This window comes from Pseudomonas sp. 8O (assembly GCF_902506495.1).
In the GTDB taxonomy this organism is placed as follows: Bacteria; Pseudomonadota; Gammaproteobacteria; order Pseudomonadales; family Pseudomonadaceae; genus Aquipseudomonas; species Aquipseudomonas chaetocerotis.
The window spans coordinates 287,977-518,662 of the sequence record NZ_LR733265.1 but is presented as its reverse complement, the minus strand read 5'-3'; the positions used below and the strand labels follow the sequence as shown (position 1 = coordinate 518,662).

Genomic DNA, 230,686 nt, shown 5'->3' with positions numbered 1-230,686 from the left:
TGCCACAGGCTGCCGATGCGCTGCAGGCGCTGGCGGCACGCCTGGGCGGGGGCGCGGTGACTCTGGATATCTGCGCCGACGATGCGCCGCAGCGCCTGGTAGAGGCGTTGCCCGACGGCCTCGACATCGTCGTGCACAACGCCGGCATCACCCGCGACAAGACCCTGGCGAAGATGAGCGACGCGTTCTGGAACTCGGTAATCGACGTCAACCTCAAGGCGCCGCAGGTGCTGACCCAGGCGCTGCTGGACGCCGACAAACTGCATGACAACGGCCGCGTGGTGCTGATTGCCTCGATCAGCGGCATCGCCGGCAACATGGGCCAGACCAACTACGCGGTGAGCAAGGCTGGCGTGATCGGCCTGGCTCAGGCCTGGGCACCGGCCCTGGCGAAGAAAGGCATCAGCATCAACGCGGTGGCCCCCGGTTTCATCGAAACCCAGATGACCGCCGCCATTCCGCTGGGTATCCGCGAAGCCGGCCGGCGCATGAACTCCATGAGCCAGGGCGGCCTGCCGCAGGACGTCGCCGAAGCCGTGGCCTGGTTCGCCCAGCCGGGCTCGGGCGCGGTGAGCGCGCAGGTACTGCGCGTGTGCGGGCAGAGCCTGCTCGGTGCCTGAGACCGTTGGGCTGGTGGGCTGAAGCGGATCGCCGCCCGGCCCACACCACGGTTACAGTCGAGTGACTATCTGTGAGAGGCGCTTCAGCGGCGACGGTCGCGGCTAAAGCCCCTCCCACAGGATGGCATCAACCTTTGCCGCGCTTGCGAAACTCCACCGGTGTTTCCCCGACCCAGCGTTTGAACGCGCGGTAGAAGGTGCTCGGCTCGGAGAAGCCGGTACGCTCGACTATCACTTCGATGCGCTCGTCAGTCTTCAGCAGCAGCTCCTTGGCCAGGCGGCAGCGGTAATCGGTGATCAGATCGTTGAAGCGCACCCCAGCCATGGCCAGGCGCTCGCGCAGGCGCCGGGCCGGCATGTTCAAGCGCGCCGCTACCTGCTCCAGGGTGGCGCCACCATCGACCAACAACTCGGCGATCAGCTCTCGCACCTGGCGCACCAGGTCCAGCCTCTCCACTTCCGCCAATTGCCGCCGCGCCAGCGACTCGTGCATGCGCAGCAATTCCGGCGCGGCGTGGCGCGAGGCCTTGTCCAGCACCGCGGCGTCGAACAGCAATGCGCAGTCCTCGGCGCCGAGGCGCACCGGGCAACCATAAACCGCCAGGTAGCGCTCTGCAGGTGCACCCTCGAGATGCATGAAACGCACTTCACGCGGGCGAAAATCGTTTTCGGTCAAGGCAGTGAACAGACGGATCACCGCTCCCGCCAACATCTCCGGAAAATGGCGCGGCGTATCGGCTTGCAGGCCCAGCGTCAGCACGGCCATATCGCCGTCAACATGCAAACGCGCGTTGAGGGTGTCGGAGAGCAGGCGTACGTAGCGCAGCGCATGGCGCAGGCCCGCGCCAAAGGTTTCGCTGGAGAGAAAAAGGTATTCCAGAAGCAGGCCATGGAAGGCGGGCAAGTGCTGGGCCAAGTACAGGCCAACGTGCTCCTCGCCGCACTCTTCGCTGGCGGCCTTCCAGAACGCTGCCTGGGCCGCATGGGGAAAACGGCCAGCCGGCAGCCCGCCAGGAGGCAGGCCAACACGCACCAGCACACGGTCAGGATCGGTTCCGCTGGCGCGCAGGGCATCGATTACCGGGCGCATCAACGCCACATCGTCGGTCAGATCACGCATGATTCCTGCTGTTCTTTTTATTCGTGAGCGGCGCCATCTTAGGGGCAGCGAGCTGCCACGCGCAAACCGCGCAACAGACGGATTGGCTAGCCTGCGCACGCTGCGGGCAGAACAGCCAATGTCAGCGTGGGTCTGAGAGCTAAGCTGCAGTCATTCATTCGCCAAGGAGTTCGCCAATGGCCATCGACTGGCTCGATCTCGATGCACCACCGGCCCTGCCTGGTCTGTTCCTGCGCGCAGCCCTGCGCCGCAAGGTGACTGGCCGCCAACTGCCCAACATCGGTCTGCGCTGCCGCGTGGAGGTGGACCCGAAGCACCTGGCGCGCTATCGCCAGGTCTGTGCCATCGCAGACAGCCCATACCTGCCACCTGTCTATCCGCACGTGCTCGCTTTCGGCCTGCAGATGAAGTTGCTCACCGACCGCTGCTTTCCCTTCCCGCTCCTGGGCCTTGTGCATCTGCAGAATCGTATCCGCGTGTTGCGTCCGCTGGGTGGGCTGGGGCCGTTCCAGATCAGCGTGCAGGTCGCCGATTTGCAACCCCACGACAAGGGCGCCACCTTCAGCCTGATCACCCGACTGGAAGACCAACTCGGCCTGCTCTGGGAAGGTGATAGCCGCATCCTCTGCCGCGCCCTGCGCCTCGAAGGGCAAGCGCAGCCAGGTGCCGAACAGCAGACGCTGGAGCTGTCGCCACTGGCCGATTGGGCCGCACCCGCCGACACTGGCCGGCGCTATGCGCGCGTAGCCGGCGACTACAACCCGATCCACCTGTTCGCCGTGACGGCACGCCTGTTCGGCTTCCCTCGCGCAATCGCCCATGGCCTGTGGAACAAGGCGCGCAGCCTCTCAGCCCTGCACGCGCACCTGCCGCAGACCGGCTACGAGGTGGAGGTACGCTTCCAGAAACCCGTGCTGCTGCCCACCCACGTTGCCCTGCAGGCCAGCGAGTCTGCCGCCAGCGGCCAGTTCCGCCTGATCGGCGAGGGCGACATAGCGCATATGGCAGGGAGTTGGCAGCCGCTGGAGGCCTGATTTGCACAGTCTACCCCCTCTCCCATTCATGGTAGAGGGCTGGGGAGAGGGTGGTTCAGGCGGCACCGTTGTTATCGGACAGCCCTATCACCCGGCCCCTCTCCCGCAAGCGGGAGAGGGGAGACAATCCGAAGTAAAGCGCAGCTTGCAGCCCGGGTCGTTCGAGCCGAAGCTATGCGGCTCGAACGGAGCCGCACCATGAACCTCGCCGAACTCACCGCCCGCATGCACGCCATTCGCGATCACAACGACTGGCGTCGTTACCAAAGCCCGAAGAACCTGGTCATGGCCGCTAGCGTGGAGATGGCCGAGCTGGTGGAAATCTTCCAGTGGCTGAGCGAGGAGCAGTCCCGCCAGTTGCCTCCCGATCAGCTCGTCCATGCCGGCCAGGAGGTGGCCGACGTACTGCTCTATCTCCTGCAACTGTGCAGTGAGCTGGGCCTCGACATGAACCAGGCGGTGCTCGACAAGCTCGCCGACAACGAACGGCGCTTCCTCAAATGAGCGACCGCCACTTCGACGAGCTCGCCACCCGCTTCGCCGAGAAGATCTACGGCGGCGCCAAGGGTGCCATTCGCCTCGCCGTGCTGCAGGCCGACCTGGCCGAGGCGCTGCCGGATCGCCCGCTGCGGGTGCTGGACGTCGGCGCCGGCCTGGGTCACATGAGTCTGTGGCTGGCCCAGCGTGGTCACCAGGTCACCCTGGCCGAACCCGCCGAACCCATGCTCGAAGGTGCACGCCAGCGCTTCGCCGAAGCCGGACAGAACGCCACGTTCATTCAAGCGCCCTGGCAGGAACTGCTCGGCCAGCTGCAAGAGCCCTTCGATCTGGTGCTATGTCACGCCGTTCTGGAGTGGCTGTCCGAACCAGCGGCCATCCTGCCGGTGTTGCACCAGCTGACTGCAAGCAATGGCTGGCTGTCGCTGGCCTTCTATAACAAGGACGCGCTGATCTACCGCAACCTGCTCAAGGGTCATTTTCGCAAGCTGCGCAAGGAGCACTTCGCCGGTGAGAAACAGAGCCTGACACCACAACAACCGGTAGACCCACGCGAACTGGCCACGCAACTCGTCGCCCACTGGCAGGTCGAAAGCCGCAGCGGCGTGCGCGTGTTCCACGATTACATGCCGCAGCAATTCCAGGCCAAGGCCGAGCTGATCGACTTGCTGGAAATGGAACTGGCGCACCGCCGCCACCCCAGCTTCGAGGGGCTCGGCCGCTACCTGCACTGGATCTGCCGACCACGCTGAAACCGTGGTGCACGCGTTGGACGAAGCCGACAGTCCGGCGTAGCCTGAAGCCATCGGGGATGTCGCGCGCGACTACGGAGACGACCATGCGCACCGCCATAGCCATACTCATCCTGCCGCTGCTGGCCGCCTGCCAGAGCCAGAACCCTTACCAGGCCGAATCGCTGCCGATGCCGCCGGCACCGCCTGGCGCAGCCACGACCTTCGACCGCAGCGCCTATCCAGCAGCACCACGCGACTACGGCCGCTACCGCAGCTGGAGCTGGCTGGATGGCCGTGCCCCTGGTGGTGATCAGCTGGCCGACAGCGTCAGCGCCGGTCTCGACCAGTACGGCCTGCGCCCGGCACTCAACGGTCCTGGCGACGTGCTGGTCAACGCCCGTATCAGCCAGGAAACCCGCCTGCGCCAGTATCAGGACAACGTCGGAGGCTACTATGGCACCGGCAGCCACTGGGACCGCCACTACGGCGCCTACGGTAGCGTACCCATCGTGCGTACTTACGAGCAGAAAGTGGCGGTGGTACGCATCGAACTGATCGACCCAAGCGACCGCCAGGTGGTCTGGTCCGGTAGCGGCGAAGCCGTGGCCGGCAAGGACCAGGCGGCGCGGGCCGATGCCATGCGTGCGGCGATCCGCAGCGCGATGGACGGCTATCCCCCCTATTGATCGACCACCCCGGAGAGCATCATGCGTAACCTGTCCTACCTGATCGTGGCCCTGCTGCTGAGTGGCTGCGCCAGCGTCAGCCTGGAGCGCGACTTCGACACCAGCCGTGACTTCAGCGCCTACCGCAGCTGGAGCTGGATGGATGAGAAACTCACTTATCAGCCCAACGACGTTCGCCTGAAGAGCGATATCACCGAGGCACGCATCAGCCAGGCCGTCGCCGAACAGCTCGACCAGCGCGGCCTGCGCCAGGTGGCCGATGGCCAGGGTGACCTGAAAGTCCAGAGCGTGCTGATCGTCGACGAGCGCCAGGATCAGATCACCACCCAGTACGGTGGTGGCTGGGGTGGTTATTGGGGGGGCTACTGGGGCGGCCCTGCCTTCACCGAAACGCGCCGCGTGGACTACAAGGTCGCGACCCTGCAGATCGACCTGTACGACGCCAAAGACGGAAAACTGGTGTGGCGCGGCAGCGGTGAGCAGGTGATGCGTAGCCAACCGCCGAGCCCGGCCGAACGCGAGCGAGCGATCCGCGAAACCGTCACCCAGGTGCTCTCACAATATCCACCGCGCTGAACAAGGACCACCCTGCTTGAATGCAAATCTGCAACACCGCCCGGCCACGGCCACCGACCTCGGCGACGTGGTCGGCTTTCCGCAGAACGTCGATGAACTGTTCTTCTGCTACCCCAAGGCCATCTGGCCGCTGAACGTCGGCCAGCTCGCTGCCGCCATCGCCGAGCGGCGCGAAAGCACGGTGGTGGTACTGGATGGAAAAGTCGCCGGTTTTGCCAATTTCTACCAATGGCAGCACGGCGAGTTCTGCGCACTGGGCAACCTGATGGTGGCGCCCTGGGCGCGCAGCCAGGGCGTGGCTCAGCACTTGGTGGAGGTGATGGAACAGACCGCCCGCGAGCGCTACAAGGCACCGCTGATGAAGGTGTCCTGCTTCAACGCCAACGCTGGCGGCCTGCTGCTTTACACCCGACTCGGCTACCAGACCGTCGGCATCGTCGAACGCCGCGCCCCGGACGGCAGTCGTGTGGCCCTGGTGCAACTGGAAAAAGCCCTGCAGTAGCGCCCTATCCTTTCACCCTATTGCTCGCTCTGGAGTTACCCATGAATCAGATCAGCGGCTGGCTGCTGGCCCTGCCCTTCATCGCCGGTGCTGTGCTGCCTCTGCAGGCCGGCATCAACGGCCAACTCGCCCGCCAGCTGTCCAGCGTCTTCGCCGCAGCGCTGATCTCCTTCGCCGTCGGCAGCCTGGCGCTGCTGCTGATGACACTGAGCCAGCGCGAGATGCCTGGCTTCGGCGCACTCAAGGAATTGACCTGGTGGCACTGGAGTGGCGGCCTGCTCGGCGCCTTCTTCATCGCCACGGCGGCCTTCGCCGGGCCACGGGTTGGGGCACTGCTGTTCATGGTGCTGGTGATCGCCGGGCAATTGGCCATGGCCATTACCCTCGATCACTTCGGCTGGGCAGGTTTTCGTGAAGCGCCCATCACCTTTGGCAAGGTGGCGGGCTTGCTGCTGATCGTTGCCGGCATCTGGCTGATCCGCCGGGGGTGAACCTCATTGGCGTTGCAGCCGGTAGAAAAGATTGGGTTCGCTGGCCAGGTAAAGATTTCCCTGTGCATCGAAGGTGACGCCTTCGGCCTGCGGCACACTGTCACGCAAGCCTGCGAAGCCCCGAAGCAGGGAACGGAAGCTGATCAGTTGCCCATCTTTGCCCAGCTCGATAAGCAAGCGCGATTCATCGCTCAGCAACACCAGATGGCCGGTGCGCTCATCGAAATGTATGGACGACAGATCGCTCGCGAATATCCGGTGGTCTATCCAGTCCTGACGATCGATCACTTCAAGGCCGAACTCGCCCTGCAGGCTGCGTTTGAGGCCGCGAATCTCGTAAAGCTTGCGCGGTGAGTGTTCCTTGACGGCGAACAGACGGTCGCCAGCCCGGTCATAGCCGAGCCCTTCAAAGCCCTGGTTGCCACCCAGATCGATGCCGAGGGTCAGCGCACGATAATCGGCACGCTGCAGGGTCCCTTCACGGAGCGGAACAGGTACCGCGACCAATGCTTGCTTGCGTTCCTCGGCCAGAAGCAGTACGTCATCACCGAGGTAAGTCACCCCCTCGACATCTTGAAAGCCATGCAGCGGATAGCGGCCCAGGACCTCGCCATCGAGGCTCAGCCTCAACAGTTGCTCCGGGTTGTTGAGCACGGCCCAGATCTGATGGCGGTCGTCGTCGTAGCTGAGACCAGAGAAATTATCGGCAACGCCAACGACCGGTTTGGCATCGATCTCGACCCGATACTCCGGTAGCCACAGACTACGGTGAGCCCAGTCATCCTGATGCCAGGAAGTCGTGATCCAGAAATAGAGACGGTCGTCCAGGTGCATCGCTTTCATCTGATAGGCAGCCAGCACGGCCCCCAACAGCAACGCCCATTTCCATGGGCTCAGAACAGGAAGCTTTCCAAGCATCCCCTTGGCAGCGGACATCATCGCGTAGCGCTCGCATGAAGGTGGATGGGTGCAGTGTGCGGCGGATTTGTTGCAGTCGTTCGAGACAACGAAGCCTGGGCTCTGACTGCCTGCAGAGCGGCGGGTTCGCTGCAGGCAGGCGGCAAAGGTAACAAGGTGTTGAGGACTGAACGGCGCAGGATGCTGGCCAATCGACACCCTTGCTGCAAGCAAAAAGCGCTATGCTCACGCGAGAGCATTCTGTGATCACAAAAATGACCGACGCCGAAGTACCGCGCCAACCCAATACCTTCGCCCTGTGGCGTGAAGTGGATGACACCCGCATCCGCACGCGTCTGGGAGGATTCTTCTACCTGCTTGCCTGGCTGCTGACCTGGGTGTTCAGTGCCGATCCTGGCAGCCTGATTCCAAGCGGTGTGCTGGGCTGCACGGTGTTCGCCGTACTATTGGCTGCACGCCTGCTGCACCGTCCTGATGGAATCCACCACCCTGAGCAACTGCAACGCTGGCTCGATCACCACTGGGGGCTGATCCTTCTCACCGCCTTGTGCTGGGGGCAGGCTCACGCGCTGGCGCTATACAGCGACGCCTACAACGACTCGGAAATGATCGCCACCCTCGCCACGGTGGCCTTCGGTACGGCGATGACCTTCAACTTCGCCATGCGCCGTGGCCGCGCCCTGCTGGCCCTGGCCCTGCTCTACCTGCCGGGCCTGGCGGTGATGGCGCTGAATTGGCAGCACCAGCACGCGATGTTGATCACCCTGACCTTCTACCTCGGCTATCTGATTCTGGTGTTGGGCCGCAATCACCGTGAATACCGAGCGACCCTCGACCTGGAGCTGAAGCTGCTGGAGCAGCAGAGTCAGCTCGATCTGCTCAGCCGCACCGACAGCCTGACACAGCTGGGCAACCGCTATCAGTTCAACAACCTGTTCCCCAGCCTGGTAGCCAATGCGGTGCGCCAGGGCGAGCCGCTGTCGCTGGTGCTGATGGATATCGACTTTTTCAAGAAGGTCAACGATGAACACGGCCACGCCGGTGGCGATGCTTGCCTGAGCGCATTCGCCGAACGCATGCGCAAGGTGTTTCGCCGTGATGCCGATGCCCTGCTGCGCCTGGGTGGCGAAGAATTCGGCGTGCTGCTGCCGGGCACCACCCTGGCCCAGGCGTGGGATATGGCCGAGCAATTTCGTCAGGAACTGGCAACGGAAGGCCTGCTGCTGGCCGGTCAGCGCCTGGAGCTGACCACCAGTCTGGGCGTCGGCTGCTTCAGCAGCAGTCATGACGGCGACGCCGACGCCTTCTTCAGACGCGTCGACGGTGCGCTCTACCGCGCCAAACGCGAGGGCCGCAACCGCCTGGTTACGGCCGATCACTGAGGCTCTGCTGGGTCGTGCGGGGTTTGGGTAGGGGGCGCAGCGCGCACCAGCAAATCTGCGGCGATAAGCGGTGCACACAGCGCACCCTACCAAGACAGCACCCCGACTAGAGGCGGAACTTGCCCATCTGCCCGGCCAGGTCATCGGCCAGGCGGCTCAGGGTCTGACAATCCTCGCGGCAGGCGCGCACCTCACCAGTGGTGGCGTGCGCCAGATCGGCGATGCCCTGCACGTTGCGGTTGATCTCCTCGGTCACCGAGCTCTGCTCTTCGGTCGCCGCCGCCACCTGGGTGTTCATGTCGCTGATGCGCTCGACCTGCTCGGTGATGGCGCCGAGCGACTGCCCGGTGCGCTGACTCGCCTCGACACCGGTGCCGGTGGCCGATTGCCCCGCGTGCATGGAACTGACGGCCGTTTCCGCGCCCTGCTTGAGGCGTTGAATCATCTGCTGGATCTCGTCGGTCGACGCCTGAGTACGGCTGGCCAGCGTGCGCACCTCGTCAGCCACCACAGCGAAGCCGCGCCCCATCTCCCCGGCACGTGCCGCCTCGATGGCGGCGTTGAGCGCCAGCAGGTTGGTCTGTTCGGAGATACCGCGAATCACCGCCAGCACCTGATCGATGGAAGCGACCTGCTCGGCCAGCTGAGCGACCGCACCCGCCGCGCTGCCAATATCGGCGGACATTCGCTCGATATGGGCGATGGACTGGCCTACCACCTGACGCGCGCTCTGCGCCTCGTCGCGTGCGCTGTGCGAGGACTGCGCAGCGTTACTGGCGTTGCGCGCGATCTCCTGCACGGTCAGGCCCATCTCGTGTACGGCGGTGGCCACCATGTCGGTCATTTCCTGCTGCTGGCCGGCGCGCCCTGCGGTGTTCTCCACCACCCGCGCCACCTGGCCGACTGCGGTACGCAACCGCTCACTGGTGGCCAGCACATCGCCGATCAGGTCGCGCTGACTGGCGAGAAAGCGATTGAAGCCACGGGCCAGATCGCCCAGCTCATCGGCCCGCGATTCATCCAGGCGGCGCGTCAGATCACCACCGCCACCACCGATTTCCACCAGTGCCTGGGTCACCTGACGGATCGGCCGCACCAGACCGCGAGCCAGCAGCACCACCAGCCCCAGGAACAACAGCGCAACGGCCACACCAATCAGGCTGGTCATCAGCAGCGCCTGCCGAGCCTCGGCGTAGACTTCGGCCTCAGGCACCTCGCTGACCAGCAGCCAGTCGATACTGGCGAACTTCTGCGCCACGGCGAGAAAGATCTCGCCATCGCGCTCGAACCGTACCGCCCGGCTGTCGCCTGCAAGCACCTGACGGCTGGCGTCGGCGCCGAAGAGTTCGGCGAGCTTGCCACTGCCGCTCAGCTGCGAACGCGGGTGGACCTTGACGCTGCCCTGGCTGTCGATGAGAAACACCTGGCCGCGCTCGCCGAAACGGAACTCGCTGATCATCTTCGACATGTCCGCCAGGTTGTAGCCCAGCCCCGAGACGCCGAGCGTCTTGCCGCCACGCTTGATGCGCTGATTGATGAACAGCGTGGGCAGCCGCGTGGTCTTGTCGATGTCGATTTCCAGCACCCGGTCACGGTCGCTGTCGACCAGGCGATAGAACCACTGGTTCTCCGCCTGACTGCGGTCCAGGGTGCGCATCAGCCCTTCACCGGTGGTGTAGTTGCCACTGGCCAGGGCGACGATGGAGGTGGTCATGGCGTTCTGCTGGGCGCGCACGCCCTCCAGATAGCGCGCGAATTCGTCACGCCGGGTGGCATCCTCGCCAGCGGCCAGCCAATCCTGCACCAGGCTGTTCTCGGCAATCGAGGCGTTGGCGGTAATGGGCGCAGTCAGCACCCGCTCCAGGTCGTTGCGGATCGCCAGCACCCGCGCTGGCAGCGCTTCTTCGATCAGGTAGCGTTCAGTCAGGCGATCGACCACCGCCGAGTAGATGCCGACGACGATCAGAATGCTGGCCAGCAGGGCAGCGCCCATGCTGAGGATCAACTGCCACTGAATACTGCGTTGCCAGAGGCGCATGGAGGCTTCTCCCGGTTATTATTCTTGAGCTCACCCGAGCAATTGGATACAAAAATGTACACAAATTGCAAATCGATTACCGCCAGGTTTCATATCGGCGGCTCACGACAGAGCTTTATTCGCTCCAGGCGAGATCATGCGCAGTGATGATCAGGGCGCAGGCCAGAGCGGTCGGCGCCAGCGGCGCGCTTTACGGCCCTACGCTGAACTCCAGACGAGCGGTCTGGCCACCCTCGTCGAGCACGCTCAGTTGATGCCTGCCGCTGTCGAAGGCGTGATTGAAAGGTGCATCCAGCGCAGTGTCACCCAGCGGTCGGCCATCGAGGAACCACCAGCGCCGACCACTTCCTCCCAGCGCTGAAAGGCTGAGCCGCAGCGGCTCATGCATGCCCTGCGGACGACGCAGACGATCACCGTCGCGCACACCGACGATGGACAGCGGCGCCACCTGGCTGCTGCGCGGTGGCGGGCAGCTCGGGTCGACGTTCGGCAAACGTGCCGTACGCTGTTCACGACGCGGTAGCCAGGGCTCCAATGGCGCCGGCCACAAGGCCAGTTCACGCACCTCGGCTCCCGGGCAGCCCGGACCAACGCGACGCCCACCGGCATTCAACCAATAGCGCTCGCGCAGGCCGCTGCCCAACGGCTGATCAGCGGCCAGCAGCGTCGGTGGCGTGGTGCCTTCGAGCGTCCAGGCAAAGCGCAGGCGCCGACAGTTGGGATCATCCTTGCTCATCGGCTGCCCCAGCGGCCAGCAGATGGCGGCCACGCCAACCTCGGCCGGCTGTGGATCGGCCGGCGCAGCGATGCCGCGCTGGCTGTCACGATTGACCAGTAGATCATGCACCTGCAGCAGCAGCGGGGCAGCGGAAGCCAGGCCGAACTGGCCGGGCACCGGGGTGCCGTCCGGGCGACCGATCCAGATACCGATCAGATGACGCGGACCAACGCCGATGGCCCAGGCATCGCGAAAGCCGTAGCTGGTGCCGGTCTTCCAGGCCAGGGTCGGGCGCTGTGCCAGGTAGGCGCGCGGGTCGCGATCCGGGCGTGCCTGGCCGCTGAGAATGCGCCGGATGATCCAGGCCGAGCCGGGCGACAGCAGGCGCCGCTCGCGCAGTTGATCATCTGGTTGCAGGCGAGGTCTGGCCGCCATGCCGCCGCGCGCGAAGGCGCTGTAACCCGCCACCAGCGACTCCAGGCGCGAACCGCCGCCACCGAGGATCAGCGCCAGGTTCGGCTCGGCCAGCGCCGGCAGGCGAATCGGCACACCGGCACTGCGCAATTCGCCGGCAAAGCGCTTCGGCCCGTAGGCTTCGAGCAACTGCACGGCCGGCAGGTTGAGCGAGGTGGCCAGCGCCTCGCTGGCCGACACCGGGCCGATGAAGCCGGTAGAGAAGTTGCCTGGCCGGTAGTCACCGTAGTGCCGGGGCACGTCCTGCAGCAGCGACTCGGAGTGGATCAGCCCGGCATCCAGGGCCATGCCGTAGAGGAAGGGTTTGAGCGTCGAGCCGGGCGAACGCAGGGCGCGCACCATGTCGACATGACCGAAGCGCGAGGTGTCGGCGATATCCACCGAGCCAAGGTAGGCGCGCACGGCCATGCTCTCGTGCTCCACGACCAGGATCGCCGCCGAGGTGCGCTCCGGCAGACGTGCCCGCCAGCCCAGCAGCAGATCCTCCAGACGCAACTGCAGGCCGGCATCGAGGGTGGTATGGATCAATGGCGGGCTGCCGGCACGGTTCAGTCGCCGCGCCAGCAAGGGCGCCAGGCTCGGCTCACGGCGCGGCGCGAGAAACACCGGCTCCTCCAGCGCCTCATCCACCTGGGCCTGTGGCCACACCTGAAATTCGCCCAGACGCCGCAGCACCTTGTCACGCGCTGCCTGGGCGCGTTCGGGATGGCGGTCCGGGCGCAAGCGGCTGGGCGCCTGCGGCAGCACCGCGAGCAGCGCGGCATCGGCACGCGTGAGCTGACTTGGTGGTTTGCCCAGGTAACTCCAGCTCGCCGCCGCGACGCCCTCGAGGGTGCCTCCGAAGGGCGCGCGGTTCAGATACAGGGTAAGGATTTCATCCTTGGACAGATGCCATTCCAGCTGCGCCGTGCGCCAGAGTTGCTTGAGTTTGCCGGGCAGGTCACGGCCATGCGGATCGAGCAGACGCGCCACCTGCATCGACAGCGTACTGCCGCCGGACACCACGCGCCCGCCGGTGAGGTTCTGCCAGGCCGCACGGCCCAGCGCCAGTGGGTTGATGCCGGGGTGCTGGCGGAACCAGCGGTCCTCGTAGGTCAGCAGCGCCTCCAGGTAATAGGGCGAAACTTCATCCGGCGTCACCGGATAACGCCATACACCGTCACGATCAGCGAAGCGCCAAAGCGGCGTGCCGTCCTCGGCCAGCACCACCCGCGCCAGATCGTCCTCGGGCAGGGGTAGCGGGAACAGGCGGTCGGCTAGCCAGAACAGGGCCAGGGGAACGCAAGCGAGTATGAGCCAGCGACGCAAGTGGTTGAGTCGCATGGTCAGCACAAGCTCCCGGATTGCATCCGGGATACAGGGTCGGCGTAGCCCGGATGCAATCCGGGGATCACCTTACTCACCAGCATTTTCGATCTCAACGCCTGTGCCACCCGCCCAATCGCTGGGTAGCAAACCTTGCCGTACATAGTGATGAAAACTGGAAAACGGCCAATCCTGTACACGAGCGACCAGACCATGCTTGAGCGGATTGACATGAATGTAATCCACATGGTTGCGGTAGTCCTGCTCGTCACGGATCAGATGCTCCCAGAAACGTCGCTGCCAGATATTGGCTTCGCCCTTGGCGTTGGTCTGCACTCTGATCCCGACCTGTTGGCGTAACGCAACAATGAATTCTCTCTTGAGCTTGCGAACCCGTGCAGAGAAGTCGGCGTCATCGGTCGGCAACACCATCAGCATATGCAGATGGTCGGGTAGCACGACCAGAGCAGGAAGGCGAAAAGGCCTCTGCGCTTGAACGCTCCGTAGGCACTGACGAAGCCGAGTTGAATATCTGACCAGCAAGTCGCTGGACCTGTCTTGCAGTGCCAGGGTCAGGAAATAACAACCACCTGCCACCCGGGCTCTTCGGTAAGCGACCATGATCGGGCCTCCGTGCCCACTCAACAAAGCTCCCGGATTGCATCCGGGCTACGCGACTCCTGTAGCCCGGATGCAATCCGGGCTCGCTTTTAGCGCCCCCTCACCACCAGACTATCCGGCGCACTGCCCAGCGCCTGCCAGCTCGGCCGGTACATGGACTCCACCTGCGGTGGCGGCACGCGGTAGCTGCCAGGCGTCACCGCGCGGGCCAGGTAGAGCAGATGGGTGGTGCCGTAGCCTTCCACATCCACCGCTGCCACGTAGCGATCACCGCGATACTCCTGATGCTTGATCCGCGCATTCTGCATGGAACGACGCCATTCCTTGACGTTGCTGCCGGCGTCATCGAGGCTCGCTGCGCTTTGTGCCAGGTTCTGGTTCTCCAGCTCCAGGCCGGCCGGCAGCAGGTCGACGACCAGGGCGTCCGGCACGCGCTGCGTGGCCCTCACAGCCAGGTGCACCAGCACCAGCTCGCCGCTGTCCAGACGCTGTAGATCGAGCGGGCGGCCATCCATGCTGAGGTATTCGCGCTCGATGCTGAGGTTTTCGCCACCGGCGCGCGGCGCCTGACTCGGGTAACCGGACAGGGTCAGTTGCTGATACAACGTGGCGCTGCCGGCATTGCTCACGCTCAGCGGTTCGGCCAGTTCGCCACGCTCCAGCTTGATACCGGGCTGCTGGTTGCTCAGGTCGAACTGGAAGGCACCACTGGCCAGTTTGGCGCTCCAGGCCTGCTCGGGTTTGCCAAGAATGCCGCGGCCGGCGAGGAACAGCGAGTTGCGCTCCTGGGTCGACAGCCAGCGCTGGCCGGCCAGTTCATCCGCCAGGTTGAACAGACGCTGCTCGCGCTGACCAGTCGCCAGGTCGTGCTCTTCCAGCAGGGCGAGGATCAGTGCTTGGTCACGTAGCGGGCTGCCATAGTCGGCCATCCAGCGTTCGCCATCGCGCTGCTGGATCAACCCCTGATTCAACGCCTGCTCGGCACGCGGCGCATCGCCCATCAGTTTCAGCGCAGCCGCCAGGTGCACCAACGGCAGGCCGGAACGCGCTTCGTTGCGACGGTCGAACAGGCTGCGCAGCGCACCCAGAGGCGCTTGCTGGCTGCGCGCCAGAACATAGCCGGCATAAGCCTGCACGGCGAAGCGGGTGTGAGCGAAGTCCTGGCTGTAACTGGCCTCGATCAGGCTGCTCTGCTGCAGGTAGCGCAGCAGGCGATCACTGGCCTTCTTCAGTGCCTCTGGCGGCACGCCGAAGCCTTGCTCACGGGCACGCAGGAGGAAGTCGGTGACATAGGCGGTCAGCCAGTATTCCTCTTCGCTCTCGGCGCTCCACAAGCCAAAGCCACCGTTGTGACGCTGCATACCGAGCAGGCGCTCGATACCCAGCTCGATACTCTTGCGTCGCTGCTCGTCCGGCTCGCCCTCCAGCCCCAGGCGTTTGAGGCTGGCGGCATCGGCGTAGAGCGACGGGTACAGGCCACTGGTGGTCTGCTCCAGGCAACCATAGGGATAGGCCTTGAGCGCACGAATCTGCTCACCGAGATTCAGCGGCGGCCGGCTCGACAAGGCCAGCACGGCCTCCAGCCCGGCAGGCTCGAACTGGTTGAGGGTGCCAGCCGGCATGCTCCAGGGCTCGCCTTCGCCGAGAACCGCACGGAAGTGTTGCAGCTGCGCCGGATAAGCCGGGCGAATCCCCAGCGTCCACTCACGGCTGAAATCACCCAGCGTCTCATCCGGCAACGCCAGGCCCTGCACCTCGACATGAATACGGCCTTGCCCCAGACCGCCTTCGGCACGCACCGGAATGCGCAAGGTGGTGCGTTCGCCATCTTTCAGGCTGATCGGTGATTCCCCCTTGCCGAGCAGGCGCAGCTGACCTTCGACGCCGAGTTGCACGTCGAGCTTCTGCTCGCTGCCGGACAGGTTGGTCAGATCCAGCGCCAGGGTGGTTTCGTCGCCACCGGCGAGGAAGCGCGGCATCGACAGCTCGGCGATCAGCGGCGCTGCGACCACTGTCTTGGCCTCGGCCATGCCGAAGCGCTCGTCGGTCCAGGCCTGCGCCATCAGACGCAGCTCACCGTTGAAGTCGGGGATATCCAGGCTGACTTCGCCCTCGCCCTTGTCGTTCAGCTTCAGCGCATCGCTCTGCAGCGCGACGATCAGCACGCTGGTATCCGGACGCTTGCCACCGGCGGCGAGACCGGCGTCACCGCCGAAGGCCAGGCTGGCGACACGCCCCTGGGCCTCGATCAGTTGACCGTAGATATCCAGCTGGTCGGCACCATAGGCCTTGCGCCCGAAGAAATTGGCGAACGGATCGGGCGTGGCGTAGCTGGTGATGTTGAGAATGCCCACATCGACCGCAGCGACCAGTACATGCACCTTCTCGGGAATGCTGCCGTCGGCGTTGCGCGCGCTGACCTTTACCGTCAGCGGCTGCTTCGGACGCATTTTTTCCGGCGCTTCCAGGCTCAGCGCCAACTTGCGCGGGGCGCGCTCCAGGGGCAGGTGCAGCAGGCCAACGGCACGCTTCGGCGTGACCTGCGCCTTGCGCTCGCCGGGGCGAATCACCAGGGCACTGAGATAGAGGTCATGGCGCGCCCATTTCTGGTCGATGGGCAGCTCGAAGGTCTTGCCGCCTGCCGGCACGCTGATCTCCTGCCACCACAGCGGCCCCTCGCTGGACTCGACCAGCAGGTAGCCGTTACCGGCCGCTGGCGGGGTGACGGTGATCTTCGCCACATCGCCCGCGGCGTAGGCCGGCTTGTCCAGCGCCAGCTTGACCTGGTCGGGGCGCACTGCGCCGCCGTCGGCGTTGTCCTGCCAGCGGTAGCCGGCCCAGAAACGCAGGCTGCTGACCAGGCCGGTCTGGTTGTCCACCACCTCGACCCGGTACGGGCCCCACTCCACCGGGAAACTGACCTTGGCGGTGCCGCCAGCGGTGATCTTCAGGGGCTCGTCGCTGAGGGTGAGGAACTTCTCGTTGTAGTTGTGGCGCCAGCCCTCACCGTCGGAGAAGCTCCAGAAGTAGTCGCGGCGCTCACGCACCAGACGCACATTGAGGTTGTCGGCCGCCAGCTTGTTGCCGGCGGCGTCGGCCACCAGGATTTCGAATTCGGCCAGGCTGTCGGCATCGACCTCTTCGCCCTCGAACAGCCCGCGCAGACCTGGCAGGCGCTCGGCCGGCCATACCGGCTGGATGATACGCCGGGTGATCGGGCGGCCACCGGACTCCTGCAGGCTGGCCTGAAGGATCAGGCGCAGCGGTGATCTGGCGTCGCTCCAGCGGTTTTCCGGGCGCAATACGGCGCGGCCCTGGTCGTCGAGATTGACCTCGTCGATTTCCTGGTCCTGGCTCAGGTCGGCCTCGGTGATGTCGCCGAACTGATAGCCCGGCAAGCTCGCCACCGCTTCACGCAGCGGGCGTACGTAAAGCTGCCCGGTCAGGCGGTTGCCAGCGGCCGGCGCACCGTAGAGGTAACGCCCGGTCACCGCGAACTCGGCGCTGTCGCCCGGCGTGTAGGGCTGCTCCTGGCCCTTGAGTTCCAGGGCCAGGCGCTCGGGGAGGAAGTCCTCGACGAGGAATTCGTAGAGCTGCGGGTTGCCGTCGCCGAGGTCCAGCAGCAACTGCCAGCGACCGGTCGGCGCTTCTTCGGCAAGCGGCAGCTGATACTGATAGAGACCGTCATCACCGGCATTCCAGACGAACTTGCGGCTGATCTGCTCATCCGGGCGACGCACTTCGACACTGACCGGCTGAGTCTTGACCGGGCTGCCGTCGGCATCACGCAACAGGCCGTTGAGCAGCACGGTCTCGCCGGGGCGATACAGATCGCGCGGGCCGAACACGAAGAACTGCAGGGCATGCGCTTTCGGGCCGGTGATGTCGAACTCGGCCAGGTCCAGCGCCGGGGTGTTCAGGCGCAGCAGGCTGGTCTGCTCGTCCTGCTTGGCCAGCAGCACCTGGGCCTTGGCTGACAACGGCAGTTGCGCATGGCCAGCCGAATCGGTCTTGCCTTCGGCGAGCAGGGCACCTTCACCGTCGAGCAGCTCAAGCTGCACGCCGGACTGCGCCTTGCCACCTTCCAGCGCCTGGGTAAACACGTCAAGACGGTCGCGATAGCGATGCGCGGACAGGCCGATATCACTCAGGGAAAACAGCGTCGCCGGTTGCGAGTAGCTGTAGCTGCCGGCCTCACGCATCACCGCCAGGTAAACGCCCGGCTGCTTGAACGGCTCCAGGCCGGCGATGGGCAACAGCAGGGTTTCGCGGGTGTTGCGCGCCGGATTGAGGTCGAAGCGACCGCCATAGACCAGATCGGCCATCGGCAGCATTTCGCGCGCCTCCCAGGTATCCAGATTGCTGGAACGCCCCCAGCGGGACAGGAAGCGCGGCAGAGCCTCGGGCTTGATGCGGAAGAACTCGACGTTGACCTTGTCGACGTTCAGCGCGATCACCGGCAGGCCTTCGGCCAGGCGTGTCGGCAGCAGCGAACCACGGCTGGCGAAACCGACGCTGGCCTGCAGGTCGCGGGTTTCGAAGCGACTGACATGTTCGGCAGCGAGCTTGCCACCATTGATCGACTTCAGGCCGGCATCGATGGTCAGCACCAGTTTGCGCTGCGGCTCCAGATGGCGCAGGCGCAACTCGCTGATGTTGTCGGTCAGTTCCCAGGCGCCATCGACCTTGCCGGTCTTGCTGTCGACCAGGTGCAGGCGCTCGGCGAAGGACTGGTCGGGGTCCAGCGGGATGGAGAAGGTCACCGACAGCGCGCTGGCGCCGTCGAGTTGCACCTCGGAAACGTCCACCACCTCCAGCTCGCGGCCGGCATAGCGCTTGGCCAGCGCGTCGCGGTCGACCGCAGGCGCAGGCACTTGCGGCTGTTGTGCGGCAGGCGCGGCGGGGGTCACCGTGGCAGGGGGTTCAGAAGAATCGCAGGCACTGAGCAGGGTCAGGGGCAGTGTGAGTGCGAGGGCCAGAAGCAGTCCTTTGTTCGGCATTGCGGGCTCCGGAATCAGGGGGCGCAGAAGCCGACAACTATAGCCGAGGCGCCCTGCCAACGACGAGCCTTGCAGAAGAATTCGCCAAGCCACTCACACTCCTGAGGCGACGTGCGACCACGCCAGCGCTGTGCCTATAATCGGTGCTTTGCCGGAGCCGCCCATGTCCGCCCTGCTCGATGCCTGGCGCCACGCCCCGACCCAGCGCAAGGTCTGGGCCCTTGCCGCACCGATGATTCTCTCCAACCTGTCGGTGCCCATGGTGGCGCTGGTCGACACTGCCGTAGTTGGCCATCTGCCGCATGCCCACCAATTGGCTGCCGTGGCGGTGGGCGGCAGCCTCTACACCCTGCTGACCTGGGCCATGGGCTTTCTGCGCATGGGCAGTACCGGCTTCGCCGCTCAGGCGGCAGGGCGCGAGGACGGCGGCGCACTGCGCCAGGTATTGGTGCAAGGGCTCGGGCTGGGCGTGTTCATGGCCTTGCTTCTGGGCCTGCTGGCTTTGCCCTTCAGTAACGCCGCGCTGAGCCTGATGCAGCCCTCGGCCGAGTTGGATCAACTGGCGCGCCAGTATTTCCAGATCCGCCTGCTCGGCCTGCCCGCCAGCCTGGCGACCTACGCCCTGATCGGCTGGCTGCTGGGCACGCAGAGCGCCCGTGGCCCGCTGGCGATCCTGCTGACGGCCAACCTGATCAACGTGGCGCTCGACCTGCTGTTCGTGCTCGGTCTCGAATGGGGCGTGGCCGGTGCGGCCTGGGCATCGGTGATCGCCGAATGGAGTGGCGCCCTGCTCGGCCTGTGGCTGGCCCGCGGCGCGCTTGGGCGCTATCCGGGCCGCCTCGACAGCAGCGCGTTGAAACGCTGGAGCAACTGGCGCCCGCTGCTGGCAGTCAACCGTGACATCTTCATCCGTACCCTGGCGCTGCAACTGGTGTTCTTCCTGATCACCGTGAAAGGCACACGCCTTGGCGATGCCACAGTGGCTGCCAATGCACTGTTGCTCAACGGTCTGACGCTGACCGCCTATGCCCTCGACGGCCTGGCGCATGCCGTTGAAGCCCTGTGCGGCCACGCCTTGGGCGCGCATGATCGCGCTGCGCTGCGCCGTTCGCTACTGGTAGCCGGTGCCTGGTCGCTGCTGGCCAGCGCCGGCTTCGCCCTGTTCTTCCTGCTCGGCGGGCACTGGTTCGTCGGCATGCTCACAGATATCGCCGAAGTGCGCGAACTGGCCCTGAACTTCTTGCCGTATCTGGCGATGCTGCCGCTGCTGGCAGTGTGGAGTTACCTGCTTGACGGCCTGTTCATCGGTGCTACCCGCGCCCGGGAAATGCGCGACGCCATGCTCATCGCCCTGGCCTTGGCGTTGCCGCTGGCCTGGTGGCTGCAAAGCCTGGGCAATCACGGATTGTGGTTGGCATTCCTGGCCTTCATGGGGCTGCGCAGTCTGGTACTGGCTGGCTATGCTTGGCAACTGAGCCGTCGCGACCTGTGGTTCCCTTCCCCAGCATCAGGAGAGATCGCCCATACTCAGCGCCCCGCTACCCGCCAATGAAACCGAACGCCAGCGGGCACTCGATCGCCTGGAGCACGGCGGCCACAACCGCAGTGAAATCATCCCAAGCTCGCACTGAAAGGAAGCAATCATGGCTGCCGCGTTCGTCGCTTACCTGCACTACCTGTCAATCTTCGCGCTGTTCGCTCTGCTCAGCGTCGAACACGTGCAGTTCAAGGCGCCGCTGGATCTGCGCCGTGCGCGCAGCCTGATGATCACCGACATGGCCTACGGCATCTGCGCCGGCCTGGTGCTGGCCACCGGTGTCGCCCGCGTGCTGTGGTTCGGCAAGGGCGCCGCCTACTACATGGGCAACAGCCTGTTTCATGCCAAGGTGGGGCTTTTCGTCCTGGTTGGCCTGCTGTCGATCCTGCCCACGGTGGTGTTCATCAAGTGGCGCAAAACCGTGAAGGCCGGCCAGGTGCCCGAGCCGAGCGCCCGGCAGGTCGCCCTGGTGACCTGGAGCATCCGTATCGAGCTGCTGCTGTTGCTGGCGATCCCGCTGCTGGCCGCGCTGATGGCGCGTGGCTACGGGATGATCGGCTGAATCCTCGGCGCGGTGCGCACGGCGCACCCTACAGTAGGGTGTGCCGTGCGCACCAAGGGCCTCAGGAAGCCTGGTAGGACCGTAGCCCGGATGCAGTCCGGGAACGATACCCGACGTTGCACCATCCCCGGATTGCATCCGGGCTACCGGAGTTGCCGCAGGCGGCTACGAGGCCAGGTAGGACGAGCGGGTCAGGCCCAGACGCAAGGCATCAAGGAACTGCGTACGCTCACGGGCGCTGATCTTGGCGCTGGCCACCTTGTCGCGGTAGTGGGTCATCAGCTCTTCAGGCGACAGGTGCACGTAGCGCAGCATATCTTCGATGGTGTCGTGCGTCTCGATGCCGGCGTGCACCACGCTGCCATCGGCGCCCTGATAGATGTTCACCGAGTCGGTATCACCAAACAGGTTGTGCATGTCGCCGAGGATTTCCTGATAGGCGCCGACCAGGAAGATGCCCAGCACATAATCCTCACCTTCACGAATCTCGTGCACCGGCAGACTGGTCTCGATGGACTGCTCGTCGACGTACTGGCGGATCTTGCCGTCGGAGTCGCAGGTCAGGTCCTGCAGCACCGCGCGGCGCAACGGCTCCTCATCCAGACGCGACAGCGGCAGGATCGGCAGGATCTGGCCGATGGCCCAGGTGTCCGGAAGGCTCTGGAACACCGAGAAGTTGCAGATGTACTTGTCGGCGAGCTTGTCGTTGAGTTCGTCCAGCACCGCACGGTGCGAACGCTGACGCGCCTTGAGCTGGTTGTGCAGACGACGGCAGATGGCGAAGTAGCACTGCTCGGCCAGTGCCTTCTGCGCCAGGCTCAGCTTGCCGGCCGAATACTGCGCAGCCACTTCCTCGATGTAGTGGGTGGCGCGCCAGTAGGTTTCGGCGACCATTTCCGGGTCGCTGTCTTCCAGCAGCTCGATCAGCACTTGCAGCACTTCCGGCTGTTCGGCGCTGGCATCGATCTCCGGCACCTTGTCGTTGTGCCGCTCGACGTCGGTGACCTGCACCAGCAGCACGGCATGGTGCGCGGTCATCGCCCGGCCACTCTCGGAGAAGATGTGCGGATGGGGGATTTCCTGGCGGTCGCAGAATTCCTTGAGCATGTCGACCACGGCATCGGCGTAGTCCTGCATGTCGTAGTTGATCGAGCTGGCGTTACGCGAGTGAGTACCGTCGTAGTCCACGCCGAGGCCACCGCCGACGTCGATGTGATCGACCGGCAGACCCATGGCACGCAGCTCTCCGTAGTAGCGGATGGCCTCGCGGAAGCCCTTGCGGTAGTCGGCGATGTTGGCGATCTGCGAGCCCATGTGAAAGTGCAGCAGGCGAATGCCCTGATCCAGCCCGGCCGCGCGGAAGCGCTCGACCACCTGAAGGATCTGCGCAGCGGACAGACCGAACTTGGACTTCTCTCCGCCGGTGTCGGCCCACTTGCTCGACGCCAGCGAGGACAGACGCACGCGCAGGCCGATCTGCGGCGCGACCTTGAGTTCAGCCGCCTCCTCGATCACCAGGGCGACTTCCGACTCCTTCTCGATGACGATGAATACGTTGTGGCCGAGCTTCTGCCCCATCAGCGCCAGGCGAATGAATTCGCGGTCCTTGTAACCGTTGCAGACGATGGTGCCGCCCTTCGGTGCCAGCGCCAGCACCGCCAGCAGCTCGGGCTTGGAACCAGCCTCGAGGCCGATGGAGACGTTCTGCGTGGCGATGATGTTCTCGATCACCGCCTCCTGCTGGTTGACCTTGATCGGGTACAGCGCGGTGTAGCGGCTCTGGTATTCCAGGCGCTCGATGCTGGCATCGAAGGCTCCGGTCAAGCGGCGCACGCGGTCTTGCAGGATGTCCGGGAAACGCACCAGCAGCGGCAGCGACAGGCCGCTCTGACGCAGCTCGTCGACTTGCTGATAGAGGTCGATCGGCTGGCTGTCCGGGCCGTTGGGACGCACCTCGATACGCCCGGCATCGTTGATCGAAAAGTAACCGGCGCCCCAGTGGCGAATGCCATAGACACTACGGCTATCGGCTACGGTCCATTGGCTGCCGTCGTCTTTGCGGGTGCGTCGTGCGGACATCGGGTTCTCCCATGAGAAAAGCCTGACCTTGCTGGCGGCCAGTTTAGAAATGATGAAAGCAAGATGACGTTTGCTCGGTGGTTGACCCTATGAGCGTCATCCAAGTTTAGAAAAGGACTTATCAGCCGCCGGACTTCTTCGCGGTAAAGCCGCGCTTGGTCAGTTCGGCCAACAGCAGATCGACGTGATCACCCTGGATCTCGATCACCCCATCCTTGAGCGCGCCGCCGGTGCCGCAGCGTTTCTTCAACGCACTGGCCAGTTCCTTGAGCGGTTCCTCGGCCAGTGGCACGCCGCTGACGGTGGTAACGGTCTTGCCGCCACGGCCCTTGGTTTCACGACGCACACGGGCAATGCCGTCGCCTTCAGGAATGCGCGTCTGCTTGCAGATGCAGGCATCCACCGCCTGGTTGCAATCCGGGCAATGACGACCGCCATCGGTGGAATAGACGAGACCGCTCAGGGCGGAGAATGAAGAGGCTTTCTTGACCACCGGCTTGTCCTCGTAGGGGTCAGGATAGCGACTGGCTGAACGGGTTCAGCCGCGAAGCCCCACTCAGGCAGGGGCAGCGCAAGCGGACAGACGTCCGCCGAAAAGGCCGGGCAGTGTAACGGCAAAGGCGGCGCTTGCTAAGTATGGATTTGCGTCATTGTGCGGCACGATGGCGACGCCGTTCGTCATCGTGCACGGAGCGCTCGGAATCCGCGACGCCGTAGGGTGCGCGGTACGCGCCAAGGGCCCCTATTCGAGGTGAGGCGCACCCTACGAGCTAAGCTCGACGAAATACAGGTGCCGACACAAACACCCTCTCCCGCCCTTCGGGCACCCTCGGCTTGGGCATCCTGCGTCGCCCTACCTCCTGCATCCATGCAGTCGTCTCCCATAAATGGGAGAGGGACATCAGCTAGCCGCAAGCGGCCTGTTTATGGCCTTTTTATGTAGCGCTCCAGCGCAGCCAGCGAATCCGGGCAATACGGCAAGCGATGGGTTTCCTCCAACGCCTGCTCGACGCTGATGAAGCGCGCCTCCAGCACCTCCTCCGGCTGCAACACCAGCGGCGCATCGGATACAGCCGAGTAGGCCATGCACCACAGGCGACTTTCCGGAGCGTCATAGAGAAAGTGCGCATGCTCGGTCAGCTGGGCATCGACGATACCCAGCTCCTCGGCCAGCTCACGCTCGGCGGAGAGTCGGTAGTCCTCGCCTTCGAGCACCATGCCGCCGGCCGCCACGTCCCAGTATCCGGGATACAACGCCTTGCTCAAGGTGCGCCGATGCACGCACAACAGCCCGGCCGTGTTGAACAGGAGAATGTAGGTGCCACGCCCGATCAGCCGGCGCTCGCGCAGCTCGACACGAGAAACACCGCCCAGCGGCCGGTCGTGCTCATCGACCCAGGCCACGCGCTCGCGGTCGGAGGCAGCACGATGCGCCGCCTCCGCTGCCGAAATCGCGACCATCAACCCTGGCTCAGCAACTGACGCAGGTCGATCAGCCCCGCGTTGGCACGGGAGATGTAGTTGGCCATAACCAGCGAGTGATTGGCCAGAACGCCGTAACCGCTGCCGTTGAGGATCATCGGGCTCCACAGGGTGGCCTGCGCGGCTTCCAGCTCACGAATGATCTGGCGCACGCTGACGGTGGCGTTCTTTTTCGCCAGCACGTCGGCGAAGTCCACCTCGACAGCGCGCAGCAGGTGAGCCAGTGCCCAGGCCTGACCGCGAGCCTCGTAGAACACGTTGTCGATCTGCAGCCAGGGCGTCTCGTAAACGCCGCCCTCACCCACCTGCCCGGACTCTTCGGCATCGCTGCCCACCTGCAGTTTCTCGTTCAGGCGCACCTGCCCCACGCTGGCGGACAGGCGCTGAGACAGCGAGCCAAGACGTGTGCCGGCATCACCCAGCCAGTTGTTCAGGTTGTCGGCACGCGCGTAAAACTGTGCGTTTCTCTGCGCCGGGTCGGCCAGACGAGCCAGGTAGCGATCCAGCGACTTGATGCCCTCTCGGTACTCGGACTCGGACGCCGGTAACGCCCAGCTCTTGTTGTCGAAGTGAAAACGCGGCTCGGCCTTGGCCAGGTCCGGGTCCTCGGTGGACTGCGACTGCGAGCGGGCGAAGTCCTTGCGCAGGGCACGCGAGAAGTCGCGTACCTGCACCAGCACGCCATATTCCCAGCTCGGCATGTTGTCCAGCCACAGACCGGGCGGCGCAAGATCGTTGGACAGATAGCCGCCCGGTTTGTCGAGCAGCGTGCCAGCGACCTGCTTGAGGGTTTCCACCGAGGTGTAACCGGTGACCATCTGCCGTTGCGCCTGCTGCGCCGAACTCTGGGCATGCTGCTGGACCTGGAAGACAGACGGCTCCTGGCTCCAGTACCAGCCGACCACCAGGGCGATGAGCAGATAGACACCGATCAGACCGCCCAGAGCTCGAGCGATCAGGCTGCCGCCACTGCGACTGCCTCCTGAGGTCTTGGCGGCGCCGCCCTGCGAGTTCGTCGCGCGATTCTTCCAGTCCAGCATGGCAGTGTCCTTTTCAAGCGAATTCGAGTGTTCGACCACAACCCGAGCAACGGGTTGCGACCTGCTACGCACTATAAGGCAAGCCCACAGCAAAACGCAGGGCAGAGGGGCAAACTTAATGCGGGTAGGGGAAAACTAAAATTCTGTCGCTTATTCGACAGAAATACCGACGCCAATTGATCGACGGCAATGTCAGCGCCTCCAGCAAGTGATAGCATCGAGCCACCACTGACTTAACCACTTATAGAAGTCGGCCCATGACCGAGCACCCGGATCCCAGTCGAGATCGACTCAAGCACCATTTCGCCCAGCGCGTCATTCACCAGGCACGCCAGGTGCTGGAAGTCTGGCAGCGCCTGCAACGCAGCGAATGGAACGATGCCGGCATGGCTGAGCTGACCGAAGCCAACCTGCGACTGCTGCGTTACGCCGAGCGTTTCGAACAGACCGAGCACGCGCAACTGGCGCAAAGCATTGGCGTCAGCCTGGATGAAGTAGTGGAAAATCGCGGTCGCCTCAACAGCACGCTGATCGCCCGCCTCAATCAGGCCATGCAGCGCTTGTCGAGAACCGGCCTGCGTCATAGTGATGCCTTCGAACAGACCTTCCTGCCCCCCCTGCGCAAACCGGTTTATCTAGCCCTGCAGGATGCCCAGCGCGCCGAGCGTCTGGCCCAGCAACTGGATTTCTTCGGCCTGGCGGCGCAGGCCCTGGGCGATGAGTTCGCCTTCCGTGCCGCCATCAGCGAGCGCCACCCGGCCGCCATCATCATGGACGTCGACTTCGCCGGCGCAGGCCTGGAACTTGCCGACTCGGTGCAAGAAGGTCTGGAGCAGAAAATTCCGCTGCTGTTCTTCAGCCACTGCGATACCGACACCCCGACGCGCCTGGCTGCCGTACGTGCCGGCGGCCAGGAGTTCTTCACCGGCTCACTGGATGCATCGAGCCTGCTCGAACGCATCGAGGTACTGACCCACGTCTCGCAGTACGACCCGTACAAGGTGCTGATCGTCGACGATTCCAAGGCCCAGGCGACCCACACCGAGCGCGTACTCAACAGTGCCGGCATCCTCACCCACACCCTCACCGAGCCGATCCAGGCGATGGACGCGCTGGCCGAATTCCAGCCGGACCTGATCATCCTCGACATGTACATGCCCGAGTGCAACGGCACCGAACTGGCCAAGGTGATCCGCCACAATGACCGCTACGTCAGCGTGCCGATCATCTACCTGTCGGCCGAGGACGACCTGGACAAGCAGCTCGACGCCATGAGCGAGGGCGGCGACGACTTCCTCACCAAACCGATCAAGCCACGCCACCTGATCGCCACCGTGCGCAACCGCGCAGCCCGTGCGCGCAACCTCAAGGCGCGCATGGTGCGTGACAGCCTGACCGGCCTGTACAACCACACCCATACCCTGCAACTGCTCGATGACGCCTGCTTTCGCGCACGCCGCGAAGAGCAGCCGCTGGCCTTCGCCATGCTCGACATCGACCACTTCAAGAAGGTCAACGACACCTATGGTCACCCCATGGGCGACCGGGTGATCAAGAGCCTGGCGCTGTTCCTCAAGCAGCGCCTGCGCAAGACCGACCATATCGGTCGTTACGGCGGCGAGGAATTCGCCGTGGTGCTGCCCGATACCGACGAGCAATCGGCGCTCAAGGTGCTGGAAGAGATTCGCCAGCGCTTCGCCGAAATCCACTACCCGGCCCAGCCGCAGGACCTGTCCTGCACCTTCAGCTGTGGTATCGCCATGCTGCAACCGGGCCTGGATGGCAACACACTGTCCAAGCGCGCAGACGAAGCGCTGTACAAGGCCAAGCACGGTGGTCGTAACCGGGTGGAGCTGTACAGCAGCGAGTGACTCGCCGTAGAACGTGACACAGCTCACAGCGTCATCAGCCTGTAACCAAACCGCAATAAGCTCGCGGGCATCGTTCAGTCGTCGATCGAGCCCGCCATGCGCCTCAAGCTGCTCACCAACCTAAACACCCTGCTGCTGGTCACCGTTTGCGTTGCGCTGGCGGCGACGCTCTGGTGGTCGCAGCGCGCGTTGCAGCAACCGGTGCAACTGATGGAGCGCTACCTGACGCTGTCCCAGCAGTTCCAGCGCGAGGTGGCCGACAACATTCAGGCCTACCTGGCCAGTGGCAATGCCGTGCAACACAGCAGCGCGACCCAGGCCATCGACGCCTTCGACGACTCCCTCGAACAACTGCCGCAACAATTGACCACCGAGCTGCGCCCAAGCCTTGAGCAACTGCGCGACTTCAGCGCCAATCAACTGCTGGCGGCCGGCAAACTGGCCGGTGATCCGCAAGGCCTGCTGTTGCAAGCCGAACGCGAGATGCTCGCTGCGCTGGAACAACTGACCCAGTACGTCGCAGATGCCAGCAGCCCTGCCGCCGGTGAGTATCGCAAACCGCTGCAGGAAGCCGGTTCGCGCCTGCTCAAGCTCGCCCACGCCCGCGAACGTTTCACCAGTCAGGGTCGTAGCGAACTGCTCGGCGATGTCGAACGCGAACTCAAGGGCCTTGCCCAGCAGGCAGAGGCACTGGATAAATTGCCGCTACTCGGCGTGCAGCAGGCCGACAGCTCTGCCAGCGTCGGCTTCGCCGCGCTGCTCGGGCTGGATGACACACAACAGGAGCAACAGGCGCAGGATCGCGGCATCGAGCTGAAACGCGAACTTGGCTCTCTGGTGCGTCGCTACCCCAGTGAACTGCAACGCACTCGCGAGCTGGTCGAGCAACGCCAGCAACTGGCCTTGACCACCACCGAACGCGTGACCCAGGTGCAACAGGCACTGGCTGCGCTGGAGCCCCTGGTAAAAGGCGAATACGCACGCATTCAGGGCGAGGTACGACTGATTCAGGGCCTGATGATCGGCCTGATCCTGCTCATCGCCCTGCTCATCGACCGCATCCAGCGGCGCCTCTCGCAGGTGCTCGAGCGCCTGGTACCGGCGCTGTCACAGTGGGCCAAAGGTAATTTCGCAACGCCGATCAGCATCCACTCCCGCACCCGCGAGCTGCGCGATATCGAAGACTCGCTCAATCACCTGCGTCGCTATCTGGCGGAGCTGGTCACCAGCATCCGCGGCCATGCCGAGCATGTCGCCGGCTCCAGCCGTACCCTGGCCGATCTCAGCGGCGGCCTGCACGGCGGCGCCGAACGCCAGGCCGGCGATACCGCCCTGATCCGCGACGCGCTGGGCGAGCTGGAAGCGACCATCGGCCAGGTCGCCCAGGACGCCAGCCAGACCGCCGACGCCAGCCGCGATGCCGACCGCGCACTGGTCCAGGGCCAGCAGGTCATCGGCCAGAGCCTTCAGGGGCTGCACGCGCTGGTCACCGAGGTGCAGGACAATGCCCAGGCCATCGAGCGCCTGGCCGACGAGACCGCCACCATCGGCAGCGTGCTCACGGTGATTCGCGGCATCGCCGAACAGACCAACCTGCTCGCCCTCAACGCCGCCATCGAGGCCGCTCGCGCCGGCGAGGCCGGCCGTGGCTTTGCCGTGGTCGCCGACGAAGTACGCTCATTGTCGCAGCGCACCGGCAGCGCCACGGCGGAAATCCAGGATGTCATCGGCCGCCTGCAACAGGCTGCGCACCAGTCGGTACAAGCGATGCGCGCCCAGGTCGAACACGCCGAAACCACTGCCGGCAAGGCCGAGGCAGCCGATGGTGCGCTGGACGAGATCGTCAGTGCTATCCGCACCATCGCCAGCATGGCAGAGCGCATTGCCGAAGCCACCGCCCAGCAGAGCGATGCCGTCAGCGAGATTCGCGAACACGGCGAACGCATCCACCAGCTGGGCGACGACAACCTCGGTCTGATCGCCAACGGACGCAGCGAGAGTGAACGTCTGCTGCACCTGGGCGGCCAGTTGCACAGCGCCGTACAGGCGTTTCGCGTCTAACCGCCTGCGACACGGCAGCGCAGGCTCGATCTGCGCGGGAACTCTACAAGGCCGGCCTCCTCCAAGGTGCCGCTCATCCCCGGCAATCGACGTCCCGGCGCGGCAGCGACGATGCGGGCGGGCGCTTTCCGGTATCATGCCGCCACCTTCCGCCGAGATATTCGCCCGATGTCACTGCGTCGACTGCTACTTCCCCTGTTTCTGCTCTGCCTGAGCCTGCCCGCCAGCGCCAATCTGTTCGACCAGCGCCCAGCCGCCTCGCCGATTGGCGCGCCGCTGAACAACAGCAGTGACTTCCTGCCGGTGCGCGAAGCCTTCAAGCTGAGCCTGGTGAGCAGCGACGCACAGGCAGTGACGTTGCGCTTCGTCGCGACCGAGGGTTACTACCTCTATCGCCATCGTTTCAATTTCAGCGTCGAACCAGCGGATCTGGTGCTCGGCGACGCCGAATTGCCGGCAGGCGAGGCCAAGCACGACGAGTTCTTCGGCGATGTCGAGGTGTACTACGGCGTGCTGGATATCCGCGTGCCACTGGACAACCCAGACAACCGCCCGCTGCGCCTGCAGGTCGGCTACCAGGGTTGTGCCGACAAGGGCCTGTGCTATCCGCCCGAGACTGAATACATCGAGATCGGTGATATGCCTGCTGCCGACAGCAGCGATGTGGCATCGGTGGCAACCGGCTGGAACTGGAAAGAGCTGGCGCTGTTCTTCCTCGGCGGCCTGGCGCTGACCTTCACCCCCTGCGTGCTGCCGATGCTGCCGATCCTGTCCGGAGTGGTGCTGCGCGGGCAACTGGGGGGCTTTCGCAGCCTGACTCTGTCGCTCGCCTACGTGTTGCCGATGGCGATCTGTTTCGCCGTCCTCGGCACACTTATGGGGCTGTTCGGCGCCGGCCTCAATCTACAGGCGCGCCTGCAATCAGCCTGGGTGTTGGTGCCTTTCGCCGCCTTCTTCACCCTCTTCGCCCTGGCCATGTTCGGCCTGTTCGAGCTGCGCCTGCCGCGTTTCATCAGTGAACCGCTGGATCGCCTGGCCGGCAGGACCCATGGTGGCTCGCATCTGAATGCCGCAGTGCTCGGCGTACTCTCCAGCCTGCTGGTCAGCCCCTGCGTCTCGGCGCCACTGGCCGGAGCCCTGCTCTATATCAGCGCCAGTGGCGATGCCCTGGGCGGCGGCCTGAAGCTGCTCGCGCTCGGCCTCGGCATGGGTACGCCGCTGGTGCTGTTCGCTGTTGGCGGTGGTGCGCTGCTGCCGAAAACCGGCACTTGGATGGTGAGCGTACGCAATGCCTTCGGCGTGCTGCTCCTGGCCGTTTCGATCTGGCTGCTCGAGCGCGTGCTGCCTGGCAGTCTGAGTCTGGCCCTGTGGGGCCTGCTGGCGGGTGGCGTGGCAGTATTCCTCGGTGCGCTGGAGTTCGGCCCCAAGACACATCGACAGAAGCTCGGCCAGATCGCCGGCCTGGCGTTACTGGTCTATGCCCTGGCCGCCTGGGTCGGCGCCCTGCAGGGTGCGAGCGATCCGCTCAAGCCACTCGGCCAGCTGCAGGCTGGTGCCAGCCAGAGCAGCGCCAAGAGCGATGCCTGGCAAACCCTGAGCAGCCCCGCCGAGCTGGACGCCGCGCTGGCGCAGGCCAAAGCCAGCGGCCAACCGCTGCTGCTGGACTGGTACGCCGACTGGTGCATCAGCTGCAAGGTCATCGAGCGCGAGGTATTCGGTAATGCCGAAGTCGGCAGCAAGCTCGCTGACTGGCGCCTGATCCGCTTCGATATCACCGAAAGCAACGCCGCCCAGCGCGCCCTGCTGGACCGTTACAAGTTGTTCGGCCCGCCTGCCATCCAGTTGTTCGCCGGCAATGGTGACGAACTGCTCGATCTGCGTGTCGTAGGTGAAGTCGATGCCGCCACCTTCGCTGGCCGCCTGGATCAGGCCAGCAGCCGCCTGGCAGGTCGTTGAACGCTGTCGACGCGATCATCGCCCGCACGCTGCAAATGTCCTGGCAACGACCAAAACCAGCGCTATAGTCATATTTCTGCCGTAAACAGCAGGCATCGTGTCGACTATTGCTGACATCGCGCAGCTGCGGCATAGTCCTGCGCAGCCTGAACAACAAGGAACGCGACCATGGCCACCCTACTGGTGCTGCACGGCCCCAATCTGAATCTGCTGGGTACCCGCGAGCCCGACAAATACGGTGCCACCACCCTCGCCGAGATCAATCAGGATCTGGAACGCCGCGCACGCGAGGCGGGCCATCATCTGCTGTACCTGCAAAGCAATGCCGAGTACGAACTGATCGACCGCATTCACGCCGCAAAGGGTGAAGGTGTCGACTTCATCCTGATCAATCCTGCCGCTTTTACCCATACAAGCGTCGCATTACGTGACGCATTGCTGGCAGTGAGCATCCCATTCATCGAAGTGCACCTGTCCAACGTGCACAAGCGTGAACCTTTCCGCCATCACTCCTACTTTTCCGACGTTGCAGTCGGGGTGATCTGCGGCCTTGGCGCCAGCGGTTATCGGCTGGCCCTGGAAGCGGCACTCGAACAACTGACCGGGCGCGCCTGACGCGTAGCCTGGTAGACAAGTCCTACCTCACCTCTGGGAGTTGACCATTCATGGATATCCGTAAAGTCAAGAAACTGATCGAGCTGCTGGAAGAGTCCGGTATCGACGAGCTGGAGATCAAAGAGGGCGAAGAGTCCGTGCGCATCAGCCGTCACAGCAAACAACCGGCCTATGCCCCGCAGCCGATGTACGCACCGGCACCGGCTCCGATCGCGGCGCCTGTCGCCGCAGCCGCTCCGGGCGCTGAAGCCGCCCCGGCCGCCGCACCGAAACTGAACGGCACCGTGGCGCGTTCGCCGATGGTTGGCACCTTCTATCGCGCCGCCTCGCCGACCTCGGGCAACTTCGTCGAAGTCGGTCAGACCGTGAAGAAAGGCGATATCCTCTGCATCGTCGAAGCGATGAAGATGATGAACCACATCGAAGCCGAAGCCAGCGGTGTGATCGAATCCATCCTGGTGGAAAACGGCCAGCCGGTTGAGTACGACCAACCCCTGTTCACCATCGTTTGATGCACGGGGAGCCTGCAATGCAGAAGCTGGAAAAAGTCCTTATCGCCAACCGTGGCGAAATCGCCCTGCGTATCCTGCGCGCCTGCAAGGAGCTGGGCATCAAGACGGTGGCCGTGCACTCCACCGCCGACCGCGAACTGATGCACCTGGGCCTGGCCGACGAGTCCGTCTGCATTGGTCCGGCAGCCGGCGCTCAGTCCTACCTGAACATCCCGGCGATCATCAGCGCAGCTGAACTGACCGGTGCCACGGGCATCCACCCGGGCTACGGCTTTCTCGCCGAGAACGCCGACTTCGCCGAACAGGTGGAGAACTCCGGTTTTGCCTTCATTGGCCCGAAAGCCGACACCATCCGCCTGATGGGCGACAAGGTATCGGCCAAGGAAGCCATGATCAAAACCGGCGTCCCAGTGGTTCCCGGTTCCGAAGGCCCGCTGCCGGAAGACGAGGAAGAAGCCCTGCGCATCGCCCGTGAAGTAGGCTACCCGGTGATCATCAAGGCCGCTGGCGGCGGCGGTGGTCGCGGCATGCGCGTGGTGCACAAGGAAGAAGACCTGATCAAATCGGCCAAGCTGACCCGCACCGAAGCCGGTGCTGCATTTGGCAACCCGGTGGTCTATCTGGAAAAATTCCTCGGCAACCCGCGCCACGTCGAAGTCCAGGTGCTGTCCGACGGCCAGGGCAACGCGATTCACCTGTACGACCGTGACTGCTCGCTGCAGCGCCGTCACCAGAAGGTGATCGAAGAGGCTCCGGCCCCGCTGATCGACGAGAAGGCCCGCGCCGAAGTGCTCAAGCGCTGCGTCGATGCCTGTGTCGAGATCGGCTACCGTGGCGCCGGCACCTTCGAGTTCCTCTATGAAGACGGCCGCTTCTACTTCATCGAGATGAACACCCGCGTTCAGGTGGAGCACCCGGTCACCGAGATGGTCACGGGTATCGACATCGTCAAGGAGATGCTCAGCATCGCCGCTGGCAACAAGCTGTCGATCAAGCAGGAAGACGTGAAGATCCTCGGTCACTCGGTCGAGTGCCGGATCAACGCCGAAGACCCGGACAACTTCATGCCCAGCCCCGGCAAGGTCAAGCATTTCCATGCGCCGGGCGGCAATGGCGTTCGCGTCGACTCTCACCTGTACAGCGGCTACAGCGTTCCGCCGCACTACGACTCGCTGATCGGCAAGCTGATCACCTTCGGCAAGGACCGTGACGAGGCCATGGCCCGTATGCGCAATGCCCTGGACGAGATCGTGGTCGATGGCATCAAGACCAACGTGCCGCTGCACCGCGACCTGACCCGCGACAAGGGTTTCGTCAAAGGCGGCGTGAACATCCATTACCTGGAAAAGAAACTGGGTATGGACAAGCACTGAGCCCAATGACCAGCTGCGCGTCGGCGATACGGCGTTAAAAACGACCTCGGAATGCTCACTTACAAATGTAAGCTCCGCTCCCTCGACCGTTTTTGCCTTGTCTCGCTCTAGCTCGCGAGGTCATGACTGAAGTGCTAAACAAGGGCTGCCCTCGGGCAGCCCTTGTCGTTTCCGGCCGATAGCCGAACTGGCCGGCCGGCCATCCGTTCAAGTAAGCTGCGCGGCCAAACCGTTCCACATGCTTTCGAGGTTTCTCATGCCCTGGTTACAAGTCCGTCTCGCCATCACTCCTGAGCAGGCAGAAACCTACGAGGATGCCCTGCTGGAAGTCGGCGCCGTATCGGTAACCTTCATGGACGCCGAAGATCAGCCGATCTTCGAGCCGGATCTGGGCACCACGCCGCTGTGGTCGAATACTCACCTGCTGGCCCTGTTCGAGGCCGACACCGACGAAACCGCCCTGCTCGCCCACCTGCAGCTGCTGTGTGGCGGCGCGCTGCCGGAGCATCATGTCGAACGCATCGAGGATCAGGACTGGGAGCGCAGCTGGATGGATGGCTTCCAGCCCATGCGCTTCGGCCAACGCCTGTGGATCGTGCCAAGCTGGCACGCCGCGCCGGAGCCGGACGCGGTCAACCTGCTGCTCGATCCGGGCCTGGCCTTTGGCACCGGCACCCATCCGACCACCGCACTGTGCCTGGAATGGCTCGATGGCCAGAAGCTGGACAACTGCAGCGTGCTCGACTTCGGTTGCGGCTCGGGCATCCTCGCCATCGCCGCACTGTTGCTCGGCGCCCCGCAGGCAGCGGGTACCGATATCGACCCGCAAGCCCTGGAGGCCTCGCGCGACAATGCCTCGCGCAACGGTATCGATCCGGCGCGCTTCCCGGTGTACCTGCCTGCCGACCTGCCGCAGCAGCCTGCCGACGTGGTCGTCGCCAACATCCTCGCCGGCCCGCTGGTTTCCCTGGCACCTCAGATCACCACACTGGTCAAAGGCGGTGGACGCCTGGCGCTGTCGGGTATCCTCGCCGAGCAGGCCGAGGAAGTCCGCGCCGCCTACGCAGGCGCCTTCGACCTCGACCCGACGGCCATCAAGGACGGCTGGGTGCGCATCAGCGGCGTCAAGCGCTGAACCGCGCGCAATCGTTGCGTTAGACTAGCTGCTTGGATTTTCCGGACCCGCGCATGAGCGAAAGCCACGTCACCCAGTGCCCCAATTGCCGTACCAGCTTCCGCGTCAGTCAGGCGCAGCTGGCTGCTGCCCATGGCGCAGTACGCTGCGGTGCCTGCCTGCACGTGTTCAACGCCGCCGAGCAACTGTTCGGCCCCCGTGCAGCCGCACCTGCGCCAGCGATAGCCAAAACGGTAAGCACTGCGGTCAAGGCCCAACCCGACACCCGCACCAAGTCGCCAGCGTCCAATCCCGCCGACGATACCCTGTGGATTCATGACGACCTCGACCTCGACAACCTCGATCTCGATGAGGAACTGGCCAGGCTGGAAGAGCAGGAACAGCAGCTGTCGCAGCAGTTCCTCGCACTGGAACAGGCGCCGCGCTATGCCGAGAATTTCGCCAGCCGCGCAACGGACGAGCACGACGACACGCATGACGAAGCCTGGGCCGAAGCCCTGCTGCGCGACGAGCCAGTCAAGCGCGAGCGCGACAGCTTCGAGCTGCAACCAACCGAAGAGCAGCCGGAGCCCGCCGCTACACCTGAGCCCGAAGCTGCCATTGAATTCGTCCCTCCCGCCACACCCCGCACGCAACAGCCCGTCGCCAATGACCTCGACGAATCCGCTGAGCCGCGCCTGGGTGATATCGATGACGAGCAACAGGACGAAGATCTGCGCACAGAGCGTGAAGAGCCCAAGGCAGTGCGCAACGAGCCGGGCCTGCGCGAGGAGCGTCTGTTCGAACTGGATGACGAACCCTTGCAACTCGACTGGCGCCAGCCACAGGGCACGTCATGGGGGCGCCTGCTCGGCTGGGGGCTACTCAACCTGCTGGCAGCTGGCGGCCTGCTGGCACAATACGCTGCCTACAACTTCGATGAGCTGGCACGCCAGGATCGCTATCGTCCCTGGTTCGAACAACTGTGCCCGAACATCGGCTGCACCCTGCCATCGAAAGTGGACATCAGCCAGATTCGCAGCAGCAACCTGGTAGTACGTAGCCACCCGGAATTCTCCGGCGCCCTGATCGTCGACGCCATCCTTTATAACCGCGCTTCCTTCGCCCAGCCCTTCCCACTGCTGGAGATGCGCTTCGCTGACCTGGGTGGCCAACTGGTCGCCAGTCGTCGCTTCAAACCCAGCGAGTACCTGGCCGGCGAGCTGGCCGGACAGAGCGAGATGCCACCGCAGACGCCCATCCACATCTCCCTGGACATCCTTGATCCGGGCACCCGCGCGGTGAACTACAGCCTGAGCTTCCACTCGCCCGAGTAGCCTGGAGACGGCGCGACACGTGGTCGCAGGCCTTCCATCTAACTACTGGCGATAAGCCCATAGCTGTTCAGAATTTGTTCAAAACGACCTTTATCCGGTCATCCAGAGCGGGTATCATGCCCACCCTTTCGCGAGCACCGACCCACCGCCGTTTCCCCTGAGGACACAGTGGAGGGCGGGTGTTGATCGCCCTTTGTCTCAACTGCGCACCAACAAGCAGGGACGCCCCATGTCGGCCCCACGTATTGGCCCTTACACATTGCCCAATCGGTTGATCCTGGCCCCCATGGCCGGCGTCACCGATCGCCCGTTCCGCCAGCTGTGTCGCCGTCTCGGCGCCGGCCTGGTGGTGTCGGAGATGGTCACCAGCGATGTGCGCCTGTGGAATAGCCGCAAGTCCAGCCTGCGCTTGCTGCACGCTGGTGATCCCGAGCCGCGCTCGGTACAGATCGCCGGTGGTGATCCGCAGATGATGGCCGACGCGGCGCGCAAGAACGTCGAGTTGGGCGCACAGATCATCGACATCAACATGGGCTGCCCGGCCAAGAAGGTCTGCAACAAGGCCGCCGGCTCCGCCCTGCTGCGCGACGAGCCGCTGGTACGGGAAATCCTCGCTGCCGTGGTCGGTGCGGTGGACGTGCCGGTGACGCTGAAGATTCGCACCGGCTGGGACCGCCAGAACAAGAACGGCATTACCGTGGCGAAAATCGCCGAAGATGCCGGCATTGCTGCACTGTCCGTACACGGCCGCACCCGCGCCGACCTTTATACCGGCGAAGCCGAGTACGACACCATCGCCGCCATCAAGCAGGCGATATCGATTCCGGTGTTCGCCAATGGCGACATCGACTCTCCACAGAAGGCCAAGGCCGTGCTCGACGCCACTGGCGCCGACGCGCTGCTCATTGGTCGCGCCGCCCAAGGGCGGCCGTGGATCTTCCGTGAAATCGAGCACTACCTGAGTACCGGCGAAACCCTGCCGGCACCGAGCCTGCTCGAAGTGGAACGCATTCTGCTAGAACACCTGGCCGCACTGCACGCCTTCTACGGTGAATTGATGGGCACGCGTATCGCCCGCAAGCATGTCGGCTGGTATCTGGCAACCCTGCCGGGCGCCAGGGAGTTTCGCGCCCAATTCAACCGTCTGGACAGTACGGACGCACAGTGCGCCCACGTTCGCGCGTTCTTCCGCGAACGGCACAACGATGGAAACGAGGTGGCCGCATGACGTTGATGACAGAGACCCTAGTGAGTGGAATTGCACCCGTGAGTGACAACACCAGCCTTAAACAGCACCTGAACACGCCGAGCGAAGAGGGCCAGACCCTGCGCGGCGCCGTGGAGAAGGCGCTGCACAATTACTTCGCCCATCTCGAGGGCGCGGACGTCACCGACGTGTACAACCTGGTGCTCACCGAAGTCGAAGCGCCACTGCTGGAAACCGTCATGAATTACGTGAAAGGTAACCAGACCAAGGCCTCCGAACTGCTCGGTCTGAACCGCGGTACGCTGCGCAAGAAGCTCAAGCAGTACGACCTGCTGTAACCCTGAACTCCCGAAAAGGGCGGCCCGCATGAGCCGCCTTTTTTGCTGATATCCCCGCTCTGATGGATAGTGAAATGACCGACCAGACCACCCTTCTGCCCGTCCGCCGCGCGCTGATCAGCGTTTCCGACAAGACCGGTGTCCTCGAATTCGCTCGCGAACTGGCCGCCCTCGGTGTCGAGATTCTCTCCACCGGCGGCACCTACAAGCTGCTCAAGGACAACGGCGTAGCCGCAGTGGAAGTAGCCGACTACACCGGCTTCCCGGAGATGATGGACGGCCGCGTCAAGACCCTGCACCCGAAGATTCACGGCGGCATCCTCGGCCGTCGTGCGCTGGACAGCGCGGTGATGGACGAGCACGGCATCAAGCCGATCGACCTGGTGGCGGTCAACCTCTATCCCTTCGAAGCCACCGTGGCCAAGCCTGATTGCGACCTGGCCGACGCCATCGAGAATATCGACATCGGCGGCCCGACCATGGTCCGCAGCGCGGCGAAGAACCACAAGGACGTCGCCATCGTGGTCAACACCGGCGATTACGCCGGCATCGTCGCCTCCCTCAAGGCCGGCGGCCTGAGCTACGCCCAGCGCTTCGACCTGGCCCTCAAGGCCTTCGAGCACACCGCGGCCTACGACGGCATGATCGCCAACTACCTGGGCACCATCGACCAGGCGCGTGACACCCTGTCCACCGAAGGTCGCGGCGCCTTCCCGCGCACCTTCAACAGCCAGTTCGTCAAGGCGCAGGAAATGCGCTACGGCGAGAACCCGCACCAGAGTGCGGCGTTCTATGTCGAAGCGAAGAAGGGCGAAGCCAGCGTTTCCACCGCAATCCAGTTGCAGGGCAAGGAACTGTCGTTCAACAACGTGGCCGACACCGACGCCGCGCTGGAATGCGTGAAGAGCTTCGTCAAGCCGGCCTGCGTCATCGTCAAGCACGCCAACCCCTGCGGCGTGGCCGTGGTACCGGAAGACGAAGGCGGCATCCGCAAGGCCTACGACCTGGCCTACGCCACCGATACCGAATCGGCGTTCGGCGGCATCATCGCCTTCAACCGCGAGCTGGATGGCGAAACCGCGAAGGCCATCGTCGAGCGTCAGTTCGTCGAAGTGATCATCGCCCCGAAAATCAGCGCCGCCGCCCGTGAAGTGGTGGCCGCCAAAGCCAACGTGCGCCTGCTCGAATGCGGCGAATGGCCGGCCGAGCGCGCTGCGGGTTGGGACTTCAAACGCGTCAATGGTGGTCTGCTGGTGCAGAGCCGCGACATCGGCATGATCGCAGCGTCCGACCTGAAGATCGTTACCCAGCGCGCGCCGAGCGAGCAGGAAATCCACGACCTGATCTTCGCCTGGAAAGTGGCCAAGTTCGTCAAATCCAACGCCATCGTCTACGCCAAGAACCGTCAGACCGTGGGTGTCGGCGCCGGCCAGATGAGCCGCGTCAACTCCGCGCGCATCGCCGGCATCAAGGCCGAGCACGCTGGCCTGCCGGTGCCCGGTGCGGTGATGGCGTCGGACGCCTTCTTCCCCTTCCGCGACGGCATCGACAACGCCGCCAAGGCCGGTATCACCGCCGTGATCCAGCCGGGCGGCTCGATGCGTGACAACGAAGTGATCGCCGCCGCCGACGAAGCCGGGATTGCCATGGTGTTTACCGGCATGCGCCACTTCAGGCACTAAAATCGGCCGCACTGAAACCGGCATCTGCGTTGTTGCCCCGGGTTCCGCCAATGCTCATTGCCAGTAGGCAACTCCGCTTGTCGAAACCCGGGGCGCCTAGCATCTACCGGCTTCATCGCGACCTCGGAATTCGTAGGGTGGATAGCGCTTTTTCTATCCACCAACCGGGCCACCGGCCCGCCTCCACAAGGAGACAAATATGAACGTATTGATCATCGGCAGCGGCGGTCGCGAACACGCCCTGGCCTGGAAAGTGGCGCAGGACAAGCGCGTCGAGAAAATCTTCGTCACCCCGGGTAACGCCGGCACAGCCGTCGAGCCCAAGTGCGAGAACGTCGCCATCGACGTACTGGCCATCGAGCAGTTGGCTGACTTTGCCGAGAAGAACGTGCAACTGACCATCGTCGGCCCGGAAGCGCCGCTGGTCAAAGGCGTGGTCGACCTGTTCCGCAGCCGCAAGCTGGATATCTTCGGCCCCACCGCCGCAGCCGCCCAGCTGGAAGGCTCCAAGGCGTTCACCAAGGATTTCCTTGCGCGCCACAAGATCCCCACCGCCGACTACCAGAACTTCACCGAGATCGAGCCGGCGCTGGCCTACCTCCGTGAGAAAGGCGCACCGATCGTGATCAAGGCCGACGGCCTGGCCGCAGGCAAGGGCGTGATCGTCGCCATGAGCCTGCAGGAAGCCGAAGACGCGGTGCGCGATATGCTCGCTGGCAACGCCTTCGGTGAGGCCGGTTCGCGCGTGGTGATCGAGGAGTTCCTCGACGGCGAAGAAGCCAGTTTCATCGTCATGGTCGACGGCGAGAACGTGCTGCCGATGGCCACCAGCCAGGATCACAAGCGCGTCGGCGACGGTGACAGCGGCCCGAATACCGGCGGCATGGGCGCCTACTCGCCAGCCCCGGTAGTCACCGCCGAAGTACACAAGCGCGTGATGGACGAGGTGATCTACCCGACCGTGCGCGGCATGGCCAGCGAAGGCAACGTCTACACCGGCTTCCTCTATGCAGGTCTGATGATCGACAAGGCTGGCAAGCCCAAGGTCATCGAGTTCAACTGCCGCTTCGGCGACCCGGAAACCCAACCGATCATGTGCCGCCTGGAAAGCTCCCTGGTGCTGCTGGTCGAGGCCGCACTGGCCAAGGCGCTGGACAAGGTCGAAGCGACCTGGGACCCGCGTCCGACCGTGGGCGTGGTGCTGGCCGCCGGTGGTTACCCGGGCGACTACGCCAAGGGCGATGTGATCGAAGGCCTCGATGAAGCCGCCAAGCTCGACGGCAAGGTGTTCCACGCCGGTACCGCGCTGAAGGATGGCCAGATCGTTACCGCTGGTGGTCGCGTACTCTGCGCCACCGCCATCGGCGCCAGCGTTGCCGATGCCCAGCAGCAGGCCTACCGTCTGGCCGAGAAGATTCGCTGGAACGGCATGTTCCACCGTAACGATATTGGCTATCGAGCGATCGCCCGCGAGCGCGGCGAAGACTAGAACCTGTTCACGATCTGCTGCGCGTCGGCGCTACTGCGTTAAAAACAAGCTGGAACGCCAGCCCGGTCGGAAGCCGCTTGCGGCTAACGCGCTTAAGCGCAGCCCGGAGGGCGAGCGAAGCGAGTGCTGCTCATTTACAACTTGTAAAGTCGAGCGCGACTCCGACCGGTCCTCGCTTGTTTTTGCGGGGCCACCGTCGGTGTTGTATCGCTCTAGCTCGCGAAATCGTGAAGCAGGTTCTGAGGTATCGAGAAACAGGGTGCAGTCCGGTAAAAAGGCGGCTTTTTCCAACAAAAAGCCTTAAAAATGCCTGACTGCACCATGTTCCCGCGAGCAGATGCTTGGCTATAATCCGGCCACTCATTTAGAAGGATTTTGCCCGTGCGCCGGCTCAGGATTGCCATCGGACTACTCGCCAGCATGCTGTTTCTCAGCCTTGCGCTGACAGCCAGTGCGAACTCAGCCCCGACAGGCCCGCACAGCTGGTCCTATCTGGTCGACACCAGCGCCCGTCTGGGTCTCGAAGAAGTCCGCGCCCAGCGCCAGCAGTTCAAGCCCCTCAGCAAGCAGTCTTTCACCTTCCCGCCCAGTGACCACGCCGTCTGGCTTCGTGCCGAGTTCGCACCGCAGCAGCAGCCCGCCTGGCTGTGGATCTTCTCACCACGGGTGCAGTACCTCGATTACTACCTGCTGAGAGACGGCCAGCTGGAGCAAAACCTGCACACCGGCGAGGCCATGCCGCTGGATTCGCGACCGCTGCCGTCGCGTTTCTATCTAATGCCGTTGCCAAATGACGGCCAGGCCCGCGTCGCCTATGTGCGCCTGACCTCCAACCACCCGCTGATGACCTGGTTCAAGGTGATGGATCAGGCAGAACTGGTCAGCCTGGAAAAGCCCGCCTACCTCTACGGCATGCTGTTCGGCGCTCTGCTGCTGCTGACCCTGTACAACCTCATCCGCTTCATCTACAGCCGCAGCGCCAGCGGTCTATGGCTGGCAGGGGTGAACATCGGCCTGGCCGTATGCTCGGCGGCCAATCTCGGAATCTTCGCCCAGTGGCTGCCCAGCCTGGGCTATAACCAGTCACTGGTCGCCGACCTCTCCGCACTGTTCGCCGCCTTCAGCGTCCTGGCCTTTGGCCTGGGCTTCATGCACGGCACGCCCGTGCAGCACAGCCCACTCAATCGCCTGCTGCAGGGCAATGCCCTGCTGGTACTGGCCTACGCCCTGTGCATCGTCGTCACCGGGCTGTTCTGGTACAGCTCGCTGGTCTACCTGCTGGTGGCCCTGAGCGCAATCAATCTGCTGCTGGTGAGCAGCCGGCACTGGCGCTCCGGTTATCAGCCGGCACGCCTGATCACCGTGGGCATGCTGGTCTTCAACATGGGATTCGGTTTCTTCGTGCCGGTGCTGCTGGGCTTCGATCAGCTCAATCCTGGCTGGCTGGTGCTGGGCGTGTTCAGTGTCGCCACCCTGGCCGGACTGATCCTCAGCGTTTCGCTGACCGAGCGGCAGCGACAGATCCAGCACAATACCCTGCAGGAAAGCACCGCCCTGGCCGCCAGCAGCGCTGAGCTGAAGGCCAAGGCCGAGTTCCTGGCCAAGATCAGCCACGAGATCCGCACGCCGATGAACGGAGTGCTGGGCATGACCGAACTTCTATTGGGCACGCCGCTGTCGGCCAAGCAGCGTGACTATGTGCAGACCATCCACAGCTCGGGCAACGAGCTGCTCACCCTGATCAACGAAATCCTCGACATTTCCAAGCTAGAATCCGGGCAGATCGAGCTGGACGATGTGCAGTTCGACCTCGGCGCGCTAATCGAGGACTGCCTCGACATCTTCCGCGCCAAGGCCGAACAACAGCGCGTGGAGTTGATCAGCTTCATCCAGCCGCAGGTACCGCGTGTGATCAGCGGTGACCCAACGCGCCTGCGCCAGGCCCTGCTGAGCCTGCTGGACAATGCCTTCAAGCAGACCGACGAGGGCGAAATCCTGCTGGTCGCCGCCCTGGACAGCAGCGATGGCCAACATCGTCTGCGCGTCGCCGTACAGGACAGCGGTCGTCCGCTGCTACCGGAAGAACGCGACGCCCTGCTCAACGCCGAACTGCAGAGCCGCGACTTCCTCTCCGCCACCCGCCTGGGTGGGCGCCTCGGCCTGATCATCGCGCGCCAGTTGGTGCGTCTGATGGGCGGCGAGTTCGGCATCCAGGGCAGCGGCAACCAGGGCACCACACTATGGCTAACCCTGCCGCTGGACGCCGCCCGTCTGGAACAACCGGAAGCCGACCTGGATAGCCCGCTGCAGGGCGCGCGTCTGCTGGTGGTGGACGACAACGACACCTGCCGCAAGGTGCTGATGCAGCAATGCAACGCCTGGGGCATGCAGGTCAGCGCCGTGCCCTCCGGCAAGGAGGCCCTGGCCCTGCTGCGCACCAAGGCGCACATGCGCGAATACTTCGACGCGGTGCTGCTCGATCAGGACATGCCCGGCATGACCGGCATGCAACTGGCCGCCAAGATCAAGGAAGACCCGAGCCTCAACCACGACATTCTGATCATCATGCTCACTGGCATCAGCAACGCGCCGAGCAAGGTGATCGCACGTAACGCCGGGATCAAGCGCATCCTGGCCAAGCCGGTGGCCGGCTACACACTCAAGACCACCCTGGCCGACGAGCTGGCCCAGCGCCCCAACGACACCCCCGCCCAAGCAGCGCCAACTCCGGTCAGTACACCGCTGAACGTGCCAGCCGACTTCCGCATTCTGGTCGCCGAAGACAACAGCATCTCGACCAAGGTGATTCGCGGCATGCTCGGCAAGCTCAACCTCAAGCCGGACACTGCCAGCAACGGCGAGGAAGCCCTCAGCGCGATGAAAGCGCAGCCCTACGACCTGGTGCTGATGGACTGTGAAATGCCGGTGCTCGACGGCTTCTCCGCCACCGAACAATTGCGCGCCTGGGAGAAGAGCGAGAAGCGCCCGCGCACGCCGGTGGTGGCGCTGACTGCGCATATATTGAGCGAGCACAAGGAGCGCGCACGCGCTGTGGGCATGGATGGCCATATGTCCAAGCCGGTGGAACTGTCGCAACTGCGTGAGCTGATCGAGCACTGGATCGCCGAGCGCGAACTGCGTCGCCAGCGCGAGGTATCGTAGGGCGTACTCGCGAAGCAGTACGCCGCTGGATTTGCGCTGTGACGAAGAGCGACGGACTGTTCGCATAGCTACGAGCGGTCGGCGCTCCGATCCGCCCTACCTCAGTCCACCCATCTCAAACGAGCGCCCCATGTCCGAGTTGTTCAGCCTGTACCTGAAGATGCTGGTGCTCTACAGCCCCTTCTTCGTCCTCTCCTGCTTTATCGGCCTCAGTCGCGGCTACACCCTCAAGGAACGCAAGCGCCTGGCCTGGAAGGTGGCGCTAGCCACGCTGATCGCCAGCGTGCTGCTGTACCTGTTCGGCAAGCACATCTTCACTCTGTTCGGCATCACCATCGACGCCTTCCGTATCGGCGCGGGCTCGGTGCTGTTCATCTCCGCCCTCGGCATGGCCCAGGGCAAGTCGGCGGTGCAGACAGACAACGTGCAGCAGGACGTCACCATCGTACCGTTGACCATTCCGCTGACGGTCGGCCCCGGCACCATCGGCGCCCTGCTGCTGATGGGCGCCAGCCAGCCGCACTGGGACGACAAGCTGGTGGCCGTGGCGGCGATCTTTCTCGCCAGCCTCACCGTCGGCGTGGTGCTGTACTTGTCCAACCAGTTCGAGCGCCTGCTCGGCGACCAGGGCCTGCAGATCGTCAGCCGTTTGATGGGGCTGTTCGTCTGCGCCCTGGCCGCACAGATCATCTTCACCGGGGTGAAGAACTACCTGGTGCCATAACGCGCGATAAGCGTATGACCTGCCCCGGATTTCATCCGGGCTACGCCACTGGCCCCACGATCCCGTAGGGTGCGCTGCGTGCACCGCGAGCCCTTCAAACCCTGCACCATTCACTCGCATACCAGCCCCACCTCGGTGCAACGCCTCTCGCCAAAGCCCCTGCCGTTACTCTGAAATCCCCGAAAATAGGGGCCTGCGCAAAACTGGCCCCGTCATTGCTCTAGTGATTCCAACTTGGATACAAGATGGAATCTAGAAGCATGTCCAACGCACCTATCGCTTTCACCCTCGCGCAGTGGCAACAGGCCTACCGTGACGGCCAATCCCCTGCAGAACTGCTGCACGCTCTGCGCCGCGAACTGCGCGCTGACGACACCGCCTGGATCGCCCTGGCCAGCGACGCGCAGCTCGATGCCCAGCTCGATGCCCTGACCACCGCACTGGAAGGTGCAGCCGGCGACCTGAGCACGCTGCCGCTGTACGGCGTGCCCTTCGCCATCAAGGACAATATCGACGCCGCCGGCTGGCCCACCACCGCCGCCTGCCCCGAATTCGCCTATCAGGCCGAGGCCGATGCCACCGTGGTAGCCCGCCTGCGCGCCGCCGGCGCCATCCTCATTGGCAAGACCAACCTCGACCAGTTCGCCACCGGCCTGGTCGGCACCCGTTCGCCTCACGGCGCGGTGCCCAACAGCTTCAACCCGGATTACGTCAGCGGCGGTTCCAGCTCCGGTTCGGCCAGCGTGGTCGCGCGCGGCCTCGTGCCCTTCTCGCTGGGCACCGACACTGCAGGCTCGGGCCGCGTGCCGGCCGGTTTCAACAATATCATCGGGCTCAAGCCGACCAAGGGCTGGCTGCCCAACACCGGCCTGGTGCCGGCCTGCCGCACCGTCGACTGCATCTCGGTGTTCGCCCTGACCGTGGCCGATGCCCTGGCCGTGGCCAATATCGCCGGCGGCTATGACGCCGCCGATGCCTACAGCCGCAAGAACCCGAACAGCGCCAAGGTCGGCATGCCGGCCAGTCCGCGCCTGGCCATACCGGCCAATCCCGAGTTCTTCGGCGACAGCCAAAACCAGGCCGTCTATGAGGCCGCCTTGGGCAAACTGCGCGAACTGGGCGCCGAACTGGTGGAGATCGATTTCGCGCCCTTCCAGCAACTGGCCGAGCAGCTTTACTACGGCCCCTGGGTCGCCGAACGCACCGTTGCGGTGGAAGGCGTGAACCCCGAATACATCAACCCGGTGGTGCGCGGCATCGTCGACAACGGCCACAAGTACAGCGCCTGCGACGCCTACAAGGCCGAGTACATTCGCGCCGAGTTGAGCCGCACCATCAACGACGCCCTGGCCGGCTTCGACGCCATGGTGGTACCGACCTCGCCGACCATCCGCACACTGGCCGAGATGGACGCCGAGCCCGTGCTGTTCAACAGCCAGTTCGGCACCTACACCAACTTCACCAACCTCGCCGACCTGGCTGCCCTGGCCGTGCCGGCTGGCCTGCGTGCCGACGGTCTGCCAGCCGGCATCACCCTGCTCGCCCCGGCCTGGCATGACCAGGCTCTGGCCGCCTTCGGTCAACGCTGGCAGCAGGCTGTCGATCTGCCGCTGGGCGCCACCGGCAAACCGCTTCCGACTCAAGCAGCGAGCGACAAACCGGCACCCGGTTGCATCCGTGTTGCGGTGGTCGGCGCGCACCTGACCGGCATGCCGCTGAACTTCCAGCTCACCACGCGCGATGCCGTGCTGGTGGAGCAGACCACCAGCGCCGCGCATTACCGCCTCTATGCCCTGCCCGGCACCGTGCCACCCAAGCCGGGCCTGGCGCGGGTCGCCGAGAACGGCGCCGAGATCATCGTCGAGCTATGGGACCTGCCGCAGGCGCGCTTCGGTGAGTTCGTCGCCGAGATCCCGCCACCGCTGGGCATCGGCAACCTGGAGCTGGCCGATGGCCGCTGGGTCAAGGGCTTCATCTGCGAGCCTTATGCGCTGGATGGCGCGCGCGACATCACCAGCTTTGGTGGCTGGCGCGCGTTCATCGCCGAAACCAGGAAGTGAATAGCAAGGGAAAGGGCAGCGTGCATGCCCCCTCTCCCTAGCCCTCTCCCCGAGGGGAGAGGGAACAGATCAGCGCCTGCCCGCACACGCGTGCAGCAAGCCAGGAGGCCGCAACAGATGTTCCATACCGTACTGATCGCCAACCGTGGCGACCAGCCGCGCAGCGGCGCAGCGACGAAGTCAAAGTGCCGGACGGGCGTAGCCCGTCACGGCGATCTCGCCACGGAGAACCGCCATGTTTGAAACAGTCCTGATCGCCAACCGTGGCGAGATCGCCGTCCGCGCCATCCGCACGCTCAAGCGCCTGGGCGTCAAAAGCGTCGCCGTCTACTCCGACGCCGACCGCAATGCCCAGCACGTACGCGACGCCGATATTGCCATCGCCCTGGGCGGCGACAAGCCGGCTGACAGCTACCTGCGCATCGACAAGATTCTCGCCGCCGCGCAGGAAACCGGCGCCCAGGCTATCTACCCTGGCTACGGTTTTCTGTCGGAAAGCGCCGAGTTCGCCGATGCCTGCGAAGCAGCCGGCATCGCCTTCGTTGGCCCGACTGGCGAGCAGATTCGCGAATTCGGCCTCAAACACCGTGCCCGTGAACTGGCCGCCCAGGCCCAGGTGCCGATGGCGCCGGGCACCGGCCTGCTGCAAAGCCTGGAAGAAGCGCTGAGCGCCGCTGAAAGCATCGGCTACCCGGTGATGCTCAAAACCACCGCAGGCGGTGGTGGCATCGGCCTGACCCGCTGCAGCGACGCCGCCGCGCTGGAAAGCGCCTACGAAAGCGTCAAGCGTATGGGCGAGCAGTTTTTCAGCGATGCCGGGGTGTTCCTCGAGCGCTTCGTCGATCAGGCGCGTCACGTCGAAGTGCAGATTTTCGGCGACGGCCAGGGCCGCGTCGCTGCTCTCGGCGAGCGCGACTGCTCGCTGCAGCGGCGCAACCAGAAGGTGGTGGAAGAAACCCCGGCGCCGAACCTGCCGCAGGCCACCCGCGAACGCTTGCACGCCGCAGCCGTACAGCTTGGCGAGTCGGTGAAATACCGCAGCGCCGGCACCGTGGAGTTCATCTACGACGCCGCCCGCGACGACTTCTACTTCCTCGAAGTGAACACCCGCCTGCAGGTCGAGCACCCGGTTACCGAGATGGTCACCGGCCTGGATATGATCGAGTGCATGCTGCGCGTGGCCGCAGGCGATGCGATGGACTGGCCCGCGCTCGACCGAGCACCGCAAGGCGCCGCCATCGAAGTGCGGATCTACGCAGAAGACCCGCTGAAGAACTTCCAGCCCAGCCCAGGCGTGCTGACCGACGTGCATTTCCCGGACGACGTACGCGTCGACGGCTGGGTCAGTACCGGCAGCGAGGTGTCAGCCTTCTACGACCCGATGATCGCCAAGCTGATCGTCCATGCTGCTACTCGTGACGAAGCCATCGCCAAACTGCAGAAAGCCCTGGGCGAAACCCGCCTGCACGGCATCGCCAGCAACCTCGACTACCTACGCCAGGTGGTGGCCGACGAGCGTTTCGCCAAAGGCGAAGTGTGGACGCGTCTGCTCGACAGCTTCGCCTTCAAGGCCAGCGTCATCGAAGTGCTGGAGCCGGGCACCTACTCCAGCGTGCAGGACTATCCCGGCCGTCTCGGTTACTGGGATATCGGCGTGCCGCCGTCCGGGCCGATGGATGATTTCGCCTTCCGCCTGGCCAACCGTATCGTCGGCAACGCGGCCGAAGCCGCCGGCCTGGAATTTACCCTGCAAGGCCCGACTCTGCGTTTTCACAACGATGCACTGATCGCCCTGACCGGCGCCGACTGCCCGGCCACCCTGGACGATGCTCCGGTTGCCTACTGGCAGCCAATCGAGGTCAAGGCCGGCCAGGTGCTCAAGCTGGGTCGCGCCGTCAGCGGCTGCCGCACTTATCTCGCCGTGCGCAACGGCCTGGACGTGCCGCTGTATCTGGGCAGCCGCTCCACCTTCGCCCTCGGCCAGTTCGGCGGACATGCCGGGCGTACCCTGCGTACCGCCGACATGCTGGCCATCTCCCAGCCCGAGTTGCCGGCCTGCACCACGCCAGCGCCAGTCGCGCCGCCGCAGGCGGCTCACCCGAGCCTGATCCCCAGCTACGGCACCACCTGGAACATCGGCGTGCTCTATGGCCCGCACGGCGCGCCGGACTTCTTCACCGCTGAAGCCATCGAGGAATTCTTCGCCGCCGAGTGGGAGGTGCATTACAACTCCAACCGACTCGGCGTACGTCTGAGCGGCCCGAAACCGAGCTGGGCGCGAGCCGACGGTGGCGAAGCCGGCTTGCACCCGTCCAACGTGCATGACTGCGAATACGCCATCGGCGCGATCAACTTCACCGGTGACTTCCCGGTGATTCTGACCAAGGACGGCCCCAGCCTCGGCGGTTTCGTCTGCCCGGTGACCATCGCCAAGGCCGAGCTGTGGAAGGTCGGCCAGGTCAAGCCTGGCGACAAGCTGCGCTTTCATCCCATTGGTTTCCAGCAGGCGCAGAGCCTGGAGCAGGCGCAACTGGGCAGCATCGAGGCACTGGCGGCGATCAGCGCGGTGACCCTGCCGGCACCGTCGCTGCAACCTGATAACACCGTTTCCGCCACCGTGCTGGCCGAGCTGCCCGCTGAAGGCAGCCGCCCGCGCGCGGTGTATCGCCAGGCTGGCGACGCCTACATCCTGCTGGAATATGGCGACAACGTGCTGGATCTGGCCCTGCGCCTGCGCGTGCATCTGCTGATGGAGGCGCTCAAGGCCGAGCCGCTGCGTGGCCTGGAAGAGCTCGCCCCCGGCGTGCGCTCGCTGCAACTGCGCTACGACAGCCGCGTACTGCACCAGCGCACCCTGCTCGAACACCTGCTGCGCCTGGAGCGCCAGCTCGGTGATGTCGCCGAACTCAAGGTGCCGACCCGTATCGTCCATCTGCCCATGGCCTTCGAGGACAGCGCCACCCTCGCCGCCGTCGAACGCTACCGCGAAACCGTACGCAGCGAGGCGCCCTGGCTGCCGAACAACGTCGACTTCATCCAGCGCGCCAATGGCCTGGCCAGCCGTGAACAAGTCCGCGACATCCTGTTCGACGCCAGCTACCTGATCCTCGGCCTCGGCGACGTCTACCTCGACGCACCCTGCGCCGTGCCGCTGGACCCGCGCCATCGCCTGCTCAGCTCCAAGTACAACCCGGCGCGCACCTTCACTGCCGAGGGCACCGTGGGCATCGGCGGCATGTACATGTGCATCTATGGCATGGACTCGCCCGGCGGCTATCAGCTGGTCGGTCGCACCCTGCCGATCTGGAACAAATACGTGAAGAACGCCCAGTTCGAGAATGGCCAGCCCTGGCTGCTGCGCTTCTTCGACCAGGTGCGTTTCTATCCTGTCAGCGAGGCCGAGCTGGATGAATTCCGCGAAGCCTTCCGCGAGGGTCGCGCGCAAATCCGCATTGAGGAAACCGAGTTCGACTTTGCCGCCTACAACCGTTTCATCGCCGACAACGCCGCTGATATCGATGCCTTCCAGAGCCAGCAGAAAGCCGCCTTCGACGCCGAAGTCGAGTTGTGGAAGGACGACGATCCGAGCGCCGCACAGGCGCTGGGCACCGACACTGATGACGACGCCGATCTGGACGGCCATCTGGTCGCCGCCGAGATGAGCGGCAGCGTGTGGAAGGTGCTGGTCGAGCCTGGCCAGCATGTGGAAGCCGGCACGCCGCTGCTGGTGGTCGAGGCGATGAAGATGGAACTGGCGGTAACCGCGCCGGTGGCCGGTACGGTCAAGTCGCTGCGTTGCGCCCCCGGCAAAGCGGTGACGCCGGGCGATGCCCTGCTTCTGCTGACCCCGAGCGAGGCGGCCTGAGATGCAACTGGTCAGCCCGACCAAGCGCGGCAAGGAGCGCCCGGAGAATCTCGCCGAGCGCATCTACCTGCAGCTCAAGGACGACATCTTCGAGTTCCGCCTGCTGCCCGGTGATCGCTTCAGCGAGGGCGAGATCGCCGAGCGCATGGCCGCCAGCCGCACACCGGTGCGCCAGGCGCTGTATCGCCTGGAGCGCGAGGGCTATCTGGAGGTGTATTTCCGCAGCGGTTGGCAGGTCAAGCCGTTCGACTTCGCCCACTTCGAGGAGCTGTACGAGGTACGCATCGTCCTCGAACTGGAGGCGGTCAAGCGCCTGTGCGAACGCCCCAATGACGAGCTACCGGATGCACTGGAACAGTTGCGTTGCACCTGGATGGTGCAACCGGAGCAGCGCCTGCAGGACGGCCGCGAAGTGTCGCGTCTGGATGAACGTTTTCACTGCCAACTGGTGGAAGCCGCGGGCAACCGCGAGATGGCCCGGCTGCATGCCGAAGTCAGCGAAAAGATCCGAATTATCAGGCGCCTGGACTTCACCCAGGGGCCGCGCGTGGAACTCACCTACGAGGAACACGCCCGCATCCTCGGCGCGATCCTGTCGCGTCGCTGCGAAGAGGCACAGCTATTGCTCAAGACCCATATAGAGGTCAGCAAAGCGGAAGTGCGCAAGATCACCCTGCACATGCTGCACAGCGCCCGGCAACGGGCACTGCCGGCGCAAGGGTGACGTAAATGACCTTTGAATCACTGCCACCAATAAAAACGCTGTCCACTTAATCACGATTGTGAATGGAGATCGCACCATGCAACGTCGCAGCCTGATCAAGGCCTTTACCCTTTCCGCTTCCATCGCCGCCATGGGCCTGAGCTGGTCCATCCAGGCCGCCGAGACCATCAAGGTCGGCGTCCTGCACTCGCTGTCCGGCACCATGGCCATTTCCGAAACCTCGCTCAAAGACATGGCGCTGATGACCATCGACGAGATCAACGCCAAGGGCGGTGTCCTCGGCAAGCAACTGGAAGCGGTGGTGGTCGACCCGGCGTCGAACTGGCCGCTGTTCGCCGAGCGGGGCCGCCAGCTGCTGACCCAGGATAAGGTCGCGGTGACCTTCGGCTGCTGGACCTCGGTATCGCGCAAATCCGTGCTGCCGGTCTATGAAGAGCTCAACGGCCTGCTGTTCTACCCGGTGCAGTACGAAGGCGAAGAGATGTCGCCGAACGTGTTCTACACCGGCGCAGCGCCAAACCAGCAGGCCATCCCGGCGGTGGAATACCTGCTCAGCGAAGACGGCGGCGGCGCCAAGCGCTTCTTCCTGCTCGGCACCGACTACGTCTACCCGCGCACCACCAACAAGATCCTGCGCGCCTTCCTCAACAGCAAGGGCATCGCCGACAAGGACATCGAAGAGGTCTACACCCCCTTCGGTCATAGCGACTATCAAACCATCGTCGCCAACATCAAGAAGTTCTCCGCTGGCGGCAAAACTGCCGTGGTTTCCACTGTGAACGGCGACTCCAACGTCCCGTTCTACAAGGAACTGGCCAACCAGGGCCTGGAAGCCACCGAAGTGCCGGTGGTGGCCTTCTCCGTGGGTGAAGAAGAACTGCGCGGCATCGACACCAAGCCGCTGGTCGGCCACCTGGCGGCCTGGAACTACTTCCAGTCCGTGGAGAACCCGGTCAACGAGAAGTTCGTCGCCGACTGGAAAGCCTACGCCAAGGCCAAGAAGCTGCCGAACGCCGACACCGTAGTGACCAACGACCCGATGGAAGCCACCTATGTGGGCATCCACATGTGGGCGCAAGCCGTCGAGAAAGCTGGCACCACCGACGTCGACAAGGTCCGTGAAGCCATGGCTGGCCAGGAGTTCGCGGCACCGAGCGGCTTCACCCTGAAGATGGACGAGAAGAACCACCACCTGCACAAGCCGGTGATGATCGGCGAGATCCAGGAAGACGGTCAGTTCTCCGTGGTCTGGGAAACCGACGGCCCGGTTCGCGCTCAGCCGTGGAGCCCCTTCATCGAAGGCAACGACAAGAAAGCCGATACCCCGGTGAAGTCGAACTGATTCCACGGTTCTCACCCGCTGTAAACCTGTAGGAGCTGGCTTGCCAGCGATCACCCTGATCGCCCGCAAGCGGGCTCCTACGGGCCATCAAGGACACCTTTATGCCCACTGCCCTTACCCGAATTTTCTTGAGCCTGCTGCTGTTGCTGCCACTGGCGGTGCAGGCTGGTGAGGCCGACAATTTCGTCGCTGCCAACGCCAGCAAGCAGGCCAAACTGCTGCAGGACTGGGCCGCCGCGCCCAGCCCCGAGCGTATGCCACTGTTGCAAGCCCTGCAGCAGGGCCACGTCGGCAGCGATGCCGACAAGCGCGCGTTCATCGAGCAAGGCGATACCTGGCAAGCCGCCGATGGCGCAAGCGAAGCCAACGGCACGCCGCGCAAAGTGCGCCTGAACAATCGCCTGCGCGGCCTGATCGCCTTCGCCGTTGCCAGCCATCAATTGCTCGACGACGATGCAGCCGTGCGCCTCGCCGCTGCCCAGCAACTGCAACGCAACACGCCGCCGGCGCTGCTGACCTTGCTGGAAAACCGCCTGAGCATGGAAGCCGACGAGAATGTACGCGACGCCATCACCCTGGCCCTGGCCAACCTGCAGCTGGAGGCCAGCGACCCGGCCGTGCGCCTGGCTGCCGTGGAGCGTCTGGGCAAGACCGGCGACCCGCAGGCCCGCACGCGCCTGCAAAGCCTGCTCGATGGTGAGGAAAGCGATGCCGCCGTGCGCGCCGCTGCCGAGCAGAGCCTGGCCCAGGTGAAGAACAAACTGCTGATCGGCGAACTGCTCGGCCAGGCCTTCAGTGGCCTGTCGCTGGGTTCGATCCTGCTGCTCGCCGCCCTCGGTCTGGCCATCACCTTCGGCCTGCTCGGGGTGATCAACATGGCCCATGGCGAAATGCTGATGCTCGGTGCCTACACCACCTACGTGGTGCAACTGAGCTTCCAGCGCCTGGCTCCCGAATACCTGACGCTCTACCCGCTGGCCGCGTTGCCCATCGCTTTTCTGGTCACCGCCTGCATCGGCATGGCCCTGGAGCGCACGGTGATCCGCCACCTTTATGGCCGCCCGCTGGAAACCCTGCTGGCCACCTGGGGCATCAGCCTGATCCTGATTCAACTGGTGCGCGTCACCTTCGGCGCACAGAACGTCGAAGTGGCCAACCCGGCCTGGCTGTCCGGCGGCATGCAAGTGCTGCCCAACCTGGTGCTGCCCTACAACCGCATCGTCATCATAGGCTTCGCGCTGTTCGTCGTGGTCCTGACCTGGCTGCTGCTGAACAAGACGCGCCTGGGCCTGAACGTGCGCGCGGTGACGCAGAACCGCAACATGGCCGCCTGCTGCGGCGTGCCCACCGGCCGCGTGGACATGCTGGCCTTCGGACTCGGTTCGGGCATCGCCGGCCTTGGCGGCGTGGCCCTGAGCCAGATCGGCAACGTCGGCCCGGACCTCGGCCAGAGCTACATCATCGACTCCTTCCTGGTGGTGGTGCTCGGCGGCGTCGGCCAACTGGCCGGTAGCGTACTGGCCGCCTTCGGCCTGGGCGTGGTGAACAAGTTCCTCGAACCGCAGATCGGTGCCGTGCTCGGCAAAATCCTCATCCTCGCACTGATCATCCTGTTCATCCAGAAACGCCCGCAAGGCCTGTTCGCACTGAAAGGAAGGGTGATCGACTGATGACCATGCCACTGAATCAAACGCTGCTGGCCCGCGCCAGCGCCAAGCTCGGCCCGCAGGTATCCATCGCCATCGGCCTGGTGGTGCTGGCGATCCTGCTGGCCATGCCGTTGCTGCACCTGCTGCCGGCCGACCATGCCCTGCACGTCTCGGCCTACAGCCTGACGCTGGTGGGCAAGATCCTCTGCTATGCCATCGTCGCCCTGGCGCTGGACCTGGTCTGGGGCTACGCCGGCATGCTGTCGCTGGGCCACGGCCTGTTCTTCGCACTCGGCGGCTATGCCATGGGCATGTACCTGATGCGTCAGAGCGCCGGGGATGGCCTGCCGGCGTTCATGAGTTTTCTGGCCTGGAACGAGCTGCCCTGGTACTGGTACGGCACCTCCAGCTTCCTCTGGGCGATGTGCCTGGTGGTGCTGGCGCCCGGCCTGCTGGCGCTGGTGTTCGGCTTCTTCGCCTTCCGCTCGCGGATCAAGGGCGTGTACTTCTCGATCATGACCCAGGCGCTGACCTTCGCCGGCATGCTCTTGTTCTTCCGCAACGAAACCGGCTTCGGCGGCAACAACGGCTTTACCGGCTTCACCCGCATCCTCGGTTTCGACATCACTGCGCAGGGCACTCGCGCCGTGCTGTTCTTCGCCACCGTGGTGCTGCTGGTGGGCAGCCTGTACCTGGGCTTTCGTCTGGCACGCAGCAAGTTCGGCCGGGTGCTCACCGCCCTGCGTGACGCCGAGAACCGCCTGATGTTCTGCGGCTACGATCCGCGCGGTTACAAGCTGTTCATCTGGGTATTGAGCGCGGTGTTGTGTGGCCTGGCCGGCGCGCTGTACGTGCCGCAGGTGGGCATCATCAACCCCAGCGAGATGGCGCCGACGCAGTCCATCGAGGCCGCCGTCTGGGTCGCCCTCGGCGGCCGCGGCACGCTGATCGGCCCGCTGCTCGGCGCCGGTCTGGTCAACGGCATGAAGAGCTGGTTCACCGTGGCCTTCCCCGAATACTGGCTGTTCGCACTGGGCGCGCTGTTCATCGTCGTCACGCTGTTCCTGCCCAGAGGCGTCGTCGGTCTGCTCAAGAAGGAGAAGGATCAATGAGAGCCACTCCGGTACCTGAAACCATGCTCGAAGCCGCCTTCGACCCCACCGGCCTGGCGCTGGACACCGGCAAGAACGTCGGCAAGGGCGTCAACGTCCGCCACGGCACCATACTCACCCTGGAAGACATCAACGTCAGCTTCGACGGCTTCAAGGCGCTGACCAACCTGACGCTGTACATCGGCGTCGGTGAGCTGCGCTGCATCATCGGCCCCAACGGCGCCGGCAAGACCACCATGATGGACGTGATCACCGGCAAGACCCGACCCGACAACGGCGTGGCCTACTTCGGCGAACAGTACGACCTGACCGTCATGAGCGAGGTGGAAATCGCCCAGGCCGGCATCGGCCGCAAGTTCCAGAAGCCGACGGTGTTCGAAGCACTCTCCGTGTTCGAGAACCTGGAGCTGGCACAGAAGACCAACAAGTCTGTGTGGGCCAGCCTGCGCGCCAAACTCAGTGGCGAGCAGAAGGATCGTATCGAGGAAGTGCTGGGCACTATCCGCCTGGAAACGTCTCGCAATCGCCCGGCTGGCCTGCTCTCTCACGGTCAGAAGCAGTTCCTCGAGATCGGCATGCTGCTGATGCAGGAGCCGCACCTGCTGCTGCTCGACGAACCGGTGGCCGGCATGACCGATGCCGAGACCGAGTTCACTGCCGAGCTGTTCAAGTCCCTGGCGCGCAAGCACTCGCTGATGGTGGTGGAGCATGACATGGGCTTCGTCGACTCCATCGCCGACCACGTCACCGTGCTGCACCAAGGTAGCGTGCTGGCCGAAGGCTCGCTGGAGCAGGTACAGAACGACGAGCGGGTGATCGAGGTTTATCTGGGTCGCTGACGCCAGCCAGTGGGAGGGGCTTTAGCCGCGATGACTGCGTACTTCAAAAGCTCGCGGCTGATCGGTTCGCCGCCCGGCCCCTCCCACACTACGAATGAAGGACATTTCTATGCTGCAAGTCCAACAACTCCACCAGTATTACGGCGGCAGCCACATCCTCCGTGGCCTGTCGTTCGACGTGAAGGTCGGCGAGGTCACCTGCCTGCTCGGCCGCAACGGCGTGGGCAAGACCACCCTGCTCAAATGCCTGATGGGCCTGATTCCGGCCAAGGACGGCAACGTGCAATGGGAAGGCAAGGCCATCACCGGCTTCAAACCGCACCAGCGCGTACATGCCGGTATCGCCTACGTGCCCCAGGGACGCGAGATCTTCGGGCGCCTGACGGTGGAAGAGAACCTGCTGATGGGCCTGTCGCGCTTTCCCGGCAGCCAGGCCAAGGCCGTGCCGGAATTCATCTACGAGCTGTTCCCGGTGCTGCGCGAGATGAAGCATCGCCGTGGCGGTGACCTCTCCGGCGGCCAGCAGCAACAGTTGGCCATCGGCCGCGCCCTGGCCAGCCAGCCGCGCCTGTTGATCCTCGACGAACCCACCGAAGGCATCCAGCCCTCGGTGATCAAGGAGATCGGCGCGGTGATCAAGAAGCTCGCGGCTCGTGGCGACATGGCCATCCTGCTGGTCGAGCAGTTCTACGATTTCGCCGCCGAACTGGCCGACCAGTACCTGGTGATGAGCCGCGGCGAGATCGTCCAGCAGGGTCGTGGCGAGAACATGGAAACCGAGGGTGTGCGCGGGCTGGTGGCGATCTGACGGGCGCCATTGTGTGGGAGGGGCTTTAGCCGCGACAGCCTCAGTCGCCACTACTCCCCTCACACGGAATTGGAAGATCGTTCCTCACGCTCCGCGTGGGAATGAAGTCAGGGACGCTCCGCGTCCCCGTACGCCTGCACTAGCGGGCGCAGAGCGCCCTGGACTGAGCTCCCACGCTGGAGCGTGGGAGCCATCAAATATCCCGCCTTGTAGGAGCCGGCTTGCCGGCGATCCGTTGGCCGAAACGACGGATCGCCCGCAAGCGGGCTCCTACAGACATCACAGGGTGAAATCCGAGCCCTCGCGCAGCAACTGGCGCTTCACGCTCTCAAGATGCAGGTGCGCGCTTTCGGCATTGCCCTGCAGCATCTGCCGGCACGCCGCGCTGGCAATTGCCGGCGCCACTGCCTTCAACGGCCGACCACTGGCCATGGCTTTGAGCTGCACCTCGGCGGCACGCTCCAGGTAGTAGAGGTCGTCCCAGGCCTCGGCAATGCTCGGTCCCAGCACCAGCGGGCCATGGTTTTTCAGCATCACCACATCGGCATCACCTGCCGCGCGGGCGATACGCTCGCCTTCGGCGTAGTCCAGCGCCAGGCCCTGGTAATCCTCGTCCACTGCCAGTCGCTCGTAGAATTTCAGCGCCGTCTGTCCGGCCCAGACGAAGGGCTCACCTTCGAGCATACACAGCGCTGTGGCATGGGGCATGTGCGTGTGGAAGGCCGCCGTGGCGCGTGGATTGAGGCGGTGCAACTGAGCATGGATAAAGAACGCCGTGGCCTCCGGGCGGCCATCGCCCAGCACCACGCGCCCGTCGAAATCGCAGATCAGCAGCGACGACGCAGTGACCTCGGCGAAGGCCAGCCCATAAGGGTTGACCAGAAACAGCTCCGGCCGCCCCGGCACCACCACGGAAAAATGATTGCAGATGCCCTCACCCATGCCGAGGCGCGCCGCCATGCGAAAACAGGCGGCCAGGTCGATACGCGCCTGGGCGATCGCGGGGCTATCAAGGCCATCAGTGGGCGCCACGGGGGCGGTGTTGATCTCGAATGCGTGGGCCATGGCTTCACTCCTGAAAACGTATGCCTCCAGCCTAGCCTGTGCTCGCAGGGCGCCTAGGGACAGTTGCCCGGTGTCGGTGAGCCAGACGCTCTGACTCAGCCACTTCCGGCATCTGGCCCTACGGCCCACGGCCGCTTTATTCCTATGGTGCAGCCATCCGCAACGACCAGACCGAGGTCATCATGAGCACACCGATCAGCAACCAGTACGTCCACGATCTGGATCGCCAGCACGTCTTCCATTCCTGGTCGACCCAGGGCGCCCTCAACCCGCTGGTGATTGCCGGTGGCGAGGGCTGCACGCTGTGGGACTACGACGGTAAACGCTACCTCGACTTCAGCAGCCAACTGGTCAACACCAACATCGGCCACCAGCACCCGAAGGTGATCGCCGCCATCCAGGAGCAGGCCGGCAGCCTGGTGACCATCGCGCCGGCCACCGCCAACCTGATGCGTGGCGAAGCCGCCAAGCGCATCCTCGCCCGCGCGCCGACCGGTTTCTCCAAGGTGTTCTTCACCAACGCCGGCGCCGATGCCAACGAGAACGCCATGCGCATGGCGCGTCTGTACACCGGCCGCGACAAGATCCTCTCCGCCTACCGTTCCTACCATGGCAGCACCGGCGCGGCCATCGTGGCCACCGGCGATCCACGCCGTGTACCCAACGAGTACGCCCGTGGCCATGTGCACTTCTTCAACCCCTACCTGTACCGCACCGAGTTCAATGCGGCGAACGAAGAAGAAGAATGCGCGCGTGCCCTGCAGCACCTGCGCCGGGTTATCGAGTGCGAGGGGCCGGGCGCCATCGCCGCCATCCTGCTGGAAAGCATCCCCGGCACCGCCGGCATCCTGGTGCCACCCAAGGGCTACATGCAGGGTGTGCGCAAGCTGGCCGACGAATTCGGCATCCTGCTCATTCTCGATGAAGTGATGGCCGGCTTCGGTCGCACCGGCAGTTGGCTGGCGCTGGAGCACTTCGACGTGGTGCCGGACCTGATCGTCTTCGCCAAGGGCGTCAACTCCGGCTATGTGCCGGCCGGTGGAGTGATGATTTCCAAGCCGATCTGCGAGCACTTCGACACGAACTTCTTCCCCGGCGGCCTGACCTACTCCGGGCACCCGCTGGCCATGGCCGCCATCGTCGCCACGCTGGACGCGATGAGCGAAGAAGGCATGGTGGAGAACGCCCGCGATATCGGCGCACAAGTGCTCGGCCCGGGCCTGCAGAAACTGGCCGAGCGCTACCCGATGATCGGCGAGGCACGCGGTGTCGGCCTGTTCTGGGCACTGGAATTCGTCAGCGATGTGCAGAAGAAGACGCCGATGCCGGCGCCGGTGATGCAGGAGATGAAGGCGGCGCTGACCGCCCGTGGGCTGCTCAGCTTCGTGGTGGAGAACCGCATCCATGTGGTGCCGCCGTGCATCGTCAGCGCCGCCCAAGTGAACGAGGCGCTGGCGGTCTTCGATGAAGTATTCGCCCTGTTCGCGCCGCGCTTTGGCTGACATCGCGCCATATGCGTAGGAGCCCGCTTGCAGGCGATCCGGGCAAACGTATCGCCAGCAAGCCGGTTCCTACAGCACCGTCCAGCCCCCGTAGCCCGGATAAAATCTGGGGCTTTACGGCCGGTTATGGTTTCCCGGATTTCATCCGGGCTACGAACTTGCCTGATAACCGTCGCGGCTGAAACCCCTCCCACAGAGTCACGGGGCATTTGTGGGAGGGGCTTTAGAACCTGTTCACGATTTCGCGAGCTAGAGCCATACAAGGCAAAAACAGGCGAGGACGCGGAGTTTACGAGCTGTAAATGAGCAGTCCGAGCCTGTTTTTAACGCAGTAGGGCCGACGCGCAGCAGATCGTGAACAGGTTCTTAGCCGCGACCGCCCGTCACAACCCCGCCAACACCTCACCCAGTTTCCGCACACCCGGCCGAATGAGCTCGGCATCGATGGCGTGGAAACCCAGGCGCATGAAGTTTGTCGGCGCCGCACCGTCGCCAAGGAAGAACTGCGCCCCGGACTCGATCAGCACGCTCTGCTGCGCCGCCGCCCAGGCCAGGCGCTGGGTATCGACGCCGCTGGGCGCCGCCAGCCAGCAGGCGCTGGCACCGGGGCTGCCCATCGGTTGGCAATCGCTCAGGTCGCTGCGCAGCGCCTGGTAGAGCAACTCGCGGCGGCGGCAATGCTCCTCGCGAAAACGCCGCAGGTGCGCGTCGTAGTGCCCCTGGGCGAGGAAGTCGGCGAGCATTCGCTGGTTGTTCAGTGGCGGGTGGCGGTACATCAGCCGGCGCAGCGCGCGGAGCTCATCGATCAGCTCGGCGTCGGCGACCATGTAGCCGATCCGCAGCCCCGGCGAGAAGGCCTTGGACAGGCTGCTCAGGTAGATCACCCGGCCACTGCTGTCGCTGGCCTTGAGCGCCGGCAGCGGGTGGTTGTCGAGATTGAATTCGGCGTCGTAGTCATCCTCGATCAGCACCTGGTCGTGCTCACGAATTTGCCGCAGCAGTTGCTCGCGCCGTGCCGCGCTCATCGCCACACCGGTGGGTACCTGGTGCCCCGGCGTCACGTAGAGGTACTGGCAGTCATCCAGGCGCCGATCCACCACCAGGCCATGGTCGTCGACATCCTGCAGATGCACCTTGGCGCCGTGCAGGTCGAAGATGCTCGCCGCATCGCGAAAGCCCGGGTTCTCCACACCGACGCGCACCCCGCGCGCCATCAGCAGGCTGGCCAGCAGATACAGTGCGTTCTGCGAACCCAGGGTGACCAGGATCTCGTCGGCACGCGCCCAGATACCGCGCTTGGGCAACACGCGGGTGCGCAACTGCTCGATCAGTTGCTCATCGTCACGGTCGAAGCGGTCGCCCAGCCAGCCCTGATCGCGCTCGCCGCTGAGGTTCTTGCGCGACACCTCACGCCAGCGCTCCAGCGGGAACAGCTCGCTGATCGGCTGGCCGTAGATGAACGGGTAGGTGAAGCGGCTCCAGTTGCTCGGGCGCAGCACGCCGTGCTTCAAACTGGGCTGCATGCGAAAGCGCGTGGCCCAATCCGGGGCAGTGGCGGCGCTGCTGTCGTCGGACTGCTCAGGCTTGCGCAGCGGCGTCATACGCAGCACCGCCTCGCCCGCCTGTCCGCAATAGTCCGGGTGCAGGTAGTAACCACTGCGCGGGCGGCTGACCAGGTAGCCGTTGTCGAGCAGGCTCTCATACACCAGCGCCACGGTGTTGCGCGAGACCGACAGCTGCTGGGACAGCTTGCGGCACGACGGCAGCGGCTCGTCGGCTGGGAAGCCGCCACCGAGAATAGCCGACACCAGCGACTCACGAAGCTGCTCCTGAAGGCCGCGCTGACGGTCGAAATCGAGGTGGTAAAAGTGATCGATCATGGCGCCCTCCAACATCCAAACAACCCTGTGATGTAGCAAGTAGCGCGCCATTGCCACTGGCCAGAACAAAGGCCGGAACTGCCCCTATCGCCGGCTCGCCAGGCCTCTCTAAGGTGAAAACGAAAGCGCCGCCGAGCGGCCTGGACAACCCTTGTCGACACCTCTGGAGCACGCCCATGAAGCCATCGAACACCGATTCCAAATCCTTCGGTCTGCTGCGCAAGCTGGCCCTGGCCAGTTGCCTGGTCGGCGCCTCGCTGAGCGCCCACGCCGACCTCGACGACATCAAGTCCAAGGGTGTGATGACCGTCGCCACCGAGGATGATTACGCGCCGTTCAACTTCATCGTCGACGGCAAGCCCGAGGGTTTTCACAAGGAGCTGCTCGAAGACCTGAAGACCTACGCCAAGGCACAGGGCTTCGACGTGAAGCAGGAAATCCTGCCCTGGACCGGCCTGCTCGCCTCGGTCTCGTCTGGCCAGTACGACATGGCCTTCACCGGTGCCCTGGTCACCGACGACCGCCTGCGCGTGTTCAACTTCGCCCCGCCCTTCGCCTCGGCGCAACACTTCTACGTCAAGCGCGCCGGTGACGACAGCCTCAGCGACATCGCCAGCCTGTGCGGCAAGACCGTCGGCCTGCAGGCCGGCAGCGCCCTGCTCGCGCGCCTGCCGGAGCTGAAGAAAATGATGGCTACCGAAGGCTGCGAGATCGGCACCGTGACCGAATACCCGTCCTACCCGGAGGCCTACGCCGACCTGGCCAACGGTCGCCTGGACTACGTGATCAACGCACTGATTTCGGTCAATGACCTGGTCAAGACCCGTGGCGACACCTTCGCCAAGGGCATCGCCGTTTCCGGCGACGGTTTCGCCGCCTGGCCGGTGCCCAAGAGCAGCCCCGAGTTGCTGGAGCTCCTCACCGGTTTCATGAACGAAGTGCGCGACAGCGGTCGCCTGGCCGAGTTGCAGAACAAGTGGTTCGGCGAAGCCTTCCCGGCCATGCCCAAGGAGCCGATCACCAAGGTAGAGCAGTTCCACAAGCTGGCCGGCATGGAGTGAAAACAGGCTGATGCCAGATGCCTGGCATGGTTCCCGTAGGGTGCGCCGTGCGCACCAGCGTCAACGGTGCCAGCGTTTCGGTGCGCACGGCGCACCCTACTGCTCATTTGCAGTGCACTGCCGCCTATCAGGGCCAGCCGCCTGGCCCTGACCTTGCTTGCAACACCCCACCTTTTTTCTAGGAGCCCGACATGAACGGACAAGCCTGGTTATTGCTGCTCGAGGGCGCCTGGACGACTCTGTGGATCTCCTCGATCGCCATCGCCCTGGGCGTCGTCATCGGCCTGGGTATCGCCCTGCTGCGCATGGCGCGCATTCCCTTCGTGGAACAGGCACTGGTGCTCTACGTGAGCCTGGCGCGCGCCACGCCGCTGGTCACCCTGGTGCTGTTCATCTTCCTCTCGGCACCCACCTTCGGCCTGGCCATGGATCGCAACACGGCGGCGATCCTTGCCCTCACCCTGAACACCGCAGCCTTCAATGCCGAGGTCTGGCGCACGGCCTTCATCAGTTTCTCCCGCGAGCAGAAGGAGGCGGCGCTGGCCTGCGGCATGACCAACGGCGTGTTCTTCCGCCGCATCATGCTGCCGCAGATGATCACCAGCAGCCTGCCCGGCCTGGTCAACGAGATGTCCTTCCTGATCAAGAGCAGCCCGGCCATCGCGGTGATCGGCATCGTCGACCTGACCCGCGTGACCAATCGCATCAGCGCCGTGACCTACGAGCCGCTGCCACCGATTCTCGCCGCCGCCCTGCTGTACATGCTGATCATCGGCGTGCTGCTCAAGGTGCAGGCCATCGCCGAGAAGAAAGCCAACCGACTGGCCATGTGAGGACGCGACCATGAGCGAATGGAACATCATCTGGGAGGCCCGCGGCGCCTTCCTCAACGGCGCACTCAACACCCTGATCCTGTTCGTCCTGTCGGTGCTGGCGGCCTTCGTCATCGGCTGCTTCAGCGTCTACCTGCTGGAGGGCCGCAACTGGCTGTCGACACTGCTGCGCGGGGCGATCAACCTGATGCGCATGCTGCCCTTCCTGGTGCTGGCCTACCTGCTCTACTACGGCCTGCCGGCCCTGGGGGTGAAGCCCAGCGCCTGGGGCGCGGGCCTGGTGGCGCTGGCCATCTATCACGCGGCCTACTTCGCCGAGATCCTGCGTGGTGCCCGCCTGGTGCTGCCGCTCGGCCAGGTCGAGGCGGCCAAGGCCCACGGCTTTCGCCCAGGCCGTCTGTACTGGCGGATCATCCTGCCGCAACTGGTGATCCGTACTCGCCCGCTGCTCGGCAACCAACTGATCTACGCGCTGAAGGACACCGCCTTTCTCACCATCATCACCGTGCAGGAACTGACCGCTGCGGCCAACTCGGTGCAGGCCACCTACTTCATCCCCAGCGAGGCGTTCATCGTGGTCATCGCCTTGTACTGGATCATCAGCATCTGCCTGGAACTGGCGCTCAAGTGGGCGAGCCGGTTCGGCGCCAAACGAGGTTTCGAACATGCCTGACATCCCTGCGGTCCAGATCGACAATCTTTCCAAGAGCTTCGACGGCGTCGAGGTGCTGCGCGACATCTCGCTGACCGTGAACAAGGGCGAGGTGGTCAGCGTGCTGGGCTCCTCCGGCTCGGGCAAATCCACCTTGCTGCGCTGCATCAACTGGCTCGAAGTGCCGGATCGCGGCAGCATTCACATTGCCGGCCAGCGCATTGGCGTCGACACCCAGGGCAAGCGCATGAACAACCGCGACCTCGCGGCGATTCGCGCACGTACCGGCATGGTGTTCCAGAGCTTCAACCTGTGGCCGCACCTGAACGTGCTGCAAAACGTGATGGAAGCGCCGATGCAGGTGAAGAAGATGCGCAAGGACGAGGCCCGCGCCATCGCCCAGACGCTGCTGGAAAAGGTCGGCATGGAACAGAAGGCCGAGGCCTTTCCCTACACCCTCTCCGGTGGGCAGAAGCAGCGTGTGGCGATTGCCCGCGCCCTGGCCATGAGCCCGGAGGTGATCCTGTTCGACGAGCCGACCTCGGCACTCGACCCGGAGCGGGTCGGCGAAGTATTGACCGTGATGAAGAACCTCTCCAGCGAGGGCTACACCATGATCGTGGTCACCCATGAGATGGAATTCGCCCGCGCGGTGTCGGACCAGGTGGTGTTCCTGGAAAAGGGCCTGCTGATCGAAAAATCCGCGCCGGAGAAGTTCTTCACCAACCCGGAAACAGAACGCGTGCGCAAGTTCCTCGAACTGTCCGCATGAATCCGCAGCCAGCTGTGGAGCGCAGCCTTGCGGCCAAGGCCTTAGACTTGCGCCCCGCCCCCACTGGAACTGCTCTTCGTGCGCCCGACAGCGGACGCAGGAGCAAGCCATGACCCCTAACAGCAAAATGAGGTTATCCATGAGCAAGGTGGCATTCATCACAGGCGCGACATCCGGCTTCGGCCGCGCCACGGCACGACGCTTCGCCGAGGCCGGCTGGGCTCTGGTACTCAGCGGCCGACGCCTGGAACGCCTGGAAGAACTGAAGGCAGAACTGCAGGACAAGGTGCCGGTGCATGTCGCCACGCTCGACGTGCGTGATGCTGCTGCGGTGAAGGCGCTGGTCGACGGCCTGCCGGCGCCCTTCGAGCGTATCGATGTGCTGGTCAACAACGCAGGCCTGGCGCTGGCCCCGGAGGCCGCGCAGAAGGTCGCCCTGGAAGACTGGCACACCATGATCGACACCAACGTCACCGGCCTGGTCAACGTCACCCACGCGGTGCTGCCCAAGCTGCTGGCCATCGGCAAAGGCACCAGCATCATCAACATCGGCTCGGTGGCCGGCGAATGGCCCTACCCGGGCGGCCACGTGTACGGTGCCACCAAGGCCTTCGTCAAACAGTTCAGCTTCAACCTGCGTTGCGACCTGGTATCCACCGGCGTGCGCGTCACCGACATCGCACCGGGCATGGCCGAGACCGAGTTCACCCTGGTGCGCACCAAGGGCAACCAGGCTGCCTCCGACGCCTTGTATGGCAGCACCACGCCACTGACCGCCGAGGACATCGCCGAACAGATTTTCTACGTCGCCAGCCTGCCGGATCACATCAACATCAACCGCCTGGAAATCATGCCGAGCCGCCAGGCCTGGTCACCCTTCGCCATCGACCGCGATTGAAGAACGCGCCTCGCAGGGCGGGTCACCGACACCGAACCCGCCCGCAGGGTGTGCCATGCGCGCCGCAGCAATTTCGCAACACCGGACACGCCCTGCAGATCAGTAGCCATAGCACGCGTTTTCGGTGCGCGCGGCGCACCCTACACATGCCGCCCGTAGTGTGCGCCATGCGCACCGCAGCAATTTCGCAACACCGGATACGCCCTGCAGATCAGCAGCCATAGCACACGCTTTCGGTGCGCGCGGCGCACCCTACCAGATCGCCTTCAGCAGGCTCCCCGCCGACAGCAGTACCAGCAGCCCGCCGACCAGCACCCGCAGCGACAGCGGCTGCCAGCGCGGGAGCAGCCACTGGCCGAGCAAATTGCCGGCCAGCGCCGGCAGTGCAAGCTCCAGCGCCAGCCACCACTGCGCGCCGGTCAGCACACCTGCGACGCCAAGCCCGATCAGCGCGAAGGAACTGCTGGCCAGAAAGAACAGCACCGCCGTGCCGCGCAACTGACGTGCGTCGAGGCCACTACGCAGCAGGTAGATCATCAATGGCGGGCCGCCGGCCGAAGCCATGGTGGTCGCCAGACCAGATGCCAGCCCCGCCAACCAGGCCATGCCCTGGCCCAGCGGCCTGGCGATAGACGGAAGCCATAACACCAGCACGCCACCACACAAACAAAGCACAGCCACCAGCGGCGCCATGACGTGAGCAGGCAGCCAGAGCAGCAGCCACGCGCCCAGCGGCACCGCCAGCAGCATGCCCATCAGCAGGCGCACCAGCACACGCCCATGAACGGCGCGCAACGCCGCCGGCCAGAGAGTCACGCTACAGGCCACGTCGAGAATCAGAGCCACCGGCACCGCCTCGGCAGGCGGCAGCTGCAGCATCAATCCGAGCGCCATCAGCATGGCAAAACCGAAGCCGCTGTAGCCGCGCACCAGGCCGGCGGCGAAGGCGATAAAGGTGAACATGAGCGCTCCATACGAATCGTACGCCCGACTCTAGAGCTGGCCGGGCGCGACAGGCAGAGCCAGATGAAGCACCGCGACTGGCCACAGATGCAGGCAGGCAAGAAGTCGCACCGAATTGGTTCAGGGCACGCCTCTTGCTTGCCCACTCGGTCAACTATCCTGCGGAACCGCTGCCCCACCATGAATCTGCCTGCCGCCCTGTTCACGCCAAGCTGGTCTGCCGAGCTGGAGCTGGCCTACGCGCGCCACGGCGAACGCACCACACCAGTGCACAGGCGCCACCTCGGCCCTCTTAGAGTGCAGAAGCACCTGTATGCCGAAGGTCCGCAGGTGTGCCAGCACATCATCGTCCACCCGCCCGGCGGCATCGCTGGCGGTGACGTTCTGGACATCTCGGCCCGTGCGGGTGAAAACACCTGGGTACAGCTCACCAGCCCCGGCGCAGCCAAGTGGTATCGCGCCGCTGGCGTCGCCCGGCAGAATCTGCACCTGAGCATCGAAGCCGGCGCCACTCTGGAATGGCTGCCGCAGGAAACCATCGTCTACGCCGGCGCCCAGGCCGAACTGCACACGCAGATCGAATTGCACGGTGACGCCCGCCTGTTCTACTGGGATATCGTCGCCCTCGGCCGCCCCGCCGCCGACGAGCGCTTTTCCAGTGGTCACTTCCAGGCCGCGCTGGATATTCGCTGTGACGGCAAGCTGCTCTGGCACGAGCGCCAGCGCGTTGCCGGCGGCGATGGCCTGCTCGATTCGGCCATCGGACTGAACGGCCAACCGGTGTTCGCCACCCTGCTGGTCAGCGGCGAAGTGGACAGCGAACTGCTGGAGCGCTGCCGGGAGCTGAAGATCGACGGTGTGTGTGGCGACCTCAGCCAGCTCTCGGGCTTGCTGGTCGCCCGTTGTTTGGCCAGCGAGGCGCTGAAGGCACGCGCCTGGCTGATCGCCCTGTGGCGCCTGCTGCGCCCGGCGCTGCTGGGGCGCGAAGCAGTGCCACCCCGAATCTGGAGCACATGAGCACAACGGACATGTAGGAGCCGGCTTGCCGGCGATCAACAGAGGCCTGATCGCCGGCCAGCCGGCCCCTACAAATTGCAGTACAGCCACGCCAGAGTGGAACAGCGCACGCCGCTTTCCACCCAGCGACCGAAGCACTATTGCGGACAAGGCACAGCCTTGCCGCTCCAGACTGGAGCCGTCATGGATTTGTCACCAAGAGAAAAAGACAAGCTGCTGATCTTCACCGCCGGCCTGGTGGCCGAGCGTCGTCTGGCGCGCGGGGTCAAGCTGAACTACCCGGAGGCCATGGCCTATATCTCCGCCGCCCTGCTCGAAGGCGCGCGCGACGGCCAGACAGTGGCCGAGCTGATGCACTTCGGCACCACCCTGCTGAGCCGTGATCAGGTGATGGAGGGCGTACCGGAGATGATCCCGGAGATCCAGATCGAAGCCACCTTCCCCGACGGCACCAAGCTGGTGACCGTCCATCAGCCGATTGCCTGAGCCATGACCTATTCGATTCAAGACGCCAACGACACCGACCTGCCCGGCATCCTGGCCATCTACAACGACGCGGTGCAGCACACCACGGCAATCTGGAACGAGACCCTGGTGGATCTGGCCAACCGCCGCGCCTGGCTGGCAGAGCGCACGGCGGCCGGCTTCCCGGTGCTGGTGGCGCATGACGCCGCCGGCGAGGTAGTTGGCTACGCCAGCTACGGCACCTGGCGCATCATCGAAGGCTTCCGTCAGACCGTCGAGCACTCGGTCTACGTACGCGCCGACCAACGCGGCCAGGGACTTGGTCCGTTACTGATGCAGGCGCTGATCGAGCGCGCTCGCGCCGCCAACCTGCACGTCATGGTCGCTGCCATCGAGTCGGAGAATATCGCTTCGATCCGTCTGCATCAGCGCCTTGGTTTCGTCACCACCGGGCAGATGCCACAGGTCGGCCGCAAGTTCGGGCGCTGGCTGGATCTGACCTTCATGCAACTGATCCTCGGCGCCAAGGAGTGACACCGTGGACGTGACGCTGCAGCGACTCGACAGCACCAGCTTCGCCAACTACCGCGAAGGTTTGATCGTCCTGCTGCTCGATGCCGTCAGCCATGGCGCATCGATAGGCTTTCTCGCCGACCTCGACGAACGAGAAGCCGCTGAATATTTCGCCCAGGTGCATGCGGCCATGACGGACGGTTCACTGCTGCTCTGGGTGGCCCATGAACAAGGCCGCGTTCTGGGCAGCGTGCAACTGAGCCTGTGTCAGAAGCCCAATGGGCTGAACCGCGCGGAAGTACAGAAACTGCTGGTGCTCAGCACGGCGCGCCGTCGTGGCGTTGCTCGCCTGTTGATGCTAGCTGTCCAACAGGAAGCAGCTGCCCGCAAACGCGGCCTGCTCTATCTCGACACCGAGGCCGGCAGCGACGCGGAGCACCTCTATCGAAACCTGGGCTACGTCAGCATTGGTGGCCTACCCGATTACGCCTGCGGCCCGGACGGCACCTACCGGGCCAATGCCATCTACTACAAGACGCTTGCGAGGCCTGACTGATGATTCCCGGCGAATACCAGATTGCCGACGGCGAGATCGAGCTCAATGCCGGTCGCCGCACCCTGACCCTTTCCGTGGCCAACAGCGGCGACCGGCCCATCCAGGTCGGCTCGCACTACCACTTCTTCGAGACCAACGATGCCCTGCTGTTCGACCGCGCGGCCGCGCGCGGCATGCGCCTGAACATCCCGGCCGGTACTGCGGTGCGTTTCGAGCCGGGGCAGAGCCGCGAGGTGGAGCTGGTCGATCTGGCCGGCGCGCGCCGGGTGTTCGGATTCGCCGGACGGGTCATGGGCGATCTTTGAGACACAGATGATCGTTCCCACGCTCGGCGTGGGAATACCGCCATTTTGATGGTTCCCACGCTCGGCGTGGAACCCTTAGCGGGACGCTCCGCGTCCCTGCGACGCAGAGCGTCGCCAACTGCATGCCCACGCAGAGCGTGGGCACGATCAAACGAATACAGGAAGTGCCGATGAAGATTTCCCGCCAAGCCTACGCCGACATGTTCGGCCCCACCGTCGGCGACAAGGTGCGCCTGGCCGATACCGACCTGTGGATCGAAGTGGAAAAGGACTTCACCACCTACGGCGAAGAAGTGAAATTCGGCGGCGGCAAGGTGATCCGCGACGGTATGGGTCAGGGCCAGCTGTGCGCGGCCGATGTGGTCGACACCCTGATCACCAACGCGCTGATCATCGACCACTGGGGCATTGTCAAGGCCGACGTCGGCCTCAAGGACGGCCGCATCGCCGCCATCGGCAAGGCCGGCAACCCGGATATCCAGCCCGATGTCACGATTGCGATTGGCGCCGGCACCGAGGTGATCGCTGGTGAAGGCATGATCCTCACCGCCGGCGGCATCGACACCCACATCCACTTCATCTGCCCGCAGCAGATCGAAGAGGCGCTGATGAGTGGCGTCACCACCATGATCGGTGGCGGCACCGGGCCGGCCACCGGCACCAACGCCACCACCTGCACCTCCGGGCCGTGGCACATGGCGCGCATGCTCCAGGCCGCCGATGCCTTCCCGATGAACCTGGGCTTCACCGGCAAGGGCAACGCCTCACTGCCGGAGCCGTTGATCGAGCAGGTGAAAGCCGGTGCCATCGGCCTCAAGCTGCATGAGGACTGGGGCACCACCCCGGCGGCCATCGACAACTGCCTGTCGGTCGCTGATCAGTACGACGTGCAGGTCGCGATCCACACCGACACCCTGAACGAGTCCGGCTTTGTCGAAACCACCCTCGGTGCGTTCAAGGGCCGCACCATCCACACCTACCACACCGAGGGTGCCGGCGGCGGCCATGCGCCAGACATCATCAAGGCCTGCGGCTTTCCCAATGTATTGCCGTCCTCGACCAACCCGACCCGGCCCTTCACCCGCAACACCATCGACGAACACCTGGACATGCTGATGGTCTGCCACCACCTCGACCCGAGCATCGCCGAGGACGTGGCTTTCGCCGAGAGCCGCATCCGCCGCGAGACCATCGCCGCCGAGGACATCCTCCACGACCTCGGTGCGTTTTCCATGATCAGCTCCGACAGCCAGGCCATGGGCCGTGTTGGTGAGGTGATCACCCGTACCTGGCAGACCGCCGACAAAATGAAGCAGCAGCGCGGCCCACTGCCCGAGGACGTACCGGGCAACGACAACTTTCGCGCCAAACGCTATATCGCCAAATACACCATCAACCCGGCGATCACCCACGGCATCAGCCACGAAGTGGGTTCCATCGAAGTGGGCAAGTGGGCCGACCTGGTGCTCTGGCGTCCGGCCTTCTTCGGCGTCAAACCGACGCTGATCCTCAAGGGCGGCGCCATCGCCGCCAGCCTGATGGGCGACGCCAACGCCTCGATCCCCACGCCGCAACCGGTGCACTACCGACCGATGTTCGCCAGCTATGGTGGCAGCCGCCATGCCACCAGCATCACCTTCATCAGCCAGGCGGCGTTCGATGCCGGCGTGCCCGAGCAGCTGGGTCTGAAGAAGAAAATCGGTGTGGTCAAAGGCTGCCGCGAGGTGCAGAAGACCGACCTGATCCACAACGGCTACTTGCCGAATATCGAGGTCGATCCGCAGAACTACCAGGTCAAGGCCGACGGCCAACTGCTCTGGTGCGAGCCGGCCGAGGTGCTGCCGATGGCGCAACGCTATTTTCTGTTCTGACGCCTTCCGTGGGCTCATGCCTGAGTAGCCAGCGACTAGACTGAAGGGTCACGGTTCCTTCTGGAGACCACCGCCATGACTCTCTCGTCGCTACATTCCCACCTGCTCGGTGGGCTACTGCTTATGGTCGTGCCTGTCGCCTTTGCCGAAACCCTGACACCGCTTCAGGGCCAGAGCCCCGAGCAGATCCAGGCCGATATCGCCACCTGTCAGTCGCAAACCGGTTTCACCGGCCAGAGCAGCAGTAGCGATGACTCACGCGGAGGTGAACGCTTGCGTGGCGCCGCCGTGGGCGCTGCTGCAGGTGCGGCGGCCGCCGAGGTGCGTGGCCGAAACCACGACGACGCTTACGACCGCGTGGATGACGACATCAAGCAGGAGTACCGGCAGAATCAGGCCAAAGACGCGGCCGCGGTGGGCATGGCAGTGGGTGGTTCCAGGCAGCGCCAGGATCGCCGTGAAGATCGTCGCAACGAGCGCAGCAGCGAGGATGCCCAGCAAGCCTACTCGGCCTGCATGAGCGGGCGCGGCTACAGCATCATGCCCTGATCAGCGCAACTGGCTGTCCTTGCTACCGCGTCGGTTGTAGCCGCTGTAGGCGGCATTCTCCCGGTCGTGCTCGGCCTGGCAATTGACGCACAGGCGCACGCCGGGAATGGCCTGGCGACGGGCCTCGGGAATGACAGCATCGCATTCCTCGCAATGACGCAGGCTCTCGCCCTTCGGCAGTTGGCTGCGAGCTCGCGCAACGGCATCCTCGATGCTGCTGTCGATCTGCTCCTGTACCGCGTCGTCGTTCGCCCAACCACTGGCCATGCTGCACCTCCTCGCACCCACCGGACAGATATGCGCCCGAGGAATGCGAAGTGCAAGTGCTGTTCTTGCTAGGAGCCTGTTCACGATATTGCGAGCTAGAAGCCTACAAGGCAAAAACAGGCGAGGACGCGGAGTTTACGAGCTGTAAATGAGCAGTCCGAGCCTGTTTTTAACGCCGTAGGGTCGACGCGCAGCAGATCGTGAACAGGCTCTTACTCGCGCACTTCCATGAACTCCTTGGCCCAGACGATGTAATCCTCGGGCATGGTGTACTTGTGGGTCAGCTCGGTGGCGTTGAGGTCGCACGGCTGCGCACCGCGCTGTTCGCGCAGGCAGTCGTAGGTGGCCTTGATCGCAGCGAAGTAGGCAGCATGGCCATTGACCACGATGCGCACGCCCAGGCGCGCCAGGCGTTGGTTGTCGCGCAGTTCGGGGTTGCCGTAGGTGACCAGCATCAGCGGCACCTTGAGGCCTGCGGCGATCTGCTCCAGATGGGCGAAATCCCTGACCCCGACCAGGCAGATAGCGTCGGCGCCGGCCGCCTCGTAGGCGCGAGTGCGGCGGATCACTTCGTCCACCTCCAGTACGCCCGCATGAGTACGGGCGATGATCGAGAGCTCCGGATCGACACGCGCCTCCAGCGCGGCGAGGATCTTGCCGACGCCTTCCTCGATGGAAATCAGGTCGGTGGACTTGCGGCCGAACTGAGCCGGCAGCAGGGTGTCTTCGATGGTCAGCGCGGCAACGCCGGCGCGTTCCAGCTCGACCACGGTGCGCATCACATTGAGCGCATTGCCGTAGCCGTGGTCGGCGTCGGCGATCACCGGCAAACGCGAGACGCGGCCGATGCGCGCGGCCTGCTCGACGAATTCACTCAGAGTGATCAGGGCGAAGTCCGGCGCGCCGAGCACCTGCAGGGAGGCGACGGAACCGCCGAGGATGCCGACCTCGAAGTCGAGATCAGCGGCGATGCGGGCGGACATGGGATCGAAGACCGAAGCCGTGTGATAGCAGCGGTCGGAGGCCAGCAGAGCACGAAAGGCGCTGCGTAGCTCATGGTGGGATGCACGTTGCAAGATGGGCATGGGGCGTATTCCAAAGTCGGTTGAATCGCTTTTTTCTCTTTTTAGTCATGGCGTAGACGTGACGAATGCTAGCGCAAGGCACTTGCTGCCAGCTTTCAAACGGACCGCCGTGGTCGATAACCAGCAAATTATCGGCCAGCCAGCTCCGCGGGCAGGGCCGGGAAGAATCCGCCACCAGTCAGCAGGCCGTACGCCATCCACACGGCGACCGCCAGATAGAACAAGCGTGGTGCCCAGCTCGCCAGCGCCTGTTGGCTCGCAGCCAGCTGCTGCGCCTGCAGGCGGGCGAAACGCAGCAGCGCCTCGCCCGGTCGGCCGGTCGCTTCACCAGTATTGAGCACGCCGGTGAGCATGGCTTTGCCATGAAAACTCAGCCCGTCGAAGGCACGCACCAGCGACTGCCCTGCGGCTACGCGTGGCGCCAGATTGGCGAAATCCCGCCGCAGCCGTGCGTTGCTGACCGCATTGCAGGCACGCGGCAAGGCATCGAGCACCGGCATGCCTGCCTCCAGCAACAGCCCGAGGCTGTCGCAGAAGTTACGGATATCCGCACGCCGCTGCAGGCTGCCCAGCACCGGCAGCGCCAGGAGCAGATCGTCTAGCGGGCCCGGCTGATCGCTTCGCCGCTGCTGCCAGCGACGCCACAACGCGCGCGCGCCGAACAGCAGTGCTGACAGCCAGAACACCGGCAGCAACACGGCCGCCAGGTAACCTGCACCGCTCAGGCTTCCCGCGACCAAAGCGGGCAAGGGCTTGACCGCTAGTGCCAGTAACAACACACCGGCCGGCAGCAGCAGCCGTGACGTCAATTCTGCCGCGTGGCGCGCCTGTTCGTCGTAGCGCTGCGCCAGTTGCTCGTAGATATGCGCCAGTGCGCCGGCGTCCTGCGCGGCGCGCACCAGACCACTTTCCAGTGGCGTGAACACGCCACTCAACTGGCCGGAACTCGCCATGTCCCGTCCACCGCCGATCATCTGCCGCAAGCGCGTCACGGCGGCTGTGTGGCGCGCACCGAGATCCAGGCTGGCCAGCGCTCGATCGATGGGCACACCGGCCCGTTCCATCGCGCCAAGATGGGCGAACAAGCCAGCGCGACTGCGCAGATCGAGAGTGAGATGACGACGCGACATGATCGGACTCGATGGATTTCAGCGCTCAGATTAACCAGTCGCCACGAGGGGCGCTACGGAGCGATGGGCGGCATCGGCGCATGCGGCAGCCAGCGCCTGAGGATCGCCTCGAGACTGCCGTCCTCATGCATCTGCCGTAACGCGCGCTGCCAGCGCACCACGCGCACCACCGACGTCTGCGGGGAGAAGGCGATGTAGTAGGCCGAGCGCATGAACGGAACATGCGCCTTGACGTCCTGCGGTTTGAGGTCGACAGCGGCCAGCTCACCAGCCAGGGTCAGGTCTTCGGTAGCGATCAGGTTGACCCTGCCATGCTTGAGCATGGTCACCATCTGCTTCGAACCGGGCACGCCATAGAGGTTGGTAAAGCCCCTCGCACTGAGGGTCTCGAAGGTGTACCACTGTTTGGGCAGCGCCAGTGGCCCGCTGGCCGCGGCCTGCTCCAACGTATCGATGACGAGCTCACGGGACTTGAGCGAGTAGAAGCTGGTGGTGCCGACCACGATGGGCCCGACCCACTGGAACCTGTTCTCGCGCTCGGTTGTGCGCACGGTGGAAAATAGCGCGACATCTTCCTCCTGTTGAGCCAGATGCAATGCTCGCGTCCAGGGCATCAATTCGATCTGACCGCTGTCGCCGGTGCGCGCCAGCAACGCTCTGACCACCTCGACGGAGAAGCCGCTGGGCTCGCCCTCGCGCATGAAGCTCATCGGCGGCGCATCCTCGGTGAGCAGACGCAACTGGGCCTGCGCCGGCACGCATAACGCCACCAGCAAGACACACAAGCATCGATACGCGCACTTGCCCATCATCATCCCGCTTCTCCCGCTTGCAGCCTAGCAAGCCGTGGAGCGCCATGCAGCCGCTTCACTCGAGGCGCAACAAATCGACCAACGTCCGCTCATCGGCCGTCGGTAACCAGTGTCGATAGATCCGCTCCAGGCTGCCGTCCTGGCGCATCTGCTGCAGCGCCTGCTGCCATCGCGCGACACGTTCGGCATCCGTCTGCAGGGAAAAGGCGATATAGGAGTCATTGGTCATCAGGTCGAACTGCGCCTGCAACTGCCCGGCATTCATGCCTTGTTCGGCAAGCATGCCGTCGAGGGTCAGGGTGTTGGCCAGCAGCAGCTTGACCCGACCATGGCGAAACATGCGCAGCATGTCCTGAGGCGTCGGCACGCCATACAGGTTATCCAGCTCCTGCTCACGCAGCAGTTCGTAGCTGTACCACTGCTTGGGCACCGCAAGGGTGCCGAGCTGGCGCACGTCGTCCAGGCTGGTGACTCGCAGCCCGGCATCCTTGTGCGTGTAGAAACGCGTATAGCCTCGCGCGATCGGCCCGACCCACTGAAATTCAGCTTCGCGCTGCGCCGTGCGCACGGTGGAGAACAATGCCGTGTCGGCCTGATGACGAACCTGATGATAGCCGCGCGTCCAGGGCACCAGTTCGATGCGCGCCCGCTCGCCGGTACGGCGGATCAATTCTTCGACCACCGCCACAGCCATGCCACTCGGCTCGCCATTCTCGAGATAGCTGAAGGGTCGATAGTCTTCGGTATACAGCCGCAACTCGGCAGCCGTCACGTGGACGCAGAAGCTGCAGAACAACATAACTGCGAGCAGGTACTTCAGATTCATTGCACGCCACCGTCTAGAGCGCGCCCTACAGCGAATTCAGGGCGGCCAGGACAAGGATCATAAACCCACGCTTTGCCCATCACCAAGGCTGTTGCGGCGCGGTCATATCGGCCAACTCCCTGGCGGTCAGTACCCGTGGTTCGAGCAACAGTTGCAGGCGTGAAATGGCGCGTTCGCCACTCAGGGCCCGATGCACCAGGCGCACCGCATGATCGCCCATGGCCTGCGGCTGCTGAAGCAACAGGGCGTGAATATGTCCTTCGCGCACGGCATCGAACAGCAGGTCGCCTCCATCGAAGCCGACGAAGTCCACCGCTCCGGCCTTACCCAGTTGGCGCAGAGCCGCGAGGGTCGCTCGAGTGCTGGTGCCGTTGGGGCTGAACAGACCGTCGAGCCTGGGCAACTGCTCGCTCAGGGCATCGACGATGCGCTGGCGGTCATCACCCAGGTAGGTGTCGAACACCACCTGCAGCCCGGACGCCTGTGCCGCCAGCAGAAAGCCGCGCTCACGCTCCTCGGTCGATTGCAGCCCGGGACGTAAACGCAATAACCCGACTCTGCCACCCTGCCCGAGGCGCTCGGCGAGTTGTTGCCCGGCCAACTGACCTGCGAGGAAGTTGTCGGTCGCCACCAGCGCGTAGGCGCCATCCCCCGCAACGCCACGGTCGACATAGACGGTGGGAATACCTTCGGCACGCAAGGCCGCGATCCGGGTATCGATGGCATCGCCGGCCGGGGCGATGATCAGTGCCTTGCAACCCTGTGCAAGCACACGATCTATCAGTTGCAACTGCACCTCGACGCTACCTTCCTGGGTCGGGCCGCGCGTGTAGAGTTCCAATTGCAGATCGTCAGCGGTGCGCCTCGCACCGGCCTCCAGCTCGCTCCAGAACGCCGAGGTGCCGGCCGGCACCATACCGATGCAGTCCCGCGCCCAGGCCGGCACAGGCGTCAGGAAAAAAACCGTCAGCAACAGGCAAATGAAAGGGATGATTCTTGGCATGTTCGACTCCCAGGCCCTGCCATCACTTTAGCATCGCCAGCCAGCTCTTCTCTCCTGTCAGATGGCTGTCGACTCATACTTTTTCACATTCAAAACCGACGGTCGGACTAGCCCTGGCGAGCCGGGCAGGCGATCATCGGCGTTCCTACGCAGACTCCAGCTACCATGACCGCCACTACTGACAGCCGTACCCCGACGCACAAGCCCCGCCCGCTGATCGACCTGGCCATCAGCATCCTGATCCCCTCGTTCATCCTGATGAAGCTCAGTGGCGAGCACCGCCTCGGCGCTGATGGCGCGCTGATCCTGGCCCTGGCGTTCCCACTGGGCTGGGGCGCGTTCGAGCTGATCCGATACCGCAAATTCAACTTCATCGCCCTGCTTGGCCTGATCAGCGTCGCGCTGACCGGTGGCATCGGCCTGCTCAAGCTCGACACCCAGTGGCTGGCAGTCAAGGAAGCACTGATTCCCGGCCTGATCGGCGTTGCCGTGCTGGTTTCGACACGCACCCGCTACCCGCTGATTCGCACCCTGCTGTTCAACAAGACGGTGCTCAACATCGACAAGATCCATGATCGCCTGGAGCAAGGCGGCCACGTCGAGCACTTCGAGACGCGCCTGATGCGCGCGACCTACTGGCTCAGCGGCACCTTCTTCTTTTCCTCGTTCATGAACTATGTGCTGGCCAAGTGGATCGTGGTCAGTCCGGCCGGCACCGAGGCGTTCAATGACGAACTGGGGCGCATGACCCTGCTCAGCTACCCGATGATCGCCATTCCCTCGATGATCATGCTGATGGCCATCTTCTACTACCTGTGGAAGACCATTCACGGCCTGACCGGCCTGAGCCTGGAAGAGATCATGGCCAACAGCGGCCAGGAATCGCAGTCCTGACCCCCGCCGGCCCAACGGCCGGCGTGCTCCTGCCATGCTGAGTCTGTCCGCCTATCCGGCATTGTTTATCTCTGCCTTCGGCGCATCGACGCTACTACCGCTGCAGTCCGAAGCGGTGCTGGTCGCCCTCCTGCTGGCAGGCCAGCATCCACTCTGGGCCTTGCTGCTGGTGGCGACCCTGGGCAATGTGCTGGGCTCCTGGATCAACTGGCTACTGGGTCGTTCCATCGAGCACTATCGCGAGCGCCGCTGGTTCCCGGTCAGCCCGGCTCGGCTACAGCAGGCACAGGGCTGGTACGCGCGCTATGGGCGCTGGTCGCTGCTGCTGAGCTGGATGCCGGTGATCGGCGATCCACTGACCCTGGTCGCGGGAGTGATGCGTGAGCGCCTGTGGATATTCGTTGTCATCGTCACCCTGGCCAAAGCCGGTCGCTACGCCGCGCTGGCAGCCATCACACTGGCCTGGGTATGAATCGGATACGTGCTTGCCTGTTGAGCGAAAGCAGTGCCTCGCTGATACTGCGCAGCGCGCCGCGAAGAGCAGCATCAGTCTGCGGCCGTCGCGAGCCGACCTACAAGGTCGTGAACATTAGCCTCGACAGGCTCCCTGACCGGCAAGATCGCCTACCGGGCCTGTAGAGCGAGGAGTTGCAGTGTCCGTTGTCGAAGCCAAACCCAAGCTGAAACGCAGCGACCTGATCTGGACGCTGATCGGTCTGGTCGCCGTCGTGGCGTCCTGTTTCCTGCTTTACCGCGAGTTGCGCACCATCTCCCTCGACGAGATCGCCGATAGTCTGCGCGCGATCAGCCATCTGAACTGGCTGCTGGCTGCCGGCGCCACTCTGGGCGCTTACTGGGCCCTGGCCTGGTACGACCGCATCGCCGTTGCCCATCTCGGCAAGCAGATTCCCTGGCGTTTCATCACCCTGTGCTCCTTCACCACCTACGCCCTGGCTCACAACATCGGTGCCTCGGTGTTCTCCGGCGCGGTGGTGCGCTATCGCGCCTACCGCAGCAAGGGCCTGACGCCACAGGAAATCGGCATCCTCATCGTCTTCTGCTCCTTCACCTTCGCTCTGGGCGCCCTGCTGGCCAGCGGCTGCGTGCTGATCGCGCAGCCCGACCTGATCCACCGGGTCGCCAACATCACGCCGCTGGTCTCGGTGGTCATTGGCAGCGTGCTGCTGAGCCTGGTCGGTCTCTACGTTCTGGGTTCCTGGCGCCAGTTCAAACCCTGGACCCTGGGCAAGCTGCACGTGGAATATCCGCGCCTGCCCATCGTCGGTCGACAGTTGCTGGCCGGCCCGCTGGAGTTGCTCTGTGCGGCGGCAATCATCTACTTCGCCCTGCCAGCCGACAACCACCCCGGCTACCTGGTGGTGCTCGGTGTATTCCTCGCCTCTTTCTCGTTGGCGCTGCTATCTCATGCGCCGGGTGGACTGGGCGTGCTGGAAGTGACCTTCCTCGCCGCCATGCCCGAGCTGCCTGCGGCTGACGTGCTCGCCGCGCTGATCGTGTTCCGCATGTTCTACCTGCTGCTGCCGTTTGGCCTGTCGCTCTTGGTGGTGCTGGGCTTCGAATGGAGCCAATGGCAACGCCGCCAGCAAGACGCCAAAGGATCATGAGCGCTCGATGCAGCGCCTGACACCGTCGAAAAGACCGCTCTGATACGCAGGCGAGGCACCTCATGGCGGCTGCGCAATGTCCTTCCAGCCAGCCCAGTGCACAAGGGATTGATCCAACTCAAAGAGCGCGGAAGGATATCGCTGTAGTTTTCGTGACAAGAATCGGCTTCCCATGACGGGCCGACGCGCGCAATTCTTCTCACGTCCTAAAGGTAAATGCCATGAAGCGCTGGTTCTGGCTGGCTCTGATCCTGCCTGTTGCCATCTGGCTGGTAAGCATGCTGCCGCAGGGAGGGCCAGGAAGCGACTTCTGGACACTGCGAGGCAACAGCATCATCCTCAGCGGTATCGTCGCCTACTCATTGATGGCCTTGATCACGCTGCTGGCCACACGCCCGATGTGGCTGGAAGACTTGCTCGGAGGCCTCGACCAGAGCTATCGACTGCACAAATGGCTGGGCATCACTGCTGGCGTCCTGGTATTCGTGCACTGGATGATGGAGATCGTCCCGAAATCGATGGCCAAGGCTGGCTGGCTGACCCGACCGGCGAAGTCCGACAATGCCCCGGAACGCGTCTTCGAGTTCTTGCGCGACCCGGCCAAGGACATCGGTGAGTGGCTGGGTTACATCGCCATCACGCTGGTGCTGCTGGCACTGATCAAATACATCCCGTACCACTGGTTTCGGCGGCTGCACAAAGCCTTTCCACTGGTATTCATTGCCGCCACTTTCCATGCCATCGTCCTGCTGCCGGATGCCCTCTGGCCAACGCTGAGCGGGATCTGGGTTGTGCTCGCAGCGCTGGTTGGCTGCCTGGCCGGACTGGCCATCCTGTTCGGTCTGGACCAACGCGGGAAACACTACACAGGCAGCGTGCAGAACATCGTGCGCCACGCCGACGGCGTCATGGAAATCCAATGCCGCATGGATGATGACCGCCTGACATTCAAACCCGGTCAGTTTGCCTTCGTGCGCTTTGCCAACAACCAAGACCCGCACCCGTTCAGCATCGCATCCTCCGACACCGACCTGAGGACCATCAGTTTTTGCGTCAAGGTGCTGGGTGACGATACCTTGCGACTGATGCAGTCACTGGCAGTCGGCAGTCGCATGCAGCTCGAAGGACCCTATGGACGCTTTACCTTCGCCGACAGCGACAGCGCCCAGGTGTGGGTCGGCGGTGGCGTGGGCGTGGCGCCATTTATTTCCCGACTGGAGCATCTGGCAGCCAACCCGGCGGTACAAAGGTCAGACAGCGACCTGCATTTCTTCTTCTGTACACCCGAACAATCGCCCCTGAACAGGCGTGTAGCGGACCTGTGCCAGCGCGCAGGCGTGCACCTGCACCTGATCCATCAATCGCGCGATGGCAATCTCGATCTGGAGAAAATCCGCGCGACGACTGGCGGCCTCCATGACACCAGCCTGTGGTTCTGCGGCCCATTCAGTCTGGGCGACCGGCTGTTGCAGGACTGGGCGGCCTGCGGCCTGCCCGAAACACGGTTTCACCGTGAATACTTCAAAATGCGCTGACAACCGCTGGCTGAACGCCCGGCGCCAGCCCAGTGCGATTGACGCGATCCTCGCGCCACACCAGCGTCCTGACAAAGGCGCTGGGCCGCGCGCATGCCGCGCATAGCGAGCGAACAACCGCCACCGGCGCTCCACACATTTGACAACCCCACGCACTGACATAGAATGCGCGGCCGTTTCGTGACCTGCCGCCCCAGGCAGCACGCTGGGGCGTCGTCCGGCGACGCAGAACACTTTCCTGGCAATCACTCTGGTCCTGCGTTCCATGTCCTTTTCCACGCCCGCCCGCGCCTGCGGCATCGACTTCGGCACCTCCAACTCCACCGTCGGCTGGCTACGCCCCGGCCAGGACAGTTTGCTGGCACTGGAAGACGGCAAGATCACCCTACCCTCGGTGATCTTCTTCAACATCGAGGAGCGCCGCCCGGTCTATGGCCGCCTGGCCCTGCACGAGTATCTGGAAGGCTATGAAGGGCGTCTGATGCGCTCGCTGAAAAGCCTGCTGGGCTCCAAGCTGCTGAAGAGCGAAACCACCGTGTTGGGCAGCGCCCTGCCGTTCAAGGACCTGCTCGGCTTCTTCATCGGCGAGCTGAAGAAGCGTGCCGAAGCCCAGGCTGAGCGTGCCTTCGAGGAAGTGGTGCTGGGTCGCCCGGTGTTCTTCGTCGATGACGACCCGGCTGCCGATCAGGAAGCGCAGAACACCCTGGTGGCCGTGGCGCACAAGCTCGGCTTCAAGGACGTGTCGTTCCAGTACGAGCCCATCGCCGCGGCCTTCGACTACGAGTCGAACCTGGATCGCGAGGAGTTGGTGCTGATCGTCGACATCGGCGGCGGTACCTCGGACTTCTCCCTGGTGCGCTTGGCACCCGAGCGCCACCACCTGGCCGAGCGCCAGGAAGACATCCTCGCCACTGGCGGCGTGCACATCGGTGGGACCGACTTCGACAAGCAGCTATCGCTGGCCGGCGTGATGCCACTGTTCGGCTACGGCAGCCGGATGAAGAGCGACGCGTTCATGCCCACCAGCTATCACCTCAACCTGGCGACCTGGCACACCATCAACGCGCTGTACGCGCAGAAGACCCAGCTGGCCCTGCAGAACATGCGCTACGACATCGTCGACGCCACCGGCATCGACCGCCTGTTCGGTCTGATCGAACAGCGTGCCGGGCACTGGCTGGCGATGCAGGTGGAAGAGAGCAAGATCGCCCTTAGCGAGCAGGACGCGCACCCCATCGACCTGTCACGCGTGGAGCCGGGCCTGGTCGCCGAGCTGACTCGCCCGCTGTTCGAGAACGCCATCGAGCCGCTGCTCGAACGCATCCGCGCCAGCCTCACGCAATTGCTCGCCGATGCCGGAGTGAGCGCCGATCAAGTGGACACACTGTTCTTCACCGGCGGCTCCAGCGGCGTGCCGGCACTGCGCCAGAGCGTGGCAGCCATGCTACCCAATGCACGCAGCGTGGAAGGCAATACCTTCGGCAGCATCGGCAGTGGCCTGGCCATCGAAGCGAAGAAGCGCTACGGCTGAGGCAGCTGCGCGCCCCATTCTGTTTCCAAATGCTGCCCGTGCGTCGCAGCATCGGTTACAGGGTCTAGGTTTACCCGGTGTTCAATCAATCCACCGGGTGATCGCCATGCTGAAGAAACTGCTGCTTCTCACCACCACACTTGGCCTGCTGCTGGCTGGCGCCATTGCCCAGGCCCACCATGGCTGGAGTTCCTACGACGCCGATCAGCTCCTGACCCTGGAAGTGCCGCTACAGACCGTCAACTACCGCAACCCGCACGCCGATGTGAGCATCGAGCACGACGGGCGCACCTGGCAGGTGATCCTCGCCCCGATCAGCCGTCTGCAGGCACGCGGCCTGCCGGAAGCCGACCTGACGGCGGGCAAGACCGTGACCATAGTCGGCTACCCACGCAAGGACGGCACTGCGGAGATCCGCGCCGAACGCATCATCGTCGACGGTCGCACCATCGAACTGCGCTAGATGGACAGCCTGATCGCCTGGGCCGCCTGGCTCGAAGCCACGGCCCTGGGCGAGCAGATGCGCAGCTCGGCACTGCTCTACCCGGCGCTCAACCTGCTGCATCTGCTTGGCCTGGTGTTGCTGCTTGGGCCCATGCTGCTGCTCGATGCGCGCCTGCTTGGCGCCGGCCGCAGTTTCCCGCTGGCAGCGGTGTCGCGCACGTTGACGCCACTGGCGGTGGCCGGCCTGTTGCTCCTGCTGGGCAGCGGCATCTGCCTGTTCGCCGCCGACGCCGGGCCACTGGCAGTTGACCGTCTGCTGCAGCTCAAGCTGCTGCTGATCGCCCTGGGCATCGGCAACGCCCTGTTGTTTCGCCACCTTTGGAGCGCCCGGCTGAGCGACTGGGATGCGCATGCACCGCTGTTCGGTCGAATGCAGGCGGCACTGTCGCTGCTGATCTGGCTGCTGGTGATGAGCCTCGGCCGCCTGCTGGCTTACTTCTAGCGCAGCGCGCTTTGCCTTAAAAGGACGTTGAAAACTACCTACGTTGGCAATACTGCGTTAAAAACGACCTCGCGTGCGAGCCCAGTCAAAATGCTCATTTACAAATATGTAAACTGCGCTTTTCGGTCGTTTGACTCGCTGGCGCTCGCCCTTCGGGCCAGCCTGCGGCTGTTACTCCCGTTGGTCGTTGCGCCTTGTCTTGCCTGCCTCGCCTACGTTTTCAACGACCTGTTATCCTGCGCGCCTTTGCCCCCTGAACAGGAATGCCCCGATGAAAGCCCAGCTGGAAGAACTGATCGCCAAGATAAGCTCCGGCTGCCTGCCCGTGGACGAGATCGCCCGTATCGCCGATGAAGCCACCCAGGCCTATACCGATCCGGCCGCCTTCCTCGCCGCCAACCCGGACGTCAACTACGACGACGAATTCCCCATCCCCCTGGGCGAGTGGGTGGTGGTCGGCAGCCTGCCGGACACCGTGCTGTTCCAGGCCGACAGCTATGAAGAACTGTTCCAGCACATCACCGAATCCTTCGGCCCGCAGGTACAGTTCGTGCTCAAGCCCAAACAACTGGCCAAGACCGAGCCGCTCAAGGCGCTCAACCGCATTCAGGTGCAGCTCTCTGCGCTGTCGCCAGAAACCGGTGGCTACGTGCTGCTGGACTTCAGTGAACCGCTGGATGACCAGTTGCAAGCGGTACTGGTGTACGCCAGCGACCTGCCGCGAGTGATGGAACTGGCGGTGGAAGTGGGCATCTATGCCGCACCGGCACTGGAAGCCTTGCAGGCGGCGCAGGACCAGGCGTGAGCCGCACGCGCCTGCCGGCACTTACGCCTGAATTGCAGGTCAGTGATCTGCAGGACAGCCTGGCGTTCTACCAGCAAGTGCTGGGTTTCAGCCTGCTGTACCAACGCCCCGAGGATGGCTTTGCAGCCATCGCTCGGGGTGAAGCTGCGTTGATGCTGGAACAGATCGACCAACATGCACGGCCAGACGATCCCTGGACAGTCATGCCGCTAGATCGCCCGCTGGGGCGCGGCATCAATCTGCAGATCGACGTGGCTGATCTGCAGCCGCTGTATCAGGCGTTGCTCGCCAATGACGTGCCGCTGCGTCTGCCACCGGAGACGGTGGACTACCGCACTGGCGACAGCTGGGTCAGGGTGCGTCAGCTGATGATCCAGGACCTGGACGGTTATCTGCTACGTTTCAGCCAGGTTCTTGACCACTGACGCACTCGACGGCTCAGCCCCGTGCCCGGATGAAATCTGCGGCAAAGCAGGCCAACCGCTCCCGGATTGCATCCGGGCTACAAGGTCCCGCGCAGCGCTTTCTCGAACAACGCGCTGTACTGCGCGGCGCTGAAGGCGACGGGGTTGGTGCCTGCCGAGGGATCGACCTCGGCCATGCGTCCCACCTGCTCGATGCGGGCATCGTCGATGCCAATCTCGCCCAGGCTATGGGCGATGCCCACCTCGCTGCGCAGCGCCAGCACCCAGTCCAGAACGGCATCGAAACCACTGCCCGGTAGCGCCAGATAGCGCGCCATCTTCTCCATCTGCGGCTCGATGGCGCCGCGGTTGGCCACCAGCACGTAAGGCATCAGCACCGCGTTGAGCAAGCCGTGGTGGGCGTCGTACAGCGCCCCCAGCGGATGCGCCAGCGCATGCATCGCGCCAAGGCCACGCTGGAAGGCGGTGGCACCCATGCTCGAGGCCACCAGCATCTGCAGCCGCGCCTCGACGTCCGTGCCCTGGCTTACCGCACGCGGCAGGTACTGTTGCACCAGGCGCATGCCTTCGAGGGCGATGCCCTCGGCCATCGGGTGGAACAGTGGCGAACAGAACGCCTCCAGGCTGTGCGACAGCGCGTCCATGCCGGTGGCGGCGGTGATTTTCGCCGGCAGACCGACCGTCAGTTCGGGATCAAGAATCACCAGCGCCGGCAACATTCGTGCGTGGAAGATGATGCGCTTGATATGCGCCGCATCGTCGGTGATCACCGAGGCGCGGCCGACCTCCGATCCGGTGCCGGCGGTGGTCGGCACCGCCACCACCGGCGCCATGCCGGCGACGTTGACCCGGCTGGCGTTGTCGCCGATGTCCTCGAAATCCCACAGCGGCCGATCCTGGCCGACCATCAGGGCGATGGCCTTGCCGGCATCCAGCGCCGAGCCACCGCCGAAGGCGATCACCCCGTCATGCGCGCCCGCCTTGAACGCGGCGACTCCATCCATCACGTTGGCGCCGGTAGGGTTACCCTTGATCGCCGAGAACAACCCGGCATCAAGTCCAGCGTCACGACACTGACGCAGCGCCGCGTCGATCATCGGCAACGCCGCCAGGCCAGGGTCGGTACATAACATCGGGGCGCGCATGCCGAGCTGACGACAGGCCTCGGCCAATTCGGCAATGCGGCCAACGCCGACGCGCATCGAGGTCGGGTAGTTCCAGTTCATGCGGTACTGATCGAGAGTCATTGCGCGCCTCACAGCTGAGTCTTGAAGTGGAAGGATTTCGGCCGGGTCAGCTGCTCATAGCCAACCCGCGACAGGGTGCAGCCACGCCCGGAGTGCTTCACCCCGGTCCAGGCCAGGCCGGGGTCGAGGTAGTCGCAGCGGTTGAGAAATACCGTGCCGGCCTCCACCCGGTCAGCCAGGGCCATGGCTGCATCAACGTCGCGGCTGAAGATCGCAGCGGTCAGGCCGAACTCGCTGTCGTTCATCAGCGCCAGCGCCTCCTCGTCACTGGCGACCTTCTGAATGCCCACCACCGGACCGAAGGATTCCTCGGTCATCACGCGCATTTCATGGTTGACGTTGGTCAGCACCTGCGGCGCCAGATAGGGCGTGCCCGGCGCATCCAGGGGAAACTCGGCCGGGTCGATATGCGTCCTGGCGCCCTGCTCGACCGCTTCGGCGATCTGCGCGCGGACGAAATCGGCGGCGTCGCTGCGCACCAGCGGGCCAAGGGTGGTCTGCGGGTCGTCCGAGCGCCCCAGTTTGTATTGGCGCACCAGCGCCACAGCGCGCTCGACGAACTCATCGAATAGCGACTCGTGCACGTAGATACGCTCGATACCGCAGCAGGACTGCCCGGAATTGAAGAAGGCTCCGTCGATGGCGGTTTCCACCGCGTGCTGCAGATCGGCGTCGGCCCGAACGTAGGCCGGGTCCTTGCCACCCAGCTCGAGCCCGACACTGATGAAGCGTCCTGCAGCCGCGCGCTCGACCATGGCGCCCCCGGGCACCGAACCGGTGAAGGCGACGTGGTCGATGCTCGGCGAGCGAATCAATGCTTCGGTCTCGCCGTGGCTCAGGTGCAGGTACTGGAACACGCCTTCGGGCAGACCGGCCTCGGCAAAGGCTTCGACCATGCGTTCAGCGCACAGCGGTGTCTGCGCCGAGTGCTTGAGCACCACCACGTTACCCGCCAACAGCGCCGGCATCACCGCGTTGACGGCGGTCAGATAGGGGTAATTCCAGGGGGCGATGATCAAGGCCAGGCCCAGTGGCTCACGGCGGATGAAACGGGTGAAACCGGCCTTTTCCGGCAGGCGGATATCGGCCAGCGAGCCCTCGGCGATATCCGCCATATGGCTGGCACGCTCAACGAAGCCACGGATTTCGCCAGCGGCATAACGGATCGGCCGGCCCATCATCCAGCACAGCTCTTCGGCCAACTGCGCCTCACGCGCGGCGAAGGATTCGATGGCGCGTCGGCCGATAGCGATACGCTCGCGCAGCGGCGTCTGCTTCCAGGTCTGCTGCGCCAGCTCGGCCTTGGCCAGCGCCACCAGCACCTCGGGATTGGACGCCAGATGACGCTCGACGTAGACCGAGCCGTCGATGGGGGAAATGCATTGCAGTTTGCTCATAAGGTGCTCCGTAAGAGGAATCGCGACGCACGCGGTGGATCGCGTGCCGCACTCGGCCCCCTCGCCCCTCCGGGGAGAGGGTTGGGGAGAGGGGGAGCGCTCAGATGATTTCGAAGTAGCGATCCAGCTCCCAATCGCTGACATGGCGACGGTACTCGCGCTCTTCCCATTCGCGGCTGGCGGCGAAGTGCTCGACGAAGGCATCACCGAACAGTTCGCGGGCGGCCTGCGAGCCCTTCAGGCGCTGTGCGGCGTCCCACAGCGTGCGCGGCAGCGCCAGCTCCTCGGGATGCTTGACCGCGTAGGCGTTACCGTTGACCGGCTCGGTCGGCTCCCACTCCTGCATGACGCCGTACAAGCCCGAACCGATGGCCACCGACAGCGCCAGGAACGGATTGCCGTCGGCGGCGCCGAGGCGGTACTCCTGACGCTGCGACTTGTCGCTACCGGGGATTACCCGCAGCGCAGCGGTGCGGTTCTCCACGCCCCAGGTGGCGTCGGTGGGCGCCCAGAAGCCGGGGATCAGGCGCCGATAGCTGTTCAGGGTCGGCGCCACCATGCACAGAAATTCCGGCATCAGGCGCTGCTGCCCAGCGAGAAAATGCCGCTGCAGCTTGCTCATGTTGTGTGCCTGGCTGGGGTCGTAGAAGGCCGACTTGTCGCTCTTGCGGTCGCGCAGCGAAACATGGATGTGCCCGCTCTGCCCCGGATACTTGCCGGACCACTTGGCCATGAAAGTGGCCATCAGGCCGTTGCGCTGGGCCAGCACCTTCATGAAGGTCTTGAACAGGGCGCCCTTGTCCGCCGCGGCTTCGGCACGGTCGTAAGCGATGGCCGCCTCCAGCACGCCGGGGCCGGTCTCGGTGTGCAGGCCCTCGATGGGAAAATCCATCGCCTCGCCCATTTCGAGAATCTGGTGATAGAGCTCGGCGTGCACCGAGTTACGGATCATCGAGTAGCCGAACCAGTCCGGGGTGAATGGCTTGAGATCGCGAAAACCCTTGGCCCGTGCCGAGTCCGGGGTTTCATCGAACATGAAGAATTCGTACTCCAGCGCGGCGTAGGGCTCGAACCCCATGTCCTGGCAGCGCTGGATCACCCGCCGCAGCGTGCCACGCGGGCACACCGCCTCGGCCTGCTGGTCGAATTCGGCGAGAAACAGCAGCATGCCGTTCTCGAAGGGAATCTCGCGGCAGGTGTGCGGCAGAATGCGCACCGGCGCGTCCGGGTAGCCACTGTGCCAGCCGGTGTATTGGGCGTTGTCGTAGAGCTGATCCTTGACGTCCCAGCCGAGCACCACATCGCAGAAGGCGAAACCGTGCTCGAGGGCGGAGAAGAACTTGCTGCGGCTCATGTACTTGCCGCGCATCACCCCGTCGTTATCGAACAGACCGACCTTGACGTGGCTCAGGCCACGCTCCTCGACGATGCGCCGGGCTTCGCCGACGGTCTTTACATCCCGTGGTTTGAACATGCTAACCCCTGTGTCTTGTTGTTATCGCGGGCGGGTCAAGCGAAGGGCTGGGTATCCATGACCGGCCAGGCAAGGCCGACGACGCACGGGCTCAGCACGACGCTTGTGACAGCGTCCGTTTCAGGCTCATAGAGTGTGGTACAGGATTGCCGGGATGGCAGGGAGCTGGGCAGAAAAATAGGCGATGACGATCAAGGCGGTGGACAACCGCAGGCTGTCCACCGCGACGCACTAAGCTGTCGGCACCGTGCCGCCATCGATCAGGAATTCACTGCCGGTGATGGCGGCTGCCCGAGGTGACGCCAGGAAAGCGATGAGTTCAGCGACTTCCGACGGTTTCGATGGGCGGCCGAGCGGAATGCCTCCCAGCGCCTCCATGATGATGCGCTTGCCGCCTTCGTAATCGGTGCCCGCCTCCTCTGCCAATCGCTCGGCCAGGGCCACCGATGCCTCGGTTTCGATCCAGCCCGGAGCAACCCTCACGACGCGCACGCCCTTGGGTGACACCTCCTTCGACAGGCTCTTGCTGTAAGTCGAGAGGGCGGCTTTGGCTGCGGCATATGCGGTGGTCGCCTCGGGCAGTGGCAAACGACTCTGGATGGATGTCACATGAATGATCACGCCCGCCGCGCGCTGCAGCATGCCCGGAAGCAGCGCACGGTCCAGACGTACAGCGGGGAACAGGTTCAGATCGAGCTCGCGCTGCCACTGCTCGTCATCCAGCGCAGCAAAACCTCCGCCGGGAGCCGACGAGCCACCCAGCACATGCACGAGGATGTCGACTCCGCCCAAGCGCTGCTCCGCAGCCGCCACCAACGCAGCACAACCTTCTCGGGTACAAAGATCGGCCTCAACGAAGATATCTGGCGGCACGGCGCTATCGGCCTGTCGCGCCGCGGTCAGCACCTGCGCCCCCTCGGCGTGGAACAAACGAACCACTGCGAGCCCCACGCCTTTGGTCCCACCGGTGACCAGCACACGCTTGCCGGCAAGTTCGAGGTTCATCATGGCGCAATCTCCAGTGAGCTGATCCGCCCGTCCCTGAGGGTGAAGACATGCTTGAGCGTCAGCGGACTACCGGGAAAGTCACCGCTCACCATTGCCGTGATGCTCAGTTGATCATCCTCGGCAAACGACTCGATGGGCTCCACCCGATAGGTGAATGCCTGCCGCGCGGCCCGCTGCCAGGATTCGATGGCCGCGATCCCCTGATGCCTGCGGTTTTCATCGATCACGCGGGCGTCCGCGCAGAAACACGCCGCCATGTGTGAGATGTCATCACCGTTGCTGATCTCGAAGTAGGCCTGAACGGCGCTCGGCAATTGCAGGTTCATAAGCTGGGTCCTCTCAGGGTTGTCAGGCTTGCAGGACTGCCATCTTGCCTCGCGCCAGATAACCTGCTCAACTGGGACAAAACCTGATGACTAATCCCGCATATAAGGACAATCCGATGTCCGACTCACGTCTTACCCTTCATGAGCTGGAGGCCGTCCTGGCCGTGGCCCGCCGCGCCTCGTTTCGCCGGGCAGCGATCGACCTGAATGTTTCCACCACTGCGCTAAGCAGCACCATCGCCAAACTGGAGGCGACTCTGCAGACGCGCCTGTTCAATCGCACCACACGTAGCGTGTCGCTGACAGAGGCGGGCAGCAGCTATCTTGAGCAGGTGGAACCAGCCCTGCAGGCTCTGCGCGGCGCGCTGGAAACGGTTCGCTCGCACAACGCAGAACCTGCTGGCGTGATAAGAATCAACGCATTTGCCAGCGCAGCGCGCACGGCCCTCCTGCCACTGGTCCTGGAGTTTGCCGACCGCTACCCGCGCGTCCAGATCGATCTGGTGACGGAGGAGCGACTGGTGGACGTCGTCGCGGAAGGCTTCGATCTGGGCGTGCGCGCATCGAACCTGATCCCCAATGACATGATTGCCATCCCACTGGGCCAGACACAGCGCTATGCCGTGGTGGGGACGCCGCTGTATTTCTCCAAGCACGGTGAACCGCAGAACCCAGCGGATCTGATGCGGCATGAATGCCTGCGCATCCGGCTGCCCAACGGCGCCATCTATCCCTGGTACTTCGAACAGGCGGGCGAAGTGCTCAGGCTCGATGTCGAGGGTCGGTTCACCGTGGACGAGCCGGGTGTGGCCAAGGCCATCGTGCAGGCGAACGTGGCGCTCGGACTCTTTCTGGAGCAGGAGGTCCAGGCGGAAGTCGACGCTGGAGACCTGCAGCGGGTGCTGCAGGACTGGACGCCGCCGAGAGATGAAATGTGTCTGTACTACCCCAATCGACGCAATCCGTCTGCCGCGCTCAAGGCATTCACGGACCTGGCCCGAGAGAACCTGCAGCGCTGCCCGCCCCCAGGCTGAGCGGCGGGCGGGCAATCGGGGGGCAATATCAACCGCGATAAGGCGCTCCGGCCTTGGCCATCAGTGCGTTGTACTTCTTGAAGATGTCCACCACCTTGGCGCAGCGCGGGCTGGTCTTGGCGATTTCGTCCCAGAACTTCAACGCCTCGGCCTCTACCGTGGCCCACTCCTCGGCCGGGATGGAGGTCAGTTCCAGCTTGCCGCCTTCGACCCGCAGTTGCGCCTCACCGCCCCAGTACCAGTGCTGGCGATAGTAGTTGGAGCTGTCCATGCACAGCTTGAACAGGGTCTTGAGGTGCTCCGGCACTTCCGCCCATTTGTCCGAGTTGGCGAAGTAGGAGCCGCACCAGGCACCGGAGATGTTATTGGTCAGGAAGTACTTGGTGACGTTGGCCCAGCCGACGGTGTAGTCCTCGGTGATGCCGGACCAGGCGATGCCGTCCAGCTCACCGGTCTGGATCGCGACCTCGACATCTTCCCAGGGCAGGGTCACCGGAATCACGCCGAAGCGCGTGAGGAACTTGCCGGCGGTGGGGAAGGTGAAGATGCGCTTGCCCTTGAGGTGTTCGAGCCTGGTGATCGGCTCAACCGTGGCGAAGTGGCAAGGGTCCCAGGCGCCAGCGCCGAGCCAGGTGACGCCCTTGACCTCGCCGTAGGCCTCGGCCCAGATCTCGTTGAGTCCGTACTGTTCGAACAGCACCGGCACATCGAGGCTGTAGCGGGTGGCGAAGGGGAAGTAACCGCCGAATACCGAGACGTCCACGGGCGCGGCAATGGAGTCGTCATCACTCTGCACGGCATCGATGGTGCCGCGCTGCATGGCGCGGAACAGCTCGCCGGTCGGCACCAACTGGTCGGCGAAATACAGCTGGATCTCCATCTGGCCGTTGGCGGCCTTGTTGAAGGCGTCGATCGAGGGTTTGATCACGTGCTCGGCCAGCGCCGCGCCGGCGTAGGTCTGCAATCGCCAGGTGATCTTCTTCGGCTCGGCGGCATAGATATGCGACGAACCGAGGGTAGCGGTGCCGACGGCCCCGGTGGTGACCGCGGCGGTCTTTAGGAAATCGCGTCTCGTACTCATGCTGGTCTCTCCATAGTGTCGATGCAGATGCAATACAACCGCTCAATGCCGTCAGAGCTGACGGCCTTACCAGTGGCCGGACGAACCGGCTCGACTGCTGACGCGCGCACGCGCCGATTTCCGTTGATCAGCCGCCGTAATGCAGTTGCGGCAACCACAGCGCCAGCTGCGGGAAGACCATGACCAGGGTCAGCGCCAGGACCATGATGAAGACGAAGGGTATGACCGAGACGTAGATGTCGCGCAGAGTCACTTCGGGTGGCGCCATCGCCCGCATGAGGAACAGGTTGTAGCCGAATGGCGGGGTCATGTAGGCAATCTGGCAGGTGATGGTGTAGAGCACGCCGTACCAGATCAGGTCGAAGCCCAGGGCGCCGACCAGCGGAATGTAGAGTGGCGCGACGATCACCAGCATGGCGGTGTCGTCGAGGAACATGCCCATCACGATGAACGAGATCTGCATCAGGATCAGAATCTGCCACGGCCCCAGGTGCAGGCTGTCGACGAAGAAGCCTTCGATGGCCCTGACCGCGCCGAGACCGTCGAACACCGCGCCGAAGCAAAGCGCGGCGAGAATGATCCACATGAACATGCAACTGATGGCCAGGGTCTTGCGCAGCGTTTCCTCCATCACCTTGCCACTCAGCCGCCCCTTGAACAGCGCCGCCAGGGTCGCCGCTGCGGCACCGACAGCCGAGCTTTCCACCAGGCTGGTGTAGCCCATCAGGAACAGCCCGGTCATCGACAGAAAAATGAATACTGGCACCAGCCCGGCACTGAGCAGCCGCAGCTTCTCCTGCATGCTGATCTGCTCACGCTCGGCCTGCGCCAGCGGTGGGCCGAGATGCGGCTGCAGGCGGCAACGAATGGCGATGTAGAGCATGAACATGCCGGCCATCATCAGCCCCGGAATGGCCCCGGCCAGCCACAACTGCCCCACCGGCTGGCGCGCGATCATGCCGTAGAGCACCAGCACCACACTGGGCGGAATCAGAATACCGAGCGAGCTGCCCGCCTGGATCACCCCGGTGATCATGATCTTGTCGTAGCCACGCCTGAGCAGTTCGGGCAAGGCGATGCTGGCGCCGATGGCCATGCCGGCCACGCTCAGGCCGTTCATCGCCGAGATCGCCACCATCAGGAAGATGGTGCCGATGGCCAGGCCGCCCGGCAGCGGTCCCATCCACACATGGAACATCTTGTACAGGTCTTCGGCGATGCCCGACTCGGAGAGCATGTAGCCCATGAACACGAACATCGGCAGGGTCAGCAGCGGGTACCACTTCATCAGTTTCATGGCCGCGCTGAAGGCCATCTCCGAGCCGCCATCGCCCCATAACAGCAATGCAGCAGCAGCCGCGACGAAACCGATGGCGCCGAATACCCGCTTGCCGGTGAGCAGCAGCAACATCATCGAGGAGAACATCAGAAGCGCGATCAGCTCGTAGCTCATCACAACGTCTCCCCACGGGCGGCGTACAGATCCTTGAAGAAGGTGGCGACCGCCTGCAACAGCATCAAGGCGATGCCGAAGCACATGACGATCTTGATCGGCGCCATGTAGGGCGACCACGCCGAGTAGCTGGTCTCCTTGTATTCGATGGCGTACTCGGTGGAGGAGATGCCGCCGACCAGCAGCATCACCAGGTAGAAGATCAGCATGAACACGGTGATGGCATCGACCACGGCGCGCGTACGCGGCGACCAGGCGCTGTAGGCCAGGTCCATACGCACATGGGCGTCGAGCTGCATCGAGTAGGCACCGCCGAGCAGGAAGTAGGCGACCATGAGGAATTGGGCGCTTTCCAGGGTCCAGATCGATGGTGTGAAGAAGGTCTTGCTCATGGAAGAGTACAGGAGCACCGCCAGCATGGCGAAGATCAGGTACATGGCGAAACGCCCGACCCTCCGGTTGAATGCGTCCACGACCCGGACGAAAGCTCTAATGCCCTTGCGCATGCAGTTTCCTGCTTTTTTTGTTCGTTATCCCGTCAGCCTAGACGAAGATTCGCCAAAGCCAACCGCCCCGCCGAGCCATAGCAGGAAACGCGCCAGCCATTAACGACCAGCGCTTCTACGAACAAAATCAAAGGCTTGGAAAATACCGCGCTAGAGCCTCAACGTGCCAGGAAGCTGCCAAGCACCGCGACGGTGCGCTGCGGCTCCTCTTCCTGGGGCACATGCCCGAGGTCTTCGAACAGCACCAACTGGCTGCCCCCGATATCGGCGGCGAAACGCTCGGCATTGCTTACAGGAATCAGCCGGTCCCGCCCACCCCAGATGATCAGCGTGGGCAATTCGAGTTCGCCGATGCGCTCATGCAGCTCGCCGCTGGGAGCCTGGGCGAAGCGCTGGCGCAAGGCCTGACGATTGCCGGCACGCAGGGTCAGTTGGTAGTAACGCTCGACCAGTTTGTCATCGACCTTGTCTGGATCGCCATAAACGTTGCGCACGCTCGACTCGATCATGCTGCGCGGCAACAGCCGGCTCATCAATGGCGCCAAGGCAGGAATGCCGGCCAGACGAAAGCCTATCGGCACCGACTCGGCATTGCGCGGGTAGCCGGCAGCATCCACCAGCACCAGACGCGCACTGCGCTCGGGATGAGCCAGGGCAAAGCGCCAGGCCAACTGGCCGCCGAAACTGTTGCCGACCAGCACCACGCGATTGACCCGCAGATGATCGAGCAGAGCCAGGAGGAAATGCGTGTAGTGCTCAACGCGGTAATCGCCATCGGGAAATGGCCCGCTCAGGCCGAAACCGGGTAAGTCCAGGCTGATCACGCGACGCTGCCTGGCCAGCTCTTTTACCCAACCTTCCCAGGTGTGCAGGCTGGCGGAGGTGCCGTGCAACAGCAGGATGGGCTCGGGGTCATCGCGCCGCCCCTGGTCACGCAGGTGCACCGACATTCCATCGATCTCGACGAACTGCGAAGGCGGTGGCGCCCAGCGCGCAGTGAGTTCGTCCAGCGGGCGATCCGGGGCCCAGTTGAGTGCGACGAAGGCGGCAAGGGTCAACCCGAACACCAACAGCAGGCCGAGCAGCACGTGGGCGAGTCGTTTCATCGATGCAGTCCTGAACGGAGCGGGAAGCGCGATGCTAGCCAGGCACCGCGTCGACGCCTATCGCCCGGAAGGACGAATCGCCAGGCGATGCACTCAGAAGCCCACCAGCAGCATCCACAACGGCAGTGAAACCGCCGCCAGCAGCGTGGACAGCGAGATAGCAGCGCTGACACTACGACTGTCCTCCGCGCTGCGGGCAAAAGCCATCACGTTGACCCCACTGGGGCAGGCAGCGAGCAGGACCAGTACGCTGCGCGCCGTCTCGTTCAGGCCGGGGAGTTGGCCACTGAGCCACCACACCAGCGCCGGGAACAGCAACAGCTTGGCCAAGGCCACGCCCCAGGCCTCGCCGGTAGGGCGCAGGCGATAACGCGACAGGCTGGCGCCGAGCACGATCAGTGCGCAGGGCAGCGCGGCCTGGCCGAGCCAGATGATTGCCCGCCACAAACTATCCGGCAGCTGCAGCCCGGACAGGTTGAGCAGTGCGCCCAGTCCCAGGCCGATGATCATCGGGTTGGCCAGGTTCTTCAGCAGCGCGCGACCGTCAACGCGTTCCTGGCTGCCAAAGGCGGCATAGAAACTGTGCAGGGAAAACAACGTGAGGCTGTGGAACACCAGGATGGCGAACACGTAGAGCAGTCCATCGTTACCCATCAGGCTGGCGATCAGCGGAATGCCCACCAGCACGTTGTTGGAGAACGCCGCCACCAATCCCAGCGGCGTCGCTGTACCGCGACGCCAGTGCGCCAGCGCGTTGACCGCAACGAACACCAGCAGTACCGGCAGGTAATAGGCCAACAGCAGCATCGGCGACAGGCCTTCGGCCAGCGATGCCTTGGCGATGCCGGCGAACAGCAGCGTCGGCATGAACAGCTTGAAGGTGATGTTGGCCAGACCGGCCGCCGACTCGCTGGTGAGCCACTGGCGCCAGCCGAGCAGATAGCCGAGAACGATCAGAGCGAAGATCGGCAAAATTGCCTGTGCCGCGAGCATTGCTGAGCCTGCCTCCAGGGAACTGCAAAAGAGGACGGATCGAGCACGACCCGCAAGGGTCGCCAAGCATACGCGCGCCCGGCATTCAGCGCGATGCTTCGCTGAACATTCGCCGCGACGCTTGACGCCCGGCCACAAGCACCGAGATAGAGCCTCCCGATCGAGTATTGAGGGGGTCGATGTTCACTATCAGGCCAGTCAAGTTCTTATCTGCGCTCATGTCCTCAAGAATTGACTCCGACGCCACTTATTACTCCTCAAGGAGACATCGACATGAAAGCTCAACTGACCCTCGCAACTCTGGCCCTTAGCCTGATGACCACCACCGCATTCGCCGCCTCGAGCAGCGCGCCCTTCCCGCTGGTGGGCGAAGCCAAGGACAGCCAGGTACAACAGCAACCCATCGCACCGCTAGCCGAAGACGGCTCCGACCGCACGCCGGGCGCCCAGCGCATCCAGCTGGCCGAAGATGGCTATGATCGCACCCCGGGTGCTCAACGCATCCAGCTGGCTGAAGACGGTTCTGACCGCACTCCCGGCAGCCAGCGTATCCAGCTGGTAGAAGGTGGCTATGAGCGCACGCCTGGTGCCCAACGTGTGCAGCTGGCCGAAGGCGGCTCCGATCGCCTGATCAAGCAACGTGGACGCAACGCTTGAGCCCCATCCGGCAGCACCAAAGCTGGTATTCCGAGCCGTGTAAAAACAAGGGGCGCCAAGTACTGATCGTTAATCGATCAACTTTGGCGTTCCCTTATCTGTTCTGAGTTCGATTGACTCAACCCCCTCAAGATTTTTCGTAGCGGCCTCTTCTTCAGAAACGAACTGGATTTTTTATCCAGCCTGAGTCACCTGGCTTTTTCCGGCCATGTACCAAGAGCGTATTGCAAGGGCCAATCTTTAAGGCAGCCCCCAGCTGTGGACTGCTGTTCATGGATATCCACGCCCTTCCCCGCTGTCCGGCTCAGTTAAGCCTGCCCAGTGCCAAGCAGAAGCCTACTCAGCGTCATGCCCTGCATTAGCCACCTCAACCCGCCATGCTTGGAGAGACTGCAATTGACTCTTTGGGGATGGCGTCAAGGGTTTAGTCAATATCGCTGTCGCACCTGCCGAAAAACGTGCAACGCCCCGACTGCTATGGAGTTGTCAGGCTTGCCAAGCAAGCCTCTGCCCAAACACTGATGGTTAATTTCAGCCTGCGCAAGACAGCCAAACAAGATGTGTGCAGGCGAACTTTTCAGAAAATTCTTAATTGACGAACACCATCGTTAATCTAGGTTGAATACCGACGCAGGGAAGCTGCTTATGATGCTGCTTTGCATATACCTTGCCGCCTGAGACAGGTAAAACAACAATCAACAAGGATGCGACATGAACACATCAAGCCAGATTCCGGCCAAGCAAATCATTCACGTATCAGGGCCAGCAGAACTGCTGGACATGCCCAGCGAATACCAAGAGCTGGTCAAAAGGCAACTGATGGCACATACCGAAGGTGAACTATCAGGGGCCGATGATTATGTAAAATTATTCTATTTCCTAACTGACGATCCTGATGAGAAAAAAATTTGCTGCCAGTTGGCCTTAGATGAACTCGAACATTACAAACGAGCTGCAAAAATTCTTTTGGATATAGGCATAGATACATCATTCATGATATCTCAAGGCTTAGAAGAACGAGCCTTTTACGCAACCGAGGCAGTAAAATCCTGTAAAAACTGGGCCGAGCGGGCTTTGATTTCTTTTTTGGTAGAGGACGCAGTTATTGATGTTCTTGAGGAGATGACTGAGAGTAGCTATCAACCTATTGCAGATATGTGCCCACAAGTCATAAAGGAAGAAAAGCTTCACGTCGGACATGGATTTCGGATAACTAGAGAAATGTGCCGCAGCGAAGAGGGGCATCATCAGATCCAGACTGCTCTTGAGCGTATGTGGCCGGTGACGCTTGATACATTTGGCCGTAGTGACTCAGAGCGTTCAGAGCAATATATCACTTACGGCCTGCGCATCCGGACATATAAGGACGCTAGAGAGCGCTTTGCTAGGCGCGCCAGGCTGAAACTGGAAGCACTGGGTTTGAATGTGCCGTCCGATGAAGCTAATCGTAAATTCCTTTAGTCCGGGGCGCATAACAATGAAAAAAGAAGCCAGAAAAATCACAAGCCCTATCTTAAAGCGGCTTAACGGGAATGAGGATTATTTTTTTCGTTACCAGAGGATCAAAGAGATAAGCACCAAGGTGCGCGTTTCAGAGTACCTAATAACCAACGCATGCAATATACGCTGCAAGGGATGCTGGTTTTTTGAGTACGGTTTTGAAAAGCAAACCAAGGACGTGAACGATCTAGAAAAGCTTCGTACATTTCTCCGAACCGAAAGAGACCGAGGCATTAACACATCTTTGATTATTGGTGGTGAGCCAACACTGCACCCAAAGCGCCTTGGCGTTTTCGGGGAGGTCATGCAGTTCAACAGCATTTCAACGAACGGACTCAAGCCACTTTCACTCACCGACTTTCCAGATTTTTCGGTCCTTATTTCACTTTTTGGCGGTGGTCCTCTGGACGATGAGCTCCGAGCAATAAGACCCAGCGGGAAGAGATTTTCGGATATATTTCAAACATCCCTTGACAACTATCGACATGACCCACGCGCGCACTTTATCTTTGCTGTAACCGAGGGCGGAATACAATATATAGAAGAGACCGTGCAACGAATCGCCGACAATGGAAATACTGTATCTGTAAATTTTTACAGCAAGTATGGCACTGACCATCCTCTTCGCACGCTCCATTCAAGCCGCTTGATGAACGAGATACTCAGAGTACGGAGCCTCTATCCATCAACACTTTGCTCACACCCTTACTACATTAAAGCCATGGTGACCGGCAAAAGTCATTGGGGCGAGCTTGGATATGATGTCTGCCCCAGCCTAAGCGTTGACCACCCCGACAATGCCGCTCGGATTTCAAATGGCAACCCCGTTCTACCAGGATTCAATGCCTATGCAGCTGACCTGGAAACAATCAATCTGTGCTGCACCTCAGGCCATTGTGAAGACTGCCGAGATAGCCAGGCAGTCATGAGCTGGATCATGATAAACCAAAAGCAATTTGTCCGGGATGCGAACCTATTGAAGACTTGGATTGAGATCGCAGAAAGCTATTGGCATCAATTTGTTTGGGCACACGACTTCAGAAACTCAACCCCCAGCCTGATGACCCACAATGGCATTAATGACATTATGACTACCTGAGGCCATCATGAACACCACCACAACCAAGACAAAAATCCCAGAAATTGGATATGAGGTCCGTAAACACTTCTTACTTTCTAAAGCAGAGATCGTAGAAGGCGCCCGTTTTATCGGTGATCTCAATCCGTTGCATGTGGATAACAATCACCCAGACACTGTGCGCCTTGGCGGGCTGATTGCAAGCGGAAGCCACATTACCGCGCTTTTCTCTGCCCTGCTTCCAACTGACTTCATCGCATATGGCCCCATGTTAGGGGCTCACATGGATGTTAAATTCACCGCCCCCGTCCTTCCTGACACTAGATATTTAATGAGGTGGCAAGTAGAAGAAAAACAATGGAAAGAAAGTTTGCAAGGAACCGTCTACAGCATGGCGGGCAGCATTACAAACGACGCTGGAAACTCTATTGTACGGGCCAAAGCAGCAATCATTCTGTATCCAAAACAAATACCCTCGTAACGCCAACACGTGAAATGCCCTTCGCTGGGCATTTCACTTTTTCAAACACACATCAAGCGACGATATGGGAGGGCTTATTCACCACCGCGCCTCTGGGAAGTTTGGAGCCTTCCTTAGCATTCGCGCAGGAACTACTGAAACGCCAGAGAGGCTTGCGCTCCCGTATCAAGGATCAACAGTTACAGCCCTGCACACCACATAATAACTGCTTACATCACGCACCTACCCGGTCGGCGGCATCGGCAGCCGGTAGACCCAGATGCGCCGCAGCACGGTGGAAAATTGCCCCCACAAGGTGCCGCAGTTGTAATGCTGGCCGTAGCGCTCGGCAATCAGGCGCACCTCACGCGCCAGTTCGGCATAGCGCCGCGCGGGCAGGTCGGGGAACAGGTGATGCTCGATCTGATGGCTGAGGTTGCCGGTCAGAATATGCAGCAGCGGCCCACCGGAGAGGTTGCTCGAACCGCGCAGTTGGCGCAGGTACCAGTGCCCACGCGTCTCCCTCTGCAGAACCTCGGGTGCAAACACCGCCGCCTTCTCGGTGAAATGGCCGCAAAAGATCACCAGAAAAGTCCACAGGTTGCGCAGCAGGTTGGCCACCAGGTTGCCGCTCAGTACGGCCAGTGCATTGGCGCCGAGCAGCAGGGCCAGCAGCGGAAACAGCAGATAGTCCTTGCCCCACTGCCGCGCCAGCTTGGCACCGAACTGACGTGCCAGCGGCCGCACCTCCTCCTTGCTGATGCGGCCTTTCACCAGTTTGTCCAGGCGCAGGTGCTGAATCGCCACTGCGTACTGGAACAGCAGCGCCTGGATCGTCACCCACAGCGGCTGCCAACGATAGAACGGTTTCCAGCGCTGCTCGGGGAACAGGCGCACCACGCCATAGCCGACGTCATCGTCCATGCCCAGCACGTTGGTGTAGGTGTGATGCACGTGGTTATGGGTGTGCCGCCAGAAATCGGCGGGGCCGACGATGTCCCACTCGTACTGGCGGCCAGCGAATTCCGGATCGTTCATCCAGTCGTACTGGCCGTGCATCACGTTGTGGCCCAGCTCCATGTTCTCGAGGATCTTGCCCAGCCCCAGCAAGAAGGTGCCGAGTAGCCAGGTCGGCAGGAACCAACCGAACATCAGCAGCGCACGACCACTCCAGCAGCACAGGCGCACCACGCCACGCACACGGCGAATGTAGCGCGCATCGGCCTCGCCCAGATCGGCCAGGGTGCGCTGGCGCAGAGCATCCAGCTCCTGGCCGAAAGCTTCGAGCTCAGCGGGGTTCAACTCGCGATCAAGACGAACCGTCACAGATCCACCTCCACATCCCCATGCGGGGCACTGACACATGGGCGTATGGGTTGATTGGGTTCGGCGAACAGCTCACCGCTACGCAGATCACGCACCGTGCCGGCCAGCAACAAACAGGTGCAGCTGGCGCAGATGCCCTGGCGACAGCCATGGGCTGGACGCAAACCATTGGCTTCGGCCTGCTCCAGCAGGCTGGCGTTGCCGTTACCCAGTGCCTGCTGGCGGCTGCGGGCAAAGCTCAGGAGCACCTCAGGTGTCTGCGCCTCGGTCAGTACCGGCAACGGGCTGAAACTTTCCGACTGCAGGCTGGTGCCGCGCCCGGCATCGCGCCACCAGCCGCACGCCGTGTCGACGAAACCGCGCGGACCGCATACCAGCAGGTGTTCGGCAGGCAGGGCAGCAATGTGATCGGCCGTCAGCCGGCCACCAGCCTCGGCACTGAAGGCCCAGCGCACCTGGAAGTTGGTGTAGCGCGCAGCCAGCGCCTGCAGGTCCTCGGCAAAGGCCTGCTGGCCGTGACGACGGACCTGATGTAGCAGCGTCACCGGCGCAGAAAAGCCACGCGCCAGTGCATCACGCAATAAACCGAACAACGGGGTGATGCCACTGCCAGCCGCCAGCAGCAACACGGCGTCCTGCTCCTGCGGCCAAACGAACTCGCCAAATGCCTGACCCAGCTCGATCACCTTACCCACCTCCAGATGATCGAGCAGCAGATTGGACAGGCGCCCGCCCGGCTGGCGCTTGATCGCAAGCTCGATACGCCCGTCGGCTGCCACCGAAGTGAGGCTGTAACTACGTCCGTGGCGCACGCCGTCCTGCTCCAGATAAACCTGGACATGCTGCCCGGCCCGCCAGTCCCGCGCATTGCCATTGCAGCGCAGTTGCAGTGCCAGCATGTCGTCGGCCACCCAACGCCGCGCCTCGACCCTGGCGAATACGCGGTTGAGACGCAGCGCCGGATGCAGCGAGCGCAAACACAGATCGATATCCGCCTCGCGCAGCCAGCCGGCCGCACAGAGCCGGCGCAGCGGTTGCAGACCTCCCGCAGCATGCCGCGCCAATGACAGGGAAAGCAGAGCCATCAGAAAAACCCAGTGAACACTTGTTCACAAGGCTGACAGATAGCCTGCATTTCAGTCAACAGTCGTTCACCGAAACACCTTCGCACGGTTCGACGCTGGCGCCGCGCATTTGCTAGAGTGCGGCATCGCTCAATGATCCGATTTCGCATGACGCCACGCGCCGAACAGAAGCAGCAGACTCGCCAGTCCCTGATGGACGCCGCCCTCACCCTCATGGAGAGCGGGCGCGGCTTTGGCAGCCTGAGCCTGCGCGAGGTGACGCGCGTCGCCGGTATCGTGCCTACCGGTTTCTATCGCCACTTCGCCGACATGGACGAACTGGGCCTGGCGCTGGTGGCAGAGGTGGGCGAAACCTTCCGTGCGGCGATCCGCCAGGTGCGCCGCCATGAGTTCGAAATGCGCGGCATGATCGACGCCTCGGTGCGTATCTTCCTCGCCGAAGTGGCCGCCAATCGCGCTCAGTTCCTGTTCCTCGCCCGCGAGCAGTACGGCGGCTCGCAACCTGTGCGCCAGGCCGTTGCGGCCCTGCGCGAACGCATCACCAGCGACCTGGCCGCCGATCTCAAGCTGATGAACCGGATGCCGCACCTCGACGATGCAGCGCTCGACGTGGTGTCGGATCTGGTGGTGAAGACGGTATTCGCCACCTTGCCCGAACTGATCGATCCGCCCGCCGAAACCTTGCCGGCGCACCTCACGGCAGAGGCCAAGGTCATCCAGCAACTGCGCTTCATCATGGTCGGTGGCAAGCACTGGCTGGGCCTGGGCAAGCCCTCCGAGTAGCACGCACCACAACCGTGCGCACACAGAAAAAACGCACCAAATAAATCCTGACTGCTTCGCCAAGTTATCCACAGCACGCAGAAATGCGCCGCCTTGCGCCACTCTCCAGCCTTGGCAAGCCACTTGCACTATTTCCGGGCACATTGCCCTGGAATAAACACACATGCTGGTGATCCACGCCCGAATCGCAGCGCAGAGTACCTGCGACGCTGAACTGGAACTGACCTTCGAAGCGCGCAGCAAAAGCCGCCTGCGCTGTTTCACCACCAGCGGTGAGGAGGTCGGCCTGTTTCTCGAGCGAGGCCAGCCAGCACTGGCCGACGGCGAATGCCTGCAGGCCAGGGACGGACGTATCGTGCGCATCCGGGCCAAGGCCGAGCCGCTGCTGCATGTCACCTGCGCCAGCCCGTTCGAGTTGATGCGTGCCGCCTACCACCTGGGCAACCGCCATGTCGCCCTGCAACTGGGCGAGGACTGGCTGCGCCTGCCTGACGACTACGTGCTCAAGGCCATGCTCGAACAGCTCGGCGCCACGGTCGAAGCCATCGAAGCGCCCTATCAGCCCGAGCAAGGCGCCTATGGCGGCGGTCATCATCACTCCCATCACGGCGACGAGGAATTCAACTACGGCCCGCGCCTGCACCAATTCGGTGTACGCAAATGACGCCGAACCCATCGAGCCAAGTAGGGCGCGCCACGCGCACCAGGGCAAAACCGTGAAACCCGCCTGGGCTCTTCTGCGCCTGGCCAGCCCACAACTACCCATCGGCGGCTACAGCTATTCGCAGGGCCTGGAATGGGCTATCGACAGTGGCCTGGTCAAGGATGCCGAAAACGCCGAACGCTGGCTGGCCGATCAACTGACGCTCAACCTCGCCCGCTTCGAAGCACCATTGCTGCTGGCTCACTGTCGCGCTGCGCATGAGGGTGACTGGCCGCACCTGCAGGCGCTGGCCGAACAGCACCGCGCCAGTCGTGAAACCCGCGAGCTGGCCTTGGAGAGCCGGCAGATGGGTTATTCGCTGCGGCAACTGCTCGAAGGCCTGCCCGAGCTGGACGAGGCGGCGCGCGAAGCACTTGCAGCCCAGGACGAACCCGGCCTGGCCCTGGCTTGGGCGCTGGCCGCACGCGCCTGGCAGATCAGCCCGGACGATGCCTTGGCCGCCTGGCTCTGGGGCTGGCTGGAAAATCAGCTGGCCGTATTGATGAAGGTGCTGCCGCTGGGCCAACAGGCCGCCCAGCGCCTGACCAGCCGCCTGCTGCCAACGCTCGAGGCCGCCCAGCAGCAAGCCGCCAACCTTCCCCCTGAACACTGGGGCAGCGCCGCCTTCGGCCTGACCCTGGCGAGCATGGCGCACGAGCGCCAGTACTCGCGTCTCTTCCGCTCTTGACGAGGAATCCAGAAATGAACAGCCAACCCCTGCGTGTCGGCATCGGCGGCCCGGTCGGTTCCGGCAAGACCGCCCTGACCCTTGCCCTGTGCCGCGCCCTGCGCGAGCGCTACAACATCGCCGTGGTCACCAACGACATCTACACCCAGGAAGACGCCCAGTTCCTGGTGCGCAACGAGGCCCTGGAGCCCGAACGCATCATCGGCGTGGAAACCGGCGGCTGCCCGCATACCGCCATTCGCGAGGACGCCTCGATCAACCTGGAAGCCGTGGAGCAGCTCAACCGCCGCTTCCCCGGCCTGGACCTGATCATCGTCGAATCCGGTGGTGACAACCTGTCGGCCACCTTCAGCCCCGAGCTATCGGACCTGACCCTTTACGTGATCGACGTATCCGCCGGCGACAAACTGCCACGCAAGGGCGGCCCCGGAATCTGCAAGTCCGACCTGCTGGTGATCAACAAGGTCGATCTCGCGCCCATGGTCGGCGCCTCCCTGGAGGTGATGGAGCGCGACACCCTGAAGATGCGCGGCGACAAGCCCTTTGTCTTCAGCAACCAGAAAATCGGCCAGGGTCTCGACGAGATCATTGCCTTCATCGAACGCCAGGGCATGCTCACCGCGGCCTGATTCCCCATTCAAGGAGATACTCATGAATCTGCGCAAAACCCTCTACGCCATCGCCCTGTTCTGCACCCCGGCGCTGGCCTTCGCCCACCCTGGGCATGGCGACTCCGGGATCATGGCCGGCCTGGCCCATCCGGTGTTCGGCCTGGATCACCTGCTGGCGATGTTCGCCGTCGGCCTGTGGGCTGCGCAGCAGAGTGGCGCGGCGCGCTGGGCGCTGCCTGTGACCTTCGTCGGCACCATGCTGGTCGGCGGCCTTCTCGGCTTCGCCGGCGTGGAAATCCCGCTGATGGAAACCGGAATTGCCGGTTCGGTGCTGGCCTTCGGTCTGCTGGTGGCCGTGGCTGCTCGTCTGCCGATGGTGGTATCCGTTGCCCTGACCGCTATCTTCGCCCTTACCCACGGCGTCGCCCACGGTCTGGAGCTACCGGATCTGGCCAGCCCCTTCGGTTATGCCATCGGTTTCATCGTCGCTACCGCTGCGCTGCACGCCATCGGTTTCGCCCTGGTGCGCTTTCTGCCTCAAGCGGCTGCACCGCTGGTACGCATCGCTGGCGCTGCGTCGGCAGTCACCGGTGCCTGGCTGTTGGCCGGCTAAGCGCCGATAGCTCCTGAGGGACAGGCCACCCATCGTGGGTGCCCGCGGTGCGCGCGGCGCACCCCACCCCGTCCCGTAGGGTGCGCCATGCGCACCGATGTTGCCGCCTACATCGCAGACACTGCCGGTAGCGGTGCGCTACCGGCGTTTGCGTGGCACTTGCCAACGTCCCTGCGCTGGGGCACAAAGTCCCGAACCGCTCTCGAGACCCCGCCCATGCTGCGCTTCACTCGATTTCTGCTCGTCCCGCTGCTGCTGATCGGCGTCATCGTTCTGGTGCTGACACTGACCAGCCGTCCGGCGAGCTTGCCTGCGGTTCTCGTAGACCTCGGCGAACGCCCTCTGGTGATCGCCCATCGCGGTGGCAAGGGGCTGTGGCCGGAGAACACCCTGTTCGCCTTCGAACGCGCCACTGCCCTCGGCGTCGACATGCTGGAGATGGACCTGCACCTGAGTCAGGACGCCAAGCTGGTGGTGATCCACGATGAAACCCTGGAACGCACCACCAATGGCCAGGGCCCGGTCGCGCACTTCAGCCTCGCCGAACTGCAAGCGCTCGATGCCGGCTACAAATGGACGGCAGATGGCGGTCAGAGCTATCCCTACCGCGGCCAGGGCACGCGTATTGCCGCGCTGGAAGAGGTGTTCGAGCGCTTCCCATTGATCCCCAAGGTGCTCGAAATCAAGGTGCCCGATGTCGGCATGGAAGCCGTGCTCTGCGAAATGCTGGCGGCTTATGACCAACTCGATCGGGTCATCGTCGGCAGCTTTCATGAGCGCAGCCTCAAGCGCTTTCGTGAGCTCTGCCCGGAGGTCGCCACCTCGGCTGGACCGGTTTCGGTGCGCCTGCTGCTGGCGCTGAACTGGCTAGGACTGAGCGACCTGCTGTCACCCTCCTATTCAGTGCTGCAGATTCCTCCCCAGCATAGCGGCCTTACCCTGGCCACCCCGCGCCTGATACGTAACGCTCAGGCGCGAGGTTTGCACGTACAGCTGTGGACGATCAACGAGCAGCCCGAAATGCGGCGATTGCTGGAAATGGGCGCCAACGGTCTGGTCACCGATTACCCGGATCGTGCCTTGCAACTGCTCGGCCGCCCGACGCAACTCAGCGCGTTACAGCCACAATGATGGCCAGCAACTCGCCACGTGCACATCAGCCAGGCCTGACAGGCGTTCCAAGGTTTTACCACCAGCTTATCCACAGACCTGCCAACAAAACCCGGGGATAACCTGCTGCCTGCCGGCACCGCCCCCAGAAAACGCTGGACAAACCGCCCCGTCTTCATATCGAAACGTCCGTCACCAGTCGCTGCTCAAGAAATGAACGAAGCGCTGAGAGCCCCGCCACACGAGATCTACAGCAATGCTTACAGCGCTTACCAACAAAACTATCCACAGCTATCGTGGACAACCAGAAACCGCCCGGAAAAAACCTTTGAAATTGTCAACCCCCTGTGCACAAAGGAAAAATTCCGGTGCTCAAATATTCGTCAGCGCGGCCTGAACGACGCACGACGAGGCCAGCAGACAAGCACCACCAGCTTACCCACAGAGATACCCACAGCCCCCGTGGAAAACTTTATTATCAGCGTCTGGCACGCCACCTGCTATGAACATCAGGCTTCCCTACCCCCTGTAAGGACACTCCATGTTCAGCTTCTTCCTCGCCGCCATGCTCCTCGGCTTCGTCTTCAACGCCGCGCCGGGTGCCGTGTTCAGCGAAACCCTGCGCCGCGGGCTGCGTGACGGCTACAAACCCGCCTTGCTGGTACAGATCGGTTCGCTGGTAGGCGACGCCACCTGGGCGGCCCTGGGCCTGACCGGCCTGGCGCTGCTGCTCGACAGCGCACAGATTCGCTATCCGCTGACGCTGGCCAGCGCGCTCTACCTGGCCTGGCTCGGTTATCAGTCACTGCGCGACGCCCATCGCCCGCCGCAACCCAGCGACGATGGTCAGGTCGCCGCCGGCAGTGCCTTCGCCGCGGGCGCTGCGCTGTCGCTGACCAACCCGCAGAACATCGTCTACTGGGCCGCCATGGGCGGGGCGATGGCGGCCATCGGCGTCGCTCAGCCAACGCCGACGCACCTGGCGGTGTTCTTCGCCGGTTTCATGGTTTCTTCGCTGCTCTGGTGCTTCATCTGCGCCGGTCTGGTGGACTGGTTTCGCCGCGCCGCTTCGCTGCTCTGGCATCGCCTGACCTACGCAGCCTGTGGCGTGGTGCTGTTGGGTCTGGCCGGCATGAGTGCGATGGAACTGGTCTGATCGCGCTGCGGCTATCGCCATCATCGAAACAATCTAAGGGCGCGGCGCCAGCAACGGGACTAGCCTCAGCGACATATCCCTGCGTCAGGAAGCCGCACCATGCACCTCAACGATCTACTCAAGCAGTTGCTAGCCAGCTACGCCTGCGCCACCTGCGGCATTGATACGCGGCACTGACACTTGGTCGGAGCGAAGCGGCTAGTTACCCTTGGCCCATTCAGCCAAGGAGTCCATCCATGTCCGTGCATAGCGTCTGTGTCTTCTGTGGTGCCAGCCCTGGCGCCAACCCCGTCTATCGCGAAGCTGCCGAAGCGCTTGGCCAACACCTGGCCCAGCGCGGCATTCGCCTGATCTACGGCGGTGGGGCCGTCGGCCTGATGGGCGTGGTAGCCGATGCGGCGCTGAACGCCGGTGGCGAAGTGATCGGCATCATCCCGCAAAGCCTGGAGCGCGCCGAGATCGGCCATCGCAACCTGACTTGCCTGGAAGTGGTGGACGGCATGCATGCGCGCAAGGCGCGCATGGCCGAGCTATCAGACGCCTTCATCGCCCTGCCCGGCGGCCTCGGCACCCTGGAAGAGCTGTTCGAGGTATGGACCTGGGGCCAGTTGGGCTATCACGCCAAGCCGCTGGGTCTGCTGGAAGTGAACGGTTTCTACAGCAAGCTCGGCGACTTCCTCGATCATCTGGTCGCCGAACGCTTCGTTCGCCCACCGCATCGCGAGATGCTGCAGATCGCAAGCAGCCCGCAAAACCTGCTCGACGCCCTCAGCGAATGGCGCCCCAGCGCAGCGCCGAAATGGGTGGATCGCTCGCCGGACTGATCCTATACGCAGACATGTAACACAATGCTACGCTCTGCGGCTTCTCTCTCTCACGGAAGCCGCAACATGGCCGGAAGCAGCCTGCTCGCCCTGATCGACGATATCAGCAGCGTACTCGATGACGTCGCCACCATGACCAAGATCGCCGCGCGCAAGACCGCAGGTGTGTTAGGTGACGACCTCGCGCTCAATGCCCAGCAAGTCACCGGAGTCAAGGCAGACCGCGAACTGCCGGTCGTCTGGGCCGTGGCCAAGGGTTCGTTGGTCAACAAGGCGATCCTGGTGCCAGCCGCATTGCTGATCAGCGCTGTCGCACCCTGGCTGGTGGTGCCGTTGCTGATGCTCGGCGGTCTGTTCCTCTGCTACGAAGGCGCCGAGAAGCTGATCCACAAACTGCTGCACAAGAAAGAGGATGACGATCAACAGGCGCACTTGAAGGCCATCGCCGATGCGCAGGTGGATCTGGTGGCATTCGAGCGCGACAAGATCCGTGGCGCGGTGCGCACCGACTTCGTGCTGTCGGCCGAGATCATCGCCATCACCTTGGGCACCGTCGCCGCCGCCAGTTTCCTCAATCAGGTGCTGGTGCTCAGCGGCATTGCCCTGCTGATGACCGTGGGCGTGTATGGCCTGGTGGCCGGCATCGTCAAGCTGGACGACGCCGGGCTCTACCTCAGCCAACGCGCCAGCGTCTTCGCCCAGGCTTGTGGTCGCGGCATCCTGCGCCTGGCCCCCTGGCTGATGAAGGCATTGTCGGTGATTGGCACCGCGGCCATGTTCATGGTAGGCGGCGGCATTCTCAGTCATGGCCTGCCTCCTGTGGAAAGCGCCGTACATCACGCTGCCGAATGGGTCGCGCGCGATGCCGGCCACCTGCTTTCGGCCATGGTGCCAACGCTGCTCAATGCCCTGCTGGGCATCGTCGCCGGCTTGCTCAGCGTACCGCTGGTCAGCCTCGCCACACGTCTGTGGCAGACGCTACGCAAAAAACCGGTTCACTAGGAGCGCTCATTTTCTCATCAATCGTCTGCGCCCCCTGCCGGGCGCAGTCGAGGCGGGCTTTCCCCAAGCTTATCCACAGCTTGCTCCACATCTTTCGTGGATAACCGGCCAGTGGCTTTCCAGAGACGCGCAAGAGCCTTGACCTCTCGCTCAAGCAATTCATTTCAAAGCATTTTTTAGTGGCGAGCAGGCGGCCTGGACAAAAGCTGAGCAGATACCCGGAAAGCCCGCGAGACCAGGCCTAGAACTGGCATTGCAGAGCTTCCCCACAGAATTATCCACAGCTTTTCTGGATAACCAGGCGTGGCGTTCAGTCGCATCCTTAAGTCCCGGAAGCTGTGCGAATCTCTTCAGACCTGACCGGAAATTCAGAATCTGGAGGCTTCAAAGATGCTGCGTAACGTTGCTCTGATGGCACTGCTTGGCCTGGCCAGCACACCACTACTCGCTGCCGAATGCTCGGTGGACGTCGAATCGACCGACCAGATGACCTTCAACACCCAGGCCATCTCCGTCAGCAAGAGCTGCAAGACCTTCACGGTCAATCTCAAGCACGTAGGCTCACTGCCCAAGACCGCCATGGGCCACAACTGGGTGCTGAGCAAGACCGCCGACATGCCCGCCGTGGCCACCGAGGGCATTCCTGCCGGCCCGGACGCCAGCTACATCAAGGCCGGTGACGAGCGTGTGATCGCCCATACCGATCTGATCGGCGGTGGCGAAAGCACGTCGGTGACCTTCGACGTCAGCAAGCTGGCGGCAGGCGAGGATTACAGCTTCTTCTGCTCCTTCCCCGGCCACTACTCGCTGATGAAAGGCAGCGTGAAGCTGGTCGACTGAGGCCGCTACTAACCGTGGGAGATGCGCCTGTCGCACCCTCCCACGACTCTCATCCCAGCGGCAGCACCGTCACCTGCACGTCCGGGTCGTGGCTGCCGCCCCCCAGGATCACCCCACGCAACGGCGACACATCGGAGAAATCCCGGCCCCAGGCCAGGGTGATGTGCTCCAGTGCCGGGCGCACATTGTTGGTCGGATCAAAATCCACCCAGCCCTGACGCGGGCAATACAGCGACACCCAGGCATGCGAGGCGTCGGCGCCGATCAGGCGTGGTTGGCCGGGCGGTGGCTGGGTCAGCAGGTAGCCGCTGACGTAACGCGCCGCCAGGCCGCGCGAGCGCAGACAGGCGAGCATCAGGTGGGCGAAGTCCTGGCAGACCCCGCGCTTTTCCTCCAGTACCTGCAACAGCGGCGTCGCCACTTGAGTGGCTTCGGCATCGAAGCTGAACTCATCGAAGATCTTCTGCATCAGCGCCTGGCACGCCTGCAGCAACGGACGCCCCGGCGTGAAGCAATCGTCGGCGTAGTCGGCAAACACCTGCTTGAGACGCACGTAAGGCGACTCGAAGCGGTAGCGCGCCGCCTCCAGCAACGCAGGTTCCATCCGTTTGCCGCTGTAGCTGAGCGCGGCGCACGCAGCCTCCCAGCTCGGCGAATCGTCCAGTTCCAGCGGCGCACGCGTGAGCACCTCGACGCGCAGCCGGGCGCTGACCACCAGCGCCTCGTGCGGGCGCTCGAACACCAGGCGGGTCAGCGGGTTGCCGAATACGTCCAGACCGTCACGACGCTGACAGGGCGCGGGATCGATACGCAGCTCCCGTTCATGGCAACGCTGCCAGGGGCATTCGCGCGGCCACAGGTGCGCCAGTTGTTGCGCCAGGGAAACCGGCGCCGAGTACCGGTAATGGGTTTCGTGAAGAACCTGATACGACGCGCTGCTCATGAGGATTGCGTCCGCTGGCTGACATCGACATGGGCGAAGAAGCGCAGCCCGAGGTGATCGGATACCGCGCCGGCAGCCTCGCTGATGGCCACCAGCAAATCGGCCAGACCTTCGAGCACCGCCCGGGTGCTGCCGGGGCCGAACAATGGGTTCTCCAGGCTGGCCAGACTGAAGGCGGCGAGCTGCTGTTCCAGATAGACCAGGTAGCGCTCGGCCGGCAGCTCGAAACGCTCGTTGAGACCTTCCAGCGAGCGCAGCAGGGTACGCATCTGGAAGATCACAGCGTGCGGGTTCTGCTCATCGAGCAGCAGCAGGTCGAGTACCGGGATCAACTGCGCCGACGCCAGGTAGCGGGTGCGGTAGGTGATGCTGCTGTTGCCCAGCTCCAGCAACCACTCCAGCGCCGACTGGTCGGTGGCCGAGCCGCTGCGCAGGAAGCCAGCGAAGCTGTCGCAGAGAAACTGCAAGCGCTCGATGTAGCGACCGAGCATGAGAAAGCGCCAGCCGTCGTCGCGGGTCATGTCGTCGAAAGCGAAGCCCGACAGCGCCGCCAGCGACATCAGCAGACGGTTGAGAAAATCCAGCAACTCGCCGAAGTCGGCCGGCTGGCCTTCCAGCAACTGCGCCTCGCGCTGCAACTCCACCAGCGCCTGCCAGTTGGCCTGGGACAGCTTGCCGCGCACGCTGCCAGCAGCCCACTGCAAGCGCTGCAGATTGGAGCGCAGGCTGGCCGGCCAGTCGCTGCCGAGCAGTGCCTGCAGCAGACGCTCCGCCAGCTCGCCCTCTTCGGGATCTGCCAGCAGGCCCAACTCCTGCGCCAGCGCCAGCGCGCTCTGCAGTGCCTGCGGGTCGTCATCATCATCGACGTAACGCGCCAGCATGATGCGCAGCAGGCGCGCATTGCCCTCGCAGCGTTCGGCGTAACGACCGAACCAGTAAAGATTCTCCACCACGCGCGAGGGCAGGAAGGGGTCGCTGCGCACCAGGTCGGCAGTACCTATGGTGCGTTGCGTCTGCCAGGGCTCGCCGACGCTCTGCCGCGTGCCCAGCACCCACGTGTCCTTGCTCGCCCCGCCGCGCTGCATCGACACCACCTCGGCATCGGCCTCGGCGGCCACGCGGGTCAGGCCCCCGGGCATCACCCGGTAGCCATCGGCACTGGCCACGGCGAACACACGCATGCCGATGGCCCGCGGCTGCAAACCGCTGCCATCCCACACTGGTGCCTGCGACAGCTTGGCCCGCGCTTGCGCGACATAGGCATAGGGGCGTGCCTGCAGTCGTTCGGCCAGCTTGGCGCGCTGCGCCTCGTCCAGATCGCGGCCGAACACCGGCATGAAGCTCTGCGAGGGGAAGGCCGGGCGCACCAGCAACTGGTCGAGCTGCTCCAGCGCCTCGTCCAGCACCGGCGGCTCACCGCCCCACCAACTGGCAATAGACGGCAGCAAGAGTTCCTCGCCGAGCAGGTGCTCGCTGATCGCCGGCAAAAAGCCTGGCAGGCCGGGCGATTCCAGTACGCCGCTGCCCAGGGCGTTGGCCACCAGCACGCGACCACGACGCACGGCTTCGAGCAGGCCAGGCACACCGAGGGCAGAGTCGGTGCGCAGCTCCAGCGGGTCACAGTAGTCGTCGTCGAGGCGGCGCAGCACCGCATGTACGCGGCGCAGGCCAGCCAGGGTCTTGAGGTAGAGGGTGGCGTCGCGCACGGTCAGGTCGCTGCCTTCGACCAGCGGATAACCCAGCTGGCGCGCCAGATACAGATGCTCGAAATAGCTTTCGTTGAAGCGCCCCGGCGTCAGCAGCACCACCAGCGGTGTTTCGCCGCCGCTTGGGGCCTGACGCGCCAGGGTGTCCTGCAGGGTACGGAAGAAACCGGCCAGGTACTGCACGCGCAGGTCGCGGTACAGTTCGGGGAAGGCGCGCGAGACGATCTGCCGGTTCTCCAGCGCATAACCGGCCCCGGACGGTGCCTGGGTGCGGTCGGCGGTGACCCACCAACGACCGTCCGGCGCCCGGGCCAGATCCACAGCGTACAGGTGCAGCCAGGTGCCTCCAGGCGCCTGCATGCCCTGGCACGGCCAGAGGAAGTTGTTATGGCCGAACACCAGTTCGGTGGGCAGCAGGCCTTCAGCGATCAGTTTCTGCGGGCCATAGAGGTCGGCCAGCACGCGGTTGAGCAGGGTCGCGCGCTGCGCCACGCCGGCAGCGATCTGCTGCCACTCGTCAGCCGGAATCAGGTTGGGCAGCAGGTCCAGTTCCCACGGCCGGTCAGCGCCATCGGGGTCGGCGTAGACGTTGTAGGTAACGCCGTTCTCCTGGATCTGCCGCGCCAGCATGGCTTCGCGCTGCGCCAGGTGCTCGGGCCGGCTGCGTGCCAGTTGCTCGTAAAGACGGCGCCAGTGCGGGCGTACATTGCCCTTGGCGTCGAGCAGTTCGTGGTAGGCGCCGTTGGGCGGCGGGTAATCGGCTAGCAGATCGTGCATGGCAGGCTCGGCAGTGGCAAGGCGGTGCGGCTTTAAGCTCCCCTCTCCCATTTATGGGAGAGGGGCCGGGGGAGAGGGCTGAAAACAGCGCGAAGTCGCCCACTCTCCCCTCTCCCTGACCCTCTCCCCAGAGGGGCGAGGGGAGTGATCACGGTAGCCGACACTCAGGTGAGCAACATGTCGTCAAACGCGACGCAGATCCAGGGTCATCGGCAGTTCATTATTATCTATCGGCTGCACGACAGGGCGCTTGCCTGGGCTGTGACCCAATCGGAAGAAGCGCGCCAGGCGACGGCTCTCCGCCTCGTAGGCATTGACCGGCAGGCTGTCGTAGTTGCGACCGCCGGGATGCGCCACATGGTACTGGCAACCGCCTAGCGAGCGCTGCATCCAGGTATCGACCAGATCGAACACCAGCGGCGCGTGTACGCCGATGGTCGGCTGCAGGCAACTGGCCGGCTGCCAGGCACGGAAACGCACACCGCCGACGAACTCACCGACCTTGCCCGTCGGCCGCAAGGGCACCGGCACGCCGTTGCAGGTCAGCACGTAGCGATCCGGCGCCATACCACCTACTTTCACCTGCATGCGCTCCAGCGACGAGTCGACGTAGCGCACCGTACCACCGGTAGCGCCCTCCTCGCCCAGCACGTGCCAAGGCTCCAGCGCCTGGCGCAGCTCCAGATCGATACCCTTGACGGCAAAATCACCGGCCTTGGGAAAACGGAACTCCAGATGCGGGGCGAACCACTCGCTGCGCAGGCGATAGCCAAAGGCGCCCAGCTCTTGCAGCACGTCGGCGAAATCCTGCTCGATGAAATGCGGCAGCAGGAAGCGGTCGTGCAACTCGCTGCCCCAGCGCACCAGTTTCGCCGGCTGGTAGGGCTCCTGCCAGAAACGGGCGATCAGCGCGCGCAGCAGCAGTTGTTGAGCCAGGCTCATCTGCGCATGCGGCGGCATCTCGAAAGCCCGCAACTCGAGCAGGCCGAGGCGGCCACTGGCCGAATCCGGCGAGTACAGCTTGTCGATGCAAAACTCGGCGCGATGGGTGTTGCCGGTGACGTCAACCAGCAGGTTGCGCAGCAGCCGGTCGACCAGCCACGGCGGGCAGTCGCGGCCCGGCTCGGGCATCTGCGCGAAGGCGATCTCCAGCTCATACAAGGCATCGTTGCGCGCTTCATCCACACGCGGCGCCTGCGAGGTCGGGCCGATGAACAGGCCGCTGAACAGGTAGGACAGCGACGGATGGTTGTGCCAGTAACTGATCAGGCTGCGCAGCAAGTCGGGGCGACGCAGGAAGGGCGAATCCCCCGGCGTCGCCCCGCCGAGGACGAAGTGGTTGCCGCCGCCGGTGCCGGTGTGGCGCCCGTCGATCATGAACTTCTCGCTGGACAGGCGCGACTGGCGCGCTGCCTCGTAGAGAAATTCGCAGCGTTCGACCAGTTCATCCCAGCTAGCAGCCGGGTGGATGTTGACCTCGATCACGCCCGGATCGGGGGTGACGCGGAAGAACTGCAGGCGCGGGTCCAGCGGCGGCTCATAGCCTTCCAGCAAGACCGGACAATTGAGCTCGGCAGCTACGGCCTCGATGGCCGCGACCAGCTCCAGGTAGTCTTCGAGATGGCTCAGCGGCGGCATGAACAGATACAGGCGACCCTCGCGCGGCTCGGCACAGAGCGCGGTGCGCACGATACCGGCAGCCGATTGCCCACTGGCCGGCCTCGTGCTCTGCGGGCCGGCACTGGCGCCGCGCCAGACACCGCGTAGCTGACGCTGGATCTGCGCCGGGCTGGGTAGCGGCGGCAGCGCCTGACTGGGGTCGACCGGATTGACGTAGGGATAGTCGGCCTGACTGACCCAGGGCATGGAATCCAGCGGCAGGCGATAGCCCAGCGCCGAATCGCCAGGCAACAGGCGGCAATGTTCGTCACGCAGGAACCAGCGCCCACTTTGCCAGCCCTCGCCGACCACCTGACGCGCCAGCGGCAGCACATGACCAACCACCGCGTCGAGCCCCTGATCGAACACCTTGCGCAGGCGCTCGCGCTCCAGCGGGTCGCTCAGGCGCGGATCGTCCGGGGTGACGTTGTCCGGCAGCTTGCGCTCGCGCCACAGGTAGTAGAACCAGTCTTCATAGGCGGGAAAGACGTTACCGCCGTCCACGCCCAGACGGTCCGCCAAGGTGGCGAGAAAGCGCGCGGCCGTTTCTGCCGTAGCGCCATAGCCACGCTTCTCATCGGCCAGCAATTTGGGGTCATGCCACAGCGGTTCGCCATCGCGGCGCCAGAAGCAGTTCAGCGACCAGCGCGGCAACTGCTCGCCGGGGTACCACTTGCCCTGGTCGAAATGCACCAGCGCCTTGGGCGCGTAATGGCTGCGCAGGCGGTAGAACAGGTCGGCAGCCAGGCGGCGCTTGTTCGGCCCGAGCGCGGCAGTGTTCCATTCGTCATCATCGGGGTAATCGAGGGCAACGAAGGTCGGCTCGCCGCCCATGGTCAGGCGCACATCGTGCTTGTGCAGGTCATCGTCGATCTGCCGGCCCAGCGCCTGGATCGCCTGCCACTGCGCCTCGCTGTAGGGCTTGGTAACGCGCGGCGCCTCCCACACGCGTTCGACGCTCATCAGGTGTTCGAATTCCACCTCGCACTCGTCCAGCCCACCCGTGATCGGCGCCGCCGAGGATGGCTCCGGGCTGCACGCCAGTGGAATGTGGCCTTCGCCAGCGAACAGGCCTGAAGTCGGGTCGAGACCGACCCAGCCGGCGCCAGGCAAATACACCTCGCACCAGGCGTGCAGGTCGGTGAAGTCTTTGTCAGTGCCGGAGGGGCCGTCGAGGGCTTTGACGTCAGCAGTGAGCTGGATCAGGTAGCCGGAGACGAAGCGCGCCGCCAGGCCCAGGTGACGCAGCAACTGCACCAACAGCCAGGCCGAATCACGGCACGAACCGGCGGCCAGCTCGAGCGACTGTTCCGGCGTCTGCACGCCCGGCTCCATGCGGATCAGGTAGCGGATGTCGGCCGACAGGCGCTGGTTCAGCTCGACCAGAAAATCGATGCTGGGCACCGGCTCGCGGGAAATGCCAGCCAGGTACTTGGCGAACAGTGGCGTGGCCGGCAGCTTGACCAGATACGGCGTCAGCTCACGCTGTTCGCCCTCGGTGTAGGCGAAGGGGATGCGCTCGGCGTAGGGCTCGAGGAAGAAGTCGAAGGGATTGAACACCGCCATCTCGGCGACCAGGTCTACCTCGACCTTGAACTCGCGAGTCTTCTCGGGAAACACCAGGCGCGCCAGGTAGTTGCCCTGCGGGTCCTGTTGCCAGTTGATGAAGTGTTCGCCCGGCTCGACCTTCAGCGCGTAGGAAAGGATGCGTGTGCGGCTATGCGGTGCCGGCCGCAAGCGTACGACTTGTGGCCCAAGGTTCACCGCACGGTCGTAGCGGTAGTGGGTGACATGGTGCAGCGCGACATGAATCGACACGGCGGCCTCCTGCTAGCCTGGACGATACTCAGTGCAGCGCAAGACTTATGCCAGGGCCCAGACCACGCGCCAGCTAGGCCGGCCAGACACCTCACGCACCAGAAGCAGGCCGTGCGCGCACCAGAGTCGACATCATGCACCATATGGATGCGCAGTTACGGCCAATTTGCCGGGCCCGACTTCTGCCGTAGACTGCGCTGACTTCATGCAAGGACGTATGCCATGCCGCGCCACAGCCCTCTTTCGCCCCTCCTCGGCCTGCTGTTCTTGGCGTTCAGCCCACTACTCTGGGCCGACGACCCGCTGCTCGATTCACCGACTCCCTCCGTCGCCCAATCCGGTGAGCGACAGGTGCGCGGCATCTTGCGCGCGCAAAACCAGGCGGTACTGTCCAGCGAACTGCCTGGCCGCATCATCGAAATGCCGTTCAGCGATGGCCAGGACTTCAACAAGGGCGACGTTCTGGTGCGCTTTGACTGCAGCGCTTACCAGGCCCAGCTCAATGCGGCCCAAGCCGCCACTCGCGCAACCCGTGAAGAGCTGAACCACAAGAAGCAGTTGGCCGCCCTCAATTCGGTCGGCCGCTTCGAAGTGGCGCTGGCCGAGGCTCGGCAGGCCCAGGCTCAGGCGGAAACCCAGGTGTATCAGGTACAGGTGAAGCGCTGCAGCGTTGTCGCTCCCTTCAATGGCCGTGTGGTTCTGCGCCGCGCACAACCCCACGAAAGCGTGGCCAGTGGTACCCCGCTGCTGGATGTCGTGGATAACGGCACGCTGGAAATTTATCTGCTGGTGCCGTCCAACTGGCTTAGCCGCTTGCAGCCGGGCCAAACCTTCGACTTCACCCCCGACGAAACCGGCAAGCCGCTCAAGGCCACGGTCAAGCGCCTGGGCGCGCGTATCGATGAGGGCAGCCAAACCCTTCTGCTGATCGGTAGCCTGTCCGATGATGCCAAGGGCCTGCTCGCCGGCATGAGTGGCACGGCCCAGTTCCAGGTGACGGAATGAACGCACCGCTGCCCAGCACGGCCGAACGTGTATTTGCCCTGTTCCTCGGGCTCGAGCAACAGGCGCGCAAGGCCGGAAATATTGAGCAACTGGCCTTCACCATGGTCAATGACGGCCAAGCCCTGTTCGGCTTCCGCCACGCAGCCCTGCTGATCGCCGGCAGGGTGCAGGCATTGACCGGTATCAGCGTAGTGGAAGCGCATGCACCGTTCGTGGCCTTCGTCGAACGCGCCACTTCGGCCTTGCTCAAGCATGGCCGACTGGATGAAGGCCACAGCATCGACCCTGCCCAGTTGGACGAGCAGGCCCGCGCCGACATGAACGACCTGTCCGCCCCGCATGCCTATTGGCTGCCGCTGAAAAGCCGCAGCGGCGAAACCTTCGGCGGCCTGTGGCTGGCTCGCGACACCGCCTTCAGCGAAGCGGAGCAATCATTGCTCAGGCAGTTGGCCGATACCTACGCCCACGCCTGGCTGGCGCTACAGCCGCACAAGCCCTGGCGCATGCGTTGGCCGCGCAAGAAGCTGCTGGCCGTCGCGGCGGCGCTCTCGCTCCTGCTGCTGATCCCGGTACGCCAGTCGGTACTGGCACCTGCCGAAGTCGTCCCGCTGGGTGGCCGGGTGGTCGCCGCACCGCTGGACGGCGTGATCGCCGAATTTCTGGTCAAGCCCAATCAAAGCGTCGCCGCCGGTGATCTGCTGGTGCGCTTCGAAGCCACCAGCCTCAAGGCCCAGGCCGATGTGGCCGAACGCGCCCTGGGCGTGGCCGAGGCCGAACTCAAGGCCAACAGCCAGCGCGCCTTCGCCGATACCGAATCAGGCGCCCGCCTCGACCTGCTGGCCGCACGCGTCGAACAGAAGCGCGCCGAACGCGACTATGCCAGGCAACTGCTGGCCCGCAGCGAAGTACGCGCTGAACGTTCAGGCATCGCCGTTTTCGCCGACGCCGAACGCTTGACCGGCAAGCCCGTGCAGACTGGCGAACGGCTGATGCAGATCGCCGACCCGAGCCAGGCCGAGTTACGCATCGAACTGCCGGTGGGTGACGCCATCGCCCTGCAGCCGGGCGCCGAAGTAGCGCTGTTTCTCGACAGCGACCCACTCAATCGTCATGAGGCCCAGCTGGAGCGCTCCGCCTACGAAGCACAGGCCACCGCCGCCGGGCAATTGGCCTACCGACTGGATGCGCGCTTCGTCGATACCCCACCACGCGTTGGCCTACGCGGTACCGCCAAGCTGTTCGGTGATCGCGCACCGCTGGCCTATTACCTGCTGCGTCGGCCTCTGGCCGCGGCCCGCCAGAGCCTGGGTTTCTGATGCTGCCTGCCCTGCGCCCCGATCTGCAGCTATCACCGGCGGCGCCTGGCCTCGACGGCGCCCCGCAATGGACGCTGGCCGACCCGCTACGCGGTCGCTACTTCAAGCTCGGCGCCGCCGCCGTGCGCCTGCTGCGTCACTGGACACTGGGCGAGCCGCAGCGGGTGTTGGCGGCCGCCAATGCCGAGCCTGGCCTGCCCTTGGGTCAGGCCGAACTCGAGGACATGCTGCGTTTTCTCAGCAGCCATGACCTGATCGCCGCCCTGGACGAAAACCAGCGTGCCAGCTACGCGATGAAAGCCGCCGCCCAGCGCCAAAGCGCGTGGAAGCGGGTACTGCATCAATACCTGTTCTTCCGCATTCCGCTGTGGCGGCCCGATCCCTTCCTCAATCGCGCCTGGCCCGTGCTCGAACGCCACGGCCCCTGGCTGCTGCGCTGGGGCCTGCCGCTGGTCTTTGTGCTGGGATTGTTCCTGATGATGCGCGATTGGCAGCGCTTTCTCGCCACCTTCCCCCACCTGTTCAGCCTCGGTGGCGCATTGGCCTTCGGCATCGCGCTGACCTTCGCCAAGCTCTGTCACGAGTTCGGCCACGCCTTCATGGCCAAGCGCGCCGGCTGCCGGGTACAGAGCATGGGCCTGGCCTTCATGGTGCTGCTGCCGATGTTCTACACCGATGTCAGCGATGCCTGGCGCGTGCGCGACCGGCGTTCGCGACTACTGATCGGTGCAGGCGGCGTGTTCGCTGAACTGCTGCTGGCGGTGCTGGCGTTGCTGGCCTGGTCATTGCTGCCGGACGGCCCCTTGCGTACCTCGGCCTTCATGCTGGCCAGCGCGACCTGGATCACCACGTTGGTAATCAACCTCAATCCCTTCATGCGCTTCGATGGCTACTTCCTGATCAGTGATCTATGGCGTGTGGACAACCTGCAACACCGCGCCTTCGCCCTGTGTCGCTGGCACCTGCGCGAAGCCCTGTTCGGCTATGGCGAGCCGGCACCGGAACCCTGGTCGCCCAGCATGACCCGGCGTCTGCTGATCTGGGGCTACGGTTCCTGGATATGGCGCGCAATCCTGTTCCTCGGCATCGCGCTGGCGGTCTATCACCTGTTCTTCAAGGTACTCGGCATCTTCCTGATGGTGGTTGAGCTGCTCTGGTTCATCGGCCTGCCCATCTGGCGCGAGCTGGGCGAATGGTGGCAACGCCGTGAACAGGCCGACTCACGCAAGGTGCTGATCACCGGCCTGAGCCTTGGCGCGGTACTGCTGGTGCTGATCGTGCCCTGGCGCAGCTCGGTGGAAATCCCTGCGGTGCTCGAAGCCTCACGCACCAGTGCCCTGCATGCGCCAGTGGCAGCGCGCTTGAAAACCGTGCATGTGCAGGACGGGCAGAGCGTGGCAGCCGGCGACCTGTTGATGGAGCTGGATTCGCCCGACCTGGACTCGCGCCAGGCCATCGTCCGGCGCGAGACCGAAATTCTTCAGCTGCAACTGCGCCGCCAGTCGGCACGCAGCGAAACGGCGGCCGATGCGGGCATCCTCGAACAACGCCTGGCCGAAGCCGTGGCCGAGTACCGCGGCCTGGCCGCCCAGCGTGAGCGCCTGCAATTGCGCTCACCGCAGGCCGGCGTGGTACGCGACCTGCAACGCGACCTGAGCGCGGACCGCTGGCTGCACCCTGCCGAATCACTGGCACGCATCGTCGAACCGGGGCTGCGCCTGCGCGGCTATCTGGCCGAAGAAAATCTCTGGCGGATCGAAACGGGCAGCGAAGGACGCTTCATCACTGACGACCCGGCACGCCCGGCGGTGAAAGTGCGCCTGGAAGAAGTGGACGCCACCGGCGTCGCCTATCTGGAACTGGAAGCGCTCAGCTCGGATCATGGCGGCCCCATCGCCGTACGCCGTGACGCACAGCGCCGCGCAGAACCTGTGCAAGCACAGTACGGCGTACGTCTGACGCTATTGGATAACCACATCCATCCCGATCACCCCCTGCGCGGCGTGGTGATACTGGACGGAGAGCGGCAGTCGCTACTCGGTGCTGCCTGGCGGCGGATCGCGGCGCTCGGTGTGCGCGAGAGCGGCTTTTAACACAAGGATGCAGCATGAGCCTGGACGCTTTACCACGATGCTCCCGATTGCCACTGGCGCCTCGATCACCTTCACTGCTGGAGGCACTCGGGCGGATTCCTGACGACGCCTGGCAGCATCACTTCAACACGGGCTACTACCAGGGTGAGTGGAGCGGCGTCGCACTGATCACCCCGGAAGACGCCCTCCTGCCTCTCGGCCCTGGGCAAGGAGCGCCGGTGTTTACCGACTGGTGGCAGGAGGAACAGGCCTGGCATCAGGTGCTCACGCTGTTCAAGACCACGATCCGCAGCGCGCGACTCCTGCGCCTGGGTGCCGGCGCTCGCATTCACGAACACTGCGACCCCGACCTCGGCCAGCCCGGTGGCGACCTGCGCCTGCACATTCCCCTGCTCAGCCCTCCTGACGTGGAGTTTCTCGTCGACGGCCTGCAGGTGCCCATGAAGGTGGGCGAGTGCTGGTTCATCGACCTCTCACGGCCACACCGGGTGGATAATCCGGGGCCCGGCGCGCGCGTGCATCTGGTGCTGGATTGCCAGCCCAACGCCTGGCTGCTGCAACTAGTAGCGGCCGGGCTGCCAGACACTCCTGCACTGCGGCCAGGTAGGGCGGAGCTGGCCTTTGCCGTCTTCCGCGAGCATGTGGCGCAGGACACAGCTCTTGCCGTACGCCTACGCGCCCTCGGTGACGCGCGTGAACTCCAGGCCGAGGCCGTGCGCCTCGCTGCTGCGTTGGGGCTGACCTTTTCCGAAGCAGAGGTAAAGGCTGCCATGCGCCGCGGCAGGCAAGCATGGGGCGACCAATGGCGAGCGTGAATACCGAGCAAGACTTCAGCGGCTGGCTGCCGATCCGCGCCTTTTTTCAGAGTGGTGAATGGCGACTAGACTGGTGCTGGTTCGGCGAGCAGCGACTGGCCCGGCCATTCTTTCGTGACGACGTCGACCAAGCGTTGCGCCTGCCCTTCAATCAGGCCTTCCGCCGGGAGACAGACTTCCAGGCGTTGCTGGACTGGCAGGCCGTGAGCCCTGGCATGCCGCCCACAGCACTGATATTCCACGCCTCGCGCTGCGGCTCGACACTGATGGCGCAGATGCTGGCGACGCTGGATGACAACATCGTGCTCTCCGAACCACCGCCGTTGGACAATCTGCTGCGTGCGCACCGGCTGGATCCCAAGGCGACGCCTCATCAACCCGCCTGGCTCGCGGCGCTGGTATCCGCCTACGGGCAACGACGTCAAGGCAACGAGCAACGGCTGTTCATCAAGCTCGATGCGTGGAACATGTTCGAGGCCCCCTTGCTGCTGGCGCTTTACCCCGAAGTGCCGCGTGTTTTCCTCTATCGCGACCCGCTGGAGATCGTCGTCTCCCAACTACGCCAACCGGGCATGCATCGCGTACCCGGGTTGCTGGGCCCATCCGCACTGGATTTACCTGCACAAGAAGCGCTGCGCATGACTCCCGCCGAGTACACCAGCCGCACGGTCGGCGCGATCCTCCGGCAAGGGCTGGCGCTTTGCCAACAGCATGGCGCGGTAGCGGTGAACTATCAGGAGCTGCCCAATGCCTGCTGGGGTCGGTTGGCCTCGTTGTTCGACGTGCACGACGCACATCTGCCACGGCTGCGCGAAACCGCCGGCTTCGATGCCAAACAGCCGTCGCAATCATTCACTGCCGACAGCCAGAGCAAACGCGAAGCTGCCGACGAGGGCCTCCGCGAAACCGTGGAGTACTGGGCGGGCAAAGCCTATAGAGCGCTTGAAGAATGGCGAACGACAAGGGAAGATCACGAAAGTTCCAGCAGGAGTTAAATACGCGCCTACCGTCTATCCGGATAGTGGCGATCGACCCCGGACTTCAGCTAATCTCCGACCTGCAAGTCGCATAGTGGCAAAACGAACCGGTTCCGGCTCACGCCGCGGTAGCACGGAAGCAAAAAGGACACCCACGCCATGCGTTCCCACGAATTGCATCTTCGGCCTGCCGAGGAGACTGATCTAAGCTTCCTGCGCAGGCTTTATGCGAGTACCCGCGCTCAGGAAATGGCGCTCAGCGGTTGGGGTCAACCCGCCATTGATGCCTTTCTTGCGCAGCAGTTCGACGCCCAGCACCGCTATTACCAGGAGCATTATCAGGGCTCCGACTTCTCCCTGATCTGCCACGGTGACCTGGCTATCGGCCGCCTCTACATCTTCCGCGGCCCAACCATGATCAACCTCATCGATATTTCGCTGCTCCCTGAATGGCGGGGTAAGGGAATCGGCACCCGCTATCTGGCTGCACTGGTCGATGAAGCGGATGCCGCAGAGAAGTCGATGCGCCTGTTCGTCGAACCCACTAATCCGGCCAAGCGCCTATACGAGCGCTTTGCCTTTAGGGCCAGCGGCTCCAACCATATCTACCTGCAGATGCACCGCGAAGCCGTGCCCGCTCTGGCGGTGCCGGCATGAGCCAGGTGCCCAGCCTCGAAGACTTCGAGCGCCACCTCCAGCAACCCTGGCAGTTGCGCTGGGACGAAGGTGGAGGTGTGACCATCACCCTGGTGGAGGCCTATGAAGGCGTGGCGATGACTGCCCGCTACCACTGTTACAGTGCAATTTTTGCCCAGCCCGAGGGGCTCCAGCTGCCCCAACATTGCTATCGGCTACGCAGCCCGGAAGGTGGTGAATGGGAGGCGATGCTCACCCCCATAGGCCCGGATGAGGAAGGCGACCGGCATCTGTTGCAGGCGCTGTTCCATGTAAAGCGGCCAAAGCCGGCCGAGCCCCTGCTCTAGAACAATAAACACCAGTGCCGCGTGCGCGGCTGCATCAAGGAGAGATAGGTAATGAGCGATCCATTCATGGGCGAGATCCGTATGGTGGGCTTCAACTTCGCCCCTCGGGGCTGGGCGACCTGCCAGGGACAGATCATGGCCATCCAACAGAACTCGGCACTGTTCGCGCTGCTGGGCACCATCTACGGCGGCAATGGCCAAACTACCTTCGGGCTGCCGAACTTCTCCGGGCGTAGCCCGGTGGGGCAAGGCACCGGCCCAGGCCTGACGACGGTCACAATCGGGGAAGTGGCGGGTGTAGAGAGCGTCACGTTGAACGTCACCCAAATGCCTATCCATCAGCCCGTCGCTCAATTCGCCGGCCAGGCCAGTGCCGTGAGCCTCACGGGTTCCAGCGTCGACGTCGCAACTGGTACGCCAGGTGCCATGGCGGCGCCCACCGCAGGAGCCACGGTGTACCTGTCGAACACCACTGCCAAGGCCGGTCCAACCGCCGTGACCATCAATGGTCTATTCACCTCAACCGCCCCGGATGCCTCCAAGGCCAGCCTGGGCGGCGTTCACGGGCAGGGCTCAGTCATTCCCCAGGGAACCGTGACTGTATCGCCTGTTGGTGGCAGCCAACCGATCGGCATCCGCAATCCCTATCTGGGCACCAACTTCGTCATTGCGCTGGAAGGCATCTTCCCGTCGCGTAACTGAGTGATCGAGCCGACTCGTGCATTCGGGTCGGCAGGCAAGTACAAGGGAAGGGCCAATGGAGCTCTCCTCTTCTTGAAAGTGGTAGGAGGTGCTCCATGTTTTGGAAGAAGACTGCTCCCGTAAGAACTGCGGCCAACCCCGCAATGTCCGCTCTGGCGATGGCTCTGGAGCCACGGATGATGTTCGACGGTGCGGTCGCAGCCACTGCGGTTGAGGTCGCGGATACGCAGACCGCGGATGCCCAGCCGACAGCGGATGCTTCTTCCAGCCATGACAACCTAGCGGCGACGCCGACAGGCACTGCCGACAACCGTCAGGAAATCGTGTTCGTCGACGGGCAAGTCCAGGACTACCAACAACTGTTGCCGGGCATAAAACCGGGCACCGAGGTGGTAGTGCTCAACCCCACAGGCGATGGTCTGAAGCAAATCAGCGACTACCTGGCGGGACGCACTGGCATCGATGCCATCCATATCGTTAGTCACGGGCTGCCCGGGCAGGTGACGCTTGGCAGCCTTACCCTCGATAAAGCAGGCCTGGACGCACGTGCGGCGGACCTTGCGCAGATTGGGCAGAGTCTCGATGCAGATGGCGACATTCTCTTCTACGGCTGCGATGTTGGTAGCGGCGCAGCTGGGCAGGCATTCGTCAACCAGATAGCCCAACTCAGCGGCGCGGATGTAGCCGCTTCCAACGATGCAACCGGTTCTACCTCTCAAGGCGGTGACTGGACGCTGGAAGTCACCAGTGGCTCGATCGATGCAGGAACACCGTTCTCGGCATCGGCCCAACAAGCCTTCAGTGGGCGGTTGTTCGCGGGGACGCTCAATTTCAGCGGCCCGGATGCAGTGCTCGGTACGACAGTGACCGATGGGCAGGCCAACTCCACCGATATACCCGGCGTGGTAATCGAGATCTACTCGGCAAACTCAGGCAATACCAACAGTAACTCTCAGTGGGAGTACTACAGCAATTTATTCGGTGACGGAACACCGAACGCTGAGGGTATTGTCGACGCCTCAGGTGACGGAACGCCGATCGTCATCATTCGCAGCCAGAACGGAACTGATTTCTCCTTCACCGGTATCAAAATCGTCGACTACCTGGGCGCTCATCCGCAAATCACCTTCGAAGCCTTCCGTGATGGCGTCTCGCTGGGCAGCGTGACGCTGGCGACCGATGGCAGCGACTTCATTTCCGATTTCACCCAATCCAACGGGCTGACCGCGTCGATCTTCCAGAACGTCGACGAGATTCGTATCTCGGATCCCTCTTCCGGCGATGGCAATCTATATGTCGCGCTCGACAACATCGGTTTCGCCGATGTGCCCCGCCCCGCCCTGGTGTCGGCAACGTTCTCCGACAACAACCTGAAGGTCGGCGAGACCTCCACCGTCACCTTCATCTTCAATATGGCGGTGACTGGTTTCACCACTACCGACCTGACCGTGCCCAACGGCAGCATCAGCGGGTTGAGCAGCGCCGATGGCGGCCTGACCTGGACCGGCCTGTTCACCCCAGATGCAAGTGTCACCGACAGTACCAACATCATCACCGTCGACCTGAGCGGTGTCACGGGAGTCAGTACCTCCCTTGCAGGTATCGGTACCGCCGACTCCAGCAACTACGCCATCGACACCCTGGCACCCAGCGTCACGTCGGTGACCTCCAGCACCGCCAACGGCACCTACAAGGTAGGGGATGTGATCTCCGTGCAGGTGAACTTCGCTGAGAGCGTCACCGTCAGCGGCACACCGCAGCTGACTCTGGAGACCGGTAGCACTGACCGGGTGGTGAACTACGCGAGCGGCTCCGGCACCAGCAGCCTGACCTTCACCTATACGGTGCAGGCGGGCGACAGCAATGCAGACCTGGACTACATAGGCACCAATGCCCTGGGACTCAACGGCGGCACCATTCGCGATACCGCCGGCAACGACGCCACCCTGACCCTGGCCGCACCAGGCGCGGCGGGCTCCCTGGGGGCCAACAAGGACATCGTGATCAACTCGGCGCCAGCTATTTCCAACCTCAATGGCGACAGCGTGGCCTGGGCCGGTGCCGGTAACACCGTGGTACTGGATGCAGGCGGGAACGCCCTGTTCAGCGACACCGAGTTCGGCGCGCTCAACGGTGGCAACGGCAACTGGGCCGGAGCCAGCCTGACGATCCAGCGCAACGGCACAGCACTGGGCAACGACGTGCTGGGTTTCAACACCGCTGGGGCCCTGTTCACCATCAGCGGCAGCAACCTGCAATCGGGCGGGCAGACCTTCGCCACCTTCACCAACGTGGGCGGCGTACTGACCATCACGTTCACTGGCAGCGGCACAGCCGCGACCACTGCACTGGTCAACGATGTGGCACAGCGGGTTACCTACCGCAATGACACGCCGGCGGGTGACACCACCATCCGCTACAGCCTGAATGACGGCACCAGCACCGTCGCCGCCGACGTCGTGGTCACCAGCGACATCATCTACGTCACCAATACCAACGACACAGCGGCCATCGACCTCAGCAACGGTGTGAGCTTCAGCGAGGCCGTCGCTATCGCCGCAGCTGATGTCACCGGCAGCCAGACCATCGTGTTCGCCAGCAACCTGGCCGGCCAGGCACTGAACCTCAACGTCGTTGCTCTGAACGAAAGCCTGACCTTCGACATGACTCAGGCCAACGGCATGACGCTGACCGGCGGCACCATAACCCTGGCCGGCGGTACCACACAGGTCTTCAACGTCGGCTCGGGCTATAGCGCGACGATTTCCAGCGTGATTGCAGGAGCCGGTGCACTGACCAAGGCAGGAGCGGGTGAACTGACCCTCTCCAACAGCAACATAAACGCCGGAACCACCACTGTCTCTGCCGGCACTCTGGTGGTCGATGGCAGCACCAGTAGCGCCACCACCGTGGCCAGTGGCTCCACCTTGGCCGGCAGCGGCACTCTGGGCGGCGACGTCGAGGTGCAGAACGGCGGCATCCTTGCTCCGGGCGGTGCAGGCGTCGGTATCCTGACCGTCAATGGCAACCTGACCCTGGACTTCGGCAGCACCCTGGCTCTGAACATCAACGGCACCAGTGCCGGAACCGGCCATGACCAGATCGTGGTCAACGGAGTCGTAGACGTATCCGGCGCAACCCTGGCAGTCAATCACGGCTACGCGGCCAGCAGCGGCGACAGCTACACGGTGATCGTCAACGATGCAGCCGACGCGGTAGTCGGAACCTTCAGCGGCATCAGCGAAGGCGGCAAATTCAATACGGCGGGTAACGGCACCGAGCTGACCACCAGCTATATCGGTGGCAGCGGCAACGACCTGACCCTGACCGCTCCCATCGCCCCAACCATCACCAACGTGTCGTCCAGCACCGCCAACGGCACCTACAAGATCGGTGATGTCATCACCGTCAACGTGCAGTTCGACTCGGCAGTAAACGTGACCGGCCTCCCGACGCTGACTCTGGAGACGGGCGCCACCGACCGGGTGCTCAACTATGTGTCTGGCTCGGGCACCAACACCCTGAGCTTCAGTTATACCGTGCAGGCGGGCGACAGCTCCGCCGACCTCGACTACGTCTCTAGCTCGGCTCTGAGCCTCAACGGTGGCAGTATCCGGGACGGCGCCAACCAGTCCGCCATTCTCACCCTGGCAGCCCCCGGCGCGGCGGGTTCCCTAGGCGCCAACAAGGCCCTGGTGGTCGACGGTGTGCGTCCGACAGCAACCAGCATCACCCTGAGCGACACGGCTCTGCGCATCGGCGAGACCGCCACCGTCACCATTACCTTCAACGAGGCGGTGCTCGGCCTGGACGTCGGCGACTTCAACGTAGCCAACGGCAGCCTCAGCAACCCCAGCAGCAGTGACGGCGGCCTGACCTGGACGGCCACCTTCACTCCGAGCGCCAATATCACCGATGTAAGCAACATCATCACTCTCAACAACGCTGGCGTGATGGACCAGGCAGGCAACCTCGGCAGTGGCACCACCGACTCGGTCAACTACGCCATCGATACCCAGCGGCCGACAGCCAGCATCGTGGTCACCGATACCGCGCTCAGGGCTGGGCAGAGCACCACCGTCACCATCACCTTCAGCGAAGCGGTCACCGAGCTGACCACCGCAGACTTCAGCGTCGCCAACGGCAGCCTCAGCAACCTGTTCACCTCCGACAACATCACCTGGACCGCCACCCTGACGCCGTCGGCCAACGTCACCGACAGCAGCAACCTGATTACCCTGGACAATACCGGCGTGCAGGACGTGGCAGGCAACGCCGGCACTAGCACCACCGATTCCAACAACTACGCCATCGACACCCAGCGCCCAACGGCCGGCATCGTGATCACCGATACCGCGCTCAAGGCAGGGCAGAGCACCACAGTCACCATCACTTTCAGCGAGGCCGTGATCGGGCTGACCACGGCGGACTTTAGCGTGGCCAACGGCACGCTCGGCAACCTCAGCAGCAGTGACGGCGGCATCACCTGGACGGCGACCCTGACGCCTGACGCCGACGTCACCGACGCAACCAACCTGATCACTCTGGATAACACCGGTTACACCGATGCCGCCGGCAACACCGGCACCGGCACCACCGACTCCAACAACTACGCCATCGACAGCAAGGCGCCGGCTATCACCTCTGTCGGCGTGCCGGCCAACGGCACCTACGTGGCGGGTGACGCCCTCGACTTCACGGTGAACTTCGACGAAGCCGTAACCGTTGATACCACTGGCGGCACACCACGCCTGGCGATCACCCTGGATACCGGCGGCACCGTCTACGCCAACTACCTGAGTGGCTCGGGCAGCACCGCGCTGGTGTTCCGCCTGACCGTTGCCAATGGCCAGCAGGACAGCAACGGCATTGCCGTCGGCACCAACCTCCAGAGCAACGGCGCGACCCTGCGCGATGCCGCCGGCAATGATGCCCAGACCGCGCTCAATGGCGTTCCCTCCACAGCAGACGTGTTGGTGGATGCCGCACCGCCACAGGTGACCGGCATCGCCCTCGACGGCACATCGCCCACCACCAATACCACCCTCGGCTTCACCGTTACGTTCAGCGAAGACGTCAACGGCGTGGATCTGACCGACTTCGCTCTGGCCACCACGGGCAGCGCCAGCGGTACCCTGCTCTCGCTGGTACAGATCGATGCACGCACCTATCGCATCACTGTCGGCGGTGTGACCGGCCAGGGCACGCTTGGCTTGTCGCTCACGGCCGCTGGCAGCGGCATTGTTGATAGCGTCGGTAACACCTTGCAGAACAACTTCTCCAGCGCCGGCTACACGCTGGGCGGGCTCAATACCGGCGATCCGGAATTCCGCGCCAACCCGACGCCCAACGTGCCTACTACACCGACCGCACCGCCTCAACCCAATGTGCCCGGCGCGCCACCCTCCAGTACCACCTCGCCACTGTTGCCGCCGCCACTGTTCGAGCAACCGAATCTCGGCAGCGGCGTACCCACGGTGGGCAACATCTTCATCAACAACGGTGCGCTGGCGCCCAGCTACATCGCCCAGGTCTTCGCCAGCAGCGACAGCGGTGCCGGCAATGGCAGCGGCATTGGTTTCCTCGGCTTCGGCGGGGGCGACGGCGGCGTGTTCGGCAGCAGCAGCTTCTCCAGCATGTTCAGCAAGGACGTACCGCTGGAGTCAGGCGAAATCCAGCTTCGCTGGGGTAATTCAAACAGCAATGGTCTGGGCGGGGGAGAGATTCTCGGAGCACCGACTCTGAGCCAGCAACTCCAGGAAATAGGGGATAGCGAACAACGCCAGGTAAGAGACCTTGCCTGGGCGTTGGGAGAAATTCCGTTGCAGATGCCACAAGCGTAATCGACAAAACAGATAAGAATCGAATGAGTGCCGTACCAGGGGGCGGCCCAAGGATGAGCAAAGCAGCGAAATTTTTCAGTATCAGTCTACTGGCGCTAGCCGTTGGTGGCTGCGCGGTGACCAGCCAACCCATCGACCGCAGCGTCAGCGAGCAACGCGCGCAGCAGGATCTGGCGACCATGTTCAAGGATCAGGAGCCGCTCAGCGGCCCACTGACCTTGCACGAAGCCATGGCCCGCGCGGTGAAGTACAACCTCGAGGCGCGCCTGAAGGTCATGGAAGAAGCCATGGCCCAGCGTCAGGTCGACCTGGCCACCTTCGACATGCTGCCACGCATGGCGCTGTCCGCCGGCTATGCCGGACGTAACAACGTCAGCGCCTCCAGCAGCCAGAGCATCGAAACCGGCACCCAGTCTCTGGAGCCGTCCACCTCGCAGGACCGCGACCGTGGCGTGGCGGATCTGACCATGGTGTGGAACGTGCTGGACTTCGGTGTCAGTTACGTCAGTGCCAAGCAACAGGGTGACCAGCGCCTGATCGTGCAAGAGCGCCGGCGCAAGGTGGTGCACACCATCATTCAGGATGTGCGCTCCGCGTACTGGCGTGCCGTGGCGGCAGATCGTCTGCTGACCCAGATCGACAGCCTGATGGCACGCGTCGCCCAGGCCCGCGACAACAGCCAGCGCCTGAGCGAGCAGCGTATCGGCGACCCGATCCAGGCCCTGAGCTATCAGCGCGCGCTGATCGAGGCTAGCCGTCAGCTGGAAGAGCAACGCCGCGCCCTGTCGCTGGCCAAGACCGAACTGGCCACTCTGATCAACCTGCCACTGGGCACTCAGGTCGAACTGGCGCCTGACGCCGGTTATCAGATGCCGGAGCTCAAGGTTGAACTGAGCACACTGGAGCAGGAAGCTCTGGCCAGTCGTCCCGAACTGCGCGAGCAGGATTACCAGGCACGCATCAGCGCTGCAGAAACACGCAAAGCTATGCTCCGTCTGTTGCCAGGCCTGGAGTTTTCCGCCGGTGGGCACTACGACAGCAACTCGTTCCTGGTGAACCAAAGCTGGGCCGACTACGGCGTGAAAGTCACCTGGAACCTGTTCAATGTACTCTCCGCGCCAGCCGCCATCGATGTTGCCAAAGCCGGCCAGGAGGTCGCCGATGCACGGCGTCAGGCCATGTCGATGGCCATCCTCGCCCAACTGCACGTTGCCAATGCCAACTTCCGCGAGGCTCAGCGTCAGTTCCAGACCAGCCAGCAACTGGCCGGCCTGGACGGGCAGATCGTCGAGCAACTGCGTAATCGCTACCAGGCCCAGGGCATTGGCGAACTGGAACTGATCCAGGGCGAGCTGAACACGCTGCAGGCGGACCTGCGCCGCGACCTGGCCTACGCCGAGCTGCGTAACAGCTATGGCCAGCTATTCGCCAGCGTCGGCCTCGACCCGCTGCCGGAGAGCGTCGCCTCCGACAGCGTCGCGGATATCGCTGCTGCGCTATCCAGCCGCGAAGCGCAATGGCAGGCAGGCCAGCTCTAGTCTGTCAGCACTCGCCATCGAGACTGGCGATCCAGCGGTCGATCACCTCCAGCCCTTCGCGGTGGGAGGTGGAGCGGCCCAGTTCGGGCATCATGATGCTGGGGTCGGTGCTGTGCAGGCGAAAGCTCAGCACCGACTTTTCCGGCGCACCGGGATGAATGTCCACCAGACGATCACCGGAGCCCTTGCCCGCAGCCACTGGCTGCTTGCACAGGCCATAGGCGATGCTCAGCGGGGTAGCCGGATCGAGATACAAACCTGAGGTACGCCCCGGCCCTTCACGGTTATGGCAGTGCGAGCAGTTGGCATCCAGATAACTGCGTGCCTGATGCTCCAGGCTCTCCCCTTCGCGCGGCGCGCTCCACAGGGCATTGCGTGGAACGCTGGCCATGTCAGCCGGCATACCTTGCAGGAAGCCGATTTTCTGCCAGTAAAACAACTGGTTGGCCGCGCCATCGGCGTAGGCGAAATCCTTGTTCAGATGGCGCGCCTTGGGCCCCAGGGGTTGCACACCCTTGCCAGCCTGCTCCTCGTGACACCCCGCGCACTGGTTGGCATCGGGCACCTGATAGTCGACCGCCAGCACCTCGCCAGTTTCATCATGCAGTTGCAGATCGAAGCTGGCGCCTGCCCAGTCCAGCGTGGCCTCGCGTTGCGCCTCGTCCCAGACGTAAGGCAGGGCGACCCAGCCCTGCTCCTGGCGCAGCAGGATACGCGTCTCGATCAGCCGCACCCGCTTCAGTTCCACCGTCTCGGCACCGTGCTGCTCGCTACGCAGAAGCCGGCCCTGGGTATCGATCGGATAGTAGAAGGTTTTGCTCAGCACGGTGCCAACGGGGTAATCGAAACGTGCTTCGGCATAGCGAGCATGGTGCCCTTCGGGCAGCCAGATCGTACGCAGCTTGTGCGCATAATCGGTGAACAGCGGCGTATTCAGATCGTAGGGCTGTACACCGCCGACCGGCTGCAACTGGCCGTCACGCTGCTGCAGCACACCCCAGGCGCTGAGCTTCTGCGGATAGTCTTCACTGCTGGGCAGATAAAGGGGCGTGCGCGCTTGCTCACAGGCGCCGAGCAGCACGGCGGCAATCAACAGCCAGGCGTGCTTCATGCTTACTCACCTGCCTCGGCCAGAGCTGCGCGCAACTCGACGACAGGAAGACGGGGCAGCTCGCAGCGATGTGGCTCAATGTCCGTGCTGATGTTCTTGTAGCCGCCGGGACCGTCGACGTTGACGATGCCGGCATCACCATTGTCGATGCAGATGGCCAGTTCCACCGGTAGTTTGCCATCGACCAGCTTTTCGGGGTTCACGTAGCCGTCCCAGAGGATGTCCGGCAGGCGGCCATTGAGACCGAACTTGGCCAGCCTCAGCGCTTTCAGCTCGAGGTTATCGGGGCTGTCGCCACCGGGTCCGAAGCGGTTGCCATGGATATGAATGGCCTCCGGGTAGGGATCGAAGTCCGCCTCGGTGGAGAGGTCGGTGTAGCCGGTACTGAAGTAGCTGCTGACGATGACGTTGGCGGTGCGGTGGTCGCCAATATCGTTATCGAAGATCTCAACTTTGTCGTTGGAGTTGACCAGCACGCCAGAGCCCGCCGGCACACTGGCGACCGGCGTGCCCTGGTGGCCGAAGTTCTTGTGGTTGTTGCTCTCGACCTTGTTGCGGTAGACCCGCGTGGTATGACCTGGCTGCGGCAGGTTGGGCATGTTGAACACCAGGATGCCGCCGGTATTGCCGGTGGCGACATTGTCATAGACGTCGGCGCCGATGGTGTTCTCGATCTCGATGCCCGCGACGTTGCGCTCGGCACGGCTGTTGCGCACCACCACGTTGCGCGACTGACCCACATAGATGCCGGCGTCCGAAGCACCGATGGCCACCACGCCGTCGATCAGCACATTCTCGGTCTGTACCGGATAGATGCCATAGGCACCATTCTCGGTAGCCGGGCCATTGGTCCACTCGGTGCGCACGCGACGAATGATGATGTTCTGGCCACCGACCACCTTGAGCGCATCGCCCTTGGTGTCCTCCAGCGCCAGGTCCTCGATGGTGAAGTCAGAGGCGCTCACCAGCAGTCCTTCGGCGCCGGATTTCTGCCCCTTGAAGTTGAGGATGGTCTGATCCATGCCGGCGCCGCGCAACGTCACGCCACTGACCTTGAGGCTCAGGCTACGGTCGATCTGCCAGGTACCAGCGGGAATCTCGATCACCTCCCCCGGCTTGGCCTTGATCAGCTGCGTCTGCAGCTGCTTCTGAAAGTCGAGATTGGCCGCGGGCGGCGCTTCGCTCTCCCCGCATGCCGTCAGTAGCAAGGACAAAGCAATAACCGAGGGAGCAGCAAGGCGCATGATGGGACTCCACTGTTGTTTTTATATTTTGGAACTATAGTACCAACAAATAGACAAGCCAACCCTCACAAGCAATACCATGAACCCAGGGGAGACGCTTGCAGCCCCCACCGGGAAGCAACAGACTACGAGCACTTTCGCAGCCCAAGGACAGGCCGCCATGCACACCCTTGAACGCATCTATCCCTTGAAGATGGATGAGCGCCTGGCCGCCGACTTGGCCACTCTCAACTTGCACATGCAGCGCTACGCATTCGCCAGCGACTCGCTGGCAGGCTCGCGTGTGCTCGACATGGCGTGTGGCTGCGGTTATGGCAGTGCATTGCTGGCCGAGCGGCATCCGGACAAGCAGATCACCGGTATCGACATCGATCCCGAAGCCATTGCCTATGCGCAGGCAAATTATCAACGACCCAACCTGAGCTATCAGTGCGCCAATGCCGAAACCTTCGCCGACAGCGCAGGCTTCGACAGCATCGTCAGCCTGGAAACCATCGAGCACCTGCCGGACCCGCTGCGCCTGGCAGAAAACCTCGTACGACTGCTGGCCCAGGGTGGCCGTATCATTGCCTCGGTGCCGACCACACCGACACTCGACGGCAACCCGCATCACCTACATGACTTCAGCCCGGCCAGCTTCGCGCGCCTGTTCAGCCGCCATGGGCTTCGCCCGCATGAGCGTTTCGAGCAGATCCAGCGCTGGGAGTTTTCCGGGCTATTCAAGAAGTCGGAGAAAAAGGAGGCACGCCAGCATCGCTCGGAAGGCGTCGGCAATGCCGTACTGGCGTATTACCGCAGCCACCCGTTTTATCTGTTCAGGCGCTTGTGGTCGATCCTGCGCTATGGCCCGAGCAATCGCTACCTGACGTGCCGCTTCAGCACGGACTGAGACAAGCCGCAGGTCACGACGACGATGGTGGGCTGAAGCCCACCCTACGAGGCGCTGGCCAGGGCTTCTGAAACGAAAACGCCAGCACAGTGCTGGCGTTTTCGTGAGTGCTGCTGAGATTCAGCGCGGCACTGCGGGCTTCTTCCCAGGCTTCTTGCCCTTACCTTTACCAGCGCCAGCACGTTCACGCGCGGCTTGCTGGTTGCGCGCCTCAGCCGCCGCCTTGGCCTGCTCACGCTTGTCCCAGGGCTTGCTGCCATCACTGCCACGCGGCGGCAGCCCCGTATGCTGAGTGAGAATCTTGCCTGCATTACCCGCCTTCTTGCTGCCGACCGGCGTGGAGTTCTTGCGCCGCGCACTCTGGTAGCCATCGTCAGCAGCTGGCTGGTTAGCCGGAATCAATTGATGCTTGGCCGGGCCGATCAGATCACTGCGACCCATGCGCGTCAGTGCCTCACGCAGCAACGGCCATCCTTTCGGATCGTGATAACGCAGGAACGCCTTGTGCAGGCGACGCTGCTGATCGCTCTTGACGATCTCGACGCCGTCGCTCTTGTAGGTGACCTTGCGCAGCGGGTTCTTGCCCGAGTGATACATGGCGGTGGCCGTAGCCATCGGCGACGGGTAGAAGGCCTGTACCTGGTCAGCACGGAAGCCGTTGCGCTTGAGCCACAGGGCGAGGTTCATCATGTCCTCGTCGGTGGTGCCCGGGTGCGCAGCGATGAAGTACGGGATCAGGTACTGCTCCTTGCCCGCCTCCTTCGAGTACTTCTCGAACATCTGCTTGAAGCGGTCGTAGCTGCCGATCCCCGGTTTCATCATCTTGTCCAGCGGGCCACGCTCGGTGTGCTCCGGGGCGATCTTCAGGTAGCCGCCGACGTGATGGGTGACCAGTTCCTTGACGTACTCCGGCGACTCCACGGCCAGGTCATAGCGCAGACCGGAGGCGATCAGGATCTTCTTCACGCCCGGCAGCGCGCGAGCCTTGCGGTACAGCTCGATCAAGGACGAGTGGTCGGTATTGAGGTTCTCGCAGATGCCCGGGAACACGCACGACGGCTTGCGGCAGTGCTTCTCGATCTCCGGGTCCTTGCAGGCGATGCGGTACATGTTGGCAGTTGGCCCGCCGAGGTCGGAGACCACGCCTGTGAAGCCCGGCACCTTGTCGCGCATCTCCTCGATCTCGCGGATGATCGACTCGTGCGAGCGGTTCTGAATGATGCGTCCCTCGTGCTCGGTGATCGAGCAGAAGGTACAGCCGCCGAAGCAGCCGCGCATGATGTTCACCGAGAACCGGATCATTTCGTAGGCCGGAATCTTCTCCTTGCCGTACGCCGGGTGCGGCACGCGCGCATAGGGCATGCCGAACACGTAGTCCATTTCCTCGGTGGTCATGGGGATGGGTGGCGGGTTGAACCACACGTCCACCTCGCCATGCCTCTGCACCAGCGCGCGAGCGTTGCCCGGGTTGGTTTCCAGGTGCAGCACACGGTTGGCGTGGGCATAGAGCACCGGGTCGTTACGCACTTTCTCGAACGACGGCAGACGGATCACCGTCTTGTCGCGGGTCATGCGCGGGCTGTCGAGAATCTGCACCACCTTGGCTTCGTTGGGGTCTTCAACCTCACCTTTGGCCTGCTCGATGGCACAGGCTTCGGTGTCCTGCGTATTGACGTAGGGGTTGATGATCTTGTCGACGCGGCCCGGACGGTCGATACGGGTGGAGTCGACCTCATACCAGCCTTCGGGCGTATCGCGACGGATGAAAGCCGTACCGCGTACATCGCTGATGGTTTCGACCTGCTCGCCACGCGACAGACGCTGGGCGATCTCGACCACCGCGCGCTCGGCGTTGCCGTAGAGCAGGATGTCGGCGGTGGCGTCCATCAGGATCGAACGACGGACCTTGTCCTGCCAGTAGTCGTAATGGGCAATACGGCGCAAGGATGCCTCGATGCCGCCCAGCACCACCGGCACGTGACTGTAGGCCTCCTTGCAGCGCTGGCTGTAGACCAGGCTGGCGCGATCCGGGCGTTTTCCAGCCAGGCCGCCAGGCGTATAGGCGTCGTCGGAGCGAACTTTCTTGTCAGCGGTGTAGCGGTTGATCATCGAGTCCATGTTGCCGGCGGCGACGCCGAAAAACAGGTTCGGCTCGCCGAGCTTCATGAAGTCGTCTTTGCTGCGCCAATCCGGCTGGGCAATGATGCCCACGCGAAAGCCCTGGGCTTCGAGCAGGCGACCGATGATGGCCATGCCAAACGAAGGATGATCGACGTAGGCGTCACCGGTGACGATGATGATGTCGCAGCTGTCCCAGCCGAGCTGATCCATCTCTTCCCGGCTCATCGGCAGGAAGGGCGCAGGCCCGAAACACTCGGCCCAGTACTTGGGATAGTCGAACAGCGGCTTGGCGGCTTGCATATTTTTTGATCAATTGGCTATCACGAAGGGCGCGGATAATAGCACAAATATTGACCAAACCAGACTAAAGCGCTGGGTTTAATAGCGTCCCCACGCACTGCGACAAACACTCAAGCACGGGGCTGGCTAACCCGCCGGATTAGCGGCGCTTGTACAGAACCGGCTTCGGCAAAGAAAGGACAGAAAATCAGACATCTTCCTGCAGTAGCCTTACGCCATATTTGTTTTCGTCCGATAACAATCCTGTGCATATACTCAATTACTCGGTCAGCCGTCTCCAGGACACCTATGCTGCAGCGTTTCGCCTTTCTGCTCGCTCTTCTGCTCGGACTGTCGACCACGGGCCTGGCAACGGCGTCCGTGGTGCTCACCGACGCCAGCAGCGGCATGCCGCTCAATGCGCATATCGAGCTGCTGGAAGACGCTCAGGGTACCCTGACCATCGATGACGTTGCCGCCCCTGAGCTGCAGTCGCGCTTTCAACCCGCCAATGGCCGTGCCAGTGTCGGTCAGAGCCTCAATCCCTGGTGGATCAAGCTCACCCTGCAACGCGATATACGTGCCCCTGCCCGCTGGGTGCTGGAAGTGGGCTCGGTGACCCAACTCGACCTGCAGCTCTACCAGCCCGACGGCCAGGGCGGCTGGCTGGTGCGTCAATCCGGTGAGCGCGTCGCCTTCAGCGAGAACCGCGACCACCCCTACCGACGCATGGTGTTCGACCTGCCAACCCTGGGTGAACAGCCAACGACCTTCTACCTGCGCGCCTTCGACCCGGCGGGCAACTCCTTCCCGCTGCGCATCTGGCAACTTGATGACCTAGAACAACTGGCAGCCCGCGAGAACCTTGCGCTCGGTGCCATCTATGGCGTGGTCTTCGCACTGCTGCTGTACAACCTGTTCATCCTCATCTCGCTGCGCGACAAGGCCTATTTCTGGTACGTGCTGACCACAGCCTTCGCCCTGCTGTTCATCATGAGCATGACTGGTCATGCCGCGCAGTACCTGTGGCCCAACCACCCGGTGCCGGCGTGGCTCGACCGCATCACCTTGCCGTCGTTGTGGGGACTGTTCGCCAGCCGCTTCACCCAGACGCTGCTGCAGACGCGCGTTTACGTTCGCTGGGCGCATCACCTGCTGAACATGGCCTGCGTGGTCTATCTCATCGCTATCGCCCTGACCCTGTTCGATCAACGATACCTCGCGGCCTGGGCCATCGCCCTGCTGTCGCTGACCAGCATCCCCGCCGCCCTGGGCAGCGCCGTGATCCGCTGGCGCCAGGGGTTCTTCCCGGCCCAGCTGTATCTCTATGGTTATGGTCTGGTCCTGGGCAGCGTCGCCATCCTGCTGCTGCGCACTACCGGCGTGCTGCAACCGGCCGAATGGAACGCCTACGTATTCCCGCTGGCCGTGGCAGCCGAATCCATCCTGTTCTCCTTCGCCCTGGCTTATCGCATCCAGATACTCAAGCAAGAGCGCGCCGTTGCCCTGCAACAGGCCGATCGTGAGAAAACCGCACGCCTGGCGCAACTGCAGGCCAGCGCTGACGAACTGCAAGCTGCAGTGACCGCACGTACCGCCGAACTGGCCGCGACCAACGAACAGCTCCGCGACCGCGAACGCGAACTGCAGCACGCCGCCTTCCATGACTCGCTGACCGAGCTGCCCAACCGACGCTATCTGGTCGAGCGCTGCGAGTCGGCCCTGGCTCACGCCGAGCGGCACAAGGAGAGCGTGGCGTTGCTGCTGATCGACCTGGATCACTTCAAGCCGATCAATGACCGTTTTGGCCACGCAGCCGGTGATCTGATGCTGCAGGTGATCGCCAAGCGCCTGCGCGAGCACGTTCGCGCAGGCGATGCGGTTGCCCGCCTGGGCGGCGATGAGTTCGCCGCCCTGATCTGCGGCAGCGATGCCGAAAGCCAGGCCCGGGAGATCGCCGAACGCCTGCTGGCAGAACTATCCACGCCGGTGCACTACGGTGCCGAACGCCTGCGCGTGACCATCAGCATCGGCGTAGCACTCTATCCGCGCCATGCGAAAAACTTCACCGGGCTGTACAAGGCAGCAGACATGGCGCTTTACCGGGTAAAGGAACTGGGTCGCTCCGGTTCGCGCGTGCATGGCGACGATGGCGAGCTAAGCGAACAAGCCTGCCTGGAGCTGGATGTACTGAAAGTTCCCAGCGGGCTGGCCTAGTCCCGTAGGGCGGGCGCAACCCGCCAGGCTGCCGATAGCGGGTTGCACCCGCCCTACCCGAGATCCTGCTAGCCGATATAGCGCCGCGGCACTCGAGCGGTGACTTTGCTCAGCAATTCGTAGCCAATGGTGCCGCTGGCTGACGCTACTTCATCCACCGGAAGATTGCTGCCCCATAGTTCCACCGGCGAATCGATGTCGACCTCAGGCAGATCCGTGATATCCACCGCCAGCATGTCCATCGACACCCTGCCCGCCAGCCCGACACGCTGTCCCTCGACCAGCACCGGCGTGCCGCTGGGCGCATGGCGCGGATAACCATCGGCATAACCGCAGCTGACCGTGGCAATACGCGAAGGTCGCTCGGCGACCCAGGTCGCGCCATAACCAACGCTTTCACCGACGGCCACCTCACGCACGGCAATCACCCGCGCGGCCAGAGTCATGGCCGGTTTCAACCCCAGCTCGCGTGCACTCAGCTCGGCGAACGGCGTAGCACCGTAGAGCATGATGCCGGGGCGCAGCCAGTCCATATGCGCCGCAGGAATGGTCAGTACGGCCGCCGAGTTGGCCAGTGAGCGATGATTGAAATCCAGATCCAGCAGATCGAGAAAACGCTCGACCTGCTGTTCGGTCAGCGCATGGCCGCGCTCGTCGGCGCAGGCGAAGTGGCTGAGCAGGTTGAGTTCGGCGACCTGGGCGGCGTCTTCCAGCCGCGCATGCCAATGGCGCAGACTGGCGGCGTCGAAACCGAGGCGATGCATGCCGGAGTCGAGTTTGAGCCAAACGTTTAGCGGGCGCGCCAACTCAGCGGCAACCAGCGCCTCGGCCTGCGCCGCGCTCTGTACCACCAGATCCAGTCCAAGCTGCGCGGCGATGGCGTATTCACTGGCCTCGAAGCAGCCCTCGAGCAGCAGGATTCGCGCCCTGTCATGCATGGCGCGCACCTCGGCCGCCTCCTCCAGACAGGCCACGGCAAAGCCGTCGGCAACCTCGCGCAACGCCGTCACCACCTCACGCACGCCATGCCCGTAGGCATTGGCCTTGACCACGGCGAAGGCCTGGCGCCCGGGCGCGCAGCGCTTGGCGACGGTGTAGTTATGAGCGATGGCGGAGAGGTCGACGATGGCGGCAAGCGGACGCATGACAGAAGGCCTGAACGAAAAACGGGCGCCCATCTTAACCGCTGGGCGCCCGTTTTCATTGATCCAGAGCGTAGCCCGGATGCAATCCGGGGGCTTCTGCGCCGAGAGCCCCGGATTGCATCCGGGCTACAGAGCTGCGTGATTCGCGAGCCGGGCTCGCTCCTACACTGCTCGCGCGCGGTTATTCGTCCTCGAACTGGTAGCTACCCGGCGCCAGGTTCTCGAAGCGCGAATACTTGCCGAGGAAGGCCAGGCGCGCGGTGCCCAGCGGGCCGTTACGCTGCTTGCCGATGATGATCTCGGCCACACCCTTGTACTCGGTCTCGGGGTGATACACCTCATCGCGGTACACGAACATGATGATGTCGGCGTCCTGCTCGATTGCACCGGACTCACGCAAGTCGGAGTTGATCGGGCGCTTGTTGGGACGCTGCTCCAGACCACGATTGAGCTGTGAAAGGGCGATGACCGGGCAGTTGAACTCCTTGGCCAAGCCCTTGAGCGAGCGCGAGATCTCGGAGATCTCGTTGACCCGGCTGTCGCCGCTGGAGCCGGGAATCTGCATCAGTTGCAGGTAGTCGACCATGATCAGGCCGATTTCGCCGTGCTCGCGCGCCAGGCGGCGAGTACGCGCGCGCATCTCGCTCGGAGAAATACCGGCGGTATCGTCGATGAACAGCTTACGGTCGTTGAGCAGGTTGACTGCGCTGGTCAGACGCGGCCAGTCATCGTCGTCGAGTTGGCCGGCACGTACCTTGGTCTGATCGATACGCCCCAAGGATGCGAGCATACGAATCACGATGGATTCCGACGGCATCTCCAGCGAGTAGACGAGAATCGCCTTGTCGCTACGCATCAGGGCGTTTTCCACCAGGTTCATGGCGAAGGTGGTCTTACCCATCGACGGACGACCAGCGACGATGATCATGTCGGCCGGCTGCAGGCCACTGGTCAGGTTATCCAGGTCATCGAAACCGGTGGACAGACCGGTGATCGCGTCGCCGTTGTTGAACAGCGTGTCGATGCGGTCGATGGCCTTGACCAGGATGTCGTTGATGCCCACCGGCCCGCCTGTCTTGGGGCGGTCCTCGGCAATCTGGAAGATCAGACGCTCCGCTTCGTCGAGAATTTCCTCGCCGGTACGGCCCTCTGGGGCGTAGGCGCTGTCGGCAATGTCGTTGCTGATGCTGATCAGTTTGCGCAGCGTGGCGCGCTCACGAATGATCTGCGCATAGGCCTTGATGTTGGCCACCGACGGCGTGTTCTTCGCCAGCTCGGCGAGATAGGCCAGGCCGCCGACCTGCGACAGCTGCCCCTCCTTGTCCAACTGCTCGGACAGAGTCACCACGTCGAAGGGTTCGTTACGCTCGGCCAATTTGAAGATGGCGCGAAAGATCAGCCGGTGGTCATGGCGATAGAAATCGACATCCGACACACCATCGAGCACGCGCTCCCAGGCATTGTTGTCGAGCATCAGGCCGCCAAGCACCGCCTGTTCCGCCTCGATGGAGTGCGGCGGCACTTTCAGGGCGGCAGTCTGCAGGTCGTATTGCTCGGGAATGCTGATGTCGTTCATAGGCTCGGGGAGAAAATGCTGCGATAGAAAAACAAAGGGCACGGATCGCAGAGCGATACCGTGCCCGATTGTCAGCAGACCTACGCTACAGCGCAAGTCCGCTTGGCGGCTACTTGATTAAGCAGCGACCACGACCACCTTGACGGTGGCTTCGACGTCGGTGTGCAGGTGCACAGCTACGTCGTATTCGCCAACCTGGCGAATGGTACCGTTCGGCAGACGAACTTCAGCTTTGGCCACTTCAACGCCGGAGGCGGTCAGAGCGTCAGCGATGTCGTGGGTGCCGATGGAACCGAACAGCTTGCCTTCATCGCCAGCGGTGGCGGTGATGGTGACTTCCAGCTCAGCCAGCTGAGCAGCGCGAGATTCAGCGGAAGCTTTCTTCTCGGCAGCAGCTTTTTCCAGCTCGGCGCGACGTGCTTCGAAAGCAGCAACGTTGGCTTCGGTGGCAGCGGTAGCTTTGCCTTGCGGCAGCAGGAAGTTACGGCCGTAACCGGCTTTAACGTTCACTTTGTCGCCCAGGTTGCCCAGATTGGCGATTTTTTCCAGCAGGATGACTTCCATTTGGGTCTTACCTCTTAACTTTTAACCTTCACCGTTCGCAGAGCCCGGGCCGTTCTTGCGCGCCAGGCGACCGCGAAAATCAAACAGACTGTCGACAACGGCTAACAAACAGATCAGGTTTCCGGCCACCAGTAACGCCACATACAACCCTATCGACCAAAAACTCGACAGCTGCTTCATCGCAATCAGACCATGCCCCAACGCCAGACCAGCTAGCATCAGCGGCAGCATGCAGATCAGCGTAAACGCCCACCCTGCATCCCCGAGCAATGACGGCGCCAAGAACACACTTGCGATCAACGCAAGCGCTAGCGGCACCGGTAGGCGGATTTGGCGAAACTCCTTACCAAAACCGCCCGGGTTGTATAACGACGCCTGCCAGTAACGCGCCAAAGCCAGACTTAGGACGCTCGTCGTCAACAACGAAAACGTCATAAAGCCGCCCAGGAGCGGTACAAGCGATGCCTGTTGAATGTTCTGGAGCTGCTCACTGCTTGGGCCCCCAGCGGATTGCGCTGGCAGTTCAGTCAGAGCCTGTCGAAAAACCTCGGCCATCGTCTCAAGGTTTTCAACGAACGCTACGCTTACCACCAGCGCAAACACTACGCCGACTGGCACCAACGCCATGAGAACTCGAACCCAGGAAGCACTGCTGCGCAGAACCTGCGCCAGTACCAGCGTACCCAACATCACCATCAGCACACTCGGATCACCGAGGTAGCAGATGTAAGCTGCTGGCAATACTGCCCAGATCATAATACCGAGCGCATCACTCAAGCCTCTGCGCAGTAGCACCAAGCTACCTGCAGCTGCGCCCAACCAGACAAACAACGGCACAATGGCCGATCCCACCACCACAAGGGTGGCCTGCATACGGCCGCGCATGATGTATTCAGCCAGGGCGCGCATGCGATCTATTCCTTAACTCTTGTCGACTGTCCGGTCTCAGCGGCCGTGGCTGTCGGTGTAGGGCAGCAGGGCCAGGAAGCGGGCGCGCTTGATAGCGGTGGCCAGCTGACGCTGATAACGAGCCTTGGTACCGGTGATACGGCTAGGAACGATTTTGCCGGTTTCCGAGATGTAGGCTTTCAGGGTGTTGAGATCTTTGAAATCGATCTCTTTCACGTCTTCAGCGGTGAAGCGGCAGAATTTACGACGACGGAAGAAACGTGCCATGTGATTGGCTCCTCAATAGATCCGTGGATTACTCGTCAGCGTTGTCGCTGTCGTTGCTGTCGCTGTCATCGCCGTCGTTGGACTCGGCGTTTTCAGGACGTTCACGACGCTCGCGGCGCTCACTGCGGTTTTCTTCGGCCTTCAGCATCTCGGACTGGCCAGTGACGGCCTCGTCGCGACGGATGACCAGGTTACGGATCACGGCGTCGTTGTAGCGGAAGTTGTCTTCCAGCTCGGCCAGGGCCTTGCCGGTGCACTCTACGTTGAGCATCACGTAGTGGGCTTTGTGGACGTTGTTGATGGCGTAAGCCAGCTGACGACGGCCCCAATCTTCCAGGCGGTGAATCTTGCCACCGTCTTCTTCGATCAGCTTGGTGTAACGCTCGACCATGCCGCCGACTTGCTCGCTCTGGTCCGGGTGAACCAGAAAGATGATTTCGTAATGACGCATAAATGCTCCTTACGGGTTGTAGCCTGCCAACTAAGGTGGTCAGGCAAGGAGTGGGTTTTCTCGTGATGAGCTTGCCGGGCGGTAGGCGCGAAAAGGCCTGCCGTCACGGCAAGGGGCGCCATTCTAGAGAAGCCCCCTGCCGCACGCAAGACGAATTGGCGATTATTTGAACAGTCAGCCCTTGCGCTGGGCCTGACGCTGACGCACCGCCTCGAACAGGCAGACACCAGTGGCAACCGAGACGTTGAGACTACTGACACTGCCGCTCATGGGCAGCTTGACCAGGTAATCGCAATGCTCGCGCGTCAAACGGCGCATGCCCTTGCCCTCGGCCCCCATGACCAGCACCGTTGGCCCGGTCATGTCCTGCTGATAGACCTCAAGCTCGGCCTCACCGGCCGTACCCACCACCCACAGGCCGCGCTGCTGCAACTTCTCCAGGCTGCGCGCCAGGTTGGTCACCGCCACCAGCGGAATCACCTCGGCAGCGCCGCAGGCCACTTTGCGTACCGTGGCGTTGAGGGTTGCCGATTTGTCCTTGGGCACGATCACCGCCAGCGCACCGGCAGCATCAGCCGTACGCAGGCAGGCCCCCAGGTTGTGCGGGTCGGTCACGCCATCGAGCACCAGCAGCAAAGGCGGGCCTTCGCAGCGATCGAGCAACTCCTCGAGCATCGCCTCGCCCCAGACCTGACTGGGGCTGACATCGGCAACCACACCCTGGTGCACACCCTCGACCCAGGCATCCATCTCACGGCGCTCGCACTGCCCCACTTTTACGCGAGACTGCGCAGCCAGCTCCAGCAAGGGCTGCACCCGAGGATCACTGCGACCATCGGCCAACCAGACCTGCTTCACCCGCTTGGGGTGATGACGCAGCATGGCTTCTACGGCATGTACGCCGTAGATCTTTTCCAGATCACTCATGACTTGGCCTTACGCTTGCGCGGCTTACCGGCAGGTGGCGGAGCACTGTCGCCATGTCCGGAGCCTTTGCGCGCACCACCGGCCGGCTTGCTCGCCGACTTGCCGGCAGCTCCTTTGCCACTGGCACCCTTGCCGGCCTTGGCGCCAGCCAACAGCGCCTTTTTCACATCCCGGCTTTTCTGCACGTCGGTATTGCCCATGCCGCTCGGTTTGCCGCCGCGACGTGCATCATCACCCTTGCCGGCCTTGTCCTGGCTCAGCTCGAAGTCGATCTTGCGCTCATCCAGATCGACGCGCATCACCTTGACCTCGACGCTGTCGCCGAGGCGGAAGCTGCGGCCGCTGCGCTCGCCGGACAGGCGATGGTGAACCGGATCGAAGTGGTAGTAGTCGGCCGGCAGCGCGGTCACGTGCACCAGGCCCTCGACGTAGATGTCGCGCAGCTCGACGAAGATGCCGAAACCGGTTACCGCCGTGATCACACCGGCGAAGGTCTCACCGACACGATCCTGCATGAACTCACACTTGAGCCAGTTGACCACGTCGCGGGTCGCTTCATCGGCACGGCGCTCGGTCATCGAGCACTGCTCACCGAGTTTTTCCAGGGTCGCTTCGTCGTACGGATAGATGCGTGCCTTGGGCATGATTGCCGCGCCGGCACGCTCCACGTGCTTGGTGTCGCGCTTGGAACGGATCACGCTGCGAATGGCGCGATGCACCAGCAGGTCGGGATAACGACGGATCGGCGAGGTGAAGTGGGTGTAAGCCTCGTAATTGAGACCGAAGTGCCCTTCGTTCTGCGCGCTGTACACCGCCTGGCTCAGCGAGCGCAGCATCACGGTCTGGATCAGGTGATAGTCCGGGCGCTCGCGGATGCTTTCCAGCAGGCGCTGATAGTCCTTGGGTGACGGACCATCCTTGGACTTGCCACGCTGCAGCGACAGCCCCAGCTCACCGAGGAAAGCCTTGAGCTTCTCCAGGCGCTCCGGCGGCGGGCCATCGTGCACGCGATACAGCGACGGGACCTCGTGATCCTGCATGAAGCGCGCGGTGGCCACGTTGGCGGCTAGCATGCACTCCTCGATCAGCTTGTGCGCATCGTTGCGCTGAGTCGGGCGGATTTCGTCGATCTTGCGGTCGGTACCGAAGACGATACGTGTTTCCTGCGTCTCGAAGTCGATGGCACCACGCTCGTGACGAGCGGCTACCAGCACCTGATACAGGGCATAGAGCTGATTGAGGTGCGGCAGGACTTCCTTGTATTCGCTGCGCAGGGACTTGCCCTCGCTGCTCTTGGGATCTTCCAGCATCAGGCTGACCTTGTTGTAGGTCAGACGTGCGTGGGAATGGATCACCGCCTCGTAGAACTTGTAGTCGACCATCTGGCCGCTCTTGGACATGGTCATTTCGCAGACCATGGCCAGGCGATCGACATGCGGGTTGAGCGAGCACAGGCCGTTGGACAATTCCTCCGGGAGCATCGGCACGACGCGCTCGGGGAAGTACACCGAGTTGCCGCGCTCGACCGCCTCGGCGTCCAGCGCCGAGCCGACCCTGACGTAGTGCGAGACGTCGGCGATGGCCACATAGAGTTTCCAGCCACCGGAGAACAACTTCCAGCGGCTGCTGTTCTTCTCGCAGTACACGGCATCGTCGAAGTCGCGGGCGTCTTCGCCGTCAATGGTGACGAAAGGCAGATGGCGCAGGTCGACACGCTTCTCCTTGTCCTTCTCATCCACTTCGGGCTTGAGCTTGCGCGCTTCCTTGACCACCGCCTCGGGCCAGACGTGCGGGATGTCGTAGCTGCGCAGCGCGACGTCGATCTCCATGCCCGGCGCCATGTAGTTGCCGATCACTTCGACGATGTCGCCCTGCGGCTGGAAACGCTGCGTAGGCCAGTGAGTGATCTTGATCTCGACGAACTGACCGATGCGCGCACCGGCAGTGCGCCCCGGGGTGACCAGCACTTCCTGCTGAATCTTGGGATTGTCGGCGACGACGAAACCGATGCCGTTCTCTTCGTAGTACCGGCCAACGATGCTCTCATGAGCGCGTTCGATCACCTCGACGATGCCGCCCTCACGACGGCCGCGCCGATCGAAACCCGCCACCCGCACCAGCGCGCGATCTCGGTCGAACACCAGGCGCATCTGCGCCGGGCTGAGGAACAGGTCGTCACTGCCATCGTCCGGCACGAGGAAGCCAAAGCCGTCGCGGTGGCCGCTGATGCGACCGCAGATCAGGTCGAGCTTGTCCACCGGGGCGTAAGTGCCACGACGGGTATAAATGAGCTGCCCGTCACGCTCCATTGCGCGCAGTCGGCGTCGCAGAGCTTCAAGCTGATCTTCGGTATGCAAACCGAACTCTTCGACCAGCTGCTCACGGCTGGCAGGCGCGCCGCGCTCGGCCAGATGCGAAAGGATCAGCTCACGGCTGGGGATGGGGTTGTCGTATTTTTCCGCCTCGCGGGCGGCCTCGGGATCGAGGGATTGCCAATCGGCCATGTAAGGAGGATTACCTGTGCTTATCTATAGAGGTGTATGCCATCTGCCTATTGAAGCGCGAAAACGTCATTCAAGGCAGCTTTTCCGGCGACAATAATTTTTTTGGGGTCAGGGGTTTACAAGGTAAATGCCCGCCCGTATAGTTCGCGCCCACAGCGTCGAGCAGACGTTGTAACACGAAGCAGATGATGATTCATCGGTTTCTGTGCCCAGGTGGCGGAATTGGTAGACGCGCTGGTTTCAGGTATCAGTGACTTAACGGTCGTGGAAGTTCGAGTCTTCTCCTGGGCACCAAATTTCGTGAAGTGGCTTGATAACCCACTTTGCAAATAAACGGATGCAACGCTCCGTGTCGGTAACGACGAACATTGCTGTAGTGCCCAGGTGGCGGAATTGGTAGACGCGCTGGTTTCAGGTATCAGTGACTTAACGGTCGTGGAAGTTCGAGTCTTCTCCTGGGCACCAAATTTCAAAAAACCGAGCCAATGGCTCGGTTTTTTATTGCCCACGAAAAAGCGTGCCACCTCGCAGGGCGCCGCTGCGCGCACCCGCCAAGACCTTAGAGCAGCGAGGTGCGCACAGCGCACCCTACACTTTGAACTGCCCCAGACTGGCCTTGAGCTGCGCAGCCAGCTCATCCAGCGCTCTTGCGTTGCCGGCAATCGCCGCCACCGCCTCGGCCGCACGCTGCGCTTCGGCATGGATGGTTTCGACACGCCCGCGTACCGCTCCCGCCCCTTGCGCCTGATGTGCCGCCGCCTGGGTCGCTGCATTGATGGCGCCATGCACCTCATCCACCGACTGCTGCACCGAGTGCTGCAGGCGTGCACTGTCACGCAGCACCTGCAGACCTTCACTGCCTTGCGCGCCCGCCTGGGCGATGGCGGCAACCGCCTCCTGCGCGCCACGCTGCAGGGCAGCGATATGGGTCTGGATATCGCCGGTGGACTGCTGAGTCTTGCTCGCCAGCGCACGCACCTCGTCAGCCACCACGGCAAACCCGCGACCACTCTCGCCAGCGCGCGCCGCCTCGATGGCGGCATTGAGCGCAAGCAGGTTGGTCTGCTCGGCAATTGACTGAATCACCGTCAGCACCACCTCGATCTGTTCGCTCTGCTTGGCCAGCCGCTCGATCACCGCCGAACCATCGGCCACCCGCGCCACCAAGTCCTCGATCAACGTGGACAGGCGTTGAGCGATAACCGCGTTCTCGTGCGCCGCCTGGCGGATGGTGTCGACGCGCTGCAGCGCGTCCTGCATGGCCTGGCTTTCCGCCTGCGCCTCGTCGGCCATTTGCGCCAACGCCTGCAGGCTGCCAGCAACTTCATCGCGCTGCCGGCCGGCCGCGGCCTCGGCTGCCACGCCGCGCTGAGTCAGGCTGCGAATCTGCTCACCCGTGCGCAACGCCACCTCACCCGACTCTCGCACGATGGGCTGCAGCTTGGCGATGAAGCGATTGACGGCATCGGCCATTTCGCCGACCTCGTCCTGACTGTCGATGCTCACGCGCCGCGTCAGATCGCCCTCGCCCGCCGCCAGATCGTTGAGCGCCGCACTAAGCAGGCGCAAGCGACTCAGCACTCGCCAACCCAACACAAGGGCGACCACCAGCATTGCCAGCGCCCCGACGATCAAAAGGCCGAGGGCGATGTTCCAGCGCAGCGAATCCGCCGCCACGCGCACCGACTCACCACCGTTGCGCGCCATTTCCTGGGTGTAGCGCTCGGCCGACTGCAGACGCTCGCGCAGCGCACCGGTAGCCTCTTCGGAAGCGCCAGCCAGACTGCTATCGACCAACTCACCAGCGCCACTGACCAAAGACGCAAAGCGGCCGTCCAGAGCGGCCAGTTCCTTTTCCACCACATCCAGCGACAGGCCCATCTGCACCTTGCCGATGCGCGAGCCCATTGGATTGATATCAGCCTCGACCACATAAACACGCGGATCGCGCGAAGCCGCATCCACCAGCTTCTCCAGCGGCGAGCCACCCTGCCCGGCAGCGACGAGCTCACGCACCTGCGCGTTACTGCGATTGAAGTTGCGCGTCAGGCGCTGACCATCGGCGTCATAGATGATGGCGAACAACACCGCCGGATCCTGCTGGGCGATTCGGGTAAGCGCAGTGAGCGCAGGAATATCCAGATCCCAGATGGACTTCGGCGCCACCCCGGCCAGCAATTGCGCCAGCGCCTGGCCGGACTGCTTGAGATTGCCCTCGAGCACCACACGCAGTTGCGCCTGCTCAGTCTTCAACTGGCCAGAAAGCCCTTCACCCAGGCGAGTGCGGGTACTGCTCGCCAACGCCGCAAGACCCTGGCTCATCTCGCGCTCAGCCATGTTCAGCTCTTCGCCAAGACGGCGGCTCTCACCACCCAGGCGCTGCGCCAGATCCTCGACCATTCCGTCGACCGAGGCGCGCATCAGCCAAACAGCCAAACCGACCTGCACCAACATGGCCAGACCAAGCGCGACGAACACCGGGCGCAACAGACGGCTACGCAACATGGAAACGATGGCGAACACTGGGGACACTCCTCAACAACCGTAATAGCTATAACGGCGACTTCCGGGATTTATTGAATATAAGCAAAGCGCATGCCCAGCTCCTATGCAGGAGCGCCCCTACGGACGGACACAAAAAAGCCGCCCGAAGGCGGCTCCTGTGCGACTCGAGAGCATCTCGATCAGGCAAACGGATGACGCAGCACGATGGTCTCGTTGCGATCCGGACCAGTAGAGATGATGTCGATCGGCGCACCAACCAGCTCTTCCACACGCTTGATGTAGGCACGAGCAGCGGCCGGCAGGTCTTCCAGGGTCTTGGCGCCCAGGGTGGATTCGCTCCAGCCCGGCATTTCCTCGTAGACCGGCTGCAGGCCGATGTAGCTGTCGGCGTCGGTCGGCGCATCGACCAGCACCTGGCCGTTGGCGTCCTTGTAGCCGGTGCAGATACGGATGGTTTCCAGACCGTCGAGCACGTCCAGCTTGGTCAGGCACAGACCAGAGATGCTGTTGATCTCGATGGCGCGACGCAGGATCACCGCATCGAACCAGCCGCAACGACGGGCACGACCGGTGGTCGCGCCGAACTCGTGACCACGCTTGGCGAGGAAGGCGCCAACATCATCGAACAGCTCGGTCGGGAACGGGCCGGAACCGACACGGGTGGTGTAGGCCTTGGTGATACCGAGGATGTAGTCCAGGTACAACGGACCGAAACCGGAGCCGGTGGCGATACCGCCAGCGGTGGTGTTGGAGCTGGTCACGTAGGGGTAGGTGCCATGGTCGATGTCCAGCAGCGAGCCCTGGGCACCTTCGAACATGATGTCCTTGCCCTCACGACGCAGGTCATGCAGCACGGCAGTGACATCAGCCATCATCGGCTTGAGCAGCTCGGCGTATTCCATGCATTCATCCAGGGTTTTCTGGAAGTCGATGGCCGGCTCTTTGTAGAAATTGACCAGCTGGAAATTGTGGTAATCCAGCAGCTCGCCCAGCTTGGCAGCAAAACGCTCGCGGTGGAACAGGTCACCGACGCGCAGGCCGCGACGCGCGACCTTGTCTTCGTAAGCCGGGCCGATACCGCGACCAGTGGTGCCGATCTTGGCATCACCGCGGGCCTTTTCGCGCGCCTGGTCCAGCGCCACGTGATAGGACAGGATCAGCGGGCAGGCCGGGCTGATACGCAGGCGCTCACGCACCGGTACACCCTTCTCTTCCAGCTTGGTGATTTCGCGCATCAGAGCATCGGGAGCGACGACCACACCGTTGCCGATCAGACACTCGACGCCAGCACGCAGGATGCCAGACGGAATCAGGTGCAGGACGGTCTTCTCACCGTTGATCACCAGGGTGTGGCCAGCGTTGTGACCGCCCTGATAACGCACGACTGCAGCGGCCTGCTCGGTGAGCAGGTCGACGATCTTGCCCTTGCCCTCATCACCCCATTGGGTGCCCAGGACGACGACATTCTTACCCATAAACTTGTCCTCTTCGCGCAAGCTTCGATGCCGGCCGCGGGCCGGCGAAAATGAATTCAGGACGCCAGGGGCGCCACCTGCCAACGTCCATCGCGCAGCGTCAGCAGACGATCACAGCCTGCTTCGCGCGCATCCGCCTCGCTCTGCCCGGGCAGCGCCTGAACCACGCGCTCGCCTTCACCACGCAGACGACGAACGGCCTGCCACAGATAGAGATCATGATTGTCCGGCGCCCAGACACCGCTGACCGCCTCATCCACACGCATGTCACCCAGGGTTACCAAGGTCTTCAGGTCCGTGGAGAAGCCAGTAGCTGGGCGCGCACGACCGAATACCGCGCCGGTATCGTCATAACGACCACCCTGAGCGATGGCACCGCCCTCACCCGGCACGAAGGCCGCGAACACCACGCCGGTGTGATAGTTGTAGCCGCGCAACTCGCCCAGGTCGAAGTACAGCGGCAACTCCGGATAGCGCAGCTCCAGCGCATCGGCAATGGCCACCAGGTCATCGAGCGCAGCGTGCACCGCATCCGGCGCCTCGACCAGAACGGCCTGGGCCAGATCCAGCACTTCCCGACCGCCACACAGTTCGGCGAGCGAACGCAGCATGCTGCCCAGGCCCGCCGGCAACGCGGCGGTCAGGCTCTCGATCTCATCCATGGCCTTGCGCTGCAGCGCATCGAACAGTTGCTGCTCGGCCTCTCCGGACAGGCCAGCGGCACGCGCCAGACCACGGTAGATACCGACATGACCGAGATCCATATGAACGTCCGGCACCGCAGCCAGCTCGAGAGTCTCGACCAGCAGGCTGATAACCTCGATATCGCTGGCCGGACTGGCGTCGCCATAGAGCTCGGCACCCAGCTGGATCGGGCTGCGCGAAGTGGTCAGTGCACGCGGCTGCGCATGCAGCACGCTACCGGCATAGCACAAACGGCTCGGCCCTTCGCGGCGCATGGTATGAGCATCGATGCGCGCCACCTGCGGGGTGATGTCGGCACGAAAGCCCATCTGCCGGCCGGACAACGGATCGGTGACCTTGAAGGTGCGCAGGTCGAGATCCTGGCCGGCGCCAGTCAACAGGGATTCCAGGTACTCGATATGAGGGGTGACGACGAACTCGTAACCCCAACGTTGGAACAGATCCAGCACCTGGCGGCGTGCCGCCTCGATGCGCGCCGCTTCCGGCGGCAGTACTTCTTCGATGCCATCTGGCAGCAGCCAGCGGTCTACCGTTGCCATTTCGCCATTCCCCTCTCGATCCGGGCGGCACAAGCCTTCAGTGAAGCAGATATAGAAGGGCCGTACCCAGCAGCATGCTGGCCAGCCCCATAAGGCGCAGTCGGCGGTCGGGCAGACGAGCTGCCTGCATGACCGCTCCGCGCCAATGGCGCGGATAGAGGAAGGGCAGGATGCCTTCCAGCACCAATACCAGACACAGTGCGATGCCAAGTTCCTGCCACATGATTCCCACAGACGCAAAAAAGCCGGGATTTTCCCGGCTGCCGCATGATACCACGTTTTACCTCGCGGTCACCCTGGCGACACATCGCGCCGCCAGGGTTGCCGATCAAGGCCTGGATTTTTCCAGGTAGCGGAAGAAATCGCTGCCCGGGTCCAGCACCAGCACATCACGCTTGTCAGCGAAGCTTTCGCGGTAAGCCTGCAGACTACGGTAGAAGGAGTAGAACTCCTGATCCTGACCGAAGGCGTTGGCGTAGATGGACGCAGCCTGGGCATCACCGTCACCGCGCAGCTCTTCAGCTTCACGATAGGCTTCAGCCAGCAGTACGCGGCGCTGACGATCGGCATCGGCGCGAATACCTTCGGCCAGCTCACGACCCTTGGCGCGGTGCTCGCGGGCCTCACGCTCACGCTCGGTGCTCATCCGCTCGAACACACTGCGGTTCACTTCGCGCGGCAGGTCGATGGCCTTGACCCGCACATCGACAACCTCGATACCCAGCTCACGCTCGGCGGCGCGGTTGAGAGTCTCGGTCACGTCGGCCATCAGTGCATCACGCTCACCGGATACCGACTCGTGCAGGGTGCGCTTACCAAACTGGTCACGCAGCGATGCTTCCAGACGACGCGCCAGACGCTCATCAGCGACTTGCTTCATGCCCGAGGTGGACTGATAGAAGCGCTCGGCATCCTTCACCCGCCATTTGGCATAGGCGTCGACCATCAGCGCCTTCTTCTCCAGAGTGAGGAAACGAGAAGACGTCGAATCCAGTGTCAGCAAACGACCGTCGAAGATACGCACCTGGTTGACGTAGGGGATCTTCATATGCAGGCCAGGCTGCACATCAGGCTGAACCACTCGCCCGAACTGCAACAGCACCGCACGCTCGGTCTGCGCCACGATATAGAAGCTGTTCCACGCCACCAGGGCCACAACCACGGCCACGATCAGGCCGATCAGGGACTTGTTGTTCATCAACGGCCCTCCCGGGTACGCAGGTTACGCTGGGACATATCGCTGCTCAGCGGCACGGCCGGATCACGCGCTGTCGAATTGCTGCTGTTGGCAGAGCTGGAGGAAGTAGCACCACCACGGCTGTCGATCATCTTGTCCAGCGGCAGATAGAGCAGGTTGTTCTGCCCCTTGTCACCGGTGACCAGAACCTTGCTGGTGTTGCTCATCACTTCCTGCATGGTGTCGATGTACAGACGCTCGCGAGTGATCTCAGGCGCCTTGCGATACTCGGCTACCAGCTTGGTGAAGCGGTCCGCCTCACCCTGGGCGCGAGCGATGACTTCATCACGGTAACCGTTGGCCTCTTCCAGCAGACGCTGGGCCTGACCACGTGCTTCCGGAATCACCCCGTTGGCGTAGGACTCGGCCTGGTTCTTCTCCCGCTGCTCGTCTTCACGGGCACGGATCACGTCATCGAAGGCTTCCTGAACCTCACGCGGCGCCGCAGCACTCTGGATGTTCACCTGAGTGATGGTGATACCGGTCCGGTAGTTGTCGAGGAAACGCTGCAGGCGCTCACGCACCTCACTGGCCATCAGCTCACGGCCCTCGGTCAACACCTGGTCCATCTCGGTGGAACCCACCACGTGACGCACGGCGCTGTCGGTGGCGTGCTGCAGGCTGACTTCCGGCTGGTCGACGTTGAGCACGAAGTCCTGCAGGTTGGTCACCCGATACTGCACGGTCAGCGGCACTTCAATGATGTTCTCGTCTTCGGTCAGCATGGCGCCCTGCTTGGTGTAAGCGCGCTCACGCGTGACGTTTTCCTGGAACTTGCGATCGATTGGCGGGAAATAGATATTCAGGCCCGGACCAACGGTCTCGTGGTACTTGCCGAAGCGCAGCACCACGGCCTGCTCCTGCTCGTCCACCACGTAGATCGCGCTGTACAGCCATACCACCGCCAACAGGCCAAGGCCGACGAACAGCAGGCCGAAGCCACCGCCGCCACTGCGACCAGACTCGTCGTCACCACGTTTCTTACCACCGCCAAACAGCCCATTGAGGCTTTCTTGCAGCTTGCGGAACGCTTCGTCGAGATCCGGCGGCCCCTGCCGGCCACCGCCTTTGCGGCCGCCCCAGGGGTCTTGATTGTTCGAGTTGCCACCCGGCTCATTCCAAGCCATAGCGTTCTCCGTACTGATAAAGCGAAGGCGCGCCCACGGCGCGCCGGCCAATGCTACCCAAAGCCCTATGATGACAGCAAAGCCACCGTCCCAGGCTTTATTGCAAAGTATGTTGCTCGATGAAGGCTTGAGGCTCCAAACCTTCGCGACTCACCAGGCGATTGAGCTCGACTCGCGGCAAACGTACCGCCAGCAGGCTACGCCCCAACTCATCATGCTCTTCGCTCTGCACCGCTCCCAGCGCGAAGAATTGCGCACGCAGTCGCCCCAAACGTTGCGGCAACTGCAGCGTAGCGACGAACAGATCTTCGCCCAGCAGCTCCGCCACTGCTTGACGCAACAGCTCGAGACCACGCCCTTCACGGGCCGACAACCAGACGCGCAGCGGCTTGCCATCAGCATCGCGCTGGATCTGCGGCTCGACACCATCCAACAAATCCAGCTTGTTGTATACCTCAAGCATCGGCAACTCGTGTGCCCCGATCTCCTTGAGCACGTTCTGCACCTGTTCGATCTGCGCCATGCGCTCGGGCTCATGGGCATCGATAACATGCAACAGCAGATCGGAGTTGCTCGACTCCTCCAACGTAGCGCGGAAGGCCTCGACCAGCTTGTGCGGCAGGTGACGAATGAAACCTACGGTATCAGCCAGCACGATCGGCCCCAGGTCGTCGAGCTGCAGACGACGCAAGGTCGGGTCGAGCGTGGCGAACAACTGGTCAGCCGCGTAGACCTCGGAGGTGGTTAGCGCATTGAACAGCGTGGACTTGCCAGCGTTGGTGTAACCCACCAGGGAAACCGAAGGTATATCCGCGCGCCTGCGCCCACGGCGCGCCTGCTCGCGCTGACTGCGCACCTTCTCGAGCTTCTGCTTGATCTGGCGAATGCGCACACGTAGCAAGCGGCGGTCGGTTTCCAGTTGGGTTTCACCCGGACCACGCAGGCCGATACCACCCTTCTGCCGCTCGAGGTGGGTCCAGCCACGCACCAGGCGCGTGCTCATGTGATCGAGCTGAGCCAACTCGACCTGCAGCTTGCCTTCGTGGGTACGCGCACGCTGCGCGAAGATATCGAGGATCAACCCGGTGCGATCGAGCACACGACACTCGAAGGCGCGCTCAAGGTTGCGCTCCTGGCTCGGTGTCAGGGTGTGATTGAAGATGACCAGATCGGCCTCGATGGCCTTGACCTGATCGCGCAGCTCCTCGACCTTGCCACTGCCGATAAGGAACTTGGCAGTCAGACGACTGCTGGGCACGCAAAAGAAAGCGACCATGTCAGCGCCTGCCGACATGGCCAATTCCTGGAACTCCTGGGGATCTTCGCTCGCCTCGGAGTCTTGGCCTTCCAGATGAACCAGGATGGCCCGCTCACCGCCCTCATGACGCTCGAAGAACAATGCAGCCCCCTATCAGGCGTTACCCGGCTCGCCATCGGCCTGCTCGGCATCGCCAGCACTTGGCAGGCGCACCGGACGGCTTGGCACAACGGTGGAAATAGCGTGTTTGTAGACCATCTGGCTGACAGTGTTCTTCAGCAGGATGACGAACTGGTCGAAGGATTCGATCTGGCCCTGCAGCTTGATGCCATTGACCAGATAGATGGAAACAGGGACGCGTTCCTTACGCAGGGTATTCAGGTAAGGGTCTTGTAGCGAATGCCCTTTTGACATGTGCCGCACTCCTTTCGAGGATCAATTTTCAATAATTTTAGTAGGTAAACAATGGCTTCAGGCCGTCCCACCCCCAAGGATAGACGACCAGCGGCAAGGTCTCATTTCAATATGGAGACGCTTTCCAGGTATTTCAAGGCGCGAGACAGATTGTCGCAGGCCAGGCTATCGAGCCAATGCAAGTTCTCCCAACCGCGTAGCCAGGTGAACTGACGCTTGGCCAATTGCCGAGTGGCGATGATGCCACGCTCGACCATATCGTTCCGGGACAGCTCACCATCAAGGTATTCCCATACCTGGCGATAACCCACCGCCCGTATAGACGGCAATCCCGCGTGCAAGTCACTTCGTCTACGCAGGGCTTCGACCTCTTCCACGAAACCCTGTTCCAACATCACCCGAAATCGTTGAGCGATGCGGTCATGTAAAACCTGACGCTGCGCTGGTGCGATAGCAAGCTGAGCAACAGTATAGGGTAATTGCCCGGCGCCTGATGTGCCCGCATCGGGATTTCCTGCAGCCTGGCGCAGACGATGCTCGGTCATGCTCAGGCCACTTGCGCGATAGACCTCGAGCGCCCGGGTCAGACGCTGCGGATCGTTGGGATGGATGCGCGCAGCGGACTCCGGATCGACCTCAGCCAGCTCCCGATGCAGCGCCTCCCACCCTTCGACCGCAGCCCTTGCTTCCAGCTCGGCGCGAATGGCCGGGTCAGCGCTGGGCATATCGGCCAGCCCTTCCAGCAAGGCCTTGTAATACAACATGGTGCCGCCCACCAGCAGCGGAATACGCCCGCGCGCGGCGCTCTCAGCCATGGCCGCCAGAGCATCGGCGCGAAACTCGGCCGCCGAATAGCTCTCGGCCGGATCACGGATATCGATCAACGCATGGGGAAACGCGTCCAGAACGACTCGCTCCGGCTTGGCCGTGCCGATATCCATGCCGCGATAGACCAGCGCCGAATCGACGCTGATCAAATCGCACGGCAATACCCGGGCGAGTTCCAGGGCCAAATCGGTCTTGCCGGCGGCAGTCGGGCCCATCAGGAAGATTGCAGGAGGAAGCGAAGACATCGATATGACTCGAAACACGAAGACGGGCGCCCCTGGCTCAGGGCTTAATTCAATTACTGACCACGCATGAACAACTTGTCGAGCTGATCCATACTCAGTTGCGTCCAGGTCGGGCGCCCGTGGTTGCACTGGCCGCTACGCTCAGTCTGCTCCATATCCCGCAGCAGAGCGTTCATCTCGGGAATGGTCAGGCGCCGATTGGCGCGCACCGCTCCATGGCAAGCCATGGTCGCCAGCAGCTCGTTGAGATGCGCCTGGATGCGATCGCTGGTGCCGTACTCGAGCAAATCGGCCAGCACGTCACGCACCAGCTGGGTGGCCTCAGCCTGCTTGAGCAACGCCGGAATCTGGCGAATCGCCACGGTTTCCTCACCCAGGCGCTGCAGCTCGAAGCCCAGGCGCTGGAACCACTCGCCATGTTCCTCGGCGCAATCCGCTTCGCGCTGGCTGAGGGCGATGGACTCAGGCACCAGCAACGGCTGGCCGCGTAAGCCTTCACTGGCCATGGCGTGCTTCAGGCGCTCGTAAGTGATGCGCTCGTGCGCGGCGTGCATGTCCACCACCACCATGCCTTGGGCATTCTCGGCGAGGATGTAGACGCCCTTGAGCTGCGCCACGGCGTAGCCGAGCGGCGGAATATCGCCCTGTTCCTGCGGCATCGACTGAGCCTGAGCGCTCGGCAACGGCGAGAAATACTCGCGATACGCAGCCTGGGCTTCGCCAGCGGATACGCCGGGGTTACCTGCAGGCTGCTGGTATCCAGCGCCACTACCGCGCCAGGCCGGCTGCACGCTGGGCGCCGGGGCTTCAAGAATGCTGGCAGCCAGACCCATTTCGCCCTGCGGGCCGAATTCACCTGCAGCCAGGCCGCTCGGGCGCGCCATGGGTGAGATGGCTGCCGGAGCCGCTACCTGATCTTCCGGGCGTACATCGGCCAAGGCGCGATGCAGGGTGCCGTAGAGGAAGTCGTGGACCATGCGGCTGTCACGAAAACGCACTTCATGCTTGGTCGGGTGAACGTTGACGTCCACCGTCGACGGATCGATTTCCAGAAACAGCACGAAGGTCGGGTGCCGGCCATTGAACAGCACGTCGCGATAGGCCTGGCGCACCGCATGGGCCACCAGCTTGTCGCGCACCATGCGCCCATTGACGTAGAAATACTGCAGATCCGCCTGGCTGCGGGAGAAGGTCGGCAATCCGACCCAACCCCACAAGCGCAGGCCACCGCGCTCGATCTCGATGGGCAGCGCCTGCTCCAGAAAAGCCGGGCCGCAGACAGAGGCGACGCGGCGCGCACGGCTGATTTCGTCACCTGCCTCGTGCAGGGCAAACACCGTCTTGCCGTTGTGCCGCAGGTGGAAAGCCACATCGAAGCGCGCCAGCGCCAGGCGCTTGATCACCTCCTGCAGGTGATCGAACTCGGTTTTCTCGGCACGCAGGAACTTGCGCCGCGCCGGGGTATTGAAGAACAGATCTCGCACCTCCACCGAGGTGCCCACTGGGTGCGCGGCAGGTTGCACGCGCGGCTCCATGTCGCGGCCTTCGGTTTCCACCTGCCAGGCCTGGTCGGCGTCGGCGGTACGCGAGGTCAGCGTCAGGCGCGACACCGAGCTGATCGACGCCAGCGCCTCGCCACGAAAGCCCATGCTGAGCACGGCCTCGAGATCTTCCAGCTCACGAATCTTGCTGGTTGCATGGCGCGCCAGCGCCAGGGGCAGGTCGTCCGGGGCAATACCGCCACCGTCGTCGCGCACCTTGAGCAACTTGACGCCACCCTGCTCGACCTCGACATCGATGCGCCGGGCACCAGAGTCCAGGCTGTTTTCCAACAGTTCCTTGGCGACCGAAGCCGGGCGCTCGACCACCTCGCCCGCAGCGATCTGGTTGGCCAGGCGCGGGCTGAGCAAATGAATACGGGACATGACACTCACTACTGGGCTGCCAGCGCTGTGGCGGGTATCTGCAATGTCTGGCCGACCTTGATCACGTCCCCATTGAGCTTGTTGGCACTACGCAGGGACGCCAGGCTGATCTGGTAGCGCTGGGCGATCAGCGCCAGGCTTTCGCCCCGCGACACCACATGTTCACGCGGGCCAGCAGCGATTTTGCCTTCGTCACGCAGCCAGGCAACGTAAGTGCCAGGCGGTGGGTTTTCATGGAAGAACTGCTTGACCCCGGAGGTGATCGAGCGCGCCAGTGCCTGCTGATGGCTGGCGCTATGCAGTTTCTTGGCTTCGTTGGGATTGGAGATGAAACCGGTTTCCACCAGGATCGAGGGAATATCCGGCGATTTCAGCACCATGAAGCCTGCCTGCTCGACGCGCCGCTTGTGCAGCGGGGTGATGCCGCCCATGTTCGACAGCACCTTCTGTCCGACATTGAGACTGGAGGACAGCGAAGCGGTCATCGACAGATCCAGCAACACACCGGCGAGCATCTTGTCCTTGTCGTCGAGACTGACATTGCCGGCGCCACCGATCAGGTCGGACTGGTTCTCGGCGTCGGCCAGCCAGCGCGCGGTCTCGGACGTAGCCCCCCGCTCGGACAGGGCATAGACCGAAGCACCGAACGCCGAGGCTCGCGGCGCCGCGTCGGCATGAATGGACACGAACAGATCGGCACCTTTCTTGCGCGCGATCTCGGTGCGCTTACGCAGCGGAATGAAATAGTCGCCGGTACGCACAAGCTCGGCACGGAAGCCCTTTTCGGCATTGATCTGCCGCTGCAACTCCTTGGAAATGACCAGGGTCACGTGCTTTTCATACTGCCCCTTGACCGGCGAAAGCGCACCCGGATCCTCACCGCCATGACCCGCATCGATGGCGACGACGATATCGCGCTTGCCATTGGGCACAGGCGTCAACTTGGGTGGTGGCTGGGTCGGCGTGACCGGTACAGGAGGTGCGCTAGGGGCAATGCTGGGCGTCTGCGTGGCGGGCGGCGCACTGCCCTGGTCGAACAGATCGACCACAAGGCGATGACCATATTGCTGGTTCGGCGCCAGGGTGAAGCTTTTGGGAGAAACCGGCGCCGACAAGTCGATGACCACGCGCAGATCGTCAGCGCTACGCTGGGCCGAGCGTACGCCGGTGATCGGGGTGTTGGCGAGGGAAAGCTGCTCGAGACTGGTAGCCAACTTGGCGCCATTGACGTCGATAACGATGCGATCAGGAGCGGCCAGAGTAAACACGCTGTGCTGCACAGGGCCAGACAGATCGAAAACCAGTCGGGTATTGTCCGGGGCACGCCAAAGGCGCACGCCACGCACATCGGAGGCAGCCAACGCCTCGGCAGCCAGGGCCACCAACAACACCCCAACAGCGGTAACCAGCGCGCCTATGCGCATAACCAACCCCATCGTTTTTTGTTCATTGCTTGCCGGCCAGAGCCTTGCACCAGGCCTCCCCTCGAGTCCCATGCCCCTGCAGCAATAGCGAACGGCCGCCCGCTTGGGAGCTAATGGTAATGTCCAGGTCAGGCTTTGGCAAAACGCCCGCGCCACGCTGCGGCCATTCGATCAGGCACAGGGCATCCCCTTCGAAGTAATCACGGATGCCGAGAAACTCCAGCTCCTCAGGATCGACCAGACGATAGAGATCGAAATGAAAGGCGCGCACGTCGCCGATTTCATAGGGTTCAACCAGGGTAAAGGTCGGGCTCTTGACCGCGCCCGCATGGCCCAGGCCGCGCAGAATGCCACGTGAAAGGGTGGTCTTGCCGGCGCCCAGATCACCATGCAGATAAATGATGCCCAGGCCACCACTGACTTCGGCGAGCCTTGCACCCAGAGTCAGCATTGCAGCTTCGTCGGCCGCCTCAAGTTTCACTTCACGCAAGGGCACAACTCCTCCAATAACTGACGAATGGCGCACGGCAGATCACCGGCAGCCAGCCCGCGACCCTGCACTGCAAGCACCTCACCGGCCCGTGCATGCAGCCATACCGCCAAGCAGGCCGCATCATACGCCGCCATGCCCTGCGCGAGCAGCGCACCGATCGATCCTGCCAGGACATCCCCCAACCCCGCACCCGCCATCGCCGGATGGCCGCGATCACACAGCGCCAGACGCCCATCCGGTGCTGCGACCAGACTGCCGGCCCCCTTGAGCACCACCACCAGGCCAAAACGTTGCGCCAGGGCCCGCACGGCAGCCGGCCGATCAGCCTGCACACTGGCGGTATCGATGCCCAGCAAACGCGCCGCTTCGCCCGGATGCGGTGTAAGCACGCCCTGACCAGGCCCGGCGACCTGTCCGGCAGCCAGAAGATTGAGCGCATCGGCATCCCAGACCTGAGGCATATCGAGACCACAGACACCAGTCAGCAAACTGCGCGACCAAGCCCCCTGCCCCAGGCCAGGCCCTGCCACGCAGACATCGGCGCGCTCGGTAAGTGCCAACAGCTGATTGGCCGAAGCCACCGCCGCACACATGATTTCAGGCCGGCGCACCAAAGCAGCCGCGACATGCTCGCCCCGCGTCGCCAGTGACACCAGGCCAGCGCCGGCACGCAGGGCACTGTCGGCACAGAGCAGCACGGCGCCCCCCATGCCCAGATCGCCACCGATCACCAGCAGGTGGCCGAACTGTCCCTTGTGCGCCACCGGCGAGCGCGCCGCAAGGCGCGGCAGATTGGCAGGATCGAGACGCTGCGCCACGCTGGGCGCCTGGGCCAATAGCCGGGCATCGCCTTGCAGATCGTCGAACTGCAGCTCGCCGCATAGCTCCGGGCCAACGCCCGTCAGCAGGCCGAGCTTGAGGGCGATGAAGGTCAGGGTCAGATCGGCGCGCACCGCCACACCGAGACGCGCGCCACTGTCGGCGTGCAAACCAGAGGGAATATCCACCGCCAGTACCGGCAAACCGCTCTGGTTGAGCATACGGATCGCCTGGGCATATGGCTCACGCACCGCACCAGCCAGGCCCGTACCGAGCAGCGCATCGACCACCACACCGGCCAAAGGTGCGCACTCACTCCAGGGCAGAAGCTCCACACCCGCACGCCCGGCCTCGGCGCAAGCCTGCTCAGCATCGCCACTCAGAGCAGCGGGATCGCCCACCGCCAGCACTCGCACGCGCCAACCGGCACGCTGAGCCAGAGCCGCAATCAGGTAGCCGTCACCGGCATTATTACCACGCCCGGCCAGCACGGTGATTTCGCCGGCATCCGGCCAGCGCCTGCGCAGGGCACGCCAGGCAGCATGAGCCGCGCGCTGCATCAGTTCGAAGCCTGGGGTGCCGGCTGCGATCAACTGCGCATCCAGCGCGCGCACCTGTTCGGCACTGTGCAGGCTCAACGGCAAAGAGGCGGGTAGTAGATGCATGGCTCGCTCGCGACGGATGTCTGGCAGAATTATACCTACGTCCATCGCCTGCGCCCGCCCATGTCCGATCAAACCCTCGACCTCAACGCTCTGGCCCTGTCCATCAAGGACTGGGGGCGCGAGCTGGGCTTTCAGCAGATCGGCATTACCGATGTCGAGCTGGGCGAACACGAGGCGCATCTACAACGCTGGCTGGCAGCCGGTTACCAGGGCGAGATGGAGTACATGGCCGCCCATGGCAGCAAGCGCTCACACCCGGACGAACTGGTGCCTGGCACCCTGCGCGTGGTGTCGCTGCGCATGGACTATCTACCTGGCGATACGCAGATGGCCCAGCGCCTGAAGGAGCCGCAGCAGGCCTACGTGTCGCGCTACGCGCTGGGCCGCGACTATCACAAGCTGATCCGCAAGCGCCTGCAACAACTGGCCGAACGTATCCAGCAGCAGATCGGCCCCTTCGGTTACCGCGCCTTTGTCGACAGCGCCCCCGTGCTGGAAAAGGCCATCGCCGAAAAGGCCGGCCTCGGCTGGATCGGCAAGAACACCCTGGTGCTCAACCGCAAGGCAGGCAGCTATTTCTTTCTCGGCGAGCTGTTCGTCGACCTGCCACTGCCGGTGGACGCCCCGCATGGCAGCGAGCATTGCGGGCGCTGCAGCGCCTGCATGGATATCTGCCCTACTGCGGCCTTCGTCGGTCCCTACGTGCTGGATGCCCGGCGCTGCATCTCCTACCTGACCATCGAACTGAAAGGCTCAATCCCGGAGGAGCTGCGTGCGCCCATCGGCAACCGGGTGTTCGGCTGCGACGACTGCCAGATCGTCTGCCCCTGGAATCGCTTCGCGCGCCCCACCGAGCAGGGCGACTTCCAGCCCCGCCACGGCCTGGACAACAGCGGCCTGGCCGAGCTTTTCATGTGGACGGAAGAAGAGTTTCTCAGCCGCACCGAGGGTTCACCGCTACGCCGTGCAGGCTACGAGCGCTGGCTGCGCAACCTGGCGGTCGGCCTGGGCAATGCACCATCGACCATTCCGGTGCTACAGGCTCTGGAGGCCCGCCGCGAACACCCGTCAGCACTGGTGCGCGAGCATGTGGCGTGGGCGCTGGAGCGGCACAACGCCCTGTAGCCCGAATGCAATCCGAGTAGCGCCGCCCGTTTCCCCGGATTGCATCCGGGCTACGGTACTTGCACGGCGCGCTCGACGCGCCAGAGTGGCTCGGTTACACCTTGAGGAAATGCTCGCGGTAGTGGCGCAGCTCGGCGATGGATTCACGAATGTCATCCAGCGCCTGGTGAGTGGCGGTTTTCTGAAAGCTGTCCTTGACCGCTGGCGCCCACATGCCAGCGAGGATCTTCAGCGTCGACACGTCCAGGTAGCGGTAGTGGAAGTAGGCTTCCAGGGCCGGCATGTACTTGTAGAGAAAGCGGCGATCCTGGCCAATGCTGTTGCCGCAGATGGGTGACTTGCCCTTGGGCACCCACTGTTCGAGGAAGGCGATGGTCTGTGCTTCGGCCGCCGCCGTGTCGATCTTGCTTTCACGCACGCGCTGGGTCAGGCCGCTCTGGCCATGAGTTCGGGTGTTCCATTCATCCATGCCGGCCAGGGCCAGGTCGCTCTGGTGAACGGCGATCACCGGGCCTTCGGCCAGCACGTTCAGCTCGCTGTCGGTAACGATGGTGGCCATTTCGATGATCACATCGCGCTCCGGCTCCAGCCCGGTCATTTCCAGGTCGATCCAGATCAGGTTGTTGGGGTTTTGCATGGTTAGGCTCCTTGGCTCAGGCGCCAAGTCTAGCGGATCTCAGCGCCCTGCATCTGCCAGAGAAACAGAGACGTTTGCCGCCCTTCGTTGACGTCAAGTTCGCGATCAGCCTGTACGCCCGGAATCTCGAAGGTGTTGCTGATCAGCCAGCTACCGGCGTGCATCTCGACTTTCGCCTTGCCCCACAGACGCGGCATCGGCACGGGCGAGAGAAAGCAGTAGACGACATCGAAGTCGCCGAGCTCGACCTGCCACAGACTCCGATAACGAATGTTGCAGTTCTCCTGCAACAGGCAGCGCAGCCAGGCGAATGCGAAGAGCAGGGGCGCCGTTTCGACACCGACGAACTGCCCGCGCGGAAACCGTCTGGCCAGCTGCAGCACCGTACCGGCAGTACCACAACCCAGGTCGACGAAGTGCAGCGGTAGCTCACGCTCGCTCAAACACTGCTGCAAACGTTGCTGCGCCTTGCGCCCACTCAGGTAGAGCGGCACCTGTTCGCGCAGGCTGTTCCAGTTGATCAGTAGCAACAACACGAAGCCCAGCAGGAACAGCCAGGCCGGCAAATCGGCGCGCTGCATCACCAGCAGCGCGGGCAGGAACGCCAGATTGATCCACAACCACCAGCGCGACAGTCCCAGGCGCCAGCCGATCCCGGCTGCCGCAACACCCTGCAGCAGCGCCACCGAAAACAACGACATGCGCCAGGGCAGCAACGCCAGCAGATAGACCAGCACCACCACCAGCGCCAAGGCCAGGCCCTGCGCCAAAAGAGCGCGCAATAACGGTAGCCGCAGCACCACTCTTTCCTCGTCTGTCGTCATTCCCGGCCCCTGTTACTGACAGCCGAATGGCCGCGGAGCGCTCATGCTAAACTCGCCGCGATCAACACTCCACTACCCGGATGCTCCATGGCCAAACGCCAACTCAACCGCCGCCAGAACTGGCGGATCGAAAAGATTCAAGGCGAACGCGCTACCCGCGCCGCCAAGCGTGAATCGCGGGCAATGGAAGCACTGGAAGGCGGCGACCTAGGGCCGGAACAGACCGGCCTGGTGATCGCTCACTTCGGCGTGCAGGTGGAAATCGAAGGTTTGCAGGGTGAGATGGCCGGCCAGGTATTTCGCTGCCACCTGCGCGCCAACCTGCCGGCGCTGGTCACCGGCGATCAGGTGGTCTGGCGTCCCGGCAATCAGGGTGACGGTGTCATCGTCGCGCAACTGCCGCGAAACAGCGAGCTGTGCCGCCCCGACATGCGCGGCCAACTCAAGCCGGTAGCGGCCAACGTCGACCAGATCGTCATCGTCTTCGCGCCGCTGCCCGAGCCGCACGCCAACCTGATCGACCGCTATCTGGTAGCCGCCGAGCACGCGGGCATTCGCCCGCTGCTGCTGCTGAACAAGGCCGATCTGATCGATGAGCAGAACCAGGTGGCGCTGGACGCGCTGCTCAAGGTCTATCGAGAGCTTGATTATCCGCTGCTGGAAGTCTCGGCCCATCAGGGCGATGGCATGGAGCAACTGAAAAGCCGCCTGAACGGAAACGTCAGCGTATTCGTGGGCCAATCTGGCGTAGGCAAGTCATCGCTGGTCAACAGCCTGCTGCCCGGTGTCGATACGCGTGTCGGCGCGCTGTCGGAGTTGACCGGCAAGGGTACGCATACCACCACCACCGCACGGCTTTTCCACTTTCCCGGTGGTGGTCAACTGATCGACTCCCCCGGTATTCGCGAATTCGGCCTCGGCCATGTCAGTCGTGATGACGTGGAAGCGGGCTTCATCGAATTCCACGACCTGCTCGGGCGCTGCCGCTTCCGTGACTGCAAGCATGATCGCGAACCTGGTTGTGCGCTTTTGCAGGCCCTGGAGGACGGCCGCTTACAACCACAGCGCATGGCCAGCTACCGACATATCATCGCCAGCCTGCCGGAAGACGATTACTGAGTATTCAGTTGATCCAACTGCAGGGCGCCTTCTTCGAAGATATTCAGGCGCTGCTGCAGTTGCTCTGGCGCTAGCGGTTCACTCGCGGCGCCCGCCGGAGCCTCGCCTGGTGCAGGTGCAGCGCCTTCATCGCCACCTTGTTCGCCCTCGATGGCGCGCTGCGCCTTCTTGGTCAGCACGACGATATCGATGCGCCGATTAACGGGATTGAATGGGTCCTCGCGGTCGAACAGCGCCGAAGAGGCATAGCCGACCACCCGCGCCACCTGCTCGTCCGGATAGCCGCCCGCCACCAGCGTGCGCCTCGCGGCATTCGCACGATTGGATGACAGCTCCCAGTTGCCGAAATCGCCGCGCCCTACGAACGGCTTGGCATCGGTGTGACCGCTGATGCTGATCTTGTTCGGCACCGCGCGAATGGTGTCGGCCATGGCCAGCAGGATGTCCTCGAAATAGGGCTGAAGGTCGGCACTGCCGAGGGCGAACATCGGCCGGTTCTCGGCGTCCATGATCTGGATGCGCAAGCCATCCTGAGTGATTTCGAACAGTATCTGGTCCTTGAAGCGCTGCAGCTCGGGATTCTCCTCGACCTTGTTCTGCAACTCCTGCAACAGCAACTCCAGACGCTCCTGCTCCATCTTTTCAGCCAGGGTTTCGATCTGATCGGTGCTGACGCCGGTCTCATCCGGCTGACTCTCCGGCGTCTCGGAGATGTCCGGGTTGAGAGTGCGCTCGGGCGCCGGCGTAGGCGTACCGCCCAGGTCGATGGCGTATGGACTGGCACTCTCGGTGAAACCGATCGGGTCCTGGAAGTAGCCGGAAATGGCTTTCTTCTGCTCCGGAGTGGCCGATGTCATCAGCCACATGACCAGAAAGAACGCCATCATGGCGGTTGCGAAGTCGGCAAAAGCGATCTTCCAGGCACCGCCATGATGGCCGCCAGCGGTCTTCTTGACCCGCTTGACGATGATGGGTTGGTTATTTTCCATGGCTTAGCTGCCGCGCATGGCCTGTTCGAGCTCGCTGAAGCTCGGACGATGTGCCGGATACAGCACCTTGCGCCCGAACTCTACGGCCAGGGTCGGCGGCATACCCGAGGCAGAAGCGACCAGGGTCGCCTTGATCGCTTCGTAAAGGTTCAGTTCTTCCTTGGCATCATGTTCCAGGGCGTTCGACAACGGACCGAAGAAACCGTACGAAGCGAGAATGCCGAGGAAGGTGCCGACCAGAGCAGTACCCACCTTTTCACCAATCTGCGCGTTATCCGCTTCTGCCAGGATCGACATGGTGATCACGATACCCAGCACGGCCGCGACGATACCCATGGCCGGCATGCCGTCGGCGACCTTGGCCACGGCGTGAGCCGGGTGCTCCACTTCTTCCTTGAGGCTGGCCAGTTCCATATCGAACAGACCTTCCAGTTCGTGCGGAGCCATGTTGCCGGAAGACATGATGCGCAAGTAATCGCAGATGAACGCGGTCATCCGCGCGTCCTTGAGCACACCGGGATACTTGCTGAAGATCGGACTGGCGCTGGGATCTTCGATGTCTGCCTCGATGGCCATCATGCCCTCGCGGCGACTCTTGTTGAGGATCTCGTACAGCAGCCTGAGCACTTCGAGGTAATAAGCGTGGGTGAAGCGACTGCCGAACATGCTCAGCGATTTCTTGAACACCGTCATGAACATGCTGCCCGGGTTGGCCTGCAGAAATGCCCCCAGCGCCGCGCCACCAATGATCAGAACCTCGAAGGGGTGGATCAATGCCATGAACTTCCCGCCCGAGAGTATGAACCCGCCGAGCACACAGCCAAAGACGACAATGATGCCTAAGATTTTTACCATGGAATAAATGCTTGCAGAGCCTAGTGGATGGGTTATTGAAAACAACCCTTCTAATTATCGGAACTTATACGCCAGACTATAGCCAGTTATGGTCAAAAGCCAGTTCGACTCGAGCCAATATGTCGACGTCAAAGTCTCTGCCGCGCACTCTGGACGCCTGGGTACAACACCTGGGCAAGTTGCCACTGCCTATCGAGCAGCAGCAGCATTTGCGCCTGCGTCGCATCCTGGGAGACAGCCGCCGAACCTGGCGTGAAATTGCCGAGGCGATAGAATCCAGCCCCTCTTTCGCCCTGCAGGTGCTGCGCGAGGCAAACCAATCGAGCAACAGCCTCAGCGATCCAGCCGAGAGCATCGAAACCGCGCTGTCGCGCCTGGGTCTGAGCCGCTGCGAGGCCCTTCTCAACCAGGCACCCGCCCTACCAGAGAACGACATCCCTCTGGCATTCAAGCAGATTTTGCTTATCAGTCAGCATGCCAGCCAACAGGCTCGCGGCCTGTTCGGCGCGCGCCTGGCGCGCTTGTGGAATGAATTGCACGGCTGCAGCCTGCTGTTTCTGGCGCCGATCTGGCCATTGCTGTGCGCCCATCCGCAGCTGTTCGAGGCCTGGGAGCAACGTGTATTGCTCAAGGGTGAGCGACCGGCTGCAGTAGAGAAAGAGTTGCTCGGCGTCACCTTGATCCAGCTGTGCGTCAAACTCGCCGAGCGCTGGCGACTGCCGGAGTGGATCGTGCGCGGCTACCGCCTGCTCGAGCGTGATCGGCGCCAGCTGGTCCGGGCGCTGCACATCGCACGCGACAACGAACACCCGCTGCATCAGCAGCAGATGCTCGACGCCGACATCCCCCTGCGCCACTGGCTCACCCATCCGAGCAACTGCGTGCTGCTGGCCAACGGCCTGGCAGTATCCGCTCACCATGCCTGGGATACCGCGCACAGCCTGCGCTGGCAGCGCCTTACCGGACTCTACCTGCAGATTCCTCTGAGCGAGCTGCAACAGCAAGTGCACCAGCACGCCGTGAGCAGCGCACGCCTGATTCACGATCACGCGCTGTGGCACCCGGCCCAGGCACTGATCTGGCCATGGGACGCCCATCGCCTGAAACCAGCCGTTGCCGCCGCAGCGCCACCCAAGCGCGATGACCTTGCCACCTGGCGTCAGCACTGTGCACGCCTGCTTGCCGAACCCAGCACGTTTGCCAACGTGCCGCAGCTGACTGCCTGCGCCCGCGACGCCTTGCAGGCCTGCGGCATGAAGCGCGTCCTGCTGCTTCTTGCCGATCGCCAGCACACCCGCCTGCAAACCCAGCAACAGGCGGGGCTCAATGTCAGCGCGGCCACCCTCAGCCTCGACCCGGCACAAAGTCAGGTGTTGAAACGCCTGCTCAGCACGCCGGGACAACTGCGCCTGATGCCCAGCAACGTGGCGCAGTTTTCGGCACTGCTGCCGGGCAACCTCAAGGCCCTTTTTCCCAGCGAGCATCTGCTGCTGCGCTCTGTGGCCAATAACGGTCGGGTAGTGATGCTGGTCGTGGCCGATCAGGGCGGCCAACCGCTCAATGACGTCTGCCTGCAGGCGTTCGGCAAGACCGTGCAGTGCATCGAGCGCGCGCTGGGCAGCTTTTCCAGGCGCGGGCGCTGAAGCGCTCTGTTTCCGCTACAATCGACCTCTTTTCATTCAAGGAGGCCGTCATGTCCGCCTTCGACAACTTGCCACTGGTGATCGAGCCAGCCCAACTGGCCGAACGCCTGGATGCAGCCGACCTGATCCTGCTCGATCTGAGCAGCGCAGCGCGCTACGCCGCCGGCCACATCCCAGGCGCGCGCTGGGTGGATACCAAGCGCACACAACTGGGCGTGCCGCCAGCTCCAGGCCTGCTACCCGAGCGAGCGCAGCTCGAAGCGCTGTTCGCCGATATCGGTCATCGCATGGATGCCGTTTATGTGGTCTACGACGATGAGGGCGGGCCTTGGGCCGGTCGTTTCATCTGGCTACTCGACGTGATCGGCCATCAGCGTTACCACTTCCTCAATGGCGGCCTGCAGGCCTGGATCAGCGATGGCCTCGAACTGAGCCAGGAACAGCCCGCAGTGACCCGCACCGAGGTGGCACTGACGCTGAGCGATGCCCCCACCGCCACCCGCGAGTACCTGCAATCACGCCTGGATGCTACCGACCTGGCCATCTGGGACGTGCGCGGAGCGGACGAATACCGTGGCGAAAAACTGAGTTCCGCGCGTGGCGGACATATCCCCGGCGCCACCCATTTCGAATGGACTGCCGGCATGGACCCACAACGCGGCATGCGCATCCGCACGGATATCGCCGACGTCCTGCAAGGCCTGGGCATCACGCCCGACAAGGAAGTGATCACTCACTGCCAGACGCACCGCCGCTCCGGCTTCAGCTACGTGGTCGCCAAGGCGCTCGGCTATCCACGCGTGAAGGCCTATGCCGGCTCCTGGTCCGAGTGGGGCAACCTGCCCGACACACCCATCGAACGCTGAGTCCGTCGACCATTCAGTTGCACCCGGTCTGGTCACGCCAGTGCCGGTTCAGAACCTTCAAGGAAACACGATGAAACAACGTCTTTTTATCCTCAGCCAGTACCTGCTGCCCCATCACCTGCTGTCGCGCCTGATCGGCTGCGTTGCCGAATGTCATATCGGCTGGCTGAAGAATCCGCTGATCTCGTGGTTCGCCAAGCAATACCAGGTCAACATGAGCGAAGCACAAGTCGAGGACCTGCGTGCTTACGAACATTTCAACGCGTTCTTCACCCGCGCCCTGAAAGACGGCGCGCGCCCGCTGGATGAAGCCCCCGGCGCCATTCTCAGCCCGGCCGACGGAGCGATCAGCCAACTCGGCGCCATCGAGCACGGTCGTATCTTCCAGGCCAAGGGCCACAGCTTCAGCGCTGTCGAACTCCTTGGCGGCGACGCCGAACGCGCCGCGCCGTTCATGGGCGGCCAGTTCGCCACCGTGTACCTCTCGCCTAAGGATTACCACCGCGTCCATATGCCGCTGGGCGGCACACTGAAAGAAATGGTCTACGTGCCGGGCCGCCTGTTCTCGGTCAACCAGACCACAGCGGAAAATGTGCCGGAACTGTTTGCCCGCAACGAGCGCGTGGTCTGCCTGTTCGACACCGAGCGCGGACCGATGGCAGTTGTACTGGTGGGCGCGATGATCGTTGCCAGCGTCGAGACGGTATGGGCTGGCCTGGTCACGCCGCCCAAGCGCGAGCTCAAGAGCACCCGCTATGACGCGCAAGCGCGCGGGCCGATCGAACTGGCCAAGGGCGCAGAAATGGGCCGTTTCAAACTGGGCTCCACGGCCATCGTCCTGTTCGGCCCGAATCAGGTGCAATGGGCCCAGGAGCTGGACGCTGGCAGCGCGGTGCGCATGGGCCAGCTGATGGGCACCGCTCAGAACTGAGCCGCTGAGAAAAGGAACCCGCATCTCGACCGTTCGGTCATAGATCCGTACTCTGACGAGGTAGCCCGTCCACGCGGACGGGCTGCCAGCGCAGACAGATACTGCTAGAGTTCGAAAGACTATTACTAGAGCCGCTTGGCATTGCGTGGCCGGAGTATCCGAGTTTGATGGATAGACAGAGTACCCACCTTCAACTGTTGCGCGTTCCCACGCCGAGCAAGCAGAGTCTGAGCTTCTGCGACGGCAGTCCCCGCGATCTGAAACGCTGGATCGCAGGCCTGCCCAAGGCGAACATCGGTGAAACTGCACGTCAGTTGTATCAGAGCCTGGTGGAACTCAATCAATTCCTCACCCCTTCGGAAAATCGCCTGCAGTTGCTCGAACTGCTGCGCCCGGAAGTAAGCTTCGTCTGCCAACACCTGGAGCGTCACTTTCTCAACCAGGCCATCGTTCTCGACGAGCGCCCGCGCAAGGTGGCCAACCTGTGCCAGGCGCTGCAGAACCACCTGGCCGTCGGCTACAAGCTGATCATTTCCCGCGTGATCGCCCGCAGCGGCAAGGATCGCGACCAGTTGCTCGCCGTCTCCCTGCAGCGCGCTAGCCACAGCCTGTGCAGTCCGCTGATTCGTGCCAGTCAGCTTTACTGCCCGGTTCCGGAAGGGCTCTGGCTGGAGCTGCACCAGCTCTATCAGATTGCCTGCGAGCAGCGCCTGCAGCGCCAGGTCATTCGCGACCCGCTGGCACGCCATACTCAGGGCCTGAGCACCGAGCAGACTTACGTGACCGCGCTGCTGCTGGGCTGTGCGCGCACCAACCAGATGCGTCAGAACGGCATCGCACGTCTGGCAGAAGCGCTGGAACCCTGGAGCGCGCTGGTCAAGCTGCAGCCAGGCGACCATGCCGACAGCCTGTTCGTACTGGCGCCGCAGATCGATGGCCCGCCGCGCTACAAGTCGTTGTATCAGAGCAGCGAATTGCACCACCTGCTGGGTATCGACACGCAGCCGCTGGTCGATGCCATCAAGGAATACCTGGAACTCCCCGAAGACGAGCGCAACAAATCGCGCCTGATGATTCCAGAGGGCATCACCCTCGACTTGCTGCAGCATGTTGCCGCAGCCTGGGGCGACATCGCCGAGCGCACCTTCCAGCGAACACCTGGGCAAGGCAGCCTGACCCTGTGCATCGGCATGACCGCGTTGCATTTCTTCCTCTCCGGATGCTGCTCGTTCGCCGAAGTACTCAAACGTCCGGTCGAGCTGGGCGCTGCGGTATTCAAGCCGTCCACGGGCGAGCCTGATGTCTGGTCGAACGCCTTCGATGCCCAGCGCAATGCGGCTGACGAAATCCACTTCGAAGAGATTCAGTACACCAAGGTAACCCCTGGTGAACAGGCGCAGCCTGAGAACAATGGCGAGAGTTACCCGACCTTCCCCCTGCCAATCGTCAATCACAGCCCCGGCGGCTATTGCCTGTCCTGGCCCAAGGACGTCCCCAGCCAACTGCAGGCTGGCGAGTTGCTGGGTGTACAAGACAACCCCAGCCAGGGCTGGAGCGTGGCCATCGTACGCTGGATTCGTCAGGTCCGCGGCGGCGGTACGCAGATGGGTATCGAGCTGATAGCACCGCACGCGCGCCCCTGTGGCCTGCAGTTGTTGCGCAAGGCCGAGCAGAACAGCCAGTACCTGCGCGCCCTGCTGCTACCGGAAATCAGCGCCATTTCTCGCCCCGCCAGCCTGATCACCCCGCGCCTGCCATTCCAGGAGGGCAGCAAGGTACTGATCAACGACCACGGTGAAGAACACCGCGCCCTGCTCACCCGCAGGCAGGTCAGCACCGGCAGCTTCAGCCAATTCGAGTATCGCCGCGTGGGCGAAGAAGAAGGTGCGCCCGGGACACCGGTCACAGCCTCGCAAAGCCAGAAGCCTGCAGGGGAGGAAGATTTTGACTCGCTCTGGAAGTCGCTGTAGGCTCCGGCGAACTCACCATTTGTCGCCTTTTCGCGTCCGTTCGGCGCGGTAATGACCCCTCTATGGCCATCGAAAAAAAAACCATCCGCCTGCTGATTCTCGAAGACTCGCAGAACGAAGCTGAGCGCCTAGTCAGTCTGTTCCGCAACGCCGGGCATGCTACTCGCGTGCATCGTCTGACTTCCAGCGATGACCTGACGGAGACACTGCAACAGACCTGGGACCTGCTGATCTGCGCAGCGAGCAGCGAGCATCTCGACCCGAGCGAAGCGATCAGTGCCATCCGCCGCCAGGCCAAGGACATCCCCGTCATCCAGCTGGTCGAGGAAAACGATTCCGAGATCATCACCGAAGCCCTGCTGTTCGGCGCGCAAGACGCCCTGCCGCAAGGCGAAGACGAACGCCTGGTGTTGGTAGCCAAGCGCGAGCTGGCCAACCTCGAGGAACGTCGCGCCCGCCGTGCCGCCGAAGTGGCATTGCGCGAAGCGGAGAAACGCTGTCAGCTGTTGCTGGAAAGCTCGGTAGACGCCATCACCTACGTCCACGACGGCATGCACATCTATGCCAACCGGGCCTATCTCGAGCTGTTCAGCTACGAGGATGGTGAAGAGCTGGAAGGCATGCCGATGATCGACCTGATCGCCAGTGCCGATCACGCTGCGTTCAAGGATTTCCTGAAGAACTACCAGAGCGCCGAAGGCAATGCCGAGCTCAATTGCCAGGGCGTACGTGCCGATGGCAGCAGCTTCGCCGCACAAATGACCTTCTCCCCCGCCACCTATGATGGCGAGCCGTGCATTCAGGTGGTGATCCGCGCGGAAACCTCCAATGCCGAACTGGAAGAGAAACTGCGCGAGATCAGCAGCCAGGATCTGGTCACCGGCCTGTTTAACCGCAACCACTTCCTCGAGCTGATGGACAACGCTGCCGAGCGCGCCGTCAACACCGGTCAGCCCTCGACTCTGGCCTATATCCGTGTTGATCGTTACGCCAGCATGCAGGGCGAGATCGGCCTGGCCGGCATCGACCTGCTGCTGACCGACCTGGCCGGCCTGCTGCGCGCACATTTCCCGGCGGAGACCCAGCTGGCCCGCTTCGGTGACGACGTGTTCGCTGCCCTGCTCCCGGGCCAGTCGCCCGAGCAGTGCCAAGCCAGCCTGGTGCCCCTGCTGAAGAAGGTCGAAGCCCACCTGTTCGATGTCAGCGGCCGCACCGCCCAGACCACGCTGTCGATCGGTGTCGCCGGCCTTAGCGAGAAAACCGCCAAGGCGCAGGAAGTCATCGATCGCGCGCACCGCTGTGCCGACGAGCTCAGTGACGGCAATGCCATCAAAGTATTCAACCCGGCCGATGAGCTCGCCGCAGCGGCCAACCGCGGCAGCCTGCTGGCGATGGTGCAGCAGGCGCTGGAGAACAACAGCTTCCGGCTGCTGTTCCAGCCGATCATCAGCCTGCGTGGCGATGCCCACGAACATTACGAAGTGCTGCTGCGCCTGCTCAATCCTCAGGGTACGGAGGTGCCGCCGCTCGATTTCCTTGCCGCCGCCAAGGATGCCGGCCTCGGCGAGAAGATCGACCGCTGGGTGATCCTCAACTCGATCAAGCTACTGGCAGACCACCGCTCCAGAGGCCATAACACGCGACTGTTCGTACACCTGTCCAGCGCCAGCCTGCAGGACCAGACGCTGCTGCCCTGGCTCAGCGTGGCACTCAAGGCAGCACGCCTGCCATCGGACTCACTGGTGTTCCAGTTCAGCGAGCCCGATGCCATTGCCTACCTGAAGCAGGCCAAGGCGCTGACCCAAGGCCTGGCGGAGCTGCATTGCAAGGTGGCCTTGAGCCAGTTCGGCTGCGCGCTGAACCCGTTCAACACGCTCAAGCACCTGCAAGTGGACTTCGTCAAAGTCGATGGCTCGTTCTCCCAGGATCTGAGCAATGCAGAGAATCAGGAAGCGCTGAAAACCCTGCTCAGCAGCTTGCATGCACAGGCCAAGCTGACCATCGTGCCCTTCGTCGAAAGTGCCAGCGTACTGGCCACGCTGTGGCAGGCCGGAGTCAACTTCATTCAGGGTTATTACCTGCAGGGTCCGAGCCAGTCGATGGACTACGACTTCTCGGCCGGCGACGAATGAATCACGCCGACAAAAAAGCCGCCTGAACAGGCGGCTTTTTTATACCCGACGCAACGCCGGTGTTTATTCCTGCCCCTCACGTTCGCGAAAACCGAGCAGATAAAGGATGCCGTCCAGGCCCAGAGTGGAGATCGCCTGCTTGGCCGATTGCTTGACCAGCGGCTTGGCGCGGAAGGCCACACCGAGACCGGCCAGGCCGAGCATTGGCAGATCGTTGGCGCCATCGCCGACGGCGATGGTCTGCTCCAGCTGCAAACCTTCCTTCTGCGCCAGTTCGCGCAGCAAATCTGCCTTGCGCTGCGCATCGACGATGGGCTCGACGGCCACGCCGGTGACTTTGCCGTTCTCGATCTGCAGTTCGTTGGCGAACACGTAGTCGATGCCCAGCTTGGCCTGCAGTTGCTTGGCAAAGTAAGTGAAGCCTCCAGAGAGAATCGCGGTCTTGTAGCCCAGACGCTTGAGTTCGGCGAACAGCACCTCGGCGCCTTCGGTCAGACGCAGAGACGCACCGATCTCCTCCAGCACGTCTTCCGACAGCCCCTGCAGCAAGCCCAGACGCTCCTTGAAGCTGGCGCGGAAATCCAGCTCACCACGCATGGCACGCTCGGTGATCTCGGCCACCTGCTCGCCAACACCAGCGGCCTTGGCCAGCTCGTCGATCACCTCGGCTTCGATCAGCGTCGAGTCCATGTCGAACACCGCCAGACGGCGATTACGGCGGAACACCGAGTCGCACTGGAAGGCGATGTCGACGTTGAGTTCCTGCGCCACGCTGAGGAACTCGGCGCGCAGGGCCACGGGATCGGCCGGCTCGCCACGCACGGAAAACTCGATGCAGCCCTTGCCCTGTTCGGCCGGCATGTCCAGCGGCATGCGCCCGGAAAGGCGATCGATGTGATCGATGTTCAAACCGTACTTGGCAGTGATCGCGCTGACCCGCTGCAACTGCTCGGCGCTGACCCTGCGCGTCAACAGCGTCACGATATGGCGGGCCTTGCCCTGGCCACCGACCCACTGGCGGTAGTCGTCTTCGGAGACCGGGGTGAAACGTACCTGCTGATCGAGCTCGTAGGCGGTGAACAGCAGATCCTTGAGCACCGACTGGGAGCGGCCGTTGTCAGGAATCTCGATGAGGATGCCGAACGACAGGGTGTCGTGGATCACCGCCTGGCCGATATCGAGGATGTTCACCCCGCCCTGAGCCAGCACGCCGGTGATGGCTGCGGTAAGTCCGGGGCGATCCTCGCCGGTGATATTGATCAGGACGATTTCGCGCAAGACGCACCCTCCAAGGCAAACGATTGAGGCAGGCAAGCGGCGAATTGGCCACTGACCGACGAAAAGGCGCACATTCTACCCAGTTTCCCGTCGATCCGGGCAGCCGCGCGCTTTGCCCGCCCCAGACCGCTCGCTATACTGCGCGGCAACTTCAGTCGACAAGAGCCGTGCTCTGTGAACCGGCCCGCGCCCGTCAAACCCGATAACTTCTTCATCCTGATCTTCCACGCGCTGCGTCAGCGGCGGGTGCCTCTGGTGCTGCGCATCGCCAGCCACAGCCTGTTGCTGGTGGCCTTGGCGATGGTCATCTATGCCTGGGTCATGGGCATGCAGTTCAAGCAGGCCATGCAGCAGCAGGCCGATGCACTGGGCCAGGCGCTGATCACTCAGACGGCGGCCTCGGCCACCGAACTGCTGGTGTCCAACGACATCCTCAGCCTCAACGTACTGCTGAACAACCTGGCGAAAAACCCGCTGGTGGCTCATGCAGCCATCTACAGCGTGGACAGTCGCATCCTGGCCGAAGCAGGCGCGCGCCCGACACGTAGCGTGCTGGGTGAAAGCGAAGGTCTGTACTCCACCTCCATCACCTTCCAGGAAGTGATGGCCGGACAGTTGCGCATCAGCCTGGACATGAGCCAGTTCCAGCAGCCGATGACCATCAGTCTGCAGAGCATGGGCATCCTCAGCCTGATCCTGCTGGCCCTCACCCTGTCGCTGAGCATGCGTCTCGGCCGGCATATTTCCACGCCCCTGCTGCAGATGCGCCTATGGCTGCGCGACCCGGACGATCCTGCGCCGGGCGCCGGGCGCAACGACGAGATCGGTGATCTGGCGCGCCAACTGCAAGCGCGCCTGGTACCTGAAAAACCGGAGCCCGAGCAGGAACTGGATGACGAACAACTGCTCGATGACAGCGAGGACTATCTGCACGAAGAAGACGACGAGCGCTTCGACGAGCAGGATGAGATCGCGGCCGAGCATGCCCTCGATGAAGCGGACATCAGCGATGAGCATGGCGATGACGAGCAGCTCAAGCCATGGCCCGACACGATAGAGCCGGATGATCCCTTCGCCGATCTGCGTGACGAGTCCGAGGCACCTGCGCCGGTCGCCAAGGCTCCGCGCCCATCGCAAGCCAGCGCCGTACTGGCCATTCAGCTCGGCGCCCAGGAACAGCTTCGGCGCCTGCCGCGCACGCGCCTGCTGGACCTGCTGGATCGTTATCGGGGCTGCCTGGAACAGGCTGCCGCGCTGTATCAGGGACAACTGCACACGCTAAAGGATGGCAGCAGCCTGATGCTGTTCCATGAGCGTGAATGCGGTGAGGACTATCTGACCCACGCTATCTGCTGTGGCGAGCTGATGCGCGCATTGGGCCACGCCCTGCAGATCGAGGTCGCCGACAGCGGCATCACGCTGCAGCTGCAGTTGGGGCTGACCCTGGGCAGCGACCTGGAAGAGCTGGGCCAGGCCGACCTGCTGCTCAGCGACAGCGCTCTGGATGCCCTGGCGTTGTCGCAACACAGTCGCAACCTGCTGCTGGTCGAGCAACGCGTCGCGCAAGATGCCCTGGCCCGCCAGCGCGCCCGCATCCGCCCGATTGCCAGCCCGGAAGGGGCCAGCTGCGTGGAGCGCCTGCTCGATCCTTATCCGGCCCTGCTGGAGCGGCAACTGACGCGCATGCGCGAGAGCCGAGCGTGAAAGCGGCGAAGCCTATGTAGGGCGGGTGCAACCCGCCAGACGGCCAACAGCGGGTTGCACCCGCCTTACGCACTGACCAATGCGCGCCGCTGCGGCGTCTTTACACCGTAGCGCTGCAACCAGTCCTTCCAGCGAATCCGCTCATCACGCACCAGCCAGCCATCCTGTTCGGCAAAACTCTCCGACAGCCAGACCCCTCGGGTACTGGCGGGCAGCAGCTCACCCTTGCGCAGGGTGAACAACCCACCGCTGGGCGCACCGCGCTGCAATGCCAGCAAATAGATATCTGGCCGGCGACGCTCCAGACGCGCCACCAGGCGGCCGTCTTCCAGGCATTCGTCGACATGGAACAGGCTCAGTTGCCGAGCATCGCGCGGTAGCTCCAGGCTCAGGTCATAGACCAGCTGCAAGGATGCGGTAGGCAGATGCACATAGGCGCGCGGGCGCTCGAGCAAGGTCAGGTTGCCGCACTGTACCGGCCGGGCAGCGCCGGACAACGGGCTGAGGCGAAAATGGCTCGACTCGCGATAACGCAGCGCGCCCTGATAGGGCGTAGGCAACCATGTATCGGCGAAACGCCCGCTCAGCCAGCCATCGGCGCTCTCCAGCAGGCACTCCTCGGCGACTTCCTGAATGGCCGTGAGCAACGGCAGATTGAGCTCATGCGCTGGCACATAGCCGGAAATCAGCTTGAGCACGGTGTCGCCGCGATCCGGACGGCGCTGACGCACCAGCAGCCAGTAGTCGCGTCCATGCAGACGCAGGGTCAGGCGCACCGATACTCCGAGGTTGGCCAGTTCGACGGAAAACCGCGAGTTGTCCGCCACGTTGATCGGGCGGCGACGTTCGAGCATCTGCTGGAAATTCAGGGGCTGTCCCAGGCTCTGGTAGCTCAGGCCATCAGGGCTGGCTTCGACGAACAGCGGCAGGGTCTTGAAGTTACTCGGGTCCTTGCGGATCAGCGTACGCGGCATCTCGACTCCTTGTTCCGGCTGGGCGTGAGGCGGCTCGGCAGCCAGCGCTCACGCGAGGATCAGGTTGAAGCGAAAACCGCTCAAGGCTGCCCCAAGCCGACTACCCAGCACAACCCGAGGCTGTAAGAGGACGTGACCGGGGACCTCAGCGGACGCCCTGCAAAACCGCCGCGACTGTCGCGACATTGGCCGCCAGGTGCGCGGGCGTGATGGTGCCGACGATGGCGCTGCTGACGCCCGGATGAGCGAAGATCAGCTCGAAGCTGGCGCGTACCGGGTCGACACCTTCGGCCAGGCAGGCATGCCCGCTGGCCAGCGCCTTCTTGATCAGAATGCCCTTGGCGTGACTGGCAGCGTAGTCCAGTACTGGCTTCTCGCCCTGTTCGCTCAGGTTATAAGTGACCATGGCGCAGTCACCTTGTTCCAACGCCAGCAGCCCGCCCTCGACAGTCTTGCCGGAAATGCCATAGCCGAGGATCTTGCCCTCGCCCTTGAGCTCGGCCAGCGTCTCGTACACACCTGACTCGCGCAGCACGGCGAGATCGTTGCCGTCGGAATGCACCAGCAGCAGATCGATACGGTCGGTCTCCAGGCGTTTGAGGCTGCGCTCGACCGAGAGGCGGGTATGGGCGGGGGAGAAATCGAAGTGCGACTGTCCCTGCTCGAACTCTTCGCCGGTCTTGCTGACGATCACCCACTCATCACGCTGACCACGCAGCAGCGGGCCGAGGCGTTGCTCGCTGACGCCGTAAGCCGGCGCGGTATCGATCAGATTGATGCCCAGCTCGCGGGCCTGCTGCAGCAAGGCCAGCGCCTGCGCATCGTCAGGAATGGTGAACCCATTGGGGTACTTCACGCCCTGATCACGGCCGAGCTTGACCGTGCCGAGCCCCAGCGGCGAAACCCGCAAGCCGGTGGAGCCCAGCGGGCGATGCAGCTCATGCAGAGTGCTCATGGCAGCAGTACCTCCCACACCGGCTGTCCCAGCGCTGGGCGCGGCAGTTCGGGCAACCGGGCATGGCCACCAGGCTGCAGGTTATCGCGCAGCAGAGCAGCGAGTACGCGGTCAGCAAAGTCCGGCGCCAGCGCCAGCTTGGTCGGCCAGCCCACCAGCAGGCGCTGTTGCTCGGCGAGAAAGGCATTGTCCGGGCGCACCAGGCCCGACTGCGCGGGCTCGGCGCGATCCACACGCAATGTGGCCCAGCGGGTCTGGCTCTGGTCGACCCAAGGCAGCAGCGCCGCCATTTCCTTTTGCGCGGCCTGAATTTGAGCGACCTCGTCGCGAGCGACGCCATCAGCTTCAGCCAGGTCGCCACCGAGGTACCAGACCCACTGCCCATCGGCCGCCGGATGGGTGGTCACGGTGACCCGAGGCTTGGGCCCACCACCGAGGCAATGCGCGTACAACGGCTTCAGCGCCGGCCCCTTGGCCAGCACCATATGCAGGGGGCGCAACTGCTGTGCGGGCTGTTCGATGCCCAGAGCGGCGAGCAACTCGGCATTGCCGGCCCCCGCGCTGAGCACCACGCGCTGCGCACGAATCTCGCGACCATCGACGATCAACCCGCACAGCTCACCGTTATCCTGCAGCGGTTCGATACGCTCGGCGGCCAGGAGGCTGTCGCCGGCCAGCTCAGCCAGGCGCGCGATCAGGCTCGGCACGTCGAGCACCAGCTCAGCGAGGCGATAGACCTTGCCCTTGAACTTCGGGTGCTGCAGCGCCGGCGGCAATTGCTCGCCCTTGACCTGATCGACACGGCCGCGCACGGCCTTGCTGGCAAAGAAACTGGTGAGGTTGCCGGCCAGAGTGCCAGGCGACCACAGGTAATGCGCGTCGGAAAGAATGCGCACACCGGACAGATCCAGCTCGCCATTGCCCGCAAGCGCCTCGCGCCAGCGGCGCGGCATATCGGCGATGGCCTCGGAGGCACCGGTCAGCGCGCCATGCAGGGCGTATTTGGCGCCGCCATGGATGATGCCCTGCGACTTCAGGCTCTGTCCGCCCCCCAGGCTGCCACGCTCAACCAGAACAGTGGCGAAGCCCTGCTGACGCAGACGCGCATTGAGCCAGAGGCCGGCGATACCGCCGCCGACGATCAGGACATCGGTGCTGAGAGACTGGGACATGAACGGGCCTCGGCGAAAAACAGGCGCGCAGTATAACGGCTTCAGGCAGTACCCGTAGGGTGTGCCATGCGCACCAAGGCCCTCAGGTACGCACGGCCTCAGTGACCGGTGGAGCTGGAGAACAACTGGATCACCACCACGCCACTGACGATCAGCCCCATGCCGAGCACAGCCGGCAGATCGAGTTTCTGCTGATAGATGAACATCGCCGCAATGCTGACCAGCACGATGCCCAACCCTGCCCAGATGGCGTAGGCGATACCCACCGGGATGGTGCGAACCACCAGAATCAGCATCCAGAAGGCGATCGCATAACCGCCGATAACCAGCAACAGCGGCAAGGGTTTGTTGAAACCATCGATAGCCTTCATCGAGGTGGTGGCGACCACTTCGGCCGCGATGGCAATGGCGAGATAGAGATATCCGGGCATGATGGCGACTCCTGAAAGATGACGGCAATTCTAAGTTATTCCTTGATGGGATAAAGTCATTACCTATCTGTTTTTGAGATAGGTCAGCCATGAACTGGAACCTCGATCAGCTTCAACTGTTCGTCCGTACCGCCGAGAGCCGATCCTTTTCTGCCGCAGCTCGGCAAACCGGACGCGCGCAATCGGCGGTCAGCACCGCCATCGCCCTGCTCGAAAGCGATCTCGGCGTCACCCTCTTCGAACGCAGCAGTGGGCGCCAGCCGCGCCTGACCGAAGCGGGCATCGCGCTGCTGGAGCAGGCCCGCAGCGTGTTGCAGCAGTGCGAGCGACTCGATGGCCGCGCGCTGGGTCTGGCGCGTGGCGAGGAGGCGCGCCTGCGCCTGGCACAGGACGAAGCCATGCCCTACCAGCCAGTGCTGGCCAGCCTTGAAGCCCTGGCCGAGGCCTTTCCGCTGCTCGAAGTGCAGCTTTCCAGCGGCGCCCAGGGCGACGTGGCGCGTAAGCTGCTGCAACGTCAGGCCGATCTGGGCCTGCTGTTTCATCACGAGCAGATGCCAAGGGAGCTGGAAAGCCAGCGCCTGGGCACCATCGAGATGGTCACGGTGTGCAGCCCGCAACACCCGCTGGCCGAGCTCGACTGCGTCGAACGCAGTGATCTCGCCGAACACCGTCAACTGCTGATGACGCCGCAGGACAGCCACTACCCCGGCGGCGAACAGATCAGCCCACTGGTATGGCGCGCCGACAGCTTCTACGTCATGGCCGAGCTGGTGATACGCGGCCTTGGCTGGGCCTGGCTGCCGCGCCATGTGGCGCAGTATCCGACCTATCAGGGCCACTTGCAGGAACTGCGTAGCGACTGGGCACCGCTGCCGCTGGTGGTGGAACTGGTCTGCCGTCGCGACGGTGCGCTCGGCCCCGCGGCCAACTGGCTGGCCGACTGCCTGGCGCGTGAACTGCTGCGCCCGCAAGCGTGATCATGCTTCCAGCCGATGGCAGGCGGCGATAAGCTGCGCCCCCATGAACAGACTCCTCTACACCCTGCTGCTGCACCTGGCCTTGCCCCTGATTGCCCTGCGCCTGGGCCTGCGTGCGCGCAAGGCGCCGGCTTACGCTCGGCGTATCAACGAACGTTTCTCCCTCGGCCTGCCAGCGATGACACCGGGCGGCATCTGGGTGCACGCGGTATCGGTCGGTGAAAGCATCGCCGCCGCGCCGATGATTCGCGCGCTGCAAGCGCGTTATCCCGAGCTGCCGATCACCGTGACCTGCATGACGCCGACCGGCTCCGAGCGCATCCAGGCGCTGTTCGGTGAAAACGTGCAGCACTGCTACCTGCCCTATGATCTGCCCTGGGCTGCCGCGCGCTTTCTCGACCGCGCACGGCCGCGTCTGGCCGTGGTGATGGAAACCGAGCTGTGGCCGAACCACATCCATCAGTGCGCCAAGCGCAACATTCCCGTAGCCCTGGCCAACGCGCGCCTGTCCGAGCGCTCGGCACGCGGCTATGCACGCTTTGGCAAACTCACCGCGCCAATGCTTGCCGAACTGTCGCTGATCGCCGTGCAGACCCAGGCCGAGGCGCAGCGTTTTCTCGATCTGGGCGCTCGCCCTGGCTGTGTGGAAATCACCGGTTCGATCAAGTTCGACCTGAAGATCGATGCCGAGCTGCCGCAACGCGCAGATGCGCTTCGCCAGCAATGGCAGGCAACGACTCGACCTGTCTGGATCGCTGCCAGCACCCATGCTGGAGAGGACGAAATCATTCTCGCCGCCCATCGCCAGTTGCTCAGCAATCACCCTGATGCGCTACTGATCCTGGTGCCGCGCCACCCCGAGCGGTTCAACTCGGTCAATGAACTCTGCCTGAGCCAGGGACTGCCGACGCGCAGGCGCTCCACGGGTGAAGCCGTGCAAGCCGGCGACCAGGTGCTGCTCGGTGACACCATGGGTGAGCTGCTGTTTCTCTACGCGCTGGCGGATATCGCCTTCGTCGGCGGCAGCCTGGTGGCCAATGGCGGCCACAACCTGCTGGAGCCAGCCGCACTGGGCAAGCCAGTGCTGAGCGGCCCACACCTGTTCAACTTCCTGGAAATCGCCGCGCAATTGCGTGAAGCCGGCGCCCTGAGCGAAGTGGAGAGCGCCGTGCAGTTGGCGGACAAAGTGGCGACGTTGCTCAACGAACCAAGCGAGATACAGCGTATGAGCCAGGCCGGCCTGAGCGTACTCAAGGCCAACCAGGGCGCGCTGGAGCGCTTGCTGGAGCGCTTGCAGCGTCTTCTGTAGCCCGGATGCAATCCGGGACAAGCATCACGCCGGCAATTCCCCGGATTACATCCGGGCTCCGACTGATTTGGCTCGGCTCAAACACGGGTAGCGCACCGCCAACCGAATCGGTGCACGCAGCGCGCTACGTGGTACATCGCCGAAATGAAAAGCCCGACGCGAGTCGGGCTTTTTGTTTGCTGCGAAGGAATCAGAAATCCGGATTACCTTGCAGGCGCGACTCGGCGGCAGAAGCCAGATCTGGCGGCAGGAAGTCCTTGTCCGGGTTGTAGTCCGGCTTGAGGAAGCTGCCCAGCGCTTCCAGGTCGGCCGGGCTGAGGGTACCGGCCGCCTGCTTCAGGCGCAGGTTGTTGAGGATGTAGTCGTAACGCGCGTCGTTGTAATTACGCACAGCGCTGTACAGCTGACGCTGGGCGTCGAGCACGTCAACGATGTTGCGGGTACCTACCTGATAGCCGATCTCGGTGGCTTCCAGCGCACTCTGGTTGGAGATGATCGACTGGCGGCGCGCTTGTACGGTTTCCACGTCGGTGTTCACCGCACGGAACAGGTTACGCGTGTTCTGCACCACCTGGCGACGCAGGCTCTCGCGCAGTTGCTCGGTCTGGCCCAGGCGCTGATAAGCCTCACGTACCTGCGAGCTGGTCAGACCGCCGCTGTAAAGCGGGATGTTCAATTGCAAGCCGATGGAACGCTGTGAGACGTCGCCGCTATAACGTGGCGCACCAAAGGATCCGGAGTTAGTGAAACCCAGGCTGTCGTTATCGCCCTGCTGATAGCTGGCCACGGCATCCAGGGTCGGCGCATGACCGGCCTTGCGCTGGCGCAGATTCTCTTCGGCGGCCGTCACGGCATACAGGCTGGCCTGCAGGTTGAGGTTCTGTGCCGCGGCGGTATCGACCCAGGCCTTGGCATCGTTCGGCGTCGGCGCCAGCACCGGCAGGGTGTGGACGATCCCTTCGACGGCCAGATAATCGCGGTTGGTCAGGGTCACCAGGGCTTCGAAGGCGTCATCCACTGCGCGCTCGGCGAGCAAACGGTTGGCGCGGGCAGTATCGAACCCGGCCTGCGCCTCGAGCACATCGGTCTTGTCGGACAGGCCGACATCGAAACGTTCGTTGGCCTGATCCAGCTGACGCTTGAAGGCCGCTTCCTCGGCCTTGGTCGAGGCCAGGGTGTCCTGCGCACGCAATACGGCGAAATAGGTTTCGGCGCTCTGCAGGATCAGGTTCTGCTCGGTGGCGGACAACTCCAGCGAAGCCTGCTCGCTGGTGGCCTCGGCAGCTTGCAGTTGGAACCAGCGGTCGGCACGGAACAGCGGCTGACTGAGGTTGGCCTGATAGACCAGACCGCTGCGCGATAGGGTCACGCTGGGCGAATCGACTTCCGTACGCGTGTCGCCGTAATTGGCACCCGCGGACAGGTTGGGCAGCAAGCCGGCACGCGCCTGTGGTACCACTTCACGACGAGCCTGATAGTCGGCGCGCGCGGCGGCGATATCGGCGTTGTTCTTCGCCGCTTCCTGATACACGGTGACCAGGTCGGTCTTGCTCGACAGCGGGGCCTCTTCGGCCTGAACCAGGCCCACCGAAGCGGCGGCCACGGCGATTGCCAGGGATAGTCTGCGCAACATGATGGATGTCGATCCTTGAATAGGCGGTAATCGCCAAGGCTACGGGTCGCCACAGCCGGGGGTCAAGCGCGCCATGGACGCCATCAGTCTAGCTGGCGGCAAGCTATGTTGCTCGTCGGGAACAATCCACTATCAGCAGCGCAAGCAGTCGCTTTCCGACGCGCGGGTCGATATTTATTGACCGCCGAGTTGGTTTTCTCCCACCAGCTTGTTTAGACTGACCGAGTTCTTGTCGGGGTGCCCCATATGCGGGGCTGAGATTGGCAGCTGCCGGATCCCGTTGAACCTGATCAGGTTAAGGCCTGCGTAGGGAACAAGATGTCCTCGCCAGCGTACCGGCGAGTCCTCTCGGCACCGCCCCATGGTGCATCTCGCGCCCTTCGTCCGCTCAGGTTCCAACTCCGACAACCTTCCCCGGAGAGAGCCTTGATGAGCGCACAACAACAAAAGAATTTGAGTGAGTCGGCGCAAGTCGACCAACAGTCGGTACAACCCTTCCCCCGTTCGCAGAAAGTCTACGTGCAAGGCTCGCGCCCGGACATTCGCGTGCCGATGCGCGAGATCAGCCTGGACGTGACGCCGACCGACTTCGGCGGCGAGATCAACGCCCCGGTCACCGTCTACGACACCTCCGGCCCCTACACCGACCCGAACGTCACCATCGACGTGCGCAAGGGCCTGGCCGATGTGCGCAGCGCCTGGATCGAGGATCGCGGTGACACCGAGAAGCTGCCGGGTCTGTCCTCCGAGTTCGGCCAGCGCCGCCTCAACGATGCCGAGCTGTCGGCCATGCGCTTCGCCCACGTACGCAACCCGCGCCGGGCCAAGGCCGGGCACAACGTCAGCCAGATGCATTACGCCAAGAAGGGCATCATCACGCCCGAGATGGAATACATCGCCATCCGCGAGAACATGAAGCTGGCCGAGGCGCGTGAAGCCGGCCTGCTGAAAGAACAACACGCTGGCCACAGCTTCGGCGCCGCCATCCCGAAAGAGATCACCCCCGAGTTCGTGCGCAGCGAAGTCGCGCGTGGCCGCGCCATCATCCCGGCCAACATCAACCACGTGGAGCTGGAGCCGATGATCATCGGTCGCAACTTCCTGGTGAAGATCAACGGCAACATCGGCAACTCGGCGCTCGGCTCTTCGATTGAAGAGGAAGTGGCCAAGCTGACCTGGGGCATCCGCTGGGGTTCGGACACGGTGATGGATCTGTCCACCGGCAAGCATATCCACGAAACCCGCGAGTGGATCATCCGCAACTCGCCGGTACCGATCGGCACCGTGCCGATCTACCAGGCGCTGGAAAAGGTTGGCGGTATCGCCGAGGACCTGACCTGGGAGCTGTTCCGCGACACCCTGATCGAACAGGCCGAGCAGGGCGTGGACTACTTCACCATCCACGCCGGCGTACTGCTGCGCTATGTGCCAATGACCGCAAAACGCGTCACCGGCATCGTTTCGCGCGGCGGCTCGATCATGGCCAAGTGGTGCCTGGCGCATCACAAGGAAAACTTCCTCTACACCCACTTCGAAGACATCTGCGAAATCATGAAGGCCTACGACGTCAGCTTCTCGCTGGGCGACGGCCTGCGTCCGGGCTCGATTGCCGACGCCAACGACGAAGCGCAGTTCGGTGAACTGGAAACCCTCGGCGAACTGACCAAGATCGCCTGGAAGCACGACGTGCAGTGCATGATCGAAGGTCCTGGCCACGTGCCGATGCAACTGATCAAGGAGAACATGGACAAGCAGCTGGAATGCTGCGACGAGGCGCCGTTCTACACCCTCGGCCCGCTGACCACCGACATCGCGCCGGGCTATGACCACATCACCAGCGGCATCGGCGCAGCGATGATCGGCTGGTTCGGCTGCGCCATGCTCTGCTACGTCACGCCCAAGGAGCACCTGGGCCTGCCGAACAAGGATGACGTGAAGACCGGCATCATCACCTACAAGATCGCTGCCCACGCAGCGGACCTGGCCAAGGGCCATCCGGGCGCGCAGATTCGCGACAATGCCCTGTCCAAGGCGCGCTTCGAGTTCCGTTGGGAGGACCAGTTCAACCTCGGCCTGGACCCGGACACCGCGCGCGCCTACCACGACGAGACGCTGCCGAAGGACTCGGCCAAGGTGGCACACTTCTGCTCCATGTGTGGACCGAAGTTCTGCTCGATGAAGATCACCCAGGAAGTGCGCGAGTACGCCAAGGAGCAGCGCATCGACGCCGTCGATCTGGATGCCGAACAAGGCATGCAGGCCAAGGCCGAGGAATTCAAGGCGCAAGGCAGCCAACTCTACCAACGCGTATAACAGGCCGTCATGGAAGCTTGATCTGGCAGCGCTATGCTCGCTAGTGTGACAGGTAACGGGCCGCATCAGACCGTGTGAAAACGTAGCGAGCGAAGGTCAGGCAAGGCAAAAAACGGCGAAAAGGCGCAGTTTACGAGTTGTAAATGAGCATTTTGAGCCGTTTTTTAACGCAGCATGAGCGAGCGCAGTAGTTTTCACACAGTCTGAGCTTGGCCCGTTACGACTATCTGGGGAGTTGCCATGGGCAAAGACGACATCGACATCATCGAGCGCGAGAACTGCTTTCGCGGCTTCTACCGCCTTGACCGCATCAAGCTGCGCCATCGCCAGTTCGCCGGCAACATGGGCCCGCAGCTGACCCGCGAGCTGTTCGTGCGTCACGACGCAGTGTGCGTGCTGCCATACGATCCGCAGCGCGACGAAGTGGTGCTGATCGAGCAGTTTCGCGTCGGTGCCATGGACAAGAGCGCCAACCCCTGGCTGCTGGAGCTGGTCGCAGGCCTGATCGACAAGGACGAGGAGCCCGAGGAGGTCGCGCGTCGCGAGGCCATCGAGGAAGCTGACCTGCCCCTGACTTCGCTCTGGCCGATCACCCAGTACTACCCTTCGCCCGGCGGCTCGGACGAGCGCGTACATCTGTTCGTCGGTCGCTGCAGCAGTGAGGGTGCCGGCGGTGTGCATGGCCTGCCTGAAGAAGGCGAGGACATCCGGGTACAGGTGATGCCGCTGGCGGACGCCCTGGCCGCCGTGCGCGACGGGCGTATCGACAACGCAGCCAGCATCATCGCCCTGCAATGGCTGGCGCTGAACCGCGACGAAGTTCGGGGAATGTGGTCGTGAATTTGCTGCGCGAGCGCTATCGGGTCGACCTGGTCGAGCTGCAAGCGGCTTGCGAGGCCAACTATGCGCGCCTGATGCGCCTGCTGCCGAACATGCGCGAGCACACGGAAAGCCGCCGCGTCGCCCTGAGCCAGGGCGAACACCTGCTCGGTGTACTGGCTCTGGACGTGCTGGAAAGTTGCCCCTACACCACCACGCTCTGCGTGCGTCAGGAACACAGCCTGCCCTGGCTACCGGTGCCGCAGTTGCAAGTGCGGGTCTATCACGACGCACGTATGGCCGAGGTGGTCGGTGCCGAGAACGCGCGCCGCCTGCATATTCGCTACCCCTACCCCAACGCGGCGATGCATCAACCGGACGAAAAGAGTCAGCTCAACCTGTTCCTCGGCGAATGGCTGAGCCATTGCCTGGCCTGCGGGCACGAACCGCAGCCGGTGATGTAGGCCGACGATCAAGCTTTTCGATGCCTGGCCGATAGCGCAGCGTTGTATTGTTTGGGCGGCCTGCCCTGCCTGACGACTGTCGCGAATCACGGCAAAAAGCGCTTCTGGCGTTTTTTCTGTGACCTGCGTCCGCTTCCCGGGTTTTCCCTTTGCTGCAGCAACCACCATAATTCACTCGATTGTGCCCTAGGAGACGGTCTTGCCGAGCCTGCCCACCCCATCCACTGATTCCTCGGTACTGCTGGTGCAGTTGTCCGACAGCCATCTGTTCGCCGAAGCGGACGGCAAGCTGCTGGGCATGGATACTTGCGACAGCCTGCAGCGGGTGATCGAACGGGTACAGCAGGAACAGCCGCAGATCGACCTGATTCTGGCTACAGGTGATCTTTCGCAGGACGGCAGCGAAGCGTCGTATCAGCGCTTTCGCCAACTCACCTCTGCCATCGACGCACCAACTCGCTGGCTGGCCGGCAACCATGATGAAATCCCACCCATGCAGGCCGCCTGCCAAGGCAGCGAGCTGCTGGAGCCGGTAATCGATCTTGGCGCCTGGCGCATCGTCATGCTCGATTCATCGATCCCTGGCGCGGTGCCCGGTTTTCTTGCCGACAGTCAACTCGAACTGCTCGAACGCGCCCTTGGTGAAGCGCCGCAACTCCATCACCTGATCTGCCTGCACCACCATCCGGTCTCCATCGGCTGCAAGTGGATGGAACCCATCGGCCTGCGCAACCCCGGCGCCCTGTTCGCCGTGCTCGACCGCTACCCGCAGGCACGCGCCGTGCTCTGGGGGCACATCCATCAGGAGTTCGACCAGCAGCGCGGCAATCTGCGCCTGCTCGCCTCGCCTTCGACCTGCGTGCAGTTCGCGCCGGGCAGCGAGGAGTTTCAGGTGGACAGTGAAGCCCCCGGCTACCGCTGGCTGCGCCTGCATGCCGATGGCAGGCTGGACACCGGCGTATCGCGCGTCACCGGCATCCATTTCGAAGTGGACTACAGCGTCAAGGGTTACTGACATCCCCTCAATCAGCTTGAAGCTTGCAGCTTGAGGCCCCGGACGAGTAGCCTCCCGCTCCATGACTGCATCCATCCTCTATATACACGGCCTGAACAGCTCGCCTGCCTCGCACAAGGCCAGCCAGTTGAGCCGCGCCATGGTCCATCTGGGTCTGGAAAACCAGTTGCGCGTACCGGCCCTGCATCATCATCCGCGTCAGGCCATGGCGCAGTTGCAGGCGCTGATCAGCGAACTCGGCGCCCCGCTGCTGGTGGGCAGCTCCCTGGGCGGCTATTACGCCACTTACCTGGCCGAACAGCATGGGCTCAAGGCGCTGCTGATCAACCCCGCCGTGCAGCCGCACCTGCGTTTCGACGGCTACCTTGGCCCGCAGAAGAACTACTACAGCGACGAGACCTGGGACCTTACCGAAGATCACGTCCAGGCCCTGGCCGAACTCGACGTTGCGCCGCCGAGCGACCCGACGCGTTACCAGATCTGGCTGCAAACCGGCGACGAAACGCTCGACTACCGTGACGCCGAGCGTTACTACCGCGCCTGCGCCCTGCGCATCCAGGCCGGTGGTGATCATGGATTCCAGGGCTTCGCCGAACGCCTGCCGGCAATCTTCGCATTCGCCGGCATTAGCGCCACACTCTGGCGCGATACCGACTTTTCCGTATTCAATTGACGATCAAGAGACCCTATGGCCCAGCAGAACGCCTATAACGCCGATGCCATCGAAGTCCTTTCCGGCCTCGACCCGGTGCGCAAGCGCCCGGGCATGTACACCGACACCACGCGCCCCAACCACCTGGCCCAGGAAGTCATCGACAACAGCGTCGACGAAGCCCTGGCCGGGCACGCCAAGTCGATCCAGGTGATCCTCCACGAGGACAATTCGCTGGAAGTGCTCGACGACGGCCGTGGCATGCCCGTGGACATCCACCCGGAAGAAGGCGTGCCAGGCGTCGAGCTGATCCTCACCAAGCTGCACGCTGGCGGCAAGTTCAGCAACAAGAACTATCAGTTCTCCGGCGGTCTGCATGGCGTCGGCATCAGCGTGGTCAACGCGCTGTCGACCCGCGTGGTGGTCACCGTCAAGCGTGACGGCAATGAATACCAGATGAGCTTCGCCGACGGCTTCAAGGCCAGCGAGCTGGAAGTCATCGGTACGGTCGGCAAGCGCAACACCGGCACCAGCGTGCACTTCTGGCCGGACGCCAAGTACTTCGATTCCTTCAAGTTCTCCATCAGCCGTCTCAAACATGTGCTCAAGGCCAAGGCCGTACTCTGCCCGGGCCTGAACGTCAGCTTCGAAGACAAGGCCTCGGGCGAGAAGGTCGAGTGGCATTACGAGGACGGCCTGCGCTCCTATCTGGTCGATGCCGTCAGCGAGTTCGAGCGACTGCCGGTCGAGCCCTTCGTCGGCAGCCTGGCCGGCAACAAGGAGGCCGTGGACTGGGCTCTGCTGTGGCTGCCCGAAGGCGGCGACGCGGTGCAGGAAAGCTACGTCAACCTGATCCCCACCGCGCAGGGCGGTACCCACGTCAACGGCCTGCGCCAAGGCCTGCTCGATGCCATGCGCGAATTCTGCGAGTTCCGCAATCTGCTGCCGCGTGGCGTCAAGCTCGCCCCGGAAGACGTCTGGGAGCGCATTGCCTTCGTCCTCTCGATGAAGATGCAGGACGCGCAGTTCTCCGGCCAGACCAAGGAGCGCCTGTCCTCGCGTGAAGCGGCGGCGTTCGTCTCCGGCGTGGTCAAGGATGCCTTCAGTCTGTGGCTCAACGCCCACCCGGAAACCGGCCTGGCGCTGGCCGAGTTGGCCATCAGCAATGCCGGCCGTCGCCTCAAGGCCGGCAAGAAGGTCGAGCGCAAGAAGATCACTCAGGGCCCGGCTCTACCCGGCAAGCTGGCCGACTGCGCGGGGCAGAATCCGCTGCGCTGCGAGCTGTTCCTGGTCGAGGGTGACTCGGCCGGCGGCAGCGCCAAGCAGGCACGCGACAAGGAGTTCCAGGCCATCATGCCGCTGCGCGGCAAGATCCTGAACACCTGGGAAGTGGACGGCAGCGAAGTCCTGGCCAGCCAGGAGGTTCACGATATCGCCGTGGCCGTCGGCATCGATCCCGGCTCCAGCGACCTGAGCGGGCTGCGCTACGGCAAGATATGCATCCTTGCCGACGCCGACTCCGACGGCCTGCACATCGCCACCCTGCTCTGCGCCCTGTTCGTCCGTCACTTCCGCCCGCTGGTGGATGCAGGCCATGTCTACGTGGCCATGCCGCCGCTGTACCGCATCGACCTGGGCAAAGAGATCTTCTACGCCCTGGACGACGCCGAGCGCGACGGCATCCTCGATCGCCTGGTGGCCGAGAAACGTCGCGGCAAGCCACAGGTCACCCGCTTCAAGGGCCTCGGCGAGATGAACCCGCCACAGCTGCGCGAAACCACCATGGACCCCAACACCCGGCGCCTGGTGCAACTGACCCTGGATGATTTCGAGGGTACCCGCGAAGTGATGGACATGCTGCTGGCGAAAAAACGCGCCGGTGATCGCAAGAGCTGGTTGGAAAGCAAGGGCAACCTGGCCGAGGTACTGGCCTGATGCGCAATCACCTCCTTGCACTTGGTCTGTTGGCCGGCGTCGCGAACGCCGAGCCGGTGGTGCTGGAAGAGCTGAAGCTGGAAGCCGAATACCCGGTGACGGAAATGCCAGGCGGCAACCTCTCCGGCCTGGCCCTGTGCGGCGAAACGCTGTGGGCGGTTTCCGACCGTGATGACGACCGCCTCTATCAACTGCATCGCGAAGACGGCCTGCTGCGCGCCGAAGCAGAAACCTTCGTCGCCCCCGAACCACCCGAGAGCGCTCTGCCCTGGGGCCTGCGCATGCGCAACTGGGCCGCCGGCCTGGCGCGTGGCGGCAAGCTGGATTTCGAGGGAATGTCCTGCGATGCGCAGGGTAACCGCTACCTGGTCAGCGAAACCCGCGCCGCCGTACTGCAAGTCAGCAGCAACGGCAATGCGCAGTGGCTCAACCTGCCGACCGGCCTGGTACGCCAGGCGCGCGCCAGCGGCATGCTGCTGCATTTCAACCAGGGCTTCGAAGGCATCGCCATCGACCCGGCGGGCGAACGCCTGTGGCTGGCAGCAGAACAACGTCGCCGCGGCCTGGCCGTGTTGCATCGAAACGGCAGCAGCTGGCGCTGCACCGGCGGCTGCGTACTGACCAGCGAGAGCGGTGACGAGGTATCACCTGAAGCGCTGGGTGGCCATCTGGCACCCCGTGATTTCTCCGGGCTGGACTACTTCGAGGAAAAGCTCTTTACCCTGGAGCGTCAGGCCCATCGGGTCTGCCGACGCACCTTGAGCAACGGTGCCACGGAGATCTGCTGGTCGTTCGCAGCCGAGGCCTTGAGCGAGCCGCGCCGCTACGCGTCGAACTACGGCATGGCCGAAGCGCTGTGGATTGACAAGGACGGTGCCTGGATCGGCGTCGACAATGGTACTCAGACCCGCGCCGACGGCGAAGAGCGCCCCATGGTCTGGCGTTTTGCCGCGCCCAAGGGCGGCTGGAGCCGACGTCCGTGAGTGAACAGACACCGGGCCGCCGCGCCGGGCGAGTGATGCTGATACTCGCCTGGGGCGCCGGCCTGCTGCTGGCCACGCACTTCTTCGGTAACTGGGAAGATCGCCAGCGCAACCCGAACCACACGCCGCAGTCGGTGCATGGCGATGGTTTCGTCGAGGTGAGCCTGGCCAGTAGTCGTCAGGGTCATTACCTGGTCAATGGTCAGATCGATGGACATGACGTGACCTTTCTGCTCGACACCGGCGCCACCCAGGTTGCTATACCCAGCGCGGTGGCCGAACGTCTCGGCCTGCAACGCGGCGCCCCGATCATCATCAGCACGGCCAACGGCCGCGCTACCGGGCATCGTACACGCCTGGACAGCCTGCGCCTGGGCGATATCGAACTGCGTGACGTCGCCGCATTGATTGCCCCAGGCATGGACGGCGACGATGTGCTGCTGGGCATGAGTGCCCTGAAACAACTCGAATTCAGTCAGAAGGGCGGCACCCTGGTGCTGCGCCAATCAACCTTGCAATGAGGCCCGCATGAGCGAATCCCTCGATTTGAGCCTGGAAGGCGTTGAACGCCGTTCACTCGCCGATTTCACCGAGCAGGCTTATCTCAACTACTCCATGTACGTGATCATGGACCGTGCCCTGCCGCATATCGGCGACGGCCTGAAACCCGTGCAACGACGCATCATCTATGCCATGAGCGAACTGGGCCTGGATGCCGACTCCAAGCACAAGAAGTCCGCGCGTACCGTCGGTGACGTACTCGGCAAGTTTCACCCGCACGGCGACAGCGCCTGCTACGAAGCCATGGTGCTGATGGCGCAACCGTTCAGCTACCGCTACACCCTGGTCGACGGCCAGGGCAACTGGGGTGCACCGGACGATCCCAAGTCCTTCGCCGCCATGCGTTACACCGAGGCGCGCCTGTCGCGCTATTCGGAAGTGCTGCTGAGCGAACTCGGCCAAGGCACTGTCGACTGGGTGCCCAACTTCGACGGCACCATGAACGAACCGGCGACCCTGCCGGCGCGCTTGCCCAACCTGCTGCTCAACGGCACCACCGGCATCGCCGTGGGCATGGCCACCGACGTGCCGCCGCACAACCTGCGCGAAGTCGCGGCGGCCTGCGTGCGCTTGCTGGATGAGCCCAGCGCCACGGTCGAGCAGCTTTGCGAGCATATCCAGGGTCCGGACTTCCCCACCGAAGCCGAAGTCATCACGCCCAGGGCCGATCTGCAAAAGATCTACGAGACCGGCCGCGGCTCGGTGCGCATGCGCGCCGTCTATCGCCTCGAGGACGGCGACATCGTCGTCACCGCTCTGCCGCATCAGGTCTCCGGGGCCAAGGTGCTGGAGCAGATCGCCGCGCAGATGCAGGCCAAGAAGCTGCCGATGGTCGCCGACCTGCGTGACGAGTCGGATCATGAGAACCCGACCCGCATCGTCATCATCCCGCGCTCCAACCGCGTCGATGCCGACGAACTGATGACCCACCTGTTCGCCACCACCGATCTGGAGTCCAGCTACCGGGTCAACACCAACGTCATCGGCCTCGACGGCAAGCCACAGGTCAAGGACCTGCGCACCCTGCTCAGCGAGTGGCTGGTGTACCGCGTCGGCACCGTACGCCGTCGCCTGCAGTTCCGCCTGGACAAGGTGGAGCGTCGTCTGCACCTGTTGGAAGGCTTGCTGATCGCCTTCCTCAACCTCGACGAAGTCATTCGCATCATCCGCACCGAAGATCAGCCCAAGCCGGTGCTGATGGAGCGCTTTGGTCTCACCGATGTGCAGGCCGACTACATCCTCGATACCCGTCTGCGTCAACTGGCGCGCCTGGAAGAGATGAAGATTCGCGGCGAGCAGGACGAGCTGGCCAAGGAGCGCGAAAAACTGCTGGCCCTGCTGGGCAGCGAAGCCAAGCTGAAGAAGCTGGTACGCAAGGAAATCATCGAGGACGCCGAGAAGTATGGCGATGATCGCCGTTCGCCTATCGTCGCCCGCGCCGAAGCCAAGGCCCTGTCGGAAACCGAGCTGATGCCGACCGAACCGGTCACCGTGGTGCTCTCGGAAAAAGGCTGGGTGCGCTGCGCCAAGGGGCACGACATCGACGCCACCGGTCTCTCCTACAAGGCCGGCGACGGCTTCAAGGCAGCAGCGCCGGGCCGCTCGAACCAATACGCGGTCTTTATCGACTCGACAGGCAGGAGTTATTCGCTCGCGGCCCACAGCCTGCCGTCGGCGCGTGGCCAGGGTGAACCACTGACCGGTCGCCTGACACCGCCTCCGGGTGCGACCTTCGAATGCGTGATGCTGCCGGAGGACAGTGCGCTGTACGTGATCGCCTCCGATGCCGGTTACGGTTTCGTGGTCAAGGGCGAGGATCTGCAGGCCAAGAACAAGGCGGGCAAGGCGCTGCTGACCCTGCCCAACGGCGCCAAGGTGGTCACCCCGAAGCCAGTCAGCAATCTGGAAGACAGCTGGTTGGCCGCGGTGACGACAGAAGGTCGTCTGCTGCTGTTCAAGGTCACGGATCTGCCGCAACTGGGCAAAGGCAAGGGCAACAAGATCATCGGCATTCCCGGCGAACGCGTAGCCTCGCGTGAGGAATATCTGACCGATCTGGCCGTACTGCCCAGCGGCGCCAGTTTGGTTTTGCAGGCTGGGAAGCGTACCCTGACACTCAAAGCCGACGACCTCGAGCACTACAAGGGCGAGCGCGGCCGCCGCGGCAACAAGCTGCCGCGAGGCTTCCAGCGTGTCGACCAGCTTCTGGTGGAATAGCGTCGGCAACACGCCTCGTTCTTCCGGGATATCCGCGCTACCAGCCAGCAGCCAAGGCTGGAGTCGTAGCGCGGTTTGAAGGATGATACGCGCCCCGGGTCATGCGCAAATGACCCTCTGCATGATATGGGATCGATGTGCAGCTGCCCCAGAAGCGGCTGTCTGGAATTAATGATGACTGTAGTACGCCCTGTGGCCCTGCTTATGACCGCGCTGCTCGTATTGAGTGGTTGCAGTCTGCTGCAGCAGAAGCCGGTGCCTCTTTACCAACTTGATAGCGGCAGCGCCGTAACACCGACCCAGGACAACGGTGTGACCGTACTGGTCGGTCCGATCAGCGTGGCCGATTATCTGCGCCAGCAAAATCTGCTGCAACGTCAGGCTGATGGCAGCCTGGTAGCCGCGCATGACGCTCGCTGGGCCAGCGGCCTGGCCAACGATATCGACCAGCAGATGCTGCGCCAGCTGGCCTGGCGCCTGGACAGCCAGCGCCTGGTTCTAGCCCCGGCGGCACCTGGCTTCAGTGCCGACGCTCAGGTCATGCTGACCATCACCCGCCTGGATTCCGGCCCGGCCCAACCTGCCGTGCTGGAAGCCCAGTGGCGCCTGCTCGACCGGCGCGGACAACTACGCGACAGCCGGCTGATTCGCTTGGAAGAGGCGCACGGTGGGCCCATGGCCGAACAGGTCAAGGCGCAGAGTATCTTGCTGCAACGCCTGGCTGCTGAACTGGCAGTGGCCATTCAGCCCATCGCTGCGGCCGAGCCTACCCCAGAGCCGCCGCGCAAGAAGCCTCCGGTGGCCAAAGCCCAACCGCAGGAACCCGCCGCTGCCGAGCCGAAGATCCCGGTGGCAGAACCGATCAAGATCGATACGGAAGTCTTCCGTTTCTAAGAAGAAGCCCGCAAATGCGGGCTTTTTCTTGTATGGTGCGCCGCGCGCACCAGCCCTCGGCCGTGGCGCGCGGGCTTACTTGAGCTCGCTGGAACTCTTGCCCAGCAGGCGCCGGGCGATGATCAGCAACTGAATCTGCTGGGTGCCTTCGAAGATGTCGAGAATCTTCGAGTCGCGCGCCCACTTTTCCAGCAACTCATCCTCACCGTAGCCCAGCGCACCGACCAGCTCCACGCACTTGAGCGTCACCTCGCTAGCCACACGCCCGGCCTTGGCCTTGGCGATCGAGGCCTCTTTCGAGTTGGGCAACTTGTTGTCAGCCATCCAGGCGGCCTTCAGCGTCAACAGACGCGCCGCCTCCCATTCCGCTTCCAGACGATACAGTGTGGCCTCGGCATGAGTGACGGTCAGCAGCGGCTTGGCGTAATCAAAGCGGCAGCCCGCACAGATCAGCAACTCACGCGTGCGCTCCAGCGCAGCACGAGCGACACCGACCGCCATGCCTGCAACCAGCGGCCGGGTGTTATCGAAGGTCTCCATGACCCCGGCAAAGCCCTTCTGCACATCGATCTCGGCGTTTCCCAGAAGGTTGGCCGCTGGTACCCGACAATCGCTCAGGCTGATCGAAGCCGTATCGGATGCCTTGATCCCCAGCTTCTTCTCCAGGCGCGTAACCGTCATTCCCGCTGTGCCCTTCTCCACCACGAAGGACTTGATCGCCGCACGCCCCAGGCTTTTATCCAGCGTGGCCCAGATCACCACGGCATCGGCACGCTCACCGGAGGTGACGAAGATCTTCTCGCCGTTGAGGATGTAGTGATCACCGTCGCGCACCGCCGTGGTGCGGATCGCCGCTGAATCAGAGCCGCAACCGGGCTCGGTAATGGCCATGGCCGCCCAGGCCCCAGCGAAACGCGCCAGTTGCTCGTCATTGGCCACCGCCGCGATGGCTGCATTGCCCAGCCCCTGCCGTGGCATGGCCAGAAGCAGGCCGACATCACCCCAGCACAGCTCCATCACGCCAAGCAGCGCTGCCATGTTGCCAGCATTCTTGTTGCCTGCCCGCTGCTCGCATGCAGCCCCGCGCTTGCTGGCCGAGCCGGCGCCGACTGCGTCGGGGGAGCCTTCGTTCATGCCGTCGAGCAACGCAGCGAGCAGATCCAGCTCCTTGGGATAGGCGTGCTCGACCTTGTCATACTTGCGCGAGATCGGCCGAAAGTAGTGCTTGGCCACCTGCTGCGCCTGCTGTTGCAAGCCGTGGAATTTACGTGGGGTTTCCAGGTTCATGGTTGTTCTGCCTGTTCAGAGATGAAGGCCGCCAGCGAGCACCGCCAAGCTGCGCAGGTCGCGATACCAGCGCTCGACCGGGTGCTCCTGAGTAAAACCATGACCACCGAGCAGTTGCACCGCATCGGAACCGATCCTCATCGCCTTATCCACGCACAGCAGACGTGCCAGATAGGCCTCACGGCGCAGCGGCAAACCGACCTCGGCACGGGCGCAGGCACGCCAGAGCAGCAGGCGCATGGCGTCCAGTTCGATGGCGACGTCGGCCACCATGAAGGCTACGCCCTGGCGATGACTGATCGGCTCGCCGAACGCTTGGCGCTCGTTGCAGTACCTCGTCACGTAGTCCAGTGCCGCCTGCGCCGTACCGACTGCAAGGGCGCAGAATGCCAAGGCCGAGTAATCGAGGAAGGCCAGAAAATCGAAGCCATCGCCTGCCAGGCGGCACTCGCTCGACACCTTGACGCCCTTCAGTTGAATACGCGTCAACCCACAAGCCTTGAGCCCCATTCCCGGTTCGGTACGGCGACTGACGCCTTTGCTCGCCGCATCGACGATAAATAGCGCCGGGCCATCAGTTGCCTGGGCGCTTACGATCAATCGACTGGCAGCCAGACCAGCGATGACCAACGCCTTCTCTCCATCGAGCAGATAGTGTTTGCCACGCTTGCGCGCCCGCGTCGCAGGCTGACCAGCATCGGTCAATACGCCAGGCTCAGTTACCGCCAAGGCGAAGGCTGGCGCGCCTTGCTCACTGATGAATGCCGGCAACCAGGCAGCCTGCTGCGCCGAGCTTCCCCAGCGACGAATGCAATTGGCTGCAGACAGCGGCACTAGCAAGGCTGCGGCCAGAGAAAAGTCGCCCTGCGCCAGGCTCTCGGCGATCAGCGCGTTGCTCAGCACGGTGCGCTCCCCGGCAAGACCACCTTGTGCCTCGGCGACACCATAGTGCGCCAGGCCCAGTTGATGTGCCTGATTGAGCAGTGCTGCAGGCACGTGAGCCCGTGCGTCGGCCTCGTGCGCGGCCGGACGCAAAACCTCCAGCGCGAAGCCCTGGAGCATATCCACCAGCATCTGCTGCTCTTCGGTCAGTGACAGGTCAAACAGGTCATCGGTTGCCGCGCGCGGCGTGTTTCTGCTGCCGCCGGCGGCCAGGCGAAAGCTGACACGGCTACCGCTGTAGACGAGTTTCTCGAAAGATTTGCGCACCTTGAGGCGGTCTGGCCAGTCAGCCTGGGCCAGCTTGCTCAGTACGCTCAGGGCCTGGCCCTGCGTATCGACGATCATGGCATCTCGCTCCACGTGAGGGATGCCATCGATGATGCGCTGCCGACTGGCGCACGACTATGACCCTCAAGACGCGGCGCGGCGGCAATCGGGTCAAGCCACGGACAAGCTGAGCAAGGTCTGCGCCTTGCTCAGCCCAGTGTCACTTGCTGCGAATCTTCTCGACGATAGCGGTGGTGGAGCTGTTTTCCACCAGCCCCAGCACACGCACTTCGCCGCCATGGGCCTGGACGATATCGGCACCTACCACCTGATCGATGCCGTAGTCGCCGCCCTTGACCAGCACATCCGGCAGTACCTGTGCGAGCAGGCGCTCGGGCGTGTCTTCACCGAAGCTCACCACCCAATCAACCGCACCGAGACCGGCGAGCACGGCCATGCGTCGGTCGACGGCATTGATCGGACGCCCAGGACCTTTCAGACGGCTGACAGAGGCATCGTCGTTGATCGCCACGATCAGGCGGTCACCCTGCGCACGAGCCTGTTCCAGATAGGTCACGTGGCCAGCGTGAAGAATGTCGAAGCAGCCATTGGTGAAAACGATCTTCTCGCCATGCGCGCGAGCGTCCTCGATAGCGATCAGCAACTGATCCAGGCTCAGTACGCCACGCTCGGAGCCTTCTTCGCGCTGCACAGCGCGGCGCAGTTCGGGTGCGCTGATCGCTGCAGTGCCCAACTTGCCGACGACGATGCCGGCAGCCAGGTTGGCCAGAGCCACCGCCAGCGGCAACTCCTCACCAGCAGCGATGGACGCTGCAAGGGTGGAAATGACCGTATCGCCTGCACCGGTAACGTCGAATACTTCGCGGGCACGAGCAGGCAGATGCAACGGTGCATGCTCCGGACGCAGCAGGGTCATGCCGTGCTCGCCGCGGGTCACCAGCAGCGCGCCCAGCTCCAGTTCGCGCATCAGCGTGGCCCCCTTGCTGACCAGCTCGGCCTCATCGGCGCAACCACCCACGATGAGTTCGAATTCGTGCAGATTGGGAGTGATCAGGCTGGCTCCACGGTAGATGGAGAAGTCCTTGCCCTTGGGATCGGCCAGCACCGCAATACCCTTCTTTCGCGCCGACTGGATCAGCACCTGATGATTCTGCAACGCACCCTTGCCATAGTCCGACAGCACCAACACCTTGATCCCATCGAGTAACGTATCGACCTCACGCGCCAGGGCTGCGGTATCGGTGTTGAAAGGCTCTTCGAAATCCATGCGCAGCAGTTGCTGGTGACGGCTCATCACCCGCAACTTGACGATGGTCGGCTGGCTGTCATGACGCTGAAAATGTGCATCCACACCTGCACCACGCAGGCTGTCGCTCAGGCTTTCAGCGGCTTCATCATTACCGGTCACGCCAACCAGCAAGGCTCGCGCGCCGAGCGCGGCGATATTCAGAGCCACGTTGGCAGCACCACCGGGACGATCCTCGATCTGGTCGACACGCACCACCGGCACCGGCGCCTCCGGAGAAATCCGCGAGGTGCCGCCATGCCAATAGCGATCGAGCATCACGTCGCCCACCACCAGGACGGCGGCTTGATCGTAACGGGGCATGGTCAACTTCATGTGAACTCCGGGGGCCTTAGTCTTGGCGGGCTCGTAGTTTATCAGGCGATATCCAAGGGCGCGCCTTCATCGAGCCCCATGGAATGCAAACGTGCATAGAAACCGTTTTGGGCCAGCAACTGGTCGTGAGTACCGCGCTCGACGATGCGCCCCTGATCCATCACCAGAATCATATCGGCCTTCTCGATGGTCGACAGACGATGTGCAATCACCAACGTGGTTCGGCCTTCCATGACCCGATCCAGAGCGGCCTGGATATGCCGCTCGGACTCAGTGTCAAGGGCCGAGGTCGCTTCATCCAGCACCAGGATCGGTGCGTCCTTGAGCAACGCCCGCGCAATTGCCAAGCGCTGGCGCTGGCCACCAGACAGCAGCACGCCGTTTTCGCCAACCTCGGTATCCAGCCCCTGCGGCAGTTTGTCGATGAACTCCTTGGCGTAGGCCGCTTCGACCGCCTGCTCAATCGCTTCACGCGGAGCATCGGCCAGGTCGCCATAAGCAATATTGCTGGCCACACTGTCGTTGAACAGGGTGACCTGCTGCGTAACCAGGGCAATATGACGCCGCAGATTACGCAATTTGTATTGCTCGACGTCTACCCCATCCAACAGGATCTGACCCGTTTCGTGATGGTAGAAACGAGGAATCAGGTTGGCCAGGGTCGATTTTCCGCTACCGGAACGCCCGACCAATGCCACCATCTGCCCAGGCTCGGCCGTGAAATTGATATCACTGAGCACAGGCTTTTCCGTGTCCGGATACTGGAAGCTCAGGTTGCGTACTTCCAAACGACCGCTGACGCGCTCGCGCTCTACCGTTCCCTGATCGACTTCGGGCACCTCATCCAGCTGCTCGAAGATGCTCTCGGCACCGGCAATACCCTTTTGAATCGTCGAGCTGACCTCGGACAGCTGGCGAATGGGTTTGGGCAGGAGCCCCGCAGCGGTGATATAGGCCACCAAGTCACCGGCCGTAGCATCGCCACGCAGCAGCAAAACGAGGAACATCAACACGGCCATCGCACTGTAGATCACCAGTTGCAGCATCGGCGTGTACACCGCTCCGGTCTTGGTCATGCGCAGCTGTTTCTCGGTATTGTCCTGGCTGGCAGCGGCAAAGCGCCGGGATTCGTAGGTCTCCCCGCCAAAACTGCGCACCACTCGGTAACCCTGGATCGTTTCCGACGCAACGTGGGTAACATCGCCCATCGCCACCTGAATCTTCTTGCTCTGCTTGCGAAATTTCTTGCTGGCACTGCTCACCATCAATGCGATCAGCGGCAGGATTGCCAGCATTACCAGAGTCAGTTGCCAGTTCATCCACAGCAGGTAGGCGAACAGGAAGATGACTGTCAGCCCTTCACGGATAACCACCTTGATTGCATCCGTCGCAGCGCCTGTGACCATCGTCACGTTGAAGGTGATGCGCGAGATCAGGTGACCGGAGTTGTGGCTATCGAAATAGCGATTTGGCAACACCATGAGGCTGTTGAACAGCGCGATACGCAAGTCGTGAACCAGGCCCAGCGAGACCCTGGCCAGGAAATAGTTACCCAGGAAGGAACCAACACCCTGCCAGGCGGCGATCAGGACGATGAGCAGGGGCACCGTCTGCAGTAGTTGCAGATCGCGCAGGTAGGGCACCGTGGGAAACAGCACGACATCAGGGTTGGACAGGCCATCCACGAAGTACTTGAGGATGCCCGCCAGCATTGGTTGGGTGGAAGCAAAAATGACGTAACCCAGGATGCTGATCAGGAACATGCCTATATAGGGCCTGACATATCCGAGTAGCCGAAGGTAGATTTTCAGGCTGCTAGATGGGCTTGCAGTGGTGTGCTTGTCGGTCATGCGCTCACACTTCGACTTGGCCGAAAAAGCGCGAATTCTAGCACAGATGCAGCCTCCCCCCCCGAGGATGCATTAAGATGCCGCCCATTCGAAAATCAGCCACCGGTTTCAAACGTGCAGACATCACTCCCTCCCACACGCCCCATGCCCTTGCGTATCAGCAACTTCATTTCCAGCTACTGGCTGGTGGCGGGCTACCTGGTGTTGTTGAGCGGCCTATTCTGGTCCGCGAACGGTAGCCAGTACACGAAGTTGTTCTACGCACTGCTCGCCGCCCCCGCCCTGATCGCACTACTGCTCTCACCAAAAGTCTTCATGCAGTTGCTCAAGGAACCCATCACGCTGGCCTATTTGGCATTCGCGACCTGGTTGCTGCTGAGCCTTTCGTGGACCCAAGCAGACACCAGCCTGAGCGGCCTGGCCAAGCGGCCACTGTACGTATTCATGATCTTTGCGGCCTGCACCCTGATCGCCTGCAAGGATCAGCGTCTGCTGCTCTCCGTACTGAGAGTCGGGGCGCTATTGGCCGTAGGCGCGGCCGTCATCAACCTGTGCATCTATGCCAACGCCTATCCATCCGAACAACGACTGATTGGAACCGGAGCACTCAGCAACCCGCTGCTGACGTCCCATGTGCTGGGCTTCTTCTGCACCTACTGGCTGGCTGCCTGGCTCGCGCAGAGCGAGCACCGTGACTGGCTACCGGTTTTCTGTGCCATCCCACTGCTGATTGCACTTCTTGCCACCGGCTCCCGCACCCCGCTCCTGGCGCTGACCCTGACCAGCCTGTGGATGCTGGTGATGACACCTCGCCGAGGGGCCTACCTGATAGGTGCACTGATCGCCCTGGCCATCGCGACCTTTGTAGCGATGCCGGAGATATTCCTGGAACGCGGACTTTCCTTCCGGCCTCAACTCTGGGCTGACGCCGTTTCCCAGGCGGCCGCGAAGCCGTGGTTAGGATATGGCTACGACAGTAAGTTCATCTTCGATATCCCGGAAATCGGTCGCCTTCTGAGTGACCCGCATAATGTAGAACTGGCCGTGCTACTGGAACTCGGCGCCATCGGACTCATCCTATGGCTGGTGATGTACGGCGCCGCCTTGTTCCGTTGCCTGCAACAGAGAAGACACGCCGGTTTTCAGATCGCATCGGCACTGCTCGTCTACGGTATCGCTGCCGGCCTTACCGAGGGCAGCTCCTACCTCTCCAGGCCCAACGAAAGCTGGTTCCTGATCTGGATTCCACTGTCACTGGTAGCAGCACTTTCCATCCAGCAGCGCCAACTGGACAACCGATGAGAACAATCAGCACCTTGCAGCTCGATGCGCTCCTGCAGAACGCCACCCCGATAGAAATCGATGGATTCGGGCTGAAGGTCGCACGCTTGTCGGACGGCAATTTCCTGAAGTTCTACCGGCGCAAGCGCCTGCTGTCGTCGGCGCTCTGGATCCTGCCGAGCGAGCGCTTCGCCAGCAACGTGCAGCGCCTGAAAGAGCTGGGCGTCGCCTGCCCGGATGTCGTGGAGCTGCTGTTCATTCCTGACAGGCAATTGAATGCCGTGCTCTACCGGCCGCTGCCAGGGGACACACTGCGCAACCACTGGCGACGAATCGATGCTGAACAGCGCTCAATCGAAGTTCGTCAATTCGGAGCGTTTCTCGCCCATTTGCACCAGTCAGGTGTCTACTTCCGCTCCCTGCACCTGGGCAATGTCCTGCGCTTACCAGACGGCACACTAGGGCTGATCGACCTGTCAGACATGAAGGTTGGAAGCCACCCGCTCAATGCCGGCAAGCGCAAGCGCAATATTCAGCACATTCTGCGCTACCCGGAAGACACCGCGTGGCTCACACAGCAGCATCGGCAGGATTGGGTAGCGGGTTATGCCCAGAATTGCAGCAGCAGGCACGCGATGAGCTTCGAACGTGCGTTGAACAAGACCTACCCACCTCTTCCCTGATTCGCCCGACCTCAGGGCATCATCAGGCGAAAAATCGCGCGAGCCGTCTTCAGATTGCGGTACTTCATCGGCAGTTGCGCCAACAGCTCACGAGCCAACGGCTTGTCATCGCGCGCACACTTGAGCAGCATCGAATTGATGAAGGCCGCGCACACCTTTGGATAGTCCGGGTGATCGGCAAAATGCCCATAGGTGCTCAGCACCGCGTCCACCATCATGCGCCGGTTCTTGTAGGTGTTGGTTTCGTGCACGCGGTACTGCGCCAGCACATCGGGCAACACGTCGATAAAGTACCCGGCACGGGCAATCTTCAACTCGATCAACAAGTCCTCCAGGCGGATACTCGGATCGAAGCCCCCGACAGCCTCCAACGCCTCGCGCCGAAACAGCAGGGTTGGTGCCGGAGCCCCCACTTTTTTGGCGCAGAACAGATCTTCGAAATCCAGGCGGCGCAACCCTCGTCCGCGCTCACGCTGGGGCAGTGCAGCACCTTTAGCATCGATGGGCTGGATATTGCCCGCACAGATACCCACCTCAGGCTTGCCTTGCAGGTAGGCCACCTGAATCGCGATGCGCTCTGGGCACATGATGTCATCGGAGCCAAAGGGAGCGATCAGACTGCCATGGGAACGGGCAATGCAATCGTTCAGCGTCGCGGCCAGCCCTTTGTTCTCCTGAACGACGAAGTCGAAGCCATGCTTCGCTTGCAAAGTGCGAATCCGCTCGACGCTATCATCGCTGGACCCATCGTCGACAACCAACAGCTCCAGATTCGCATAGCTTTGCGCCAGCACACTCTCGATACTGGCCTCGATGTAGGGCGCATGGTTGTACGAAGAAATTACAACACTCACCAGCGGCTGCTGGTCTACCTCAATCATCACGAATACCGTCCATGGCCAACGCCGCCGTCAACAGCCCACGATAGTGCCGGCGAAAATCTTCAATGTCATGGGCACGACGCAGATAGTCATAGGCACGTTCACCCTCTGCAACGCGTGCCTGCTGTGTCATGTCGAGCACTTCCAATAGACGCTCGGCCAGTACCGTGCCCTGCCCGGAGGGGAACAGGCGTCCACCGCAGTCCTCGAGAATCGATTTCAGGCTGGGGATATCAGAGCCGATGACCGGAAGCCGCCCACTCATGCCCTCCAGCAGTGCCAACGGTAGCCCTTCGCTCAAGGACGGCATGACAAAGGCATCGAAGGCCTGTACGTACTGCAGCGCATCCTCACGTTCGCCCAGCAGATGCACCACCTGCCCCAATCCCCGCTGCGCGATCATCTGTTCGAGTTCGTCGCGGGAACGGCCCTCACCGATGATCGCCAGTCGAGCCTGTGGATGGCGGGCATGCACCTCGACAAAGGCCTCGATCAGATGTACGTGCCCCTTGACCGGCACCAACCGACCAATAGCCCCGAAAACGAACGGCTCCTGGGCAAGCCCCAGCAACTCACGGGCTTGAGCCTTGGGGTGCTGCAACGCTTCGGCCCGATCAATATCAATTGCATTGTTGATCTGCACCGTGTTGGAGGCATTAAAACCGGCACCGCATCCAACCAAATAATCACGCACCGCCCGCGATACACCGACAATGCGCCAGTTCTTCTTGAGCAGCCGGCGTGCCTCCCAGCGCCGGTAGGCACGATCAAAGTCACCGATACCGTGCTGCACACCAATACACAGGGAAATGGGCAGGATCCAATTAAGCAGCATCAGCATGTTCATCGGTTTGAAACGATGGGCGATCACTACATCGAAGCGCTCCGCCCGAATCAGCCGATAAAGTTGCCAGAGCGCTCGCAGCCGCAAACCTTTCAGGTCTGACTGACTGAAGTCCAGGTACAGGGAATGGGCTGCTCGACTTTCGGGCTCGCCCGGCCCCGGACGGCCACGCAAGAACAGGGTGGTGACCTCGAAACGATCCGCGGGAAGCCCCTGAATAACCTGCTCAGCCAAATCGGACGCGTTGACGTTGTAGCGATTCTGCATTTGCAGAACCTTGATCTTCCGGCTCATACGCCCTTCCCAAGCCACAGGCGAACAGCCTTGCGCATATACGACCCTTTGAATAGCACACGCCAGTCACAACGGAAGGCGGCACTGAAATACTGTTTGGCGGCGTCTGCATCACCCGCCAGGTAGGCACTGCGAAACAGCGACAAGCTGCGCTGCACGTAAAACTCGGGCTTCAATCCCTGAAAACGCTGATCCAGGCGACGGGGAGAAAACACCTCATCGACCAGCGCCAATCCACCGGCCTTGGCGTGGCTGAACTGGTGCCGCAGGCTATCATCGTGCTTGTGAACCAGCGCCAAGGGGCAAGCGATCAACGAGCAGGGGTAGTTGGCCAACGCCTGGGCAAACACCGGGATATCTTCAGCGCTGCGAAACTGCTCGGGATAGTCGCCTCGCTCGAACACCTCGCGATGCATGACGCAGGCGCCGTTAGACAGCGCCAGGCGCTTGTCCAGCAGGTAGGCGCGCAGCCGCTGCACCGGGTCGTCGGGAAGCTGCTCGGGAAGGTGCTCACGGCGCTTGCCGTCAGGCCAAACCCCGATGTGCCCACCGATAGCCATCCGCGTCTGGGGATGCGTTTGCAAATGCTGCAGGACCGTTTCTATCGCACCGGCGGCCAGTTCGTCATCAGCATCCAGAAAAATCAGGTACTGCCCCTGTGCTTCGCGAATACCGCGATTACGCACGGAGGAAAGCCCACCGTTTTCCTTGCGTATCGCCCGAAAACCATTCGAATGGGTTTCCAGCAATCCACTGACGACCTGAGGTGTTTCGTCCGTCGAGCCATCATCGATGACAATCAACTCAGCTGCGGCATCGTTGAGCTGAACAAGCACTGACTCTACTGCACGCGGCAATGTCGCCGCATAGTTGTAGGCAGGTATTACCACCGAAACTTTGATGCCTAGGCTGTCACCCGCAATGCCCATCAAACGCTTACCTCATTCTTGGCAACCAATCTTTCGAACGCCCGCTCTACCCGCCCTACGCTGAGGGAATATATCCAGGCATCTCTCATCGCCCCGATAGAAACAGAAGGGCCTACCACTGCATTGTGTCCCCAGCCCGGCCGCCAGCAGAAACCGTCCCGACGCTTGCGGTACACCGTCAACACCGGCACACCAAGGCGGCCGCCAGGTGCCCGACACCCGAATCGCTGCCGATTATATAGCCAGACTCATAAAGATAAGCCGCCAGTTCACGGACGTTGGAAAAGTGAGGAATCAGAAACGCATCCCCCTAGCGTTCGCTCCATTCGGCCCGCTCCTTCGGAGAAAGGACGAACTGCGGGTCATAGCCCTGCCCCTTGAGGCGATGGGCAAGACGCAGGTACTAGCGGGCCGGCCAGTTTTTCTTCCCGTTGTAGGAGGTCGGATACAGCATGACACGCTGAGGATGACGGCGCGCGACGGGTCCTCGGGAATCACGAACCCCGGATCGCATGACGCCTGCTCGAGGTCCAGCGTGGTCCGGCAGAACGCCACGGCCTGATTGACCATGGTCACGCAAGGGTCATCGATCACCCGCAGCAGGCCAGCGCAGCCAGAGAGCGGCCGCGGGAGCCGGCCCGCGCCAGGTTATTGGCCACGACCAGGTAAATCAGGCTATCGCCCAACCCCAGAGAAGGCACTAATGCGATATGACAGTCGGAGCGACTGATCCGCGTTCCTTCGCGTTCCTGCAAAATCCCTTTATGCGTCTCGACAGTCATCGACTACCTACTCTTTCACGACAAGAATATCTTCCATGATCAGGTACTGCAGGTCGGAGCCGTAGAACATGTTCAGCGCGTCGGTCGGCGAGCAGATCATCGGTTCACCGCGACGGTTGAGCGAGGTATTCAGCGACACGCCGTTGCCGGTGAGTTTCTCCAACTCGAGCATCAGGTCGTACCAGCGCGGGTTGTATTCACGCTCGAGCACCTGGGCGCGGGAGGTACCGTCTTCGTGGACGACTTCGCTGACGCGCTCCTTCCACTCCTCGTTGACCTCGAAGGTAAAGGTCATGAACGGGCTCGGGTGATCGACCTTGAGCATCTGCGCAGCAACGGTATCGAGCATGGACGGGCAGAAAGGTCTCCAGCGCTCACGGAACTTGATCTGCTCGTTGATGCGATCGGCGACGCCAGGGATGCTCGGGCAGCCAATGATGGAACGACCACCGAGTGCGCGTGGGCCGAACTCCATACGGCCCTGAAACCAGGCCACCGGGTTGCCATCGACCATGATCTTGGCGATGCGCTGCGGCATGTCGTCGATCTTCTGCCACTTCGGTGCGTTCGGGTGGCGAGCGCAGGCGGCAATGATGTCTTCGTTGCTGTAGGCAGGACCGAGATAGACGTGCTCCATCTTCTCCACCGGCACGCCACGCTGGTGCGAGACATAGGCAGCAGCGCCAACCGAAGTACCAGCGTCGCCAGAAGCCGGCTGCACGAACAGCTCCTTCACCTCGGGACGGGCGATGATCTTCTGGTTGAGCTTGACGTTCAGCGCACAGCCACCAGCGAAGGCGATCTTGCCGGTCTCGCGGATGATGTCGCCCAGGTAGTAGTCCATCATCTCCAGCGCCAGCTTCTCGAACAGCGCTTGCATGCTGGCGGCGTAGTGGATGTAGGGATCGTCGGCGATATCGCCCTCGCGCTTCGGACCCAGCCACTCGATCAGCTTGGGCGAGAAGTAGAATCCCTTGCCCTTTTCCTTGTAGCGACGCAGGCCGATGACGTTGGCGTAGTCGGTGTTGATGATCAGCTCGCCGTTCTCGAACTTGGCCAGACGCGAGAAATCGTACTTGCTGGCGTCGCCATAAGGCGCCATGCCCATGACCTTGAACTCGCCGTCGAGCATCTCGAAACCGAGGAATTCGGTGATAGCACCGTACAGACCGCCAAGCGAGTCCGGGTCGAAGAACTCCTTGATCTTGTGGATCTTGCCGTTCTCGCCGTAGCCGAAGAAGGTAGTGGCGTACTCACCTTTGCCGTCGATGCCGAGGATCGCGGTCTTCTCCTTGAAGCCCGAGCAATGGTAAGCGCTGGCGGCGTGGGCCAGGTGGTGCTCGACCGGTTCGATCTTGACCTTCTTGGCATCGAAACCCAGCTGCTCCAGGCACCAGACGATCTTCTTGCGGTAACGCTTGTAACGGCGGTTACCCATGAGCAGCGCGTCTAGCGCACGATCCGGCGCATACCAGTAACGCTTGGCGTAATGCCAACGCGCCTTGCCGAACAGACTGATGGGCGCAAAGGGAATAGCGACCACATCGACGTCGGACGGCTTGATACCGGCCTGCTCCAGGCAGAACTTGGCGGACTCGTAGGGCATGCGGTTCTTCGCATGCTTGTCACGCACGAAGCGCTCTTCTTCGGCGGCAGCAACAAGCTTGCCGTCGATGTATAGCGCGGCGGATGGATCATGGCTCAGGGCGCCGGAAAGGCCGAGGATCGTCAATGCCAAGGATAAAGCCTCTTAAAAAAGCGGCTGCAGGCTTCAAGCGGCAAGCTTCAAGCAACAGCGTTCGTTATTCAGTCGCCCCGGTCGGGCACATTTACTGCCTTAACTGTTCGGTTTTGCCACCACCGATGGAAGGCGCTCGTCCAGAACCTGGTATAGCGTACTGTCCTGCGGCCAGTTACGCAGGAAACGCGCCCGATCCTTCGCATAGGCGGGTGCGAAGCTACCGGCTCGACGGTGCTGCTGCATGGCGTCCAGGTCGATCAACATCCAGCGCCCATCCTGCCACAGGATATTGCTGCCTTTGAGATCCCCATGACTGATGCGCTCGCGCAGCAGCGCCGCAAACAGGTCATCCAGTGCCCGCAGTTCCGCTTCGGCTGGTAACTCGCCAGGCGCGCAGGACGCGAAACGAGTAATTATATCCACACCCGATGCGTGTTCGGTAACAAGATAGGACCGGCGCCTGAGCCACAGGGTACGGCACTCGAGCACGGCAAGCGGTTTGGGCGTTGCGATGCCGAGAAAAACCAGGCGATTGCCCTCGCACCAGCTGTGCCAGGCGCGGCTCGGACGCCAGAAGCGTTTGAGCCAATGCAGCATGCCCTTGATGTTGTAGCGTTTGATGACCAATTGCCTGGCACCCTGATCGACTCGCGCGACGGTAGACGAACCACCCCGTTTGAGGGACTGCCCAGCCGCGATAGCGGCGTCAGGGTCAGCCAGTAATCGCGCCAGCAAGGCATCTTCCTCGCGCCGGACCACCTGCAAGCGCGAGGCACCGCGCCATGCGCAAAACGCCGAACAATCGCGACCGAGCTTGCCCATGAACTGGTGCAACCGCGAACCACGGGCCTTGGCTACCGCCTTGAGCAGAGCCTCGAGCGGCAGCGCGTGCTCGCCATTGACCAGCAGGTAATGCACCAGCAGCTCCTCGATGAATGGATCGAGAGCACTCGGGAATTGAGCGAAGAACACACCCAGATTGACCAGCACCCTGTCTCGCGACAGAGGTTGGCCCGGAGTCTCGGCACGCACGCCGCCACCGTCGATCAGATACAGGCTGCCGTTTTGACGCAGCAGGTTGTCCAGGTGCAGATCCTCTTGCCACAGACCTTGCCGGTGTAGCCCTGCAATGGCTGCCAGCGCCTCACCCAACACCTGCTGCCGAGCGTCGTCCAGCCACGCCAGATGAGCCACCGCCTGCCAGGCATCTCCGAGGCTTTCGGCATCGTCGAGGAACTCGAACAGCAGCCAACCGCCCCCTCCTGGCGTCGAACCGTGGACAAGCAACTCGGGCGTCTTCAGCCCCTGCTCAGCCAGTAGCTGAACGCCGCGCAGTTCGCGGACGAAATGCCGTTCGGCCTTATCGCCGACCAGCAGCTTGGCCAGCACCTCACGCCCCTGCCACTGCGCCCGACCGACATAACGTTGGCCTGGCAACACCCGCAAAAGGCTGAGCAACTGGATAGATCCCGCACCCTCCAGCTCGATCAGCAGCGGTAGCGCGGGGGTACGTCCGGCATCGACCAGGGAAGCAAGCCTCATGAGCGCCTCGCCTTGTCCTTGAATCGTGCCGTGAGACGTTGCAACCAGTACCCCAACTGACGAGCGTCACCGAGATAGGCGGTCAGGAAACAGGCTACATCGTCATCGCCCCAGGCACTGGCGCGACGCAGCAGGGGTTCCAGATCCTTGACCCGATCACGCTCGCCAAACAACAGGGGCCGGGTCTTTTCCAGGTCGATCAACTGCGCGACGAAACCATCGCCGCTGGGTTGGAGGAAAATATGTTTGGGATAGAAGCAACCATGGACCTGGCCCTGGCCATGTACGCACCGGGCCAGCACCCCGCAGGCACTGGCGATGGCATGGCGTTTCACGGCGGCCAGTTGCGACCAGTTCGGCAGGTAGCTGTCCAGATCCCGCCAACCATCCAGGGCTCGGGTCAGCAGGACGGCGCGGCGCTCGCCGCCAATGCGTCGTTCGGCATAGAACGCCGAACGCATCGCCGGAATGCCCAGGCGCTGATAGCGGCAGGTATTGCGAAACTCCCGCGCCAGGGTCGGCTCACCCAACGGACGATGCAAGCTACGGGTCAGGTAATTGCTCTGGCGCTTGAGGTAGTAGCCGGTGCCATCGAGGTCGAGCCGGTACACCGTGCTCCAACCACCGCGAGAAGCGGTGTTGGGCTCGTCCACGGCAAACAGTTGCAGTGCCCACAATGCCTCGAAACTGTCCAGGCCGTGACGCTCGAGCAGCGTTTTATCCTCGCCCTCGATGAAGTCCTTCATTCTCTTCCCTCGAAGTAGCGCACGATCTGCACGATCCGTCGTTTGTCACTGTCGTTGAGACGATCGCGATCCCGATACTGCAGATAGAAACGCAGGCGCTGGGTGCGCGACAGGTGGTACTTGGCGACCTTGTCCAGGCAAGCGAGATCCTTGACGATCCGGTAGCGCAGGAACGGCCCCCACCAGAAGGTCCCCGCAGGGCAGTCGATGAGGAACAACCGGCGCTGCTCGTCCACCAGAAGGTTGCGCCACTTGAGGTCATTGTGGACAAAGTGATGGTCATGCAGCGTGCGCGTGGCCTTGGCCAACTGGCGGCTGACATCGTCGACCCAGGCCCGGTCATGCAGACGTGCATCGTCCGTGGCCGCCAGGCGTGACATGTCCAACGTATCGACGATCTCCTGAGTGATCAGCGCGCCTCGGGCGAAGGCGCCGACCTTGCGCTCCAGGCCGTAGGCGGCGATGGGCGCAGTGGGAATACCCCAGGCGGCGAAGTGTTTGAGATTCTGCCACTCGGCCTTGACCCGCGGCCGGCCGATGAAACGCCGAACGCCCTTGCCAGCGCCGTGATAGCGCTTGACGTAATAGCGCAGCCCATCGAATTCGACGCGGATCACGTCCGACAGCGGATCACGGGTGATCGCCTCGCCCTGCAGGGAAAACACCGCATCCAGGCTGGCGAAGGCTTTTGCCGCCTGCGGCGTGGCCAGGGCGGTGACGCGCCATTCACTCATGCTTCGCTCCCGGCGCGTACTTGCGTGCATAGCGAACCAGCAGGCGATCGGCCTTGCGTTGCAGCCAGAGCAGCAGCGCCGCCTCCTCCCGCAGGATCTGCCGCAACGGCCGCTCATTGCCTGCAGCTGCGAAATAACTGTTGAGAAAACGCAGCTTGTCACGCCGGGTCAGGCCGATATGCAGCGCCGAAAAATACAGGGCGGCCAGATCCTTGTCGCGCCAGCGCCTTGGCGTGGCACTGCGCACCTGGGCGCGGTGCAGATCGATCACCGACAGGCGCAGGTCACTGGCCTGGATCGGCCGGTCAGTGTGCAGCAGGAAGTGGCAGATATAACAGTCGCGGTGGTTGACCCCGGCGCGGTGCATGTTGCCGGTCATCTGCGCCACCTCGCAGATCAGCGCCCACTTGAGCGCTGGCTTCGGCGGTTGCTGCGCCCAGTTGAGGCTGAGCTGCTCCAGGTCGACGGTCGGCGCCAGCTCTTCAGTGACGATGAACGAGTGCTGGCGCGCCGGATTGCTGCCACGCTCGCCGTAGGCCACGGCGGTCATGGTCGGCACACCGACCTCGGTCAGACGCTGAATGGCCTGCCATTCTTGCGCGGCTCCCAAAACAGGCGCCTTGGCCGTGAGCAGGTTCTTGGCGATCTCGCCCCAGCCGATGCCACGGTGGATCTTGACGAAGTAACCGCGCCCGTCGACCTCGGTACGCAGGGTGCGGCGCCCCTCCAGCTCACGGTAGACCTGGCCCTGCAGCGCCTCGACAGCCTCGAAGGCATCGCGGCCCGCCCACAGGCTCTTGAAGGGTTCGGCGAGGATCAGGCGCATGGATGCCTCCCCAGCCGGGTATCCGTGCGCACCGATGACACCGTGCTGTCGACCTTGTGGTGCGCACGGCGCACCCTACCCAGGCGACTCATGCGTGCTTCTCCGCGAGGATCACGTCAGCGGCCTTCTTCGGCATCGAATACAGGTCGGCGCTATCGGCATAGACCAGGCCGTTACGGCTCCAGAAAGCGCGGCGCTCGGGGTCAGCCAGCATATCGGCCAACGTGCGGTTGAGATGGTCCTGCTCGAAAGGGCTGGGCAGTACGCGGCCGCAATCGGCGTCGGAAATGTAATGGGCATAGCCGCAGACATCGGTGACCAATACCGGCAAGCCGGATACCAGAGCCTCCAGCAACACGGTGCCGGTGTTCTCGTTATAGGCCGGATGGATCAGCAGATCGGCACCCAGCAGGAAGCGCGGAATGTCGCTGCGCCCCTTGAGGATCTGCACCTGATCGGACAGACCCAGCGCCTTGATCTGCAGCAGGAAGGGCTTGGGATCGTCCTGGCCGATGGCGATCAGACGGGTGCGCTTGCGCAACTCGCGCGACAACGCGGCCAGCGCCTTGAGGCTGCGATCCAGGCCCTTGGTCTTGAAGCCGGAGCCGATCTGCACCAACAGCAGATCATCGTCACTCAGTTTGAACTCGCGGCGGAATTCGGCGCGAATGTCGGCAGCATTGGCGGGTGCCCGGCGATCCTGAGCGATACCCGGCGGCAGCAGGTGGAAGCGCTGCAGCGGGGTCTTGTAGTGTTTGATGAATAGCGGCTGCTGCACCTCGGAGATCATCAGAATCTCGGTCTTCGACTCCGGCGCGAATACCGCGCGTTCGTAATCGGCGAAGTGCTTGTAGCGGCCCCAGCGACGGTAGATCGGGTTGCGCAGGGTCTGCGCCTTGTCCTCGAAACAGCCGTCGGCAGCGTAGTAAACATCCAGGCCCGGCATCTTGTTGAAACCGATCACCCGGTCGACCGGGTCGCGTTTCAAATCAGCTTGCAGCCAGGCGCTGAATTTCTCGTTGCGGCGATGGTTGAACAGCGCACGCACCGGCGCCACGCGCACATCGAAGCCAGCAGGGTTGTCGCCTTCCCAGATCGGCGTGTAGACGCGAATGGCATGGCCACGCGCCTGGCATTCGAGGGCGATGCGCATGAAGTCGCGCTGCAGCCCGCCGAAGGGGAAGTATTTATAGAGAACGAAGGCCAGTTGCATAGCCGCTCCTTAAAGAGTGCCGGGAGGCGCGAGCAGCAGCGCTTCCAGTTCCAGGCCGACGCGCTCGGCACCGAGGCCGTCGAAACAGGGCTTGTCACGATCACCGCTGCCGGCGCCCGGCCCACTGGCGCACAGGTGAACCTGACTATGACCGTAGGCGCCCACCTTGCCGGGCAGCGTCGGGCCATAAAGAGAAATATTGGGTACGTCCAACGCAGCAGCCAGATGACCGAGCCCGGTGTCGACGGAGACGCAGGCGCTGGCACCGGCGATCACCTTGGCCACGCCGGCCAGGTTCAGCTTCGGCAGCACAGCGGCATGGCTGAGTCCGGCGGCAATGCGTTCGGCACGCGCCTTTTCCGTCTCGTTGCCCCAAGGTAGGCGCACGGCCCAGCCCAGCTCGTCCATGCGCTCTGCCAGCGCACGCCAGTCGGCTTCCGGCCAGTGCTTACTGGCCCAGGTGGTGCCATGCAGGAACACCAGATACGGCTGCGCAGCGGAATCCATCATCGCTGCGCGGCTGAGGCCATAGTCCCCAGTACCGGACGGCAGCGCATAACCCAGCGCCTTGGCGAAGAGTTGGCGTACGCGCTCCAGGGCATGCTGATCCTTGGCCACCGCGTAGCGACGGTCGTAGAAACGACTGGCCAGCGGCTCACGCGCCGAATCACGATCCAGCCCGGCCACCGGCGCCGACACGTAGCGCGTCAGCCAGGCGCTCTTGAGCAGGCCCTGGGCGTCGATCACCAGGTCGTAGCGGGTTTCCCGCAGACGCTGCTTGAAGCGCGCCCACTCACCACTACGCCAGGTGCGCAACGGGTGCTTGCGCCAGCGGCGGATGGCCACCGGAATCACCTGGGAAACTGCCGGATGCCAGGCGGGGATCTCGGCGAAGCCTTCTTCCACCACCCAATCGAAACGAATGCCGGGAATGGCGCGGGCCGCATCGGTCAACGCCGGCAGGGTATGCACCACGTCGCCCAGCGACGAAGTCTTGATGATCAGTACCCGCAAATCAGTCGCCCTCGACCAGGGTCAAGGTTTCGCCGACCAGCCGATCCAGCGCCTCGATCACAGGCCGCGGTTTGAGCTCACGCAGGCAGTTGTAGTGACCAAAACGGCAAGTTCGATCAAAGCAGGGACTGCACTCCAGGCCCAGGCGAACGATCTCGACGCGGTCAGCCAGCGGCGGAGTGAACGCTGGCGAAGTGGAACCATAGACAGCCACCAGCGGACGGTTCAGCGCCGCCGCCACGTGCATCAACCCGGAGTCGTTGGACACCACGGCAGTGGCCGCCGACATCAGGTCGATGGCCTCGGCCAAACTGGTCTGCCCGGACAAGTTGCTGACTTCCTCACGCAACCCCGGGATCAGGCGCATGCGAATGTCCTCGCCGCCGGCATGGTCGTTCTTCGAGCCGAACAGCCAGACCTGCCAACCTTCGCGAATCTTGATCTCGGCCACCTTGGCGTAGTGCTCGGCCGGCCAGCGCTTGGCCTCGCCGAACTCTGCACCGGGACACAGCGCCAGCACCGGGCGGTCCAGTTGCAGTTCGAACTTGACCAGCGCGGCATCACGACTGGTTTCATCGATCACCAGACGTGGCTGCGGATAGGGCTGCGGCAAGGCAGCGCCAGGTTCATAGGCCAGCGCCATGAAGCGCTCGATCATCAGCGGATAGCGGTCTTTGTCCAGCGTACGAATATCGTTGAGCAAGCCATAGCGCATCTCGCCCTTCCAGCCGGTGCGCTTGGGGATGCCGGCGAACCAGGGCACCAGCGCGGACTTGAGCGAGTTGGGCAGCAGGATCGCCTGGTCGTACTGGCCAGCCAGCGATTTGCCAATGCGCCGGCGCGTGGCCAGATCGAGCACACCATGACCCAGTGGCAGACTCAGCGCGGCGCGCACCTCGGGCATGCGCTCGAGAATCGGCCGACTCCAGTCCGGCGCCAGCACGTCGATCTCGCATGCGGGGTGGCGTTGCTTCAGGCACTGGAACAGCGTCTGCGCCATCACCATGTCGCCTACCCAGCTTGGCCCAACGATCAGTATCTTCATATTCTTTCCAGAAACGACCGGGGAGGCTTTCGCCTCCCCGTCGAGCCTTCGAGCAATCGCTTATTTAACCAGCGTACGCCATTCGGCGTGGCCACTGGTTTTGCCGGTGACCAGGTCGAAGTAGGCCTTCTGCAGCTTCTCGGTGACCGGGCCGCGACGACCGGCTCCAATCTTGCGACCATCCACTTCACGAATCGGGGTGACTTCAGCGGCGGTGCCGGTGAAGAAAGCCTCGTCGGCGATGTACACCTCATCGCGGGTGATGCGCTTCTCGACCACCTTGATGCCGTGCTCTTCGGCCAGGGTCAGGATGGTGCTGCGGGTAATGCCGTTGAGGCAGGAGGTCACTTCCGGGGTGTACACCACGCCGTCCTTGACCAGGAAGATGTTCTCGCCCGAGCCTTCGGCCACGTAGCCTTCCGGATCCAGCAGCATGGCCTCGTCGGCACCGCCAGAGATGGCTTCCTGCAGGGCCAGCATCGAGTTGATGTAGTTGCCGTTGGCCTTGGCACGGGTCATGGCGATGTTGACGTGGTGGCGGGTATAGGAGCTGGTGCGCACCTTGATGCCGGCTTCCAGCGCCTCTTCGCCCATGTAGGCACCCCAGTGCCAGGCGGCGACGATCACGTGCACCTTCAGGCCGGAAGCGCGCAGGCCCATGCCTTCACTACCGAAGAACACCATCGGACGCAGGTAGGCACTTTCCAGGCCGTTCTCACGTACAGCGGCGCGCTGCGCCTCGTTGATCTCTTCCTTGCTGAAAGGAATCTGCATATTGAAGATGTGCGCCGAATCGAACAGGCGGTCGGTGTGCGCTTGCAGGCGGAAGATCGCGGTGCCGTCCGGGGTGTTATAGGCACGTACGCCCTCGAACACGCCCATGCCGTAGTGCAGGGTATGGGTCAGCACATGGGTGTTGGCTTCGCGCCACGGCACCAGTTCGCCGTCGTACCAGATCACGCCATCACGGTCGGACATCGACATCTTGCCTGCTCCTCAAATTCGCTTCACGGTTCGATCAGTAGGTGGGGCCTCAAACCCCGTCGTTCAACTCAGTCCCAGCTCACGCCACAGGCGCATCACGGCGCGACGCTCATCCTGGAACTGATCCCCCGGCACCACCCCAGGCTGCTTCTGCAGCGCCTGGCGATGGGCAGCCGAGCGATAGATCTTGTAGACCTCACGCAGCAATGCGGCATCCTCGACGCTCATCAGATCGACCCGCTCCAGGCCTTCCAGAATGCGGATGTTATCGGTGAACTCGAGTAGCTGCGGGTGTTGCCACGACCAGGCCAGAGCCGCGTATTGCACCATAAATTCGATATCGACGATACCACCGGCGTCCTGCTTCAGATCGAAGGAGGACGTGGCCTCGAAGGCATTCGCTGCCGTTCCGGCCGCAGTATTCCTGGTGCCAAGGTTGTCACGCATCTTCGCGCGCATCTCGCTGACCTCGACGCGCAGCGACTCGGTATCGCGCTGGCGACCCAGCACTTCGGCGCGCACGCGAGCGAATTCGCCGGCCAGGCGCGGGCATCCCACCAGTACCCGCGCCCGCACCAGCGCCTGATGCTCCCAGGTCCAGGCCTCGGTCTCCTGATAACGCTGGAAGGCACCCAGCGAGCTGACCAGAAGGCCCGCTGCGCCAGATGGTCGCAGGCGCATATCCACCTCATAGAGCGCACCGGAGGTGGTCTGGGTAGTCAACAGGTGAATGATGCGCTGCCCCAGGCGGGTGAAGAACTGCGCACCGTCGATGGGTTTGGCGCCATCGGTCTCGGCCTGCGGATCGCCGTCATGGATGAACACCAGGTCCAGATCCGAGCCATGGCCGAACTCCAGGCCACCGACCTTGCCATAGCCAATGATGATGAAGTCCGGGTCGCAGGGCGTACCATCGGCACGATGCGGCCGGCCGTGACGCTGCACCGTATGCTGCCAGGCCAGCGCCAGCACCTGATCGAGAATCGCCTCGGCCAGCCAGGTCAGGTAGTCCGATACCTTCATCAAGGGCAGCGTGCCGGCAATTTCCGAAGCGGCCACGCGCAGGCTGTGGGCCAACTTGAAGTGGCGCAGCGCCTCCATCTGCTGCTCCAGATCCTCCTCGGGAATACGGATCAGCCGTTCGCGCAACTCGGCAGCCAGCTCCGGGGCCAGCGGCGGATGGTACAGCCGCCCCTCGTTGAGCAGTTCGTCGAGCAACAGTGGATAGCGAGCGATCTGCTCGGCGATCCATGGGCTACCTGCACAAAGGCTGATCAGGCGCTCCAGCGCGCCTGGGTTTTCGCTCAGCAACACCAGGTAGGCCGAGCGCCGTGCGACCTTTTCTACCAGCGGCAACACCCGCTCCAACACCAGATCCGGCTTGTCATGCTCGACGGTCTGCGTCAGCAGACGCGGAATGAACGCATCCAGACGCTCACGACCGAGGCGCTGCATGGCGCGCACCTGCGGGCCGTTACGCAGATCCCCCAGGCGCCGACAGGCTGCACCAGGCTCGATGAAACCCGCCTCCTGCAACTGCAGCGCGGCAGCCTCATCGTCCAGCGCCCCCTGCCACAACGGCAGCCACTCGGCGCCAACGCAGGCCTCGCCAGCATCCGACTCATCTTCGTCAGGATCGGCGATCACCTGCTGGAAGTGCCATTCGATGCGACCGCGCCAGTGCATCAGGCGCTCATGAAAACTCGCCCAGTCAGCAAAGCCCATGATCGCCGCCACCCGCGCCTGATCCTGCGGGTCGGCCGGCAGCATCTGCGTCTGCCGATCACCGATGCCCTGCAAGGCGTGCTCGGCATAACGCAGGAACTCGTAACCCTCCTTCATTTCCGCGACCACCGGCGGCGGCAGATAGCCCTGCCCTTCCAGCGTGGTCAGCACCTTGAGCAACGGCCGCTGCTGCAGACTGAGATCACGCCCACCATGAATCAGCTGGAAGGCCTGAGCGATGAACTCGACCTCACGAATGCCGCCGGCGCCGAGCTTGATGTTCTCGCTCATACCCTTGCGCCGCACTTCCTGCTGGATCAGCAGCTTCATCGCACGCAGCGCCTCGATGGCGGAAAAATCCAGGTAGCGCCGGTAGACGAAGGGCCGCAGCATCTCCAGCAACTCGGCACCCGCGGCCTGATCACCGCCGACCACGCGCGCCTTGATCATCGCGTAGCGCTCCCAGTCACGGCCCTGATCCTGGTAGTACTGCTCCAACGCATTGAAGCTGAACACCAGCGCACCGCTGGAACCGTAGGGACGCAGGCGCATGTCGGTACGGAACACGAAGCCGTCGACGGTGATCGCATCCAGCGCCTTGATCAGGCGCTGCCCGAGACGGATGAAGAACTCCTGATTATCCAGCGGGCGCTTCACACCCTCGGTCTCGCCACCTTCGGGATAGCCGAAGATCAGGTCGATGTCCGAAGACAGGTTCAGCTCGTGCGCGCCGAGCTTGCCCATGCCGAGGATGACCATGTGTTGCGGCTGGCCACTGCGCCGCCCGACCGGCGTACCGAACTGCGTGCAATGACGCGGGTACAGCCAGTGATAGGCCAGATCGATGCAGGCATCGGCGAGATCGGACAGATCGCGGCAGGTTTCACCAAGCGCCGCCTGGCGGCTGAAGTCGCGCCAGATGATGCGCAGTTGCTGACGATTGCGAAAACGCCGCAGGCAGCGCCCCAGGGCATCCTCATCGGCACACTCGGCCAGTTGCGCCTCCAGTTGCTGGCGCAACTCGCCCGGCGCCAGGCTGCGCTCCAGCTCACCGGACTCGGCAAGCGCAACGAACATCTGCGGATCACGCTGCGCCTGCTCGGCGACGAAATCGCTCAGCGCCGACACCTGCCGCCAGGCAACGCGGCGTTCTTGCGGCCATGCGGCAACAGGTTCAGCCAGCGCCTCATGCTCTGCCAAAGCGGTTTGCAACGACTGTTCGGCGCGTTCGGCCAGGGAGACAAGGGAAGGGGGCAACTCGACCAGCAACGGCAGGCTCATGGTCTATCCTTTTGGCGGACTGCCGGACGCACGGTGCAATCGCCCGCAGCCCCGCACCAGCGGGGCACGCGCGGCCGGCGGTGCCGCGGATTGTAGTTTTACTACGAAAGAATTGTATCCAGAGGGCTGAATCCGTCGTCGAAATGTAGTAAAACTACAAGCGGCCGGTCCTACCCCCGGTAAATCCAAGAATTTCAACTCGCCCGCCCAAAAAGCCGGTGAGACCCAACTGGCCTCCGATTCTGGAAGCCTTTCCGCCCTGGAGCAAGCCATGCAAGACCTCGATCCGATCGAAACCCAGGAATGGCTGGACGCCCTTGAATCCGTCCTCGACCGTGAGGGTGAAGACCGTGCCCATTACCTGATGACCCGTCTGGGCGAGCTGGCCACCCGTAGCGGTGCGCAACTGCCCTACGCGATCACCACGCCTTACCGCAACAGCATCCCGGTAACCCATGAAGCTCGCATGCCCGGCGACCTGTTCATGGAGCGCCGCATCCGCTCGCTGGTGCGCTGGAACGCCCTGGCCATGGTGATGCGCACCAACCTGGACGACCCGGATCTGGGCGGCCACATTTCCAGCTTCGCCTCCTCCGCGACGCTGTATGACATCGGTTTCAACTACTTCTTCCAGGCCCCGACCGACGAACACGGTGGCGACCTGGTGTTCTATCAGGGCCACGCCAGCCCTGGCGTCTACGCCCGCGCCTTCATGGAAGGCCGCATCAGCGAAGACCAGATGAAGAACTTCCGCCGCGAAGTGGATGGCAAAGGTCTGTCGTCCTACCCGCACCCCTGGCTGATGCCGGACTTCTGGCAGTTCCCCACCGTGTCCATGGGCCTCGGCCCGATCCAGGCGATCTACCAGGCCCGCTTCATGAAGTACCTGGAAGCGCGCGGCTTCATCCCGGCCGGCAAGCAGAAGGTCTGGTGCTTCATGGGTGACGGCGAGTGCGACGAGCCGGAATCCCTCGGCGCCATCTCTCTGGCTGGCCGCGAGAAGCTGGACAACCTGATCTTCGTCATCAACTGCAACCTGCAGCGCCTCGACGGCCCGGTGCGCGGTAACGGCAAGATCATCCAGGAACTCGAAGGCGTGTTCCGCGGTGCTCAGTGGAACGTCAACAAGGTGGTCTGGGGTCGCTTCTGGGACCCACTGTTCGCCAAGGACAAGGACGGTGCCCTGCAGCGTCGCATGGACGAAGTGGTCGACGGTGAATACCAGAACTACAAGGCCAAAGACGGCGCCTACGTTCGTGAAAACTTCTTCAATAGCCCGGAGCTCAAGGAGATGGTCAAGGACCTCTCCGACGACGAGATCTGGAAGCTCAACCGTGGCGGCCACGACCCGTACAAGGTCTACGCGGCCTATCACCAGGCCGTGAACCACAGCGGCCAGCCGACCGTGATCCTGGCCAAGACCATCAAGGGCTACGGTACCGGCGCCGGTGAAGCGAAGAACACCGCGCACAACACCAAGAAGGTCGATGTCGACAGCCTGCGTCAGTTCCGCGACCGCTTCGACATCCCGGTCAAGGATGAAGAGCTGGAAAACCTGCCCTTCGTCAAGCCGGAGCCAGGCAGCCCCGAGTACAAGTACCTGCACGAGCGCCGCAACGCGTTGGGTGGCTTCGTACCGCAGCGTCGCCAGCAGAGCTTCAGCATCCCGACACCACCGCTGGATACCCTCAAGGCCATCCTCGACGGCTCGGGCGACCGCGAAATCTCCACCACCATGGCTTTCGTGCGCATCCTCGCGCAGTTGGTCAAGGACAAGGAACTCGGCCAGCGCATCGTCCCGATCATCCCGGACGAAGCCCGTACCTTCGGTATGGAAGGCATGTTCCGCCAGCTCGGCATCTACTCCTCGGTCGGCCAGCTGTACGAGCCGGTCGATAAAGACCAGGTGATGTTCTACAAAGAGGACAAGAAAGGTCAGATCCTCGAGGAAGGCATCAACGAAGCTGGCGCCATGAGTTCCTTCATCGCCGCCGGTACGTCTTACTCCTGCCACAACCAGCCGATGCTGCCGTTCTACATCTTCTACTCGATGTTCGGCTTCCAGCGCATCGGCGACCTGGCCTGGGCCGCTGGCGACAGCCGCACCCGTGGTTTCCTGATCGGCGGTACCGCCGGCCGTACCACCCTCAACGGTGAAGGCCTGCAGCACGAAGACGGTCACAGCCACATGCTGGCAGCGACCATCCCCAACTGCCGCACCTACGACCCGACCTATGGCTACGAGCTCGCCGTGATCATCCGCGAAGGCATTCGCCAGATGACCGAAGAGCAGCAGGACATCTTCTACTACATCACCGTGATGAACGAGTCGTACCAGCAGCCGGCCATGCCGCAAGGCGTGGAAGACGGCATCATCAAGGGCATGTACCTGCTCGAGGAAGACAAGAAGGAAGCCGCGCACCACGTGCAACTGCTGGGTTCCGGCACCATCCTGCGTGAAGTCGTCGAAGCCGCGAAGATCCTGCGTGACGAGTTCAACATCGGCGCCGATGTGTGGAGCGTCACCAGCTTCAACGAACTGCGCCGCGACGGTCTGGCCGTGGAGCGCAGCAACCGCCTGCACCCGGGGCAGAAGCCCAAGCAGACTTACATCGAGCAGTGCCTGAGCGGTCGCAAGGGTCCGGTCATCGCCTCGACCGACTACATGAAGCTGTTCGCCGAGCAGGTTCGTCAGTGGGTTCCGAGCAAGGAATACAAGGTCCTGGGCACCGACGGCTTCGGCCGCAGCGACAGCCGCAAGCAGCTGCGTCACTTCTTCGAAGTGGATCGCAACTGGGTCGTGCTGGCCGCCCTGGAAGCCCTGGTCGACCGTGGCGAAATCGAAGCCAAGGTGCTGGCTGACGCCATCGCCAAGTTCGGTATCAACGCCGACAAAGCCAACCCCCTGGACTGCTAAGGAGCGTAGCGATGAGTGAATTGATTCGCGTACCCGACCTCGGCGGTGAAGGCGAGGTAATTGAACTGCTGGTGAAGGTCGGCGACCGTATCGAAGCCGACCAGAGCGTACTGACCCTGGAGTCCGACAAGGCCTCCATGGAAGTGCCTTCGCCCAAAGCCGGCGTGATCAAGGAAATCAAGGTCAAGATCGGCGACCGCCTGAAGGAAGGCGATGAGCTGCTGGTGCTGGAAGTCGAAGGTGCCGCCGAAGCGGCGCCTGCACCGAAAGCCGAAGCCGCGCCTGCCGAAGCGCCGAAAGCAGCCGCTCCGGCGGCCGCTCCTGCCGCTGCCGCGACCAGCAGCAGCGTGCAGGATGTGCACGTGCCGGATATCGGCACCGACGGCAAGGTCAAGGTCATCGAAGTCATGGTCAAGGTCGGTGACAGCATCGAAGCCGACCAGTCACTGATCACCCTGGAGTCCGACAAGGCCTCCATGGAAATCCCCTCGCCGGCTGCCGGCGTGGTGGAAGAAGTGCTGGTCAAACTGGACGCCGAAGTTGGCACTGGCGACCTGATCCTCAAGCTGCGTACTGCTGGCGGCGCAACCGCCAGTGCTGCACCCGCTCAAGCCGCAGCGCCCGCTGCTGCGTCTGCCGCCGCACCTGCTCCCGCTGCCGCCGCCCCGGCTGCTGCTTCGGTGCAGGACGTGCACGTGCCGGACATTGGCACCGACGGCAAGGTCAAGGTCATTGAGGTCATGGTCAAGGCTGGTGACAGCATCGAAGCCGACCAGTCGCTGATCACCCTGGAGTCCGACAAGGCCTCCATGGAAATCCCCTCGCCGGCTGCCGGCGTGGTGGAAGAAGTACTGGTCAAGCTGGACGCCGAAGTCGGCACCGGCGACCTGATCCTCAAGCTCAAGGTAGCGGGTGCCGCTCCGGCCACTGCGCCGGCGCAAGCCAGTCAGCAAGTGCACCGCGTACCGGAAGGCGCCGCCCCGGAAGTGGCCGCAGAAGTACGCGCTATCGCCTCGCTGTCGGCTGCTGCTGCCGAAGTCGCCAACGCGCCCAAGCGCGATGGTGCCAAGGTGCATGCCGGCCCCGCCGTGCGTCAGCTGGCTCGTGATTTCGGCGTGGAACTGGCGGATATCGCCGGCACCGGTCCGAAAGGCCGCATCCTCAAGGAAGACGTGCAGGTTTACGTCAAGGCGATGATGCACAAGGCCAAGGCTGCACCGCAGGCGACTGCCGCTGCTGCCACCGGCGGCGCCGGCATTCCGCCGATCCCGACCGTGGACTTCAGCAAGTTCGGTGAAATCGAAGAAGTGGCGATGACCCGCCTGATGCAGGTCGGCGCCGCCAACCTGCATCGCAGCTGGCTCAACGTGCCGCACGTGACTCAGTTCGACTCGGCCGACATCACCGACCTGGAAGCCTTCCGCGTCGCGCAGAAGGCCGTGGCCGAGAAGGCTGGCGTCAAGCTGACCGTGCTGCCGCTGCTGCTCAAGGCCTGCGCCCACCTGCTCAAGGAACTGCCGGACTTCAACAGTTCGCTGGCCCCGAGTGGCAAGGCGATCATCCGCAAGAAGTACGTGCACATCGGCTTCGCCGTCGATACGCCGGACGGCCTGCTGGTACCGGTGATCAAGAACGTCGATCAAAAGAGCCTGCTGCAGCTCGCGGCTGAGGCCGCCGCACTGGCGGAAAAGGCGCGCACCAAGAAGCTTTCGGCTGATGACATGCAGGGTGCCTGCTTCACCATCTCCAGCCTCGGTCACATTGGCGGCACCGGCTTCACGCCGATCGTCAACGCGCCGGAAGTGGCGATCCTCGGTGTCAGCAAGGCCACCATGCAGCCGGTGTGGGATGGCAAGGCCTTCCAGCCCAAGCTGATGCTGCCGCTGTCGCTGTCCTACGACCACCGGGTGATCAACGGCGCTGCTGCTGCACGCTTCACTCAGCGCCTGTCGCAGCTGCTGGCCGATATCCGCACCATCCTGCTGTAAATCGTTTCGAGCACGCCACGCTCGCATCCTCAACCCCGCCCATTCAGGCGGGGTTTTTTTTGCATTGCTTCAGCGCGGCGTGATGCCTCTCAGCCCTTCTGCACGTTGCGAATCAGAAAGCTCAGCGCCTTGGCCAACTCACCTGCGCCCTGGTGATCACGCACGATGCTCAGCAGCGGACTGCCATCAGCCGGATTGAACAGCACGCAGCGGATACCGCCGGTCGGACACTCATAGCGGATGAACGGATCGATACCGAATACCGGCACACGCTGATTGCGCACCGAGATGGCGGTACCCTGCGCACCACGACTCTCCTCACGCAGGATAAGCTCACCGGCATTGCCGATATTGAAGCGATACAGCAGGTCCTGCCGCTGCGCCTGGCCAACCTGATAACCAGCGCGTAGGGCGTAGGTTTCCAGCAACGCGTTGCTGTGCGCGAGCAACGCATTGCGCTCGTTGTCGGTCAGATAAAGACGTTTGAGCCCGTCCAGATAAGCTGCCTGCTCGGTGCCCTGCAGCGTCGCCGCGTCATCGGCGTCGGCAACCGCGGGTATGGCCGTAAAAAGTGCTCCGCCAAGCACCATGGCCATGAGTTTTCTTGTCAGTCTCGCTTGCATGATGCACCCTTGCCGAACGCTATAGTGAAGTAGGCCTGAGCCCTAGCCTCCGTCCGTGCCGATGCGCCCTCTGGCAGCAGTGGCCCTGTACTGAGAACGGATGCCT

At 63.3% G+C, this 230,686-nt stretch carries 192 protein-coding genes, 2 tRNA genes, 1 pseudogene and 1 riboswitch (1 of these 196 cut by a window edge); of the genes and pseudogenes, 108 read left to right on the top strand and 87 right to left on the bottom strand.

Going from position 1 to position 230,686, the window contains the following annotated elements; translation table 11 throughout:
- Positions 1–620, top strand: the 3' end of a protein-coding gene (locus GV002_RS15900) for a 3-oxoacyl-ACP reductase (protein WP_160019325.1). Its footprint begins 736 nt before the window's first position; the window shows 620 of its 1,356 coding nt (coding positions 737–1,356); the start codon falls outside the window, past its left edge; the stop codon is at positions 618–620.
- A 127-nt stretch (positions 621–747) separates the two neighbouring features.
- On the opposite strand, the gene GV002_RS15895 is transcribed toward GV002_RS15900, so the two are convergent.
- Positions 748–1,740, bottom strand: a complete 993-nt coding sequence (locus GV002_RS15895) for an AraC family transcriptional regulator (RefSeq protein WP_160019324.1) — start codon at positions 1,738–1,740, stop codon at positions 748–750.
- Between the two features lie 176 nt (positions 1,741–1,916).
- Here GV002_RS15895 and GV002_RS15890 point away from each other — a divergent pair, with 176 nt between their 5' ends.
- The 7 genes from GV002_RS15890 (at position 1,917) to GV002_RS15860 (ending at position 6,261) form a co-directional block, all read left to right on the top strand.
- Entirely contained in the window at positions 1,917–2,774 is an 858-nt protein-coding gene (locus tag GV002_RS15890) for a MaoC family dehydratase (RefSeq protein ID WP_160019323.1), read from the top strand.
- Between the two features lie 198 nt (positions 2,775–2,972).
- Positions 2,973–3,278, top strand: a complete 306-nt coding sequence (locus GV002_RS15885; RefSeq protein WP_160019322.1) for a nucleotide pyrophosphohydrolase — start codon at positions 2,973–2,975, stop codon at positions 3,276–3,278.
- Positions 3,275–4,024: a methyltransferase domain-containing protein gene (locus GV002_RS15880; RefSeq protein ID WP_160019321.1), complete on the top strand. Its 750-nt coding sequence runs from the start codon at positions 3,275–3,277 to the stop codon at positions 4,022–4,024. The genes GV002_RS15885 and GV002_RS15880 overlap by 4 nt, the downstream gene beginning before the upstream one ends.
- 86 nt (positions 4,025–4,110) lie before the next feature.
- Complete coding sequence (locus tag GV002_RS15875; protein WP_160019320.1) at positions 4,111–4,692, top strand: DUF4136 domain-containing protein; 582 nt, start codon at positions 4,111–4,113, stop codon at positions 4,690–4,692.
- Between the two features lie 18 nt (positions 4,693–4,710).
- Entirely contained in the window at positions 4,711–5,268 is a 558-nt protein-coding gene (locus tag GV002_RS15870) for a DUF4136 domain-containing protein (RefSeq protein WP_256667155.1), read from the top strand.
- A gap of 16 nt (positions 5,269–5,284) precedes the next feature.
- A complete protein-coding gene (locus tag GV002_RS15865; protein WP_160019318.1) occupies positions 5,285–5,770 on the top strand; it encodes a GNAT family N-acetyltransferase in 486 nt (161 codons plus the stop codon).
- 41 nt (positions 5,771–5,811) lie between these two features.
- Positions 5,812–6,261 (top strand): DMT family transporter, encoded by a 450-nt coding sequence (locus GV002_RS15860; protein WP_160019317.1) that lies wholly within the window; start codon positions 5,812–5,814, stop codon positions 6,259–6,261.
- Positions 6,262–6,264: 3 nt separating this feature from the next.
- Here the strand turns inward: GV002_RS15860 and GV002_RS15855 are convergent, their stop codons facing one another.
- Positions 6,265–7,200 (bottom strand): SdiA-regulated domain-containing protein, encoded by a 936-nt coding sequence (locus GV002_RS15855; RefSeq protein WP_160020179.1) that lies wholly within the window; start codon positions 7,198–7,200, stop codon positions 6,265–6,267.
- Between the two features lie 233 nt (positions 7,201–7,433).
- Here GV002_RS15855 and GV002_RS15850 point away from each other — a divergent pair, with 233 nt between their 5' ends.
- A complete protein-coding gene (locus tag GV002_RS15850) occupies positions 7,434–8,561 on the top strand; it encodes a GGDEF domain-containing protein (RefSeq protein ID WP_160019316.1) in 1,128 nt (375 codons plus the stop codon).
- A gap of 106 nt (positions 8,562–8,667) precedes the next feature.
- Here GV002_RS15850 and GV002_RS24640 read toward each other — a convergent pair whose 3' ends face one another.
- From GV002_RS24640 to GV002_RS15830, 5 genes and pseudogenes are all read right to left on the bottom strand, one after another.
- Positions 8,668–9,396: a methyl-accepting chemotaxis protein gene (locus GV002_RS24640; protein WP_372241843.1), complete on the bottom strand. Its 729-nt coding sequence runs from the start codon at positions 9,394–9,396 to the stop codon at positions 8,668–8,670.
- A 135-nt stretch (positions 9,397–9,531) separates the two neighbouring features.
- Positions 9,532–10,554: pseudogene (locus GV002_RS24635) on the bottom strand (cache domain-containing protein); the annotation flags it as partial.
- A 235-nt stretch (positions 10,555–10,789) separates the two neighbouring features.
- Entirely contained in the window at positions 10,790–13,114 is a 2,325-nt protein-coding gene (gene pbpC, locus GV002_RS15840; protein WP_160019314.1) for a peptidoglycan glycosyltransferase PbpC, read from the bottom strand.
- Positions 13,115–13,186: 72 nt separating this feature from the next.
- Positions 13,187–13,717, bottom strand: a complete 531-nt coding sequence (locus GV002_RS15835) for an REP-associated tyrosine transposase (protein WP_160019313.1) — start codon at positions 13,715–13,717, stop codon at positions 13,187–13,189.
- 89 nt (positions 13,718–13,806) lie between these two features.
- Positions 13,807–18,717: an alpha-2-macroglobulin family protein gene (locus tag GV002_RS15830; RefSeq protein WP_160019312.1), complete on the bottom strand. Its 4,911-nt coding sequence runs from the start codon at positions 18,715–18,717 to the stop codon at positions 13,807–13,809.
- Positions 18,718–18,880: 163 nt separating this feature from the next.
- On the opposite strand from GV002_RS15830, the gene GV002_RS15825 reads away from it, so the two are divergent.
- Positions 18,881–20,269 (top strand): MATE family efflux transporter, encoded by a 1,389-nt coding sequence (locus tag GV002_RS15825; RefSeq protein ID WP_160019311.1) that lies wholly within the window; start codon positions 18,881–18,883, stop codon positions 20,267–20,269.
- Between the two features lie 91 nt (positions 20,270–20,360).
- On the top strand, positions 20,361–20,816 hold the full coding sequence (locus tag GV002_RS15820) for a DUF2214 family protein (RefSeq protein WP_160019310.1): 456 nt from the start codon (positions 20,361–20,363) through the stop codon (positions 20,814–20,816).
- Between the two features lie 165 nt (positions 20,817–20,981).
- Here GV002_RS15820 and speA read toward each other — a convergent pair whose 3' ends face one another.
- From speA to GV002_RS15800, 4 genes are all read right to left on the bottom strand, one after another.
- Positions 20,982–22,895, bottom strand: coding sequence for an arginine decarboxylase (speA, locus tag GV002_RS15815; RefSeq protein ID WP_160019309.1), 1,914 nt, complete (start codon positions 22,893–22,895; stop codon positions 20,982–20,984).
- A 121-nt stretch (positions 22,896–23,016) separates the two neighbouring features.
- Positions 23,017–23,388, bottom strand: coding sequence for a translation initiation factor Sui1 (locus GV002_RS15810; protein ID WP_160019308.1), 372 nt, complete (start codon positions 23,386–23,388; stop codon positions 23,017–23,019).
- Positions 23,389–23,819: 431 nt separating this feature from the next.
- On the bottom strand, positions 23,820–24,356 hold the full coding sequence (locus GV002_RS15805; protein WP_160019307.1) for an NUDIX hydrolase: 537 nt from the start codon (positions 24,354–24,356) through the stop codon (positions 23,820–23,822).
- Positions 24,356–25,417, bottom strand: a complete 1,062-nt coding sequence (locus tag GV002_RS15800) for a DUF2333 family protein (protein ID WP_160019306.1) — start codon at positions 25,415–25,417, stop codon at positions 24,356–24,358. Before GV002_RS15800 ends, GV002_RS15805 begins: the two co-directional genes overlap by 1 nt.
- A gap of 257 nt (positions 25,418–25,674) precedes the next feature.
- Between GV002_RS15800 and GV002_RS15795 the strand changes: the two genes are divergently transcribed.
- The 22 genes from GV002_RS15795 (at position 25,675) to urtE (ending at position 57,257) form a co-directional block, all read left to right on the top strand.
- A complete protein-coding gene (locus tag GV002_RS15795) occupies positions 25,675–27,288 on the top strand; it encodes a response regulator (RefSeq protein ID WP_160019305.1) in 1,614 nt (537 codons plus the stop codon).
- Positions 27,289–27,384: 96 nt separating this feature from the next.
- On the top strand, positions 27,385–29,349 hold the full coding sequence (locus GV002_RS15790) for a methyl-accepting chemotaxis protein (protein WP_160019304.1): 1,965 nt from the start codon (positions 27,385–27,387) through the stop codon (positions 29,347–29,349).
- A gap of 168 nt (positions 29,350–29,517) precedes the next feature.
- On the top strand, positions 29,518–31,305 hold the full coding sequence (locus GV002_RS15785) for a protein-disulfide reductase DsbD (protein WP_160019303.1): 1,788 nt from the start codon (positions 29,518–29,520) through the stop codon (positions 31,303–31,305).
- A 168-nt stretch (positions 31,306–31,473) separates the two neighbouring features.
- The gene (aroQ, locus tag GV002_RS15780; protein WP_104727239.1) at positions 31,474–31,920 is read left to right on the top strand and encodes a type II 3-dehydroquinate dehydratase; all 447 of its coding nucleotides are present in this window, start codon (positions 31,474–31,476) and stop codon (positions 31,918–31,920) included.
- Positions 31,921–31,970: 50 nt separating this feature from the next.
- Positions 31,971–32,432 (top strand): acetyl-CoA carboxylase biotin carboxyl carrier protein, encoded by a 462-nt coding sequence (gene accB, locus GV002_RS15775; protein WP_074913864.1) that lies wholly within the window; start codon positions 31,971–31,973, stop codon positions 32,430–32,432.
- A 17-nt stretch (positions 32,433–32,449) separates the two neighbouring features.
- Positions 32,450–33,805, top strand: coding sequence for an acetyl-CoA carboxylase biotin carboxylase subunit (gene accC, locus GV002_RS15770; RefSeq protein ID WP_160019302.1), 1,356 nt, complete (start codon positions 32,450–32,452; stop codon positions 33,803–33,805).
- Positions 33,806–34,061: 256 nt separating this feature from the next.
- Complete coding sequence (prmA, locus tag GV002_RS15765; protein ID WP_160019301.1) at positions 34,062–34,940, top strand: 50S ribosomal protein L11 methyltransferase; 879 nt, start codon at positions 34,062–34,064, stop codon at positions 34,938–34,940.
- Between the two features lie 53 nt (positions 34,941–34,993).
- Positions 34,994–36,256 (top strand): DUF3426 domain-containing protein, encoded by a 1,263-nt coding sequence (locus GV002_RS15760; protein ID WP_160019300.1) that lies wholly within the window; start codon positions 34,994–34,996, stop codon positions 36,254–36,256.
- Between the two features lie 229 nt (positions 36,257–36,485).
- Positions 36,486–37,484: a tRNA dihydrouridine synthase DusB gene (gene dusB / locus GV002_RS15755; RefSeq protein WP_160019299.1), complete on the top strand. Its 999-nt coding sequence runs from the start codon at positions 36,486–36,488 to the stop codon at positions 37,482–37,484.
- A complete protein-coding gene (gene fis / locus GV002_RS15750) occupies positions 37,481–37,801 on the top strand; it encodes a DNA-binding transcriptional regulator Fis (RefSeq protein WP_026088753.1) in 321 nt (106 codons plus the stop codon). The genes dusB and fis overlap by 4 nt, the downstream gene beginning before the upstream one ends.
- Positions 37,802–37,875: 74 nt before the next feature.
- Complete coding sequence (gene purH / locus GV002_RS15745; RefSeq protein ID WP_160019298.1) at positions 37,876–39,483, top strand: bifunctional phosphoribosylaminoimidazolecarboxamide formyltransferase/IMP cyclohydrolase; 1,608 nt, start codon at positions 37,876–37,878, stop codon at positions 39,481–39,483.
- 199 nt (positions 39,484–39,682) lie between these two features.
- The gene (purD, locus tag GV002_RS15740) at positions 39,683–40,972 is read left to right on the top strand and encodes a phosphoribosylamine--glycine ligase (RefSeq protein ID WP_160019297.1); all 1,290 of its coding nucleotides are present in this window, start codon (positions 39,683–39,685) and stop codon (positions 40,970–40,972) included.
- Positions 40,973–41,353: 381 nt separating this feature from the next.
- Positions 41,354–44,134 (top strand): hybrid sensor histidine kinase/response regulator, encoded by a 2,781-nt coding sequence (locus GV002_RS15735; RefSeq protein WP_178094709.1) that lies wholly within the window; start codon positions 41,354–41,356, stop codon positions 44,132–44,134.
- A 130-nt stretch (positions 44,135–44,264) separates the two neighbouring features.
- Positions 44,265–44,858, top strand: a complete 594-nt coding sequence (locus tag GV002_RS15730; protein ID WP_075745367.1) for a MarC family protein — start codon at positions 44,265–44,267, stop codon at positions 44,856–44,858.
- 260 nt (positions 44,859–45,118) lie between these two features.
- Positions 45,119–46,918, top strand: a complete 1,800-nt coding sequence (atzF, locus tag GV002_RS15725) for an allophanate hydrolase (protein ID WP_178094707.1) — start codon at positions 45,119–45,121, stop codon at positions 46,916–46,918.
- A gap of 235 nt (positions 46,919–47,153) precedes the next feature.
- Positions 47,154–50,783, top strand: coding sequence for an urea carboxylase (gene uca, locus GV002_RS15720; RefSeq protein ID WP_160019295.1), 3,630 nt, complete (start codon positions 47,154–47,156; stop codon positions 50,781–50,783).
- A gap of 1 nt (position 50,784) precedes the next feature.
- Entirely contained in the window at positions 50,785–51,507 is a 723-nt protein-coding gene (locus GV002_RS15715) for a GntR family transcriptional regulator (RefSeq protein ID WP_160019294.1), read from the top strand.
- Between the two features lie 76 nt (positions 51,508–51,583).
- The gene (gene urtA / locus GV002_RS15710) at positions 51,584–52,849 is read left to right on the top strand and encodes an urea ABC transporter substrate-binding protein (protein ID WP_160019293.1); all 1,266 of its coding nucleotides are present in this window, start codon (positions 51,584–51,586) and stop codon (positions 52,847–52,849) included.
- Positions 52,850–52,950: 101 nt separating this feature from the next.
- The gene (urtB, locus tag GV002_RS15705) at positions 52,951–54,519 is read left to right on the top strand and encodes an urea ABC transporter permease subunit UrtB (protein WP_160019292.1); all 1,569 of its coding nucleotides are present in this window, start codon (positions 52,951–52,953) and stop codon (positions 54,517–54,519) included.
- Positions 54,519–55,610: an urea ABC transporter permease subunit UrtC gene (urtC, locus tag GV002_RS15700; protein ID WP_160019291.1), complete on the top strand. Its 1,092-nt coding sequence runs from the start codon at positions 54,519–54,521 to the stop codon at positions 55,608–55,610. Before urtB ends, urtC begins: the two co-directional genes overlap by 1 nt.
- A complete protein-coding gene (urtD, locus tag GV002_RS15695; protein WP_160019290.1) occupies positions 55,607–56,449 on the top strand; it encodes an urea ABC transporter ATP-binding protein UrtD in 843 nt (280 codons plus the stop codon). Before urtC ends, urtD begins: the two co-directional genes overlap by 4 nt.
- Positions 56,450–56,558: 109 nt before the next feature.
- Complete coding sequence (gene urtE / locus GV002_RS15690) at positions 56,559–57,257, top strand: urea ABC transporter ATP-binding subunit UrtE (RefSeq protein WP_160019289.1); 699 nt, start codon at positions 56,559–56,561, stop codon at positions 57,255–57,257.
- A 279-nt stretch (positions 57,258–57,536) separates the two neighbouring features.
- Here the strand turns inward: urtE and GV002_RS15685 are convergent, their stop codons facing one another.
- Complete coding sequence (locus tag GV002_RS15685) at positions 57,537–58,322, bottom strand: aldolase (protein WP_160019288.1); 786 nt, start codon at positions 58,320–58,322, stop codon at positions 57,537–57,539.
- A 182-nt stretch (positions 58,323–58,504) separates the two neighbouring features.
- Between GV002_RS15685 and GV002_RS15680 the strand changes: the two genes are divergently transcribed.
- Positions 58,505–59,824: an aspartate aminotransferase family protein gene (locus GV002_RS15680; RefSeq protein ID WP_160019287.1), complete on the top strand. Its 1,320-nt coding sequence runs from the start codon at positions 58,505–58,507 to the stop codon at positions 59,822–59,824.
- 383 nt (positions 59,825–60,207) lie between these two features.
- Here GV002_RS15680 and GV002_RS15675 read toward each other — a convergent pair whose 3' ends face one another.
- Positions 60,208–61,704 carry a PLP-dependent aminotransferase family protein gene (locus GV002_RS15675; protein ID WP_160019286.1) on the bottom strand — a complete coding sequence of 499 codons (1,497 nt, stop codon included), beginning with the start codon at positions 61,702–61,704 and terminating at the stop codon, positions 60,208–60,210.
- Positions 61,705–61,880: 176 nt separating this feature from the next.
- Between GV002_RS15675 and GV002_RS15670 the strand changes: the two genes are divergently transcribed.
- The 5 genes from GV002_RS15670 to GV002_RS15650 all read left to right on the top strand — a co-directional run bounded on the left by GV002_RS15670 (position 61,881) and on the right by GV002_RS15650 (position 65,920).
- On the top strand, positions 61,881–62,765 hold the full coding sequence (locus GV002_RS15670; protein WP_160019285.1) for a transporter substrate-binding domain-containing protein: 885 nt from the start codon (positions 61,881–61,883) through the stop codon (positions 62,763–62,765).
- A 191-nt stretch (positions 62,766–62,956) separates the two neighbouring features.
- Positions 62,957–63,598, top strand: coding sequence for an amino acid ABC transporter permease (locus GV002_RS15665; protein WP_017678737.1), 642 nt, complete (start codon positions 62,957–62,959; stop codon positions 63,596–63,598).
- A 10-nt stretch (positions 63,599–63,608) separates the two neighbouring features.
- Positions 63,609–64,271, top strand: a complete 663-nt coding sequence (locus GV002_RS15660) for an amino acid ABC transporter permease (protein WP_160019284.1) — start codon at positions 63,609–63,611, stop codon at positions 64,269–64,271.
- Positions 64,264–65,022: an amino acid ABC transporter ATP-binding protein gene (locus tag GV002_RS15655; RefSeq protein WP_160019283.1), complete on the top strand. Its 759-nt coding sequence runs from the start codon at positions 64,264–64,266 to the stop codon at positions 65,020–65,022. The genes GV002_RS15660 and GV002_RS15655 overlap by 8 nt, the downstream gene beginning before the upstream one ends.
- A gap of 139 nt (positions 65,023–65,161) precedes the next feature.
- Positions 65,162–65,920 carry an SDR family NAD(P)-dependent oxidoreductase gene (locus GV002_RS15650; RefSeq protein WP_160019282.1) on the top strand — a complete coding sequence of 253 codons (759 nt, stop codon included), beginning with the start codon at positions 65,162–65,164 and terminating at the stop codon, positions 65,918–65,920.
- A gap of 252 nt (positions 65,921–66,172) precedes the next feature.
- Here the strand turns inward: GV002_RS15650 and GV002_RS15645 are convergent, their stop codons facing one another.
- Positions 66,173–66,883, bottom strand: coding sequence for a sulfite exporter TauE/SafE family protein (locus GV002_RS15645; protein WP_160019281.1), 711 nt, complete (start codon positions 66,881–66,883; stop codon positions 66,173–66,175).
- A 180-nt stretch (positions 66,884–67,063) separates the two neighbouring features.
- Here GV002_RS15645 and GV002_RS15640 point away from each other — a divergent pair, with 180 nt between their 5' ends.
- The 7 genes from GV002_RS15640 (at position 67,064) to GV002_RS15610 (ending at position 72,159) form a co-directional block, all read left to right on the top strand.
- Entirely contained in the window at positions 67,064–67,900 is an 837-nt protein-coding gene (locus GV002_RS15640; RefSeq protein WP_160019280.1) for an urease accessory protein UreD, read from the top strand.
- 183 nt (positions 67,901–68,083) lie between these two features.
- Positions 68,084–68,386: an urease subunit gamma gene (gene ureA, locus GV002_RS15635; protein ID WP_017678731.1), complete on the top strand. Its 303-nt coding sequence runs from the start codon at positions 68,084–68,086 to the stop codon at positions 68,384–68,386.
- A 3-nt stretch (positions 68,387–68,389) separates the two neighbouring features.
- A complete protein-coding gene (locus GV002_RS15630) occupies positions 68,390–68,899 on the top strand; it encodes a GNAT family N-acetyltransferase (protein ID WP_160019279.1) in 510 nt (169 codons plus the stop codon).
- Between the two features lie 4 nt (positions 68,900–68,903).
- Positions 68,904–69,434, top strand: a complete 531-nt coding sequence (locus tag GV002_RS15625) for a GNAT family N-acetyltransferase (protein WP_160019278.1) — start codon at positions 68,904–68,906, stop codon at positions 69,432–69,434.
- Complete coding sequence (locus tag GV002_RS15620; RefSeq protein WP_160019277.1) at positions 69,434–69,739, top strand: urease subunit beta; 306 nt, start codon at positions 69,434–69,436, stop codon at positions 69,737–69,739. Before GV002_RS15625 ends, GV002_RS15620 begins: the two co-directional genes overlap by 1 nt.
- A gap of 170 nt (positions 69,740–69,909) precedes the next feature.
- On the top strand, positions 69,910–71,610 hold the full coding sequence (ureC, locus tag GV002_RS15615; RefSeq protein ID WP_160019276.1) for an urease subunit alpha: 1,701 nt from the start codon (positions 69,910–69,912) through the stop codon (positions 71,608–71,610).
- Between the two features lie 75 nt (positions 71,611–71,685).
- Positions 71,686–72,159, top strand: coding sequence for a hypothetical protein (locus tag GV002_RS15610; RefSeq protein ID WP_372241836.1), 474 nt, complete (start codon positions 71,686–71,688; stop codon positions 72,157–72,159).
- Here GV002_RS15610 and GV002_RS15605 read toward each other — a convergent pair whose 3' ends face one another.
- From GV002_RS15605 to GV002_RS15580, 6 genes are all read right to left on the bottom strand, one after another.
- The gene (locus GV002_RS15605; protein ID WP_160019275.1) at positions 72,160–72,426 is read right to left on the bottom strand and encodes a DksA/TraR family C4-type zinc finger protein; all 267 of its coding nucleotides are present in this window, start codon (positions 72,424–72,426) and stop codon (positions 72,160–72,162) included. It lies immediately after the preceding gene.
- A 212-nt stretch (positions 72,427–72,638) separates the two neighbouring features.
- A complete protein-coding gene (locus tag GV002_RS15600) occupies positions 72,639–73,502 on the bottom strand; it encodes an isocitrate lyase/PEP mutase family protein (protein ID WP_160020176.1) in 864 nt (287 codons plus the stop codon).
- A gap of 137 nt (positions 73,503–73,639) precedes the next feature.
- Positions 73,640–74,641, bottom strand: coding sequence for a type II secretion system F family protein (locus tag GV002_RS15595; protein WP_160019274.1), 1,002 nt, complete (start codon positions 74,639–74,641; stop codon positions 73,640–73,642).
- Between the two features lie 53 nt (positions 74,642–74,694).
- Positions 74,695–75,399: a substrate-binding periplasmic protein gene (locus GV002_RS15590; protein WP_256667103.1), complete on the bottom strand. Its 705-nt coding sequence runs from the start codon at positions 75,397–75,399 to the stop codon at positions 74,695–74,697.
- Positions 75,400–75,508: 109 nt separating this feature from the next.
- Positions 75,509–76,279, bottom strand: coding sequence for a substrate-binding periplasmic protein (locus GV002_RS15585; protein WP_160019273.1), 771 nt, complete (start codon positions 76,277–76,279; stop codon positions 75,509–75,511).
- A 79-nt stretch (positions 76,280–76,358) separates the two neighbouring features.
- Positions 76,359–77,282, bottom strand: coding sequence for a substrate-binding domain-containing protein (locus GV002_RS15580; RefSeq protein WP_160019272.1), 924 nt, complete (start codon positions 77,280–77,282; stop codon positions 76,359–76,361).
- A 165-nt stretch (positions 77,283–77,447) separates the two neighbouring features.
- On the opposite strand from GV002_RS15580, the gene GV002_RS15575 reads away from it, so the two are divergent.
- The 9 genes from GV002_RS15575 (at position 77,448) to GV002_RS15535 (ending at position 85,043) form a co-directional block, all read left to right on the top strand.
- Complete coding sequence (locus GV002_RS15575) at positions 77,448–78,176, top strand: VC0807 family protein (protein ID WP_160019271.1); 729 nt, start codon at positions 77,448–77,450, stop codon at positions 78,174–78,176.
- A gap of 34 nt (positions 78,177–78,210) precedes the next feature.
- Positions 78,211–78,648 carry a YqaA family protein gene (locus GV002_RS15570; protein ID WP_160019270.1) on the top strand — a complete coding sequence of 146 codons (438 nt, stop codon included), beginning with the start codon at positions 78,211–78,213 and terminating at the stop codon, positions 78,646–78,648.
- A gap of 181 nt (positions 78,649–78,829) precedes the next feature.
- Positions 78,830–79,801 (top strand): lysylphosphatidylglycerol synthase transmembrane domain-containing protein, encoded by a 972-nt coding sequence (locus GV002_RS15565; protein WP_160019269.1) that lies wholly within the window; start codon positions 78,830–78,832, stop codon positions 79,799–79,801.
- Between the two features lie 221 nt (positions 79,802–80,022).
- On the top strand, positions 80,023–81,336 hold the full coding sequence (locus GV002_RS15560; protein ID WP_160019268.1) for a ferric reductase-like transmembrane domain-containing protein: 1,314 nt from the start codon (positions 80,023–80,025) through the stop codon (positions 81,334–81,336).
- 265 nt (positions 81,337–81,601) lie between these two features.
- The gene (locus GV002_RS15555) at positions 81,602–82,867 is read left to right on the top strand and encodes an Hsp70 family protein (protein ID WP_160019267.1); all 1,266 of its coding nucleotides are present in this window, start codon (positions 81,602–81,604) and stop codon (positions 82,865–82,867) included.
- A gap of 106 nt (positions 82,868–82,973) precedes the next feature.
- A complete protein-coding gene (locus GV002_RS15550) occupies positions 82,974–83,330 on the top strand; it encodes a DUF6152 family protein (protein WP_059390757.1) in 357 nt (118 codons plus the stop codon).
- Entirely contained in the window at positions 83,331–83,813 is a 483-nt protein-coding gene (locus GV002_RS15545; protein ID WP_160019266.1) for a hypothetical protein, read from the top strand.
- A 271-nt stretch (positions 83,814–84,084) separates the two neighbouring features.
- Complete coding sequence (locus tag GV002_RS15540) at positions 84,085–84,618, top strand: hypothetical protein (RefSeq protein WP_160019265.1); 534 nt, start codon at positions 84,085–84,087, stop codon at positions 84,616–84,618.
- Positions 84,615–85,043, top strand: a complete 429-nt coding sequence (locus GV002_RS15535) for a bleomycin resistance protein (protein ID WP_218580345.1) — start codon at positions 84,615–84,617, stop codon at positions 85,041–85,043. The genes GV002_RS15540 and GV002_RS15535 overlap by 4 nt, the downstream gene beginning before the upstream one ends.
- A gap of 77 nt (positions 85,044–85,120) precedes the next feature.
- On the opposite strand, the gene GV002_RS15530 is transcribed toward GV002_RS15535, so the two are convergent.
- The 5 genes from GV002_RS15530 to GV002_RS15510 all read right to left on the bottom strand — a co-directional run bounded on the left by GV002_RS15530 (position 85,121) and on the right by GV002_RS15510 (position 90,495).
- Positions 85,121–86,290 (bottom strand): iron-containing alcohol dehydrogenase, encoded by a 1,170-nt coding sequence (locus GV002_RS15530; RefSeq protein ID WP_160019264.1) that lies wholly within the window; start codon positions 86,288–86,290, stop codon positions 85,121–85,123.
- 8 nt (positions 86,291–86,298) lie between these two features.
- Positions 86,299–87,687, bottom strand: a complete 1,389-nt coding sequence (locus GV002_RS15525; protein WP_160019263.1) for an aldehyde dehydrogenase family protein — start codon at positions 87,685–87,687, stop codon at positions 86,299–86,301.
- Between the two features lie 100 nt (positions 87,688–87,787).
- The gene (locus GV002_RS15520; RefSeq protein WP_160019262.1) at positions 87,788–89,161 is read right to left on the bottom strand and encodes a glutamine synthetase family protein; all 1,374 of its coding nucleotides are present in this window, start codon (positions 89,159–89,161) and stop codon (positions 87,788–87,790) included.
- Between the two features lie 231 nt (positions 89,162–89,392).
- Positions 89,393–90,169: an SDR family oxidoreductase gene (locus GV002_RS15515; protein WP_160019261.1), complete on the bottom strand. Its 777-nt coding sequence runs from the start codon at positions 90,167–90,169 to the stop codon at positions 89,393–89,395.
- The gene (locus GV002_RS15510; RefSeq protein WP_160019260.1) at positions 90,166–90,495 is read right to left on the bottom strand and encodes a nuclear transport factor 2 family protein; all 330 of its coding nucleotides are present in this window, start codon (positions 90,493–90,495) and stop codon (positions 90,166–90,168) included. The genes GV002_RS15515 and GV002_RS15510 overlap by 4 nt, the downstream gene beginning before the upstream one ends.
- A 116-nt stretch (positions 90,496–90,611) precedes the next feature.
- Between GV002_RS15510 and GV002_RS15505 the strand changes: the two genes are divergently transcribed.
- Positions 90,612–91,529 carry a LysR substrate-binding domain-containing protein gene (locus GV002_RS15505; RefSeq protein ID WP_160019259.1) on the top strand — a complete coding sequence of 306 codons (918 nt, stop codon included), beginning with the start codon at positions 90,612–90,614 and terminating at the stop codon, positions 91,527–91,529.
- A gap of 28 nt (positions 91,530–91,557) precedes the next feature.
- Here the strand turns inward: GV002_RS15505 and GV002_RS15500 are convergent, their stop codons facing one another.
- The 5 genes from GV002_RS15500 to GV002_RS15480 form a co-directional block, all read right to left on the bottom strand.
- Entirely contained in the window at positions 91,558–92,610 is a 1,053-nt protein-coding gene (locus tag GV002_RS15500; protein WP_160019258.1) for a twin-arginine translocation signal domain-containing protein, read from the bottom strand.
- A 127-nt stretch (positions 92,611–92,737) separates the two neighbouring features.
- Positions 92,738–94,063, bottom strand: a complete 1,326-nt coding sequence (locus GV002_RS15495) for a TRAP transporter large permease (protein ID WP_160019257.1) — start codon at positions 94,061–94,063, stop codon at positions 92,738–92,740.
- Complete coding sequence (locus GV002_RS15490; RefSeq protein ID WP_160019256.1) at positions 94,063–94,569, bottom strand: TRAP transporter small permease subunit; 507 nt, start codon at positions 94,567–94,569, stop codon at positions 94,063–94,065. Before GV002_RS15490 ends, GV002_RS15495 begins: the two co-directional genes overlap by 1 nt.
- A gap of 158 nt (positions 94,570–94,727) precedes the next feature.
- Positions 94,728–95,675: an alpha/beta fold hydrolase gene (locus tag GV002_RS15485; protein WP_160019255.1), complete on the bottom strand. Its 948-nt coding sequence runs from the start codon at positions 95,673–95,675 to the stop codon at positions 94,728–94,730.
- Positions 95,676–95,768: 93 nt separating this feature from the next.
- Positions 95,769–96,668, bottom strand: a complete 900-nt coding sequence (locus tag GV002_RS15480; RefSeq protein WP_160019254.1) for an AEC family transporter — start codon at positions 96,666–96,668, stop codon at positions 95,769–95,771.
- 273 nt (positions 96,669–96,941) lie between these two features.
- Between GV002_RS15480 and GV002_RS15475 the strand changes: the two genes are divergently transcribed.
- The 4 genes from GV002_RS15475 to GV002_RS15460 all read left to right on the top strand — a co-directional run bounded on the left by GV002_RS15475 (position 96,942) and on the right by GV002_RS15460 (position 100,384).
- Complete coding sequence (locus tag GV002_RS15475; RefSeq protein WP_160019253.1) at positions 96,942–97,325, top strand: hypothetical protein; 384 nt, start codon at positions 96,942–96,944, stop codon at positions 97,323–97,325.
- Positions 97,326–98,036: 711 nt separating this feature from the next.
- On the top strand, positions 98,037–98,786 hold the full coding sequence (locus GV002_RS15470) for a Phenylacetic acid catabolic protein (protein WP_160019252.1): 750 nt from the start codon (positions 98,037–98,039) through the stop codon (positions 98,784–98,786).
- Positions 98,787–98,802: 16 nt separating this feature from the next.
- Entirely contained in the window at positions 98,803–99,924 is a 1,122-nt protein-coding gene (locus GV002_RS15465) for a radical SAM protein (protein WP_160019251.1), read from the top strand.
- Between the two features lie 7 nt (positions 99,925–99,931).
- A complete protein-coding gene (locus tag GV002_RS15460; protein WP_160019250.1) occupies positions 99,932–100,384 on the top strand; it encodes a MaoC family dehydratase in 453 nt (150 codons plus the stop codon).
- 222 nt (positions 100,385–100,606) lie between these two features.
- Here the strand turns inward: GV002_RS15460 and GV002_RS15455 are convergent, their stop codons facing one another.
- Positions 100,607–101,728, bottom strand: coding sequence for a fatty acid desaturase family protein (locus tag GV002_RS15455; RefSeq protein WP_178094705.1), 1,122 nt, complete (start codon positions 101,726–101,728; stop codon positions 100,607–100,609).
- A complete protein-coding gene (locus GV002_RS15450) occupies positions 101,686–102,774 on the bottom strand; it encodes a ferredoxin reductase (RefSeq protein ID WP_160019248.1) in 1,089 nt (362 codons plus the stop codon). Before GV002_RS15450 ends, GV002_RS15455 begins: the two co-directional genes overlap by 43 nt.
- A 147-nt stretch (positions 102,775–102,921) precedes the next feature.
- On the opposite strand from GV002_RS15450, the gene fabR reads away from it, so the two are divergent.
- The 10 genes from fabR (at position 102,922) to azu (ending at position 111,104) form a co-directional block, all read left to right on the top strand.
- On the top strand, positions 102,922–103,557 hold the full coding sequence (gene fabR, locus GV002_RS15445) for an HTH-type transcriptional repressor FabR (protein WP_072423248.1): 636 nt from the start codon (positions 102,922–102,924) through the stop codon (positions 103,555–103,557).
- Between the two features lie 163 nt (positions 103,558–103,720).
- Entirely contained in the window at positions 103,721–104,221 is a 501-nt protein-coding gene (gene ureE, locus GV002_RS15440; RefSeq protein WP_160019247.1) for an urease accessory protein UreE, read from the top strand.
- 52 nt (positions 104,222–104,273) lie between these two features.
- Complete coding sequence (locus GV002_RS15435; RefSeq protein ID WP_160019246.1) at positions 104,274–104,948, top strand: urease accessory protein UreF; 675 nt, start codon at positions 104,274–104,276, stop codon at positions 104,946–104,948.
- A 14-nt stretch (positions 104,949–104,962) separates the two neighbouring features.
- The gene (gene ureG / locus GV002_RS15430) at positions 104,963–105,577 is read left to right on the top strand and encodes an urease accessory protein UreG (RefSeq protein ID WP_003246865.1); all 615 of its coding nucleotides are present in this window, start codon (positions 104,963–104,965) and stop codon (positions 105,575–105,577) included.
- Between the two features lie 22 nt (positions 105,578–105,599).
- Complete coding sequence (locus tag GV002_RS15425) at positions 105,600–106,172, top strand: HupE/UreJ family protein (RefSeq protein WP_160019245.1); 573 nt, start codon at positions 105,600–105,602, stop codon at positions 106,170–106,172.
- A 216-nt stretch (positions 106,173–106,388) separates the two neighbouring features.
- Positions 106,389–107,303 (top strand): glycerophosphodiester phosphodiesterase, encoded by a 915-nt coding sequence (locus GV002_RS15420; protein ID WP_160019244.1) that lies wholly within the window; start codon positions 106,389–106,391, stop codon positions 107,301–107,303.
- A gap of 520 nt (positions 107,304–107,823) precedes the next feature.
- Positions 107,824–108,438: a LysE family transporter gene (locus tag GV002_RS15415; protein ID WP_160019243.1), complete on the top strand. Its 615-nt coding sequence runs from the start codon at positions 107,824–107,826 to the stop codon at positions 108,436–108,438.
- A gap of 236 nt (positions 108,439–108,674) precedes the next feature.
- Positions 108,675–109,262, top strand: a complete 588-nt coding sequence (locus GV002_RS15410; RefSeq protein WP_160019242.1) for a TIGR00730 family Rossman fold protein — start codon at positions 108,675–108,677, stop codon at positions 109,260–109,262.
- A 66-nt stretch (positions 109,263–109,328) separates the two neighbouring features.
- The gene (locus GV002_RS15405; RefSeq protein ID WP_160019241.1) at positions 109,329–110,264 is read left to right on the top strand and encodes a DUF808 domain-containing protein; all 936 of its coding nucleotides are present in this window, start codon (positions 109,329–109,331) and stop codon (positions 110,262–110,264) included.
- A gap of 390 nt (positions 110,265–110,654) precedes the next feature.
- Positions 110,655–111,104 (top strand): azurin, encoded by a 450-nt coding sequence (azu, locus tag GV002_RS15400; RefSeq protein ID WP_160019240.1) that lies wholly within the window; start codon positions 110,655–110,657, stop codon positions 111,102–111,104.
- 49 nt (positions 111,105–111,153) lie between these two features.
- On the opposite strand, the gene GV002_RS15395 is transcribed toward azu, so the two are convergent.
- The 3 genes from GV002_RS15395 to GV002_RS15385 form a co-directional block, all read right to left on the bottom strand.
- On the bottom strand, positions 111,154–112,047 hold the full coding sequence (locus GV002_RS15395) for a transglutaminase family protein (RefSeq protein WP_160019239.1): 894 nt from the start codon (positions 112,045–112,047) through the stop codon (positions 111,154–111,156).
- Positions 112,044–114,530 carry a circularly permuted type 2 ATP-grasp protein gene (locus tag GV002_RS15390; protein ID WP_160019238.1) on the bottom strand — a complete coding sequence of 829 codons (2,487 nt, stop codon included), beginning with the start codon at positions 114,528–114,530 and terminating at the stop codon, positions 112,044–112,046. The genes GV002_RS15395 and GV002_RS15390 overlap by 4 nt, the downstream gene beginning before the upstream one ends.
- Before the next feature lie 183 nt (positions 114,531–114,713).
- Complete coding sequence (locus GV002_RS15385; protein ID WP_160019237.1) at positions 114,714–118,007, bottom strand: DUF2126 domain-containing protein; 3,294 nt, start codon at positions 118,005–118,007, stop codon at positions 114,714–114,716.
- A 222-nt stretch (positions 118,008–118,229) separates the two neighbouring features.
- On the opposite strand from GV002_RS15385, the gene GV002_RS15380 reads away from it, so the two are divergent.
- The 10 genes from GV002_RS15380 (at position 118,230) to GV002_RS15335 (ending at position 133,279) form a co-directional block, all read left to right on the top strand.
- Positions 118,230–119,012: an efflux RND transporter periplasmic adaptor subunit gene (locus GV002_RS15380; RefSeq protein ID WP_160019236.1), complete on the top strand. Its 783-nt coding sequence runs from the start codon at positions 118,230–118,232 to the stop codon at positions 119,010–119,012.
- The gene (locus tag GV002_RS15375) at positions 119,009–120,328 is read left to right on the top strand and encodes an efflux RND transporter periplasmic adaptor subunit (protein WP_160019235.1); all 1,320 of its coding nucleotides are present in this window, start codon (positions 119,009–119,011) and stop codon (positions 120,326–120,328) included. Before GV002_RS15380 ends, GV002_RS15375 begins: the two co-directional genes overlap by 4 nt.
- Positions 120,325–122,421 carry an efflux RND transporter periplasmic adaptor subunit gene (locus tag GV002_RS15370; RefSeq protein WP_178094751.1) on the top strand — a complete coding sequence of 699 codons (2,097 nt, stop codon included), beginning with the start codon at positions 120,325–120,327 and terminating at the stop codon, positions 122,419–122,421. The genes GV002_RS15375 and GV002_RS15370 overlap by 4 nt, the downstream gene beginning before the upstream one ends.
- A 14-nt stretch (positions 122,422–122,435) precedes the next feature.
- On the top strand, positions 122,436–123,236 hold the full coding sequence (locus GV002_RS15365) for an aspartyl/asparaginyl beta-hydroxylase domain-containing protein (protein ID WP_160019233.1): 801 nt from the start codon (positions 122,436–122,438) through the stop codon (positions 123,234–123,236).
- The gene (locus tag GV002_RS15360) at positions 123,224–124,231 is read left to right on the top strand and encodes a sulfotransferase family protein (RefSeq protein ID WP_160019232.1); all 1,008 of its coding nucleotides are present in this window, start codon (positions 123,224–123,226) and stop codon (positions 124,229–124,231) included. The genes GV002_RS15365 and GV002_RS15360 overlap by 13 nt, the downstream gene beginning before the upstream one ends.
- Positions 124,232–124,372: 141 nt before the next feature.
- Positions 124,373–124,870, top strand: coding sequence for a GNAT family N-acetyltransferase (locus GV002_RS15355; RefSeq protein ID WP_160019231.1), 498 nt, complete (start codon positions 124,373–124,375; stop codon positions 124,868–124,870).
- On the top strand, positions 124,867–125,196 hold the full coding sequence (locus GV002_RS15350; protein ID WP_160019230.1) for a DUF6916 family protein: 330 nt from the start codon (positions 124,867–124,869) through the stop codon (positions 125,194–125,196). The genes GV002_RS15355 and GV002_RS15350 overlap by 4 nt, the downstream gene beginning before the upstream one ends.
- Before the next feature lie 51 nt (positions 125,197–125,247).
- A complete protein-coding gene (locus GV002_RS15345) occupies positions 125,248–125,898 on the top strand; it encodes a phage tail protein (RefSeq protein WP_160019229.1) in 651 nt (216 codons plus the stop codon).
- Between the two features lie 176 nt (positions 125,899–126,074).
- On the top strand, positions 126,075–131,741 hold the full coding sequence (locus GV002_RS15340) for an Ig-like domain-containing protein (protein WP_160020173.1): 5,667 nt from the start codon (positions 126,075–126,077) through the stop codon (positions 131,739–131,741).
- Positions 131,742–131,794: 53 nt separating this feature from the next.
- Positions 131,795–133,279, top strand: a complete 1,485-nt coding sequence (locus GV002_RS15335) for a TolC family protein (protein ID WP_160019228.1) — start codon at positions 131,795–131,797, stop codon at positions 133,277–133,279.
- Positions 133,280–133,283: 4 nt separating this feature from the next.
- Here GV002_RS15335 and GV002_RS15330 read toward each other — a convergent pair whose 3' ends face one another.
- A complete protein-coding gene (locus GV002_RS15330; RefSeq protein ID WP_160019227.1) occupies positions 133,284–134,390 on the bottom strand; it encodes an SO2930 family diheme c-type cytochrome in 1,107 nt (368 codons plus the stop codon).
- Positions 134,391–134,392: 2 nt separating this feature from the next.
- The gene (locus GV002_RS15325; RefSeq protein WP_160019226.1) at positions 134,393–135,634 is read right to left on the bottom strand and encodes a parallel beta-helix domain-containing protein; all 1,242 of its coding nucleotides are present in this window, start codon (positions 135,632–135,634) and stop codon (positions 134,393–134,395) included.
- A gap of 160 nt (positions 135,635–135,794) precedes the next feature.
- Between GV002_RS15325 and GV002_RS15320 the strand changes: the two genes are divergently transcribed.
- Positions 135,795–136,523, top strand: coding sequence for a class I SAM-dependent methyltransferase (locus GV002_RS15320; RefSeq protein ID WP_160019225.1), 729 nt, complete (start codon positions 135,795–135,797; stop codon positions 136,521–136,523).
- A gap of 120 nt (positions 136,524–136,643) precedes the next feature.
- On the opposite strand, the gene GV002_RS15315 is transcribed toward GV002_RS15320, so the two are convergent.
- Positions 136,644–138,944 (bottom strand): YgiQ family radical SAM protein, encoded by a 2,301-nt coding sequence (locus GV002_RS15315; protein WP_160019224.1) that lies wholly within the window; start codon positions 138,942–138,944, stop codon positions 136,644–136,646.
- Between the two features lie 288 nt (positions 138,945–139,232).
- On the opposite strand from GV002_RS15315, the gene GV002_RS15310 reads away from it, so the two are divergent.
- Positions 139,233–141,140 carry a diguanylate cyclase gene (locus tag GV002_RS15310; protein ID WP_160019223.1) on the top strand — a complete coding sequence of 636 codons (1,908 nt, stop codon included), beginning with the start codon at positions 139,233–139,235 and terminating at the stop codon, positions 141,138–141,140.
- Positions 141,141–141,208: 68 nt separating this feature from the next.
- Here GV002_RS15310 and alr read toward each other — a convergent pair whose 3' ends face one another.
- The 8 genes from alr to rnr all read right to left on the bottom strand — a co-directional run bounded on the left by alr (position 141,209) and on the right by rnr (position 149,483).
- Positions 141,209–142,285: an alanine racemase gene (gene alr, locus GV002_RS15305; RefSeq protein WP_160019222.1), complete on the bottom strand. Its 1,077-nt coding sequence runs from the start codon at positions 142,283–142,285 to the stop codon at positions 141,209–141,211.
- 181 nt (positions 142,286–142,466) lie between these two features.
- Positions 142,467–143,861, bottom strand: coding sequence for a replicative DNA helicase (gene dnaB, locus GV002_RS15300; protein ID WP_160019221.1), 1,395 nt, complete (start codon positions 143,859–143,861; stop codon positions 142,467–142,469).
- Between the two features lie 117 nt (positions 143,862–143,978).
- Positions 143,979–144,425 carry a 50S ribosomal protein L9 gene (gene rplI, locus GV002_RS15295; protein ID WP_017678673.1) on the bottom strand — a complete coding sequence of 149 codons (447 nt, stop codon included), beginning with the start codon at positions 144,423–144,425 and terminating at the stop codon, positions 143,979–143,981.
- Between the two features lie 21 nt (positions 144,426–144,446).
- Complete coding sequence (locus GV002_RS15290) at positions 144,447–145,334, bottom strand: hypothetical protein (protein ID WP_160019220.1); 888 nt, start codon at positions 145,332–145,334, stop codon at positions 144,447–144,449.
- Between the two features lie 36 nt (positions 145,335–145,370).
- Positions 145,371–145,601 carry a 30S ribosomal protein S18 gene (rpsR, locus tag GV002_RS15285; protein ID WP_003246847.1) on the bottom strand — a complete coding sequence of 77 codons (231 nt, stop codon included), beginning with the start codon at positions 145,599–145,601 and terminating at the stop codon, positions 145,371–145,373.
- 28 nt (positions 145,602–145,629) lie between these two features.
- Positions 145,630–146,052, bottom strand: a complete 423-nt coding sequence (rpsF, locus tag GV002_RS15280) for a 30S ribosomal protein S6 (RefSeq protein ID WP_003246846.1) — start codon at positions 146,050–146,052, stop codon at positions 145,630–145,632.
- Positions 146,053–146,226: 174 nt separating this feature from the next.
- Positions 146,227–146,979 carry a 23S rRNA (guanosine(2251)-2'-O)-methyltransferase RlmB gene (gene rlmB, locus GV002_RS15275; protein WP_160019219.1) on the bottom strand — a complete coding sequence of 251 codons (753 nt, stop codon included), beginning with the start codon at positions 146,977–146,979 and terminating at the stop codon, positions 146,227–146,229.
- On the bottom strand, positions 146,976–149,483 hold the full coding sequence (rnr, locus tag GV002_RS15270; protein ID WP_160019218.1) for a ribonuclease R: 2,508 nt from the start codon (positions 149,481–149,483) through the stop codon (positions 146,976–146,978). Before rnr ends, rlmB begins: the two co-directional genes overlap by 4 nt.
- A 207-nt stretch (positions 149,484–149,690) precedes the next feature.
- On the opposite strand from rnr, the gene GV002_RS15265 reads away from it, so the two are divergent.
- Both GV002_RS15265 and GV002_RS15260 read left to right on the top strand, forming a co-directional pair.
- Positions 149,691–149,777: transfer RNA gene (locus GV002_RS15265), tRNA-Leu, on the top strand.
- A gap of 84 nt (positions 149,778–149,861) precedes the next feature.
- Positions 149,862–149,948 (top strand) — tRNA-Leu (locus tag GV002_RS15260).
- A 123-nt stretch (positions 149,949–150,071) separates the two neighbouring features.
- Here the strand turns inward: GV002_RS15260 and GV002_RS15255 are convergent.
- The 13 genes from GV002_RS15255 to GV002_RS15195 all read right to left on the bottom strand — a co-directional run bounded on the left by GV002_RS15255 (position 150,072) and on the right by GV002_RS15195 (position 165,142).
- Positions 150,072–152,006 carry a methyl-accepting chemotaxis protein gene (locus GV002_RS15255; RefSeq protein ID WP_160019217.1) on the bottom strand — a complete coding sequence of 645 codons (1,935 nt, stop codon included), beginning with the start codon at positions 152,004–152,006 and terminating at the stop codon, positions 150,072–150,074.
- A 161-nt stretch (positions 152,007–152,167) separates the two neighbouring features.
- Complete coding sequence (locus GV002_RS15250; RefSeq protein WP_021487874.1) at positions 152,168–153,463, bottom strand: adenylosuccinate synthase; 1,296 nt, start codon at positions 153,461–153,463, stop codon at positions 152,168–152,170.
- A 56-nt stretch (positions 153,464–153,519) separates the two neighbouring features.
- Entirely contained in the window at positions 153,520–154,707 is a 1,188-nt protein-coding gene (locus GV002_RS15245; RefSeq protein ID WP_160019216.1) for an ATP phosphoribosyltransferase regulatory subunit, read from the bottom strand.
- A 37-nt stretch (positions 154,708–154,744) separates the two neighbouring features.
- Positions 154,745–154,930, bottom strand: coding sequence for a DUF2065 domain-containing protein (locus tag GV002_RS15240; protein WP_003459207.1), 186 nt, complete (start codon positions 154,928–154,930; stop codon positions 154,745–154,747).
- A gap of 105 nt (positions 154,931–155,035) precedes the next feature.
- Positions 155,036–155,905 (bottom strand): protease modulator HflC, encoded by an 870-nt coding sequence (gene hflC, locus GV002_RS15235; RefSeq protein WP_160019215.1) that lies wholly within the window; start codon positions 155,903–155,905, stop codon positions 155,036–155,038.
- Entirely contained in the window at positions 155,905–157,071 is a 1,167-nt protein-coding gene (hflK, locus tag GV002_RS15230; protein ID WP_160019214.1) for an FtsH protease activity modulator HflK, read from the bottom strand. The genes hflC and hflK overlap by 1 nt, the downstream gene beginning before the upstream one ends.
- Before the next feature lie 97 nt (positions 157,072–157,168).
- Positions 157,169–158,470: a ribosome rescue GTPase HflX gene (gene hflX, locus GV002_RS15225; RefSeq protein ID WP_160019213.1), complete on the bottom strand. Its 1,302-nt coding sequence runs from the start codon at positions 158,468–158,470 to the stop codon at positions 157,169–157,171.
- Positions 158,471–158,482: 12 nt separating this feature from the next.
- Positions 158,483–158,743 carry an RNA chaperone Hfq gene (gene hfq / locus GV002_RS15220; protein WP_003459200.1) on the bottom strand — a complete coding sequence of 87 codons (261 nt, stop codon included), beginning with the start codon at positions 158,741–158,743 and terminating at the stop codon, positions 158,483–158,485.
- Between the two features lie 101 nt (positions 158,744–158,844).
- Positions 158,845–159,816: a tRNA (adenosine(37)-N6)-dimethylallyltransferase MiaA gene (miaA, locus tag GV002_RS15215; protein ID WP_160020172.1), complete on the bottom strand. Its 972-nt coding sequence runs from the start codon at positions 159,814–159,816 to the stop codon at positions 158,845–158,847.
- Positions 159,817–159,869: 53 nt separating this feature from the next.
- A complete protein-coding gene (mutL, locus tag GV002_RS15210; protein WP_178094703.1) occupies positions 159,870–161,750 on the bottom strand; it encodes a DNA mismatch repair endonuclease MutL in 1,881 nt (626 codons plus the stop codon).
- On the bottom strand, positions 161,750–163,177 hold the full coding sequence (locus tag GV002_RS15205) for an N-acetylmuramoyl-L-alanine amidase (RefSeq protein ID WP_218580344.1): 1,428 nt from the start codon (positions 163,175–163,177) through the stop codon (positions 161,750–161,752). The genes mutL and GV002_RS15205 overlap by 1 nt, the downstream gene beginning before the upstream one ends.
- Before the next feature lie 10 nt (positions 163,178–163,187).
- Positions 163,188–163,655, bottom strand: a complete 468-nt coding sequence (gene tsaE, locus GV002_RS15200; protein WP_160019210.1) for a tRNA (adenosine(37)-N6)-threonylcarbamoyltransferase complex ATPase subunit type 1 TsaE — start codon at positions 163,653–163,655, stop codon at positions 163,188–163,190.
- Entirely contained in the window at positions 163,643–165,142 is a 1,500-nt protein-coding gene (locus tag GV002_RS15195) for an NAD(P)H-hydrate dehydratase (protein WP_160019209.1), read from the bottom strand. The genes tsaE and GV002_RS15195 overlap by 13 nt, the downstream gene beginning before the upstream one ends.
- A 60-nt stretch (positions 165,143–165,202) precedes the next feature.
- On the opposite strand from GV002_RS15195, the gene queG reads away from it, so the two are divergent.
- Positions 165,203–166,267: a tRNA epoxyqueuosine(34) reductase QueG gene (gene queG, locus GV002_RS15190; protein ID WP_160019208.1), complete on the top strand. Its 1,065-nt coding sequence runs from the start codon at positions 165,203–165,205 to the stop codon at positions 166,265–166,267.
- Positions 166,268–166,361: 94 nt separating this feature from the next.
- Here queG and orn read toward each other — a convergent pair whose 3' ends face one another.
- Positions 166,362–166,904 (bottom strand): oligoribonuclease, encoded by a 543-nt coding sequence (gene orn, locus GV002_RS15185; protein WP_160019207.1) that lies wholly within the window; start codon positions 166,902–166,904, stop codon positions 166,362–166,364.
- A 29-nt stretch (positions 166,905–166,933) separates the two neighbouring features.
- A complete protein-coding gene (locus GV002_RS15180) occupies positions 166,934–167,728 on the bottom strand; it encodes a class I SAM-dependent methyltransferase (RefSeq protein ID WP_160019206.1) in 795 nt (264 codons plus the stop codon).
- 87 nt (positions 167,729–167,815) lie between these two features.
- Here GV002_RS15180 and rsgA point away from each other — a divergent pair, with 87 nt between their 5' ends.
- Complete coding sequence (gene rsgA, locus GV002_RS15175; protein WP_160019205.1) at positions 167,816–168,847, top strand: small ribosomal subunit biogenesis GTPase RsgA; 1,032 nt, start codon at positions 167,816–167,818, stop codon at positions 168,845–168,847.
- Here rsgA and motB read toward each other — a convergent pair.
- Together motB and motA are read right to left on the bottom strand one after the other, a co-directional pair.
- The gene (gene motB / locus GV002_RS15170) at positions 168,841–169,836 is read right to left on the bottom strand and encodes a flagellar motor protein MotB (RefSeq protein WP_160019204.1); all 996 of its coding nucleotides are present in this window, start codon (positions 169,834–169,836) and stop codon (positions 168,841–168,843) included. The genes rsgA and motB overlap by 7 nt on opposite strands.
- A 3-nt stretch (positions 169,837–169,839) precedes the next feature.
- Positions 169,840–170,691 carry a flagellar motor stator protein MotA gene (gene motA / locus GV002_RS15165; protein WP_160019203.1) on the bottom strand — a complete coding sequence of 284 codons (852 nt, stop codon included), beginning with the start codon at positions 170,689–170,691 and terminating at the stop codon, positions 169,840–169,842.
- Positions 170,692–170,810: 119 nt separating this feature from the next.
- Between motA and GV002_RS15160 the strand changes: the two genes are divergently transcribed.
- From GV002_RS15160 to GV002_RS15140, 5 genes are all read left to right on the top strand, one after another.
- Positions 170,811–172,334, top strand: coding sequence for an HDOD domain-containing protein (locus tag GV002_RS15160; RefSeq protein WP_160019202.1), 1,524 nt, complete (start codon positions 170,811–170,813; stop codon positions 172,332–172,334).
- 50 nt (positions 172,335–172,384) lie between these two features.
- Positions 172,385–173,200, top strand: a complete 816-nt coding sequence (locus GV002_RS15155; RefSeq protein WP_160019201.1) for a rhodanese-like domain-containing protein — start codon at positions 172,385–172,387, stop codon at positions 173,198–173,200.
- Positions 173,201–173,270: 70 nt separating this feature from the next.
- A complete protein-coding gene (gene asd, locus GV002_RS15150) occupies positions 173,271–174,131 on the top strand; it encodes an archaetidylserine decarboxylase (RefSeq protein WP_160019200.1) in 861 nt (286 codons plus the stop codon).
- Between the two features lie 167 nt (positions 174,132–174,298).
- Positions 174,299–176,101: a molecular chaperone gene (locus GV002_RS15145; RefSeq protein ID WP_160019199.1), complete on the top strand. Its 1,803-nt coding sequence runs from the start codon at positions 174,299–174,301 to the stop codon at positions 176,099–176,101.
- A 62-nt stretch (positions 176,102–176,163) separates the two neighbouring features.
- Positions 176,164–178,233 carry an EAL domain-containing protein gene (locus tag GV002_RS15140; protein ID WP_160019198.1) on the top strand — a complete coding sequence of 690 codons (2,070 nt, stop codon included), beginning with the start codon at positions 176,164–176,166 and terminating at the stop codon, positions 178,231–178,233.
- A gap of 63 nt (positions 178,234–178,296) precedes the next feature.
- Here the strand turns inward: GV002_RS15140 and serB are convergent, their stop codons facing one another.
- A complete protein-coding gene (gene serB / locus GV002_RS15135) occupies positions 178,297–179,511 on the bottom strand; it encodes a phosphoserine phosphatase SerB (RefSeq protein WP_160019197.1) in 1,215 nt (404 codons plus the stop codon).
- Positions 179,512–179,685: 174 nt separating this feature from the next.
- Between serB and GV002_RS15130 the strand changes: the two genes are divergently transcribed.
- Complete coding sequence (locus GV002_RS15130; RefSeq protein WP_160019196.1) at positions 179,686–181,215, top strand: AhpA/YtjB family protein; 1,530 nt, start codon at positions 179,686–179,688, stop codon at positions 181,213–181,215.
- 65 nt (positions 181,216–181,280) lie between these two features.
- On the opposite strand, the gene GV002_RS15125 is transcribed toward GV002_RS15130, so the two are convergent.
- The 4 genes from GV002_RS15125 to GV002_RS15110 all read right to left on the bottom strand — a co-directional run bounded on the left by GV002_RS15125 (position 181,281) and on the right by GV002_RS15110 (position 184,747).
- Positions 181,281–182,189, bottom strand: a complete 909-nt coding sequence (locus GV002_RS15125; RefSeq protein ID WP_160019195.1) for a metal ABC transporter ATPase — start codon at positions 182,187–182,189, stop codon at positions 181,281–181,283.
- Between the two features lie 145 nt (positions 182,190–182,334).
- Positions 182,335–183,144: an aldo/keto reductase gene (locus GV002_RS15120; RefSeq protein ID WP_160019194.1), complete on the bottom strand. Its 810-nt coding sequence runs from the start codon at positions 183,142–183,144 to the stop codon at positions 182,335–182,337.
- Entirely contained in the window at positions 183,141–184,316 is a 1,176-nt protein-coding gene (locus GV002_RS15115) for an NAD(P)/FAD-dependent oxidoreductase (RefSeq protein ID WP_160019193.1), read from the bottom strand. Before GV002_RS15115 ends, GV002_RS15120 begins: the two co-directional genes overlap by 4 nt.
- A 98-nt stretch (positions 184,317–184,414) precedes the next feature.
- Positions 184,415–184,747 carry a DMT family transporter gene (locus GV002_RS15110; protein WP_108234414.1) on the bottom strand — a complete coding sequence of 111 codons (333 nt, stop codon included), beginning with the start codon at positions 184,745–184,747 and terminating at the stop codon, positions 184,415–184,417.
- A gap of 89 nt (positions 184,748–184,836) precedes the next feature.
- Between GV002_RS15110 and GV002_RS15105 the strand changes: the two genes are divergently transcribed.
- Both GV002_RS15105 and waaA read left to right on the top strand, forming a co-directional pair.
- Positions 184,837–185,724, top strand: a complete 888-nt coding sequence (locus tag GV002_RS15105) for a LysR family transcriptional regulator (RefSeq protein WP_160019192.1) — start codon at positions 184,837–184,839, stop codon at positions 185,722–185,724.
- Between the two features lie 43 nt (positions 185,725–185,767).
- Positions 185,768–187,033 carry a lipid IV(A) 3-deoxy-D-manno-octulosonic acid transferase gene (gene waaA / locus GV002_RS15100; protein WP_160019191.1) on the top strand — a complete coding sequence of 422 codons (1,266 nt, stop codon included), beginning with the start codon at positions 185,768–185,770 and terminating at the stop codon, positions 187,031–187,033.
- 190 nt (positions 187,034–187,223) lie between these two features.
- Here the strand turns inward: waaA and GV002_RS15095 are convergent, their stop codons facing one another.
- Positions 187,224–188,666, bottom strand: a complete 1,443-nt coding sequence (locus tag GV002_RS15095) for a TolC family outer membrane protein (RefSeq protein ID WP_160019190.1) — start codon at positions 188,664–188,666, stop codon at positions 187,224–187,226.
- Positions 188,667–188,889: 223 nt separating this feature from the next.
- A riboswitch (TPP riboswitch) is annotated at positions 188,890–188,996 on the top strand.
- Between the two features lie 99 nt (positions 188,997–189,095).
- On the opposite strand from GV002_RS15095, the gene thiC reads away from it, so the two are divergent.
- The 10 genes from thiC (at position 189,096) to GV002_RS15045 (ending at position 200,519) form a co-directional block, all read left to right on the top strand.
- Positions 189,096–190,979 carry a phosphomethylpyrimidine synthase ThiC gene (gene thiC, locus GV002_RS15090; protein ID WP_160019189.1) on the top strand — a complete coding sequence of 628 codons (1,884 nt, stop codon included), beginning with the start codon at positions 189,096–189,098 and terminating at the stop codon, positions 190,977–190,979.
- Positions 190,980–191,219: 240 nt separating this feature from the next.
- A complete protein-coding gene (locus GV002_RS15085; RefSeq protein WP_160019188.1) occupies positions 191,220–191,819 on the top strand; it encodes an NUDIX domain-containing protein in 600 nt (199 codons plus the stop codon).
- Positions 191,810–192,262 (top strand): DUF1249 domain-containing protein, encoded by a 453-nt coding sequence (locus GV002_RS15080; RefSeq protein WP_160019187.1) that lies wholly within the window; start codon positions 191,810–191,812, stop codon positions 192,260–192,262. Before GV002_RS15085 ends, GV002_RS15080 begins: the two co-directional genes overlap by 10 nt.
- A gap of 199 nt (positions 192,263–192,461) precedes the next feature.
- Positions 192,462–193,277: a 3',5'-cyclic-AMP phosphodiesterase gene (gene cpdA / locus GV002_RS15075; protein ID WP_160019186.1), complete on the top strand. Its 816-nt coding sequence runs from the start codon at positions 192,462–192,464 to the stop codon at positions 193,275–193,277.
- A gap of 61 nt (positions 193,278–193,338) precedes the next feature.
- Positions 193,339–193,950, top strand: a complete 612-nt coding sequence (locus tag GV002_RS15070) for a YqiA/YcfP family alpha/beta fold hydrolase (protein ID WP_160019185.1) — start codon at positions 193,339–193,341, stop codon at positions 193,948–193,950.
- A 15-nt stretch (positions 193,951–193,965) separates the two neighbouring features.
- Entirely contained in the window at positions 193,966–195,864 is a 1,899-nt protein-coding gene (gene parE / locus GV002_RS15065; protein WP_160019184.1) for a DNA topoisomerase IV subunit B, read from the top strand.
- Complete coding sequence (locus GV002_RS15060; RefSeq protein WP_160019183.1) at positions 195,864–196,847, top strand: esterase-like activity of phytase family protein; 984 nt, start codon at positions 195,864–195,866, stop codon at positions 196,845–196,847. Before parE ends, GV002_RS15060 begins: the two co-directional genes overlap by 1 nt.
- A gap of 35 nt (positions 196,848–196,882) precedes the next feature.
- Positions 196,883–197,368: a TIGR02281 family clan AA aspartic protease gene (locus GV002_RS15055; protein ID WP_372241842.1), complete on the top strand. Its 486-nt coding sequence runs from the start codon at positions 196,883–196,885 to the stop codon at positions 197,366–197,368.
- 7 nt (positions 197,369–197,375) lie between these two features.
- Complete coding sequence (gene parC / locus GV002_RS15050; protein WP_160019181.1) at positions 197,376–199,625, top strand: DNA topoisomerase IV subunit A; 2,250 nt, start codon at positions 197,376–197,378, stop codon at positions 199,623–199,625.
- A gap of 171 nt (positions 199,626–199,796) precedes the next feature.
- Positions 199,797–200,519: a PqiC family protein gene (locus tag GV002_RS15045; RefSeq protein WP_160019180.1), complete on the top strand. Its 723-nt coding sequence runs from the start codon at positions 199,797–199,799 to the stop codon at positions 200,517–200,519.
- A 75-nt stretch (positions 200,520–200,594) separates the two neighbouring features.
- On the opposite strand, the gene GV002_RS15040 is transcribed toward GV002_RS15045, so the two are convergent.
- From GV002_RS15040 to msbA, 4 genes are all read right to left on the bottom strand, one after another.
- Entirely contained in the window at positions 200,595–201,806 is a 1,212-nt protein-coding gene (locus GV002_RS15040) for an acyl-CoA dehydrogenase family protein (RefSeq protein ID WP_160019179.1), read from the bottom strand.
- Between the two features lie 15 nt (positions 201,807–201,821).
- Positions 201,822–203,093: an acyl-CoA dehydrogenase family protein gene (locus tag GV002_RS15035; RefSeq protein WP_160019178.1), complete on the bottom strand. Its 1,272-nt coding sequence runs from the start codon at positions 203,091–203,093 to the stop codon at positions 201,822–201,824.
- A gap of 142 nt (positions 203,094–203,235) precedes the next feature.
- Positions 203,236–204,657: a bifunctional D-glycero-beta-D-manno-heptose-7-phosphate kinase/D-glycero-beta-D-manno-heptose 1-phosphate adenylyltransferase HldE gene (gene hldE / locus GV002_RS15030; protein ID WP_160019177.1), complete on the bottom strand. Its 1,422-nt coding sequence runs from the start codon at positions 204,655–204,657 to the stop codon at positions 203,236–203,238.
- Positions 204,658–204,698: 41 nt separating this feature from the next.
- A complete protein-coding gene (gene msbA, locus GV002_RS15025) occupies positions 204,699–206,507 on the bottom strand; it encodes a lipid A export permease/ATP-binding protein MsbA (RefSeq protein WP_160019176.1) in 1,809 nt (602 codons plus the stop codon).
- Positions 206,508–206,657: 150 nt separating this feature from the next.
- Here msbA and GV002_RS15020 point away from each other — a divergent pair, with 150 nt between their 5' ends.
- On the top strand, positions 206,658–207,809 hold the full coding sequence (locus tag GV002_RS15020) for an O-antigen ligase family protein (RefSeq protein WP_256667101.1): 1,152 nt from the start codon (positions 206,658–206,660) through the stop codon (positions 207,807–207,809).
- On the top strand, positions 207,806–208,471 hold the full coding sequence (locus tag GV002_RS15015; RefSeq protein ID WP_178094701.1) for a polymerase: 666 nt from the start codon (positions 207,806–207,808) through the stop codon (positions 208,469–208,471). The genes GV002_RS15020 and GV002_RS15015 overlap by 4 nt, the downstream gene beginning before the upstream one ends.
- 11 nt (positions 208,472–208,482) lie before the next feature.
- On the opposite strand, the gene GV002_RS15010 is transcribed toward GV002_RS15015, so the two are convergent.
- From GV002_RS15010 to glnE, 13 genes are all read right to left on the bottom strand, one after another.
- Positions 208,483–209,352: a glycosyltransferase family 2 protein gene (locus GV002_RS15010; protein WP_160020171.1), complete on the bottom strand. Its 870-nt coding sequence runs from the start codon at positions 209,350–209,352 to the stop codon at positions 208,483–208,485.
- A complete protein-coding gene (locus GV002_RS15005; protein WP_160019174.1) occupies positions 209,345–210,490 on the bottom strand; it encodes a glycosyltransferase in 1,146 nt (381 codons plus the stop codon). Before GV002_RS15005 ends, GV002_RS15010 begins: the two co-directional genes overlap by 8 nt.
- Positions 210,487–211,419, bottom strand: coding sequence for a glycosyltransferase family 2 protein (locus GV002_RS15000; RefSeq protein ID WP_160019173.1), 933 nt, complete (start codon positions 211,417–211,419; stop codon positions 210,487–210,489). The genes GV002_RS15005 and GV002_RS15000 overlap by 4 nt, the downstream gene beginning before the upstream one ends.
- A gap of 789 nt (positions 211,420–212,208) precedes the next feature.
- Positions 212,209–213,939, bottom strand: a complete 1,731-nt coding sequence (locus GV002_RS14990) for a carbamoyltransferase (protein ID WP_143508958.1) — start codon at positions 213,937–213,939, stop codon at positions 212,209–212,211.
- 99 nt (positions 213,940–214,038) lie between these two features.
- Positions 214,039–215,484 carry a lipopolysaccharide kinase InaA family protein gene (locus GV002_RS14985; RefSeq protein ID WP_104730093.1) on the bottom strand — a complete coding sequence of 482 codons (1,446 nt, stop codon included), beginning with the start codon at positions 215,482–215,484 and terminating at the stop codon, positions 214,039–214,041.
- The gene (locus tag GV002_RS14980; RefSeq protein ID WP_160019172.1) at positions 215,481–216,230 is read right to left on the bottom strand and encodes a lipopolysaccharide kinase InaA family protein; all 750 of its coding nucleotides are present in this window, start codon (positions 216,228–216,230) and stop codon (positions 215,481–215,483) included. The genes GV002_RS14985 and GV002_RS14980 overlap by 4 nt, the downstream gene beginning before the upstream one ends.
- Entirely contained in the window at positions 216,227–216,964 is a 738-nt protein-coding gene (locus GV002_RS14975) for a lipopolysaccharide kinase InaA family protein (RefSeq protein ID WP_084340777.1), read from the bottom strand. Before GV002_RS14975 ends, GV002_RS14980 begins: the two co-directional genes overlap by 4 nt.
- A complete protein-coding gene (rfaP, locus tag GV002_RS14970) occupies positions 216,957–217,790 on the bottom strand; it encodes a lipopolysaccharide core heptose(I) kinase RfaP (RefSeq protein ID WP_160019171.1) in 834 nt (277 codons plus the stop codon). Before rfaP ends, GV002_RS14975 begins: the two co-directional genes overlap by 8 nt.
- A gap of 88 nt (positions 217,791–217,878) precedes the next feature.
- Positions 217,879–219,003: a glycosyltransferase family 4 protein gene (locus tag GV002_RS14965; protein ID WP_160019170.1), complete on the bottom strand. Its 1,125-nt coding sequence runs from the start codon at positions 219,001–219,003 to the stop codon at positions 217,879–217,881.
- Between the two features lie 9 nt (positions 219,004–219,012).
- Positions 219,013–220,017, bottom strand: a complete 1,005-nt coding sequence (gene rfaC, locus GV002_RS14960; protein WP_160019169.1) for a lipopolysaccharide heptosyltransferase RfaC — start codon at positions 220,015–220,017, stop codon at positions 219,013–219,015.
- A gap of 1 nt (position 220,018) precedes the next feature.
- On the bottom strand, positions 220,019–221,062 hold the full coding sequence (gene waaF / locus GV002_RS14955; protein ID WP_160019168.1) for a lipopolysaccharide heptosyltransferase II: 1,044 nt from the start codon (positions 221,060–221,062) through the stop codon (positions 220,019–220,021).
- 60 nt (positions 221,063–221,122) lie between these two features.
- On the bottom strand, positions 221,123–222,046 hold the full coding sequence (locus GV002_RS14950) for a branched-chain amino acid transaminase (protein ID WP_160019167.1): 924 nt from the start codon (positions 222,044–222,046) through the stop codon (positions 221,123–221,125).
- Positions 222,047–222,109: 63 nt separating this feature from the next.
- The gene (glnE, locus tag GV002_RS14945; RefSeq protein ID WP_160019166.1) at positions 222,110–225,052 is read right to left on the bottom strand and encodes a bifunctional [glutamate--ammonia ligase]-adenylyl-L-tyrosine phosphorylase/[glutamate--ammonia-ligase] adenylyltransferase; all 2,943 of its coding nucleotides are present in this window, start codon (positions 225,050–225,052) and stop codon (positions 222,110–222,112) included.
- Between the two features lie 271 nt (positions 225,053–225,323).
- Here glnE and aceE point away from each other — a divergent pair, with 271 nt between their 5' ends.
- Together aceE and aceF are read left to right on the top strand one after the other, a co-directional pair.
- The gene (gene aceE / locus GV002_RS14940; RefSeq protein WP_160019165.1) at positions 225,324–227,969 is read left to right on the top strand and encodes a pyruvate dehydrogenase (acetyl-transferring), homodimeric type; all 2,646 of its coding nucleotides are present in this window, start codon (positions 225,324–225,326) and stop codon (positions 227,967–227,969) included.
- Positions 227,970–227,980: 11 nt separating this feature from the next.
- Entirely contained in the window at positions 227,981–229,957 is a 1,977-nt protein-coding gene (gene aceF, locus GV002_RS14935) for a dihydrolipoyllysine-residue acetyltransferase (protein ID WP_160019164.1), read from the top strand.
- Positions 229,958–230,046: 89 nt separating this feature from the next.
- Here the strand turns inward: aceF and GV002_RS14930 are convergent, their stop codons facing one another.
- On the bottom strand, positions 230,047–230,553 hold the full coding sequence (locus GV002_RS14930) for a hypothetical protein (RefSeq protein ID WP_160019163.1): 507 nt from the start codon (positions 230,551–230,553) through the stop codon (positions 230,047–230,049).
- Positions 230,554–230,686: the final 133 nt, after the last annotated feature.

Excerpts from the sequence above, each read along its gene's own strand:
- rpsF (WP_003246846.1), bottom strand. The coding sequence starts at position 146,052 with ATGCGTCATTACGAAATCATCTTTCTGGTTCACCCGGACCAGAGCGAG.
- GV002_RS15605 (WP_160019275.1), bottom strand. The coding sequence starts at position 72,426 with ATGGCCAGTGGTTGGGCGAACGACGACGCGGTACAGGAGCAGATCGAC.
- GV002_RS15490 (WP_160019256.1), bottom strand. The coding sequence starts at position 94,569 with ATGCGCAAGGGCATTAGAGCTTTCGTCCGGGTCGTGGACGCATTCAAC.
- GV002_RS15465 (WP_160019251.1), top strand. The coding sequence starts at position 98,803 with ATGAAAAAAGAAGCCAGAAAAATCACAAGCCCTATCTTAAAGCGGCTT.
- GV002_RS15665 (WP_017678737.1), top strand. The coding sequence starts at position 62,957 with ATGAACGGACAAGCCTGGTTATTGCTGCTCGAGGGCGCCTGGACGACT.
- waaF (WP_160019168.1), bottom strand. The coding sequence starts at position 221,062 with ATGAAGATACTGATCGTTGGGCCAAGCTGGGTAGGCGACATGGTGATG.
- GV002_RS15320 (WP_160019225.1), top strand. The coding sequence starts at position 135,795 with ATGCACACCCTTGAACGCATCTATCCCTTGAAGATGGATGAGCGCCTG.
- GV002_RS15310 (WP_160019223.1), top strand. The coding sequence starts at position 139,233 with ATGCTGCAGCGTTTCGCCTTTCTGCTCGCTCTTCTGCTCGGACTGTCG.
- GV002_RS15290 (WP_160019220.1), bottom strand. The coding sequence starts at position 145,334 with ATGCGCGCCCTGGCTGAATACATCATGCGCGGCCGTATGCAGGCCACC.
- thiC (WP_160019189.1), top strand. The coding sequence starts at position 189,096 with ATGAGCGCACAACAACAAAAGAATTTGAGTGAGTCGGCGCAAGTCGAC.
- urtC (WP_160019291.1), top strand. The coding sequence starts at position 54,519 with ATGACCATGCCACTGAATCAAACGCTGCTGGCCCGCGCCAGCGCCAAG.
- urtB (WP_160019292.1), top strand. The coding sequence starts at position 52,951 with ATGCCCACTGCCCTTACCCGAATTTTCTTGAGCCTGCTGCTGTTGCTG.
- ureG (WP_003246865.1), top strand. The coding sequence starts at position 104,963 with ATGAACAGCCAACCCCTGCGTGTCGGCATCGGCGGCCCGGTCGGTTCC.
- GV002_RS15555 (WP_160019267.1), top strand. The coding sequence starts at position 81,602 with ATGTCCTTTTCCACGCCCGCCCGCGCCTGCGGCATCGACTTCGGCACC.
- azu (WP_160019240.1), top strand. The coding sequence starts at position 110,655 with ATGCTGCGTAACGTTGCTCTGATGGCACTGCTTGGCCTGGCCAGCACA.
- GV002_RS15375 (WP_160019235.1), top strand. The coding sequence starts at position 119,009 with ATGAACGCACCGCTGCCCAGCACGGCCGAACGTGTATTTGCCCTGTTC.
- GV002_RS15500 (WP_160019258.1), bottom strand. The coding sequence starts at position 92,610 with ATGAGTACGAGACGCGATTTCCTAAAGACCGCCGCGGTCACCACCGGG.
- ureE (WP_160019247.1), top strand. The coding sequence starts at position 103,721 with ATGCTGGTGATCCACGCCCGAATCGCAGCGCAGAGTACCTGCGACGCT.
- GV002_RS15575 (WP_160019271.1), top strand. The coding sequence starts at position 77,448 with ATGACCGCCACTACTGACAGCCGTACCCCGACGCACAAGCCCCGCCCG.
- GV002_RS15885 (WP_160019322.1), top strand. The coding sequence starts at position 2,973 with ATGAACCTCGCCGAACTCACCGCCCGCATGCACGCCATTCGCGATCAC.
- uca (WP_160019295.1), top strand. The coding sequence starts at position 47,154 with ATGTTTGAAACAGTCCTGATCGCCAACCGTGGCGAGATCGCCGTCCGC.
- GV002_RS15060 (WP_160019183.1), top strand. The coding sequence starts at position 195,864 with ATGCGCAATCACCTCCTTGCACTTGGTCTGTTGGCCGGCGTCGCGAAC.
- GV002_RS15070 (WP_160019185.1), top strand. The coding sequence starts at position 193,339 with ATGACTGCATCCATCCTCTATATACACGGCCTGAACAGCTCGCCTGCC.
- hflC (WP_160019215.1), bottom strand. The coding sequence starts at position 155,905 with ATGAACAACAAGTCCCTGATCGGCCTGATCGTGGCCGTGGTTGTGGCC.
- GV002_RS15640 (WP_160019280.1), top strand. The coding sequence starts at position 67,064 with ATGAATCTGCCTGCCGCCCTGTTCACGCCAAGCTGGTCTGCCGAGCTG.
- GV002_RS15035 (WP_160019178.1), bottom strand. The coding sequence starts at position 203,093 with ATGATCGTCGATACGCAGGGCCAGGCCCTGAGCGTACTGAGCAAGCTG.
- GV002_RS15355 (WP_160019231.1), top strand. The coding sequence starts at position 124,373 with ATGCGTTCCCACGAATTGCATCTTCGGCCTGCCGAGGAGACTGATCTA.
- GV002_RS15405 (WP_160019241.1), top strand. The coding sequence starts at position 109,329 with ATGGCCGGAAGCAGCCTGCTCGCCCTGATCGACGATATCAGCAGCGTA.
- GV002_RS15395 (WP_160019239.1), bottom strand. The coding sequence starts at position 112,047 with ATGAGCAGCGCGTCGTATCAGGTTCTTCACGAAACCCATTACCGGTAC.
- purD (WP_160019297.1), top strand. The coding sequence starts at position 39,683 with ATGAACGTATTGATCATCGGCAGCGGCGGTCGCGAACACGCCCTGGCC.
- GV002_RS15350 (WP_160019230.1), top strand. The coding sequence starts at position 124,867 with ATGAGCCAGGTGCCCAGCCTCGAAGACTTCGAGCGCCACCTCCAGCAA.
- GV002_RS15785 (WP_160019303.1), top strand. The coding sequence starts at position 29,518 with ATGTCACTGCGTCGACTGCTACTTCCCCTGTTTCTGCTCTGCCTGAGC.
- GV002_RS15325 (WP_160019226.1), bottom strand. The coding sequence starts at position 135,634 with ATGCGCCTTGCTGCTCCCTCGGTTATTGCTTTGTCCTTGCTACTGACG.
- GV002_RS15155 (WP_160019201.1), top strand. The coding sequence starts at position 172,385 with ATGTCCGCCTTCGACAACTTGCCACTGGTGATCGAGCCAGCCCAACTG.
- waaA (WP_160019191.1), top strand. The coding sequence starts at position 185,768 with ATGAACAGACTCCTCTACACCCTGCTGCTGCACCTGGCCTTGCCCCTG.
- GV002_RS15515 (WP_160019261.1), bottom strand. The coding sequence starts at position 90,169 with ATGATGAACCTCGAACTTGCCGGCAAGCGTGTGCTGGTCACCGGTGGG.
- GV002_RS15655 (WP_160019283.1), top strand. The coding sequence starts at position 64,264 with ATGCCTGACATCCCTGCGGTCCAGATCGACAATCTTTCCAAGAGCTTC.
- GV002_RS15390 (WP_160019238.1), bottom strand. The coding sequence starts at position 114,530 with ATGCACGATCTGCTAGCCGATTACCCGCCGCCCAACGGCGCCTACCAC.
- GV002_RS15180 (WP_160019206.1), bottom strand. The coding sequence starts at position 167,728 with ATGACGACAGACGAGGAAAGAGTGGTGCTGCGGCTACCGTTATTGCGC.
- GV002_RS15415 (WP_160019243.1), top strand. The coding sequence starts at position 107,824 with ATGTTCAGCTTCTTCCTCGCCGCCATGCTCCTCGGCTTCGTCTTCAAC.
- orn (WP_160019207.1), bottom strand. The coding sequence starts at position 166,904 with ATGCAAAACCCCAACAACCTGATCTGGATCGACCTGGAAATGACCGGG.
- GV002_RS15860 (WP_160019317.1), top strand. The coding sequence starts at position 5,812 with ATGAATCAGATCAGCGGCTGGCTGCTGGCCCTGCCCTTCATCGCCGGT.
- accB (WP_074913864.1), top strand. The coding sequence starts at position 31,971 with ATGGATATCCGTAAAGTCAAGAAACTGATCGAGCTGCTGGAAGAGTCC.
- aceF (WP_160019164.1), top strand. The coding sequence starts at position 227,981 with ATGAGTGAATTGATTCGCGTACCCGACCTCGGCGGTGAAGGCGAGGTA.
- GV002_RS15115 (WP_160019193.1), bottom strand. The coding sequence starts at position 184,316 with ATGTCCCAGTCTCTCAGCACCGATGTCCTGATCGTCGGCGGCGGTATC.
- miaA (WP_160020172.1), bottom strand. The coding sequence starts at position 159,816 with ATGTCTTCGCTTCCTCCTGCAATCTTCCTGATGGGCCCGACTGCCGCC.
- GV002_RS15880 (WP_160019321.1), top strand. The coding sequence starts at position 3,275 with ATGAGCGACCGCCACTTCGACGAGCTCGCCACCCGCTTCGCCGAGAAG.
- GV002_RS15425 (WP_160019245.1), top strand. The coding sequence starts at position 105,600 with ATGAATCTGCGCAAAACCCTCTACGCCATCGCCCTGTTCTGCACCCCG.
- GV002_RS15250 (WP_021487874.1), bottom strand. The coding sequence starts at position 153,463 with ATGGGTAAGAATGTCGTCGTCCTGGGCACCCAATGGGGTGATGAGGGC.
- GV002_RS15545 (WP_160019266.1), top strand. The coding sequence starts at position 83,331 with ATGGACAGCCTGATCGCCTGGGCCGCCTGGCTCGAAGCCACGGCCCTG.
- accC (WP_160019302.1), top strand. The coding sequence starts at position 32,450 with ATGCAGAAGCTGGAAAAAGTCCTTATCGCCAACCGTGGCGAAATCGCC.
- GV002_RS14950 (WP_160019167.1), bottom strand. The coding sequence starts at position 222,046 with ATGTCGATGTCCGACCGTGATGGCGTGATCTGGTACGACGGCGAACTG.
- GV002_RS15790 (WP_160019304.1), top strand. The coding sequence starts at position 27,385 with ATGCGCCTCAAGCTGCTCACCAACCTAAACACCCTGCTGCTGGTCACC.
- GV002_RS15015 (WP_178094701.1), top strand. The coding sequence starts at position 207,806 with ATGAGAACAATCAGCACCTTGCAGCTCGATGCGCTCCTGCAGAACGCC.
- GV002_RS15730 (WP_075745367.1), top strand. The coding sequence starts at position 44,265 with ATGTCCGAGTTGTTCAGCCTGTACCTGAAGATGCTGGTGCTCTACAGC.
- GV002_RS15110 (WP_108234414.1), bottom strand. The coding sequence starts at position 184,747 with ATGCCCGGATATCTCTATCTCGCCATTGCCATCGCGGCCGAAGTGGTC.
- GV002_RS15830 (WP_160019312.1), bottom strand. The coding sequence starts at position 18,717 with ATGCCGAACAAAGGACTGCTTCTGGCCCTCGCACTCACACTGCCCCTG.
- GV002_RS14975 (WP_084340777.1), bottom strand. The coding sequence starts at position 216,964 with ATGAGTGAATGGCGCGTCACCGCCCTGGCCACGCCGCAGGCGGCAAAA.
- GV002_RS15410 (WP_160019242.1), top strand. The coding sequence starts at position 108,675 with ATGTCCGTGCATAGCGTCTGTGTCTTCTGTGGTGCCAGCCCTGGCGCC.
- GV002_RS14930 (WP_160019163.1), bottom strand. The coding sequence starts at position 230,553 with ATGGCCATGGTGCTTGGCGGAGCACTTTTTACGGCCATACCCGCGGTT.
- rsgA (WP_160019205.1), top strand. The coding sequence starts at position 167,816 with ATGGCCAAACGCCAACTCAACCGCCGCCAGAACTGGCGGATCGAAAAG.
- urtA (WP_160019293.1), top strand. The coding sequence starts at position 51,584 with ATGCAACGTCGCAGCCTGATCAAGGCCTTTACCCTTTCCGCTTCCATC.
- GV002_RS15315 (WP_160019224.1), bottom strand. The coding sequence starts at position 138,944 with ATGCAAGCCGCCAAGCCGCTGTTCGACTATCCCAAGTACTGGGCCGAG.
- hfq (WP_003459200.1), bottom strand. The coding sequence starts at position 158,743 with ATGTCAAAAGGGCATTCGCTACAAGACCCTTACCTGAATACCCTGCGT.
- motB (WP_160019204.1), bottom strand. The coding sequence starts at position 169,836 with ATGGAAAATAACCAACCCATCATCGTCAAGCGGGTCAAGAAGACCGCT.
- rnr (WP_160019218.1), bottom strand. The coding sequence starts at position 149,483 with ATGGCCGATTGGCAATCCCTCGATCCCGAGGCCGCCCGCGAGGCGGAA.
- asd (WP_160019200.1), top strand. The coding sequence starts at position 173,271 with ATGAAACAACGTCTTTTTATCCTCAGCCAGTACCTGCTGCCCCATCAC.
- GV002_RS15000 (WP_160019173.1), bottom strand. The coding sequence starts at position 211,419 with ATGGGCATTGCGGGTGACAGCCTAGGCATCAAAGTTTCGGTGGTAATA.
- GV002_RS15340 (WP_160020173.1), top strand. The coding sequence starts at position 126,075 with ATGATGTTCGACGGTGCGGTCGCAGCCACTGCGGTTGAGGTCGCGGAT.
- GV002_RS15380 (WP_160019236.1), top strand. The coding sequence starts at position 118,230 with ATGCCGCGCCACAGCCCTCTTTCGCCCCTCCTCGGCCTGCTGTTCTTG.
- GV002_RS15835 (WP_160019313.1), bottom strand. The coding sequence starts at position 13,717 with ATGGTCGCTTACCGAAGAGCCCGGGTGGCAGGTGGTTGTTATTTCCTG.
- GV002_RS15040 (WP_160019179.1), bottom strand. The coding sequence starts at position 201,806 with ATGAACCTGGAAACCCCACGTAAATTCCACGGCTTGCAACAGCAGGCG.
- GV002_RS15675 (WP_160019286.1), bottom strand. The coding sequence starts at position 61,704 with ATGATCGATCACTTTTACCACCTCGATTTCGACCGTCAGCGCGGCCTT.
- GV002_RS15480 (WP_160019254.1), bottom strand. The coding sequence starts at position 96,668 with ATGCTCGCGGCACAGGCAATTTTGCCGATCTTCGCTCTGATCGTTCTC.
- GV002_RS15510 (WP_160019260.1), bottom strand. The coding sequence starts at position 90,495 with ATGAACCTGCAATTGCCGAGCGCCGTTCAGGCCTACTTCGAGATCAGC.
- GV002_RS15140 (WP_160019198.1), top strand. The coding sequence starts at position 176,164 with ATGGCCATCGAAAAAAAAACCATCCGCCTGCTGATTCTCGAAGACTCG.
- GV002_RS15855 (WP_160020179.1), bottom strand. The coding sequence starts at position 7,200 with ATGATGTCCGCTGCCAAGGGGATGCTTGGAAAGCTTCCTGTTCTGAGC.
- GV002_RS15610 (WP_372241836.1), top strand. The coding sequence starts at position 71,686 with ATGACTCTCTCGTCGCTACATTCCCACCTGCTCGGTGGGCTACTGCTT.
- rplI (WP_017678673.1), bottom strand. The coding sequence starts at position 144,425 with ATGGAAGTCATCCTGCTGGAAAAAATCGCCAATCTGGGCAACCTGGGC.
- aceE (WP_160019165.1), top strand. The coding sequence starts at position 225,324 with ATGCAAGACCTCGATCCGATCGAAACCCAGGAATGGCTGGACGCCCTT.
- GV002_RS15360 (WP_160019232.1), top strand. The coding sequence starts at position 123,224 with ATGGCGAGCGTGAATACCGAGCAAGACTTCAGCGGCTGGCTGCCGATC.
- GV002_RS15045 (WP_160019180.1), top strand. The coding sequence starts at position 199,797 with ATGATGACTGTAGTACGCCCTGTGGCCCTGCTTATGACCGCGCTGCTC.
- pbpC (WP_160019314.1), bottom strand. The coding sequence starts at position 13,114 with ATGCGACTCAACCACTTGCGTCGCTGGCTCATACTCGCTTGCGTTCCC.
- GV002_RS15095 (WP_160019190.1), bottom strand. The coding sequence starts at position 188,666 with ATGTTGCGCAGACTATCCCTGGCAATCGCCGTGGCCGCCGCTTCGGTG.
- GV002_RS15550 (WP_059390757.1), top strand. The coding sequence starts at position 82,974 with ATGCTGAAGAAACTGCTGCTTCTCACCACCACACTTGGCCTGCTGCTG.
- GV002_RS15470 (WP_160019252.1), top strand. The coding sequence starts at position 98,037 with ATGAACACATCAAGCCAGATTCCGGCCAAGCAAATCATTCACGTATCA.
- GV002_RS15520 (WP_160019262.1), bottom strand. The coding sequence starts at position 89,161 with ATGTTCAAACCACGGGATGTAAAGACCGTCGGCGAAGCCCGGCGCATC.
- GV002_RS15335 (WP_160019228.1), top strand. The coding sequence starts at position 131,795 with ATGAGCAAAGCAGCGAAATTTTTCAGTATCAGTCTACTGGCGCTAGCC.
- hldE (WP_160019177.1), bottom strand. The coding sequence starts at position 204,657 with ATGAAGTTGACCATGCCCCGTTACGATCAAGCCGCCGTCCTGGTGGTG.
- GV002_RS15125 (WP_160019195.1), bottom strand. The coding sequence starts at position 182,189 with ATGCCGCGTACGCTGATCCGCAAGGACCCGAGTAACTTCAAGACCCTG.
- GV002_RS15010 (WP_160020171.1), bottom strand. The coding sequence starts at position 209,352 with ATGATTGAGGTAGACCAGCAGCCGCTGGTGAGTGTTGTAATTTCTTCG.
- GV002_RS15420 (WP_160019244.1), top strand. The coding sequence starts at position 106,389 with ATGCTGCGCTTCACTCGATTTCTGCTCGTCCCGCTGCTGCTGATCGGC.
- rfaP (WP_160019171.1), bottom strand. The coding sequence starts at position 217,790 with ATGCGCCTGATCCTCGCCGAACCCTTCAAGAGCCTGTGGGCGGGCCGC.
- prmA (WP_160019301.1), top strand. The coding sequence starts at position 34,062 with ATGCCCTGGTTACAAGTCCGTCTCGCCATCACTCCTGAGCAGGCAGAA.
- GV002_RS15505 (WP_160019259.1), top strand. The coding sequence starts at position 90,612 with ATGTCCGACTCACGTCTTACCCTTCATGAGCTGGAGGCCGTCCTGGCC.
- GV002_RS15120 (WP_160019194.1), bottom strand. The coding sequence starts at position 183,144 with ATGAGCACTCTGCATGAGCTGCATCGCCCGCTGGGCTCCACCGGCTTG.
- GV002_RS15660 (WP_160019284.1), top strand. The coding sequence starts at position 63,609 with ATGAGCGAATGGAACATCATCTGGGAGGCCCGCGGCGCCTTCCTCAAC.
- GV002_RS15895 (WP_160019324.1), bottom strand. The coding sequence starts at position 1,740 with ATGCGTGATCTGACCGACGATGTGGCGTTGATGCGCCCGGTAATCGAT.
- GV002_RS15805 (WP_160019307.1), bottom strand. The coding sequence starts at position 24,356 with ATGGTCGCGATTTCGGCAGCGGAGGCGGCGCATCGTGCTGCCTCCGAC.
- GV002_RS15685 (WP_160019288.1), bottom strand. The coding sequence starts at position 58,322 with ATGGCCCACGCATTCGAGATCAACACCGCCCCCGTGGCGCCCACTGAT.
- hflK (WP_160019214.1), bottom strand. The coding sequence starts at position 157,071 with ATGGCTTGGAATGAGCCGGGTGGCAACTCGAACAATCAAGACCCCTGG.
- GV002_RS15650 (WP_160019282.1), top strand. The coding sequence starts at position 65,162 with ATGAGCAAGGTGGCATTCATCACAGGCGCGACATCCGGCTTCGGCCGC.
- GV002_RS14985 (WP_104730093.1), bottom strand. The coding sequence starts at position 215,484 with ATGAGGCTTGCTTCCCTGGTCGATGCCGGACGTACCCCCGCGCTACCG.
- GV002_RS15530 (WP_160019264.1), bottom strand. The coding sequence starts at position 86,290 with ATGACTCTCGATCAGTACCGCATGAACTGGAACTACCCGACCTCGATG.
- GV002_RS15240 (WP_003459207.1), bottom strand. The coding sequence starts at position 154,930 with ATGTGGCAGGAACTTGGCATCGCACTGTGTCTGGTATTGGTGCTGGAA.
- GV002_RS15570 (WP_160019270.1), top strand. The coding sequence starts at position 78,211 with ATGCTGAGTCTGTCCGCCTATCCGGCATTGTTTATCTCTGCCTTCGGC.
- GV002_RS15670 (WP_160019285.1), top strand. The coding sequence starts at position 61,881 with ATGAAGCCATCGAACACCGATTCCAAATCCTTCGGTCTGCTGCGCAAG.
- GV002_RS15205 (WP_218580344.1), bottom strand. The coding sequence starts at position 163,177 with ATGGGGTTGGTTATGCGCATAGGCGCGCTGGTTACCGCTGTTGGGGTG.
- parE (WP_160019184.1), top strand. The coding sequence starts at position 193,966 with ATGGCCCAGCAGAACGCCTATAACGCCGATGCCATCGAAGTCCTTTCC.
- GV002_RS15795 (WP_160019305.1), top strand. The coding sequence starts at position 25,675 with ATGACCGAGCACCCGGATCCCAGTCGAGATCGACTCAAGCACCATTTC.
- GV002_RS15715 (WP_160019294.1), top strand. The coding sequence starts at position 50,785 with ATGCAACTGGTCAGCCCGACCAAGCGCGGCAAGGAGCGCCCGGAGAAT.
- ureC (WP_160019276.1), top strand. The coding sequence starts at position 69,910 with ATGAAGATTTCCCGCCAAGCCTACGCCGACATGTTCGGCCCCACCGTC.
- GV002_RS15485 (WP_160019255.1), bottom strand. The coding sequence starts at position 95,675 with ATGAAACGACTCGCCCACGTGCTGCTCGGCCTGCTGTTGGTGTTCGGG.
- GV002_RS15345 (WP_160019229.1), top strand. The coding sequence starts at position 125,248 with ATGAGCGATCCATTCATGGGCGAGATCCGTATGGTGGGCTTCAACTTC.
- GV002_RS15540 (WP_160019265.1), top strand. The coding sequence starts at position 84,085 with ATGAAAGCCCAGCTGGAAGAACTGATCGCCAAGATAAGCTCCGGCTGC.
- glnE (WP_160019166.1), bottom strand. The coding sequence starts at position 225,052 with ATGAGCCTGCCGTTGCTGGTCGAGTTGCCCCCTTCCCTTGTCTCCCTG.
- GV002_RS15455 (WP_178094705.1), bottom strand. The coding sequence starts at position 101,728 with ATGTGTCAGTGCCCCGCATGGGGATGTGGAGGTGGATCTGTGACGGTT.
- GV002_RS15560 (WP_160019268.1), top strand. The coding sequence starts at position 80,023 with ATGAAGCGCTGGTTCTGGCTGGCTCTGATCCTGCCTGTTGCCATCTGG.
- GV002_RS15800 (WP_160019306.1), bottom strand. The coding sequence starts at position 25,417 with ATGCTGGACTGGAAGAATCGCGCGACGAACTCGCAGGGCGGCGCCGCC.
- GV002_RS15105 (WP_160019192.1), top strand. The coding sequence starts at position 184,837 with ATGAACTGGAACCTCGATCAGCTTCAACTGTTCGTCCGTACCGCCGAG.
- GV002_RS15680 (WP_160019287.1), top strand. The coding sequence starts at position 58,505 with ATGAGCACACCGATCAGCAACCAGTACGTCCACGATCTGGATCGCCAG.
- aroQ (WP_104727239.1), top strand. The coding sequence starts at position 31,474 with ATGGCCACCCTACTGGTGCTGCACGGCCCCAATCTGAATCTGCTGGGT.
- queG (WP_160019208.1), top strand. The coding sequence starts at position 165,203 with ATGTCCGATCAAACCCTCGACCTCAACGCTCTGGCCCTGTCCATCAAG.
- GV002_RS14965 (WP_160019170.1), bottom strand. The coding sequence starts at position 219,003 with ATGCAACTGGCCTTCGTTCTCTATAAATACTTCCCCTTCGGCGGGCTG.
- GV002_RS15330 (WP_160019227.1), bottom strand. The coding sequence starts at position 134,390 with ATGAAGCACGCCTGGCTGTTGATTGCCGCCGTGCTGCTCGGCGCCTGT.
- GV002_RS15055 (WP_372241842.1), top strand. The coding sequence starts at position 196,883 with ATGCTGATACTCGCCTGGGGCGCCGGCCTGCTGCTGGCCACGCACTTC.
- GV002_RS15890 (WP_160019323.1), top strand. The coding sequence starts at position 1,917 with ATGGCCATCGACTGGCTCGATCTCGATGCACCACCGGCCCTGCCTGGT.
- GV002_RS14980 (WP_160019172.1), bottom strand. The coding sequence starts at position 216,230 with ATGAAGGACTTCATCGAGGGCGAGGATAAAACGCTGCTCGAGCGTCAC.
- GV002_RS15525 (WP_160019263.1), bottom strand. The coding sequence starts at position 87,687 with ATGAGCAAACTGCAATGCATTTCCCCCATCGACGGCTCGGTCTACGTC.
- GV002_RS15630 (WP_160019279.1), top strand. The coding sequence starts at position 68,390 with ATGACCTATTCGATTCAAGACGCCAACGACACCGACCTGCCCGGCATC.
- GV002_RS15365 (WP_160019233.1), top strand. The coding sequence starts at position 122,436 with ATGAGCCTGGACGCTTTACCACGATGCTCCCGATTGCCACTGGCGCCT.
- GV002_RS15595 (WP_160019274.1), bottom strand. The coding sequence starts at position 74,641 with ATGTCGCGTCGTCATCTCACTCTCGATCTGCGCAGTCGCGCTGGCTTG.
- GV002_RS15580 (WP_160019272.1), bottom strand. The coding sequence starts at position 77,282 with ATGCCAAGAATCATCCCTTTCATTTGCCTGTTGCTGACGGTTTTTTTC.
- urtE (WP_160019289.1), top strand. The coding sequence starts at position 56,559 with ATGCTGCAAGTCCAACAACTCCACCAGTATTACGGCGGCAGCCACATC.
- motA (WP_160019203.1), bottom strand. The coding sequence starts at position 170,691 with ATGGTAAAAATCTTAGGCATCATTGTCGTCTTTGGCTGTGTGCTCGGC.
- GV002_RS15850 (WP_160019316.1), top strand. The coding sequence starts at position 7,434 with ATGACCGACGCCGAAGTACCGCGCCAACCCAATACCTTCGCCCTGTGG.
- GV002_RS15620 (WP_160019277.1), top strand. The coding sequence starts at position 69,434 with ATGATTCCCGGCGAATACCAGATTGCCGACGGCGAGATCGAGCTCAAT.
- GV002_RS15460 (WP_160019250.1), top strand. The coding sequence starts at position 99,932 with ATGAACACCACCACAACCAAGACAAAAATCCCAGAAATTGGATATGAG.
- msbA (WP_160019176.1), bottom strand. The coding sequence starts at position 206,507 with ATGACCGACAAGCACACCACTGCAAGCCCATCTAGCAGCCTGAAAATC.
- parC (WP_160019181.1), top strand. The coding sequence starts at position 197,376 with ATGAGCGAATCCCTCGATTTGAGCCTGGAAGGCGTTGAACGCCGTTCA.
- GV002_RS15875 (WP_160019320.1), top strand. The coding sequence starts at position 4,111 with ATGCGCACCGCCATAGCCATACTCATCCTGCCGCTGCTGGCCGCCTGC.
- fis (WP_026088753.1), top strand. The coding sequence starts at position 37,481 with ATGACGTTGATGACAGAGACCCTAGTGAGTGGAATTGCACCCGTGAGT.
- GV002_RS15245 (WP_160019216.1), bottom strand. The coding sequence starts at position 154,707 with ATGGCAACGGTAGACCGCTGGCTGCTGCCAGATGGCATCGAAGAAGTA.
- rlmB (WP_160019219.1), bottom strand. The coding sequence starts at position 146,979 with ATGAGTGATCTGGAAAAGATCTACGGCGTACATGCCGTAGAAGCCATG.
- GV002_RS15195 (WP_160019209.1), bottom strand. The coding sequence starts at position 165,142 with ATGCATCTACTACCCGCCTCTTTGCCGTTGAGCCTGCACAGTGCCGAA.
- GV002_RS15450 (WP_160019248.1), bottom strand. The coding sequence starts at position 102,774 with ATGGCTCTGCTTTCCCTGTCATTGGCGCGGCATGCTGCGGGAGGTCTG.
- GV002_RS24640 (WP_372241843.1), bottom strand. The coding sequence starts at position 9,396 with ATGGTGGCCACCGCCGTACACGAGATGGGCCTGACCGTGCAGGAGATC.
- GV002_RS15825 (WP_160019311.1), top strand. The coding sequence starts at position 18,881 with ATGTCCGCCCTGCTCGATGCCTGGCGCCACGCCCCGACCCAGCGCAAG.
- fabR (WP_072423248.1), top strand. The coding sequence starts at position 102,922 with ATGACGCCACGCGCCGAACAGAAGCAGCAGACTCGCCAGTCCCTGATG.
- GV002_RS15820 (WP_160019310.1), top strand. The coding sequence starts at position 20,361 with ATGGCTGCCGCGTTCGTCGCTTACCTGCACTACCTGTCAATCTTCGCG.
- GV002_RS15005 (WP_160019174.1), bottom strand. The coding sequence starts at position 210,490 with ATGAGCCGGAAGATCAAGGTTCTGCAAATGCAGAATCGCTACAACGTC.
- GV002_RS15475 (WP_160019253.1), top strand. The coding sequence starts at position 96,942 with ATGAAAGCTCAACTGACCCTCGCAACTCTGGCCCTTAGCCTGATGACC.
- GV002_RS15760 (WP_160019300.1), top strand. The coding sequence starts at position 34,994 with ATGAGCGAAAGCCACGTCACCCAGTGCCCCAATTGCCGTACCAGCTTC.
- GV002_RS15145 (WP_160019199.1), top strand. The coding sequence starts at position 174,299 with ATGGATAGACAGAGTACCCACCTTCAACTGTTGCGCGTTCCCACGCCG.
- GV002_RS15495 (WP_160019257.1), bottom strand. The coding sequence starts at position 94,063 with ATGAGCTACGAGCTGATCGCGCTTCTGATGTTCTCCTCGATGATGTTG.
- speA (WP_160019309.1), bottom strand. The coding sequence starts at position 22,895 with ATGTCCGCACGACGCACCCGCAAAGACGACGGCAGCCAATGGACCGTA.
- alr (WP_160019222.1), bottom strand. The coding sequence starts at position 142,285 with ATGCGTCCGCTTGCCGCCATCGTCGACCTCTCCGCCATCGCTCATAAC.
- GV002_RS15085 (WP_160019188.1), top strand. The coding sequence starts at position 191,220 with ATGGGCAAAGACGACATCGACATCATCGAGCGCGAGAACTGCTTTCGC.
- dusB (WP_160019299.1), top strand. The coding sequence starts at position 36,486 with ATGTCGGCCCCACGTATTGGCCCTTACACATTGCCCAATCGGTTGATC.
- rpsR (WP_003246847.1), bottom strand. The coding sequence starts at position 145,601 with ATGGCACGTTTCTTCCGTCGTCGTAAATTCTGCCGCTTCACCGCTGAA.
- GV002_RS15645 (WP_160019281.1), bottom strand. The coding sequence starts at position 66,883 with ATGTTCACCTTTATCGCCTTCGCCGCCGGCCTGGTGCGCGGCTACAGC.
- ureA (WP_017678731.1), top strand. The coding sequence starts at position 68,084 with ATGGATTTGTCACCAAGAGAAAAAGACAAGCTGCTGATCTTCACCGCC.
- dnaB (WP_160019221.1), bottom strand. The coding sequence starts at position 143,861 with ATGAACGACATCAGCATTCCCGAGCAATACGACCTGCAGACTGCCGCC.
- purH (WP_160019298.1), top strand. The coding sequence starts at position 37,876 with ATGACCGACCAGACCACCCTTCTGCCCGTCCGCCGCGCGCTGATCAGC.
- atzF (WP_178094707.1), top strand. The coding sequence starts at position 45,119 with ATGTCCAACGCACCTATCGCTTTCACCCTCGCGCAGTGGCAACAGGCC.
- GV002_RS15160 (WP_160019202.1), top strand. The coding sequence starts at position 170,811 with ATGTCGACGTCAAAGTCTCTGCCGCGCACTCTGGACGCCTGGGTACAA.
- GV002_RS15585 (WP_160019273.1), bottom strand. The coding sequence starts at position 76,279 with ATGAATCTGAAGTACCTGCTCGCAGTTATGTTGTTCTGCAGCTTCTGC.
- urtD (WP_160019290.1), top strand. The coding sequence starts at position 55,607 with ATGAGAGCCACTCCGGTACCTGAAACCATGCTCGAAGCCGCCTTCGAC.